Annotated in this window: 180 protein-coding genes, 5 tRNA genes, 9 pseudogenes, 2 riboswitches and 1 other annotated feature (1 of these 197 cut by a window edge); of the genes and pseudogenes, 90 read left to right on the top strand and 104 right to left on the bottom strand. The window is 63.2% G+C overall.

Features of this window, described 5'->3' with window-relative positions:
• The 8 genes and pseudogenes from PCE31106_RS06280 to proC all read left to right on the top strand — a co-directional run.
• A pseudogene (locus PCE31106_RS06280) lies at positions 1-261 on the top strand (IS3-like element ISDac1 family transposase); the annotation flags it as partial.
• 8 nt (positions 262-269) lie between these two features.
• Positions 270-431 (top strand): annotated as a pseudogene (locus PCE31106_RS06285) (IS110 family transposase); the annotation flags it as partial.
• A 145-nt stretch (positions 432-576) separates the two neighbouring features.
• The gene (locus PCE31106_RS06290) at positions 577-1,605 is read left to right on the top strand and encodes a threonine aldolase family protein (RefSeq protein WP_150562749.1); all 1,029 of its coding nucleotides are present in this window, start codon (positions 577-579) and stop codon (positions 1,603-1,605) included.
• 74 nt (positions 1,606-1,679) lie between these two features.
• Complete coding sequence (locus PCE31106_RS06295) at positions 1,680-2,465, top strand: transporter substrate-binding domain-containing protein (protein ID WP_150562750.1); 786 nt, start codon at positions 1,680-1,682, stop codon at positions 2,463-2,465.
• 8 nt (positions 2,466-2,473) lie between these two features.
• Positions 2,474-3,151 (top strand): amino acid ABC transporter permease, encoded by a 678-nt coding sequence (locus PCE31106_RS06300; protein ID WP_150562751.1) that lies wholly within the window; start codon positions 2,474-2,476, stop codon positions 3,149-3,151.
• Entirely contained in the window at positions 3,148-3,804 is a 657-nt protein-coding gene (locus tag PCE31106_RS06305; RefSeq protein ID WP_150562752.1) for an amino acid ABC transporter permease, read from the top strand. The genes PCE31106_RS06300 and PCE31106_RS06305 overlap by 4 nt, the downstream gene beginning before the upstream one ends.
• Positions 3,785-4,600 (top strand): amino acid ABC transporter ATP-binding protein, encoded by an 816-nt coding sequence (locus PCE31106_RS06310; protein ID WP_150562753.1) that lies wholly within the window; start codon positions 3,785-3,787, stop codon positions 4,598-4,600. The genes PCE31106_RS06305 and PCE31106_RS06310 overlap by 20 nt, the downstream gene beginning before the upstream one ends.
• Positions 4,601-4,602: 2 nt before the next feature.
• A complete protein-coding gene (gene proC, locus PCE31106_RS06315) occupies positions 4,603-5,424 on the top strand; it encodes a pyrroline-5-carboxylate reductase (protein ID WP_150562754.1) in 822 nt (273 codons plus the stop codon).
• Between the two features lie 5 nt (positions 5,425-5,429).
• Here proC and PCE31106_RS06320 read toward each other — a convergent pair whose 3' ends face one another.
• Positions 5,430-5,912 (bottom strand): MarR family winged helix-turn-helix transcriptional regulator, encoded by a 483-nt coding sequence (locus tag PCE31106_RS06320; RefSeq protein WP_150562755.1) that lies wholly within the window; start codon positions 5,910-5,912, stop codon positions 5,430-5,432.
• A gap of 89 nt (positions 5,913-6,001) precedes the next feature.
• On the opposite strand from PCE31106_RS06320, the gene PCE31106_RS06325 reads away from it, so the two are divergent.
• Entirely contained in the window at positions 6,002-7,204 is a 1,203-nt protein-coding gene (locus tag PCE31106_RS06325) for a M20 aminoacylase family protein (RefSeq protein WP_150562756.1), read from the top strand.
• A 322-nt stretch (positions 7,205-7,526) separates the two neighbouring features.
• Here PCE31106_RS06325 and PCE31106_RS06330 read toward each other — a convergent pair.
• Positions 7,527-7,602, bottom strand: a tRNA-Ile gene (locus tag PCE31106_RS06330).
• 28 nt (positions 7,603-7,630) lie between these two features.
• Entirely contained in the window at positions 7,631-9,934 is a 2,304-nt protein-coding gene (rpoD, locus tag PCE31106_RS06335) for an RNA polymerase sigma factor RpoD (protein WP_437343800.1), read from the bottom strand.
• Between rpoD and PCE31106_RS24610 the strand changes: the two genes are divergently transcribed.
• On the top strand, positions 9,831-10,310 hold the full coding sequence (locus PCE31106_RS24610) for a hypothetical protein (RefSeq protein ID WP_254440935.1): 480 nt from the start codon (positions 9,831-9,833) through the stop codon (positions 10,308-10,310). The genes rpoD and PCE31106_RS24610 overlap by 104 nt on opposite strands.
• Before the next feature lie 14 nt (positions 10,311-10,324).
• On the opposite strand, the gene dnaG is transcribed toward PCE31106_RS24610, so the two are convergent.
• From dnaG to PCE31106_RS06350, 3 genes are all read right to left on the bottom strand, one after another.
• On the bottom strand, positions 10,325-12,208 hold the full coding sequence (dnaG, locus tag PCE31106_RS06340; RefSeq protein WP_026131579.1) for a DNA primase: 1,884 nt from the start codon (positions 12,206-12,208) through the stop codon (positions 10,325-10,327).
• A 67-nt stretch (positions 12,209-12,275) separates the two neighbouring features.
• On the bottom strand, positions 12,276-12,722 hold the full coding sequence (locus tag PCE31106_RS06345; protein WP_150562758.1) for a GatB/YqeY domain-containing protein: 447 nt from the start codon (positions 12,720-12,722) through the stop codon (positions 12,276-12,278).
• Positions 12,723-12,983: 261 nt separating this feature from the next.
• A complete protein-coding gene (locus tag PCE31106_RS06350) occupies positions 12,984-14,234 on the bottom strand; it encodes a BaiN/RdsA family NAD(P)/FAD-dependent oxidoreductase (RefSeq protein WP_150562759.1) in 1,251 nt (416 codons plus the stop codon).
• 91 nt (positions 14,235-14,325) lie between these two features.
• Here PCE31106_RS06350 and tsaD point away from each other — a divergent pair, with 91 nt between their 5' ends.
• A complete protein-coding gene (tsaD, locus tag PCE31106_RS06355) occupies positions 14,326-15,357 on the top strand; it encodes a tRNA (adenosine(37)-N6)-threonylcarbamoyltransferase complex transferase subunit TsaD (RefSeq protein WP_150562760.1) in 1,032 nt (343 codons plus the stop codon).
• An 82-nt stretch (positions 15,358-15,439) separates the two neighbouring features.
• On the opposite strand, the gene folE2 is transcribed toward tsaD, so the two are convergent.
• From folE2 to PCE31106_RS06375, 4 genes are all read right to left on the bottom strand, one after another.
• A complete protein-coding gene (folE2, locus tag PCE31106_RS06360) occupies positions 15,440-16,249 on the bottom strand; it encodes a GTP cyclohydrolase FolE2 (RefSeq protein WP_017231857.1) in 810 nt (269 codons plus the stop codon).
• A gap of 199 nt (positions 16,250-16,448) precedes the next feature.
• The gene (gene dxs / locus PCE31106_RS06365; RefSeq protein ID WP_150562761.1) at positions 16,449-18,365 is read right to left on the bottom strand and encodes a 1-deoxy-D-xylulose-5-phosphate synthase; all 1,917 of its coding nucleotides are present in this window, start codon (positions 18,363-18,365) and stop codon (positions 16,449-16,451) included.
• A gap of 198 nt (positions 18,366-18,563) precedes the next feature.
• Positions 18,564-19,469: a polyprenyl synthetase family protein gene (locus tag PCE31106_RS06370; RefSeq protein ID WP_150562762.1), complete on the bottom strand. Its 906-nt coding sequence runs from the start codon at positions 19,467-19,469 to the stop codon at positions 18,564-18,566.
• A 135-nt stretch (positions 19,470-19,604) separates the two neighbouring features.
• On the bottom strand, positions 19,605-19,874 hold the full coding sequence (locus PCE31106_RS06375) for an exodeoxyribonuclease VII small subunit (protein WP_017231860.1): 270 nt from the start codon (positions 19,872-19,874) through the stop codon (positions 19,605-19,607).
• Positions 19,875-20,102: 228 nt separating this feature from the next.
• On the opposite strand from PCE31106_RS06375, the gene PCE31106_RS06380 reads away from it, so the two are divergent.
• The 3 genes from PCE31106_RS06380 (at position 20,103) to PCE31106_RS06390 (ending at position 23,279) form a co-directional block, all read left to right on the top strand.
• Positions 20,103-21,218, top strand: a complete 1,116-nt coding sequence (locus PCE31106_RS06380; RefSeq protein WP_017231861.1) for an aromatic ring-hydroxylating oxygenase subunit alpha — start codon at positions 20,103-20,105, stop codon at positions 21,216-21,218.
• Positions 21,219-21,488: 270 nt separating this feature from the next.
• Positions 21,489-22,343, top strand: a complete 855-nt coding sequence (locus PCE31106_RS06385; RefSeq protein ID WP_017231862.1) for a DMT family transporter — start codon at positions 21,489-21,491, stop codon at positions 22,341-22,343.
• 51 nt (positions 22,344-22,394) lie between these two features.
• Positions 22,395-23,279 carry a sulfurtransferase gene (locus tag PCE31106_RS06390; protein WP_150562763.1) on the top strand — a complete coding sequence of 295 codons (885 nt, stop codon included), beginning with the start codon at positions 22,395-22,397 and terminating at the stop codon, positions 23,277-23,279.
• Here the strand turns inward: PCE31106_RS06390 and PCE31106_RS06395 are convergent.
• The 4 genes from PCE31106_RS06395 to polA form a co-directional block, all read right to left on the bottom strand.
• Positions 23,210-24,127: a ZIP family metal transporter gene (locus PCE31106_RS06395; protein WP_437343801.1), complete on the bottom strand. Its 918-nt coding sequence runs from the start codon at positions 24,125-24,127 to the stop codon at positions 23,210-23,212. The two genes, PCE31106_RS06390 and PCE31106_RS06395, sit on opposite strands and share 70 nt — an antisense overlap.
• Before the next feature lie 139 nt (positions 24,128-24,266).
• Positions 24,267-25,142: a dienelactone hydrolase family protein gene (locus tag PCE31106_RS06400; protein WP_150562765.1), complete on the bottom strand. Its 876-nt coding sequence runs from the start codon at positions 25,140-25,142 to the stop codon at positions 24,267-24,269.
• 254 nt (positions 25,143-25,396) lie between these two features.
• Positions 25,397-26,788, bottom strand: a complete 1,392-nt coding sequence (locus tag PCE31106_RS06405) for an NAD(P)/FAD-dependent oxidoreductase (RefSeq protein ID WP_150562871.1) — start codon at positions 26,786-26,788, stop codon at positions 25,397-25,399.
• A gap of 216 nt (positions 26,789-27,004) precedes the next feature.
• Positions 27,005-29,743 (bottom strand): DNA polymerase I, encoded by a 2,739-nt coding sequence (polA, locus tag PCE31106_RS06410; protein WP_150562766.1) that lies wholly within the window; start codon positions 29,741-29,743, stop codon positions 27,005-27,007.
• Between polA and PCE31106_RS06415 the strand changes: the two genes are divergently transcribed.
• On the top strand, positions 29,744-30,478 hold the full coding sequence (locus PCE31106_RS06415; protein WP_026131582.1) for an LOG family protein: 735 nt from the start codon (positions 29,744-29,746) through the stop codon (positions 30,476-30,478).
• Positions 30,479-30,594: 116 nt separating this feature from the next.
• Here PCE31106_RS06415 and PCE31106_RS06420 read toward each other — a convergent pair whose 3' ends face one another.
• Positions 30,595-31,830, bottom strand: coding sequence for a YeeE/YedE family protein (locus tag PCE31106_RS06420; RefSeq protein ID WP_150562767.1), 1,236 nt, complete (start codon positions 31,828-31,830; stop codon positions 30,595-30,597).
• A 352-nt stretch (positions 31,831-32,182) separates the two neighbouring features.
• Here PCE31106_RS06420 and PCE31106_RS06425 point away from each other — a divergent pair, with 352 nt between their 5' ends.
• The 3 genes from PCE31106_RS06425 (at position 32,183) to PCE31106_RS06435 (ending at position 34,495) form a co-directional block, all read left to right on the top strand.
• Positions 32,183-32,554 (top strand): hypothetical protein, encoded by a 372-nt coding sequence (locus PCE31106_RS06425; RefSeq protein ID WP_150562768.1) that lies wholly within the window; start codon positions 32,183-32,185, stop codon positions 32,552-32,554.
• A 128-nt stretch (positions 32,555-32,682) separates the two neighbouring features.
• The gene (locus tag PCE31106_RS06430; protein ID WP_150562769.1) at positions 32,683-33,654 is read left to right on the top strand and encodes a homoserine kinase; all 972 of its coding nucleotides are present in this window, start codon (positions 32,683-32,685) and stop codon (positions 33,652-33,654) included.
• 31 nt (positions 33,655-33,685) lie between these two features.
• On the top strand, positions 33,686-34,495 hold the full coding sequence (locus PCE31106_RS06435) for a BPSS1780 family membrane protein (RefSeq protein WP_017231872.1): 810 nt from the start codon (positions 33,686-33,688) through the stop codon (positions 34,493-34,495).
• A gap of 88 nt (positions 34,496-34,583) precedes the next feature.
• On the opposite strand, the gene PCE31106_RS06440 is transcribed toward PCE31106_RS06435, so the two are convergent.
• Positions 34,584-36,905, bottom strand: a complete 2,322-nt coding sequence (locus PCE31106_RS06440; RefSeq protein WP_150562770.1) for a UvrD-helicase domain-containing protein — start codon at positions 36,903-36,905, stop codon at positions 34,584-34,586.
• 111 nt (positions 36,906-37,016) lie between these two features.
• Here PCE31106_RS06440 and PCE31106_RS06445 point away from each other — a divergent pair, with 111 nt between their 5' ends.
• A complete protein-coding gene (locus tag PCE31106_RS06445; protein WP_150562771.1) occupies positions 37,017-39,878 on the top strand; it encodes a valine--tRNA ligase in 2,862 nt (953 codons plus the stop codon).
• Between the two features lie 29 nt (positions 39,879-39,907).
• On the top strand, positions 39,908-40,792 hold the full coding sequence (gene galU, locus PCE31106_RS06450; RefSeq protein WP_017231875.1) for a UTP--glucose-1-phosphate uridylyltransferase GalU: 885 nt from the start codon (positions 39,908-39,910) through the stop codon (positions 40,790-40,792).
• Positions 40,793-40,908: 116 nt separating this feature from the next.
• On the opposite strand, the gene PCE31106_RS06455 is transcribed toward galU, so the two are convergent.
• Positions 40,909-41,136 (bottom strand): sulfurtransferase TusA family protein, encoded by a 228-nt coding sequence (locus PCE31106_RS06455; protein WP_017231876.1) that lies wholly within the window; start codon positions 41,134-41,136, stop codon positions 40,909-40,911.
• 99 nt (positions 41,137-41,235) lie between these two features.
• Positions 41,236-41,766, bottom strand: coding sequence for an NUDIX domain-containing protein (locus PCE31106_RS06460; protein WP_150562772.1), 531 nt, complete (start codon positions 41,764-41,766; stop codon positions 41,236-41,238).
• 226 nt (positions 41,767-41,992) lie between these two features.
• Here PCE31106_RS06460 and PCE31106_RS06465 point away from each other — a divergent pair, with 226 nt between their 5' ends.
• Positions 41,993-43,288, top strand: a complete 1,296-nt coding sequence (locus PCE31106_RS06465; RefSeq protein ID WP_437343802.1) for a chloride channel protein — start codon at positions 41,993-41,995, stop codon at positions 43,286-43,288.
• Between the two features lie 42 nt (positions 43,289-43,330).
• Here the strand turns inward: PCE31106_RS06465 and PCE31106_RS06470 are convergent, their stop codons facing one another.
• The 5 genes from PCE31106_RS06470 to alaS all read right to left on the bottom strand — a co-directional run bounded on the left by PCE31106_RS06470 (position 43,331) and on the right by alaS (position 49,955).
• The gene (locus PCE31106_RS06470; RefSeq protein ID WP_254440937.1) at positions 43,331-44,464 is read right to left on the bottom strand and encodes a threonine aldolase family protein; all 1,134 of its coding nucleotides are present in this window, start codon (positions 44,462-44,464) and stop codon (positions 43,331-43,333) included.
• 86 nt (positions 44,465-44,550) lie between these two features.
• Positions 44,551-44,751: a 4-oxalocrotonate tautomerase gene (locus tag PCE31106_RS06475; RefSeq protein WP_017231880.1), complete on the bottom strand. Its 201-nt coding sequence runs from the start codon at positions 44,749-44,751 to the stop codon at positions 44,551-44,553.
• A gap of 107 nt (positions 44,752-44,858) precedes the next feature.
• The gene (locus tag PCE31106_RS06480) at positions 44,859-45,629 is read right to left on the bottom strand and encodes a class II aldolase/adducin family protein (protein WP_150562773.1); all 771 of its coding nucleotides are present in this window, start codon (positions 45,627-45,629) and stop codon (positions 44,859-44,861) included.
• A 62-nt stretch (positions 45,630-45,691) separates the two neighbouring features.
• Positions 45,692-46,957 (bottom strand): YbfB/YjiJ family MFS transporter, encoded by a 1,266-nt coding sequence (locus PCE31106_RS06485; protein ID WP_150562774.1) that lies wholly within the window; start codon positions 46,955-46,957, stop codon positions 45,692-45,694.
• Positions 46,958-47,330: 373 nt separating this feature from the next.
• Positions 47,331-49,955 (bottom strand): alanine--tRNA ligase, encoded by a 2,625-nt coding sequence (alaS, locus tag PCE31106_RS06490; RefSeq protein WP_017231883.1) that lies wholly within the window; start codon positions 49,953-49,955, stop codon positions 47,331-47,333.
• A gap of 243 nt (positions 49,956-50,198) precedes the next feature.
• Here alaS and PCE31106_RS06495 point away from each other — a divergent pair, with 243 nt between their 5' ends.
• Together PCE31106_RS06495 and PCE31106_RS06500 are read left to right on the top strand one after the other, a co-directional pair.
• On the top strand, positions 50,199-51,422 hold the full coding sequence (locus PCE31106_RS06495; RefSeq protein ID WP_150562775.1) for a CaiB/BaiF CoA transferase family protein: 1,224 nt from the start codon (positions 50,199-50,201) through the stop codon (positions 51,420-51,422).
• 359 nt (positions 51,423-51,781) lie between these two features.
• Entirely contained in the window at positions 51,782-52,957 is a 1,176-nt protein-coding gene (locus PCE31106_RS06500) for an acyltransferase family protein (RefSeq protein ID WP_302476046.1), read from the top strand.
• A 144-nt stretch (positions 52,958-53,101) separates the two neighbouring features.
• Here the strand turns inward: PCE31106_RS06500 and PCE31106_RS06505 are convergent.
• The 3 genes and pseudogenes from PCE31106_RS06505 to PCE31106_RS23955 form a co-directional block, all read right to left on the bottom strand.
• Positions 53,102-53,449, bottom strand: a pseudogene (locus tag PCE31106_RS06505) (transposase); the annotation flags it as partial.
• 186 nt (positions 53,450-53,635) lie between these two features.
• Positions 53,636-53,927, bottom strand: a pseudogene (locus PCE31106_RS06510) (IS3 family transposase); the annotation flags it as partial.
• A gap of 71 nt (positions 53,928-53,998) precedes the next feature.
• On the bottom strand, positions 53,999-54,157 hold the full coding sequence (locus PCE31106_RS23955) for a hypothetical protein (protein WP_174974986.1): 159 nt from the start codon (positions 54,155-54,157) through the stop codon (positions 53,999-54,001).
• Positions 54,158-54,426: 269 nt separating this feature from the next.
• Here PCE31106_RS23955 and PCE31106_RS06515 point away from each other — a divergent pair.
• Positions 54,427-54,501 (top strand) — tRNA-Arg (locus tag PCE31106_RS06515).
• A 382-nt stretch (positions 54,502-54,883) separates the two neighbouring features.
• A complete protein-coding gene (locus tag PCE31106_RS06520) occupies positions 54,884-55,885 on the top strand; it encodes a hypothetical protein (RefSeq protein ID WP_150562777.1) in 1,002 nt (333 codons plus the stop codon).
• 48 nt (positions 55,886-55,933) lie between these two features.
• Here PCE31106_RS06520 and PCE31106_RS06525 read toward each other — a convergent pair whose 3' ends face one another.
• The 4 genes from PCE31106_RS06525 to PCE31106_RS06540 all read right to left on the bottom strand — a co-directional run bounded on the left by PCE31106_RS06525 (position 55,934) and on the right by PCE31106_RS06540 (position 59,532).
• Positions 55,934-56,407 carry a WbuC family cupin fold metalloprotein gene (locus tag PCE31106_RS06525; protein ID WP_150562778.1) on the bottom strand — a complete coding sequence of 158 codons (474 nt, stop codon included), beginning with the start codon at positions 56,405-56,407 and terminating at the stop codon, positions 55,934-55,936.
• Between the two features lie 161 nt (positions 56,408-56,568).
• Positions 56,569-56,781 carry a 30S ribosomal protein S21 gene (rpsU, locus tag PCE31106_RS06530; RefSeq protein ID WP_017231887.1) on the bottom strand — a complete coding sequence of 71 codons (213 nt, stop codon included), beginning with the start codon at positions 56,779-56,781 and terminating at the stop codon, positions 56,569-56,571.
• 367 nt (positions 56,782-57,148) lie between these two features.
• Complete coding sequence (locus PCE31106_RS06535) at positions 57,149-57,505, bottom strand: hypothetical protein (protein WP_150562779.1); 357 nt, start codon at positions 57,503-57,505, stop codon at positions 57,149-57,151.
• Positions 57,506-57,702: 197 nt separating this feature from the next.
• Entirely contained in the window at positions 57,703-59,532 is a 1,830-nt protein-coding gene (locus PCE31106_RS06540; RefSeq protein WP_174974988.1) for a DEAD/DEAH box helicase, read from the bottom strand.
• Positions 59,533-59,892: 360 nt separating this feature from the next.
• Here PCE31106_RS06540 and PCE31106_RS06545 point away from each other — a divergent pair.
• A pseudogene (locus PCE31106_RS06545) lies at positions 59,893-60,024 on the top strand (transposase); the annotation flags it as partial.
• Between the two features lie 250 nt (positions 60,025-60,274).
• On the opposite strand, the gene PCE31106_RS06550 reads toward PCE31106_RS06545, so the two are convergent.
• The 9 genes from PCE31106_RS06550 to PCE31106_RS06590 form a co-directional block, all read right to left on the bottom strand.
• A complete protein-coding gene (locus PCE31106_RS06550) occupies positions 60,275-61,327 on the bottom strand; it encodes an amidohydrolase family protein (protein WP_150562780.1) in 1,053 nt (350 codons plus the stop codon).
• Complete coding sequence (locus PCE31106_RS06555; RefSeq protein ID WP_174974990.1) at positions 61,261-62,160, bottom strand: VOC family protein; 900 nt, start codon at positions 62,158-62,160, stop codon at positions 61,261-61,263. Before PCE31106_RS06555 ends, PCE31106_RS06550 begins: the two co-directional genes overlap by 67 nt.
• Before the next feature lie 68 nt (positions 62,161-62,228).
• Complete coding sequence (locus tag PCE31106_RS06560; protein ID WP_150562782.1) at positions 62,229-63,137, bottom strand: fumarylacetoacetate hydrolase family protein; 909 nt, start codon at positions 63,135-63,137, stop codon at positions 62,229-62,231.
• Between the two features lie 49 nt (positions 63,138-63,186).
• The gene (locus PCE31106_RS06565) at positions 63,187-63,588 is read right to left on the bottom strand and encodes a RidA family protein (protein ID WP_150562783.1); all 402 of its coding nucleotides are present in this window, start codon (positions 63,586-63,588) and stop codon (positions 63,187-63,189) included.
• Between the two features lie 42 nt (positions 63,589-63,630).
• On the bottom strand, positions 63,631-64,704 hold the full coding sequence (locus PCE31106_RS06570) for an Ldh family oxidoreductase (RefSeq protein WP_150562784.1): 1,074 nt from the start codon (positions 64,702-64,704) through the stop codon (positions 63,631-63,633).
• Positions 64,694-65,116 carry a cupin domain-containing protein gene (locus PCE31106_RS06575; protein ID WP_217425898.1) on the bottom strand — a complete coding sequence of 141 codons (423 nt, stop codon included), beginning with the start codon at positions 65,114-65,116 and terminating at the stop codon, positions 64,694-64,696. The genes PCE31106_RS06570 and PCE31106_RS06575 overlap by 11 nt, the downstream gene beginning before the upstream one ends.
• Positions 65,117-65,162: 46 nt before the next feature.
• Positions 65,163-65,942, bottom strand: a complete 780-nt coding sequence (locus PCE31106_RS06580; RefSeq protein WP_150562785.1) for an ABC transporter permease — start codon at positions 65,940-65,942, stop codon at positions 65,163-65,165.
• On the bottom strand, positions 65,939-66,754 hold the full coding sequence (locus tag PCE31106_RS06585) for an ABC transporter ATP-binding protein (protein ID WP_254440938.1): 816 nt from the start codon (positions 66,752-66,754) through the stop codon (positions 65,939-65,941). Before PCE31106_RS06585 ends, PCE31106_RS06580 begins: the two co-directional genes overlap by 4 nt.
• Positions 66,751-67,782, bottom strand: coding sequence for an ABC transporter substrate-binding protein (locus PCE31106_RS06590; RefSeq protein WP_150562786.1), 1,032 nt, complete (start codon positions 67,780-67,782; stop codon positions 66,751-66,753). The genes PCE31106_RS06585 and PCE31106_RS06590 overlap by 4 nt, the downstream gene beginning before the upstream one ends.
• Before the next feature lie 547 nt (positions 67,783-68,329).
• Between PCE31106_RS06590 and PCE31106_RS06595 the strand changes: the two genes are divergently transcribed.
• Entirely contained in the window at positions 68,330-69,076 is a 747-nt protein-coding gene (locus PCE31106_RS06595) for a GntR family transcriptional regulator (RefSeq protein WP_174974992.1), read from the top strand.
• A 60-nt stretch (positions 69,077-69,136) separates the two neighbouring features.
• Here PCE31106_RS06595 and PCE31106_RS06600 read toward each other — a convergent pair whose 3' ends face one another.
• Positions 69,137-69,643 carry an MFS transporter gene (locus tag PCE31106_RS06600; RefSeq protein WP_150562877.1) on the bottom strand — a complete coding sequence of 169 codons (507 nt, stop codon included), beginning with the start codon at positions 69,641-69,643 and terminating at the stop codon, positions 69,137-69,139.
• Between PCE31106_RS06600 and PCE31106_RS06605 the strand changes: the two are divergent.
• Positions 69,595-69,948, top strand: a pseudogene (locus tag PCE31106_RS06605) (IS3 family transposase); the annotation flags it as partial. The gene PCE31106_RS06600 and the pseudogene PCE31106_RS06605 overlap by 49 nt on opposite strands.
• Positions 69,877-69,980, top strand: a sequence feature (AL1L pseudoknot). It overlaps the preceding pseudogene by 72 nt.
• A gap of 231 nt (positions 69,981-70,211) precedes the next feature.
• On the opposite strand, the gene PCE31106_RS06610 reads toward PCE31106_RS06605, so the two are convergent.
• Positions 70,212-70,288 (bottom strand) — tRNA-Pro (locus tag PCE31106_RS06610).
• Positions 70,289-70,465: 177 nt separating this feature from the next.
• On the opposite strand from PCE31106_RS06610, the gene PCE31106_RS06615 reads away from it, so the two are divergent.
• Together PCE31106_RS06615 and PCE31106_RS06620 are read left to right on the top strand one after the other, a co-directional pair.
• Positions 70,466-70,942, top strand: coding sequence for a SixA phosphatase family protein (locus PCE31106_RS06615; RefSeq protein ID WP_026131589.1), 477 nt, complete (start codon positions 70,466-70,468; stop codon positions 70,940-70,942).
• A gap of 187 nt (positions 70,943-71,129) precedes the next feature.
• Positions 71,130-71,957 (top strand): GNAT family N-acetyltransferase, encoded by an 828-nt coding sequence (locus tag PCE31106_RS06620; RefSeq protein WP_150553495.1) that lies wholly within the window; start codon positions 71,130-71,132, stop codon positions 71,955-71,957.
• A gap of 117 nt (positions 71,958-72,074) precedes the next feature.
• Here the strand turns inward: PCE31106_RS06620 and PCE31106_RS06625 are convergent, their stop codons facing one another.
• Positions 72,075-73,136 (bottom strand): Ppx/GppA phosphatase family protein, encoded by a 1,062-nt coding sequence (locus PCE31106_RS06625; protein WP_437343796.1) that lies wholly within the window; start codon positions 73,134-73,136, stop codon positions 72,075-72,077.
• Positions 73,102-73,620, bottom strand: a complete 519-nt coding sequence (locus tag PCE31106_RS24615; protein ID WP_437343797.1) for a Ppx/GppA phosphatase family protein — start codon at positions 73,618-73,620, stop codon at positions 73,102-73,104. The genes PCE31106_RS06625 and PCE31106_RS24615 overlap by 35 nt, the downstream gene beginning before the upstream one ends.
• Positions 73,621-73,772: 152 nt before the next feature.
• On the opposite strand from PCE31106_RS24615, the gene ppk1 reads away from it, so the two are divergent.
• Positions 73,773-75,893 (top strand): polyphosphate kinase 1, encoded by a 2,121-nt coding sequence (gene ppk1 / locus PCE31106_RS06630; RefSeq protein WP_150562788.1) that lies wholly within the window; start codon positions 73,773-73,775, stop codon positions 75,891-75,893.
• Between the two features lie 57 nt (positions 75,894-75,950).
• Here ppk1 and phoR read toward each other — a convergent pair whose 3' ends face one another.
• The 11 genes from phoR to PCE31106_RS06685 all read right to left on the bottom strand — a co-directional run bounded on the left by phoR (position 75,951) and on the right by PCE31106_RS06685 (position 88,611).
• Positions 75,951-77,294 carry a phosphate regulon sensor histidine kinase PhoR gene (gene phoR / locus PCE31106_RS06635; RefSeq protein ID WP_150562789.1) on the bottom strand — a complete coding sequence of 448 codons (1,344 nt, stop codon included), beginning with the start codon at positions 77,292-77,294 and terminating at the stop codon, positions 75,951-75,953.
• Positions 77,295-77,385: 91 nt separating this feature from the next.
• Complete coding sequence (gene phoB / locus PCE31106_RS06640) at positions 77,386-78,087, bottom strand: phosphate regulon transcriptional regulator PhoB (RefSeq protein WP_017231895.1); 702 nt, start codon at positions 78,085-78,087, stop codon at positions 77,386-77,388.
• A gap of 36 nt (positions 78,088-78,123) precedes the next feature.
• Entirely contained in the window at positions 78,124-78,831 is a 708-nt protein-coding gene (gene phoU, locus PCE31106_RS06645) for a phosphate signaling complex protein PhoU (RefSeq protein ID WP_150562790.1), read from the bottom strand.
• A 20-nt stretch (positions 78,832-78,851) separates the two neighbouring features.
• Positions 78,852-79,634 carry a phosphate ABC transporter ATP-binding protein PstB gene (pstB, locus tag PCE31106_RS06650; protein ID WP_017231897.1) on the bottom strand — a complete coding sequence of 261 codons (783 nt, stop codon included), beginning with the start codon at positions 79,632-79,634 and terminating at the stop codon, positions 78,852-78,854.
• A gap of 60 nt (positions 79,635-79,694) precedes the next feature.
• Positions 79,695-80,591 (bottom strand): phosphate ABC transporter permease PstA, encoded by an 897-nt coding sequence (gene pstA / locus PCE31106_RS06655; RefSeq protein WP_017231898.1) that lies wholly within the window; start codon positions 80,589-80,591, stop codon positions 79,695-79,697.
• Positions 80,591-81,565, bottom strand: a complete 975-nt coding sequence (pstC, locus tag PCE31106_RS06660) for a phosphate ABC transporter permease PstC (protein WP_017231899.1) — start codon at positions 81,563-81,565, stop codon at positions 80,591-80,593. The genes pstA and pstC overlap by 1 nt, the downstream gene beginning before the upstream one ends.
• Positions 81,566-81,701: 136 nt before the next feature.
• Complete coding sequence (gene pstS / locus PCE31106_RS06665) at positions 81,702-82,736, bottom strand: phosphate ABC transporter substrate-binding protein PstS (protein ID WP_017231900.1); 1,035 nt, start codon at positions 82,734-82,736, stop codon at positions 81,702-81,704.
• A gap of 493 nt (positions 82,737-83,229) precedes the next feature.
• Positions 83,230-84,573: a phosphoglucosamine mutase gene (gene glmM / locus PCE31106_RS06670; protein ID WP_150562791.1), complete on the bottom strand. Its 1,344-nt coding sequence runs from the start codon at positions 84,571-84,573 to the stop codon at positions 83,230-83,232.
• 191 nt (positions 84,574-84,764) lie between these two features.
• Positions 84,765-85,661 carry a dihydropteroate synthase gene (gene folP, locus PCE31106_RS06675; RefSeq protein ID WP_437343798.1) on the bottom strand — a complete coding sequence of 299 codons (897 nt, stop codon included), beginning with the start codon at positions 85,659-85,661 and terminating at the stop codon, positions 84,765-84,767.
• A gap of 305 nt (positions 85,662-85,966) precedes the next feature.
• Positions 85,967-87,841 carry an ATP-dependent zinc metalloprotease FtsH gene (ftsH, locus tag PCE31106_RS06680; RefSeq protein ID WP_026131592.1) on the bottom strand — a complete coding sequence of 625 codons (1,875 nt, stop codon included), beginning with the start codon at positions 87,839-87,841 and terminating at the stop codon, positions 85,967-85,969.
• A 119-nt stretch (positions 87,842-87,960) separates the two neighbouring features.
• Positions 87,961-88,611 carry an RlmE family RNA methyltransferase gene (locus tag PCE31106_RS06685; protein WP_017231904.1) on the bottom strand — a complete coding sequence of 217 codons (651 nt, stop codon included), beginning with the start codon at positions 88,609-88,611 and terminating at the stop codon, positions 87,961-87,963.
• A gap of 139 nt (positions 88,612-88,750) precedes the next feature.
• On the opposite strand from PCE31106_RS06685, the gene yhbY reads away from it, so the two are divergent.
• Positions 88,751-89,251, top strand: coding sequence for a ribosome assembly RNA-binding protein YhbY (gene yhbY, locus PCE31106_RS06690; protein WP_017231905.1), 501 nt, complete (start codon positions 88,751-88,753; stop codon positions 89,249-89,251).
• A gap of 118 nt (positions 89,252-89,369) precedes the next feature.
• Here yhbY and PCE31106_RS06695 read toward each other — a convergent pair whose 3' ends face one another.
• The 8 genes from PCE31106_RS06695 to PCE31106_RS06730 all read right to left on the bottom strand — a co-directional run bounded on the left by PCE31106_RS06695 (position 89,370) and on the right by PCE31106_RS06730 (position 99,215).
• Positions 89,370-89,885: a DUF4149 domain-containing protein gene (locus PCE31106_RS06695; protein ID WP_150562792.1), complete on the bottom strand. Its 516-nt coding sequence runs from the start codon at positions 89,883-89,885 to the stop codon at positions 89,370-89,372.
• The gene (gene greA / locus PCE31106_RS06700; RefSeq protein WP_017231907.1) at positions 89,869-90,345 is read right to left on the bottom strand and encodes a transcription elongation factor GreA; all 477 of its coding nucleotides are present in this window, start codon (positions 90,343-90,345) and stop codon (positions 89,869-89,871) included. Before greA ends, PCE31106_RS06695 begins: the two co-directional genes overlap by 17 nt.
• A gap of 246 nt (positions 90,346-90,591) precedes the next feature.
• Entirely contained in the window at positions 90,592-93,834 is a 3,243-nt protein-coding gene (carB, locus tag PCE31106_RS06705) for a carbamoyl-phosphate synthase large subunit (protein WP_150562793.1), read from the bottom strand.
• 18 nt (positions 93,835-93,852) lie between these two features.
• On the bottom strand, positions 93,853-94,521 hold the full coding sequence (gene leuE, locus PCE31106_RS06710) for a leucine efflux protein LeuE (RefSeq protein ID WP_150562794.1): 669 nt from the start codon (positions 94,519-94,521) through the stop codon (positions 93,853-93,855).
• A 39-nt stretch (positions 94,522-94,560) separates the two neighbouring features.
• Positions 94,561-95,706: a glutamine-hydrolyzing carbamoyl-phosphate synthase small subunit gene (carA, locus tag PCE31106_RS06715; RefSeq protein WP_017231910.1), complete on the bottom strand. Its 1,146-nt coding sequence runs from the start codon at positions 95,704-95,706 to the stop codon at positions 94,561-94,563.
• A 195-nt stretch (positions 95,707-95,901) separates the two neighbouring features.
• A complete protein-coding gene (locus tag PCE31106_RS06720; protein WP_017231911.1) occupies positions 95,902-96,663 on the bottom strand; it encodes a FadR/GntR family transcriptional regulator in 762 nt (253 codons plus the stop codon).
• A 144-nt stretch (positions 96,664-96,807) separates the two neighbouring features.
• On the bottom strand, positions 96,808-98,451 hold the full coding sequence (gene treF, locus PCE31106_RS06725; protein WP_150562795.1) for an alpha,alpha-trehalase TreF: 1,644 nt from the start codon (positions 98,449-98,451) through the stop codon (positions 96,808-96,810).
• On the bottom strand, positions 98,448-99,215 hold the full coding sequence (locus PCE31106_RS06730) for an SDR family NAD(P)-dependent oxidoreductase (RefSeq protein ID WP_026131594.1): 768 nt from the start codon (positions 99,213-99,215) through the stop codon (positions 98,448-98,450). Before PCE31106_RS06730 ends, treF begins: the two co-directional genes overlap by 4 nt.
• 433 nt (positions 99,216-99,648) lie before the next feature.
• On the opposite strand from PCE31106_RS06730, the gene PCE31106_RS06735 reads away from it, so the two are divergent.
• The 3 genes from PCE31106_RS06735 (at position 99,649) to PCE31106_RS06745 (ending at position 102,693) form a co-directional block, all read left to right on the top strand.
• The gene (locus PCE31106_RS06735; RefSeq protein ID WP_150562796.1) at positions 99,649-100,980 is read left to right on the top strand and encodes a C4-dicarboxylate transporter DctA; all 1,332 of its coding nucleotides are present in this window, start codon (positions 99,649-99,651) and stop codon (positions 100,978-100,980) included.
• A gap of 81 nt (positions 100,981-101,061) precedes the next feature.
• Positions 101,062-102,084, top strand: coding sequence for an allantoicase (gene alc / locus PCE31106_RS06740; RefSeq protein WP_150562797.1), 1,023 nt, complete (start codon positions 101,062-101,064; stop codon positions 102,082-102,084).
• 75 nt (positions 102,085-102,159) lie between these two features.
• The gene (locus PCE31106_RS06745; protein ID WP_150562798.1) at positions 102,160-102,693 is read left to right on the top strand and encodes an ureidoglycolate lyase; all 534 of its coding nucleotides are present in this window, start codon (positions 102,160-102,162) and stop codon (positions 102,691-102,693) included.
• Positions 102,694-102,900: 207 nt separating this feature from the next.
• On the opposite strand, the gene mctP is transcribed toward PCE31106_RS06745, so the two are convergent.
• From mctP to PCE31106_RS06790, 9 genes are all read right to left on the bottom strand, one after another.
• Positions 102,901-104,451, bottom strand: coding sequence for a monocarboxylate uptake permease MctP (gene mctP, locus PCE31106_RS06750; protein WP_150562799.1), 1,551 nt, complete (start codon positions 104,449-104,451; stop codon positions 102,901-102,903).
• Positions 104,448-104,678 carry a DUF3311 domain-containing protein gene (locus PCE31106_RS06755; protein ID WP_150562800.1) on the bottom strand — a complete coding sequence of 77 codons (231 nt, stop codon included), beginning with the start codon at positions 104,676-104,678 and terminating at the stop codon, positions 104,448-104,450. Before PCE31106_RS06755 ends, mctP begins: the two co-directional genes overlap by 4 nt.
• A 209-nt stretch (positions 104,679-104,887) precedes the next feature.
• Entirely contained in the window at positions 104,888-105,295 is a 408-nt protein-coding gene (locus tag PCE31106_RS06760) for a RidA family protein (protein ID WP_026131573.1), read from the bottom strand.
• A gap of 2 nt (positions 105,296-105,297) precedes the next feature.
• Positions 105,298-105,768 carry an acyl-CoA thioesterase gene (locus PCE31106_RS06765; protein ID WP_017231831.1) on the bottom strand — a complete coding sequence of 157 codons (471 nt, stop codon included), beginning with the start codon at positions 105,766-105,768 and terminating at the stop codon, positions 105,298-105,300.
• A gap of 87 nt (positions 105,769-105,855) precedes the next feature.
• Positions 105,856-107,499, bottom strand: a complete 1,644-nt coding sequence (locus PCE31106_RS06770) for an AMP-binding protein (protein ID WP_150562801.1) — start codon at positions 107,497-107,499, stop codon at positions 105,856-105,858.
• 59 nt (positions 107,500-107,558) lie between these two features.
• Positions 107,559-108,743 carry an acyl-CoA dehydrogenase family protein gene (locus tag PCE31106_RS06775; RefSeq protein WP_017231829.1) on the bottom strand — a complete coding sequence of 395 codons (1,185 nt, stop codon included), beginning with the start codon at positions 108,741-108,743 and terminating at the stop codon, positions 107,559-107,561.
• Positions 108,744-108,756: 13 nt separating this feature from the next.
• Positions 108,757-109,620, bottom strand: a complete 864-nt coding sequence (locus PCE31106_RS06780; protein WP_017231828.1) for an enoyl-CoA hydratase family protein — start codon at positions 109,618-109,620, stop codon at positions 108,757-108,759.
• A gap of 35 nt (positions 109,621-109,655) precedes the next feature.
• On the bottom strand, positions 109,656-110,468 hold the full coding sequence (locus PCE31106_RS06785) for an SDR family NAD(P)-dependent oxidoreductase (protein WP_017231827.1): 813 nt from the start codon (positions 110,466-110,468) through the stop codon (positions 109,656-109,658).
• Between the two features lie 9 nt (positions 110,469-110,477).
• Complete coding sequence (locus PCE31106_RS06790; protein WP_150562802.1) at positions 110,478-112,820, bottom strand: bifunctional salicylyl-CoA 5-hydroxylase/oxidoreductase; 2,343 nt, start codon at positions 112,818-112,820, stop codon at positions 110,478-110,480.
• A 450-nt stretch (positions 112,821-113,270) separates the two neighbouring features.
• On the opposite strand from PCE31106_RS06790, the gene PCE31106_RS06795 reads away from it, so the two are divergent.
• From PCE31106_RS06795 to PCE31106_RS06825, 7 genes are all read left to right on the top strand, one after another.
• Entirely contained in the window at positions 113,271-115,136 is a 1,866-nt protein-coding gene (locus tag PCE31106_RS06795; protein WP_150562803.1) for a ShlB/FhaC/HecB family hemolysin secretion/activation protein, read from the top strand.
• A 9-nt stretch (positions 115,137-115,145) separates the two neighbouring features.
• Positions 115,146-123,776: a two-partner secretion domain-containing protein gene (locus PCE31106_RS06800; RefSeq protein ID WP_150562804.1), complete on the top strand. Its 8,631-nt coding sequence runs from the start codon at positions 115,146-115,148 to the stop codon at positions 123,774-123,776.
• Positions 123,773-125,677, top strand: a complete 1,905-nt coding sequence (locus PCE31106_RS06805) for a hypothetical protein (protein ID WP_174974994.1) — start codon at positions 123,773-123,775, stop codon at positions 125,675-125,677. The genes PCE31106_RS06800 and PCE31106_RS06805 overlap by 4 nt, the downstream gene beginning before the upstream one ends.
• The gene (locus tag PCE31106_RS06810; RefSeq protein WP_150562806.1) at positions 125,674-125,910 is read left to right on the top strand and encodes a hypothetical protein; all 237 of its coding nucleotides are present in this window, start codon (positions 125,674-125,676) and stop codon (positions 125,908-125,910) included. Before PCE31106_RS06805 ends, PCE31106_RS06810 begins: the two co-directional genes overlap by 4 nt.
• 400 nt (positions 125,911-126,310) lie before the next feature.
• Complete coding sequence (locus PCE31106_RS06815; RefSeq protein WP_150562807.1) at positions 126,311-126,628, top strand: hypothetical protein; 318 nt, start codon at positions 126,311-126,313, stop codon at positions 126,626-126,628.
• Entirely contained in the window at positions 126,612-126,890 is a 279-nt protein-coding gene (locus PCE31106_RS06820) for a hypothetical protein (RefSeq protein WP_150562808.1), read from the top strand. Before PCE31106_RS06815 ends, PCE31106_RS06820 begins: the two co-directional genes overlap by 17 nt.
• A 269-nt stretch (positions 126,891-127,159) precedes the next feature.
• Positions 127,160-127,750, top strand: a complete 591-nt coding sequence (locus tag PCE31106_RS06825) for a hypothetical protein (RefSeq protein WP_150562809.1) — start codon at positions 127,160-127,162, stop codon at positions 127,748-127,750.
• A gap of 430 nt (positions 127,751-128,180) precedes the next feature.
• Here PCE31106_RS06825 and PCE31106_RS06830 read toward each other — a convergent pair whose 3' ends face one another.
• On the bottom strand, positions 128,181-129,536 hold the full coding sequence (locus tag PCE31106_RS06830) for an MFS transporter (protein ID WP_150562810.1): 1,356 nt from the start codon (positions 129,534-129,536) through the stop codon (positions 128,181-128,183).
• Positions 129,533-130,930: a M20 family metallopeptidase gene (locus PCE31106_RS06835; RefSeq protein WP_017231824.1), complete on the bottom strand. Its 1,398-nt coding sequence runs from the start codon at positions 130,928-130,930 to the stop codon at positions 129,533-129,535. The genes PCE31106_RS06830 and PCE31106_RS06835 overlap by 4 nt, the downstream gene beginning before the upstream one ends.
• Before the next feature lie 217 nt (positions 130,931-131,147).
• On the opposite strand from PCE31106_RS06835, the gene PCE31106_RS06840 reads away from it, so the two are divergent.
• Complete coding sequence (locus PCE31106_RS06840) at positions 131,148-132,065, top strand: LysR family transcriptional regulator (protein ID WP_017231823.1); 918 nt, start codon at positions 131,148-131,150, stop codon at positions 132,063-132,065.
• Positions 132,066-132,148: 83 nt separating this feature from the next.
• On the opposite strand, the gene PCE31106_RS06845 is transcribed toward PCE31106_RS06840, so the two are convergent.
• The 3 genes from PCE31106_RS06845 to gloB form a co-directional block, all read right to left on the bottom strand.
• On the bottom strand, positions 132,149-134,050 hold the full coding sequence (locus tag PCE31106_RS06845) for a propionate--CoA ligase (protein ID WP_017231822.1): 1,902 nt from the start codon (positions 134,048-134,050) through the stop codon (positions 132,149-132,151).
• A gap of 410 nt (positions 134,051-134,460) precedes the next feature.
• Positions 134,461-136,143 carry a transglycosylase SLT domain-containing protein gene (locus PCE31106_RS06850; RefSeq protein ID WP_150562811.1) on the bottom strand — a complete coding sequence of 561 codons (1,683 nt, stop codon included), beginning with the start codon at positions 136,141-136,143 and terminating at the stop codon, positions 134,461-134,463.
• A gap of 325 nt (positions 136,144-136,468) precedes the next feature.
• On the bottom strand, positions 136,469-137,251 hold the full coding sequence (gloB, locus tag PCE31106_RS06855) for a hydroxyacylglutathione hydrolase (RefSeq protein WP_254440940.1): 783 nt from the start codon (positions 137,249-137,251) through the stop codon (positions 136,469-136,471).
• Positions 137,252-137,310: 59 nt separating this feature from the next.
• Here gloB and PCE31106_RS06860 point away from each other — a divergent pair, with 59 nt between their 5' ends.
• The 4 genes from PCE31106_RS06860 to PCE31106_RS06875 all read left to right on the top strand — a co-directional run bounded on the left by PCE31106_RS06860 (position 137,311) and on the right by PCE31106_RS06875 (position 139,817).
• The gene (locus PCE31106_RS06860; RefSeq protein WP_150562813.1) at positions 137,311-138,171 is read left to right on the top strand and encodes a methyltransferase domain-containing protein; all 861 of its coding nucleotides are present in this window, start codon (positions 137,311-137,313) and stop codon (positions 138,169-138,171) included.
• Positions 138,172-138,182: 11 nt separating this feature from the next.
• A complete protein-coding gene (rnhA, locus tag PCE31106_RS06865; protein ID WP_017231812.1) occupies positions 138,183-138,632 on the top strand; it encodes a ribonuclease HI in 450 nt (149 codons plus the stop codon).
• Between the two features lie 112 nt (positions 138,633-138,744).
• Positions 138,745-139,485, top strand: coding sequence for a DNA polymerase III subunit epsilon (gene dnaQ, locus PCE31106_RS06870; RefSeq protein ID WP_150562814.1), 741 nt, complete (start codon positions 138,745-138,747; stop codon positions 139,483-139,485).
• Positions 139,486-139,742: 257 nt separating this feature from the next.
• Positions 139,743-139,817: transfer RNA gene (locus tag PCE31106_RS06875), tRNA-Val, on the top strand.
• 93 nt (positions 139,818-139,910) lie between these two features.
• Here the strand turns inward: PCE31106_RS06875 and PCE31106_RS06880 are convergent.
• The 4 genes from PCE31106_RS06880 to PCE31106_RS06895 form a co-directional block, all read right to left on the bottom strand.
• Positions 139,911-140,903: an FAD:protein FMN transferase gene (locus PCE31106_RS06880; RefSeq protein WP_150562815.1), complete on the bottom strand. Its 993-nt coding sequence runs from the start codon at positions 140,901-140,903 to the stop codon at positions 139,911-139,913.
• Positions 140,884-143,094, bottom strand: coding sequence for a PepSY domain-containing protein (locus PCE31106_RS06885; RefSeq protein ID WP_150562816.1), 2,211 nt, complete (start codon positions 143,092-143,094; stop codon positions 140,884-140,886). The genes PCE31106_RS06880 and PCE31106_RS06885 overlap by 20 nt, the downstream gene beginning before the upstream one ends.
• A gap of 25 nt (positions 143,095-143,119) precedes the next feature.
• Entirely contained in the window at positions 143,120-143,587 is a 468-nt protein-coding gene (locus PCE31106_RS06890; RefSeq protein WP_150562817.1) for a DUF2271 domain-containing protein, read from the bottom strand.
• Between the two features lie 112 nt (positions 143,588-143,699).
• Positions 143,700-144,116 carry a PepSY domain-containing protein gene (locus PCE31106_RS06895; RefSeq protein WP_150562818.1) on the bottom strand — a complete coding sequence of 139 codons (417 nt, stop codon included), beginning with the start codon at positions 144,114-144,116 and terminating at the stop codon, positions 143,700-143,702.
• A gap of 143 nt (positions 144,117-144,259) precedes the next feature.
• Between PCE31106_RS06895 and PCE31106_RS06900 the strand changes: the two genes are divergently transcribed.
• Positions 144,260-144,919 (top strand): response regulator, encoded by a 660-nt coding sequence (locus tag PCE31106_RS06900; RefSeq protein ID WP_150562819.1) that lies wholly within the window; start codon positions 144,260-144,262, stop codon positions 144,917-144,919.
• A 2-nt stretch (positions 144,920-144,921) separates the two neighbouring features.
• On the top strand, positions 144,922-146,292 hold the full coding sequence (locus PCE31106_RS06905; protein WP_150562820.1) for a sensor histidine kinase: 1,371 nt from the start codon (positions 144,922-144,924) through the stop codon (positions 146,290-146,292).
• Between the two features lie 88 nt (positions 146,293-146,380).
• On the opposite strand, the gene PCE31106_RS06910 is transcribed toward PCE31106_RS06905, so the two are convergent.
• Positions 146,381-146,929 (bottom strand): hypothetical protein, encoded by a 549-nt coding sequence (locus PCE31106_RS06910; protein WP_150562821.1) that lies wholly within the window; start codon positions 146,927-146,929, stop codon positions 146,381-146,383.
• A gap of 15 nt (positions 146,930-146,944) precedes the next feature.
• Here PCE31106_RS06910 and PCE31106_RS06915 point away from each other — a divergent pair, with 15 nt between their 5' ends.
• On the top strand, positions 146,945-147,454 hold the full coding sequence (locus PCE31106_RS06915; protein WP_150562822.1) for a hypothetical protein: 510 nt from the start codon (positions 146,945-146,947) through the stop codon (positions 147,452-147,454).
• A 252-nt stretch (positions 147,455-147,706) separates the two neighbouring features.
• A complete protein-coding gene (locus PCE31106_RS06920) occupies positions 147,707-149,947 on the top strand; it encodes an NADP-dependent isocitrate dehydrogenase (protein ID WP_150562823.1) in 2,241 nt (746 codons plus the stop codon).
• 121 nt (positions 149,948-150,068) lie between these two features.
• On the opposite strand, the gene PCE31106_RS06925 is transcribed toward PCE31106_RS06920, so the two are convergent.
• A complete protein-coding gene (locus tag PCE31106_RS06925) occupies positions 150,069-150,719 on the bottom strand; it encodes a TetR/AcrR family transcriptional regulator (protein WP_051060051.1) in 651 nt (216 codons plus the stop codon).
• A 157-nt stretch (positions 150,720-150,876) separates the two neighbouring features.
• On the opposite strand from PCE31106_RS06925, the gene PCE31106_RS06930 reads away from it, so the two are divergent.
• From PCE31106_RS06930 to PCE31106_RS06940, 3 genes are all read left to right on the top strand, one after another.
• Positions 150,877-151,716, top strand: coding sequence for a metal-dependent hydrolase (locus PCE31106_RS06930; protein WP_017231808.1), 840 nt, complete (start codon positions 150,877-150,879; stop codon positions 151,714-151,716).
• Positions 151,717-152,832: 1,116 nt separating this feature from the next.
• Positions 152,833-153,873, top strand: a complete 1,041-nt coding sequence (locus PCE31106_RS06935) for a porin (protein WP_130026513.1) — start codon at positions 152,833-152,835, stop codon at positions 153,871-153,873.
• 91 nt (positions 153,874-153,964) lie between these two features.
• Entirely contained in the window at positions 153,965-155,257 is a 1,293-nt protein-coding gene (locus PCE31106_RS06940) for an NCS2 family permease (protein ID WP_150562824.1), read from the top strand.
• Positions 155,258-155,329: 72 nt separating this feature from the next.
• On the opposite strand, the gene PCE31106_RS06945 is transcribed toward PCE31106_RS06940, so the two are convergent.
• Positions 155,330-156,055: a GNAT family N-acetyltransferase gene (locus PCE31106_RS06945; protein WP_150562825.1), complete on the bottom strand. Its 726-nt coding sequence runs from the start codon at positions 156,053-156,055 to the stop codon at positions 155,330-155,332.
• Between the two features lie 96 nt (positions 156,056-156,151).
• Here PCE31106_RS06945 and pdxR point away from each other — a divergent pair, with 96 nt between their 5' ends.
• On the top strand, positions 156,152-157,789 hold the full coding sequence (pdxR, locus tag PCE31106_RS06950; protein WP_254440941.1) for a MocR-like pyridoxine biosynthesis transcription factor PdxR: 1,638 nt from the start codon (positions 156,152-156,154) through the stop codon (positions 157,787-157,789).
• A 15-nt stretch (positions 157,790-157,804) separates the two neighbouring features.
• On the opposite strand, the gene PCE31106_RS06955 is transcribed toward pdxR, so the two are convergent.
• Both PCE31106_RS06955 and PCE31106_RS06960 read right to left on the bottom strand, forming a co-directional pair.
• The gene (locus tag PCE31106_RS06955; protein ID WP_017231803.1) at positions 157,805-159,025 is read right to left on the bottom strand and encodes an MFS transporter; all 1,221 of its coding nucleotides are present in this window, start codon (positions 159,023-159,025) and stop codon (positions 157,805-157,807) included.
• 236 nt (positions 159,026-159,261) lie between these two features.
• Positions 159,262-164,349, bottom strand: a complete 5,088-nt coding sequence (locus PCE31106_RS06960) for an NAD-glutamate dehydrogenase (RefSeq protein ID WP_254440942.1) — start codon at positions 164,347-164,349, stop codon at positions 159,262-159,264.
• 142 nt (positions 164,350-164,491) lie between these two features.
• Here PCE31106_RS06960 and dbpA point away from each other — a divergent pair, with 142 nt between their 5' ends.
• Both dbpA and PCE31106_RS06970 read left to right on the top strand, forming a co-directional pair.
• Positions 164,492-165,904, top strand: coding sequence for an ATP-dependent RNA helicase DbpA (dbpA, locus tag PCE31106_RS06965; protein WP_026131565.1), 1,413 nt, complete (start codon positions 164,492-164,494; stop codon positions 165,902-165,904).
• 75 nt (positions 165,905-165,979) lie between these two features.
• Entirely contained in the window at positions 165,980-166,591 is a 612-nt protein-coding gene (locus PCE31106_RS06970) for a hypothetical protein (RefSeq protein ID WP_017231799.1), read from the top strand.
• Positions 166,592-166,606: 15 nt separating this feature from the next.
• On the opposite strand, the gene PCE31106_RS06975 is transcribed toward PCE31106_RS06970, so the two are convergent.
• Entirely contained in the window at positions 166,607-167,566 is a 960-nt protein-coding gene (locus PCE31106_RS06975) for a LysR family transcriptional regulator (protein WP_017231798.1), read from the bottom strand.
• A gap of 220 nt (positions 167,567-167,786) precedes the next feature.
• Between PCE31106_RS06975 and PCE31106_RS06980 the strand changes: the two genes are divergently transcribed.
• From PCE31106_RS06980 to PCE31106_RS07005, 6 genes are all read left to right on the top strand, one after another.
• On the top strand, positions 167,787-169,043 hold the full coding sequence (locus PCE31106_RS06980; RefSeq protein WP_150562826.1) for a D-amino acid dehydrogenase: 1,257 nt from the start codon (positions 167,787-167,789) through the stop codon (positions 169,041-169,043).
• Positions 169,044-169,234: 191 nt separating this feature from the next.
• Entirely contained in the window at positions 169,235-170,137 is a 903-nt protein-coding gene (locus PCE31106_RS06985; protein ID WP_150562827.1) for a transporter substrate-binding domain-containing protein, read from the top strand.
• A 92-nt stretch (positions 170,138-170,229) separates the two neighbouring features.
• Positions 170,230-170,967 carry a cysteate racemase gene (cuyB, locus tag PCE31106_RS06990; protein WP_174974997.1) on the top strand — a complete coding sequence of 246 codons (738 nt, stop codon included), beginning with the start codon at positions 170,230-170,232 and terminating at the stop codon, positions 170,965-170,967.
• Positions 170,968-171,303: 336 nt separating this feature from the next.
• Positions 171,304-173,043 carry a putative bifunctional diguanylate cyclase/phosphodiesterase gene (locus PCE31106_RS06995; RefSeq protein ID WP_017231794.1) on the top strand — a complete coding sequence of 580 codons (1,740 nt, stop codon included), beginning with the start codon at positions 171,304-171,306 and terminating at the stop codon, positions 173,041-173,043.
• Positions 173,044-173,060: 17 nt separating this feature from the next.
• Complete coding sequence (locus tag PCE31106_RS07000) at positions 173,061-174,569, top strand: HDOD domain-containing protein (RefSeq protein ID WP_150562829.1); 1,509 nt, start codon at positions 173,061-173,063, stop codon at positions 174,567-174,569.
• A gap of 431 nt (positions 174,570-175,000) precedes the next feature.
• Positions 175,001-176,371, top strand: coding sequence for a nucleobase:cation symporter-2 family protein (locus PCE31106_RS07005; protein ID WP_017231792.1), 1,371 nt, complete (start codon positions 175,001-175,003; stop codon positions 176,369-176,371).
• A gap of 60 nt (positions 176,372-176,431) precedes the next feature.
• On the opposite strand, the gene PCE31106_RS07010 is transcribed toward PCE31106_RS07005, so the two are convergent.
• The 5 genes and pseudogenes from PCE31106_RS07010 to imuA form a co-directional block, all read right to left on the bottom strand.
• Positions 176,432-176,743 carry a HigA family addiction module antitoxin gene (locus PCE31106_RS07010; protein ID WP_130026523.1) on the bottom strand — a complete coding sequence of 104 codons (312 nt, stop codon included), beginning with the start codon at positions 176,741-176,743 and terminating at the stop codon, positions 176,432-176,434.
• A gap of 63 nt (positions 176,744-176,806) precedes the next feature.
• Positions 176,807-177,004, bottom strand: a pseudogene (locus PCE31106_RS07015) (type II toxin-antitoxin system RelE/ParE family toxin); the annotation flags it as partial.
• Between the two features lie 33 nt (positions 177,005-177,037).
• A complete protein-coding gene (locus PCE31106_RS07020; protein ID WP_150562831.1) occupies positions 177,038-180,346 on the bottom strand; it encodes an error-prone DNA polymerase in 3,309 nt (1,102 codons plus the stop codon).
• Positions 180,347-180,367: 21 nt separating this feature from the next.
• Positions 180,368-181,906, bottom strand: coding sequence for a Y-family DNA polymerase (locus PCE31106_RS07025; protein WP_174974999.1), 1,539 nt, complete (start codon positions 181,904-181,906; stop codon positions 180,368-180,370).
• A complete protein-coding gene (imuA, locus tag PCE31106_RS07030; RefSeq protein WP_174975002.1) occupies positions 181,836-182,834 on the bottom strand; it encodes a translesion DNA synthesis-associated protein ImuA in 999 nt (332 codons plus the stop codon). Before imuA ends, PCE31106_RS07025 begins: the two co-directional genes overlap by 71 nt.
• 19 nt (positions 182,835-182,853) lie before the next feature.
• On the opposite strand from imuA, the gene PCE31106_RS07035 reads away from it, so the two are divergent.
• On the top strand, positions 182,854-184,164 hold the full coding sequence (locus PCE31106_RS07035; RefSeq protein WP_150562834.1) for an Nramp family divalent metal transporter: 1,311 nt from the start codon (positions 182,854-182,856) through the stop codon (positions 184,162-184,164).
• 58 nt (positions 184,165-184,222) lie between these two features.
• On the opposite strand, the gene PCE31106_RS07040 is transcribed toward PCE31106_RS07035, so the two are convergent.
• A complete protein-coding gene (locus PCE31106_RS07040) occupies positions 184,223-184,699 on the bottom strand; it encodes a nuclear transport factor 2 family protein (RefSeq protein WP_017234183.1) in 477 nt (158 codons plus the stop codon).
• Positions 184,700-184,810: 111 nt separating this feature from the next.
• On the opposite strand from PCE31106_RS07040, the pseudogene PCE31106_RS24250 reads away from it, so the two are divergent.
• Both PCE31106_RS24250 and PCE31106_RS07050 read left to right on the top strand, forming a co-directional pair.
• Positions 184,811-184,903 (top strand): annotated as a pseudogene (locus PCE31106_RS24250) (GNA1162 family protein); the annotation flags it as partial.
• A gap of 203 nt (positions 184,904-185,106) precedes the next feature.
• Positions 185,107-185,571: a DUF995 domain-containing protein gene (locus tag PCE31106_RS07050; protein WP_150562835.1), complete on the top strand. Its 465-nt coding sequence runs from the start codon at positions 185,107-185,109 to the stop codon at positions 185,569-185,571.
• A 243-nt stretch (positions 185,572-185,814) separates the two neighbouring features.
• Here PCE31106_RS07050 and PCE31106_RS07055 read toward each other — a convergent pair whose 3' ends face one another.
• The 4 genes and pseudogenes from PCE31106_RS07055 to PCE31106_RS07070 all read right to left on the bottom strand — a co-directional run bounded on the left by PCE31106_RS07055 (position 185,815) and on the right by PCE31106_RS07070 (position 190,365).
• The gene (locus PCE31106_RS07055; RefSeq protein ID WP_017234185.1) at positions 185,815-185,955 is read right to left on the bottom strand and encodes a DUF3563 family protein; all 141 of its coding nucleotides are present in this window, start codon (positions 185,953-185,955) and stop codon (positions 185,815-185,817) included.
• Between the two features lie 484 nt (positions 185,956-186,439).
• Positions 186,440-186,829, bottom strand: a pseudogene (cueR, locus tag PCE31106_RS07060) (Cu(I)-responsive transcriptional regulator); the annotation flags it as partial.
• Positions 186,826-187,644 (bottom strand): endonuclease/exonuclease/phosphatase family protein, encoded by an 819-nt coding sequence (locus PCE31106_RS07065; RefSeq protein ID WP_150562837.1) that lies wholly within the window; start codon positions 187,642-187,644, stop codon positions 186,826-186,828. The pseudogene cueR and the gene PCE31106_RS07065, both read right to left, overlap by 4 nt.
• A 174-nt stretch (positions 187,645-187,818) precedes the next feature.
• Positions 187,819-190,365 (bottom strand): heavy metal translocating P-type ATPase, encoded by a 2,547-nt coding sequence (locus tag PCE31106_RS07070; protein ID WP_150562838.1) that lies wholly within the window; start codon positions 190,363-190,365, stop codon positions 187,819-187,821.
• Positions 190,366-190,636: 271 nt separating this feature from the next.
• On the opposite strand from PCE31106_RS07070, the gene PCE31106_RS07075 reads away from it, so the two are divergent.
• The 3 genes from PCE31106_RS07075 (at position 190,637) to PCE31106_RS07085 (ending at position 192,841) form a co-directional block, all read left to right on the top strand.
• A complete protein-coding gene (locus PCE31106_RS07075; RefSeq protein ID WP_150562839.1) occupies positions 190,637-190,837 on the top strand; it encodes a heavy-metal-associated domain-containing protein in 201 nt (66 codons plus the stop codon).
• Positions 190,838-191,065: 228 nt separating this feature from the next.
• A riboswitch (FMN riboswitch) is annotated at positions 191,066-191,245 on the top strand.
• Between the two features lie 97 nt (positions 191,246-191,342).
• Positions 191,343-192,086 carry a 3,4-dihydroxy-2-butanone-4-phosphate synthase gene (gene ribB / locus PCE31106_RS07080; protein ID WP_150562840.1) on the top strand — a complete coding sequence of 248 codons (744 nt, stop codon included), beginning with the start codon at positions 191,343-191,345 and terminating at the stop codon, positions 192,084-192,086.
• 188 nt (positions 192,087-192,274) lie between these two features.
• A complete protein-coding gene (locus tag PCE31106_RS07085) occupies positions 192,275-192,841 on the top strand; it encodes a PaaI family thioesterase (RefSeq protein WP_150562841.1) in 567 nt (188 codons plus the stop codon).
• A gap of 106 nt (positions 192,842-192,947) precedes the next feature.
• Here PCE31106_RS07085 and PCE31106_RS07090 read toward each other — a convergent pair whose 3' ends face one another.
• Entirely contained in the window at positions 192,948-194,729 is a 1,782-nt protein-coding gene (locus tag PCE31106_RS07090; protein WP_017234192.1) for a cation:proton antiporter, read from the bottom strand.
• A 460-nt stretch (positions 194,730-195,189) separates the two neighbouring features.
• Between PCE31106_RS07090 and PCE31106_RS07095 the strand changes: the two genes are divergently transcribed.
• The 4 genes from PCE31106_RS07095 to PCE31106_RS07110 all read left to right on the top strand — a co-directional run bounded on the left by PCE31106_RS07095 (position 195,190) and on the right by PCE31106_RS07110 (position 198,783).
• Positions 195,190-195,876 (top strand): DUF2848 domain-containing protein, encoded by a 687-nt coding sequence (locus PCE31106_RS07095; RefSeq protein WP_150562842.1) that lies wholly within the window; start codon positions 195,190-195,192, stop codon positions 195,874-195,876.
• Between the two features lie 71 nt (positions 195,877-195,947).
• Positions 195,948-196,661: a GntR family transcriptional regulator gene (locus tag PCE31106_RS07100; protein ID WP_017234194.1), complete on the top strand. Its 714-nt coding sequence runs from the start codon at positions 195,948-195,950 to the stop codon at positions 196,659-196,661.
• 2 nt (positions 196,662-196,663) lie between these two features.
• A complete protein-coding gene (locus PCE31106_RS07105; RefSeq protein ID WP_150562843.1) occupies positions 196,664-198,049 on the top strand; it encodes an amidase in 1,386 nt (461 codons plus the stop codon).
• A 221-nt stretch (positions 198,050-198,270) separates the two neighbouring features.
• On the top strand, positions 198,271-198,783 hold the full coding sequence (locus PCE31106_RS07110; protein WP_017234196.1) for a disulfide bond formation protein B: 513 nt from the start codon (positions 198,271-198,273) through the stop codon (positions 198,781-198,783).
• A 95-nt stretch (positions 198,784-198,878) separates the two neighbouring features.
• On the opposite strand, the gene PCE31106_RS07115 is transcribed toward PCE31106_RS07110, so the two are convergent.
• The gene (locus tag PCE31106_RS07115; RefSeq protein WP_150553134.1) at positions 198,879-199,844 is read right to left on the bottom strand and encodes a LysR substrate-binding domain-containing protein; all 966 of its coding nucleotides are present in this window, start codon (positions 199,842-199,844) and stop codon (positions 198,879-198,881) included.
• Positions 199,845-200,034: 190 nt separating this feature from the next.
• Between PCE31106_RS07115 and xdhA the strand changes: the two genes are divergently transcribed.
• The 7 genes from xdhA to PCE31106_RS07150 all read left to right on the top strand — a co-directional run bounded on the left by xdhA (position 200,035) and on the right by PCE31106_RS07150 (position 210,208).
• A complete protein-coding gene (gene xdhA, locus PCE31106_RS07120; RefSeq protein ID WP_150562844.1) occupies positions 200,035-201,507 on the top strand; it encodes a xanthine dehydrogenase small subunit in 1,473 nt (490 codons plus the stop codon).
• A gap of 12 nt (positions 201,508-201,519) precedes the next feature.
• Positions 201,520-203,868: a xanthine dehydrogenase molybdopterin binding subunit gene (gene xdhB, locus PCE31106_RS07125; RefSeq protein ID WP_150562845.1), complete on the top strand. Its 2,349-nt coding sequence runs from the start codon at positions 201,520-201,522 to the stop codon at positions 203,866-203,868.
• Positions 203,868-204,947, top strand: a complete 1,080-nt coding sequence (gene xdhC, locus PCE31106_RS07130) for a xanthine dehydrogenase accessory protein XdhC (protein ID WP_150562846.1) — start codon at positions 203,868-203,870, stop codon at positions 204,945-204,947. Before xdhB ends, xdhC begins: the two co-directional genes overlap by 1 nt.
• Before the next feature lie 86 nt (positions 204,948-205,033).
• A complete protein-coding gene (locus tag PCE31106_RS07135) occupies positions 205,034-206,074 on the top strand; it encodes an adenosine deaminase (RefSeq protein WP_150562847.1) in 1,041 nt (346 codons plus the stop codon).
• Positions 206,075-206,350: 276 nt separating this feature from the next.
• Complete coding sequence (locus tag PCE31106_RS07140; RefSeq protein WP_254440943.1) at positions 206,351-207,775, top strand: NCS2 family permease; 1,425 nt, start codon at positions 206,351-206,353, stop codon at positions 207,773-207,775.
• Between the two features lie 19 nt (positions 207,776-207,794).
• Positions 207,795-209,132 (top strand): guanine deaminase, encoded by a 1,338-nt coding sequence (guaD, locus tag PCE31106_RS07145; RefSeq protein WP_150562848.1) that lies wholly within the window; start codon positions 207,795-207,797, stop codon positions 209,130-209,132.
• A gap of 314 nt (positions 209,133-209,446) precedes the next feature.
• Positions 209,447-209,634, top strand: a riboswitch (yybP-ykoY riboswitch).
• Positions 209,635-209,650: 16 nt separating this feature from the next.
• Complete coding sequence (locus PCE31106_RS07150) at positions 209,651-210,208, top strand: TMEM165/GDT1 family protein (RefSeq protein ID WP_150562849.1); 558 nt, start codon at positions 209,651-209,653, stop codon at positions 210,206-210,208.
• A 182-nt stretch (positions 210,209-210,390) separates the two neighbouring features.
• On the opposite strand, the gene PCE31106_RS07155 is transcribed toward PCE31106_RS07150, so the two are convergent.
• Positions 210,391-210,999 carry a DUF4136 domain-containing protein gene (locus PCE31106_RS07155; RefSeq protein WP_174975004.1) on the bottom strand — a complete coding sequence of 203 codons (609 nt, stop codon included), beginning with the start codon at positions 210,997-210,999 and terminating at the stop codon, positions 210,391-210,393.
• Between the two features lie 200 nt (positions 211,000-211,199).
• Between PCE31106_RS07155 and pepN the strand changes: the two genes are divergently transcribed.
• The 3 genes from pepN (at position 211,200) to PCE31106_RS07170 (ending at position 216,289) form a co-directional block, all read left to right on the top strand.
• The gene (gene pepN / locus PCE31106_RS07160; protein WP_150562851.1) at positions 211,200-213,911 is read left to right on the top strand and encodes an aminopeptidase N; all 2,712 of its coding nucleotides are present in this window, start codon (positions 211,200-211,202) and stop codon (positions 213,909-213,911) included.
• A 312-nt stretch (positions 213,912-214,223) separates the two neighbouring features.
• On the top strand, positions 214,224-215,681 hold the full coding sequence (locus tag PCE31106_RS07165) for a radical SAM protein (RefSeq protein ID WP_217425899.1): 1,458 nt from the start codon (positions 214,224-214,226) through the stop codon (positions 215,679-215,681).
• Complete coding sequence (locus PCE31106_RS07170; RefSeq protein WP_150562852.1) at positions 215,678-216,289, top strand: LysE family translocator; 612 nt, start codon at positions 215,678-215,680, stop codon at positions 216,287-216,289. Before PCE31106_RS07165 ends, PCE31106_RS07170 begins: the two co-directional genes overlap by 4 nt.
• A gap of 87 nt (positions 216,290-216,376) precedes the next feature.
• Here the strand turns inward: PCE31106_RS07170 and metE are convergent, their stop codons facing one another.
• Positions 216,377-218,677 carry a 5-methyltetrahydropteroyltriglutamate--homocysteine S-methyltransferase gene (gene metE / locus PCE31106_RS07175; protein ID WP_150562853.1) on the bottom strand — a complete coding sequence of 767 codons (2,301 nt, stop codon included), beginning with the start codon at positions 218,675-218,677 and terminating at the stop codon, positions 216,377-216,379.
• A gap of 135 nt (positions 218,678-218,812) precedes the next feature.
• Between metE and PCE31106_RS07180 the strand changes: the two genes are divergently transcribed.
• On the top strand, positions 218,813-219,736 hold the full coding sequence (locus PCE31106_RS07180) for a LysR family transcriptional regulator (protein ID WP_017234208.1): 924 nt from the start codon (positions 218,813-218,815) through the stop codon (positions 219,734-219,736).
• Between the two features lie 34 nt (positions 219,737-219,770).
• On the opposite strand, the gene PCE31106_RS07185 is transcribed toward PCE31106_RS07180, so the two are convergent.
• The 3 genes from PCE31106_RS07185 to PCE31106_RS07195 form a co-directional block, all read right to left on the bottom strand.
• Positions 219,771-220,364 (bottom strand): class I SAM-dependent methyltransferase, encoded by a 594-nt coding sequence (locus tag PCE31106_RS07185; RefSeq protein ID WP_017234209.1) that lies wholly within the window; start codon positions 220,362-220,364, stop codon positions 219,771-219,773.
• A 57-nt stretch (positions 220,365-220,421) separates the two neighbouring features.
• Positions 220,422-221,840, bottom strand: coding sequence for an MFS transporter (locus PCE31106_RS07190; protein ID WP_150562854.1), 1,419 nt, complete (start codon positions 221,838-221,840; stop codon positions 220,422-220,424).
• 512 nt (positions 221,841-222,352) lie between these two features.
• Positions 222,353-223,273, bottom strand: a complete 921-nt coding sequence (locus tag PCE31106_RS07195; RefSeq protein WP_026131997.1) for a LysR substrate-binding domain-containing protein — start codon at positions 223,271-223,273, stop codon at positions 222,353-222,355.
• A gap of 134 nt (positions 223,274-223,407) precedes the next feature.
• Here PCE31106_RS07195 and PCE31106_RS07200 point away from each other — a divergent pair, with 134 nt between their 5' ends.
• The 3 genes from PCE31106_RS07200 (at position 223,408) to PCE31106_RS07210 (ending at position 226,144) form a co-directional block, all read left to right on the top strand.
• The gene (locus tag PCE31106_RS07200; RefSeq protein ID WP_026131998.1) at positions 223,408-224,691 is read left to right on the top strand and encodes an aspartate carbamoyltransferase; all 1,284 of its coding nucleotides are present in this window, start codon (positions 223,408-223,410) and stop codon (positions 224,689-224,691) included.
• Positions 224,692-224,842: 151 nt separating this feature from the next.
• Positions 224,843-225,865: a class 1 fructose-bisphosphatase gene (locus tag PCE31106_RS07205; protein ID WP_150562855.1), complete on the top strand. Its 1,023-nt coding sequence runs from the start codon at positions 224,843-224,845 to the stop codon at positions 225,863-225,865.
• A gap of 203 nt (positions 225,866-226,068) precedes the next feature.
• A tRNA-Thr gene (locus tag PCE31106_RS07210) sits at positions 226,069-226,144 on the top strand.
• Positions 226,145-226,332: 188 nt separating this feature from the next.
• On the opposite strand, the gene PCE31106_RS07215 is transcribed toward PCE31106_RS07210, so the two are convergent.
• Positions 226,333-226,998, bottom strand: coding sequence for a DUF1415 domain-containing protein (locus PCE31106_RS07215; protein WP_150562856.1), 666 nt, complete (start codon positions 226,996-226,998; stop codon positions 226,333-226,335).
• Positions 226,999-227,297: 299 nt separating this feature from the next.
• Between PCE31106_RS07215 and PCE31106_RS07220 the strand changes: the two genes are divergently transcribed.
• The 3 genes from PCE31106_RS07220 to hmpA form a co-directional block, all read left to right on the top strand.
• A complete protein-coding gene (locus PCE31106_RS07220; RefSeq protein ID WP_150562857.1) occupies positions 227,298-228,374 on the top strand; it encodes a hypothetical protein in 1,077 nt (358 codons plus the stop codon).
• Positions 228,375-228,666: 292 nt separating this feature from the next.
• On the top strand, positions 228,667-230,250 hold the full coding sequence (locus tag PCE31106_RS07225) for an ankyrin repeat domain-containing protein (RefSeq protein ID WP_150562858.1): 1,584 nt from the start codon (positions 228,667-228,669) through the stop codon (positions 230,248-230,250).
• 323 nt (positions 230,251-230,573) lie between these two features.
• Positions 230,574-230,686, top strand: the beginning of a protein-coding gene (gene hmpA, locus PCE31106_RS07230) for an NO-inducible flavohemoprotein (protein ID WP_150562859.1). The gene runs 1,090 nt beyond the window's last position; the window shows 113 of its 1,203 coding nt (coding positions 1-113); the start codon lies at positions 230,574-230,576; the stop codon falls past the right edge of the window.

Here is a 230,686-nt window from a genome sequence, read left to right on the forward strand (position 1 = left end):
GGAAAACTTCGTTGCTTTCTTGTTCATGGCTCGATTCTCTCAAGAATTCGAGCCTCCACCAAATCCGGTGTGGTTCAGTTCCGAAGCTTGAAAACGGAATGGGTGCCGAGCACTGGATACATGAGTGCTGGAGAAGCGCATCGGGACATCAGCCATTACCTGATGCAGCGGTACAACTGGATTCGACCACATCAATTCAATAACGGTGTGGCGCCGGCAGTCGCAGAAGAAAAACTTAACGCAGTGTCCGGGATTGGTTGACCACTACATTACGAGATCCCATCGCCCGGGCTGACTACAGCAGAAAGATCCAGCAAGGCAAACGCCACAACCAAGCACTGATCGCGATGGCTCGCCGGCGCTGCGACGTCCGCTTTGCCATTCTGCGCGACGGTATCTTTTATCAACCCAAAGCCGCCCCTAGCGCTTGACGAACTACTTAGCCCCTCCGCACCGTTCGTTAGGCGTGCCTGCCCTCAATCAGGAATTTCCCCTAGCAGATGAAATCCCCTTGTCTAACGAAAATAATATGTCGTAGACTACGATTTATTCTTATTGAGCGACATAAATTAGGTGATGATTAATCTCTACAGCGACACCCAGAGCACCCCCTCTGACGCCATGCGCCACGCGATGTGCGATGCCCCGGTTGGAGACGAGCAGAAGAGTACCGACCCGACAGTTTCGCGCCTGCTCGATGCCGTAGCCGAGGAACTCGGCAAAGAGGCAGCGATCTTCATGCCGTCTGGGACCATGTGCAATGCCGTAGCAATTGCAGCTCACTGTGCGCGGGGGGACGCCGTAATCACGGAAGCAAGCTCGCACATCATGCGCTACGAGGCTGGCGGAATGTCAGCCTTGACGGGGGCCATTGCGGAAGCTATCCAGGGCCATCAAGGACAGTTCTCGGCAGAGCAGGTTCGCGAGCATTTCAATCGCGGCTCGCGATACACACCAGCGACGACGCTTGTCAGCGTCGAACAGAGCTGCAACCTCGCCGGAGGTACCGTCTGGCCCGTCGAACGATTAGACGACGTAGCCAACACGGCGAAGTCGTTGGGTATGAGCAGCCACATGGATGGCGCTCGGCTCTTCAATGCTGCGATTTCATCGGGCCGTTCCGCTGCGGAGCATTGCGCGGGATTCGACTCTGTGTGGGTCGACTTTACAAAAGGCCTGGGTGCGCCGTTCGGCGCCGTGCTATGCGGCACACCAACATTCATCGACAAGGCATGGCGCTGGAAGCACCGGCTCGGCGGTGCAATGCGACAAGCCGGAGTCATGGCGGCCGCCTGTCTTTACGCCCTCGAGCACAACATCGAGCGTCTTCAAGAGGATCACGACAACGCGCAGCTCCTCAACGACCTGCTCAAGAAGATCCCGGGCATCGAAGTCCGGCATGAACGCGTCGAGACGAACATCGTCTACTTTTCTCTCACGCAGACCATGATCACCAACGATCAATTCCTTGAACGCCTCCTCGCTCGTGGCCTGAAAATCGGCTTTGTGGGGTCGGCATTTCGAGCCATTACCTATCCTGGCATTCGGCGAGCCGATGTGGAGGAGTCGGCAGCCATCATCGCTCAGACCTTAAATCAACCATAAGAGCAAACTAGGGCGATGTACGTTCTGAGGCCATCGCCCTTCAAAAGCATAAAAATCCACATTGGAGAAAAACCGTGAACCGTCGAAAAGCCCTGCTGCTCAGCGCAATCTCCGCTGCCGCCTTATACGTTGGCAATGTGTATGCCGACGCCCTCAACAACATCAAGCAATCCGGCACCGTCCGAATTGCAGTGCTGGATGACTACCCGCCTTGGGGGTTCGCAGGTCCCGGAATGAAGACGGTTGGATTCGATATCGAGTTCGCCAACCTGATTGGAAAGAAGCTCGGCGTCAATGTCACGATTGTTCCGACGACAGGCCATAACCGCATTCCTTTCCTCCAAACTGGCAAAGTCGACATGATTGTCGCGTGCCTGGGTAAGAATGCGGAACGAGAAAAAGCTATCGACTTTTCTGCGCCGTATGGAGATGAGTTCAACGGTGTCTTTGGTCCGGCCAGCATCAAAGCCAAGTCACCGTCGGACCTCGTCGGCAAAACCGTGGGGGTTGCCCGCGGCTCATCGGAAGATCTCGTGCTCACTCGCATGGCCCCCCCGGGAACCAACATCCTGCGCTTCGAGGACGGAAGCGGGAGCGTGCAAGCGTATTACAGCGGTCAGGTGGATCTGATCGCCATTGGTAGCACAGTGGTCAATAGCGTCCAACGTCACACGTCTCCGCGCAAGCTCGAGTTCAAGGTGATGCTCGCCGACGAGCCGACTTACGTCGGCGTCAACAAGAACGAGCCCCAACTGCTGGCAGCCGTCAACAAGATCATCGCTGATGCCAAACAAGATGGCTCTCTTAGCGCACTCTCCCAGAAATGGTTCGGCGTTCCGCTCTCCGACAAGCTGAAGTAACCTCACCCATGACTGCCTATCAGTTTGACTTTTCGGCGGTATTTTCTTCGTTGCCCACGCTCATTCAAGGGGCTGTGGTGACCGTGGAACTTACCGCCATCGGGGGGGGCGGTGGACTCGTTCTTGGCATCGTCTGCGCTTGGGGAAAAACGATGGGGCCCCTCTGGCTACGGAAATTGCTTGGTGGCTACGTGGAAGCCATACGCAACACACCGTTTCTCATCCAGTTGTCATTCTTCTACTTCGGTTTGCCAGCTCTCGGCATTCGTCTTGACGGCATGCAAGCTTCGCTACTTGCCATCGTCATCAATATGGGAGCCTACAACGCAGAGATTATCCGGGCAGGGATTGACGCCACTCCCAGGGGACAACTGGAAGCAGCCGCGAGTATGGCCATGAGCCGGGCGCTGATGTTCCGCCACGTCGTCCTGATTCCCGCACTAAGTCGAGTCTGGCCGGCGCTGTGCTCGCAAATCGTGCTGCTCCTGCTCGACTCGGCTGTCTGCTCACAGGTTGCAACAAAAGATCTGACGTACGCCGCAAATATCATTGCGTCTCAGAACTTCCGTTCGTTTGAGACCTATTTCGTCGTCACCATCATCTATTTCCTTCTCGCGCTGGCAATCCGTCGCCTGCTCAGGGAAACGGAACGACACCTGATTGTTGTGGGGGCATCGTCAAAGTGAGTCAGTTCAGCTTTTGGGAAATCCTCAGTGCGCTTCTTATGGCGACTCGCTACACGTTGATGCTGTCGGTCGGCGCGTTGGTTGGCGGTAGTCTGCTGGGTTTAGTGGTACTCATGCTGCGCACCTCGAAGGTTGGGGTTTTCGTGCGGATTGCAATTGGATTCACCACGATATTCCAGAGCACTCCGTTGTTAATGCAGATGTTCCTTGCGTTCTTCGGCCTAGCGCTTTTTGGCTTTGACGTCCCAGCGTGGCTAGCAGCATCCACAGCTCTTACGCTTTGGTCTGCAGCCTTTCTCTCCGACATTTGGCGAGGCTGCGTGGAAGCCATTCCTCGTGGCCAATGGGAAGCGTCCTCGAGCCTAGCCATGACCTACACCGAGCAGATGATGTATGTCGTGCTTCCTCAAGCCATCCGGATTGCGATCCCGCCGACCGTCGGCTTTAGTGTGCAGATCGTGAAGTCGACAGCAATCGCGTCGATAGTTGGATTTGCCGAGCTTTCGAAGACCGGCGCGACCATTATGAATGCCACATTCGATCCGCTAACCGTCTACGGATGCACCGGCGCGATCTATTTTTGCTTGTGCTGGCTGTTGACGCGCACCAGCGCCGTATTAGAAAGGAAATTGCATGTCGCTCATCGAAATTAAGAACCTTACCAAGCAATTCGGTGACAACGTCGTCCTGAAAGGTGTATCGCTCAGCGTGTTTGCCGGAGAGGTGCTGGCCATCATTGGCAAGAGCGGCTCAGGGAAGAGCACGTTGCTGAGATGCATGAACGGACTTGAAACACCGGACGGAGGCTCCATCACCGTCTCGGGTGCACAACTGCGCAATGACGAGCGTCACTTGAGAAGCATCCGCCTGAGCGTGGGAATGATCTTCCAACAATTCAATTTGTTCCCCCACCTCACGGTTGGAAGCAACCTGATGCTCTGCCCAATGAAAGTAAAGGGCGTTCCAAAGGATGTTGCCGAGGCAGCTGCCCGTGAAGTATTGAACCGTGTGGGCCTGACTGAAAAATTCAACGCTTATCCTGAACAACTGTCCGGCGGACAGCAGCAGCGCGTCGCAATCGCTCGCGCGCTGGCAATGGATCCGAAAGCGTTGCTCTGCGACGAAATCACGTCGGCGCTTGACCCAGAACTGGTGTCTGAGGTGCTTAGCGTGGTAAAGCGACTGGCTGCTGACGGAATGACCTTGGTAATGGTCACCCATGAGATGAGATTCGCACGCGAGGTCTGTGACCGCGTCGTCTTTATGCATCAAGGTCGGGTGCACGAGATGGGGCCACCGGATGAAGTTTTCGGGAATCCCAAAACGCCCGAGCTGCGCCAGTTCCTTGGATTATCCAATCCCAATAAGGCCGGTTTGGAAGCCGTAGATTTGTCCGGAAATTGCCAGACGCAAACGCCCTACTCTCCTAACTCCATGCGTGGCAAATAATCATGAGTAAAATCGTCTTCATCGGCGGCGGGAATATGGCACGCGCGCTGATCAGCGGCCTCAGCAGTGCTGTGAGTGACAACAGTTTTCACGTCATCGACAAATCCGACGAGATTCTGATCGCATTGCGCGAGGACTTTGGCTGCACCGTTTCGAGTGAAATGGACGAAACGGTGAAAAACGCTGACGTCATTGTAATAGCCGTCAAACCCCATATCGTCAACGAAGTCTGCGGTGTACTGCACCCATTCCTGAGCGATCAAGTCGTCATTAGCATCGCGTCGGCCGTGCCGCACGAGAAAATTTCCCAGTGGCTCCACGGGTACACCACCCTTGTCCGAGCCATGCCCAATACTCCTGCACTCGTACGGGCGGGAATGACGGGACTCTTCGCCCCTGCGGGGGTCGATGATTCGGCGCGCAATCTCGCCTCAAACGTATTTCGCTCCGTCGGCGAAGTCATCTGGTGCGGCTCAGAAAGCATGATCGACTCTGTAACTGCGATCTCGGGCAGCGGGCCGGCTTACGTCTTTTACCTAGTCGAGTCAATGATGGAGGCGGGACGGCGATTGGGTTTCGACAACAACCAGGCGCGCATGCTTGCGGAAGCGACAGCGGTAGGTGCCATGGAGCTTCTGCGCCAGTCGGGTGAATCCGCGACACTACTTAGAACACGCGTCACCTCCAAAGGAGGGACGACGGCCGCAGCCATTTCCACCCTTGAACACCTATCTGTAATGGAAGCTGTGGTGCGCGCAGCCTTCGCTGCCCGGGATTGGGCAGTGGAAATGCGCGACCAGTACGAACAGGTCCCGACGCAATAGCAAAACTATTGGGCCGGCTCGTCGACGTCAGCGTGCAGGCCCATCAAATGCTGTGCCCGCGTGAGCAGCTCACCAATGCCATTGACCAACGCGACGTCATTCCCCGCATCCATGGTAGCTAGGCAGGCAGCAAGTTTGCCAATATCCATTTGCGTTTGCTGTTCTAGCGTGAGCCTCCCCTTCTCAGTCAATGCAAGTTCAACGACGCGCTCATCTGCTTGGCTACGGCGCCGCTCAACCATTCCCTTTACGGAGAGTCGCTTGATCAATTCCGAAGCTGATGTCGGCGCGATGCCCAAATGTTGTCGAACGTCGTCCACACGCGGACTGCGCTTGCTCATCTGGATGAACTGAAGTGCTCGAACGGACTGGTGAGTCAAGTCCTCTGAGTACTGGGGCTTGAGCAGAAAGTACAGCTCCGAAATGGTCGATGCCAACTCTTGAGCGAGCGGCCGCTTATGTCGTACATCCCGATTTTTCTTGTCCATACGAATATTTTAAGCGCGAATTGACTTCATGGCGATATGCGCCTCTCACCCGACACGTCATTAGCATCATTAATGGGCTACCAACCACCATGCAGTTGATTCCTGAAATCTTGGCAAACCACTCGGAAATGTCGCAGTTGCGGCGCGATCTCCACACATTTCCGGAACTAAGCTTCGAGGAGATACGGACCTCCGACGTGGTTGCGCAATATCTTGAACGTCTTGGTATCGAGGTCCATCGAGGTCTCGCCAAAACGGGCGTAGTCGGCATCTTGAGACGGGGGACAACCGGACGAATGGTCGGACTCCGCGCAGACATGGACGCGCTACCCATTGAAGAATTGAATACATTCCCCCATCGCTCCCTCAATTTCGGGAAGATGCACGCCTGCGGGCACGACGGACATACCGCTATGCTCCTTGGCGCCGCTCGATATCTTTCCGAACATGGAGCCTTCGACGGCTGCGTCGTCTTTATTTTTCAACCCGCCGAAGAGCGTGGCGGAGGCGCCAGGGTGATGATCGACGACGGCCTATTTGCAAACTTTCCAGTCGAAGCCGTGTTCGGACTGCACAATTGGCCAGGGATACCGGCGGGCCATTTTGGTGTGACCGAAGGCCCCATCATGGCCTCAAGCAACGAGTTTCGCGTTGATGTTCGCGGTATCGGCTCGCATGCTGCGCTGCCTCAAAACGGCAGAGATCCCGTGTTTTGCACGATACAGATTGCGAATGCATTGCAGGGAATCGTCACACGATTTAAGGATCCTGCAGATACTGCTGTGCTCTCGATTACCCACATCCAGGCTGGCGATGCTCCCAACGTCGTGCCCGACCGCGCATGGCTTGGTGGTACCGTACGGGCACTCTCTCGAGACGTTCTCGACCTGATCGAAATGAAGACGCAACAGATTTCGCAAGGCATTGCGCAAGCTTTGGAATGCACTGTAGACGTCTCATTCAACCGGAACTGCCCCGCCACGATCAATACTTCGGCAGAGACACGTATTGCGATTAAAGCCATGGAAGCTGTTGCGGGCCCCAGCAACGTTACAGCCAACGTGGCACCGACGATGGGATCAGAAGATTTCGCTCACATGTTGAATGTCAAACCGGGCTGCTATGCCTTCATCGGAAATGGCAATGGTGACGCACGGGAGTTCGGACATGGACCCGGACCATGCGTTCTGCACAACGCCAGTTATGATTTCAACGACGACATACTCCCCGTTGGTTCAACCTACTGGGTACGGCTCGTCGAGCGCTTTCTTCCGATCGGCGACATCATCTAGTGTTGAACTGATTCCGGACACGGTGTTAAGTCTTTCTTCCGCAACAGCCGGCTTTTTTGAGCCTTCGGCCAATGGTCGAAGGCTGTGTTTCCGGGTAAATTCGCCCGAAATTAAATCATTGCGAGCCATGGGTTCAAGGACGTGTGCTCGAATTTCCTCACTGCACTGCAAGTGTACGGAAGAGGCAATTTTGCTTGGTGCCGCACCGCCATCGACGCGATCAGCGCGTCGAAAAACGCAGATACTCAGGAGAAAACGCCACGCAAACTATTGACTACAAAAAAAGCCCCCGACGTCACCGTCAGGGGCTTTCTTACTTCTTTGGTAGGCCGTGCTGGGTTCGAACCAGCGACCAAGGGATTATGAGTCCCCTGCTCTAACCACTGAGCTAACGGCCCTCAACTACCGGCGCTCGCTCAGCGACAATCAATTGCCTTCGAGGAACGACTTGAGCTTGTCGGAACGGCTCGGGTGACGCAGCTTGCGCAGCGCCTTGGCCTCGATCTGACGAATACGCTCACGCGTCACGTCAAATTGCTTGCCCACTTCCTCGAGCGTATGGTCCGTGCTCATCTCAATACCAAAACGCATGCGCAACACCTTGGCCTCGCGCGGCGTCAGCGAATCAAGCACGTCCTTCACGACGTCGCGCATACTACCATGCAACGCGGCGTCTGCAGGGGCTACCGTGCCCGTATCTTCGATGAAATCGCCCAGATGCGAATCGTCGTCGTCACCGATCGGCGTTTCCATGGAGATCGGCTCCTTCGCGATCTTCATGATCTTGCGGATCTTGTCCTCCGGCATCTCCATCTTCTCGGCCAGCGTCGCCGGATCCGGCTCGACACCGGTCTCCTGCAGAATCTGACGCGAAATCCGGTTCATCTTGTTGATCGTCTCGATCATGTGCACCGGAATACGGATGGTACGTGCCTGGTCCGCGATCGAACGCGTGATGGCCTGACGAATCCACCATGTCGCATACGTCGAGAACTTGTAACCACGACGGTATTCGAACTTGTCCACCGCCTTCATCAGGCCGATGTTGCCTTCCTGAATCAGATCCAGGAACTGCAGGCCACGGTTCGTGTACTTCTTCGCAATCGAAATCACCAGACGCAAGTTCGCTTCGGTCATCTCGCGCTTGGCCTTGCGTGCACGGCGCTCGCCTTCCGACATCTTGCGATTGACGTCCTTCAACTCGGTAAGCGGCAACACCACGCGCGCCTGCAAGTCGATCAGTTTCTGCTGCAATTCACGCACCGCCGGGACGTTACGCTCAACCACCGAGCTGTACGCCTTGTTGTCCGCCACGACCGTGTAGATCCAGTCGAGATTGGTTTCGTTGCCCGGGAAACGCGACACGAAATCTGCACGCGGCATGCCGCACTTGTCGACCACGATATTCAGGATCGCGCGCTCGATGTTGCGCACTTCATCGACTTGCGAACGCAACGTGTCGCACAGACGCTCAACCGTGCGCGCCGTGAAGCGGATCGTCATCAGTTCCGCCTGGATCGACTCACCCGCCTTCACGTACGACTTCGACTGGTAGCCTTCCTTCTCGAACGCACGACGCATCTTGCCAAACCAGTCGGCGATCTCGGCGAACTTGGCCAACGCGTCACGCTTGAGCTGCTCGACCTGCGCGGCCGAAGCCCCGCCGCCGCTGCTGTCGTCGTCCTCGTCAGCCGCTTCTTCTGCTTCTTCCTCTTCCGCTTCCGCATCGGCGTCGAAGTCTTCGTCTTCCGCAGCCGCTGCCGCCGCTGCCGCAACCGCCTCGGCATTCGGATCGATCAGGCCGTCGACCACCTCGTCGATGCGCATTTCTTCACGCTCGACCTTCTCGGCCATCGCCAGAATTTCGGCAATCGTCGTCGGGCACGCGGAAATCGCCTGCACCATGTGCTTCAGGCCTTCCTCGATCCGCTTGGCGATCTCGATTTCGCCCTCGCGCGTCAGCAACTCGACCGTGCCCATCTCGCGCATGTACATACGCACCGGATCGGTCGTGCGGCCAAACTCGGAGTCGACCGTCGACAGGGCCGCTTCCGCTTGCTCCTCGACTTCGTCGTCCGTTGCGGCGTTCGGCGCATTGTCGTTGAGCAACAGCGTTTCGGCATCGGGTGCCTGCTCGTACACGGCAACGCCCATGTCGTTAAACGTAGCGATCACGCCTTCCAGCGCGTCGCCCTCCACCACGTCGTCGGGCAGGTGGTCGTTGATCTCTGCAAAGGTCAGGAAACCTCGTTCCTTACCCAGCTTGATCAGTGCCCGCAGCTTGCCACGACGTTCCTCAAGTTCCTCGGCCGTACCGGGCTGGTGCGAGGAAAATGCGTCCTTGAGCAGTGCTTTCTCTTTTGCCCGGCGATCACGCGCCTTCTGCTTTTCCACTTTGGTCTGATCTTCGTTCACGGGTTGATCACTAGTATCCGCTGCGACGCTCTGCGCCACCGAGGCGGCGGTCTTCGCGGCCTTGCCGCGCGTCCTGGGGACGAGCGGCTCGCTTGCTGCCGACACGACCTCCACAGGCTCGGGTTTGCTGGAAGCCCCAGTCTTGCGTGGGGCTTGCGTCGCAGGTTTACTGCGGCCCGCCAGGGTCGATGCCTTGGCGGTAGTTGCGCTCTTGGCGCTTTTTTCAGCGGGTTGTCGGGCCTGCGGTTTCCCACCGGCCGTCGCCTTCACGGTCGTTTCCGCCTTCGTCGCCCTGACGGGCGCCTCGGACTTCACCGTCGGCCTGGCTGCCTTCGCAGCCCCCACCGTAGCGGCGGTCGCACTCTTGCGCTTGGTGACATCGGTCACCTTCGCAGCCGTCTTGCCGGTCGTCTTCGATGCGCCGGCGGCTGCCTTTACTTGCGTGGTACGTTTCGCCGAACTTGCCTGGCTGGCCGTTTTCTTCGTAGCTCGACCCACCGCATCGGCTTTCACGGCAACGCCAGCTTTTGCAGAACGAGACGCCCCCCTCCCACCGGATGCCGCCGCCGCGCTGGTCGCGCGCTTTGCCTTCGGTGCAGGGATAACCGTCTTTTTTCCGCTGGTCGTTGTCATCTTTGCCATAGCGATCTCGCTTGCCAGAAAACAGCCCACTGAAAACCTTCCATTGTAGCACGCGGGCTTACCTCAACTTCGCGTGCCCCCTGTGCCGGCCGGAGCCAGCAGCCGCTTCAATTCGTCGCGTTGCCGCGACAGCGCTTGAGCGTGGCGCAATTCATCGGACGTCAGCGACGTCCGCTTGAAAATCGTCTCCAGGGCGTCGCACAGACCGTCGTACTGCAAGCGCCGAATCGCGCTTCTCAGTTCCGCAAGCCGCAGCGCGATCTGCTCCTCCCGACGCTCGACCTGGGTCTCATCCTCCGGGTCGAACAACAACAGGTCGCGGGCGTTCTCTTCGAACGAGAGAATTTCGCGAAGAATGTCGTCGAAACTCGCCCAGTTCGGCGACACCCGCAGCCGATCCGACATGAAACGAAAGTCGGCCTGCGCCCCCATTTCGCGGCAATGCGCCAGCACTTCCGAGAAAATCTCGGCGTGATGGGGCCCTTCCTGCAAAATCTTGACTTCTTCTTCGGTTAATTCATTCCCTAGTGCCGGAAACATGAGCAAGTTCTGCAGCGCCCGATGCTCGGTTCCCACTACGCGGCGCTTCTCGCGCTTGGCCGGCGCTTTATCCCATGTGTTCTGACGGCGTGCCGCGCCGATCGACAACTCGCACAACCCGGCCACTTCTTCGACAGAACTTTCCACCCGCTCGGCCAGTGCATGCAAGATCTGCCCTCGCAACGCGTTTGCCGGCATCTGCTGCAACAACGGCTTCGCCTCAAACAGCGCACGCGCCCGCCCTTCGGGCTGATGCATCTCCTTACCTGCCGTCACTTCTCCGATCAGGAACTGCGACAGCGGCATGGCGCGCGATACCTCATCGGCAAACGCGTCAGCGCCGTGCTCACGCACATAGCTGTCCGGATCGTGCTCGCTCGGCAAGAACAGGAACTTGAAGCTCCGGTTGTCGTCCGCATGCGGCAAACATGCCTCGAGCGCTCGGCGGGCCGCCCGCCGGCCGGCCGCGTCGCCGTCAAAGCTGAACACCACCGTCTCGGTCTGGCGCAACAGCTTCTGCACGTGCATCGGCGTGCAGGCAGTGCCCAACGTGGCCACCGCCTGTGGAAAGCCGAGCTGCGCCAGCGCCACCACATCCATATACCCTTCGACCACGAGCACATAGCCCGCGTCGCGAATCCCCGTGCGCGCCTCGAACAGCCCATACAGTTCGCTGCCCTTGCTGAACAGCGGCGTCTCGGGCGAATTCAGATACTTGGGCTCGCCCTTGTCCAGCACACGTCCGCCGAACGCGATCACCTGCCCTTTCGTGTTTCGGATCGGGAACATGATCCGGTCGCGAAAACGGTCATAACGACGCTTCGTGCTGCCCGCCTCGCCCTTCTCGCTCTCGATGACGAGACCCGCGTCGAGCAACTGATCGTCGCGATAGTCCTGAAACGCCGCGTCGAGGTTCTGCCACCCATCGGGGGCGTAGCCGAGTCCAAAATGCGCGGCGATTTCGCCCGTCAATCCTCGTCGCTTCAAATATTCGATGGCGGTCGGCGCACTACGCAATTGCTTGCGGTAGTAGTCGCAGGCACGCGTCATGACGTCGACCAGGCCGAGGGTTTGCGCACGCTGCGCGGCAGGTGCCGGCGCGCCCGGCAACGGCGCCTCACGCGGCACATCCAGCCCAACATTGCGGGCCAAGTCCTCGACAGCTTCGACAAATCCGAGTCCGGCATGCTCCATCAGGAAGCTGATCGCGCTGCCGTGCGCGCCACACCCGAAGCAGTGATAGAACTGCTTCGTGGGACTTACGGTAAATGAGGGCGACTTCTCGTTATGAAAGGGGCACAGCCCCATGAAGTTCGCCCCGCCTTTCTTCAACTGCACGTAGCGGCCCACCACCTCGACGATATCGACGCGGTTGAGCAAGTCCTGCAGGAACGACTGGGGGATCACTGGATCGATACCATCGCGGCACGGCACCGTGCCGTCGCTTGCGACGGCAACTCACCGCACCACTCAATTACGCAGCCAACGCCGCCTTCACCTGCGCGGACACGGCCGTCATGTCGGCGCGGCCGGCCAACTGGCCTTTGAGCACGCCCATCACCTTGCCCATGTCCTGCGGACCCGCGGCGCCCGTTTGCGCCACGGCTGCCTTGACCGCCTGCTCGACCTCGTCAGCCGAGAGTTGCTGGGGCATATAGACCATGAGCACGTCGAGTTCGGCGACCTCCTTGTCGGCCAGATCGGTGCGACCGGCCGCCTGGAACTGGCTGATGGAATCCTTGCGTTGTTTGATCAGCTTGTCGACGACGGCCACGATCGCCGTGTCATCGAGAGTGATGCGCTCGTCGACTTCCCTTTGTTTGATTGCCGCGAGCAGCAGCCGGATGGTCCCCAGTCGTTCCGCGGCCTTGGCACGCATGGCCGTCTTCATATCTTCGGTAATGCGTTCTTTCAGACTCATGAGCAGGGGTTCCGGATTTCGAATACGTTTCAGTGTAGTGCATGCCGCCCCAAAGGAAAGGACGACTGTCGTCAGGCACTTGCCGCGTGCGGCCGCAGCCGAGGGCTCGGCGCTGACATTAGCGAGCGCAGAAAGCACAAAAACCCGCTTGAGGAAACGATCACGCGCGCGATCACAAGCGGGCTCGCAGGAGACTCGGCTCCGCCCTCGGTGCGTCGTCTCCACGAAGGGGAGAGATTATCACAGCACGGAAGTCGCCGTCTACGACAGCGCGTCGCCCCCCGCCCGCTCCGCCTTCACGCTTTCGGACATTGCCTGCGCGCACGCCACGGCCGATGCCCACGCCCACTGGAAGTTATAGCCGCCGAGCCACCCGGTCACGTCGACCACTTCCCCGACGAAATGCAGCCCCGGTTGTGCGCGCGCCTCCAGGGTGGCGGAAGACAGTGCCTTCGTATCGACCCCACCCCGCGTGACTTCGGCCTTGCGCCAGCCTTCAGACCCGCACGGCTTGAGCGTCCAACTGGAAAACGCCTGGGCGAGCGAGCGCAACGCCTTGTCCGGCAATTCCTGCACGCGCGCCTGCGGCGAAAGCCCGCTGTTCGCAACCCAGGCGTCGGCCAAACGGGCCGGCACCCATTGCGCCAACAGGTTGGCCAACTGCCGCTTCGATGTCGCTTTCGCTTCGAACAATGCCACCTCGATGTCCGACGATGGTGACAGATCCAGGGTGATTGACTGCCCCGGCGTCCAGAAGCTCGAAATTTGCAGAATGGCCGGACCGGACAACCCGCGGTGCGTAAACAAGAGATCCTCAACGAAACGACCGGCGTCCTTTCCCTTGCCCGCGCTCACCTCGACTTCCAGCGACAAACCCGATAGCCCCGCAAAGGGCGCCCAGGTCGACGCGTCGAACATGAGCGGCACCAGCGCCGGACGCGGCTCGACGATCTCCAGCCCGAATTGACGTGCGATCCGATAGCCCCAGTCCGTCGCGCCGATTTTGGGAATCGACAGGCCACCCGTGGCGATCACCAGTCGTTTGGCCGCGATATGCCCCGCATCTGTCGTCAAGTGATAAGGATGCGCACCGCCCGAGGACGTATGGGCAACGGTGTGTACAGTGCATGGCATGCGCCAATGCACGTGCCCCGCCGCACACTCCTTGCGGAGCATGTCGATGATGTCCTCGGCACTGTTGTCGCAAAACAGCTGTCCGCGATGCTTTTCGTGCCAGGCAATGCGGTGACGCCCCAGCAGATCCAGAAAATCGCGCGGCGTATAGCGCGCCAGGGCCGAGCGGCAGAATCTCGGGTTTTCTGACAGGTAGTTGGCCGGTCCGGCGTTGATATTGGTGAAATTGCAGCGCCCGCCGCCTGAAATCCGGATCTTCTCCGCCAGACGCGTCGCGTGATCGATGAGCACCACGCGCAGCCCAAGTTGCCCGGCCACCGCCGCGCACATCAGGCCGGCCGCGCCAGCCCCAACGATTGCTACATCGAACTTTTCCATGGCGCGCATTGTACCCGGCAGGGGTTAGGGGCGACTGGTATACTTCTTGGTTATCTCGTTACCTTGACGCCGCACGTCTCCCCCTTCCGCCATGCTGGTTTTAGGCATTGAAAGCTCCTGCGACGAAACCGGGCTCGCCCTTTACGACACCGAGGCCGGCCTGCTTTCGCACGCGCTGCATTCGCAGATTGCCATGCACCGCGAATACGGTGGCGTGGTGCCCGAACTGGCGTCGCGCGACCACATCCGCCGCGCGCTGCCCCTGGCAGAAGCCGTGCTTGCGCAAGCTGGCAAGCCACTCAGTGCGGTCGATGCAATCGCCTACACGCAAGGCCCTGGACTCGCCGGGGCGCTGCTGGTGGGCGCCAGCGTCGCGAACGCCCTCGCGTTTGCGCTCGGGCGTCCAGTCGTGGGCGTGCACCATCTGGAGGGCCATCTGCTCTCCCCGCTGCTCGCACCGGATGCCCCCGATTTCCCGTTCGTCGCTTTGCTGGTCTCCGGCGGCCACACGCAGTTGATGGAAGTCCGCGCCTTCGGCCAGTACGCCATGCTCGGCGAAACACTGGATGACGCTGCCGGCGAAGCCTTCGACAAGACCGCCAAGCTGCTGGGACTCGGCTACCCGGGCGGGCCGGCCATCTCGCGCCTGGCCGAATTCGGTACGCCGGGACGCTACGACTTGCCGCGTCCGATGAAGCATTCGGGCAACCTTGACTTCAGTTTCAGCGGATTGAAAACCGCCGTGCTCACGCAGGTGCGCAATCTCGGCGGCAACGTATGCGACCAGGAAAAGGCCGATCTCGCGCGAGGCTTCGTCGATGCCATCGTCGACGTGCTCGTCGCCAAGTCGATGGCCGCGCTCAAGCAGACTGGCATGAAAACGCTCGTCGTGGCAGGGGGCGTGGGTGCCAACACGCAGCTTCGCGAAGGACTCAATGAAGCCGCTCGCCGCCGTGGCTATCGCGTGCACTATCCGGACCTGGCTTTCTGCACGGATAACGGCGCCATGATCGCCTTCGCCGGCGCCATGCGGCTCAAGTACTGGCCAGATGAAGCCGACAGCGAATACGCCTACACGGTCCGCCCGCGCTGGGATCTCTCCGACATCGTGCGCGGCGTCTAGCGCCTCGCCCGGCACACGCCCAAGAAAAAACCGCTCCGAGGAGCGGTTTTTCATTGCATGCGCCGCGCGAGGCGCAGCAAGATCAGGCCACCACGCGCTTGTCGCGTTCGATCACGGCGTAAGCGCTGTGATTATGGATCGACTCGAAATTCTCCGCTTGAAGCGCGTAGGCCACGACGCGCGGCTCATTGTTAAGTCGCGTTGCCACATCGCGTACCAGATCCTCGACGAACTTCGGGTTCTCATACGCCCGCTCGGTTACGTACTTCTCATCCGGGCGCTTGAGCAGCCCCCACAACTCGCAGGACGCCTCCTCCTCAGCCATGCGCACCAGTTCCTCGACGGCGATATCGCCCGCGATTTCGGCGTCGATCGTGATGTGCGAGCGCTGATTGTGCGCGCCGTACTGCGAGATCTTCTTCGAGCACGGACAAAGGCTCGTGACCGGCACGAGCACCTTGAGCCACACGCGCGTCTGGCCGTTGCGCACGTCGCCGGTGAGCGTCACTTCGTAGTCCAGCAAGCTTTGCACGCCCGAGACCGGTGCCGTCTTGTTGATGAAATACGGAAACGTCACTTCAATTCGACCGGCGTCGGCTTCGAGTTTTTCCAGCATGCTGTCGAGCATGGCGCGAAAACCCGCCACGTCGATCGGCGCGCGATGCGCGTCGAGCAACGCCACGAAGCGCGACATATGCGTACCTTTCTGATCGGCAGGCAGATGCACGTCGAGATTGAACAAGCCCACGGTGGCCTGCGCCTCCCCATCGGCCAGACGCACTGACAGCGGATGACGCACACCGCGCACACCCACGCGCTGAATCGGGATCTGCCGGGTATCGACGGTGCTTTGAACGTCGGGCATGACGAAAGCGGGGTTCATCTGATTCATCTAATTCTTCCTTCTTTGCCGGCAAGCCGACTTGGGGGAGGCAATAGGCAAACGTATCCGACGCCTGGCTCGCCAGCCGCTGACGGTTGTCGTCGGAATCGTGCCGGAGCCCCCGGCACGGTATCGGGAAAGGGCGATTCAAAACGAAACGATCCGGCATGCAAGCCGGATCGTTCGGAGGTTCAGGACTACCGGACGCTCAGGCGACGAGCTTGGTCGTGACCTTGCCAGCGGCCTGCGACGCCTGCATCAGCGGCAGGTCGAAGCGGGCACGGATGGACTTCGCGATACCCGTCGCATCGAGCCCCACGGCGGCCAGCAGCAGCGCCGGGTCGCCATGATCGATGAAGCGATCGGGCAGGCCCAATTGTAGTACAGGCCGAATCTCCCCACCGGCAAGCAGGGATTCCGCCACGGCCGACCCCGCACCGCCCATGATGCTGCCCTCTTCCACCGTGACCAGGTAGTCGTGCGTTTTCGCCAGTCGTGCGATCAATGCCTCGTCGATCGGCTTGACGAAGCGCATGTCGGCCACGGTGGCGTCGAGTTCCTCGGCTGCGGCAAGCGCCGGGGCCACCATGCTGCCGAACGCAAGAATTGCCACACGGCGTCCCGCCTCCGCTTGTCCCTCGCGTCGCACAACACCCTTGCCGATCGGCAGTGCGCTCATCGTCGATTCGATCGCCGCACCCGTGCCGGCACCGCGCGGATAACGCACGGCCGACGGGCCGTCGATCTGCACACCGGTATAGAGCATCTGACGGCATTCGTTCTCGTCCGACGGCGCCATCACCACCATATTCGGAATGCAGCGCAAATAGGCGATGTCGTATGCGCCCGCGTGCGTTGCACCGTCTGCACCGACCAGACCCGACCGATCGAGCGCAAACACGACCGGCAGATTTTGCAACGCAACGTCGTGAATCAGTTGATCGTAACCGCGCTGCAGGAACGTCGAGTAGATCGCGACCACGGGCTTGAGGCCCTCGGTCGCCATACCGCCGGCGAACGTCACGGCGTGTTGCTCGGCAATGCCCACGTCGTAGTAACGCGTCGGGAATCGCTTCTCGAACTCCACCATGCCCGAGCCTTCGCGCATGGCCGGCGTGATCCCCACGACACGCTTGTCGGCTTCGGCCATATCGCATAGCCAGTCGCCGAACACTTGCGTGTAGGTCTTCTTGCTGCTCGTGCTCGGTTTGATCCCTTCGGCCGGGTTGAACTTGCCCGGACCGTGATACAGCACCGGATCGGCTTCGGCCAACTTGTAGCCGTACCCCTTGCGCGTGACCACGTGCAGGAATTGCGGCCCCTTCAGATTCTTGATGTTCTCGAGCGTCGGAATCAGCGAATCGAGGTCATGACCGTCGATCGGGCCGATGTAGTTGAAGCCGAACTCCTCGAACATCGTCGCCGGCACGACCATGCCCTTGGCATGCTCTTCGAACTTGCGCGCCAGCTCCAGCACCGGCGGCGCCACGCTCAGCACCTTCTCCACGCCCTTCTTCGCCGCCGCGTAGAAGCGACCCGACATCAGACGGGCAAGATAGCGATTGAGGGCACCGACCGGCGGCGAGATCGACATGTCGTTGTCGTTGAGGATGACCAGCAGCGGCACGTCTTCATGCACCCCCGCATTGTTCATCGCCTCGAACGCCATACCGGCGGTCATGGCGCCATCGCCGATCACCGCGATGCCGAAGCGATGCTCGCCCTTCGTGCGCGCTCCAAGCGCCATGCCCAGCGCCGCTGAAATCGATGTGCTCGAATGCGCCGTGCCGAACGTGTCATACGGCGATTCATCGCGCTTCGGGAAGCCCGAAATACCGCCGAGCTGACGCAGCGACGCCATGGCGTCGCGGCGACCGGTCAGGATCTTGTGCGGATAGCTCTGGTGCCCCACGTCCCAGACAATGCGATCCTCCGGCGTGTTGAACACGTAGTGAAGTGCAATCGTCAGCTCGACCGTACCGAGATTGGACGACAAGTGACCGCCCGTGCGCGACACGCTCTCGAGCACGAAGGCACGCAGCTCTTCGGCCAACGGTGCGAGTTGGCGACGCTCCCAACGCCGCAACGCGGCCGGGTCATCGATGGTATTTAGCAGTTCGTACATCGTCATTCCATATGTAGGCGTTCTGGTCGGGCAGCCCTGCCTGGCGAGCCGGTCCCGATCTCCTGCCGGTGCGTTCTGTGGGGAGATCCGCGCCGACCCTCATTGCCCCTTGCCTGTTTCTACTGCAAACGCCCCCGGATCACGCGATCCTTTGCCGCCTGGGTCGCCTCGAAATTTGCCTGTCAGGCGATTCGCCGGTCAGTTGATGCGATCGACCACGTAATCGGCCAGGGCACGCAGCCGATCCGCATTGCCAAGCGTCGCACTCGCCGCGTGAGCATCGGCCCGCAGCTTCTCCGCATAGCCGCGCGCGCCGTCGAGGCCCATCAGCGATACGTAGGTCGGCTTGTCGTTGGCCGCGTCCTTGCCGGCCGTCTTGCCAAGCGTGGCCGAATCGGCCGTGGTATCGAGAATGTCGTCCACGACCTGGAAGGCCAGGCCGACAGCCGCCGCGTAGGTGTCCAGCGCGCGCGTTTCATCGTCCGACAATGCACGGCCGCAGATGGCGCCCATGCGCAGCGACGCGCGCAACAGGGCCCCCGTCTTCAGTCGATGCATGTTTTCCAGTTGCGACTGATTCAGCTTGATGCCGACGCTCTCCAGATCGATCGCCTGCCCGCCGGCCATGCCCAGCGCCCCCGAGGCCAGCGCCAGTTCGCGCACCAGCGCGAGCGACTGTGCGGCGCTCAGGTCGCCCGTGGCTTCGCCGAGCAGCACAAACGCTTGCGTTTGCAGCGCGTCGCCCGCGAGCAGGCCGGTCGCTTCGTCGTATTGCACATGCACCGTCGGCTTGCCGCGGCGCAGATCGTCGTCGTCCATGCACGGCAGATCGTCATGCACCAGCGAATAGGCGTGGATCATTTCCACGGCGCACGCGGCACGATCCAGGGCCGTCTCGCTTGCCTGGGTCACCTCGCCAGCGGCAAAGCACAACAGCGGACGCACACGCTTGCCGCCGCCGAGCACGGCGTAGCGCATCGATTCATTCAGTCGTGCCGAGCCGCCATCGGCGGCCTTGGGCAGCACGGCGTCGAGCGATTGTTCCACACGGGCCTGCACTGCCTGCATCCAGGCCTTGATATTCTGATCCGCCATCGTCTTCATCCTGCACGTGCCCATTGGGCCGTGCGTGTTATTGAGTCGCCCCGCGCCGCGTTGGGACGTCTACGCTCATGCGTCGCGTGTCGAGTGTCGAGTGTCGCGTGTCGCAGGTCGGCTTGCCGCATCACCCGGCGCCGCTCAGAACTCGTCGCGCACCGGCTCGAGCGGCTTGAGCGTCTCTCCCTCGAGCACCTTGACCTGCTGCTCCACCTTCTCGAGCAGGCCCTGGCAGTATTTCACCAGCACGGCACCACGCCGGTAGGCGCCAAGCGACTCCTCCAGCCCCAGCTCACCGCCTTCCATGCGCCCCACGAGCTTTTCCAGCTCGGCGAGCGCAGCCTCATAGGTCTCGGGCAGGTCCTGCGGCACGTCGGGTGCCGCGTCTTGCGACTTTGCAGTCTTGGCCATAAACGCAAAATTCGGGTCGAATGTTCCATTTTACGGCAAAAGCGCATCGGCTCGCAGAGCGTAAATTGCCTCAAAACCGATCGCACTGACAATTTTCGGACATTATTTAACGCAAATCATGGACTTAGCGGCCCTCATGAGCCCAGACAAGGTATAATTCTCGGTTCCCCTAAATCGATTTTTCGATGGTTGGGTTGTTCACTGCTTTCAAGCTAGTCGGGAGTGGGAATGTCCAATCTAAGCAGCGCTTTGCAACTCAAACCGGCCTCGAGCCAACTGCCGGTCTACACGTATTTCGACGAGGCGCTCCTCGCCCGCGAACGTGAAGTCCTCTTCGAACATGGTCCCCGCTACGTAGGCCACGAGCTGATGGTGCCCGACGCCGGCGACTATTTTGCGCTGCCTGCCGAACAGGAAGGTCGCATGCTGGTGCGCAATGGCGCGGGCCAGCATGGCGGCATCGAACTGCTCTCGAACGTCTGCCGTCATCGTCAGGCGATCATGCTGGGCGGCCGTGGCAATGCACGCAACATCGTGTGCCCGCTCCACCGCTGGACTTACGACACGAAGGGCGAACTGCTCGGCGCGCCGCACTTCCCGGAGAAGCCCTGTCTGAACCTCGGCAAGTTCCCGCTGCAACGCTGGAACGGACTGCTGTTCGAAGCGCAGGGCCGCGACGTCCAGGCCGATCTTGCCCGCCTGGGCGTCAAGCATCATCTCGACTTTTCGAACTTCATGTTCGATCACGTTGAAGTGCATGAATGCAATTACAACTGGAAGACGTTCATCGAGGTCTATCTCGAGGACTATCACGTCGTGCCGTTCCATCCCGGGCTGGGCAGCTTCGTTTCCTGCGAAGACCTGAGCTGGGAATTCGGCGACTGGTATAGCGTTCAGACGGTCGGCGTGCACGAAGGTCTTGCCAAACCGGGCAGCCCGATCTATCGACAGTGGCACGACGTACTGATGCGGTACCGCGAAGGCGTGCCGCCGGACTTCGGCGCGATCTGGATGGTGTACTACCCGCATCTGATGATCGAGTGGTATCCGCACGTGCTGGTGGTGTCCTGGCTGATTCCGCGCGGACCGCAGAAAACGACGAACATCGTCGAATTCTATTACCCCGAGGAAATCGCGCTCTTCGAACGCGAATTCATCGAGGCCGAGCGGGCCGCGTATATGGAAACCGCCCGCGAAGACGACGAGATCGCCGAGCGCATGGATGCCGGCCGCCGTGCCTTGTTCGATCGCGGCGTGTCGGAAGTCGGTCCGTATCAAAGCCCGATGGAAGACGGCATGCAGCACTTCCATGAGTTCTTGCGCCGCCAGATGGGCGATTTCTGAGCGCTGGCACGCCAGCACGTCTCACGGGTTGAGATGGTTAGAGTGTCTGGCTGAGACACCACCGAGCGGCCAATGTGGCGCCCGCGAGACTGAATTAAATATTTGCCGAAATTTCGGAGAACGGCGGGCCATCGGCCCGCCGTTTTCGTTAGAATCGTCGCAACGTTCTCGACATGACCGCGCGGGCACTCCATCTGCCGCACGCGTCGCCCGCGCTCGGTTCACCGCGCCTCAGCTCGCTTCTTCGCCGTCAATCGGCCCCCATTCGCCATGCAATCGCTCTGGATGTTGGTCTCCGCCTTCATGTTCACGTTGATGGGGCTATTCATCAAGCTGGCGGCAAACGAATACAACACCGGCGAAATCATTCTCTACCGCAGCCTTATCGGTGTCATCGTTTTGCTGGTGTTGGCGCGCGCACGCGGTCATTCGATTCGAACACGCCACCTCGGCGCGCACGTCAAACGCAGTACTGCCGGCGTAATCTCACTCGGCCTGTGGTTCTATTCCCTGACGCAACTGCCGCTTTCCACGGCGATGACCCTCAATTACATGTCGCCGATCTGGATCTCCCTGATCGTGATGGCGACGGCGGCCATGCGCGGCAGCCTGCGAGCCGACTTCCGCCTGGTCGCCGCGATCTTTGCGGGATTCGTCGGTGTTGCCCTGTTGCTCCAGCCGACCATCGACAGCCAGGCGTGGACTGCCGGCGTGGCGGGCGTCGTCTCGGGCGTGTTCTCGGCCATCGCGTACATGCAGGTCAAGGATCTTGGCGCCGCGGGCGAACCCGATTGGCGCATCGTCTTCTATTTCTCGCTGGGCGGGGTACTGCTAGGCCTCGGCTGGGTCGCCATCGACGGCATGCACGCGCTGACCTGGCGCAGCGCCGGCCTCATGCTCGGAGTCGGTATCGCGGCGCTCGTCGCCCAAACGGCACTCACCCGAGCCTTCAGTTTGGGCAACACGCTGGTCACTGCGAATCTGCAATATTCCGGCGTAATCTTCGCTACACTGATCAGCATGCTTGTCTGGGACGATTGGCCCGCGCTGGCCGGCTGGATCGGCATGCTGCTCATTGTGGCGAGCGGCATGACCGCACTGCGCCGACCGTCGGCCACGGCCTGATGCCGGGCGGTTCCCGCTGCCCGTTCCCCCACGCCCGCCTGCGGAGACGCCATGATTCACACGCACTTCACCACGCTCATCAGCCCGCAAAATCTTGACGCGCTGATGCAAACCGCCGCCGACGGCGGTGCCCCGGTGATCCTCTTCGATTGCCGATTCGATCTCGCGAATCCGACGGCCGGCGAAACGGCGTATGTCGACGGCCACCTCTTCGGCGCCTTCTATACTCACCTCGAACGCGACCTGTCGGGAAGGACGACAGGCAAGAACGGTCGCCATCCGCTGCCCGAGCGCGACACTCTCGCCCGCCAACTCGCCGCGTGCGGGTTGTCGAAGGGCCAGCAAGTGGTGGCTTACGACGCGCAAGGCGGCGTCTATGCCGCCCGCCTGTGGTGGCTGCTGCGCTGGCTCGGCCACGAGTCGGTTGCCGTGCTCGACGGCGGCCTGCAGGCCTGGGAAGCGGCCGGCTTCACGCTCGACGCCGCCCCGCCCGAAGCGCCGCCACCGGGTGATTTCACCGCGGGCGAGCCGCTCGCCACCACCGCCGACGCGGCGGCCATCGAGCGCAACCTGACGTCGCACGAGCGTCTGGTCGTCGATGCACGGTCACCGGATCGGTATCGCGGCGAGAACGAAACCCTCGATCCGATCGGCGGCCACATTCCCGGTGCGGTCAATCACTTCTTCAAGGACAACCTCGGCCCGGATGGGCGCTTCAAACCCTCCGCCGCCCTGCGGGAAGCGTTCACGCAAGTCATCGGCAAGGACCGCCTGCCCGAGCGCATCATCTCGCAATGCGGTTCAGGCGTGACGGCTTGCCACAATCTACTGGCGATGGAGGTCGCGGGCCTTCATGGGGCCAGCCTCTATGCGGGCTCGTGGAGCGAGTGGTGTGCGGACAAGCGCCGTCCGGTCGCCACCGGCGCCCAGCCGTAAGCCCCGCCGGCACCTGCCAACGACATCGCCAGGGCGCTGCTGGGGGCCTCGCGGTCGCGACCGTGGGCGTGCTCGTGATCGTGGCCGTTGAGCCACACCACCAGCGCCAGTCCCACCGCGATCAGCAGAATCTGGGGCAGCGCGTCGCGCGGCGACGTGCGGCGCTGCATCTGCGGCATCAGATCCGACACGGCGATATAGATGAAGCTGCTGGCCGCCAGCGCCAGCAAATACGGGATCAGGCTCTGAAGACGGTCGAGCATGAAGTAACCGAGTACACCGCCGGCCAGCGCCGTGAGGCTCGAGGCCAGCGTCAGCACCAACGCCTTGCGACGCGGAAAGCCGGCGTTGAGCAGCACCATGAAGTCGCCGAGCTTGTGCGCCACCTCGTGGACCGTGATGGACACCGTTGCCGCAAGCCCGAGGCGCGGATCGGTGAGGAACGCCGCCGCGATCACGACACCATCGGCAAAGTTGTGAATCGCGCTGCCGACCAGAATCATCCAGCCGCCTTTGCCTGCTTCATGGGCGTCGTGCCCGTGCTCATGGTGATGCCCATCGCCCTCGTGATGATGGCTATGGCGCAACAGCGCCAGCTTCTCCAGCAGGAAAAAGCCGAGCAAACCACCCAGCAGCCAACCGGTGATGACGTGCGCATCGACGTGCGACTCAAGGCTTTCCGGCAGCAGATGCAGCAGCGCCGTGCCAAGCAGCACGCCCGCCGAAAAGCTGACCATCTTGTCGATGAGCTTCGAGAGCAGGCCAAGCGACAGCGACGCCGCGCCGGCAAGGCTCAGCACGCCGGAAGCCAGCGTGGCGATAACGATGAATAGAAAGATGGCGTCGATGGTGATTCTCCCGCAGGCAAGGCGGCGATTTAACCAGCTTTTCCCGTGACAGGCAAACCGTCGGGTCGCGAAGCACAGTGGCGTACCGCCCCACCGACGGGCTCAATGCTTCCGCCAGCCGGCCCGCAACATCGCCGGCTCACGCCACGCCGTGTTTGCGCAGCCAGTCCAATGCCAATGTCCAACCTTCCTTCGCGTCGGCTTCGACATAGCTCGACCGGTAATCGGCGAAAAATGCGTGCCCCGAATTCGGGAATACCTTCAGCTTCGAGGCTCTCGACGCCGCATCGCCGCGCGCAAGGGCCTCGCGCGCCTGTTCCACGCTTGTCACGGGAATGCCTTGGTCCTTGCCGCCGTACAGGCCGAGCAGCGGTCCGTGCAGCTTGCCCGCGATATCGATCGGCTGGCTCGGGAAATCCGGACTCCTGTCACCAACGATCCGCCCATACCAGGCCACCGCCGCCTTCACGTTGGGATTGTGCGCGTCGTAGAGCCAGGCGACGCGTCCGCCCCAGCAGAAGCCGGTAATGGCGATACGCTTCTCGTCTCCGCCATTGGCCAGCGCCCACTTGAGCGTCGCGTCGATGTCGCGCATCACCTGTTCGTCCGGTGTCTTGGCGACGATCTGCGACTGAATCTCGGCAATCGTGCCCAGCAACTGCGGATCGCCCGCGCGCGCGAACAGTTCCGGCGCGACCGCCAAATAACCGAGTTTGGCGAAACGTCGGCAGATATCGGCGATATGCTGATGCACGCCGAAGATCTCCGAAACCACGACGATGGTCGGCAGATGCGTCTTGCCCGCAGGCTTCGCGTAGTAGACCGGCATTTTGATGCCGGGCACGTCGAGCAGGGTTTCGCCCGCGTCCAGCCCTTGCGTGTCGGTCGTGATGGTTTCGGCCGCCACCGGCAGCACGGCCAGCGCAAACGCCGAACCGACGGCGGTCTTCAGAAAATCGCGCCGGTTGCTCGCCGCCACTTCGGGCACAAGACTATCCAGATCCGCTTGCGACATGTCGTACTCCAGGGAAACACGTCAGTAAAGGCATGCCGGGGAGACCCCCAACGGAAACGTCGGGATGCGCCACCGCCCCGGGGCCGGACGTTGGGATATTACTAGAGTGAAGATGCGCTTGCACTCGGACGCCGGCGCGACGGCGATCGGAACCCTCCGAAACGGGTACCCACCCGCCACAGCGCAGGCCGCCTGGCACCCGGTCAGGCCGCGAACCCGTGCGAACGGACCAGCGGCAAAACGCCAACCCAGCGTCAGTGCAGCTTCACGCGCGGCACGGTCGAACGACGCAGGCGATTGGCAACGGTATCGAGCATCATGCGCCAGACCCCATGCAGCGCCGCCACGTGCATGCGATAGAGCGACGTGTACATCACCCGCGCAAACAGCCCTTCGATGAACATGCTGCCGCCGATGAGCCCGCCCATCAGATTGCCCACCGCGCTGAACTTGCCCAACGAGACAAGCGAACCGAAATCGCGATAAGTGAACGTCGGCAGGCTTTGCCCTTTGAGCCGGGCGTCAATCGCCTTGACCAGGAAGCTCGCCTGCTGGTGCGCCGCTTGCGCGCGCGGCGGCACGAAGCCGTGCTCCGGCCATTCGCAACTCGCGCAGTCACCGAACGCGAAGATGTCCGGATCCGACTTGCTTTGCAGCGTCGGCAACACTTCGATCTGGTTCAGACGATTGACGGCAAGTCCCAGTTGTCCCAGCACCGGCGGCGCCGTAATGCCCGCCGACCAGACCGTGATGTCGGCCGGCAGCACACGACCCCCGGTCGTCGTGACTTCATTCTTGCGCACCTCGGCGACCGAATCGCCACACAGGATGTCGACGTCGAGCTTGCCCAGCAACCCGGCCACCGCTCCCGATACACGCTCCGGCAGCGCCTTCAGAATGCGCGGACTCGATTCGATGATGGTGATGCGCACGTCCTTGCGCGGATCGAGCTTCAACCCGTAGGAGCGCAACACTTCCGCCGTGTTGCGCAGCTCCGCCGACAGTTCAACGCCGGTCGCGCCGGCACCCACGATGACGAGGTTGACCTTGGGGCGGCCTTCGACCTTGGGGGCCGGTGAAACCGCCGTATCGGGCGGCACGTCATGAATGTCGTGTGCGACCGGTGCCGACAGCGCGCTCGGCACGGGCGCTTCGGCTTCATTCTGCGCGCGCACGCAGGCGGCCATCAGCCGACGACGGAAGCGCTCGGCCTGCTCGACGGTATCGAGTGCGATGGTATTTTCCTGAGCGCCGGCCACCCCGAAGAAGTTGGTCGTGCTGCCGATGGCGAGCACGAGCGTGTCATACGCCAATGTGCGCTCGGGCAGCAAATCGCCCTCGCCTTCGTCGGCTGCCGCAGGCACCGCCGCCAGCCGGATCGTCCGGTTCGCGCGATCCAGACCGATCATCTCGCCGGCCGCAAACTCGAAACGATGCCAGTTGGCCTGAGCGACATAAGAGAGCTGATGCGTTGCGGTGTCCATGACACCGGCAGCGACCTCGTGCAACAGCGGCTTCCAGATGTGCGACAAGGACCGGTCGACCAGCGTCACCTGAACGTCCTTGCCACGCCCGTACTTGTCGCCCAGTCGGGTGACAAGCTCCAGACCGCCGGCGCCGCCGCCGACCACAACGATACGATGCACACTCACAATAACTCCCCGTGCTTGGAAAACCGTCCGGCCGGTCGGCATTTGCCGCGCCGGCGATAGCGATTACCTTACCGCAGAGTGCGGAGTTCGGGTATGGCTGTCACCCTATTCCCGCTATTGAGCCATGCGATACGGGCCGACAGCGGCGTCGGCCAAGGCGGGAGGGCCGCCCGTGCGACGCACTCACTTTAGGTGTCAACCCAACGCCGTTCAGTGGGCCTGTTCCCAATTCTCGCCCACGCCGACTTCGGCCACGAGCGGCACGCGCAACTTCGCCACGCCGCACATCAGTTCCGGCAAACGCTTGCGGACCTCGGCCAGTTCATGGTCGGGCACTTCGAGCACCAGTTCATCGTGCACCTGCATGATCTGACGCGTCTGCAGGCCGCTGTCGTCCAACCAGCGCTGCACGGCGATCATCGAGAGTTTGATGAGATCGGCGGCCGTGCCCTGCATCGGGGCATTGATGGCGGCGCGCTCGGCGGCCTGGCGGCGCGGTCCGTTGCCGCCATTGATGTCCGGTAGCCACAGACGGCGTCCGAAGACCGTTTCGACATAGCCGCGCGCCTTCGCACTCTTGCGCGTCTCGTCCATGTAACGCGCCACGCCCGGGTAGCGCATGAAATAGCGGTCGATGTACTGCTTGGCGGCGTCGCGTTCGATACCGAGGTTCGCGGCCAGCCCGAACGCGCTCATGCCGTAGATCAAACCGAAGTTGATGACCTTGGCGTAGCGACGTTGTTCGTTCGACACCTCGATCGGCGTGACGGCGAAGATTTCCGCCGCCGTGGCGCGGTGAATGTCCTCGCCGTTGGCGAATGCGCGCAGCAGACTTTCGTCGCCCGAGATATGCGCCATGATGCGCAGCTCGATCTGCGAGTAGTCCGCCGACACCAGTTGGCTGCCCTGGGGTGCAATGAACGCCTCGCGAATGCGGCGCCCCTCGGCCGTGCGCACGGGAATGTTCTGCAAATTCGGATCGTTCGACGCCAGGCGCCCGGTGATCGCCACGGCCTGCGCATAGTTCGTGTGCACGCGGCCAGTCGAGGCATTGACCATCTTCGGCAACTTGTCGGTGTACGTCGACTTGAGCTTGGCAAGGCCACGGTAATCGAGCAGCACCTTCGGCAACGGATAGTCTTCGGCGAGCTTCTGCAGCACTTCCTCGTCGGTCGACGGGGCACCGCTCGCCGTCTTCTTGACGATCGGCAGTTGCAGCTGCGTGAAGAAAATGTCGCCGATCTGCTTGGGCGAATTCAGATTGAACTGCTGCCCGGCCAGTGTGTACGCTTCGGCTTCGAGCGCGACCAGCTTCTGGCCGATCTCGTCGCTCTGTGCGGCCAGACGGGCAGTGTCGACAAGCACGCCGTTGCGCTCCATGCGTTGCAGCACGCGCGCCGTGGGCATTTCGATGTCTCGGTAGACGAACTCCAGCGTGGCTTCACGCGCCACATCGGGATAGATCGCGCGGTGCAGTCGCAGCGTGATGTCGGCGTCTTCGGCGGCGTAGGCGGTCGCGCGCTCGACGGTCACTTCGTCGAAGCCGATCTGCTTGGCGCCCTTGCCGCACACCTCTTCGTATTTGATCGTCGTCACGCCGAGATGGCGCGCGGCCAGGCCGTCCATGTCATGGCCGCGGTGCGATTCGAGCACGTACGACTGAAGCATCGTGTCGTGTGCAATGCCGCGCAACACGATGCCGTAGTTCTCCAGCACGTGGGCATCGTACTTGAGGTTCTGTCCCACCTTCTTGTGGTCCGGACTTTCGAGCCAATGCTTCAGGCGCGCCAGGACTTCGTCTCGCGGCAATTGGTCGACATCGCCCGGCGCGCGATGCGCCACCGGAATGTAGGCGGCGCGTCCTGGTTCGCAGGACAACGACAGGCCAACCAGTTGCGCCTGCATCGCGTCGAGCGAGGTGGTCTCGGTATCGAATGCCGTCAACTCGGCCGACTCGATGATCTTCAGCCATGCGTCGAACTGCGCCCACGTCAGCACCGCTTCGTACTCTCGCTCGATCGTGTCGGCCACAGGTGCCGGCGCCGGCTCACCGGCCTGCGTGGCAACGGCGGCCTGCGCTTCGCGCAGCAAGGTCTTGAAGCCGTGACGCACGAAGAAATCGCGCAGCGTTTCGACATCTTCGGGCTGCGACTGCAAGCTCGCGTCGATGGAGGTGACCTGCGGTGCGAGATCGCAATCGAGCGCGACCGTCACCAGCTTGCGCCCCATCGGCAGCCAGTCGAGCGCGCGGCGCAGGTTTTCGCCCGCCGCCCCTTTCACCTCCGCGGCGTTCGCAACGAGATTGTCGAGATCTCCATATTGCGTGAGCCACTTGACGGCCGTCTTCGGCCCGCATTTGTCCACGCCCGGCACGTTATCGACCGTGTCACCGACAAGCGTGAGGTAATCGACGATGCGCTCGGGCGGCACGCCGAATTTCGCGGTGACGCCGGCGGCATCGAGCGTTTCGTTCGTCATTGTGTTGACCAGCGTCACGCGGTCGTTCACGAGTTGCGCCAGATCCTTGTCGCCGGTGGAGACGACCACGCGCATGCCGCGCTCGGCCGCTTGCCTTGCAAGGGTGCCGATGACGTCATCGGCCTCCACGCCATCGATCATCAACAGCGGCCAGCCCATGGCGCGCACCGCCTCGTGAATCGGCTCGATCTGCGCGCGCAGATCTTCCGGCATCGAAGGTCGATTCGCTTTGTATTCGGGGTACCAATCGTCGCGAAACGTCTTGCCCTTGGCATCGAAAACGCAGGCGCTATACTCTGCGTGGACGTCTTTACGCATGCGGCGCAGCATATTGACGATGCCGTGAAGCGCCCCCGTCGGCTCGCCATTGGGACCGCGCAAATCCGGCAGGGCGTGATAGGCTCGATAGAGATAACTCGAACCATCGACCAATAAGAGCGTCTTACCTTCCAGACTTTGCTGTTCCGACATATGACCAAGAGAAGAAAAGAAATACCGAGTCTGCGCATGCTGGCAGACCATGAGCGCGCCACCGCAAAAAAGGCGCGCGCGTCGTGGCAGATGTTCACGATTATGGCAGAGTTCATCGAGGCGACCGAGTACCTGTCCGAGATCCGGCCGGCCGTCAGCATCTACGGCAGCGCGCGCATCAAGCCGAAATCGCCGTTTTACAAACTGACGATGACCATCGCCCGGAAATTCTCCGACAACGGCTTTGCCGTCATCTCCGGCGGCGGGCCCGGCATCATGGAAGCCGCCAACAAGGGCGCGCACGGTGGCGCCTCGCCGACCGTCGGCCTGAACATCGAACTGCCGCACGAACAAAAGGGCAATCAGTACCAGGACATCTCACTGCGTTTCCGACACTTCTTCACGCGCAAGGTCACGTTCGTGAAGAACTCGGACGCGTTCGTCATCATGCCGGGGGGCTTTGGCACGCTCGACGAACTGTCCGAAGTCCTCACGCTCATCCAGACGCAGAAGTCGCGCCAGGTGCCCGTGATTCTCGTCGGCACGGAATTCTGGAAGGGACTGCTCGAATGGGTGCGCTCGACGATGCTGCCGATGGGCCTCATCGGCGAAAAGGATCTCGATCTGGTGCAGGTCATGGACGACCCCGACGACATCCTCAAAGCGGTGTTCGCGTTCTACGACGGCCACATCGAGCCCGAAACGGAAAGCAGCGAGAAGATGTTCTACCTGTAATCGCGACGGGCAGCCGCCCAAGCGTCATCGTCCAAAGTCAATATGGCGCCGCGAGTGATCGCTGGCGCCATATTTTTATGTGGCAGACGGAATATCTGCCGGCGGGGGGATGTCGATCAGCAGCCGGTATCGCGCGGTGTAGTTTCCACGGCCAGACCGAACAACGGGCGCAGGCGCGTGCCGAACACGTTGCCCGCAAACGCCGCCGCCAACCACAGCCAACCGTGCAGGCTGCCCGAGACGATGCCGCTGAAGTACGCGCCGATATTGCAGCCGTACGCCAGACGTGCGCCGTAACCGAGCAGCAATCCGCCGATGACCGCCGCGAGCAGCGAACGCGCTGGAATCTTCCACACGGGGGCAAACTTGCCTGCGATGGACGCGGCCGCGAGGGCGCCGAGAATGATCCCGATGTCCATGACGGTGGTGACGTCCTGTGCGATCGGCGCGTTCAGTACATTGGCCTGCTTCGCCCAGTACGGCCACGAGGCCACGTCGATGCCCAGCGCCATGAACGCCTTGGCGCCCCACAACGCGAACGCCGATGTCACGCCCCACGGACGGCCGGCCAATGCCAGCGTGGCGTAATTGAGCAGCACGAGCGCCAGCGCACCCCACACCAGCGGCCAGGGGCCACGCAGCAACGCGGGCGTGCCCGTTGCGCTGCGCGTCATTGGCACACCGACGACACGGCCGTGACGACGCTTCTCCGCCCACAGCGTCAAGCCACCGATCGCGGCGAACAACGCCAGGTTGGCGACGAGCGCAGGCCACAAGCCCCACGTCTTGACCAGCGAGACCGGCTTGATATGCGGCAGTGCTTCCCACCACGGCAGATGCGCCGTTGCCACCACCGACCCCACGACAAACGCCGCGAGCGTGACGATCATGCGCGTGCTGCCGCCCCCCACGGTATAGAGCGTGCCCGACGCGCAACCGCCGCCGAGTTGCATGCCGACACCGAACATGAAGGCGCCGAACGCCACCGACACGCCAACCGGCGAGACGAAGCCGGCTACCTTGTTACCGAAGAGCACGCCATCCGCCAGCGCGGGAAAGAACAGCACGACACCAACGGCGAGCATGACCATCTGTGCGCGCAGACCCGCACCGCGCCGGTCGGCGATGAACACGCGCCAGGCCGACGTGAAGCCGAATGCGGCGTGGTAAAGCGTCACGCCGAGCAAGGCGCCGATACCGGCCAGTGCGGCCTGCTTCGGCCCTACGGTGGCCTGCACGTAGGCGATGCCCACAAAGATCAGCACCAGCGCGATGGCGAGCGGCCGGGCGTTATAGGAGGACGGCGAAGGCGGGGCCGTTTTGACGGCGGCCGAGGCGGCGGATAACGACATGATTTGGGACTCCAGAATGCAGATGGGCGACACACGGCCGCCCATCAAGACAATGACGCAGGATGCCAGAAGATGACTTCAACGAAAACGATTGTCTTGCGATTTATTTATAACCAAAAGCAATATAAAGATGCTAAGCGTATGCAATCGAATCGCTTAACCCTGCGCCGATGACGAGAAAAAATACGCGTCCACGGCATGGCATCCCTCGACACGCAAGCCACGACGGCACATTCGACGCGATTTCACGATGCGAAGCGGGGGACGTTTGATAGAATGTAAGCATTGGAACCCGTTGCGTCGGCCAGGCTTGCCTCACGCGCCGCGAATGCGTTCCCGCCCTCGGAGAATAATGATGACAACGCGCTTTTCCCGTGTCCTGCCCCTGATGATCGGTGCGGGCCTGCTGTTCGCGGGCCATGCCTTCGCCCAGGATGGTCAGGAGACCTCCGCGCAGGCCGCCAAACGCGAGGCCGACGCCCGCGCCGCCGCCACCAGCAAATCGTCGGTCGACGTCAACCAGGAGCGCAAGCCGAGCTACTACGTCAACGACCAAGGCACCACCGTGACCGAGTTCCGCGACCGCGGCAAACCCACGGAGGTCGATGTCCATTCGCGTTTCGGCACCAATTACCAATTGACCACGCCGCCGGACAACGCGCCGCGCACGCGCGACAACACGTCGCAAAACGACCGCTTGCCGTCCGTCGGCCTGAAGTTCTGACGTCTCTGGTAATCTGAGTCACCTCCGCGCGCCGCCCAGCGGTGCGCCTGCATCCTGTCTGTTTCATACCAGCGGCCCGCTGCACGTGCGCGGGCCGTTTGTCTGAGACATCTCCACTTAACGCACGCATGGCTGTTTTCACTACCGTCTCGCCCGAGCAGCTCCAGGCATGGCTGCAACGCTACGATCTGGGGAATGTTCTCGATTTTCGGGGCATCAGCTCCGGCATCGAGAACACCAACTACTTCCTGACGACCGAGCGCGGCGAGTTCGTGCTGACGCTGTTCGAGAAGCTCACGGCCACGCAGCTGCCGTTTTACCTCCAGTTGATGGGCCATCTCGCCCATCACGGCGTGCCGGTGCCCGATCCGATGCCCGATCGCACGGGCGAGATTCTGAGCGAGTTGAACGGCAAGCCCGCCACCATTGTCACCAAGCTGGCCGGACGCTCCGAGCTGGCCCCCACGCCCGAACACTGTGCGCATGTCGGGGCGATGCTGGCACGCATGCATCTGGCCGGGCGCGACTTCACGCTGGAGCAAGCCAATCTGCGCAGCCTGCCCTGGTGGCGCGAGGCCGCCCCCGAGGTCACGCCGTTCCTGAGCGCCGCCGAACGCGCGTTACTGGATAGCGAGATGGCGCATCAGACGGCGTTCTTCGCGTCGAGTGACTATCGTGCCATGCAGGCGGGTCCGTGCCACTGCGATCTGTTCCGTGACAATGTGCTGTTCGACAAGGCCGACGACGGTTCGCCACGATTGGGCGGATTCTTCGATTTCTACTTCGCGGGCTGCGACAAATGGCTGTTCGATCTGGCCGTGACGGTCAACGACTGGTGCTGCGACCTGTCGACCGGCGTGCTGGACGAGGCGCGTGTGCATGCCATGTTGCGCGCTTACGAGACGGTGCGCCCACTGACCGACACTGAAGCGTCGCACTGGCGCGACATGTTGCGCGCCGCCGCGCTGCGCTTCTGGCTGTCGCGCCTGTATGATTTTCACCTGCCACGGGCGGCCGAAATGCTCAAGCCGCACGATCCGGGGCATTTCGAACGAATCCTGCGCCAACGCATCGAAGCCCATTCCATCCCCTGGCGGTAACTCGACATCCTATCGGAGTCATTCGAACCCTATGCAATTGCTTGAAGTCCCGCCGAAGAGTGGATATGTGTGGCTGCGCCAAGGCATCTGGCTGTTCCGCAAGAACCCGCTCGCCATTCTGACGCTGCTCTTCGCCTATCTGTTCGGGGTGATGGTGCTTTCGATCCTGCCGGTCGTGGGCGCCTTCCTGCCGCTGCTGTTCATCCCAGGCCTGTCGGTGGGTTTCATGGCGGCCTGTCGCGACATCATCAAGAACAAGCAGGTGTTGCCCCACGTATTGCTCGACGGCTTTCGCGGCCACGGCAAGGAAGTCTCGCGCCGGCTGCTCATGCTCGGCGGTTACTACATTGTGGCGATGACCGTCGTGTTCCTGTTCTCGGCGCTGTTCGACGGCGGCGACCTGGTCAACAAGATGCTCTTTGATGGCCGCATCAGCGAAGAGTCGCTCACCAACGGCTCGATGGGCCAGGCGATGCTGGCGGTGGCGGTGGCCTACATACCGGTGGCGATGATGTTCTGGTTCGCGCCGGTGCTCGTCGCCTGGCACGACATCCCGCCCATCAAGGCGCTGTTCTTCAGCTGGACGGCCTGCGTGCGCAACTTCCGTGCGTTCGTCGTCTACGGCCTGTGCACGGCGGTCGTCGCCACCGTGTTGCCGCTGATCGTGACGCTGGCGATGGCTGCGATGGGCATTCATCAATACGCGATGCTCTTGCTGATGCCTTACTCGATCCTGTTCACGGCCGTGCTGTATTGCTCGTTCTACGCGAGCTATCGCGGTTGCTTCGGCGTGCAGGAGATCGGCGCCATCGATCCGAACGTCGCCCCGCCTGAAGCGTAAGCGGAAACGTCGGCGTCAACGACAGACGCGCAAAACAAAGGGCACCCGCGGGTGCCCTTTGTCGTGGGTGACCATGATGGCCGCGCCGTTACTCGATCGGCTGGAGCTTCGCGACCGCCAGCGCCAGCCACTTCTCACCATGTCGGCCGAATTTCACGTGGGCGCGGGCTTCCGCCCCCGCGCCCTCCAGGCCGATAATCTTGCCTTCGCCGAACTTGGTGTGAAAAACGCCCTGCCCCAACTTGAAGCCCGTCTCCGACGCGCGCGAACGGTCGGCCAGCGCCTGCTCCGACCGGGTGGCCACCCACTCTTCCGGCTTCGGCGCACTCGTCTTGCCCCGCCCGAACCAATCGCGCCCCCAGGCCGGCTCGGCCTGCCCCAGCCGCGCGCCCGGCTGCGCCCGCGGTGTCAGGAACTTCAACACCGTCTCGGGGATTTCGTCGAAGAAGCGCGAGCGCACGTTGTAACGCGTCTGCCCGTGCAGCATGCGGCTTTGCGTGAACGACAGATACAGCCGTTCCTTGGCACGCGTAATGGCCACGTACATCAGGCGCCGCTCTTCTTCGAGACCGTCGAGTTCGAGCGCACTGTTCTCGTGCGGGAAGAGTCCCTCTTCGAGACCGGTGACGAACACCGCCGTAAATTCAAGCCCCTTGGCCGCGTGTACCGTCATCAACTGCACAGCGTCTTGCCCGGCTTCGGCCTGGTTGTCTCCCGCTTCGAGCGACGCGTGCGACAGGAAGCCGGCGAGCGGCGTCATCTCCACCGGCGCATCGGCGTCGACCACACCGTCGGGCGAGGCCAGCACGTCGGGCGCGCCCGGCAGCGCAGGACGCATGGCAATCAACCGCGCCGGGGCATCGAGCCCATAACCTTCCTCGGCAACGAATGCCGTGGCCGCATGCACCAATTCCTGCAAGTTCTCGATGCGATCCTGGCCTTCCTTCTCGGTCTGATAATGCGCGATCAACCCACTGGCGTCGATGACGCGCGCCACCACCTCCGGCAGCGTGAGCCGCTCGGTATCGTGGCGCATCTGCTCCACGAGCCGCACGAATGCCGTCAGATTCGTGCCCGCCTTGCCGGTCATATAGGGCACTGCGGCATACATCGAGCAGTTGTAGAGTCGCGCCGCGTCGGCCAGTTGCTCCAACGAACGCGCGCCAATTCCCCGCGTCGGGAAATTCACGACCCGCGCGAACGCCGTGTCATCGTTCGGATTCTCGATCAGGCGTAGATACGCCAGCGCATGCTTGACTTCCTGACGCTCGAAAAAGCGCAAACCGCCATACACCCGATAGGCGATGCCCGCCCCCACGAGCGCGTGCTCCATCACCCGCGACTGGGCGTTGCTGCGATAGAGAATGGCGACGTCCTGCCGCGAGAGACCCTGCGCGACGAGCGCCTTGATCTCTTCGACGAGCCAGCTCGCTTCCTGCAGGTCGGTGGCCGCCTCATAGACACGGATCGGCTCGCCGTGCCCCGCGTCGGTGCGCAAATTCTTGCCCAGACGCCGCGCATTGTTGGAAATCAACGCGTTGGCCGCGTCGAGGATATTGCCGTGCGAGCGGTAGTTCTGTTCCAGCTTGATCAGGTGGCGCACGCGGAATTCACGCTCGAAGTCGGCCATATTGCCGACGTTGGCGCCACGAAACGCATAAATACTCTGATCGTCGTCGCCCACGGCGAATACCGCGGCGTTCGATCCCGCGAGCATCTTGAGCCACGCGTACTGGAGCTTGTTCGTATCCTGGAACTCGTCGACCAGAACGTGCCGGAAGCGCGACTGGTAGTGCACGCGCAACGGCTCGTTGTGCTTGAGCAGCTCGTAACAGCGCAGCAGCAGTTCGGCGAAATCGACCACGCCTTCGCGCTGGCACTGCGCCTGATAGGCGGCGTAAAGCTCGACGAACTTCTGATTGAAGGCGTCGTTGGCCTCGACCTCGTGCGGGCGCAGGCCCTGTTCCTTGGCGTTGTTGATGAAATACTGCAGGTTTTTCGGCGGATACTTCTCGTCGTCGACATTCGACGCCTTCAGCAGACGCTTGATCGCGGAGAGCTGGTCGGCCTGGTCGAGGATTTGGAAGCTCTGCGGCAGCCCGGCGTCGCGAAAATGCGCGCGCAGCATACGGTTGCACAACCCGTGGAAGGTGCCGATCCACATGGCGCGCGTGCTGATCGGCAGCATCGCCCCCAGACGGGCCTGCATTTCCTTGGCCGCCTTGTTGGTGAAGGTGACGGCCAGAATCCCGGCCGGCCCCACGTGCCCGTGCTGGATCAGCCAGGCAATACGCGTGGTCAGCACGCGCGTCTTGCCGGAACCCGCGCCCGCCAGAATGAGGGCCGGCTCGTCCGGAAGGGTTACGGCGGCCAGTTGTTCGGGGTTCAGATTGGCGAGCAGATCGGGCATGTCGGGAAGGAAATTCGAGTGAAGCTCGATTATAAATCCTGCTGCGGCGCGGAAATGCCACCGAATCTTTTATAATTCAAGGTTTCACGCATTACACGGTCCATCCAATCCATGAGCGACAGCGACAATACGCTTGCCAAGAGCTTCGAGCCGCAGGACGTCGAAGCCCACTGGGGCCCCGAATGGGAGCGCCGCGGCTATGCCCGGCCGACTTTCGACGACGCCCGCGAAGATTTCAGCATCCAGTTGCCGCCGCCGAACGTGACCGGCACGCTGCACATGGGTCACGCGTTCAACCAGACGATCATGGATGGCCTCACCCGCTATCACCGCATGAAAGGCGCCAATACCCTCTGGGTACCGGGCACCGACCACGCGGGCATCGCCACGCAGATCGTCGTCGAGCGCCAGCTCGATGCCCAGAAAGTCTCGCGCCATGACCTCGGCCGCGAGAAATTCGTCGAGCGCGTCTGGGAATGGAAGGAAGAATCGGGCAGCACGATCACGCGTCAGGTGCGCCGCCTGGGCGCATCGATCGACTGGAGCCGTGAATACTTCACGATGGACGAGAAGATGTCGCGCGCCGTGCGCGACGTGTTCGTCACGCTCCACGAGCAAGGATTGATCTATCGCGGCAAACGTCTCGTGAACTGGGAATCGACCCTGCTCACGGCCGTGTCCGACCTGGAAGTGGTGAGCGAGGAAGAAGACGGCTCGCTGTGGCACATCCGATACCCGCTCGCCGACGGCTCGGGCTCGCTCACGGTGGCGACCACGCGTCCGGAAACGATGCTCGGCGACACCGCACTGATGGTCCATCCGGAAGACGAGCGCTACAAGCACCTGATCGGCAAGACGGCCAGGCTGCCGCTGTGCGATCGTGAAATCCCGATCATTGCCGACGATTACGTCGATCTCGAATTCGGCACGGGCGTAGTGAAAGTCACGCCGGCACACGACTTCAACGACTACGCTGTCGGTCAGCGCCACAACCTGCCGCAGATCAACATTCTCACGCTCGACGCGAAGATCAACGACAACGCCCCGGAAAAGTACCGCGGGCTCGATCGTTTCGACGCGCGCAAGCAGATCGTGGCCGATCTCGACGCCCTCGGCCTGCTCGAATCGGTCAAGCCGCACAAGCTGATGGTGCCCCGCAGCGATCGCACCGGCACGATCATCGAGCCGATGCTCACCGACCAGTGGTTCGTGGCGATGAGCAAACCGGCCCCCGAAGGCACGTTCCATCCGGGCAAGTCGATCACCGAAACCGCGCTCGACGTCGTGCGCAGCGGCGAGATCAAGTTCGTCCCGGAGAACTGGACGACCACCTACAACCAGTGGCTCGAGAACATTCAGGACTGGTGTATCTCGCGTCAACTCTGGTGGGGCCACCAGATTCCGGCCTGGTATGACGACGCCGGCAACGTGTATGTCGCTCGCACGGAAGCAGAAGCGGCCGAAAAGGCCCGCGCGGCAGGCTACACCGGCGCGCTCAAGCGCGACGAAGACGTGCTCGACACGTGGTTCTCGTCGGCGCTCGTGCCATTCTCGTCGCTCGGCTGGCCGCAAGAAACACCCGAACTCAAGCATTTCCTGCCGTCGTCGGTACTCGTGACCGGTTTCGACATCATCTTCTTCTGGGTGGCGCGCATGGTCATGATGACCACGCACTTCACCGGCAAGGTACCGTTCAAGACGGTCTACGTGCACGGTCTGGTGCGCGACGCCGAAGGTCAGAAGATGTCCAAGTCGAAGGGCAACACGCTCGATCCGATCGACATCGTCGACGGCGTGTCGCTCGACGCCCTGCTCGCCAAGCGCACGACGGGTCTCATGAACCCGAAGCAGGCAGCGAGCATCGAGAAGAAGACGCGCAAGGAGTTCCCGGACGGCATTGCGCCGTTCGGCACCGACGCGCTGCGCTTCACGTTCGCCTCGATGGCCACGCTTGGCCGGAACATCAACTTCGATCTGGCGCGCTGCGAAGGCTATCGCAACTTCTGCAACAAGCTGTGGAACGCCACGCGCTTCGTGCTGATGAACTGCGAAGGTCACGACTGCGGTCTTGCGCCGTGCGTAGGCGATTGCGGCCCGGACGGCCAGCTCGACTTCTCGCGCGCCGACCGCTGGATCGTGTCGTTGCTGCAACGCGTGGAAGCCGATGTCGCGAAGGGCTTCGCCGACTACCGCTTCGACAACATCGCCAGCGCGATCTACAAGTTCGTCTGGGACGAGTACTGCGACTGGTACGTTGAACTGGCCAAGTGGCAAATTCAGAACGGCACCCCGGCGCAACAACGCGCCACGCGTCGCACCTTGCTGCGCGTGCTCGAAACGGTGCTGCGTCTGGCGCATCCGATCATTCCGTTCATCACCGAAGCGTTGTGGCAGAAGGTGGCACCGCTGGCTGGCCGCTATCCGGCGGACAAGGCAGCAGGCGAAGCCAGTCTCATGGTGCAGCCGTATCCGGTGGCCGACGCCAGCAAGATCGACGAAGGCGATGAAGCCTGGATGCAGCAGTTGAAGACCGCCGTCGACGCCTGCCGCAACCTGCGCGGCGAAATGAACCTCTCGCCCGCGCAACGCGTGCCGCTGCTGGTCGCGGGCGATGTGGACTTCCTGACGTCGATTGCGCCGTATCTGCAAACGCTCGCCAAGCTCTCTGAAGTGCAAGTGCTGGCAGACGAAGCGACGCTCGACGCGCAAGCGGCCGGTGCGCCGCTTGCTGTTGTGGGTGCGAACAAGCTGGCGCTCAAGGTGGAAGTCGACGTCGCCGCGGAGCGCGAGCGACTCGGCAAGGAAGTGAAGCGCCTCGAAGGCGAGATCGCCAAATGCCACGGCAAGCTTTCCAACGAGAGCTTCGTGGCACGTGCGCCCGCCAATGTGGTGGAACTCGAGAAGCAACGATTGGTCGACTTTGAAGCGGTTCTCGGTAAATTGCAGGCCCAGCTCGCTCGCCTGCCCGCCTGAGACGTGCTCATATCACCAGGGAGATACCAATGAAAACCGTTGTGACGAAAGCCGTGTTCCCCGTTGCGGGCCTCGGCACCCGATTCCTCCCGGCCACCAAGGCAAGCCCGAAGGAAATGCTGCCCGTCGTGGACAAGCCGCTGATTCAATACGCGGTGGAAGAAGCGGCGGCCGCCGGTATTACGGAGATGATCTTCGTGACGGGCCGCAACAAGCGCGCGATCGAAGACCACTTCGACACGGCCTTCGAACTCGAAGCGGAACTCGAGGCCAAGAACAAGCAGGCGCTGCTCGACGTGGTGCATTCGATCAAGCCGCCGCATATCGACTGTTTCTACGTGCGCCAGCCCAAGGCGTTGGGCCTGGGTCACGCCGTGCTGTGCGCCGAAAAGCTCGTGGGCGATGAGCCGTTCGCCGTCATCCTCGCCGACGACTTGCTCGACGGCGAGCCGCCGGTGCTCAAGCAGATGGTCGACCTGTACAACCACTATCACAACTCGATCATCGGCGTGGAAGAGATCCCCATCGAGCAAAGCCGCTCGTACGGGATCGTCGCGGGCAACGAGTGGGGCGAGAAGGATATCGTCAAGCTCACGAACATCGTCGAAAAGCCGGCGCCGGAAGATGCCCCGTCGAATCTGGGCGTGGTCGGCCGTTATGTGCTGCGCCCGCGCATTTTCGATTGCATCCGCGAAATCGATCCGGGCTCTGGCGGCGAGATTCAGTTGACCGACGCCATCCAGAAGCTGATGCAGGATGAAGTCGTGCTGGCGTATCGCTACCAGGGCAAGCGCTTCGATTGCGGCAGCAAGCTCGGCTACTTGAAAGCCACCGTGGAGTTCGCGCTGCGCCATCCGGAACTCAAGGATGCCTTCCGCGAATACCTGCGCGAGACGCAACTCGATCTGGCATAAGCGCCAGGCCTTGTATCAAAGAAAAAGCCGACGGCAGTTGTCCGTCGGCTTTTTTGTGCCCGCTGCGCCGCGCATCACGCTGCGGCGGGCGGGTTCGGCGAGATGCCGCCACGCGATCAGCGGCGGCGCATCAGGAAGTGAAACGTCTTGCCCTCTTCCCGCGATTCGATGAGTTCGTTGCCGGTTTGCTTGGCAAACGCGCTGAAGTCGCGCGCCGAGCCCGGATCGGTGGCAATGATGTGCAACACTTCGCCGCTCTGCATGTCGGCGAGCGCTTTCTTGGCGCGCAGAATCGGCAGCGGGCAGTTCAGTCCGCTTGCGTCGACTTCTTTCTGAAATTCCATGCTCATGTTCCTGATGTCCCTTGGATCCGACTCGTTCTGATCGTGTACCGGGGGTTGGCCCGCAAGCTGCGATTCTACCGCAGTCCTCGCGCCCGCTTGTCAGCCGGCAATGGATAGCCGGGCCGATTCGACGTACTCGACCGGCAGATTGCGCCGCCGCAGCCACTCGGCCACCGCGTGCCCGGTGCCGGCGCGCCACGGACGCACCCGCTCAGGCTCGACAAGCCGGAACTCGGCGAGTTCGTCCGACAGACGAATGTCGCCATCGCAGACCGCGTGATACGCGATGATCAGCTCGTTCTTGCGCATGAATTCGTAGACGCCGAGCAGCGACATCGCGCCAGCATCCAGATTGGTCTCTTCCTTGATCTCGCGCCGGATGCCGTCTTCAGGCGTTTCGTCGCGCTCGAGAAAGCCCGTGATGAGCGCAAACATGCCTTCGGTCCAGGTGGCATTGCGCGCCAGCAGGATCTGGCCGCGGTACTCCACGAGTCCGGCCACGACCGGCAGCGGATTGTCCCAATGGACGAAACCGCAAGCCGCGTCGGGACAGGCGCGGCGAATGCGCCCGGCGACCTCGCGCGAGTCGAGCGGCGAGGCACAGCGGGGACAGAAAATGAGTTCGTTCATGATCGTTGTTTGGCGAATTCGAATATCTTAAATGAACTCATGACGCGCTGCACATTCGGTAGATTCCGAGACGCCTGTGGACCAAGCCCATTGGGACCACGGCGTATAATCGTGCAAACCCTTCTCCGTCGTCGCTCACGATCCCGTGTCAGATCTCTCGTCCAACGCCTCGTCAACACCGCCCTCCCCTCCTGCGTCGCCCGCATCGCTCACATTATCGAAGCGGCTGGCCAGACGTGGCATCCATCGCTCGCGTCGTCTCTGGCATAACTACGGCGTGTTCTGGCTGGGTGCGGTGCTCGTGGGTCTGGTCTCGGTGGTGTACGCCAAGCTGATCGACTTCGGCTTCGAGCTGTTCCAGCGCATGCTGTCGCATGGCATCTGGCTGCCCCTGATCGTCACGCCGCTTGGCGCCTCGCTGGCCATCTGGCTGACGCAGAAGTTCTTCCGCGGCTCAGAGGGCAGTGGGATTCCTCAAGTCATCGCAACACTTCAGGAGTCACGCCTGTCGTCGTCGCTATTGTCGATGCGCATCATGATTGGCAAGATCGCGATCTCGTTTATCGGCATTCTTTGCGGCTTCACCATCGGTCGCGAGGGGCCGACGGTGCAGATCGGTGCGTCGCTCATGTATGCGATGCGGCGTGGGTATCGGCGAAGCAGCGTGCACATCGAGCGTCAATTGACGCTGGCCGGCGCCGCCGCCGGTCTCGCGGCGGCCTTCAACACCCCGCTCGCGGGGGTCGTGTTCGCGATCGAGGAACTGAGCCGTAGCTTCGTGGCACGCAGCAGTGGCACGCTCATCACGGCCATCATCTTTTCCGGCGTCGTGGCACTCGGTCTACAGGGCAACTACCTGTACTTCGGACAGATCAAGGCGATCAGCGACTTTCACTGGACGCTGATCCCGGTACTTGTTGCCGCAAGTCTGCTGAGCGGCGTGGCCGGTGGACTGTTCGGCTGGCTGATGCTCAACGTGCCACGCTGGTTGCCCGGGCCGCTGGTCGGCATGCGCCGTGCGCATCCGGTGCGATTCGCGTTCCTGTGTGGCCTGGCGATCGCGTTGATCGGACTCGCCTCGGGGGGCACAACCTTCGGCAGCGGCTACGCTGAGGCGCGCGGCCTGCTGGAGTCGCATGTCGCACTCTCGCCGCTTTACGCGCTGCTCAAGTTTGCAGCGTTGTGCGTGTCCTATATGTCAGGAATCCCTGGCGGCATTTTCGCGCCGTCGCTCGCCATTGGGGCCGGGCTGGGCAACGTGATGGCCCATCTCACATCGGTGGTGCCGCTCCCGGCCATTGCCGCGTTGTGCATGGTCGGGTATCTGGCGGCGGTCACGCAATCACCGATCACGTCGTTCGTGATCGTCATGGAGATGATCGACGGCCACCAGATGGTGATCCCGCTCATGGCCGTGGCCCTGCTCTCGACCCAGGTGTCGAAAACGATCGCGCCGTCGTTCTATCACGCGCTGGCGCATCGTTTTCTCACCCCCACGGTGCCCACACCGCGACAAGCATAAATCGCGCGACGGACTGCCGTGCCGGGATCGATGACGTGTGCGTCACCGGTTCGCGCACAGCGCCCGAATATCCGCCGCCAGACGCTCGACCGTCTCCGGCCGGGTGTCCCACGCGCACATCAGGCGGCAACCGCCCGCGCCGATGAACGTATAGAAGCGCCAGCCCTTGGCGCGGAGCGCCTCGATCACATGCAGCGGCAGTTCCGCGAATACGGCATTGGCTTGCGTCTCGAACATGATCGACACACCCGGCACGTCGCGAATGCGCTGCGCGAGCAACTGCGCCATCGCATTCGCGTGACGCGCGTTGCGCAGCCACGTGTCGTTCTCCAGCATGCCAAGCCAGGGCGCGGAAATGAAGCGCATCTTCGAGGCCAATTGCCCGGCCTGTTTTACCCGATACGCGAAGTCTTCCGACAGCGAGCGATTGAAGAACACCACTGCCTCGCCGACCGGCAGCCCGTTCTTCGTACCGCCGAAGCAAAGCACGTCCACGCCGGCCCGCCACGTCACGTCGCCCGGATGACAGTCCAGCGTCGCGACCGCATTGGCAAAGCGCGCGCCATCCATATGCACGCGCAAGTTGCGCCGTTTGGCCAACGCCGAGATCGCCTTGACCTCGTCGACCGAGTAGACCGTGCCGACCTCCGTGGCCTGCGTCAGCGTGACGACCTTGGGCTTCGGGAAGTGAATATCGGAGCGTCGATTGATGACGGACTCGATGGCGTCCGGGGTGAGCTTGCCGTCGTTCTCGCGACCGCGGGCGGTAAGCAGCTTCGCGCCATTGGAGAAAAATTCGGGACCGCCGCACTCGTCGGTCTCGACGTGGGCCAGTTCGTGGCAGATCACGGAGTGATACGACTGCGACAACGAGGCCAGCGCCAGTGAATTTGCCGCCGTGCCGTTGAAGACGAAGAAGACGTCGCAATCCGTATCGAACAGATTGCGAATACCGTCGCAGACACGCTGCGTCCAGGTATCGTCGCCATAAGCGACTTCGTGGCCGCTGGCATTGGCCTCAATCAGATAATGCAACGCCTCGGGACAAATCCCGGCGTAGTTGTCCGACGCGAAATGTTGTGGCGTTTGCGCCGCCCCGCCATCGGCGGCCGTCAGGGACGGAGCGTTCGTGAGGGTGGAAGCGGGAATGTTCGATGCAGACGGGACTTGCGACATGACAACCTCATCAATGCGGCAGGGATCCTGCGAGCCCCCTGCCTTCGACCTACCGGTGGCGCCCCTGCGGGAGACCACCGGCACCTTCAGACTGACTCGGGACGCGGATCCGACCACAGCGCGCCGGCGGTGGCCCAGTTCTCGGGCTTGACGTCAGTAATGATGATGTCGACAGACTCCGGCGTGCAACCGATCGTCGCGACGGCCGCTTCCGTGACCGCTTTGACGAATGCGCGCTTTTGCTCGATCGAGCGCCCTTCGAACATCTCGACGTGAAACGTTGGCATTGCAGTCTCTCTCCTTGTGTCGTTATCAAGATCGGCAGCGCCGCCCACGCTCGCATTCAAAGCTTGCGGGCTTGCCGTGCGTTCCCGATGTTGCGCCCGCGCGGCGTTCAATCGCGAAACGAGACGTCTATTCTATCCAGTTTGCGCAGCAGCGCAGGCCACTCGAGCACGCCTTCGATGGCGCCACCATCTTCGAGCTGAAGCGCGGTCTTGTCCTGCACGGCCGGACTCGGCAGATGGGGCGCCGTACCGCCCGCCAGCGCCTGCAACTGGATCTCGCACGCCTTGATGAGCGTTGCCATCAGCACGAAGGCCTCGGCCACCGAGCGTCCCGTCGTAAGCGTGCCGTGATTGCGCAACAGCATGGCCGAATGCGCGCCGAGCGACGCCACGAGCCGCTCGCCCTCGGACGGCGAAAACGCCAGCCCCTCGTAATCGTGATATCCGATACGCTCGTGAAAACGCAATGCGTGCTGCGAGATCGGCAGCAGACCTTGCGGCTGGATCGACACCGCGATACCTGCCGTGTTGTGCAGATGCATGACGCACACGGCGTCCGGACGTGCCGCGTGCACCGCGCCATGCAGCGCAAACCCGGTCACGTTCACCGGATGTTCGCTCTCGCCCACGATCTCGCCGGTCATCGTGATCTTCACCAGGTTCGACGCTGTCACCTCATCGAACGTCAGACCGAATGGATTGATGAGGAAGTGCCCCGGCTCTCCCGGCACCATCGCCGAGATATGGGTGTAGATGAGATCGTCCCAGCCATACAGCGCAACGAGCCGGTAACACGCCGCGAGGTCGACACGCATCTGGCGCTCGGCGTCGCTGATGGCCGTGGCGGCCTTTCTGCCCGCCTGCAGGGTAAAAGACATAGCAAGTTCCAAGGGGATGAGAGTGTCGCCGCGGCGCCTTGGCGCCCGGGCGCCCAGGCGCATCAAGGTGCGCGCTCGAGCGAGCGTCGCCAGTCCCATACGAAGCCGATCGCCCCGAACACCAGCGCGCCACTCGCACATAGCAGTGCTGCCGTGAAGTTACCGGTCGCCGCGACCAGAGGCGCCGCGACCAGCGGTCCAACGATCTGCCCGATCCCGTAGGATGCCGTCACCAGGCCGATCAGACCATTGGCATTGTCCCCACGCAGGCGTCGGCACTCGCGCACCGCGTACACGGTAATCGCCGTGAACGGCAGTCCGACCAGCACGCTACCCACCGCGAACCCCACGACGTTCGGCAGCACAATGCCGATGCCGACGCCCAACCCTTGCGTGACATAGCATGCCGCGAGCAGTAGACGATTGTCCCAGGCCTGTGGCGCCCGTGCACCGATGATCGCACCGGGCATCACCATGAGGCCGAGCAACGGAAAGAAGAGATCCGGCCACGGCGAGCCAGGCAGCGCCTGTCGCGCAATCACCGGAAGGAAGGTGGCGGTGATGATGTAGCCGAAGCCGGCAAATCCGTAGAGCACCGTGACGGGAATCACCGTCTCGCCGCTGCCATGATTGACGGCATGCGCCGCGGGTTGCGCCTGTGCGGCGTGCGTAGCGTGCCCGGGGTTTGCCGCGCCGGCCGCCGTCGCGGGTGCGGGGCCATCCGGCTCGAAGGTGCGCCAGATCAACACGAGCAGCGCCAGCGCCAGCCCCCCGCACAGGAGCCAACCACCGCGCGCAGGCCACGCGAGCGAGCTGTTCAGGCTCGCGAGCAGCCCCGTCACCACGATGCCGGCGCCGGGGCCCGCGAAAATCACGCCCCCCAGACTCGGCATGTGTAGCTCACCGAGCTTTCGGAAGGCCCAGCCGGCCGAGAACACCATCGCCCAGGCACTCATGATCCCCGCCAGCGTACGCACGACGGCCCACACGGCGAACGAATCGAGCAGGCCCATGGCGAGCGTCAGCACGACCGTGAGCGCCAGTGCGAAACGCACGATGCGCGTCGGGGTGAAGCGCAGCCACATACACGACAGCGCGCCGACGAAGTAGCCCGCATAGTTGAGCGACGCGAGCCAACTGCCGTGTTGAATGTCGGTGAGGTGCTCATGCAGCATCAGCGGCAACATCGGCGTGAACGCGAAGCGGCCAATCCCCATGGCAATGGCGAGCGCGAGCATGCAAGACAGCGCAATGCGCCACGCCGCGCGCTCAGGGGACGGCTGGCGCGACGAGATGGCGCGGTCGGATTCGGTGAAAGTGGCGGGCATAACGGTAGCGGGGGAAAATCGCGCGACGACACGCGAGGTCTGCCGAATACTTTACATGCAAACCATCAGGACAAGCGGGGGTTCCCCTGTGGCATCAGGGGCAATGCGCGGCATTTTCCGTGCGCGTCCGCCTGAATCCTTTCGCTTGCGAAACACTGACCTCTCCCGCTTACAGATCCTTTCGAATACCGAAACTGTACTGCTGGGGCATCAGGCCACATGATAAAAAAACCCCAAGGGTCGGATCGCGATCCAACGCTTGGGGTTCTGTGCAACTTGCGTGCGGCAAGCGGCAAGCGCGATCCCGACGCGCTACCGGGGCTGGCAGGTCCCACAGCGAGCCGCGACGGACACCGCCGCGCTCGCCTCACCGTTACAGCTTGCCAGCCACCCAGCCCTGCACACCGGCGAGCGCCTGCGACAACTGCGACGGATCGGTACCACCGGCCTGCGCCATGTCGGGACGACCACCGCCCTTGCCGCCGACCTGTTGCGCGACGAAGTTGACCAGCTCACCCGCCTTGACCTTGCTGGTGGCGTCGGCCGTCACGCCGGCGATCAGGCTGACCTTGCCGCCCTCGACCGCCGCGAGCACGATTGCCGCGCTGCCCAGCTTGTCCTTGAGCTTGTCCATCGTCTCGCGCAGCGACTTGACGTCGGCGCCTTCGAGTTGCGCGGCCAGCACCTTCAGACCGCTCACATCGACGGCCTTCTCGAGCAATTCGTCGCCCTGGCTCGACGCCAGCTTAGACTTGAGTGCCGCCAGTTCCTTTTCCAGCGACTTGACCTGTTCCTGCACCTGCGCGATGCGTGGCGTCAGTTCGGCCGGCTGGGTCTTGAGCGCCGCAGCCGCTTCGTTGACCTGATCGTCGAGCTTCTGCACGAAACGCACCGAGTTGTCGCCGGTGATCGCTTCCACGCGGCGAATACCGGCGGCGACGCCCCCTTCCATCACGATCTTGAACAGGCCGATGTCGCCCGTGCGCGCCACGTGCGTACCGCCGCACAGTTCGCGCGACGTGCCGATATCGAGCACCCGCACTTCGTCGCCGTACTTCTCACCGAACAGCGCCATCGCGCCGCCCTTCACCGCGTCGTCAAACGACATCACGGCGGCCTGCGTCGGAGCATTGGCCAGCACTTCGGCGTTGACGATGTCCTCCACACGACGGATGTCGTCGGCCGTCATCGCGGCATTGTGGGCAAAGTCGAAACGGGTCTTGTCGGCGTCGACGAGCGAGCCCTTCTGTTGCACGTGGCCGCCCAGCACTTCGCGCAGCGCCTTGTGCATCAGGTGCGTTGCGGAGTGGTTGCGAACGGTGCGTGCGCGACGCACGGCATCGACCTGCGCCGTGACCGCCGCGCCCACGGTCAATTCACCCGATTCCAGCTTGCCGTAGTGACCGAAGACGTCAGCCTGAATCTTCTGCGTGTCCGACACACCGAAGCGGGCGCTGCCCGCCGTAATCAGCCCTTGATCGCCCACCTGGCCGCCCGACTCTGCGTAGAAAGGCGTGGTATCGAGCACTACGATGCCCTGCTGCCCGGCGGCGAGCTTGTTCACACTCGTGCCGTCGACGTAGAGCGCGGTCACCTTCGCGCCGTCGAGCGCGAGCTTGTCGTAGCCCTGGAAGCGCGTCTTGTCGCCGTTGTATTCGAGGGCCGTCGCCATCTTGAACTTGCCGGCGGCACGCGCCTGTTCGCGTTGACGCGCCATGGCGGCGTCGAAGCTCGCTTCGTCCACGGTGATGCTGCGCTCGCGGCAGACGTCCGCCGTCAGGTCGAGCGGGAAGCCGTACGTATCGTGCAGTTTGAAGGCGAGTTCGCCGTCGAGCGTAGTCACGCCGCGCTTGGCCAGATCGGCCAGGGCGCCGTCGAGAATCTCCATGCCGTTCTCGATGGTCTCGCCAAAGCGTTCCTCTTCCTGCTTGAGCACGTCGGTCACGCGCTGCTGCGCCTGCGCCAGTTCCGGATAGGCCGCGCCCATCTCGGCGACCAGGTCGGGCACGAGCTTGTAGAAAAACGGCGTCTTGCAGCCGAGCTTGTAACCGTGGCGGATCGCACGGCGGATGATTCGGCGCAGCACATAGCCGCGGCCTTCATTGCCCGGAATCACGCCGTCGACGATCAGGAACGAGCACGCGCGGATGTGATCGGCGATCACCTTGAGCGAGTTCGCGGCGAGATCGGTCACGCCGGTCTCACGGCCGGCCGCCTTGATCAGGTGCTGGAACAGGTCGATCTCGTAGTTGCTGTGCACGTGTTGCAGCACGGCCGCGATGCGCTCCAGCCCCATACCGGTATCCACGCACGGCTTGGGCAGCGGCGTCATGTTGCCCTGCTCGTCGCGATTGAACTGCATGAACACGAGGTTCCAGACTTCGATATAGCGGTCGCCGTCTTCTTCCGGCGATCCGGGCGGGCCGCCCCACACGTCTGCGCCGTGGTCGAAGAAAATTTCCGAGCACGGGCCGCACGGACCGGTGTCGGCCATCTGCCAGAAGTTGTCCGACGCGTAACGCGCGCCCTTGTTGTCGCCGATGCGGATGATGCGCTCGGTCGGCACGCCGACTTCCTTTGCCCAAATGTCGTAGGCTTCGTCGTCTTCCTGGTAGACGGTCACCCAGAGCTTGTCTTTCGGAAGTTTGTAGACGTCCGTCAGCAGTTCCCAAGCGTATTGAATGGCTTCGCGCTTGAAGTAATCGCCGAACGAGAAGTTGCCGAGCATTTCGAAGAACGTGTGATGGCGGGCCGTGTAGCCGACGTTTTCGAGGTCGTTGTGCTTGCCGCCCGCGCGCACGCTGCGCTGGGCCGTGGTCGCGCGCTTGTAGGGGCGCGTTTCGAGACCGAGGAAGACGTCCTTGAACTGCACCATGCCGGAGTTCGTGAACAGCAGCGTGGGGTCGTTGGACGGCACGAGGCTCGACGAGCGCACGATGGTGTGCCCCTTCGACTCGAAGAAGGTGAGGAATTTTTCCCGAATGTCTGCGACTTTCATAGCGTGCGAAGGAGCGTGGGGACCGGGCCAGTCAAGCTGGGCGGGGTATTTTGCAAACTTTTGATTATACGGGAAATCAGTTCCGCCACAGCGCCCAGCCAACAACCGCACTGCGAAACGGCGCTGGTCAGCCGCGCATTGCACACCGTAGACTTCAACGCGCTAGTTCCGCAATGCAAAACAATGTTCCGATCACAACGTCGGGACAGCAATCAGACGATGAAATCGAGGAGAGAGCGGACGATGGGTGCGCTGAGTCATATCCGGGTGTTGGACCTTTCGCGCGTGTTGGCCGGCCCATGGGCCACACAGAATCTGGCCGATCTGGGCGCGGACGTGATCAAGGTCGAGCGCCCCGGTGTCGGGGACGACACTCGCCGATGGGGGCCGCCTTATCAGCGTGACGCCGACGGACGCGAGACGGGCGAAGCCGCCTACTACCTCGCCGCAAACCGCAACAAGCGCTCGCTCACGTTGGATATCGCCTCTGGCGAAGGGCAGGCGATCGTCAAGGCATTGGCGGCGCAGAGCGACGTGATCGTGGAGAACTATAAAGTTGGACAGTTGGCGAAATACGGGCTGGATTACGCGTCGTTGCGCGCGATCAAGCCCGATCTCGTCTATTGCTCGGTGACAGGCTTCGGCCAGGATGGCCCCTACGCGTCGCGCGCGGGCTACGACTTCATCGTGCAGGGGATCGGGGGCTTCATGAGCATTACGGGCGAGCGTGACGGCCTGCCCGGCGGCGGCCCACAGAAGGCGGGCGTCGCGATTGCCGATCTGATGACCGGGATGTACGCGACGATCGCCATCATGGCGGCCCTCACGCACCGCGACCGCACGGGAGTGGGTCAATACATCGACATGGCGCTGCTGGACACGCAGGTGGCGATGCTGGCGAACATGAATACGAACTATCTCGCGAGCGGCGAGGCTCCTGTGCGTTGGGGCAACGCTCATCCGAACATCGTGCCGTATCAGACGTTCCAGACGGCGGACGGCGGCTGGATCATCGTGGCGGTGGGCAACGACGGCCAGTTCCGCAAGTTCGTGGAGGCTGGCGGCGAAGCGGCACTGGCGGACGACGCGCGTTTTGCGACGAATCCATCGCGCGTGCGGCAACGGGAAGCGCTGGTGCCGATGCTCGCCGCGATGGTGCGCAAGTTCGGCAAGGATGTCTGGATCGACAAGCTGGAAGCGGCGGGCGTGCCATGCGGGCCGATCAACACGTTGCCGGAGGTGTTCGCGAATCCGCAGGTGAAGGCGCGCGGCATGGAAGTGGCGTTGCCGCATGCGTTGGGGGGTGTTGCGCGCGTGGTCGCGAGTCCCATGAAGATGAGCGAGACGCCGCCGCTTGCGCGCACCGCGCCGCCCACGTTGGGGCAGCACAGCGACGACATCCTGCGTGAACGCCTCGGCTTCGACGACGCCAGGATCGCGCAGCTGCGCGCCGAGGGTGTGGTTTGAAACCGGAGTGCCCACCTGATCCACTGACGCGCTTCGCGGTGCGTCGTCGGCACGAGCCAAATCGCGCTCAACGTTTTGGCGGTGTCGCGAAAGGGCTTTTTGTTATACTTTAGCGCTCGCGAAATTGCCTCACGGACAATCAGTTCGGTCAATCCAGAGAATGGCTCCGACAAAACAACGATTGTCGGTTGCCGTTCTTCCCGGATTGGTCCTTCTGCCCGGCGGCACGAATTCAATTCGCCCCTATGCTTATCTGCCCAATAAAATTCGAATCATCTCGGGTGGCTTGCGTAAAAAATGAAATGCAAGCACACTTCTTGAAATGCAAATAGATCCCACAAACGGGAAACTTACGAACCGTGCCATCCCCAAAAAAGATTCTGCCACTTGAGTCATGCAGAGGCCTTGCGGCCTTGGTTGTTCTCATCCATCATTCAGCGCTGGCATTTGCACCTCAATTCAAAATCTTCGCATCAAACCACTGGTACTCCTTCTTAATCAATGGTACCGGCGCGGTTTTCTTTTTTTTCGTGCTTTCTGGATTTGTACTTTTCAAAAACGGCCAACCCGTTGGACCTGCCACCATTTTGAAACGCTATCCACGGCTGGCGCTAACCGCAGCTATCAGCACGATCATCAGTTACGTACTTTATCGCCAAGGTTTTTACCACAATATCGAAGCAGCAAAAATAAGTAACAGTTATTGGCTCAGGGATTTTTTGTTTGTCGGAAAAATCCACGAACATAAAATCCCAGCACTGGATGCCGTAACGACCGGTTTTACGACGTTTTTCACAGGCGTGTCCTACAACTACGTCCTATGGACAATGCGGCCAGAATTACTTGGAAGTCTCCTCGTTTTTCTTACCGTCCCATACGTCGCAAAATGTGCGAGCCTCACACCCAAGGTCGTAACGTTCCTTGCGATGGTCTTTTTCTGCATGATGAGCAACAATTACCTGATCCCGTTTGTTGCCGGCATGTTTTTGGCGAATGAGGCGGCGCATCTGATACCGGCGCGCCTCTCAACGGCGAAAGGAGTTCTGATGTTGTCCACCGGACTTTTTTTGCTAGGCTTTACTGAGTTTAGTGGAGCATTCGCGTTTTTGAGATTTGTGACTTGGCTGGACTTTGGCGACGAAACTCGTCATGTTATCGCTATCAACACGGCGGGTTCCTGTTTTGTCATTTATTCTGCGCTCCGAACCGACTCAATTTTCAACGCACTCAATCGAGCGATACCTGTATTTTTGGGGCGGATCAGCTTCAGTCTCTACCTACTGCACAACCTAGTCATCGCTTCAGCCGGGAGCTGGGCGTTTGTCCATCTGGCCAAATACATGGAGAATCCAATGTTGGCTTTCATTACGTCAACAGCGCTCGTTATTGCCGTTACCGTTCCCGCAGCCTTCCTGCTTACCCTGCTCGATGAGCATTGGATTCGAGCCTTGAACTACGCACATCTCAAGATTGCTCAACGCTTTGGTTCAATCGGCACAGGGCGGTCTCAAGAGTCAAGTGCAACGTTGAGCTAAGGATGGTGTTCAGAACTCGTTTCGCCGCACTGAGTCGCCAACGCAGAGCCGATGCAGTGCAAACGGTGCGGCGCCTGACCCAAATGCAGCGCGACGTTCGGCATAAAGGCGCCGATTGACCGCCTGCGCGGGGGGCTTTTGCGCTCATGCAGTGGCCTCGTGCATCAGTCGCCCGCGCATCATCCATAGATTGCTCAGTGCGAACAGCGTGTGCAATTGCAGCGTGTTCTTCATCAAGCCGCGATAGCCCACTTTCAGATGCCCGAACTGGCGCTTGATGACACGGAACGGATGTTCGTCCTTGGCGCGGATGCGAGCCTTGACCCGCTCCAATTCATCGGCAAGCTTGCCCACCAGGGTGCTCCTGTCCAAGGCCCGGCGCTTGCCCGGGCGCAACGCCACGTGCCAACGCACCTTCAGCTTCTGTGTTTCTTCGCGTCTGTCTACGCCCTGATAGCCGGCATCGCCGAACACGTCGGCCTCCTTGTAATGACCCACTGAAAACCTGCTCAGGTGTTAACCTTCGAGGACAAACACATGAGCATGAAGATGGAAGACGAGATCAAGCGGTGGACGGCCAAGTGTTAGCGCCGATGTAAAACTGACCCACCGGGGATGCGGCTATTTTCTTGGACTGATTTACGTCGTTATGTAATGACCCACTGAAAACCTGGGAACTCCACTCCGATAGTATCTGGCGACAGGGATAGCCCAATGTCCTAAGGGTGAAGGCGAAGCAGCGCCCGTGGTTGACGTAATGCTCGAGTGCCAAGTTCTTCTGTTCTTCTGAGCACTTCGGCTTTACGCGAACATACCCCGTGCGCAGATCGCCACGCTTCTCGAATTCGTTACACCACGCCTTGAGAGAATTCTTCGTCGGGTAACCCAACTGGCGAATGGTCGCCTTGCTGCGCTTCCCGAGTTTCAGGTACAACTCGACCGCCCGAACGCGTTCTTGGTATGAATACATGGACTACCTCCAAAGTAGTCCAAGATTTTGTCCGCATCCCCATTTAAAACGGGGCTAACACAGGTCAACACTCAGTCGCCTTCGGGCCGATCGGGCATCCAGAGTACGCGCTTCTCGCGATCTTTCGTGACGAGGTCGGCCACCAGCGTCGGGCAGGGCACAATGCCGAGACCACCGCCTTTTTCCGTGGCACGCTCGGTCTCGCGCGCCCAAGCTTCGACCTGTGCCATTTTGCGAAACGTTTTTGCTATACTCTGTCCCTTGCATCGGATCTGGGCGCGAGAGCGCCCCCCCCCTTCCCCCGATTTTGAGAATCGATGTCACAGCAATCTCCGTTGCTGGCGCAAAATTTTGGCGAGAGGTGGGGACAACGTGTAGCCAGATTCAGCATGGTAAGCTGCGACACTTTTGGCGGTGTCTTCGAATCCTCAAGAACCGCATGGATAAAGACGAAAGCGTTACCCGTGGGGTGCAACGCGAGATGAGCAGATTGACGCCTCTCCCCGTAGTTCAATGGATAGAACGAGTGCCTCCTAAGCGCTAGATACAGGTTCGATTCCTGTCGGGGGGACCAAAGATGCATTTGGTGCATCCCAAGAATGGCCGAAATGCCCCGCGTAGCTGGGCTCGACGGGGCATTTTTGTTGCATCCGCCCAATGCGATGACCGTGCCGGCGTTCCGCTATGGCGCCGCGCTTCGCAGCGACTCACTGCAGACCGCCCCCCCCTTCTCACACCGCACCAGAATCGGCCACTTCAAATATTTTGCCGTCCGGCAAAAGCATCTGCCCCGTTGGCAAAAGTGGCGTCGAAATGCAATGGCCCGCGTCCTCTATCATGTCCGGCGTGCCAGCTCCCTAGCATGTCGCAGATGTCGTAGGCGCTGCGTTACCGCGCCATCTGCCCGGCGCCGTGATTTCGCCTGTCCTTGCCCCCTTTTCGATGCCAAGATTCGCATGACGAAGCCTTCGCAGCGCGCCGCTCACTCCCCAACCCCTTACGCCGGGGATACCCCTGCCGCCAATGCCATCGCCCATGCCTGGGCCCAGGTCGGCGCGGCACTCAGCCCGCATCCGAATTGCCCGCTTCCCGCCTGGACCGGCGGTGGCCAAACGTTGCATCAACATCTCTTGATCGTCGGCGCGGGAGACGACGCAGAACTGCTCAGTCAGCTCCGCCATCTGGAAATCGCCGCCGCTCGCTTCGGCAAGGTCGGATTTGTCGGCCCCGCGAGTTTGCGCCGACTGGTGGAATGGTCGATCGGGGAGCGCGTGGTTGTGCTCTCACGAATGCCGCGCGATGTATCGGACTGGGATTTGCGCTGCCCGCTTGGCACGCTTGCGCGCGTGCTGGGGCCGCAGGCTGCCTCGGCACACGCCGGACGCCCCTTTCTACGCGTTCCCGCTACCCCAGCACGGCACTGGCGCGATCGGCTTGCAGCGGCCGCACAGCATGGACTCTGCGTCGGCCTCGCGGGATTGCATGTCTTCGACGCCGAAGCCCAAGCGCCCGTGGCATGTGGCACCGCCCGATTCACTGCGCTTGCACCGCTGCTCCGCGTACCGGGCGTTTCCTGGGTACCACTGGGTCGCCCCGCCGGTGACACGTCCCACGCCATTCCGCCCGAAACCGTCGACTGGATCGACTGGCGCGCCGACTGTGATGATCTCGCCGACGAGGCCTCGCTCATCGACAACCTGGATCTGGTGATTTCTTTAGACGCCACACACGCGCACTTGGCCACAGGATTGGGCGTGCCGGTCTGGCGGTTGCATGCCGCGGCGACCATGTCGTGCGGCAACGAAGCCCGACGCGAGCCGTCGGACAGCCCCGAGGGCGTCACCGATGCGCGCGCCCCTCACCCACGCTTCGTCGGGGATGACTGGCACAGCGCCATCGACGCGGCGACCCAGGCACTGCTCGCCATGGCCGCCGGGTTTCAAGGCTGGACGCGCTAACCGCCGCGCGACGCCGCCGAAAGTCCGCCGCAGCGGCACCTCCGTCCGTCAAGCGGCCCAGCGGTCGCCCACCTGTGCCGTCTTGACCCACGCCATGAACGCTGCCGCCTCGGGCGTATCTGCCGGCGCCGACCAACTCGCGTAGTCTGATTCGACGAACGGCCGATAAGGGCCGTGCTTTACCTCGAAAATCACGGCCCCCGGGTCCAGCGAAAGCACCGTGTGGAAGACGCCCTGCGCCGTCTCCGTTACGCTCGTGTCCTCGCCCAGCAGCTTGCGGTCCGTCACCACGCCTGCCTCGTCGAATGTCAGCACGACAAAGCGTCCGCGCAGCGCCGTGAGCAGTTCCCACGTGTCACGATGCAAGTGCGGGCGAATGTACGTCGCCGGCTCCATCGCAATGGCCAGGCGCTGAATCGGATCGTCCAGCGATTCATGCAGGTTCTGGTTCATGCGCGCACGCGGCGATTGCTCGGCTTGCTGGGTCAGCGCGTCGAGCGCAGCAAAAGTCAACGTTTTCATAGGGGAATCGTGGGGAGTCTGGGGGATGAAGCCTTCGCGGCATCGCGGCGACGGCCACGAGTGTAGCAAATCGATGGCCGCCGCCCGTCCATAAAAAAACCCGCCTCGCGGCGGGTTTCTCACTTCACACTTCACTGCACCCGAAGGGTGCAACGCCGTGCTTAGTACATCTTCTTCTTCAGGGTCTGGCTGCGCAGACGCTTACGCAGACGGGCCACGGCAGCCGCCTTCTTGCGCTTGCGCTCGGCCGTCGGCTTTTCGTAAGCCGCACGTGCCTTGACTTCCTTGATCAGGCCCGTGCCATCGATGGCGCGGCGGAAACGACGCAGTGCGACTTCAACGGGTTCACCGTCTTTAATCAGAATCTTGGTCATGCAATAGCTCGTATAGTGAATTGGCTCGCGAGAGCCGCAAATTTAACTTACCGGGCAAAAACACCCTTCCCCGCCCTGCAAGAGACATCCCCTGCCAGGCACGACGAACGGATTTGCCACGGACTGCACTACACCACATCCGGCGGGACCGCGAATCACCTCCTCTGCGATCTCCCGATTGGCTTTCAACGCCCGGCTCGCTTACCGCGAACCCTGCATCGCGCCTTCCAGACTGGCTGAACGGTTGATTGATGGCAAAGCGGCACGCTCATCGTTCGTCAATGAGAACCGCCTCCCTCGATGCCCAGATTTTGGACAAGGTCGGGATTATACACACAAATCGCGGAAAATGTACATACTTGGATTGTCAGCGATCGACAGCGGCGACTGCCGGCACTTTCACGGCCCTGGGCTTTGCCGGTCTGACGGACTTCACGCCCATCGCCGCCTTTGCAGGTTTGAGAGACTTGGCCGCCTTCGCCGCCGCTGCCAATTCGAGGTCGATCGTGTGCTTGAGCCCTTCGATGATGGGCGCGGCCAGATCGTCGGCAAAATGATCGAACCAACGCTTGGCCTGCAGGAGCTTCTTTCCGCCAAGACGCCGCTTGTGATCCGCATCGTCGGCAAGCACCTTGGCCGAGAGTCGCGCGCGCCCCTTGGGCAGACGTTCGAGAACGGTAACGATGATGAACCCGCGATAAGGCGTCTTTTGCTCGGCAGACATATTGCCCCCTGATGTACCCGCCTCGCGACGGGCATGGACCGGATCGAAGCCACGATCTGAGTGACGTGGATGAATCTGATCGTACCACGACGCAATCTGCGTGCGCGCAGGCAGGCGATCGATGCGGGAAGTTCGCGCGGGCGACGGCGGCGACGGACCTCGCCCCGCCGCCCATTCACTACACGCCCGCCCCTCGCTCAGGAGGCAACGTGCAATGAATCCTCCGGAAACAGTTTGCGCATGAATAAAGAATCCCCGCTACCGGTGACAAGGAGCCGATGAGTCGCGCGTGTCGCCGCAATGTAAAAGAGGCGAGCCTCTTGCTTCAGATCGGCTTCATCCAGCGACATCGCTCCGACGCCGGGCACGGCTACAAACGGATACTCCAGGCCTTTGCTGGCGTGCATGGTCAATACGGTGACCGCGTCCGCACTGGGGGAAAACCGCTTGCGATCTCGCTGCTGCCACTGGTAGGGGATTCGCGCCTTCGCCAGCGCGTCAACGCACGCCTGGCCGACACTCCATGTCCGATAGACGATCGCCATGTCCTGCCACGCCGTGCCTTGCTGATGTGCCTGTCCCATTTGCTTCGAAATGGCTTCGGCCTCATCGGCAATCGACGGAAGTTTGATCAGCATGGGTTGCGGCCCCTCTCGCCCACAGCTGATCGGACGAATCAAAGGCACCCCATCGTCGTCAGTGGCCTTCGCGTCCAGAATGTCCTCGGCCACGCTCGCGGCAAGCGCGAGTATTTGCCGCGTATTCCGATAGTTGATCTTGAGAATCGTCGTGCGTCCCTGCGCCTGCACGCCAACGCTCTTGAAGCTGAATCCCTGCCGCTCGGAACGATTGAAGATCGATTGCGCATCGTCATACAGCACGAGCAAATGACGGCATTCCGGCGAAACCATTTGTACGACCAGCTTGAACCAGGACGGCTCGAAGTCGTGGCCCTCGTCGATCAGCACGGCGGCGTACTGCGCCGCAGGAATACTGCCTCGATCAACGGCGTTGATCACGCACTGAACCAGTTCCGCAAAAAACCGTTCACCCGCCCCTTTCGGGCGCGTGACGTGATAGGCATTCAATTGATCCGAACACCAACCGTGAAAATGTCGGACGATGACCTTGGCCGACAAGCCCTTGGCCTCCATGACCGATTGGATCTTTCGGGAAAGTGGCTCGCTGAAACAAAGCACCAACACGGGCTTGTCCGATTGCGTGGCCAGGTATTCGGCGCGATAACCGAGGATCATCGTCTTTCCCGACCCTGCCACGCCGTGAATGACGCGGTGACCATCGCCCAGGCTTCGTGCCAACTGCTCCTGCTGCACATCCATGACGGCCATGATGTCGGGCAGTTCGATCTGATCCGACAGCAGGTCGAGCTGAGTCGCCTGCACGCGCACTTCCGGGAAAAGAATCCATCGAAATCGATCGATCTGCGGCAGCGTCAGTTTTTCGCGGAACTGGAACTTGAACATCTGCCACAACCGGGTCTGAAACGCTTCCGCGTCGACAGACTCCGTCATTTCGTCGGCGCAAATGACTCTCGAAGGCTCGAGCGCATGCCCCAAACCGCCATCCGTGAACTGCTTGCGCGTCATGTTCGGCAACACGACGCCGAACGTCCAGGGCAGTCGCAATTTCCCCGCGTAGGGATGCCCCGCAGGATTCACCAGTTGCGGATCCCGCTCAAGCGCATTGACGATGTCGAGCGTATATCGACGCGCCTGCTCAAGCGGACTGATGACGGTTTTGGGGCCGTTGCTCCCCAAAATTTGCCAGTCGCCGCGATCGGCACGCAGGACGGTCGAAATCTTCCAGTCCTTGACTTCGAGGATGAGCAACCCACGCTGAGGGTGAAGCACCACAAAGTCCGGATACGACTGCATCGTGGCGACGGGAACGTCATACCAGATCAGATAGTCGTTTTCGAGTTTCTGCTCCAGCCGCTCGGCGAGTCTGCGTTCGCCGGGCTGCATTCTGCCCGCGCACGAGGACAGAGAGGGAATGATCGTTGCCATGCGCCTCCAAGATTTAACGAAATTGGCCGTCAAAGTATCGATGTATCGTCTTTGAAGTTATCCAGCTTTCGTTATCGTTTGCAAGGCCAGCACGTTTCGTCAAATCGCCAGAACGCATGCACACCGACGTCACGGGGCAGCCCGAGGCCGCTGCGCGGCTAGCGCAGTCGCCCCGAGCCAATTAGCCCGTTCGTATGAATATCGGATACATCCCAACCGGAAGTCTCGCTCGGCGGCTAAGTCAATACGACATCGCGAGATGCGGTCAACGACCGCTGTCTGCCCCCCCCCCGAAAAACCGTAGCATCCAAAACTGGAGATTTCTGGCAAATTCGAAGCCCCGACGGGCAGGAGATTTGTATGAAGAAATCGAAGTTCACCGATGAGCAGATCGCTTTCGCGCTGAAGCAAGCCCAGGTGGGTACCACTGTGGCAGAAGTGTGCCGGAAGATGAGTATTTCCGAAGCCACGTTCTACAACTGGAGGCGTCGCCCCAGATGCGCAGCGCGAATCCAGATGCCTGCCGTCACGTCGTCGAGATGCCAGGTTTCGGTCGTGGGGAGCCCGATCTTCCTCATTTTGCCGCCTTTCCTGGAGTGTCGGGGACTGCAAAACCACGGGATTGCGTCCGGATCGCGCGAGCGCCCCCCTGCAACACGCGGTAGTTTCCCGGTGAAGTGCGGCTGCGAGTTTGACACATCGCGCCGCGGGCTCCAAGTCAGTCGGCCTCACGCCTTGCTCATCACTCCTTGAGGAGCGTCGATGCATTGCGCGTCAGGATGGCATGTCGACGTGACTCGTCGAGTCCGGACAAGTCGTCGTGGGGGTTGAGCAAACCCATCGGGAACGGCCAGTCGGAGCCGAACACGACATTTTCCGAACCGAAGATGGACTCACTCAGCGCTAACGCGCCGTCATCGTGCGTAATGCAGTCGACGAAGAAGCGGGAGAAAATGCCACGCGGAGAAGGAAGCGTCACATCGACGCCCGGTCGGGACGTTCGATAGCCGCGCTCGTATCTACCGGCAAGCATCGCCGTGGCTCCTCCGCCGTGGGCAAGACAAAAGCGAATCTCCGGATATCGGACCGCCACGCCCCCGAAAGCCAGATGCGACGCCGCAACGGTCGTCTCTACCGGGTTACCCATCAAATTCTCCAGGTAGAACTTGCTCAAGCGAGTGTCGCAGCACTGCCCCGGGTGAAGGAATAGAAAAGCGGATTGCGCATTCAACGCCGCCCAGAGGGGCTCGTAAGCAGCGTCGGAGAGCGCTCCCTCATAGCCCCCTGCCGCCGCGGCGTAGCGAAACGCCCCGTTGTTTTCCAGCACCAGTCGAGTGGCGAGCTCGGGATGTTCGAGCGGCAGATGCAGCAACGCAGACAGACGCGACGGGAAGCGCTCACAAACGCCCCGCAACCCATCATTGACGAACGAGCACCACATCGATGACGCAGCCTGATCCAGCGACTGTCGATACATCGGCGGCGGTATCGATACCCAAGCTTGCGCGACGCCTTGTTGATCCATCCACTCAATCAGCGCTGCGGGCGAGAACAATGCACTCAGTCCGATCGTGTGACCGTCGAGCGTGAGCCGTCGCGCCGCACCGTCCCATTGGACGTTCGCCATCGTGGACAGCCGGGCCTCATCGATCGGGGCCAGGTGCGCATGAACATCCAGCGCAATACGTGTGATTTCCATGTCGACTCCGAACTCACTGCGTCTACCCATCAACTGGGTTCGAGATTGGCGTTCATTTCCTTGCCCCAAAACTCCGGCGACCAGCGCGGCCCCCATGTATAGGGCAAATCGTTCCAGTCACGGCAAAGCCACCGGTCGGTGATCTTGTCCATGTCCGCGTAGAACTCCACCCAGCTCCCCCACGGATCGCGCACATAGTGAAACAGATTGGAGGCAATCGCGTGCCGCCCGGGACCGAAGCCGTCACCGTATCCCGCCTCGCGCATCCGCCACGCCCCGTACCCGATGTCGTCAAAGCTCGGCACCTGGAAGCTCGCGTGTTGGAAGCCCCGGTGAGAGCTATTGATCAGCCCGAAACAGTGATGATCGATGACGCCCTGGCCCGCCGCCATGAACGCGACCTTGCCAGCGGCGCGGTCTGTCGTTCGCAAGCCCAGTACGTCCGAGTAGAACCGCTCGGCACGCGCCCATTCGGGCGTAAAGATGAGCAGGTGCCCGATCCGTAATGGCGGTCTGTCTTTCTCAAGGGTTTGCCACAAATTGATGTCGACGCGATCGGCAGCACCACCGAAATTGAAGGCTGGGATCTCCACGCGCGGCAAAGCATCGGCGCTCTCCGGATTCAGATGAATCCATGTGCCCCACGGATCCTCGAACCAAAGCCCCTCACGGGGCCATCCGTCCGGGGCGCAGGGATAGACCTTGATCCCTGCCGCCTCGATGCGCTGAGTCATGCCCGCCACCGATGTCGGCGCGATGCGAAACGAGAGGTGATGCAGTCGCTTATTCCCGCCTTGCATCAACACGATTTCGTTGCTGGATCGCCCCGGTGAGTTACACAGAAGCGCCCGGCCATCGTCTGAGCGGCGCACATCCAATCCGAACGTTATGTAAAAGCGTTGGGCGACGTCCAGATCGGGTACGGTCATGCCGAAGCCGTTCAGACCGTCTACAGCAGACGTTGTCATAAGGAACCTCGAAAGGTAAATGCAGTAAATCAGACACCGATCCGGATGCCGGATTTACCGCGCAGGTCGGCGGACGTCATCCGATTCTTGAGTTCTCCGAGGCCGCTTCCACGCACGATCACCTCATCGCCCTCGTGGAGAAATACCTGTGGCTCGCGCGCGTTGCCTACACCGCTGGGCGTCCCCGTGAGCAACACGTCACCGGCACGCAACGTCATGCCAAACGACAACTCCGCAATCAGCTCGGGAATCGAGAAGGCCATGAGTCGCGTGCTCGCCGACTGAAGCACCGTGCCATTGACCACGCACTCAAGATGGACGTTCGCGGGATCGATCTCGTCTGCTGGCGTGAGCCACGGCCCCAACGGCATGGTTGCGTCGATACTCTTTCCCTTCAACCATTGCCCGCCATGACGCCGCTGGAGATCGCGCTGGGAGATGTCGTTGGCCAGACAATAGCCCCACACGTACTCCATCGCGTCCTCCACCGGAATGCTCCGCCCGGTCTTACCGATGATGACCACCATCTCGGCTTCGTAGTCCCATTTGGCGGACAGCGACGCGTCGTACGCGATGTCATCGACCGGCCCGATCACCGTATCGGGCCCCTTGGTGAAAAACGTGGGGGCGGTAGGCGCGGGAACATCCTGCCCTTCCCGCTTTCCCTTGCCCTCTTCGAAGTGGTCCCAGTAGTTCCAACCGGTACAAAGCACGTCGCGATAAAAGCGCTGAATCGGCGCGAGCAGACGCGCTTCGCCAACTGCCACCCGAGGGGCATCGGGCGACGTCGCATAACGTCGGGCCCGCGCCAGGGCATCCATTCCGCCGCCGATCAGCGCCACCATATCGCCCATCGATGCGGGCAGAATGACCCATTCCTCATCTTGCCTGACGGCGATACGCTTCTCGCCGTTGTATTGCAGTGTTGCGAAAGCCATGATGCTCCTCAGTGGGTAGTCACGATCTACCGATGCGATGTCTCAGACGTCACGCCTGCGGCAAGACGGCGATGGCGTTGATCTCGATGAGATAGTCGGGCGAGACCATCTTGGTCACCTCAACCATCGTGGAGGCGGGCAGCGGCGGATGGAAATACTCGCGTCGTACCTTGTGGATGGCATCGAAGTGCTCCATGTTGCGCACGTAGACATCGACGCGGCAAACATCCGCAAGCGTGCCACCGGCGGCCGTGACGGCACTCTTGATGTTCTCGCAGACCTGACGGGTCTGCGCTTCGATGTCGCCAACCCCCGCGATCGTGCCGTCGGGACGTCGAGCGGTCATCCCGGAAATGAACACGAGCTTTCCCTTTGCTTCAATGGTGGTCGCTTGCGAAAAGTGACCATTGGGCGTGCGCAGTGCGTCGGTGCTGATTTGCTCTTTCGCCATGATGAAAGTCCTGTCGTTAGCCTGATGAGGCAGTAAGTTGCTTCAGAGATCTGTCCATGCCGCTGGCGCTTGCACACCCGCGACGCTCGCCAGCCCGGCAAGTTGTCGTGCGACGTCGACGGCGACCGGGCATATCTGCCCGTTTGCCTGAGCGACTTGCCAATTGATTTCTCCCGGGCTGTAAAGCCGTTCCGTCCCCGCGGCTGCGGCCGACGTGCGGACCTTGACGGCCAATTCGGATGCGCGCTGTTCGAGGGGCCGTTGCAGACCGAATTGCGAGGCATCGATTGCCAGAAATGCCTGCGCGCTGTTGTACGGCGTAGCGCTGGCACCGTAGAGCGGTTGGACCTCGTCTGCCACACCGCCGTCCGATAGTCCGCCACATAGCAGATCGATCATGAAAGCCAGGCCGAAGCCCTTTGGCCCCGCCGCGGGCAGCAGCATTCCGGCAATGGCCTTTGCTGCGTCCCGTGTGGGCATGCCGTGCGCGTCGACGGCCCAGCCCTCGGGAATCTCCTGCCCCGCCGCCTGCGCAAGCCGGATCTTTCCCATCGCGCTTGCGCTCATGGCCATGTCGAGCTCTACGGGAATCTCGTCCGCATGCGGCATGGCAATCGCCAGCGGGTTGTTACCTAAAACCCGTTCCGCGCCGCCGGGGGGGGGCATCAACGGGCGGGTGTTCGCCATGGCGATGCCGACGCACCCCGCATCGGCCATTTTTCTTGCCCAGAATCCGGCTTCACCGAAATGGAACGCGTTTCGTACGGTGACCATCGCCAGCCCGTAGCGTCGGGCTCGTTCTATCGCGAGCGTGATGGCTTGTTTCGCGCTCACCTGACCGAGCACGTTTGCGGCATCGAGTACGACGACGGCCTTGGCGTCATGCGCGACCTGCGCGAATTCCGCCTTACTGACGGAGCCAGCGCGAATCCGCTCGATGTACATGGGCAGCAGCATGACCCCGTGCGACGCTTTCCCCCCCAGATCGGCGGCAATCAGCGGGTCGGCCACCGACGTCGCCACTGCCATCGAGACGCCTTCGGCGACCAGAAGGCTCGCGACCAGTTCACGTAGCGTGTCGGTCGGCACACGGATCGACGAGTTGTCAGTGAGCATCGCGTTCATCCGTGTACCAATCGGGCTTCTGCGGATAGTGCGGACCGTCGTAGATCTCGACAACGATGGTCTCCTCATGCGCGATCGTCGGGCCGTGAACATTGCCCTTCGGGTTGCAATAGAAGCTCCCGGGTAACAGCGTGACGCCGGTGGACGTGTATTCGTACTTGCCGCTCAGGCAGTACATGAACTGATTGGACGCGTGGGAATGCGGGGCAGGAATGCCTGCGCCCTTCGAAAACTTGATCAGCGCGATCGACGCGCCGGTTTCGTCATCGCGCCAAAACATTTTCTCCGCCACGCCGGCAAGCGATTTCTCCCGCCAGGGCATCGTTTCGCTGCGCAGCAGTATCTCGTCCATCGAAGGCATCGGCGCGCTGGCCGTCTTTGTCTGCGTGTCTTTACCGCTCATGAAATTGACTCCCGTAATGTGTCGACATTCACAAAAGCTCGTGCGCTCAGATCGCTCCAGCCATCTCCGCCGTATGCGGCAACCACGGACGAAGCGCGAATTCGATGGCGGCAATCGCCAGATAAAGCAGCAGCCCGAGCAAAGCCAACGAAATCAGCGCGGCAAACGCGAGTGGCGTATTCAGTTGCGAATTGGCGACCAGCAGCAGGTTGCCGAGACCTTCGGTACTGCCCACAAACTCGCCGATCACCGCACCGATCACTGCAAGCGTTACCGCGATTTTTGCGCCGGAGATCACGTGTGGAAGCGCGGCAGGCATCTGGATCTTGAGAAAGATCTGCATGCGTGTCGCTCTCAGCGACGTTGCCAGTTCGATGAGATTGACCGGCGTGGTTCGTAATCCTGTGGCGGTATCCACGACAATCGGAAAGAACGCGACCAACCACACCAGTACCAGCTTCGATTCGATGCCCGTTCCCAGCCAGACCAGCACGATGGGTGCGAGCGCCACCTTAGGCACCGACTGCATCGCAATGAGGAGCGGATAGAACATCCTGTTCAATATCGGAGAATTCGCGATTGCAAAGGCGATGGGGACGCCAACGATAAACGCCAGCGCAAAACCGTAGACGCATTCCAGGAGCGTGACCCACCCTTGCGACAACAGCGCCGCCCGGTCATCGACGAATGACTGTGCGATTTGTGTGGGCGTCGGAAGCACTGCAATGGGAACGTGGAACATCACCACGTACATCTGCCAGACGACCAGGAGCAGCACGATGCCGAATGCGGGATATCCGATCACCCGAAGGTTCAGTGTCTTCATTTCACGACTCCGAGCGCGGTGCTGGCCTGATGTTCGTAGGCGGTAAATTTCGGCGTGAACCGGAGTGCCTGCGTTCTGGGATACGGGAAGTCGATGGCGATGCGTTCCGCGATTTTTGCCGGACGCTTACTGAATACGAGGACTTCATCGGATAGATAGACGGCTTCGGAAATGCTGTGCGTGACGAACATGACGGCAGCCTGCGTGTGCTCGCGAACGGACAACAGGAGGTCGTGCATCTCCATGCGGGTGAAATCGTCCAGCGCACCGAACGGCTCATCCATCAATAGCAGCCGTGGCGCATGGATCAACGCGCGACACAACGCCACCCGTTGCTGCATGCCCCCGGAAAGCTCGTGCGGCCGCGCACTGGTGAAGGCGTCCAACCCGACCAGCGTGAGCAACTCGTGCGCTCGGGTCTTGGCGGCTTTATCGGCTTTCCCGAGTATTTCCATGGGGAAAAGCACGTTGGCCAGCACATTGCGCCAGGGCATGAGATTGGCGCTCTGAAACACAAAACCAAAGTCACGCTGTGGGCCGCTGATCGCTTTTCCACGGATCTTGACCACGCCCGTCGTGGACTTGGTCAATCCAGCCACAATCCGCAGTAGTGTCGTTTTTCCGCAGCCGCTTGGCCCAAGCAGCGAAACCAGCTGTCCAGCGTCGAACGCGCAGCTCACCGCTTCGAGCGCGACCGTCTCGCCGTTCTTGCCGCGCGGCGGATAAATCTTGCTGACGTCTTCGATAGAGGCAAAAACGGCTTCCGCTGGCGTCACGCCGCCCATACCCGTTACGTCGAGTCGGGCGTTCATGCCGCCGCCTTGGGCAGAAAGTCGGTCGTGAACAGCGACGCCGCCGAGAGGGGCGCGCCCGGGATGCCGATGTTCTGCGCGATGAAATCGACGCTACGCTGCATGCGGCCCCCATCGATCCATCCCATGCCGAATCGGCGGGTATCGGCACTCTGTGCGAGCGCACTGAGAAGCTTGATCTCACCGACGACGACTTCGCGATTAATGCCTGGCACGTAGTTCGACATAATCTCGCTGGCCGCTTGCGGATCCGCAATCGTGTCACGCCAGCCTTGCATGGCCGCCTTGACGAAGGCACGGACGGTGTCGGGGCGGGACTTGATCATGTCCTCCTTGACCAGCAAACCGTTCGCGTACAGTTCGAGACCGTGATCGGCGAGCAGCAACGTGCTCAGTTGCCCGGCGGGGAGCACCTTTTCCAACCCGACTTGCGTAAAGATGAAGTTCTCGATGGAGGGCACCTTCTTGCTGAGCAGCATGCCCACGCGCGCCGCGCCATCGACGTTGACGAACTTGACGGAGCCCGGATCCAGCCGGTGCTGCTTCATAAAGCCCTGAATGACCTTGGGCGAGAAACTTCCCGCGCCGCTTGCGATTTCCAGCCCATTGAGTTGCTCGGGCTTGGTGACATTCGCCCCTTGTGCGAGCGAGAAAATCGCGTAGGGAGCGCTCTGATAATTCATCGCGACGAACTTCGCGCTGCTCGCGCCACGCGCTTTCGCCAGCGCAACGGACACCACATCGGAAAAGGCGAACTGCGCGATGCCGGATTCGAGTGCCTGAATGGCTTGCGCAGTGCCCTGCCCCGGCACGATCTTGACGTTCAATCCGGCCTGTTTGAAGTAGCCTTTTCCCAGTGCGACGTACCACGGGGTGTGACGGCCCAGCGCGGTGAAATCGAGCGACAACGTCAGTTCGCCCTGACTCCGGTCTTGCGCCCCGGCCATCTGCCACCCGCCGGTCGCCCACCCTGCGGCGACAGCACCGAGACTTCTTACGACCTGCCGACGCTTGCTGTTCGTTGCCATTTCCGACCCCTAAGTAGAAATCCATGGATGACGCGGTCAAGCCAACTTCCCGCGAAACCCTCATCGCTGGACGTTGTGTTTGTTCATAAGGCGTAATATAATTTGTGACATACTGCGTGATATGTTACAGATTCGCAAGTGGAAAAATATTCAAACCGGAGCCTGTTGATGGATGCGCTGAAGTGGCGGCGGTGGCATCGTTTTTTCACCGAGCTGGTGATGCGTCGCTGTATGGCGGCGGCTGTCTACGGGGCGTTATCGGGTCGGGCGCGCGTTGGTGGTCGGGTAGAATGCGCTGCCCATCGCAACCCTCCGCCCCGCGCGCGGGGGTTCATGCGGGGGTTGGCTGCCTGTGCCGACCTTCTTGCCCCGATTCGACGCGCGGGCACCGGCATCCGTCTGGCGCACGTTCTATCTCGCGTTGCGCCGCTGACGATGCTCAGCGATGAGTCCCCGACACCCGCACCACACGATGTGCGTCCAGGTGGCATGAGGCCGCGTGAGGATGCAGAACATGCAAATGAAGCGTTAGGAGATGCCGTCAGAAATGCCCAAACCGAGCCTTATCGATCTCGAAACAACGAACCCAGCCCCGACGCCGTCGCCACTTCGACGGATCGCTAAGGGCGCGTCACTCGCGGAGCAGGCGTACGTCGAGATCAAGCGGCGCATTCTTTCGCTGGAGTTCGGTCCCGGTCAGTTTTTCAACGAACTGATGATTTGCGAGCTGATCGGCTTCAGCCGCTCGCCCGTGCATCACGCGATACAGCGGTTGAAGCTTGAAGGACTGATCGACATCATTCCGCGCAAGGGACTGCAGATTCGTCGCGAGTCGATGGACGAGATACTGGATTTGCTCGAAGCGAGATGGGCAGTGGAAGCCAATGTTGCGGCGTTGGCTGCGCAGCGGCGCACAGAGGCGCAGTTGAGCCGGATGAGGGAGCTAATCGAAGCGTCGCGCGAGTTGAGTCGTGCGGATGACCGCGACCGGTTCATGCAAATCGATCACGATTTCCACGCCATCATTGCCGAAGCGGCCGGGAACAGCGCGTTGACGGAAATCATGCGCTCGTTGCACGAGCGATCTGCTCGGCTTTGGAAGCTTCGCTTGCTCGCCCCGGGAGATCTCGCGCATACACAGGACGAGCACTCGGCAGTGCTCGATGCCATTGTGGCTGGCGACGCTCAGGCGGCCGCAAGCGCAATGGGGGCTCACCTGGCATCGCTTCGTCGTCGGCGCGTCGCCCCTACGTCGTTTAGCGAACCGCTCCCGTTGCACTCCATTGCGGAGTAACCCGATACACCGCGCCCAATTCCAAATACGAATCGGCGCGCGGCGCATGCCTCTCATGGATCAATCGAGTGCCTTACCTGAGGTTTCGGGGACAAGAAAGATGGCGCCGGCCGAGAGCAAGTAGAAGACGGCCGTGATCACCAACGCGCCGCCGATGCCATACCACTCTGCCAGCAGCCCGATCGCCACGGGTGCAAATGAACTGATACCTCGCCCAAAGTTGTACGTGAAGCCGACACCGACCGCACGCGCACTCGTCGGAAACGCTTCTGACAGCATCGGGCCAAAACCAGCAAACGTCCCTGAAGCAAAGAAGCCAAGGAACGGCGACAGCATCAGCAGTGAAGTGGCTTCACGCACCGAGGACAACAAGTAAATCATTGCGGTGGAGGTCAGGACGTAGACGGCGAACACCGGACGCCGGCCGAATCGATCCGCCAGAAGGCCGAATGCCGTTTGTCCGAACCATGAATCGCCCCGGATTTGGAGGAGGCTCCAACTCTTGAGAAAATTGAGCCATGAACAAGAAATCGAGCAAATTTTCCCCGGAAGTCCGGGAGCGCGCAGTGCGCCTGGTGCGCGATCAGCCTAGCTGAGTATCCTTCGCTGTGGGCGGCAGTCGAATCGATTGCGCCGATGATCGGCTGCACGCCGCAAACACTGAACGATTAGGTCAAGCGCGACGAGATCGATAACGGCGAACGTGCCGGCCTGACCACAAGCGAGCGTGAGCGGCTGAAGGCGCTGAAGCGCGAGAACAAGGAATTGCGCAAGACCAACGAGATTCTCAAACTGGCCAGCGCGTTTTTCGCCCAGGCGGAGCTCGACCGCCGTATCAAGTCCTGAAAGCCTTCATCGATCAGCATCGCGAAGGCACTGACTGATGCCGAGCGCGCTCGATACACGATGGAACAGCTTCGGGTGACGGCGGCACACTTAGACGTCAAAACGACCGAGATCTACCTGAAGTCTCGGCTGACACCAACGAGCGTCGTACGAATGAATATGCCGAAAGCTGGATGAAAACCCAGCACTGTATGAGCACTGGATATTAGACGCAGTTAGACGGGATATTAGACAAACGAAAAACGCCCCGATGGGGCGCTCCGTAACTGCTTGTACTGCAAGGGTTTTCTGGTCGGAGCGATAGGATTCGAACCTACGACCCTCTGATCCCAAATCAGATGCGCTACCAGGCTGCGCTACGCTCCGACGAAGAGCACGCATTCTAGTGGGTTCGGCGCACCGCGTCAAATCAATGTGCGCTGCGTCGGCATTTTTCCATCCACCGCTGGCACAATAGTCGTCTCGCAGCGGCTCGCCGACGGTCATGCCGTCGCCACGAAACCTCGTCATAGTGGGAGGTTCACCATGTCCGAACCTGTGTCGATGAACCTGATTCTCTGGCGTCACGCCGACGCTGAAAACCTGCCAGCCTCCCTCGCCCTCAGTGCCCAGGCCGATCTGGCCCGCGAGCTCACCGACCGTGGCCGCAAACAGGCCGAAAAGGCCGCCCAATGGCTGCGCCCGCGTCTCCCAGAAGACGCCCTTATCCTCTCCAGCCCCGCGTTGCGGGCGGTCCAGACCGCTCAGGCGCTTACCCCCAAACCACGCATCGTGCACGATCTCGCCCCCGGCGCGAACGCCATGACGCTGCTGGGGACGATCGGCTGGCCCGGCAACGTCCAGACGGTCGTGCTCGTCGGCCACCAACCCGCCCTCGGCCAACTCGCCGCCCTGCTGCTGACCGGCCAGGAAGCCTACTGGACGATCAAGAAGGCCGGCATCTGGTGGCTCTCCTCACGCCGCCGCGAAGACGAGAGCCAGGTGGTCGTGCGCGCCGTCGTCAATCCCGACCTGCTCTAAACCGAAGGCGACGGCGGCGCCTCCCTCTCCTTCCCCCCCGTGAATTGGCTGGCGCAAGGGGCCCAAAACGCGCCCTGACATCATGACACCGGACGTTTTGTCATAGAATTGTCACATACCGTTCACGGAATCGACATTGATGCTTTTTAAAGTACGTCGCAACGCGACCGTCAAACAAAGGGCCTTTATGCGCGACCTGCCGAACCCCACCATGCCGCTCTCTTCGTTGACCCCCACCTCGCGGAGGCGTCTTCCTCGCCCTGAAACGCCTGTCAAGCCGAATCTGGGTGTGGCGTGGGCACGCGACGAAAGCGAGCTTCGGGAAGCCCAACGCCTGAGATACCACGTCTTTGCCGAAGAAATGGGCGCGTCGGTCAAGGGCCCCGCAGGCCTGGATGTCGACGAGTACGACCAATACTGCGACCATTTGATCGTGCGCGATCAGGACTCGCTCAAGGTGGTCGGCACCTACCGCGTACTGCCCCCGGGTCAGGCCAAGCGCCTTGGCCGTTTGTACTCCGAAGGGGAATTCGATCTCTCGCGGCTGGACCATCTGCGCCCGAAGATGCTCGAAACCGGCCGTTCATGCGTGCATGCGGAATACCGCAACGGCGCCGTCATCATGGCGCTCTGGAGCGGTCTGGCCGAGTATATGCTGCGCAACGGCCTGGAGACGATGCTCGGTTGCGCCAGCGTGCCGATGGCCGACGGCGGCCACTACGCCGCCAGCCTCTATCGCAAGCTGCAGGACACCGCCATGGCGCCGGCCGAGTACCACGCCGTGCCGCGCATCGCGCTGCCGGTGAGCGAGCTGCAATCGACGCTGGAGGTCGAGCCGCCCGCCCTGGTCAAGGGATACCTGCGCCTAGGCGCCCGTATTTGCGGCGCCCCGGCCTGGGACCCCGACTTCAATACTGCCGACTTCCTCACGCTGTTCCGCCTGTCCGACATCAACCCGCGCTACGCACGCCATTTTCTTGGCGCGGAACTGCTGAACAAGCTCAAACAGGCCTGAACGCCTGCCGCCTCCGCCCAAGTCGTCCGTCCCGCCAACGGACACAAAAAAGCCCGGCAGATGCCGGGCTTCGTCGTTTGCCCCCCCGCCCTCAACAGGCGGGCTGGCCCTCATGCGTCAGGCGTACACGACCTTGTAGCGCATGCCGATCTTCTCCCACTCCTGCGCCTCACGCTGCAGGCTATAGTCGGTCAGCGGATTGGCGTCGATCCACGCGCGTGCCACCGACACCATGAAGCCATCGCCAAGCCGTTTGACCTCGATGGCGTCCGGCAACGCATCCGTGCGGCGGCGACAAAACAATACCGCCAGGCGCAGACAGAACAACAGTTGCCAATCGACCTGCTGCGCCTGTGAGGCCAACTTGCCCAGCTTGCCGACATGCCCCAGCAACAGCTCGGCCAATCGCGCCTGATCGGGGCGCGAAAAGCCCGGCATGTCCGCGTTGCTGCCGATATACGCCGAATGCTTGTGGTACGCGCTGTGCGAGATCGACAATCCCATCTCGTGCAGCGACGACGCCCAGTTGAGCAACGCCTCGCCTTCCCCGCGACCGTCGTCCAGTTCCCCCGCCGCGCCGTCGTCCTCGAGCACCTCGACCGCCTCGACCGGCAATTGGCGATACAGCCGAATCGCCAGGCGTCCTACACGCTCGGCCTGTGCACGGTCCACGCCATACCGACGCACGAACTGCTCGACGGTCACCGCCCGCATATCCTGATGCTGGGTACGCCCCAGCAAGTCGTACATCACGCCGAGCCGCAGCGCGGCGTCGGTCGTCTCCATATGCTCGACCTCGAGTTCATTGAAGACGGACAACATGATGGACAGGCCGCCCGGCAGCACCGGAATTCGATCTTGCTTGAGCCCCGCCAGCTTGAGGCGGTTGGCGTTCTCCGCCTTGATAAGCGCGCGCTTGAGGCGCTCGAGCCCACCGCGCGTGAGGCCGTGCAAACCGCCGTCGTTGAACCCATTGGCTTCGAGCAATTCGGCCAGCGCACGTGCCGTTCCCGACGAGCCAATCGCCTGCGACCAGGCGGCGTCACGATAAGTCGCCGCAATGATCTGGATCTCGCGGCGGGCGGCCAGTTCGGCCTGCTTCATCGCGTATTCGTCGACGTTGCCGCTGGGAAAGAACTGCCGGCTATGACTCACGCAGCCGATATACAGGCTCTCCATGATGAGCGGCTCGTAATCCTGCCCGATAATGAATTCGGTGGAGCCCCCCCCCAATATCCACGACAAGTCGGTTACCCTGGCACGTCGGCACCGAGTGTGCGGCACCCGCATAGATCAGGCGCGCCTCTTCCCGCCCGGCAATGACTTCGATGGGAAACCCGAGCGCGTGCTGTGCCTCACCAAGAAAATCGTCGGCGTTCTTGGCGACACGCAGCGTGTTCGTGGCCACCGCGCGGACCTTGTCGGGATGAAAGCCCCGCAGCCGCTCGCCAAAGCGCTTGAGGACGTCCCAGCCGCGTTGCTGCGACGGATGATCGAGGTACTTCTCGTCGTTCAGGCCCGCCGCCAGCCGAACCGGCTCGCGCAGCGCATCCACCTGATAGATCTGCGTGCCGGCGGACGTTTCCTCCACGCGGCCGATGATCAGGCGAAAACTGTTCGAGCCGAGATCGACGGCCGCTAACAAGGGCGAGGGAGTACTCATGTCGGGATGCGCCTGAGCGAAGGGTGCCGGAGTGGAGGACGTATCACACGAAAAGCATGACGCGCACTCGACAAATAAATGACGAATACGCTACAAATCGAATATGACACGTCGTTGACAAATGTGAACGTCATATAACTGTAACAATACGGATGAAGAATTCACGCCAATCCCATGTCTTTCGCACGGTCACCATGAATTATCCGCTGCTCAACCGCGAGCTGGGCATTCTGGCGTTCAATGAACGCGTACTCGCCCAGGCAGCCGACCCCGCAACGCCGCTGCTGGAACGCCTTCGCTTCGTCTGTATCGTGAGTAGCAATCTGGATGAGTTCTTCGAAATCCGCGTCGCCGGGCTGAAGGAGCAGATGCGCGAAAATCCGGGCATGCTCACACCCGACGGCATGACGTTCCAGCAAGTTTACACGCAAGTTTGCGCCCGGGCGCAAGCGCTGGTGGAAAAGCAGTACGCGATGTTCGATAGCCTGCTGCCCTGCCTCGAAGCCGAGGGCATCGCGTTTCACCCGTCCGGCCAGTGGAACGACGCCCAGGTCGAATGGGCCCGCGACTACTTCCTGCGCGAACTCGTGCCAGTCCTCACGCCGATCGGGCTCGATCCCGCACACCCGTTCCCACGCGTGCTCAACAAGAGCCTGAACTTCGCCGTCGAACTCGAAGGCAAAGACGCCTTCGGACGCGACGCCGAACTCGCCATCGTCCAGGCCCCGCGCGCCCTGCCCCGGATGGTTCCCATGCCTCCAGGGCTCGCCCCCTTGCCGAACAGCTTCGTGCTGCTCAGCTCGCTCATGCTGCGCTTCGCCAGTGAACTGTTCCCAGGACTCACGGCCAAAGGCTGTCATCAGTTCCGCGTCACGCGCAACAGCGACCTGTTCGTCGACGAGGACGAAATCACCAACCTGCGCACCGCGCTGCAAGGCGAACTCCCGGCCCGCCATCTCGGCGACGCCGTACGTCTCGAAGTCGATGCCGGCACGCCGTCGCGCCTCGTGCGACGCCTCCAGACGGAATGCGGCCTGACCGACTCGGACTGCTACCGCGTCAAGGGCCCCGTCAACCTCGTGCGCCTGATGCCGCTGCCCGAGATGGTCGACCGCCCGGACCTCAAGTTCGCGCCGTTCGTGCCGGCGCTGCCCAAGCGCATGAGCGCGTCGCCCGCGATATTCGACCTCATCGACCAGGGCGACCTGCTGCTGCATCACCCGTATGACAGCTTCCAGCCGGTGCTGGAGCTGCTGCTGCAAGCCGCTCGCGACCCTGACGTGGTGGCCATCAAGCAAACGATCTACCGTACCGGCAACGAATCCGCGCTGATGGATGCCCTGATGGAGGCGGCCCGCAACGGCAAGGAAGTCACGGTCGTGGTGGAGCTGCTTGCGCGCTTCGACGAAGAGACCAACATCAACTGGGCAGCACAGCTCGAAGCGGTCGGCGCTCACGTGGTCTACGGCGTGGTCGGTCATAAGTGTCACGCGAAGATGCTGCTCGTCGTGCGTCGTACGCGTCAGGGCAAGAAGACGTTCCTCAAACGCTACGTCCATCTCGGCACCGGCAACTATCACCCGCGCACGGCCCGTCTGTACACGGACTTCGGCCTGATGACCGCCGACGAGGCGCTGTGCGCCGACGTCCATATCGTCTTCCAGCAACTGACAGGCATCGGTCGGCAGACCCAGTTGCAGGGCCTGTGGCAATCGCCGTTCACGATGCACACGCATCTGCTCGAGGCGATCCGGCACGAGACGGAAGCGGCCGCGGCCGGCAAGAAAGCCCGCATCATCGCGAAAATGAATGCGCTGCTCGAACCGACGATCATTGCCGAACTGTACAAAGCGGCGCGCGCGGGGGTGAAAATCGATTTGATCGTGCGCGGCGTGTGCTCGCTGCGCGCCGGTGTACCGGGCCTCTCCGAGAACATTACCGTGCGCTCGATCGTCGGGCGCTTTCTCGAACACCATCGCATCTATTACTTCTACGCGAACGGCGACGAGAAAGTCATGCTTTCAAGCGCCGACTGGATGGAGCGCAACTTCTTCCGTCGCGTGGAAGTGGCCTTTCCGGTAAGAGACAAGCGCCTGAAGGCCCGCGTGATTCGCGAGGGTCTGATGGTGCACCTGCGTGACAACACCGCCGCGTGGCTGATGCGTCCGGACGGCACCTACGTGCGTCGCAAGCCGGGTAAAAGGCCGTTCAACAGCCAGATGGCATTGATGCAGGAACTCGCCCAGCACGTGCAGACCGGTACGCGCGGCTGACCTGACCGGTCATCGGTCAGCCGTGCGCGTGTACCGTGCGCGCCAAGTCGCCCAGGTTTAGCCGTCTACGGTCAAACGTGGCGCGGCGGCGTCGACCGGCGCGCGCTGCGTCACGCGCGTGGGCGGAAACTGAATGGCGAACGTGCTGCCGCGCCCCACCTCGCTCGTCACCTTCAGATCGGCCTGATGGCGCGTCAGCACGTGCTTGACGATCGCGAGGCCGAGGCCGGTACCGCCCGTATCGCGCGATCGGCTGCGGTCGATACGGTAGAAGCGTTCTGTGAGCCGAGGAATATGTTCCGCCGGAATCCCCAACCCGGAGTCGGTCACCGCGAAGCGGGCACCGCCGTCGTCCGTCGGCCCCCACTCGATGCGGATTTTGCCGCCCGGCGGCGTGTAGCGCACCGCATTGCTCACCAGATTGCTGAACGCGCTGTGCAGCTCGCCTTCGGCGCCACGCAAATCGAGTCCGTCGGCCTGCGTGACTTCGATCACATGCTGCCCCTGCGAGAGCCCTTCGGCGTCGCTGCGTAGCGAGCGCATCTGCATGCCCATATCGATGCGCTCATCCGGCGGCGGCTTGCCGCTGCCTTCGAGCTTCGCCAGCGTGAGCAGATCGTTCACGATGTTCTGCATACGCGAGGCCTGCTGGCGCATGATCTCGACATAGCGCTGGATCTCCTCGGGCGAGAGCGGCAGCTCGCCGACCGTCTCCAGAAATCCGGAGAGCACGGTCAGTGGCGTCTTGAGTTCATGCGAGACGTTGGCCACGAAGTCACGGCGCATCGAGTCGGTGCGTTCGAGATCGGTGACGTCGAGCGAAATCATGAGCTTGCGATGGTCGCCATACGGGAACACCTGCATGGACAGCACGTTGTTGCGCTTCTCGCCCATGTGGTGCATGAGCAGCGCCTCGTCGTAGCGCTCCGACGACAGGTAGTGCACAAAGGCCGGTGTGCGCAGGAGATGCGTGATTTGCTGACGCAGATCACGCTTGGCGTCGATACCGAAATGTGACTCGGCAATCGCATTGCACCACTCGATCTGGTTGTGCTCGTCGAGCATGATCACGCCGTTGGGCGATGCCTGGATCGCCTGGATGAAGCGAGCGTGCTGTTGTTCCACCTGCTTGACCTGGTTATGCCAGCGCTTGGCCAGCTTGTGCAGCCGGTAATAGATTTCCCCCCACAACCCGAGTGCACTCGGCACCTCACCATAGACTGGGGCGTCAAGCAAACGCCAGAGGCGCTGGGCGTGATAGGCGTTGAAGAGGACTTGTGTGACCAGCAGAAAGATGGCCGTGATATAGCCCACGCTCGCGCCAAAGAACCAGCCGATGGCCGTCGAGATGAAGGCTTGCAGGATCAGGAGCGTCAGCGCACGGGCCCAGATGATATTCATAGACGATGCACAGGGGTTTTGCCGCCCACGCCCCATGGGACAAGGGCGGCATTGGCACGGCAGGCCTCGCCCGAAGGCGAGGCGCGATGCCTCAAGCCGACTTCGTCAAACGGTAGCCGCTGCCGCGTACGGTCTCGATCATAGCATCGTGGCCGGCCGGCTTGAGCGCGGCGCGCAGACGCTTGATGTGCACGTCCACCGTGCGCTCTTCCACGAACACGTGATCGCCCCACACCTGATCGAGCAACTGCGAGCGGCTGTGCACGCGCTCCGGATGCGTCATGAAGAAGTGCAGCAGGCGGAATTCCGTCGGTCCCAAATCCACCTTGATGTCGCCGCTCGACTGATGGCTCGTAACGCGATGCGTCGCCGGATCGAGCTTCAGGCCGTTCACGCTCACCGCGTCTTCGGTCAACTGCGGCGCACGGCGTCGCAGCACGGCCTTGATCCGCGCCATCAGTTCCTTCGGCGAGAACGGCTTGGTGACGTAATCGTCCGCGCCGATCTCCAGGCCCATCACCTTGTCTTGCTCTTCGCTGCGGGCGGTGAGCATGATGATCGGCACGTGCTTGGTGCGCTCGTTTGCCCGAAGCTCACGTGCGAACGTCACGCCCGACTTGCCTGGCAGCATCCAGTCAAGCAGCACCAGGTCGGGCAGCACGTCACTGATCAGCGTGAGTGCCTGCTCGGCGTTGTAGGCCCGAATCGGATAGTGACCCGCGTGTTGCAGATTAACGGAGATCAGCTCGGAAATCGCCGGCTCGTCTTCCACGATCAGAATGCTGCTGGGCATCGGTTTCCTCTCAAACCTTCAATGATGTCGGGCCGTTCATTCGCCTTGCACTTGGCGCTGCAGGTCTTCGCGCGAAATGTGCCGGACGTCGGTGCCCTTGACAATGTAAATGATGAATTCCGCAATGTTCTTCGCGTGATCGCCGATGCGCTCGATCGCCTTGGCGATGAACAGGAATTCCAGGCCCGCCGAGATGGTGCGCGGATCTTCCATCATGTAGGTCACCAGTTTGCGCACGAAGCCACGGAATTCGTTGTCGATGGCCTTATCGTCGCGCACGATCTCGGCCGCGGCCACGATGTCGAGACGCGCAAACGCGTCGAGCGTGCGGCGCAACAACTGGGCGGCCATCTCGCCCGAGAGTTTGATCTCGGCGAAGTTCACGGTTTGCGCCGCGCCGTCTTCCAGGAGGTGACGGGTACGCTTGGCGATCTTCTCGGCCTCGTCGCCTGCGCGCTCGAGGTTGGTGATCGACTTCGAGATCGAGAGCAGCAGGCGAAGATCGCGCGCGGTCGGCTGACGACGAGCAATGATCTTGCTGCACTCTTCGTCGATCTCGACTTCCATGGTGTTCAGGCGCTGCTCGGTGGCGATCACTTCGTCGACCAGAGCACGGTCGAACGTGTTGAGCCCCCGCATGGCCGTCACGAGCTGCGATTCGACCAGGCCGCCCATTTCAAGAACGCGCGAGCAAAGCTGATTCAGGTCCGAGTCGAACTGGCTGGAAAGGTGTTTGTCGTTCATATCGAAATTCCTCGTGGGCATCAACCGAAACGGCCGGTGATGTAGTCTTCGGTCTCTTTACGGTCCGGCTTGATGAAGATCTTCTCCGTTTCCCCGAATTCGATCAATTCGCCCAGATACATATAGGCGGTGAAGTCCGAGCAACGTGCCGCCTGCTGCATGTTGTGCGTGACGATCACCACGGTGTAGTCGTCCTTGAGTTCGGCGATCAGCTCTTCGATACGGCCCGTGGAGATCGGGTCGAGCGCCGAGCACGGCTCGTCGAGCAGCAGCACTTCCGGGCGGATCGCAATGCCGCGCGCAATGCACAGTCGCTGTTGCTGACCGCCGGACAGGCCGTAGCCCGACTGTTGCAGCTTGTCCTTGACTTCGCCCCACAGCGCCGCCTTGGTCAGCGCCCACTCCACGCGGTCGTCCATTTCCGAGCGCGAGAGCTTTTCGAACAGGCGCACACCGAACGAGATGTTGTCGTAGATCGACATCGGGAACGGCGTCGGCTTCTGGAACACCATGCCGACCTTCGCGCGCAGCAGCGCAATGTCCTGCTTCGAGGTCAGCAGGTTTTCACCGTCCATGTTGATCTCGCCCTCGGCGCGTTGCTCCGGGTACAGGGCGTACATCTTGTTGAACGTGCGCAGCAGCGTCGATTTGCCGCAGCCCGATGGGCCGATGAAGGCCGTGACCTTGCGGTCGGGAATGCGCAGGTTGATGTTCTTGAGCGCGTGGTATTTGTCGTAGAAGAAGTTCAGGTTATTGACTTCAATCTTCGAGGGCAGTTTGATGTCTTGCGTCGGATTCGTCATGGTCGTCTTAACCGTCAGGTATGCGTGGTGTCGTCGCGTTGTGTCGTCTCGCGTTGCCGCTTACTTCTTGGCAAACAGCGTGCGCGCCAGGATGTTCAGCAGCAGCACCCCGAGGGTGATGATGAACACGCCCGCCCAGGCGAGCGACTGCCACTCCGCAAACGGGCTCATGGCAAATTTGAAGATCGTGACCGGCAGGTTGGCCATCGGCTGATTCAGGTTCATCGACCAGAACTGGTTCGACAGCGCCGTGAACAGCAGCGGCGCCGTCTCGCCCGCGATACGCGCCACGGCGAGCAGCACGCCCGTCACGATACCGGCGATCGACGCCTTCAGCGTAATCTTGACGATGATGCGCCACTTCGGCGTGCCCAGGGCAAACGCGGCCTCACGCAAGTTGTTCGGCACGAGCTTGAGCATGTTCTCGGTCGTGCGGATCACGATCGGGATCTGCAGCAGCGCGAGCGACACAATGCCGGCCCACGCCGAGAAGTGCCCCATCTGTGCCACGACCAGTGCGTACACGAACAGGCCGATCACGATCGACGGCGCCGAAAGCAGAATGTCGTTGATGAAGCGGGTGAGGCTCGCGAGCCACGACTTCTGACCGTACTCGGCCAGGTACACCCCGGCCAGAATACCCAGCGGCGTGCCGAGGAACGTGGCCACACCGACCATCACGACACTGCCCGCGATGGCATTGGCGAGCCCCCCGCCGGCCGTGTTCGGCGGCGGCGTCATTTCAGTGAACAGCGACAGCGACAGACCGCCGATGCCCAGCGAGAGCGTGGTGTAGAGAATCCACAGCAGCCAGATCAGGCCGAAGGCCATCGCCGCGAGCGACATCGCGATCGCAAAAATGTTCTTGCGGCGGCGGTAAGCTTGCAGCCGCACGCGGGTCACGGCGTCGGTCGGCTTCACGGCTGGGGTTTCCAGTTCGAGCGCTTGTTGGGTCATTATTTACCTTCGCTTTTCTCAAGGCGCAGCAGCATGAGCTTGGACAGCGCCAGCACCACAAAGGTGATGAAGAACAGAATCAGGCCGAGCTCCATCAGGGCGGCCGTATGCAGCCCCGGGCCCGCTTCGGCGAACTCGTTGGCGAGCGCCGAGGTAATGCTGTTGCCCGGCGAATAGAGCGATACGTTGTCGAGCAGGTTCGTGTTGCCGATCACGAAGGTGACGGCCATGGTCTCGCCAAGCGCGCGGCCCAGCCCCAGCATGACGCCACCGATCACCCCCGTCTTCGTGAAGGGCAGCACCACGCGCCACATCACCTCCCAGGTGGTGCAGCCAATGCCGTAGGCCGACTCCTTGAGCAGCACGGGCGTGACTTCGAACACGTCGCGCATGACCGAGGCGATGTACGGAATGATCATGATCGCGAGGATCACACCGGCGGGCAGGATACCGATGCCCAGCGGCGGTCCCTGGAACAGCGCACCGATGACCGGGACGTTGCCGAGCAGCGTCTGCAGCGGCTTCTGGAAATACTGGCTGAAGATCGGGGCGAAGATCAGCAGGCCCCACATCCCGTAGACAATGCTCGGGATGGCGGCGAGCAGCTCGATGGCCGTACCGAGCGGGCGGCGCAGCCATACGGGCGAGAGTTCAGTCAAGAACAGCGCAATGCCGAAGCTGACCGGCACCGCGATGATGAGCGCGATGAGCGACGTGACGAGTGTGCCGTAGATCGGCACGAGCGCGCCGAAGTGATCGGCGGGCGGATCCCATTCCTTCGTCCACAGGAAGGCGAAGCCAAATTTCTGAATCGACGGCAGTGCGCTGTACATCAGCGACACGATGATGCCACCGAGCAAGAGCAGCGTAATGAGCGCGGCCGCGCGGGTGAGCAGCGCGAAAAGAAAGTCGCCAACGGAAGACGGAGCGCGCTGCGCGCCTGCTGTTGCGAGGGGGCGGGTGGCTTCTGCCATGATGTCGTCTCAGCGTGAGCGCGCCGCCTGCCGTTGCCAGATCAAAGGTCGGGCTTCGGAACAGGCGGCGCGGATAATGCCGGGTTGAGGCCCCGGGCAATGCAACCGTGCATTGCCCGGGGCCAGCAAGGCTGCTTTAGATGCCGGCCTTGTGGGCCGACTCGGCAACCTTCGCCTTCCAACCTGCACGGATTTGCTTCAGCACCGCTTCCGGCAGCGGGATGTAGTCCAGTTCCTTGGCGGTCTTCTCGCCATTCTTGAACGACCAGTCGAAGAACTTCAGCACGTCGGCGCCCTGCGCTTCCTTGCCGGCGTCAGCCTTCTGGTGCACCAGCACGAAGGTGGCAGCCACGATCGGCCACGACTTGTCGCCCTTCTCGTTGGTCAGGATCTGGTAGAACGTCTTCGACCATTCGGCCTTGGCAGCTGCCGCGGCGAACGTTTCCGTGGTCGGCTCAACGGTCTTGCCGTCGGCGTTCGTCAGTGCCGTGTACGTCAGCTTGTTCTGCGTGGCGTAGGCCGACTCGACATAACCGATCGCGCCCGGCAGGCGTTGCACGAAAGCGGCGACGCCGTCGTTACCCTTGCCGCCCGTACCCGTCGGCCAGTTCACCGTCGTGCCTTCGCCAACCTTGCTCTTCCACTCAGCGTTGACCTTCGACAGATAGTTCGTGAACACGAAGCTCGTGCCCGAACCGTCGGCGCGGCGAACCACGGCGATATCCGTATCCGGCAGCTTGACCTTCGGGTTCAGCTTGGCGATGGCCGGATCGTTCCACTTCTTGATCTTGCCCAGATAGATGTCGCCCAGCACCGGGCCCGACAGGACCAGCTCGCCCGCCTTCACGCCCGGCACGTTGACCACCGGCACGATGCCACCAACCACCGTCGGGAACTGGAACAGGCCTTGCTTGGCCAGTTCTTCGTCCGTCAGCGGAGCGTCCGAACCTGCGAAATCGACAGTCTTGGCCTGGATTTGCTTGATGCCGCCCGACGAACCGATGCCCTGATAGTTGACCTTGTTCGAGGTCGCCTTCTGGTAGGCGTCAGCCCACTTCGTGTAGATCGGCGCGGCGAACGTGCTGCCTGCACCCGTAATTTCGCCCGCAATCGCGCCAGCGGCAAACAGAATGCCAGCCATGCCGGCAATCGCAGTCTTCATCAGCTTCATGGATTTCTCCGAGTTGGTGTGGATACAGCGTGTGGTTGGCTCGAAGAATAGAGTCCGAATGTGACAATCATGTGTCATCTGTGAAAGCTCACAATATCGGCGTCATAAAGTTGACTCGGGATCGTCACGTTGCCGGAGGCATCTTCCGCCTCTCGTTGGGACCAAAAAGCCTTGTCTGGCAAGGGTTTAGGGTATCTCCAAGCACATGCCATCGCGCAAAACGCCCAATTCGGGACACATGTCAGCGCCGTGACACGGGTGCAAACCGTCTAACCATCCTAGGCCACCGTGTCACAAATGGAAATATCGGGTTGATCCGATTGCCATGATGGGAAGCCTGGACCGCACGGGTGCGACAACGCGTTGACCGGCGCTTGCGCCCGCGGGATCGACTTCGATGAGGGGATTCGGCGTTGTCTGCCGTGCCGCCCCACTCGGGGGGGGGGGCACGGCCCTGCCAGGACGGATGGCAGACCGGGCGTTCAGGGAACGCTCAGGCGGCCGATTTGACGACGTCGGCCAGATGCTGGGCGAAGGACGTGGCCTGGGAGGCTTCGCGGGCTTCCACCATCACGCGCAGCACGGGCTCGGTGCCCGATGCGCGAATGAGCACGCGCCCCGTATCTCCCAACTGAGATTCGACGGCGTTGCGCTCGTCGGACAGGCGCGCATCGCTCTGCCAGTCGTAGCCGGCCGGCGTACGGACGTTGATCATTTGTTGCGGGAACAGGCGCACGCCGTCGAGCAGCTTCGCCAGCGGCGGGTTGCCCGCGCGACGGATCGCCGCCAGCACTTGCAAGGCCGAGATGATCCCGTCGCCCGTCGTGTGCTTGTCCAGACACAAAATATGGCCGGAGCCCTCCGCGCCAATCTGCCAACCGTGCTTGTGCAGTTGCTCGAGCACGTAACGGTCGCCGACCTTGGCGCGCACGAACGGCACCCCGAGGCCCTTGAGGGCGACTTCGACGGCCATATTGGTCATCAACGTGCCCACGGCACCCGGCACACCGCCATTGTCCAGCCGGTCCTTCACCAACAGATACAGCAGCTCGTCGCCGTTGTAGAGACGTCCCGCACCGTCGACGATCTGCAGGCGATCAGCATCGCCATCGAGCGCCACGCCGAGATCCGCGTGATTCGCACGCACGGCGCGCATAAGCGCATCCGGCGCCGTCGCCCCGCAGTCCTCGTTGATGTTGAAACCGTTCGGCTGGTTGCCGATCGCGATAACCTCGGCGCCCAACTCGTGGAAGACATGGGGCGCGATGTGATACGCGGCGCCGTTGGCGCAATCGACCACGATCTTCATGCCGCGCAAGTCGAAGTCGTTCGGGAACGTGCTCTTGCAGAACTCGATGTAGCGGCCTGCGGCATCGTCCAGACGACGCGCCTTGCCGAGTTGCTCGGAGCGCACGCAGGTCATCGGATTGTCGAGTTCGGCTTCGATGGCCAGTTCGGTCTGGTCCGGCAGCTTGTTACCATCCGCCGAGAAGAATTTGATGCCGTTGTCGTGGTACGGGTTGTGCGACGCGCTGATCACCACGCCAGCCGCCAGGCGCAGCGCCCGGGTGAGGTAGGCTACGGCGGGCGTGGGCATCGGGCCTGCCATCATGGTGTCGACGCCGGCCGCCGCAAAACCGGCTTCCAGCGCGGCTTCGAGCATATAGCCGGAGACGCGCGTGTCCTTGCCGATCAACACCGTCGGACGGCCCAGCGTTTGGTTGCCGGCCAGCACGCGACCCGCGGCATAACCGAGTCGCAGCACGAACTCTGGCGTGATCGGGCTTTCGCCCACCGTACCGCGAATCCCGTCGGTCCCAAAATAGCGTCGTTTCATCGTTGCATCGTTCCCAGTTGAGGCGCTGCGCCGGATGAGGGACCGCACGCGCGCGTCGTTCAATCTTTATATGTGCCGTCGTCAGACGGTGGGGGGCCACTGCCCCCGCCATTATCGCCGGCGCGCGTCCCCGCTGGGTCCCCATTGGCTTGCGGCGATGGGGCCTTCCGGCGGGTTTGCCCGCAGCAGGGTTACTCGGCGTCGCGCACGGCGTGCCAGACCTTGAGCGCATCGACCGTCTCGGCGACGTCGTGCACGCGCACCATGGCCGCGCCCTGCTGCGCGGCACACATCGCTGCGGCGACGCTGGCCACCCGGCGCTCCAATGGCGCCTGACGCCCGGTAATTTCGCCCAGCATCCGCTTTCGCGACATGCCGACGAGCAACGGCAATCCATCGCGCGACAGCACACGCAAGTGTTTGAGCAGTGCGAGATTATGGGCGAGATTCTTGCCGAAGCCGAATCCCGGGTCCAGGTACAGACGCGACGGGGCAACACCGGCCGAAAGCAGTGCGTCCACCCGACCGTCGAGGAAGGCGGCGACCTCGGTGACAACGTCGGTGTAGATCGGTGCGTCCTGCATGGTCTTCGGGTCGTGCAGCATGTGCATGACGCACAGTGCGGCTTCGCTCTCGCGCACCGCGTCGATGGCACCGGGCTGCTGGAACCCCCAGATGTCGTTGATCATGTCCGCGCCGGCGGCGAGCACCGCGCGCATCACGCCCGGCTTGTAGGTATCGACCGAGAGCGGCACGCCGCAATCGCGCAGCGCTTCGACAATCGGTACGACGCGCTCGAGTTCGGCGGCTTCCGACAGCGCTTCGGCGCCCGGACGGGTCGATTCCCCGCCGATATCGAGAATGTCGACGCCGTCGGCAATCAACTGTTCAGCATGGCGCAGGGCGGCGTCGCGCGCGACAAACTTGCCGCCATCGGAAAATGAGTCGGGCGTGACATTCAGGATGCCCATGACATGCACGCGGCGGGCATCGAGCGTGAAACGTGGGCCGAAGGCCAGCGTGGCGGGGGGGGCCGGGATGTCCGGTAACGCGCCTGCCTCGACGATATCGTCGGCGTCAGGGGACATGGGAGGAAGGGATTGCGACGGCTCGGAGGACATTCGGAAGCTCAGCTCAATAAGGCCAAATATAGCGGCCCGTTCGCCAGGACCGGACCTGCGCGCCCGAGATACCGGACGCTGCGTATGGGCGTAATGTTACCGGAATCACCCGTCACATCGACCATCGAAACACTCGGTAACACCGATATTCGTCGCGTTCCGCGCGCGGCGGCGGGCTGCGGGCAGCGCCACCGCGTCTGAACGCAAAAAGGCCGGCGCAATGCCGGCCTTCCTGGGATGGCAGCGCTTGCGCGTGCCAGGCTTTTACGCGTTTAGACGGTCGCCGGGGTGTTGCTGGGCTTGAGCGGCGGATTGCCGCCCGACGCGCCACCGTTCGTCGGACCGCTCTTCGGCGGACGCGGCGGACGACCATCCATGATGTCGCCGATTTGCTCGCCGTCGATCGTTTCCCATTCCATCAGCGCCTGGGTCATCGATTCGACCTTGTCGCGGTTGTCTTGCAGCAACGTCTTGGCCAGGGCGTACTGTTCGTCCAGAATGCGGCGAACTTCCCCGTCGACCTTCTGCTGCGTGGCTTCCGACACGGACTTGGCGGACATCCGGCCGAACACCGAGTCTTGCTCCGTGTCGACGTAGACCATCGGTCCCAGGGCGTCCGACATCCCGTAACGGGTCACCATGTCGCGGGCGAGCTTGGTGGCACGCTCGAAGTCGTTCGAAGCGCCCGTCGACATCTTGTTGATGAACACTTCCTCTGCCGCACGCCCACCGAACAGGATGGCGATCTGCGTGAGCATCGTGTCGCGATACTCCGAGTACTTGTCGTGTTCCGGCAACTGCATCGTCAAGCCCAGAGCCCAGCCGCGCGGGATGATCGTGACCTTGTGCACCGGATCGGCACCCGGCAGCAGCATTGCCACCACCGCGTGACCCGACTCGTGATAGGCCGTGGCACGTCGCTCTTCGTCGCGCATCACTGCCGACTTGCGCTCCGGACCCATGAAGATCTTGTCCTTCGCGTCTTCGAAGTCGAGCATTTCGACGATGCGCTTGTTACGGCGCGCCGCGAACAGCGCGGCTTCGTTCACGAGGTTCGCCAGATCGGCGCCCGACATGCCCGGCGTTCCGCGCGCGATGACCGATGCGTCGACGTCGTTCGAGATCGGCACCTTGCGCAGGTGCACCTTCAGGATCTGCTCACGGCCGCGGATGTCCGGCAGACCGACGTAGACCTGACGGTCGAAGCGGCCCGGGCGCAGCAGCGCCTTGTCGAGCACGTCCGACCTGTTCGTTGCGGCGATCACGATCACGCCCGAGTTGGCTTCGAAGCCATCCATCTCGACGAGCATCTGGTTCAGCGTTTGCTCGCGTTCGTCGTTACCGCCGCCCATGCCGGCGCCACGATGGCGGCCGACCGCGTCGATTTCGTCGATGAACACGATACACGGCGATTGTTTCTTCGCGTTTTCAAACATGTCGCGAACGCGGGCCGCCCCCACGCCGACGAACATTTCCACGAAGTCGGAACCCGAGATGCTGAAGAACGGCACCTTGGCCTCGCCGGCGATGGCGCGGGCAAGCAGCGTCTTACCGGTTCCCGGCGGGCCGACGAGCAGCACACCGCGCGGGATACGACCGCCGAGCTTCTGGAATTTCTGAGGGTCTTTCAGGAAGTCGACCAACTCGCCGACTTCATATTTGGCTTCGTCGCAACCGGCGACGTCGGCAAACGTCACGGGATTGGCATTCTCGTCGATGAGGCGCGCGCGGGATTTGCCGAAGGAAAAGGCACCGCCCTTACCCCCGCCCTGCATCTGCCGCATCATGTAGAACCAGAAGCCGATGATCAGCAACGTGGGTCCGAGGTAGTAGAGCACGGACATGAGCGCGTTCGGTTCGTCATCGGCTTTGCCCGAAACTTGAACGCCATACTTCATGAGGTCGCCCACCATCCAGATGTCGCCGGGCGACACGATGGTGTATTTCTGGCCGTCGCTGGGCGTCACCTGAAGGCTGCGCCCCTGCACTATCACGTTCTTGACCTTGCCATTCTTGGCATCGTCCATGAACTGGGAGTACGTCACGCCTTCCTGGACGTGCGGCTTGTCGAACTGTTTAAACACAGTAAACAAGACCAGCGCGATGACCAACCACACCGCCGCTTTGGAAAACATATTATTGTTCAAAGCGTTGCTCCTTCATGAAATCGCTTCGCGCCAGGAATTCATTCTAATCCACTCGCAGGCGCACCGCCATAGTGATTCTTTACCGCCGCCATAGCGCCAGAGCGCTGGTTTGACGGGCATCAAGCCGGATTTTTCAATCCTCGTCCCAAAATGAACGTTTCGGAAGATTTATCTCGGGACGCCTTTGGCTTGCGCGGCGCCACGGTTTTGAACTGGTGCTTGAATTTTTCGACAATCTGGCTGTAGCCACTGCCGTGAAAACATTTGACCAGCAATGCACCCTCCGGTTTCAGGTGTCGCTGAGCAAAATCCATCGCCAGATCGCACAAATGCTCGATCCGCGCTGCATCGGCCGACGCTACCCCCGACAAGTTGGGGGCCATATCGGAAACTACAAGGTCGACTTTGCGTCCGGCGAGGATTTCTTCGAGCTGCACGAGCACGCTGTCCTCGCGGAAGTCACCCTGCAGGAAGGTGACGTCGGCGATCGGCGCCATCGGCAGGATGTCCAGCGCGATGATCGTGCCGTCGATACCCCCTTCCGTGCGCTTGCCGCCCGCGAGCTTGTTGCGCGCGTACTGACTCCAGCTCCCGGGCGTCGCGCCCAGGTCGACAATGACCTGACCGGGCTTGATCAGCCGGTCCTGCTCGTCGATCTCCTTGAGTTTGTAGGCCGCGCGGGCACGATAGCCCTCGCGCTGCGCCATTTTGACGTAGGGATCGTTGATGTGATCGTGCAGCCAGGCGTGGCTGAAACGGTTTTTTGCCATAATTCTTCAAAAACGCTGCGATTTTGCAGGATAATAGGCCCTTGCGCGCCCAAAATGCGCGAGCCGGCCTCTGGTAATTGCAGGTGCGCCGGCCGCCGCGTACGGGTGCATCCTAACTCGTTTGTCTCGTCTGTCCTCTATGCCCGCCCTGACCCTGACCCCGGCGCAACGCGCCGACTTGCGCTCCACCGCCCATGCGCTGAATCCCGTTGTTCTGATTGGCGCCGACGGCTTGACGCCGGCGGTGCTCAAGGAAATCGACGGCGCCCTGAAGGCTCACGAACTGATCAAGGTACGTGTGTTCGGCGACGAACGCGATGCACGCGTGGCCATCTACGAAGCCATCTGCGATCAACTCGGCGCAGCGCCGGTACAACACATCGGCAAGCTGCTTGTTCTGTACCGCCCGACGCCGGACGAAACGGAAGCGCCGGTTCGCTCCCGGACCGGCGGTACGGGTGCGACGGTCAAGGGCCGTGCCCCGCGCACTGTCACGGTCGTCAAGACCAGCACCAACGCGGGACGCCGTCCGACCGTCAAGAAAGTGACCGTTCGCGGCAACGAACGCATGACCGCTGGCGGCATCGTCAAGAAGGCCAAAAAGCGCCAGACCAGCGTCAAGCGCCAACGCAACGACTGAGCGAACGGCACACCGCCGCCAGTTCTCGAAAAAACGCGCCCGGACAACAGGCGCGTTTTTTTATGGATGCCGCGATCGGATTGGCTGCGAAGCCAGCGTCGCCGCACCCCTGCGACACTCAGCTACGCACCGGCTGGCGCCAGATCAGTGCCATGCCGAGCAGGCTTTGCAGCAGGTAGATGCCGCTCGAAATACCGTGAAGCATGCCAAAACGCGCAGCGAACACCGACTGGCCGATCTCCACGCCCACCGCCTCCGCCTGCGCGCGCAGATCCGCCATCAACGGCTGGAGGCCGAACGAGGCGATCAGCACACAGACCATCATCGCCACCGCCAGCCACCGCAGTCCGCGATAGCTGCGTGCCGCTTGGGCGTCGCCCGCACGCGCAATCAGCGCCGTCGCCAGCCAGACCAGCAGCACGCCGCAGACGAGACTTATCCAGGCTTGCGTGTGAAACAGGCGACCGGCGACCGTTCCGGCCATGGTGCGCGATTCCAGCACTGCGAAGAGCGTGGGCGCCACGACATAGCCGATCGCCCACTGACTACCGCACCAGAGGGTCGCGATCAGGCGGAACAGCCGTTCCAGCCGCGGCGCGCCGCTGGCGGACGTTACGTCAGACGTAGCGGACATCGATGATCTCGTACTCACGCACGCCGCTCGGGGCCTGCACTTCGGCCACATCGCCAGCGTACTTGCCAATGAGGGCACGTGCGATCGGCGAACTCACCGAGATCTTGCCGTGTTCCAGATCGGCTTCGTCGTCGCCGACGATCTGGTACAGCACCGTGCCGCCGTTGTCGAGGTCTTCGAGTTCGACGGTGGCGGCAAACACCACGCGCCCCTCGGCGTCGAGCAACGACGGGTCGATGATCTGCGCGGCGGAGAGCTTAGATTCGAGATCGGCGATACGCCCCTCGATAAAGCCCTGCTTTTCCTTGGCGGCGTCGTATTCCGCATTTTCCGACAGATCGCCCTGCGCACGAGCTTCAGCAATCGCAGTGATCACGGCCGGACGTTCGACGGTCTTCAGGCGGTGCAGCTCTTCTTTGAGCAGCTCGGCGCCCCGCTTGGTCAGAGGAATGGTACTCATACGCGTTGTTCCGAAAGACAAAAAAATTGCCGCAGCAAAGCCGCATTCGCACTGGTTTGCGAACGCCGCTTGACCGCGGCTGTGACACCTATGTGGCGTTAGTGTAGCAGAGTTGTCGAGGCCGCCAACCACAGGGCCGGCCGCACGACATTGCAACAGCTATGCACCATTTGGCGCGTCCGACGGGGATCGGTTCCCTGCCGAGCGCGCCATTTCTTGCAGCGTAACCGCTCAGGCCTTGCGCAATCAGGCCGGCAGCAAGGCGTGCAGGCCCTGCAGATCGTAGACCTCGAGATTCTGCAGGTACTTCAGGCCTTCCACGGCGGCACGGGCACCCGAGATCGTCGTGTAGTACGTAACCTTGTGCGCTTGCGCCGACATGCGGATCGAGCGGGAATCGGCAATCGCCGTGCGCGTCTCGTCCACCGTGGTGAACACCAGCGCGATCTCGCCGTTCTTGATCATGTCGACAATGTGCGGACGGCCGTCCTTCACCTTGTTGACCACGCGCACCGGGATGCCGGCGGCGTCGATAGCCGCGGCGGTGCCACGCGTGGCCACGATCGGGTAACCCAGCGCGTGCAGCATGCGGGCCACTTCAACCGCGCGCGGCTTGTCGGCGTCCTTCACCGTGAGCAGCACCGTGCCCGAGGCCGGCAGGCGCGAGCCCGCAGCCAGTTGCGACTTGAACAGCGCCTCGCCGAACGTGCGGCCCACGCCCATCACTTCGCCCGTCGAGCGCATTTCCGGTCCAAGCACCGGGTCGACGCCCGGGAACTTCACGAACGGGAACACGGCTTCCTTGACGCTGAAGTACGGCGGCACGACTTCGCTCGTCACGTTTTGCGACTTGAGCGACTGACCGACCATCGCACGCGCGGCGATCTTGGCCAGTTGACGACCGGTCGCCTTCGATACGTAGGGCACCGTGCGCGAGGCACGCGGGTTCACTTCGAGCACGTAGATCGTGTCGACCCCGTTGCCCTGCTGAATAGCGAACTGCACATTCATCAAGCCGATCACGTTGAGGGCGCGGGCCATGGCGGCCGTCTGACGCTTGAGTTCGGCCACGGTCGGCGCGGAGAGCGTGTACGGGGGCAGCGAGCAAGCCGAGTCGCCCGAGTGGACGCCAGCCTGTTCGATGTGTTCCATCACGCCGCCGATGTAGACGTCCGTGCCGTCGGAGATGCAATCCACGTCGCATTCGATGGCGTCGTCGAGGAAGCGATCGAGCAGCACCGGGCTGTCGTGGCTGACCTTGACCGCTTCGCGCATGTAGCGCTCGAGGTCACGCGGCTCGTGGACGATTTCCATCGCACGCCCGCCCAGCACATACGAGGGACGCACCACCAGCGGGTAGCCGATCTCGGCGGCGAGCTTGAGCGCTTCGTCCTCGGCGCGCGCCGTGCGGTTCGGCGGCTGGCGCAGGCCCAGGTCCTGCAGCAGCTTCTGGAAGCGTTCGCGGTCTTCGGCCGCGTCGATCATGTCGGGGCTGGTGCCGACGATCGGCACACCGTTCGCTTCGAGATCGAGGGCCAGCTTGAGCGGGGTCTGACCGCCGTACTGCACGATCACGCCGACCGGCTTTTCGAGGTCGACGATTTCGAGCACGTCTTCCAGCGTCACCGGTTCGAAGTACAAACGATCCGACGTGTCGTAGTCCGTCGACACCGTTTCCGGGTTGCAGTTGACCATGATGGTCTCGTAGCCGTCTTCACGCAGTGCGAGCGCCGCGTGCACACAGCAGTAATCGAACTCGATCCCCTGGCCGATACGGTTCGGACCACCGCCCAGCACCATGACCTTCTTCTTGTTGGTCGGCTGGGCTTCGCACTCTTCCTCATAGGTCGAGTACATGTAGGCCGTGTCGGTCGAGAATTCGGCAGCGCAGGTGTCCACGCGCTTGTAGACCGGGCGCACCTTCTGTGCGATACGAGCTTTGCGCACGGCCGTCTGGTCGGTGCCGAGCAGCTTGGCGAGGCGGCGATCCGAGAAGCCGCTTTGCTTGAGGAAGCGCAGCTCGTCGGTCGACAGGCTCTCCAGCGTACGGCCGGCCAACGCCTGTTCCTTCTTGACGATGGCTTCGAGCTGGGCGAGGAACCACGGGTCGATGGCCGTCTCGGCGTACACCTCTTCCAGGCTCATGCCCAGACGGAACGCGTCGCCCACGTACCAAATGCGGTCGGGGCCCGGCTCGCCGATCTCCGCCACGATCTCGTCGCGGTCGGTCGACTTTTCGTCCAGACCGTCCACACCGACTTCCAGGCCACGCATGGCCTTCTGGAACGATTCCTGGAACGTGCGGCCCATGGCCATCACTTCGCCGACCGACTTCATCTGCGTGGTCAGTCGCGCGTCGGCTTCGCGGAACTTCTCGAAGGCGAAACGCGGCACCTTGGTCACGACATAGTCGATGGTCGGCTCGAACGAAGCCGGCGTCGCACCGCCCGTGATCTCGTTGCGCAGCTCGTCGAGCGTGTAGCCGACGGCCAGCTTGGCGGCGATCTTGGCGATCGGGAAGCCGGTCGCCTTCGACGCCAGTGCCGAAGAGCGCGACACGCGCGGGTTCATTTCGATGACGACCATGCGGCCGTCCTTCGGGTTGATCGAGAACTGGACGTTCGAGCCGCCCGTCTCCACGCCGATTTCGCGCAGCACTGCCAGCGACGCGTTACGCAGCAGTTGGTATTCCTTATCGGTCAACGTCTGGGCGGGTGCCACGGTAATCGAATCGCCGGTGTGCACGCCCATCGGGTCGAGGTTCTCGATCGAGCAGACGATGATGCAGTTGTCGGCGCGGTCGCGCACGACTTCCATCTCGTACTCCTTCCAGCCCAGCAGCGACTCTTCGATGAGCAGTTCGCGCGTGGGCGAGAGGTCGAGACCGCGCTTGCAGATCTCTTCGAACTCTTCGCGGTTGTAGGCGATGCCGCCGCCCGAGCCGCCGAGCGTGAACGACGGACGGATCACCATCGGATAGCCGCTGCCGCCGATCTCGGCCATGATCTGCGCCTGCACGGCGAGCGCATCTTCCATTGAATGGGCGATGCCCGACTTGGCCGACCCGAGACCGATCTTGGTCATCGCGTCCTTGAACTTCAGGCGGTCTTCGGCCTTGTCGATGGCTTCCGGCGACGCGCCGATCAGCTCGACCTTGTACTTATCGAGCACGCCATGCTTGTGCAGGTCGAGCGCGCAGTTCAGCGCGGTCTGGCCACCCATGGTCGGCAGGATGGCATCCGGGCGTTCCTTGGCGATGATGCGCTCGACGACTTCCCAGGTAATCGGTTCGATGTAGGTCACATCGGCCGTGTCCGGGTCGGTCATGATCGTGGCGGGGTTGCTGTTGATCAGGATGACCTTGAAGCCTTCCTCGCGCAGCGCCTTGCAGGCCTGTGCGCCGGAATAGTCGAATTCGCATGCCTGACCGATGATGATCGGACCGGCGCCGATGATGAGGATGCTCTTGATGTCTGTGCGCTTTGGCATAACGTTCTCAACAAAAATTTAACTCAGCGTCGCGGTCGCGAGCTTCACACCGAAGCCGACGAACAGCGCGCCCACGCCGCCGGTTGCCCCGGCGCTCAACCGGCGACGTTGCCGGAAGTGCTCGGCCAGGCGGTAACCGGCCAGGATCAGCGTGCTCAGATACAGGAAACTGCAGGTCTGCACGATCGCGCCCAGCACCGCAAACGACACGGCCGGGTAGGCGTAGCCCGGATCGACGAACTGGATGAAAAACGACACGCAGAACAGGATCGCCTTCGGGTTGAGCAGGCTGATGAACAGCGCCCGCTTGAACGGGTGATCCGCGTCGACCGGCTTGGGCGCGGCGACTGCCGTCCCTGCGTTGGCGCGTGCGGCCCGCGCGTTGGCGATGGCTCCGCGCAGCATGTTCACGCCCATCCAGCAAAGATAGGCGGCGCCGAGATACTTCACCACGAAGAAAAGCGCCGGCTGCGCGTGCAGCAGCGACGCCACGCCGGCGGCCGACAGGGTCATGAGGATCGTATCGCCGAGGAACACGCCGCATGCGCCTGCGTAGCCCTGGCGAACCCCGCGCTGCGCTGCCACCGACAGCACATAGAGCGAGTTCGGTCCTGGCAGCAGAATGATCACCACCACCCCGGCCAGGTAGGTCCAGAGGTTGACGATGCCGATCGAGTTTCCGAGCATGTTGAGCGTTCCCTTATCCGTATTTCGTCGTGCCAGGCCTTACGCGGGCTGCTTCGCGTCGACCATCGACTGCACGAAGCGGTCGAACAGATAGCCGATGTCGTGCGGGCCGGGCGAGGCTTCCGGGTGCCCCTGGAAGCAGAATGCCGGGCGATCCGTCAGCTCGAAGCCTTGCAGCGTGCCATCGAACAGCGACACGTGCGAGACGCGCGCGTTGGCCGGCAGGCTATTGGCATCCACGGCGAAGCCATGGTTTTGCGACGTGATGACCACACGGCCGGTCGCGAGATCCTTGACCGGGTGGTTGGCGCCGTGGTGACCGGTCTTCATCTTCAGCGTCTTCGCGCCGACGGCCAGACCCATGATCTGGTGGCCGAGGCAGATGCCGAAGGTCGGGATGCGGCGCTCGAGGAACGTCTTCGTGGCGGCGATGGCGTAATCGCAAGGTTCCGGGTCGCCGGGGCCGTTCGAGAGGAACACACCGTCCGGGTTCAGCGCGAATACGTCGTCGGCCGAGCTTTGCGCCGGCAGCACCGTGACCTTGCAACCGCGCTGGGCCAGCATGCGCAGGATGTTGCGCTTGACGCCGTAGTCCAGTGCGACCACGTGGAATTTCGGATCCTTCTGTTCACCGTAGCCTTCGCCCAGGCGCCATTCCGTTTCCGTCCACGAATACGGCTCCGTGGTCGAGACGACCTTGGCAAGGTCCATTCCGGCGAGGCCCGGGAACGATTGGGCAAGCGCGATGGCCTTGGCCGCGTCAGCGCCTTCTCCGGCGAGGATGCAGCCGTTCTGGGCGCCCTTCTCGCGCAGGATACGGGTGAGGCGGCGCGTGTCGATACCGGCGATCGCTACAACGCCCTCGTCCTTCAGATATTGCGACAGCGTTCTGTCGGCGCGGAAATTCGACTCGAGGATCGGCAGATCCTTGATGATCAGGCCTGCGGCATGGACTTTCGTGGCTTCGACGTCTTCACCGTTGACGCCCGTATTGCCGATGTGCGGATACGTCAACGTGACGATCTGACGCGCATAGCTGGGGTCGGTGAGGATTTCCTGATAGCCGGTGATCGCGGTATTGAAAACCACTTCACCGATGGTGTGACCGGCAGCGCCGATGGCGTACCCACGAAAGACCGTGCCGTCAGCGAGCGCGAGAATGGCGGGTGGGAATGACGGCAGCACGGGAAACTCCTGGAGGTTTCACCCCGGCTGCCAGCCCCATCGTCCGCTCGCGATGACACTTGCGCGGGCACCGGAATTGCGCGGAATATGCGCACAGCGGAGGCTCGGGCTACGGACGAGATGTCAGGCGGGTAGGCGCTAGGGTGAGGGTTAAATGACTAAAACCTTCAAAGTATAGCGCAAATCCCAATCATCTCAAAGCTGAACATGTGGAACACCAGTACGCTCTGCGTTCTCCCTGGGGGTAAGGCTGTTCGGGGACGGATACGCAGAGGGGATAGGGAAATGGATGCCCGCCCGCTGGGCCGCCAGCACGATATGGCGCTCCATGGCGGCCCCGGCGACGGCGCCATCGCGGCGGCGCAGGGCGTCGAGGATCTCCAGATGTTCATGATAGGTGGAGAGCACCAGTTCGCGCTGATAGAACGGCAAACGCTGGCTCTCCATCACGATTTCCGTGCTGCCGCGCAGGATATCGGCGATGGCCCCGTTTCCGGCGAGTCCCACGATGCGCAGGTGGAAGGCGAAGTCCAGTTGGGCGGCCGTATCGACGTCGCCGTCGACCAGTGCGACCTTCATCGCCTCCACGTTGTCAGTGAGCCACTCGATCTCGCCATTGCTGGCCGCGTGGGCGGCGAGGCGGGCGGAGAAGCCTTCGAGCGCATAGCGCAGCTGATACGTGTCGGCGAGCGAGATCTGGTCGGCGAAGCGCCAGGCGACGCCCAGGCGCGCCGAGGCGTCGTTCACATAAACGCCTTTACCGGGGCGGATCGCGACCATGCCAAGCGCTTCGAGCGTCGACAGGGCCTCACGCAGCGAGGCGCGGCTGATCGTCAGCTCTTCGGCGAGTTGGCGCTGTGACGGGAGCATCGCGCCAGCCGGATAGACCTGACGTTCGATGCGCTCGCGGATGATGGCGACGGCGGCGTCGGTTACGGCATGCGCCGAATGCTTCATGAGGCCTCACAGGGAATGCGGGTATACGTATCTCGCATTGTACGACGCCAAATATCTCCCCAGGCGCTCAGCCGGCAACGCGTGAGCAAACCCATGCGGCGTGGGGACTTACCGTTCGCCTGGCGCACGGGCGCAGGGCAGGCGCTATCGACGCGTGCCCCCGCGCGCGCGGCCTTGCGCCATCGCCTGGTGGGCGGGGTGTTCGGGATGATCGCCGAGGAGGCGACGCACGACCCCATTGGTCCAGCCGAAGCCATCCTGAAGCGGGTACTCCCCGCCTCCCCCACCGCTTGCCGACATTGCATCGCTCGCATGCAGCGAATACTTCTCGACGAGCTTGCTTTCACGAGCATAGAGCGCGCTGACCGTCGAGAGCCAGCGCCGGGCGATATCGTTTGCGAGCCTGTGCTCGCCGTACTGACGAAGCCCGTGAATGGCGATCCATTGCAGCGGCGCCCAGCCATTCGGCGGATCCCATTGCTGCAGGCTGGACGCCTGCGTCGTGCGCAGCCCTCCGGGGGCCAGGAGACGATCCTCGATCGTTTGCGCCGAGCGGCGTGCTTGCTCACGCGAGGCCAATCCAACAAAGAGTGGCGTGGCGAGCGCGGCCGACAACCGCGGGTGCGGCGCACCGCGTTGCCAGTCGTAATCGAGGAATGCGCCCTCGTCATCGCACCAGAGATAGCGCGTCATCGCCTCGCGCCGGGCTTGCGCACGCGCGGCAAAGGCTCGGGCGTTTTCCGCGTCGCCATTGGCCTCGCTCAGCCCGGAAATCTGCACTTCAGAGGCGAACAGGAAGCTATTCAGGTCCACGGGCACGAAGGCGGTCGTGCGGATCGAACCGAGGTTGGTCGCGTCGTCCAGCCAGCGCGAGCTGAAGTCCCAGCCCGAGGCTGCGCCGGCGCGCAGATCGCGATACACCTGCGCAGCGGGACGATCCGGCGCATGCAGCGCCGTATTCACATCCTCCAGATAACCTTCCTCGCGCGGCGTATCGCGTTCGTCCCAGTAGCGATTGAGGTGTGAGCCGTCGGGCAGGCACACGACATGGCGATAGGCATCGCCGGGGGCGAGCGACGCCTCCCCGTCCATCCAGAAGTCGTACTCGCGACGCAAGTGGGGCAGATACCGGATCGCGCGCGCCACGCCGTGCGACTCGAACAGCGCCACCATCAGTCCATACATCGGCGGCTGCGAGCGGCTCAGGTAGTAAGTGCGATTGCCGTTCGGGATGTGGCCGTAAGTGTCGATGAGAAAAGAAAAATTATCGGCCATGCTCACCAGCAAGTCGTGGCGGGCGCTGCAAGCCAGGCCGAGCATCGTGAAATACGAGTCCCAGTAATAAAGCTCGTGGAAGCGTCCGCCCGGCACCACATAGGGCCGGGGGAGTGGCAACAGCGAGCTGTAGGCCGGGTGCGTTTCGGGCAAGCGCGTAAGGACATCCCAGAGTCCGTCGATATGGTCGACGAGCCCCTGCCCTGGGTCGGAGACATAGTGACTGGCGGGTGGGCGTTCGAGGGTGAAATACGACGCCACGAAGCGCGCAAGGTCGAAGCCGGGTTTCGCGACGTCGTCGCGATAGCGGCGCAGGATCTCGTCCGGAGCCAGCGTGGGCACGCAGTCCACGAACGTCTTGCTGTCGGGAAAAATGCGCTGCGTCTGCACGTCGACGAACAACTGCTGATAGCGATCGGCGGGGGTGAGCACGTCAGACGGTGCCGAATGTGCGACGTCCGGCGTCATGCCGCCGGCGGCCAGCGAGCGTCGTACGGTGTCCGTCATCGTCATTGCTCCGCGTAACGCCAGAGCAGGCCGCCGTCGACGAACAGCGTAGTGCCCGTGACATAACTGGCGTCCGGCGAGGCGAGGAACAGCACGGCGTTGGCGACTTCGCTCGGATCGGCGAGACGCCCGAGGGGGATGTTGGCGATCAGCGCGTCGCGCTCCGCCTTGTTGGCGAGGAGCTGATGATTGATCGCGGTGCCGACCGCACCGGGCGCGACGTTGTTGACCGCAATACCGAGTGGGGCGAGCTCGATGGCGAGGTTGCGCATCATCATCTTCAGGCCGCCCTTGCTGGCGCAGTAGCTGGTGAAATGCGGAAACGGCAACTCCTCGTGAACCGAGCTGACGTTGACGATGCGCCCGCCACGCTTCGTGTCACGCAGGTGCTGCACAAACGCCTGCGTGAGAAAGAAAGCCCCCTTCAGGTTCACATTCATCACCAGGTCGTAGTCCGCTTCCGTCACATCCAGAAAGGGCGCTCGCCGCTCCACGCCCGCGTTATTGACCAGCACATCGACCCGTCCCATCGCCTCGACGGCTTGCGCAATCACTGCGCGGTCGTCCGCGGCGACACCGACATCTCCCGCGATTACGCAGCCGTCGCTACCGGCCGTGCGCACCGCGTCGAGCGTCTGTTCGGCCATCGCGTTGTGCTGCCGATCTTCCACCACGATGCGTGCGCCCTCCTGTGCGAGACGGATCGCGATGGCGCGTCCGATGCCCTGAGCACTGCCGGTAACCAATACCACCGTGTCCTTCATTCGCATGGCGCCCCCCTGTTTCTGTACAAATTGCGGGATCTGCGCACACTGCCTTGCGGCTTTCACCGGGCGTCGAGGCAGCGCGCCCTACGCAAGTGCGACCGCCCGTTCCAAAGCGAAGTTCACACAAATTGCAGCGGATTCGCCCAACAAAACCGGCGAATACGAGCGAATCGCCGCCCTTGGCCCAAGCTGCGTGGGGCATCGCCCTGCCCTAGGGAATCCCCTCAGAAAACACGTCTTGACCCCACCATATTGGCTTTCTAATATTCTCCATAACACCACTGGTCAGACCGGTATGACTTGTCTGGATACATGGATGGGTGTTGATTCGAATTGTGGTTGCGGTAGAGAACATTAGCCCCCAGAGAGCGCAGTCCGTCAGGCGTAGAGATTGCGAAATCCGAGAGAGTGATTTTGCAGGCAGAGGAGACAAACCATGCCCAAGCTGTTTCGTTCGTTGTTTGGCCGAGTCGTCATTGCGCTGATCGTTGGCGTGGCGCTTGGCATTTGGTTTCCGCACTTCGGAGAGTCATTGAGCCCGTTGGGCGATGGCTTTCTGAAGCTCATCAAGATGGTCATTGGACCGATCGTCTTCTGCGTGGTGGTCAGTGGCATGGCGAGTGCGGGTGACTTGCGCAAAGTCGGCCGTGTTGGCGTCAAGGCCGTTTTGTACTTCGAAGTCATCACCACCTTCGCGCTAGTCATTGGTGCAGTGCTGGCTTGGGCGACGCATCCGGGCGTGGGCATGAACATCGACGTTCGCAGCCTCAATCCGAGTGCGATGGCGGCGTACACCGAGAATGCCAAGGGATTGCAGGACACGGCTGGCTTCTTGTTGAAGATCATCCCCGACACCGTCACCGACGCCTTTGCCAAAGGCGACATCCTGCAGATTCTCGTCTTCTCCGTCATGTTCGGCTGTGCCTTGGCCGCCCTTGGTGAGCGTGGGCGTCCTGTTGCGCGCTTCATCGAAGACCTGAGCCACGTCTTCTTCCGAGTGATGGCGTTCATCATCCGACTCGCGCCGCTGGGTGTCTTGGGTGCCGTGGCGTTCACCACCGGCAAATACGGCGCATCGTCGCTCAAGCAGCTTGGCATGCTCGTGCTCGTGTTCTACGTGAGCTGCTTCGTCTTCGTCACCGTGGTGCTGGGTACCGTATTGCGTCTGGCGGGCTTCAACATCTTCAAGTTCATCAAATACTTCCGTGAAGAGTTGTCCATCGTGTTGGGCACCGCGTCGTCCGATGCCGTATTGCCGGCCATCATGCGCAAGCTCGAGTGGATGGGCATCAAAAAATCCACCGTGGGTCTGGTGATACCTACGGGTTACTCCTTCAACCTCGATGGCTTTTCCATCTACCTCACGCTGGCCGTCATCTTCATTGCCCAGGCGACCAACACCCCGCTGTCCATCCATGACCTGATCCTCGTCATCCTCGTCTCGCTGCTGACCTCCAAGGGTGCCCATGGCATTCCGGGATCGGCCATCGTGATCCTGGCGGCGACGCTCACGGCCATTCCCGCCATCCCGGTCATTGGCCTCGTACTGATCCTTCCAGTCGACTGGTTCGTGGGCATTGCGCGGGCCGTCACCAATCTGCTGGGCAACTGCGTCGCGACCCTCGTCGTGGCTGCGTGGGAAAAAGACGTCGACTTTGCGCGAGCCCACAAAGTGCTCGATGGCGTGCTGCCCTACGAGCCCATTGCGGTGACCGTGGACGACATAGCCGAAGCTGGCACGCCGGCCAACGTGGCACTGACACGCTGAACGACCGTCACAACTTAAACGAACCAACGAAACCAATGCCGACGCGAGGCGTCGGCAGCTACTCCTGGAGTCAAACGCAACATGGCCCTCGCCCCGCAAGACCCGAACGCACCGGAATTTGTGCGCCGTTACGTCAACTTGGCTGATCCGCGCCTGGGTGCGCAGGCGTTGGAGGCCAGCGACGAGTTTTTCGCGGCCAAGGAGCGCATGCTCAACCCTGAGCCGGCCGTGTTCATCCCGGGCAAATACGACGACAACGGCAAGTGGATGGATGGTTGGGAGACACGTCGCAAGCGTGTGAACGGCTACGACTGGTGTGTGGTCAAGCTGGCGCGACCGGGCGTGTTGTTTGGCGTTGACCTCGACACCAGCCACTTCACCGGCAACTTTCCGCCGGCCGCGTCGCTCGAGGGTTGCCACAGCCCGGACGGCGCCCCGGGCGAGAAGGCCGAGTGGTTCGAATTGCTGGCGTCGACCAGCTTGCAGGGCAATGCGCACCACTACCATGCGATCACGCAGTCGCGCGCGGTGACCCATGTGCGAGTGAACCTGTACCCCGATGGTGGTTTGGCGCGTTTGCGCGTGTATGGCTTGCCGCAGAGCGATTGGGCGCGACGCTCGCGTGACGAGTTGATCGACCTCATCGCGATGGAGAACGGTGGTTACGTCGTGGCGGCGAACAACCAGCATTTCGGGATGGCGTCGAACCTGTTGATGCCGGGCCGAGGGGTGAACATGGGCGATGGGTGGGAGACGCGTCGTCGTCGGGAGCCGGGCAACGACTGGGCGATCATTGCCTTGGCGCAGCCGGGCGAGATTGCGAAGATCGAAGTGGACACGGCGCACTTCAAGGGCAACTTTCCGGACCGTTGTTCCATTCAGGCGGCGTATGTGACGGGCGGCACCGAGCAGTCCTTGATTACGCAGTCGATGTTCTGGCCCGAGCTGTTGCCTGAGCAGAAATTGGCGATGGACAAGCAATTCGGCTTTGAGGAGCAGGTACAGAAGCTGGGGGCGATCACGCACATTCGCTTCAACATCATTCCGGACGGTGGCGTATCGCGTTTGCGGTTGTGGGGCCGGTTGAGCGAAAAGAAAGCGTAAGCGTGAATGCATCCCTCTCGCGGCGGGCGACGTTTGCGAGAGGGGAAATGAAAAAGGGAAAAAAAGGAGAGTGACATGGCGGGAGCGGCGTTGAAGATCGAGCGATTGACGCGAGAGGCGTTTGCGCCGTTTGGCGATGTGATCGAGTTGTCGGGGGCGAGGCATTTCGGGATCAATGGCGGGACGACGGAGCGGTTTCACGATTTGGCGACGGTAGATTTGGGGCCGGAGGGCGGGCGCACGTTGGTCAATGTGTTTCGTGGCCAGCCGAGGCAGTTGCCGTATGAGGTGAAGATGTTGGAGCGGCATCCGTTGGGGAGTCAGGCGTTCATACCGTTGAAGACGACGCCGTACCTGGTGGTGGTAGCGCCGGCGGGCGAATTGGATGTGAGTCAGATGAGGGCGTTTGTTTCGGAGGGGTGGCAGGGGGTGAACTATGCGCGTGGCGTGTGGCATCACCCGTTGTTGGCGTTGGATGAGGTGAGCGACTTCGTGGTGGTGGATCGGGGTGGAGAGGGACACAACTGTGACGAGCAGGATTTGCCGGGCACGTATGTGTTGACGCGAGCGGCGTTGGAGGCGGTGCGCTCAGCGAGAAAGGCCGCATAAGCTAAGCGGTAGCGAAAGACAAGTGCGGGACAGCGAAGACGCCGGGGAGAGCCCGGCGTTTTGCATATGGGGGACTGGGGGCGTGGAGGGGGATGGACCGGGGCCCCTTTCTGCAGCGAGTTGGGTTTATGTTTGAGAGGCGGAAAGGGGCCCCGGTCCGTCTAGGGGAGTGGTGTTGAGTCCCAGATCCGCCAGCAAAACACCTCATCAAGAGTGGACTGCGTCCGAATAATCCTCTGGCTGGGTGGCATCAGAGCGTGGTTGCATGCCGAGCACCTTGACGAGCGCCGTCACCAGCACAGCAACAACCAGATTGATGAAGAGCGAATAGAGTGCGGCATAGCCGGGCATCGTAAGCGAGCCGATGTGCAGCGCGAAGACTGACGACTTGAAGCCTGTGGAAGCGGCCATCCAGGTACCGACGGCGATACCGGCGAGCCAGCCGATCATCAGGCCGCGGTGATCCAGCCAACGCGTATAAAGTCCGAGCACGATAGCGGGTAGCGTCTGAATGATCCAGATACCGCCAAGCAGTTGAAGCTGAATCGCGTATTGGAGCGGCAAGAACAGCACGAAGAACAGCGCGCCGAGCTTCACCACCAGCGAGACACGTTTTGCGATCAGCGTCTCCTGCGCAGCGGACACCGATTTATTCAGGAATTCCTTATGCACATTACGTGTATAGAGATTCGCGGCGGCGATCGACATAATGGCGGCGGGGACCAAAGCACCGATGGCGATAGCGGCGAATGCCACGCCGACAAACCACGAAGGGAAGGCATAGAGGAAAAGCGCCGGCACCGCAAAATTCGTCCCGTATTGCGCGAAATAAGGCGCGAACTGAGGCATCGACTTCACCCCCGAGGCCAACGCCATGTACCCCAGCAAAGCGATCAACCCGAGCAGCAGCGTATAGGCGGGCAACAGCGCCATATTGCGTCGAATCGTATTACCGCTCTTTGCGCTGAGCAGTGCCGTAATCGAGTGCGGGTACAGGAACAGTGCAAACGCCGAGCCCAATGCCAACGTTGCATAAGCACTGTAGCCTGCGAGCGAACCGCCTGATGGCGGTTTCAGCAGCAGATTCCCTGCGGGGACTGCCGCGAACACATGCGACATTCCGCCCAGGCGAATCGGAATCACGATCAACGCCGCGATAATCGTCAGATAAATCAGCGTGTCCTTCACAATCGCGATCAACGCCGGTGCACGCAAGCCACTTGTGTACGTGTAAGCAGCGAGAATCACGAACGCGATAATCAGCGGCAAATCGCCCAGCCATCCGGTCGCGTGAAAACCCAGCGCACCGATCACCACCTCGATCCCCACCAGTTGCAGGGCAATGTACGGCATCGTTGCCACGATCCCCGTGACCGCGATGGCCAGCCCCAGCCAACCGCTGCCGTAGCGAGCGCTCACGAAATCCGCCGCCGTCACATAGCCGTGCTTCCGCGACACCTGCCAAAGCTTCGGAAAGACCACAAACGCAAACGGAAACACCAGAATCGTGTACGGCAACGCGAAGAACCCCAGCGCCCCAGCGCCGAACACCAACGCCGGCACGGCGATAAACGTATAAGCCGTATACAAATCGCCGCCGAGCAAAAACCAACTGACAATCGTGCCGAAGCGTCGCCCTGCCAGCCCCCACTCGTCGAGCTGCGCGAGATCCCCGCGTCGCCAGTGCGCCGCCACGAACCCCACGATCGTGACAAACACAAACAGCGCGACAAAAACCACCGTGGCCGTCCAGTTCATGATCGACCTCCCGTCGCAGCGTCAGCCGGCGCCGTGCGCCGATGCACCCACGCCGTAAGCAGCGCGGTCACGAACACCCACGCAAACTGATACCAATAGAAAAACGGGAAACCGAAGAGAGACGGCTCGAGCCGGTTGTAGAACGGCACCCACAGAACGCCAGCGAAAGGCAGCAACAACAGCCACAGCCAACCCCTGCCGCGCGATAGCGACGCGTTTTCATTCATGATTGCGTACCTCCCGGCGGGATCGCCACCGATCGCTCACGCAACGTGTGCCTATAACGACTATATGTCCTGAAAAGCAAAACGGCTTACGGACAAACCCCAACCCAGCCGGATTCGCCATAAGCCGCATTTCGAGAGGAAAAACCGGCGTCGTCAGACCATGCCCGCCATCCTGCTTCCCCCCTTCACCGACCCAACATCTCCAACGGCTACGCCGCCGGCACCACCGCCGTCACCTCGATCTCCACCTTCGCTTCGTCCTCCACCAGATCGGCCACTTCCACCGCCGTCATCGCCGGGAAATGACGACCGATCACCGCACGATAATGCTCCCCAATCGCGCGATAACACTCCACATACTCGCGCTTATTCTTCACATACCACGTCATGCGAACGATATGTTCCGGCTTCGCGTTGCCCTCCGCCAGAATCGCCACAATATTCTCAAGCGTCTGACGCACCTGCAGCGCGAAATCGTCCGTCTCGAAACGTTGCTGCCCATTCCAGCCGATCTGACCGCCGACAAACACAATGCGGCTGCCCGCCGTCATCTCGAAAGCCATGCCATTCGCATAGCCGCGCGGCTTCGCCCATTCGGGGGGTTGCAGAACTTGCAGCATCAGGACACTCCTTCAATAACAGAATCAGGTGCGGCAAAGCGCACAATCGCCGCGCGCTGGGCGTCGGGCACCGCGATCGGGGCGGGCCTGCCGCCCTCGCCCTTCGCGACCCAGACCAACACCAGCGTGGCTTGCAAACGCGTCTCGTCGTTCGCTCCGGAAAACCGGATGCGCAACGTCATCGACGAACGACCCAGACGCGAGACCTCCAGCGAACGCTGGAGCGTCTCGCCCAAAAAACTCGGCGCACTGAAGCGACACTCAATGTTCGCCGTCGGCACACCCATCGCATTACGCAAATGCATCTCGCCGAACGACAGACCCAGCCCTTCGGCGCACCAGTCCTCGACCAGATCGTTCATCATCTCGAAATAGCGCGGATAGAACACAATCCCGGCCGGATCGCAATGCTTGAACCGCACCAACAACGGCTTCACAAACGCGTGCGCCGCCACCTCAGCTTCCGACATATCCTCTCCCCCCGCATGCCTCGTCGTCACACCGCGTCAACGTGAGTGGGCGCCAACTGGAGCGCCCCGCCCTCGCCTCAATGCACCTCAATGCGCCATCTGCCGCAGCTTGAAGCGCTGCAGCTTGCCCGTCTCCGTGCGCGGCAGTGCATCGACAAATTCAATCGCCCGCGGATACTTGTACGGCGCGATGTTAGCCTTCACATACTCCTGAAGCGCCTTCACCATCGCGTCGTCGCGCGGCTCGCCCGCCTTGAGCACCACATACGCCTTCACAATCTGACCGCGCGCCTCGTCGCTCGCGCCCACCACCCCGCACTCCGCCACCGCCGGATGCTGCAGCAAAGTCGACTCCACTTCCGGGCCCGCGATGTTGTACCCCGCCGACACAATCATGTCGTCCGAGCGCGCCTGATAGTAATAATTACCGGCCTCGTCGCAACGGAACGTGTCGCCCGGCAGATTCCAGCCGTTCTTCACATAATTCGTCTGACGCGAGTCCGCGAGATATCGACATCCCGTCGGCCCCTTCACCGCCAGCTTGCCTACCTTGCCCGGCGGCAGCGGCTGCATGTTCTCGTCCACGATCATCGCGATATAGCCGGGCACCGGCTTGCCGATCGCGCCCGGCACCACGTCGCCGTTCGCCGCCGAGATGAAAATATGAATCATCTCCGTGCCGCCAATGCCGTCGATCATCTCGATACCCGACGCCTGCTTCCAGAGTTGACGCGTCGCATCCGGCAACGCCTCCCCCGCCGACACCGTCTTCTTCAGACTCGACAGATCGTACTTGCCCACCAGCACGGCCATCTGACGATAGAACGTCGGCGCCGTGAAACAGATCGTCGCGCGGTACTGCTCGATCGCCTGCAGCAGACTGTCCGGCGTGAGCTTCTCCAACAACACCGTCGCCGCGCCGACGCGCAACGGGAACGTCAACAGGCCGCCCGTACCGAAAGTGAACGCTAACGGGGGTGTGCCGCAGAAAATGTCGTCCGGCCCCGGCTTGAGCACATGACGCGGAAACAGATCGCACATTGCCAACACATCGCGATGGAAATGCATCGTGCCCTTCGGCTGCCCCGTCGTGCCGCTCGTGAAAGCGATCAGGCAGACATCGTCCACCGCCGTATCGCAAGCTTCGAAGCTTGCCGGCTGGCGGGCCATGCGGGCCTCCAGTGAGTCCTCACCCACGTCGTGGAAATACACCACCTGCGTCAACGCGGGACAGAAATACTCATGGTCCGCCCGGCGGTTGAACTCCAGTTCATCCTTCAGACGTCCGTCGCACAGCGCCGCGCCGACCTCCGCCTTGTCGACGATCTGCTTGAGTTCCTTCGCGCGCAGCAACGGCATCGTCGGCACGCCCACCAGCCCCGCCTTGATCACCGCCAGCCACGCGGCCGCCATGAACAGGTTATTGGGTCCGCGCAACAGCACGCGATTGCCCGGCACCAGCGCCATGTCGTTGCGCAGCACGTGCGCGATGCGGTCGACTCTCTCACGCAAACCGAAATACGTCGTGACCGTCGGCTGACCGTTCTCCACCGAATAAATCGCAGGCGCCTCGCCGCGACCTTGCGCGATCGCGCGATCCAGTAATTCGGCGGCGCAATTGATACGCGCCGGGTACGCCACGTCCGGATTGTCCAGCAGAAACTCGGGCCACTGATCCGCGGGCGGCAGATTGTCGCGCGCGAAAGTGTCGAGATGTCCAGATCGTTCCATGTGCTTCTCCTTGCCCCCGGTAATCAAGCTTGGCGCCTGCGCGCCGCCACAGACCGCGCTCAGCCGTCCTTGAGCAGTTCGCGCGCGATGATCAGTTTTTGTACTTCCGTTGCCCCTTCGTAGATCCGCAGCGAGCGAATCTCACGGTACAGACGCTCCACGATCGCGCCCGACACCACGCCCGCGCCGCCGAACATCTGCAACGCGCGGTCGATCACCTGCTGCGCCGACTCCGTCGCGAACATCTTCGCCATCGCCGCCTCGCGTGTCGTGCGCTGCCCCTGCACGTCACGCTGCCAGGCCGCGCGATACGTCAGCAACGCCGCGGCGTCCACCGACGTCGCCATCTCGCCCAAAGCCGCCTGCGTGATCTGGAAATCGGCGAGCGTCTGCCCGAACATCTCGCGCGACTTCGCGCGCGCCAGCCCTTCGTCGAGCGCGCGACGGGCAAAGCCCAGCGCCGCCGCCGCCACCGACGCGCGGAAAATATCCAGCGTCATCATCGCCACCTTGAAGCCCTGCCCCGCCTCGCCCAAACGCTGCGAAGCCGGCACACGACAGTTCTCGAACTTCAGACGCGCCAGCGGATGCGGTGCGCTCACATCGATTCGCTCGGCAATCGTCAGCCCCGGCGTGTCGGCATCCACCACGAACGCGCTGATACCGCGGGCGCCGGGCGCCTCGCCCGTACGCACGAAAACACAATAGAAGTCCGCGATGCCGCCATTCGAAATCCACGTCTTCTCGCCGTTCAGCACGTAGTCGTCGCCATCGCGCGTGGCCGAACACGCCATCGCGGCCACATCCGACCCGGCGTTCGGCTCCGAGAGCGCAAACGCCGCAATCGCCTCGCCCGAGGCCACGCGCGGCAGATAGCGCTGCTTGAGCGCCTCGCTGCCCGCCAGCGTGATCGCGCCGCTACCCAATCCCTGCATCGCAAAGGCGAAGTCAGCCAGTCCGTCGTGACGCGCGAGCGTCTCGCGCAGCACGCACAACGCCCGCGAATCCAGTTGTTCCAACGCGCCGCCATGACGCGCGCTCACGCAATACTTCAGCCAGCCTGCGCGACCCAGTTGGCGCACCAGCGACACGCATGTCGCATCGGTATCCGCGTGGTGATCGACCTTCAGTTCGCGCGTGCACCAGGCGTCGAGTTCCGCGCCCAACCGGCGATGCGCCTCGTCGAAAAACGGCCATGCCAGAAAGTCGCCATTGCGCGCGTTTTGGGGAGTGATATCGCTCATCGTCTCGCTCGCGTCAGTCGCCCTTGAACACCGGTTTCTGCTTGGCGACGAAAGCGTCGTAAGCGCGGCGGAAATCCTTCGTCTGCATACAGATGGCCTGCGCTTCGGCTTCGGCCTCGATGGCCTCGTCCACGCCCATGTTCCACTCCTGATGCAGCAGCTTCTTGGTCACGCCGTGCGCGAACGTCGGGCCGCAGGCGATCTGGTCGGCCAGCGTCTGCGCGGCCGAGAGCACGGTGCCGCTGTCATGCAGGGCATTGAAAAAGCCCCATTGCAGGCCTTCCTCGGCCGTCATCACGCGACCGGTGTACAGCAACTCCGACGCGCGGCCCTGTCCGATCATGCGCGGCAGCAGCGTGCACGCGCCCATGTCGGCGCCGGCCAGCCCCACGCGCACGAACAGGAACGCCGTCTTCGCCTGCGGCGTGCCCAGACGCATGTCGGAGGCGAGCGCCATCATCGCCCCGGCCCCGGCACAAATCCCGTCGATGGCGCTGACGATCGGCTGCGGACAGGCGCGCATCGCCTTGACCAGATCGCCCGTCATGCGCGTAAAGTCGAGCAGCTCAGGCATGCTCATCTGCGTGAGCGGGCCGATGATTTCGTGAACGTCGCCGCCCGAGCAATAATTGCCGCCCGCGCCGGTCACAACGACCGTCTTGATGTCCGTGGCATAGACCAGACCTCGAAACAGATCACGCAACTCCGCATACGAGTCGAACGTCAACGGATTCTTCTTGTCGGGACGGTTCAGCGTGATCGTGCCCACGCTCGCGCGCCCTTGCGCGTCGTTCGACACCGACCACAGAAAGTGCTTGGCTTCATAGTTCGCGAACGTGCGCTTGTGATGCGCCATCGTCAGTTTCACGTCACTCATTGGCCGATCTCCTCAAATAGTGTGTGCATGGCCGCTTAGCCGACGGTCACTTCACCGCCTGCCACCGCGATCGATTGTCCTGTCACGGCACCGGCGCCCGGCTGGCAGAGCCACAGCACGGCGTCCGCCACCTCTTGCGGTTGCACGAGACGGCCCTGCGGATTGCGGCGGGCCAGCTCGGCGCGCGCATCGTCTTCACCGCGACCGGTCTTCGCGACGATATTGGCCACCGCGTCGCGCACGATATCCGTTTCCGTATACCCCGGGCAAACGGCATTCACCGTCACCCCTTTCTTCGCCACTTCGAGCGCCAGTGCGCGCGTGAGCCCGACCACGCCGTGCTTGGCCGCGCAATACGCCGTGACATACGGATAACCGATCAGCCCGGCGGTACTCGCCACGTTCACGATGCGGCCCCACCCGGCCGACAGCATCGAGGGCAGCGCGGCGGAAATACAGTGGAACGTCCCCGTCAGGTTGACGTCGATCATTTGTTGCCAGAGCGCACTGTCCGTCTTGCCGAATGGCGCGCTGAGTGCTTGCCCCGCGTTGTTCACCAGCACCTGCACCGGGCCGAAGCGGCCGGCCGCGCGTGCAAAGGCCGCGGCGACGGCGGCGGCGTCCGAAATATCCGCGCTGACCCAAGCCACCTCGCCATGCGCGGCCAAGGCGTGTGCACCGCTCGCGAGCGTGGCCTGGTTGCGCCCGAGCAGCGTCACTCGTGCGCCCTGCGCAAGCAGCGACCGCGCCACGGCTTCGCCAATGCCGCGCGCGCCGCCCGTCACCAACGCGTGCACGCCCGCCAGCGATGCTGGCGACGCGCCGGCCGAGATTGTCGTTGACGTCATGAACTGTCCTTATTTACCGATCTGTTGAGCGTAGGCAGCCGCACGCTCCAGATTGGTCTCGTACTGCCGCTTGCCCGCATAGTACTGCGACGGCCATGGCAGATCCTTGTAGCCGATCTTCGCGGCTTCGTGCAGCGTCCAGAACGGATCGGCGAGGTGCGGTCGCGCCAGCGCACACAGATCGGCACGGCCCGACGCGATGATGCTGTTCACGTGATCCGCCTCGAAAATCGCGCCCACCGCCATCGTCGGAATGCCGGCCTCGTTGCGCACACGGTCGGCAAACGGCGTCTGGAACATGCGGCCGTAGACCGGCTTCTCGTCCTTGCTGACCTGGCCCGACGAGCAGTCGATCAGATCCGCACCGGCATCCTTGAAAGCGCGCGCGATTGTCACGGCGTCGTCCGGCGTGATGCCGCCTTCGACCCAGTCGTGCGCCGAAATCCGCACCGACATCGGCTTGGCCGCCGGCCACACGTCGCGCACCGCATGGAAGACTTCCAACGGATAACGCAGTCGGTTCTCCAGCGAGCCGCCGTACTCGTCCTGACGCTGGTTCGTGAGCGGAGAAATGAAGCTCGAGAGCAGATAGCCGTGAGCGCAGTGCAATTCGAGCCAGTCGAACCCCGCCTCGGCAGCGCGGCGGGCGGCGTGCACGAAGTCGTCCTTGACGCGGTCCATGTCGGCGCGGGTCATCTCGCGCGGCGTCTGCGACACGCCCTCGATGTAAGGTAGCGGCGAGGCCGAGATCAGCGGCCAGTTGCCGTCGTCGAGCGGCTGGTCGATACCATCCCAGGCCAGGCGCGTCGAACCTTTGCGACCAGCGTGGCCGATCTGCATGGCGATCTTGGCGTCGCTGCCTGCGTGCACGAAGTCGACGATGCGCTTCCACGCGTCGCGTTGCGTATCGTTCCACAGGCCGGGGCATCCCGGCGTGATGCGTGCGTCGGGCGACACGCAGGTCATCTCCGCGACGATCATGCCCGCACCGCCCAGCGCGCGGCTGCCCAGGTGTACGAGGTGGAAGTCGCCCGGCACACCGTCGACCGACGAATACATGGCCATCGGCGACATCACAATACGGTTCTTGAGCGTGAGTTCGCGTGCCCGGTACGGGGTGAACATCGGCGGAATCGCCTGCTGGCCGTCGGCGCGCGTCACGCCGGAGCGCGTGGCGAGCCAGTCTTCGAAGCCTTCGACATAGGCGGGGTCGCGCACGCGCAGGTTCTCGTGAGAGATCCGTTGCGAGCGCGTGAGCAGCGAGTAGGCGAATTGCTCCGGCGCGAAGCGAGCGTAGCGCTCGACGGTTTCGAACCACTCCGTCGAATTGCGGGCGGCGTTCTGAATCTTGAGCACTTCGACGCCGCGCGTGGCTTCGTAGTCGGCCAGCACGCGCGGCAGGGCATCGATGCCCTGGGTGCGCAGACCGTCCGCAAGCGCGATGGCGTCTTCCAGCGCGAGCTTGGTGCCCGAGCCGATCGAGAAGTGCGCGGTGTGGGCGGCGTCGCCCATGAGGACGATGGGCACGCGCTTGCCGTCGACATCGCGCCAGTGCACCCAGTGTTCGCAGATCACGCGCGGGAAGCGGATCCAGATGGCCGAGCCGCGCAGGTGCTTGGCGTTGCTCATGAGTTCATGGCCGCCGAGGTACTTCGCGAAGAGGTTTTCGCAGAACTTCACGCCCTCTTCCTGGCTCATCTGATCGATGCCGTGAGCCTGCCAGACTTCCTCGGGCGTCTCGACGATGAACGTCGACGTGTCGGCATCGAACTGATAGGCGTGCGCCTGAAACCAGCCATGTTCGGTCTTCTCGAAGGCGAACGTGAAAGCGTCGAAGCGTTGATGCGTACCGAGCCAGACGAAACGATTCTGACGCGTGTCGATGTCCGGGCGGTAGGTGTCGGCGTAACGCGTGCGGATGCGGCTGTTCAGTCCGTCGGAGGCGATCACCAGATCGGCCTGATAGCGGCGGGCGATCGCTTCGTCGTCGTCGACATCGGTCTCGAAGACCAGTTCGACGCCGAGCGCTTCGCAGCGCGCCTGAAGGATGTTGAGCAGCTTCTTGCGGCCAATGCCGATGAAGCCGTGACCGCCCGAGGTGATCGTGCGGCCTTCGAAGTGGATGTCGATGTCATCCCACCGGTTGAAGGCGGCGTTGATCTGCGCGGCGCTCTCGGGATCGGCTTCCTGAAGGTTGTCCATGGTGGCATCGGAGAACACGACCCCCCAGCCGAACGTATCGTAGGGCCGATTTCGCTCGACCACCACCACACGATGCGACGGGTCGCGCAGCTTCATCAACAACCCGAAATACAGGCCCGCGGGACCGCCACCGATACAGACGATATTCATCTCCAGCCTCCGGATTCACAGATCGCGTCGCGTTTGCCGATCTTTGTTAAATCGTAAATAGTTTATACCTAAAATACTAGCGAAAAAAATTACGGCCGGCAAGGTGGTCAGACCCTGATGTTCAACGGGTCGGGAAAGCCCTTAGAAGGTGAATCGTCTGAGGCGGTCATCGGACGATTCCGAAACTTCGTCCATGGGTCCAAAACCGAAATATTTGGCAATGCTCGTCTGCCAGAATTCTCGCCGTCGTGTCACTCACGGTTCCTTCCAACCTCTGGCCTGACGCCAGGGTGTAAGCCCCCCCGGCTGCTGCATGTTCACCGTGCTCACTGTTGCGCCCTTTTTGCGCATTCGCGTCTGCGTGCGCGTCGATCTCCGCCATGGCGGATTCCGGCGTGCGCGTGATGTCGCGATGCCCCGTTTCGACTACAAAAAAGGGCAACATCATCCGTGGTACATCGTGACCGTCCGGTCTTCATCGCATTGCTGCATCGCCGCCTTGGCGCCGTAGTCCCTTACCTTCCTTACGCTCCTCGCGTCCCCCACGTCCGTTGCACACCGGCCGTCCTGCGCGCGAGCCTGCTGGCGTGTGGGCTCGCGCTTCAGTGCCCGACCGGCATCGCGCAAGGCCGCCCGTCCGCGTTGCACGACGCCGTGCGGCAAGGCGTACAGGACGAACAACTGGAGCGCCAACGCCGGGAGGCCGACGAGCGCGAACGACGCGCCGACGCGCCCGACGTTCGCCTGCCTGCCCTCCCCGACGGCGCACTGGCCGCGCAAGACAACCTGCGGCTTCCCGCCGAATCGCCCTGCGTTGTGCTGCGCAGCGTCACGCTCACGGGCCTCGGCGGCGCCCCGCTGCCAGCGCCCTTCGCGTCTGTCGAAGCAGCGATCGCCCCGTTCGTCGGACAGTGCGCCGGCACGAACGGGGTGGCCCGGGTGGCCGCAGAGGCCACCGAAGCGATCCTGGCCGAGGGCTGGGTCACCACACGCGTGATCGTTCCCGAGCAGGATATGGCCGATGGGCATCTGACGCTTCAGGTCATCCCCGGCACCGTCTCGGCGGTGCGCTTCTCGGATCCGGCCACACGCGGCACCTGGCGGTCGGCAGTCCCCTTGCGCGACGGTGACTTGCTCTCGCTGAGCGCGCTCGAGCAGGGACTCGAACAACTCAAGCGCCTGCCGAGCCAGGATGCCGATATTCGCATCGAGCCCGGTGACGCGCCCGGTTCGAGCGACGTGCTGATCGACATACAACGGACGCGGCCGTGGCGCCTGCTGGCCTCCGTCGACAACGGCGGTACGCGCGACACCGGGCGCCTGCAGGGGCAACTGGCGATCGGTCTCGATAATCCGCTCGGCCTGAACGACCTGCTGGACGTCTCCGTCCAGCACGACCTGTCGACGGGCGACGACCGGTTCGGCACCCGAGGCGCGAGCGCCAGCTACTCGGTGCCTTGGGGCTACCACACCGTCTCGATCTTCGGCAGCACGCGCGCGTACTTCCAACGCATTGCGGGTGCAAACGAATCGTTCGTGTCGAGCGGACGCAACCAAACGCTCGAGCTACGGCTGGAGCGTGTCGTTCAGCGCGACAGCGGCGGCAAGACAGCGCTTGACGCGCGGCTCGGCCGCCGATTCGGCCGGAGCTTCATCGAAGACTTCGAGATTTCCCAGCAGTATCGAAACAACACCTATCTGCAGATCGGTGCAACGCGCCGGCAATATCTCGGCACGGCGCAAGCGGACCTTGCCTTGAACTACCGGCAGGGCATGCCGTGGTTCGGCGCGCAGGACGACCTGCGCGACCCCGCCACCGGCCAGCCGACGAAGCAGACGTATCGGTACCGCATGGTCACCCTGGACGTGCAGTGGTCCGTGCCGCTCCCCTTGGGGCGTTTGCCCATCCGGTATGTCGGCACGCTCCACGGACAGACCACCGCCGACGCCTTATGGGCCGTCGACCAGATAGCGATCGGCGGCCGCTACAGCGTCCGCGGCTTCACTGGCGACCAGACCCTGAGCGCCGAGCGCGGCTTCTTCCTTCGTAACGAGTTGCACGTGCCGATCGCGGCGACTGCACACGCCGTGTATGCGGGCTTGGACTACGGCCGCGTGTTCGGCCCGAGCGCCCGCTACCTCCCCGGCACCCGGCTGGCCGGTGCGGTCATCGGCCTGCGCGGACAAATCGGCGCGTACGGCAGCCCGTGGGGCAACGCCAGCTACGACGTGTTCCTCGCCAAACCCCTCCTCCATCCCGCCAGGTTTCCCGTCAATGCCGCCGTTGCCGGCGTATCGATCGCCCTTCGCTACTGAGTCCCGACCATGAACACACGTTGCTTTCACCTGATCTTCAGTCATGTCCAACGCCAGTGGGTCGCGGTCGGGGAGAACGTCCGCTGCGGACGAACACCGGGATGCGGGCGCAGCTCGCGTCGTCGCCAACCGGGTACCGCGCACGGAGTGGCGCCGCGAGCGCGCGTTCTGCGCCCGCTTGGGGCAGCGCTCCTGCCGGCGCTGCTCGCCCTCGGCTTCCCGATCACTGCGGCGTCGCAAATCGTCGCGGCTCCCGGCGCTCATGCGCCTGATGTCGGTACGACACCGAACGGCTTGCCGCTCGTCAACATCACGGCGCCCAGCGCGGCGGGGGTGTCGCAAAACCAGTACCACCAGTTCGACGTTCCCACGCAGGGAGCGATTCTCAACAACTCGCGCACCATCGTGCAAACGCAAATCGGCGGACTCGTGCCGGGTAATCCCAACCTCGCGGGCGCGCCGGCACGCATCATCGTCAACCAGGTGACCGGAACGCTGCCCTCGCGCCTCGCCGGCTATCTGGAAGTGGCTGGGCAGCGGGCCGAAGTCATCGTCAGCAACCCCAACGGGCTGAGCTGCGACGGCTGCGGTTTCATCAACACCGCTCGCGGGGTGCTCACGACCGGCCTGCCGGTGTTTGGCGGCAGCGGCTCGCTCGAGGCGTTTCGCGTTACCGGTGGACGCCTGCAAATTACCGGTCGGGGCCTGAACGCCAGCAACCTGACGCACGCCGCCCTCCTTGCCCGCGCCGTCGAGGTGAACGCCGCCGTTCACGCGCAACAACTGGATGTCATCGCGGGCCTGAACGACATCGACGCGGCCACGTTCGGCATCCGCCGCAGCGCCACGGCCACGAGCGGCGCGCCGCCTTTCGCGCTCGACATCTCCCGTCTGGGCGGGATGTATGCCGGGAAAATCCGGCTCATCGGCACGGAAGCGGGCGTGGGCGTGAACGTGGACGGGCACATCACCGCCAACCAGGGTTCGCTCGTGTTGAACAGCGCCGGGCAACTTCGCATCGGCGGACGACTGCACGCACGCGAGGACCTGCGTGCGGCCGCCGCCGGTGACTTGTCGATTCGAGGCGAGACGGTGGCCGACGGCGCGCTGGCGCTGCGAAGCGCGCGCGACCTCGTCAGTTCGGGCACCCTGCGCGGAGCGCGTGACGTGACGCTCGATGCCGGCGGCACCTGGCGCCATACCGGCGCCGTGTCCGCAGGACGGCATCTGGTCGCCGATGCAGCGGCCGTCGCGTCCTCCGGCGCGATGGCCGCCGGCGCCAACGCCGACGGCACGCGCGGGGAGACAGGCAACCTGTCGCTCTCCACCGCGGGCCGGATGCAAGCCAGTGGCACCCATTCGGCCACCGGCGATATCGCCTACCTCGGCGATGCGCTCGATTTTACCGGCGCGACATCGACCACCTTGCGCGGACTGCGGATGCAAGCGCGCAGCGGCGCCGTCACGATGACGCGCGCAACGACGCAAGTGGGGGGCGCGACGCAGATTACGGCAAAGCACGACGTAATCCACGACGGAGCAACGCTCAGGACGTCCGGTCTCGACGTCGAGGCCTCCGGACTGAGCAATCGCGGTGGACGCATCTCGCAATGGGGCGTATCCCCGTTCCGACTCTCGCTGTCTGGCCTGCTGAGCAATCGCGAGGGGCAGATACATGCCAACGGCAGCCACTTCTCGCTGACATCCGGGCACATCGACAACACATCGGGCAAGATCGAGCACGCCGGCACCGGAGACTTCCGCTTGGCCGGCGGGCGTGTCGACAACACGTGGGGGACGTTCGCCACCAACGGCGCACTGTCCGTCGACGCGGGCACCTGGCGTAACGATTACGGCACCGTCTCCGCGAAGCGTTCCCTGACGGCCGGCATCCGTGGCCTGATGACGAACACCGGAGGGCTGATGCAATCCGGGGGCGCTTTTTCGCTGCGGGCGGACACCATCGAGAACCGCGGTGGACGACTGCTCGCACTGGGCGGCGCCGACCTTCGTCTGCAGGCCGAGACGCGCATAGACAACGCACGACTGGGCGATACCCAAGGGGAAATTGCCGGACGTGGCGACGTCACGCTCTCGGCGGCGTCGCTGTCCAACAGCGGGACATGGACGGCGCAAGGGTCGCTCGTGGCCAATGCGGCAGGCCCCTTGCTGAACGCGGGCGGACGCATCGTCGCGCAGCATCACGTCACCCTTGCCGTGCGCGGGCTGTTCGACAACGCCAACGGCATCTTGAGCGCGGGCGAGACGTTGATCCTGCGGGCCGACACGATCCGCAACATGCGCGGGTTGATGCAGTCGAGCGCGCTTGCCGTTCACGCCAAGCAACTGGATAACGGCGCCGGGTCGATCCGACAGACTGGCACCGACACCGATCACTCGGCGTTATTCAGCATCAGCGGACGTCTGCAAAATCGCGGGGGCGAGATCCATTTCGCCGCCCGTGACGCCGCCATCGACGCCGCCGAATTCGACAACACGGGCGGCACCGTGGCGCATGCCGGGCGCGGCGCGCTGTCCATCAAGGGGCAATCGCTCGTCAATCGCGAGGGACGTGTTGGCACGAACGGCGACTTGCTGCTGCGCATGAAGTGGATGACAAATGCGCTCGGTCGCGTGACGGCACTGCAACACTTGCGCGCGAACGTCGACGTGGGTCTGAACAACGCTTCGGGACAACTGGCGGGGAAGTCCGTGACGTTGGACGTGGGTGAGACCCTCGATAACCGCGCGGGTTCTGTCGAAGCCAGCGATGCGCTGATGGTGAAGGCTCGGGATGTCGACAACGCGGCGGGGGCGCTGCTCAACAGTGGCCAAACGCCAACGACCGTCGCCGTTCAGGACACGCTGACCAACACAGAAGGCGGCCGAATCGCGGCCAATGCGGACGTCACCGTCACGGCGGGCAACTTCGACAACACCGGGGGTCGGCTGCATGCGGGCAAGTCCCTCGCGCTGACGGTTGCCTCGGACCTGCTCAATACGGCGGGTTACCTCACCGCAGGCGAGCGCCTCGACATTGCCACCGGTGGCGGCATCGTCAACGGCGCCGGTCACGTAAGCGCGCGCGACGCCCTGCGCATCGCGGCCACCGGCAATATCGACAACGGATTGGGGGCGTTCGACGTCAGCGCGCCTGATGGCTACCTACGCTTGACCGGGCGACAACTGGACAACGCCGGTGGCCGCATCGCCAATGCCGGCACCGGTGCCGTCGACCTCATCCTGCGCGGACGGCTACGCAATCGCGCCGCCCCCGGGAACGCGGCGAAGTCCGTCGGCAGCATTGCCGGCAACGGCGCCGTCAACGTGTCGGCGAACGGCATCGACAACCTCGATGACGCATGGATCGCCGCCGGCGGCGCGCTCAAGCTCACCTCGACGCGGGACATCGACAATCGCTTTGGGCGACTGCAAGCGCGTGGTCCGTTGACCGCGACAGCGAAGCAGCACATCACGAACGTGGACGGCGAGATGTATGCCGGTCAGGCGCTTTACGTCGCGGCGGGCGGCAAGCTCGACAACACGCGCGGCAGCATGGAAACCGCCGGCGATCCGTCGACCGTCGGCCATGAAACCGTCACCCTGTCGTCCGGCACGCTCGACAACACCGACGGCCGGATCGTCAACGGCACGCGCGGCGACCTGAGCATCACGGCGAACGCGATCACGAATGCGCTGTCCCGCCCTTCGGGGTCGAATCGTCCGGTCGGACTGATGGGCGGTAACGGTCGTGTATCCATCACGACGTTTGCGCTGATGAATGGCCCGAGCGCGCTGATCAGCGCCGGCGCGGATCTGTCGCTGGCGGTACGCGACTCCCTCGGCAATGCCGGGACGCTATTCTCGGGCACCGACCTCGGCGTGAAGTGGCGGGATGCGCAACGAACACAAGCGTTCGAGAACACCGGGACGGTCCAGGCGCGTCGCGATGCGTCCCTCGCCGTGGCCGAACTGGACCACCGTGCGGGCGAAATCGCCGTCAATCAGAATCTGATCCTGCGCACTGAACGCCTGCTCGGCACCGCGCGATTACGGGCGGGCAACGATCTGCACGTCTCGTTGCCGGGCGACTTTACCTACGGCACCGACCACGCCTGGCAAGCGAATGGCAGTCTCAAGCTCGACGTCGGCGGCTTGTTGCGCGTTCACGGGGCGCTTGGGGCCATCAAGCAACTCACGGTGAACGCCGCCCGCGTCGTCAACACGGCGCAAGGCCGCCTGCGAGGCGGGTCGGTTCTCGTGAACGTGATGGACGACATCATCAACGACACGCGCATCGATGGCGACGAGGTCAGGCTGATCGGCGCCCGCTTTACGAACACCGGCGCCGTCATCGGCGGACGTGTCCGATTCGATGGTGCGACCTTCGTCAACACCGGCGAGCGCGCCGTGCTGGCGGCAACGCAGCAACTGGACCTCTTCGTCTCCGGCAATCTCCTCAACGAAAACGGCGCGACGCTCTACAGCCTGGGCACCCTGCGTGCCGCCGCGGGCGAGACGCGCGATGCGCAGGGCTATCTGACGCAGCAAATGGGGAGCTTCATCAACCGCTCCGCCGTACTCGAAGCCGGTGGCGACGTCGACATTGCGACGCGCGAGTTCGTGAACGACCGCAGCTACATCAACATTGTGCGAGGCGTCGACGAGGGTGAGACACAAACGGTGCGCGACGTCTGGATCGCTGGCTACGTGGCGCTGCCGAACGAATCGGGCAGCCGGGCACGCTGCGCTGCCAGCACGGCATCCGCCTGCGAAGAATTGCCGACCGAGCATACGAGCCACAGCCTGAGCGTGAACGGCGAACCGGCGATGATCGAGGAGACTTATCGGGAAACGGGCTCAGACGGCAGAGAGGTGCAGAGAACCCGACTGATCCCGAATCCGCGCAACCAAGCCTTTACGCAGTGGCGTTGGGGGCGTGAAGCGCGCGCGGCCCTTTCGGCAGAGAAGCTCCACGTGGTGAACAGCCCCATCAGCGTCACGATCGCCAAGCGCGGGGTGACGGCGCTCGACACCGACAAGAAGACGTTCTCGCTCGAGCACCCCATCATCGAGTTGTACAAGCGGAATTTCTTCTCGAAAGATTACGACAGCCGCAACATCACCCAACGCGCCGTTCAGCATTTCGAGTCGATCACGGACGACGGCCAGGGAAATTGGGTCATCCAGTTCTGGCCCGACTACGAACCCGATGCGCACCTCCGGCCAACGTTCGTCGATCAGTCCCGCCACACCATTACCGGGGATTCCGACGAGGGCGTGCGGATCTTCCGCCGTGGACACGGCATCGAGGACGGCCGCGACACCAACGAATACCGGCGCCGCATCACCGTTCGCAGCGCGACCGACGTCCTGGGCGACGTTGCCGCGCCGGGCGTCATCACGTCGCAAGGCACGATCCGACTGAACGTGGACAACGGCACCGCGTTGAATCATGCGTCGACGATCAGCGCCAGCGGCGACCTGCAGGTTCGCGGCAACGACGCTCGCATCACGAGCCGCAGCGTGGGACTCGAGCGCGTGGAGCGCATCGCGCAATCGTCCGACCTCTATTGGCACGAAAAGAGCGGCAACAGCGATAGCTGGTTCACGACGGTCGATCTCGACGTGACGGAACGGCGCGCCATTGTCGATGGGCTGCCCAGCCTGATCACGTCGAACCAGACGACAAGCCTTCGCGGTCGCGACGTCACCATCGAGACCGGCACCGTCGACGGCACGATCATCGGCAGCCGGCAAACGGACAGCGCGGTGGGCACGTCGGCGCGCGTTGCCGTCGACGCCGACGCGACGACGGTTGCGACCGGGGCGCCGGCCGGCGTCGATCCATTGACCGCGACGCCGGCGACGTCCGAGATCTCGGGCGCGATTCAGACACTGGATAGCGTCTCCGGCGGCATCCCCGATCTCAAGCTTCCGCGCAGCGCGCTGTTCAAGGTCGTGACCGCCCCCGACCAACCGTATCTCGTCGAGACCGATTCGCGATTCACCGATTACGGCGCGTTCGTCTCCAGCAACTACCTGCTCGAGTTGCTCGGCGTCGACCCGGCCGGTATCGAGCGGCGTATCGGGGACGGCTTCTACGAGGCGAAACTGGTGCGCGAGCAGGTGCTCACCCTGACGGGACGCGCGTCGCTGGGTATCCAGGACGGTGGCGCCACGGCGACGGCCGACGGCGAGTTCCGCGCGCTGCTGGCCCAAGGCGCCCGCGCGGGTCGCGATCTCGAACTGCGCGTTGGCATTCGACTCACGCCTGAGCAAATGCGCGCCCTCACCGACGACATCGTCTGGCTGGTTCGCCAAACGGTGACCTTGCCGGACGGCAGCACGACGACCGTGCTGGTGCCCACGGTGTACCTGGCGCATGGCAAACGTGTCGTCATGCAACCGGGCGGCGCATTGGTCACGGGCCGGGACGTCATCGTCGAGGCAACGAACGACCTCATCAACAGCGGCCAGATCGTGGGCGACGCCAGCACTCGGGTGCAGGGGCGCGATGTCGAGAATCGCGGCGTGATCGGTGGCACGCGTGGCATGGGCAGTGTTGGCCAGGTGGAAGTCGTTGCCGAACGCGATGTGCGCAACATCGGCGGCGAAATCGCGGGCAAGCAGGTCAATGTCACCGCCGGCCGAGACGTTGTCGTCACCAGTCAGACCCATACGAGCGAGTGGGTGAACGGATCGCAGTCCGGTTCGGCAACTACGGTCGAATCGCAAGGCCGCATCGATGCACTGGATTCACTGGTGATCACGGCGGGGCGAGATCTCTGGGTCGACGGCGCGGAAATCGACGCCGGTGGCGACGCCGACCTGGCCGCCGGACGCGACATCGCGCTGGGCGCGGTGGCGTTGAACCGCGAATTCGGCGGCGGATCGAGTGATAACCACAATTACACGCAGGTCACGGATCAACTGACAGCCGCCGTCAACACGGGCGGCAACCTGACCGTCGTGGCGGGACGTGACGCGTCCACCGCAGGCACCCGCATCGACGCGGGCAAGACAGTCGTTGTTGCGGCGGCCCGCGACGTGGAGATTGGCGCTGCCGTCGGTAGCATCACGGACTCGGGTCGTGTGGACACCGACACCTACGCGGCGTCGGTGGACTCGTATGCGGAAACGGTGCGCGGCAGTCAGGTTCAGGCCGGCGGCGGGATCACCGTCGCCGCCGGGCAAGCTGCGGCAGTCGAGCGGATGCTCAATGAGCGAGGCGTCACCGCGTATGTGACGTCGGGGGACGCGACGACCGGTGAAGTGAAGATACTCGGCTCCTATCTGAGCGGTGGTTCCGGCGATGACACGCCATCCGGAACGGCATCGACGTCGGCCAAGGCGGGCAAGTCCGACGTCACCGTCGTCGCGACGGGCGATGTGACCATCGGCGGCGTTTCGGCCCGTTACGACGACACCCGTTGGTCGCGAACCACCCAGCAGGGCCTCCTCTCCTCCACGACTGAAGAACATTTGCGCGAATCGCATGGCACGCGCACGACGGGCAGCACGTTGTCGGGCGATGGCGTCACGGTCGCGTCGGGGCGGGACGTCACGATTACCGGGTCGCAGGTGGTGGCCGATGACGACATGACGATCGGCGCGAAGCGGAACGTGACGATCACGTCCGCGGAAGACCGCAGCAACTCACTGAGCGTTACGGAGAAGCAGACCAGTGGCGTCTTTGGCAGTGGTATGGGCTTCACCATCGGCAGCCGCTCGGAGAAGGAAAAACAACGGCGCGAGCAGGTCGCGCAAACCGGGAGTGTGATCGGCTCGGTGACCGGGGATGTGACTGTTCAGGCAGGCAACGACTACCGGCAGGAAGGCAGCACGGTCGTTGCCCGCGACGGTGACGTGACAATTGCGGGCAAGCGCGTCGCCATTATCGAGAGTGAAGACAGCGAGCAGAGCGTGCATGAACGGGAAGTCGAGCAGGCAGGATTGACCGTTGCCGTCTCCAGCCCGCTGCTGGATGCCGCGGAGACCGTCGGTCAGATGGGCAAGGCGGTCGGCAAGGTCAAGGACGCGCGCATGAAGGCGCTCGGTGTCGCCGCGGGCGGACTCGCGGTGAAGAATGCTGCCGACACCGTCAAGAACCTCAAGGATGCGGCCAACGTCACTATTTCAGTCACCGTTGGCGGATCTAAGCACGAAAGCCGCGAGACCAATGACAGCACAACGGCCAATGGCTCTAGCGTGCGTGCCGGTGGCAACGCCACTGTTGCGGCCGCCGGCGATGGCGATCAGTCGTCGTTGCTCATTCGCGGCAGCGAGATCGACGCCGGACATGACGTCAAACTCACGTCCGACGGCACGCTCGACATCCTCGCGGCCGAGGACACGTCGGAGCATCACCGCAGATCGACCGGCGTGTCGGGCGGCATCGGGCTGGGCATTTCCATGGGCGCCAACGGCATGTCGATGGGGGTGACGGCCAACGCCAGCGCCTCGCGCGGCAAGGCAGACGGCAAGGACGTTACCCAACGCAACAGCCATATCACGGCGGGCGGCGTGGCCGAGATCGTCTCTGGCGGCGACACGAACATTCGAGGCGGCACGGTAGTCGGCGAGCGGGGCATTGCCAAGTCGGCGAGCGGGTCATTGCCAATGTTGGCGGCGACTTGAACATCGAGAGCTTGCAGGACACGAGCGTCTACGCATCCAAGGATCAATCGATCAGCCGAAACGCCACGGTGGGTTTTGGAGGCGCGTCCGGGAGCATCAACGTCAGCCATCAGCAGGTCAACAGCGATTTCGCCAGCGTCACCGAGCAGTCCGGGATCAAGGCCGGGGATGGCGGCTTCGACGTCACCGTGAAGGGCAACACTGATCTGACGGGCGCCGTTATCGCCTCGACCGACAAGGCCGCTGACGAGAATAGGAACCGTCTGAAAACCGGTTCGTTGACGACCCGTGATGTGGAAAACCACGCAGAGTACGACGCCTTCGGCATCAGCCTGGGCGGCGGCGTCAGCGCGGGCTTCGGAGACAACGCCAAGGTCGGCACGGATCAGAAGGGGGACGCGCAGAGCGGCGCGAACGCGACACCGGGCAGCGAACTGCCGAAGACGGGGCCGGCGAGCATTAAGCCGCCGGCAGTGGTGGCCGCTGGCGATAGCGCGTCGAGCACGACGCGCAGCGGTATTAGCGCGGGCGTGATCGAGATCACCGATGAGGCCAGCCAACGCGAGCGGACCGGTCAGACGGCAGAAGAGACAGTTGCAGGTGTCAATCGCAACGTTTCCTCGGACAGAGACGGCAGCGGCGCCCTTGCGAATAAATTCGACAAGGAGCAGATCGAAACCAGCTTCGAGATCATGCGGACGCTGCAGCGCGAGGTGGGGACGTTTGTAGAGAATCGGGCTAAGGAATACGAGGCGCTACAAGCGGCACGCAAGAGCGAGACCGACCCGACAAAGCTAGCGGAGTTGGACCGACAGCTTGTCGACGCAGCGAAGTGGGCGCCGGGCGGACGATATCGCCAGATCGTCACCGTGATCATAGCGGCAGCCGGTGGAAACGTTACCGCTGGCACAGGCGAATTCCTGCAGCGCGCCGCAGTGAGCTATCTGCAGACGCTCGCGGTGGAGAAGGTCAAGGAGATCGCCGACGACCTCAAGAGCGAAACGGCCCGCACTGCGTTGCACGGGATTGTTGGCTGCGCCGGCGCGGCTGCGGTCGGCAGCAACTGTGGCGCTGGGGCAATGGGCGGGGCGGCGAGTGTGGTTCTCGGCAATTTGCTTAACGCCGTCGCGGATACCAGCAATGACGGGCTCTCGCAGCCAGAGAAGGAAGCTCGCATGAACCTGATTGAATCGCTCGTCGCCGGGATCACGGCCGGAACGGGTGGGAATGCCACCGCAGCGAGCATCGCGTCACGGCTAGAGCTGGAGAACAATCAGTTCGAGCTTCCGCAGGGGATCGTAAGGGCCGGAGCTGCCTCGACGTCCTTGGGCGAATTCATGGCGAAGAACGGCGCATCCGCTGAAGAAATTCAGCAAGCTCAGACAGACTTGCTCCGCGGACTGGGGACGGATGCGGCCCAGCCGGCAACGGAGTTGTTGAAAAGCTGGGCGATTCTTATAGCCACCGGAGGGGCAGTAGGTACCGGACCCTCAATCGGTCTGGTCAGCGTTACGACAGGAGGAATCGTCAGCGGCGGGGTGAATGTTGCTGTTCAGGCAGCAACAAATGAGGGCGGAGAGATCAATTATGTCGACGCACTCTCAGCCATCGTCACCGGAGCATTGAGCCAAGGGAAAACTCTACCTGCGACGGCCACCATAGCAATCAGCGGAGCCGCGACCGGCGCCTATCTCCAAGGGGAGGACACCACCAGCGCAATTCTCGGCGCTGGTGCGGGCGCGCTAGTCGGAGGCACGGTTGGGAACGCGGCGTCCCGAGAGGCTGGAGCACTAATACCGAACAAGAGCATTTCGGATATTTTCGGCGCAGCAATCGGCGCATTTTTAGGCGAAACAACCGTCAATGCAACAAAAAATAAATTAAAGGAAAAAAATCAATGAATGCGAAATTTGAAATAAAGAGAATCATTTTACTAATAGCACTTTCCTTCGCCCTATTCTTCTTCTCTGCGATTGGATCAAGATTCGCAGTTGCGCTTGTTGCATTATTAAAATACAACGAATTACCATTTAATTGTGATGATCTCATTTTTGGATTGAAAGCAGCCATTGCAGGAGGTCCATCACTCGGCGTCGGCGCATGGATTCTGATAAAAATTCGCGCTAAAAAATAGATCACTCATCCCCATTTTCGAGACGAATGCGTACCACGTCAACACCGGCAACCGAATCAACGCCAAGCTCGGTATAAACGCGCAGGGAAACGCGCAGACGGGCGTCGGCGCCACGCCTCGCAATGGACTGACGAAGAACGATCCGGCGACCATTGCACCGCAAATTGTGAGCGCATCCGCTGAAGAAATTCAGCAAGCTCAGACAGACTTGCTCCGCGGACTGGGGACGGATGCGGCTCAGCCGGCAACGGAGTTGTTGAAAAGCTGGGCGATTCTCATGGCGGCAGCACCGTCCATTGCTGGTGGCACCACTGCGAGCTTGGCCGGGACAGGGGCGGGTGCGGCCGTTGGTGGAACAACTAACGCCATAGTCCAGCTAACGCTCAATGGAGAGCAAGAAATGAGCACCGTCGACGTCCTTGTTGCAATTGCGACCGGAGCGGCAACCCAAGGGCGGGGCATTGTCGCGACCACCGTCACGGCTGCGAGTGGTGCCGCCCTCGGCGCGACCATCAACGGAACAAATCCAATCGAAGCTGCAACCTCTGCTAGTGCGGGAAGCGTTGTTGGCACTGGAGTCGCAAATATTATCTCAAAAAATATTGCCCCATTAATAAATAACATCATCAAATCAGAAATCACTGGGTCAATTGGCGCCGCATTTACTTCAGAAGTCGTAACAAATCGAATCGACAAGAACCGTGCAACAAAAAATTAAACCACAACCAGCAACAATTAAGATGCTTTTCATTTTAAGTCTTCTTTACACCATCTTATTTACCTGCATGGCCGCCGCCATCAGCCTATTAATTGCAACAACCCTCATTAGCGAAATTGGCCATCTAAATATAGGTACGGAGGATCTTTTGTTCTCATTAAAATCCGGAATCTCCGCCGGCCCACCAACAGGAGCCGGAATTTGGATTTCGGCAAAAATAAATGAAACGACAAGAAACAAGAATGACTCGGAATTGCAATAAATCAGCTAAATTTTTTAATTATTTTTATTATCACCATTCACCAAACCAACTTAGCATTCAGTTTCAAGCTCAACGCAGTGAATGATGTTTGGTGTTGTGATGAATAAAAACAACAGATATATGAGCACAGAGAAACGCGATGCAATCACCCGACAGAAGATACAGTGGCTGGCGTCAACCGCGACGCATCCTCGGACAGGGATAGCAGCGGCGCGCTTGCCAACAACTTCGACACGAAAAGCCCCTTACTCTATGGATATTAAAGAAGCATGATGAGTCAAAAGAACCTGGTTGCTGCGACAGCAGCTTTGATATTGTCGGCATGCACCACTACGCATTTACCGGCGATCAGCCAACAGTACGACCCATCCAATTCTGCGCGCATCCGTTTATTCGGACAAAATGGAAAACCATCTTTCATGCGGGTCGAAATTTCCCAAGGAAAAACGGTTGAAGTGAATATTGGTGGCGGTGCAGGAGATGCATTTAGTTCTTTTCTGGGAACGACGAAGAATGAAAGCATCGGCATTGGCGAAACCGAGAACACGAAGAACATAAAACAGAGTGGCGGCCTGCTTTCCAAGGTTTTTTATCGCGAATTTGTCGTCCCTGCGGGGCGTGAAGTGCAGGTCAGAAATGCTATTATCGGGCTAACCAATTTTCATCGCAGTCCAGAAGGAACCGTCACAATGGTACAGCGGCAACCGAGTTGCTCAAGCCAGATTATTAGCTTCGTACCTGAACCAGGAAAAGACTACGAAGTCGGCTCTTACAAAAATGGGCGCCAATGCTCGGTCATGGTTTTCGAAATCCCCAATCAGCAAGGATCCGTATTAAAAAGTCCCATTGACATCGACTAGGACACTCCGGACCATAAATGTTTGCGCTCCCCAAACGAATGACCGATGAGTGGCGCCATCTTCATTCGCGCAGACAACGAATAACAGCAGGAAGGCAGCGCGGTCGTTGCGCGCAACCGCGATGTGACCATTTGCCGGCAAACGCGTTTCGATTGCGGAGAGCGAGGAATCCGAACAGCGCGCGCGACGCCCCCGCCCCAAGCTGAATAGCATGTCACATTCCAAAACGACGCTGCTGGGTAGATGCCTCAAATGAACACCGCGCACCGCCCGATTCACCGCACACCGAAATTCCGGACGCATCGCACAACGCACATATTCCGGCAGGGGAACCGCCGACAAACAAAAAAGGCGCCACGCCAGCCCCGCATGCAACCCTCACACGCGACGCCGCCGGGCGCCTCTTCATTCCACAGCCAATCGTCTCGCCTCAGCGCACGCCCATCCGCGTTTTGGCGATCACTAGCGTCGTCAGACTCACCACCGCCCCCACCATCAAATACAGCCCCGGCGCCAGCTTGTTGCCCGTCGACGCAATCAGCCACGCTACCGCCAGCGGGGTAAAGCCGCCAAAGATCGTCGTACCGAGGTTGTAACCCACCGCCATGCCCGTCGCCCGTGTTCGTGTCGGGAACAACGACGAAATCAGCGCCGGAATCGGTGCGAAGTACACCGCCTTCAACGTGCCCACCCAAAGCATCACGACCATCATCGTCAGCAGCGACGCATGCGCATTCATGTACGCAAACGCCGGATACACCGTACAGAAGAACAGTGCCCCCGCCGCCAGCATGATGCGAATACGCCCCACCTTGTCCGACCAATGCCCCACGAACGGCGTCAGCGTCATGATGACGAAGCCCGTCACCAGCGTCGCGATGTAGCCCTGCGCCGGCGGCAAACCCAACTGTTTCGTCGCGTAAGTCGGCATGTACAGGATCATATAGTTGGCCGTCGTTGTCAGCACCAGCGCCCCAATCGACACCAGCAGACGCGACTTCTGCGTTGCCAACACCTCTCGTACCGGCGATTGGCCCGCGTCGTCGCCAGCCACCTGCGCCTGACGCTTGCGCGCCACGTCATGCTCGAATGCCGGCGTCTCGTCCACGTACTTCCGGATGTAAAGCCCGATCGGCCCGACCAGCATCCCGAACAGGAACGGAATCCGCCATCCCCACGATTCCAGTTGCGGCTGGGTCAGCGCCCCGGTCAGCACCGCCCCGAACGCCGACGCCAGCAACGTGCTCGCCCCCTGGCTCGCAAACTGCCAGCTCGACATGAAGCCCGGCCGGTTCGGTACATGCTCAACGAGAAATGCCGTCGAGCTACCAAACTCGCCGCCCGCCGAAAATCCCTGCAACAAGCGCGACAAGAAAATGCCGATCGGCGCCCAAACCCCAATCGCCGCATACGTCGGCATGAACGCGATCAGCCCGGTGCCCAAGGTCATCATCGCAATCGACAACATCAACGACGCACGACGCCCACAGCGGTCCGCATACGCGCCCAGCACAAACGCCCCCAGCGGACGTGCAAGATATGACAACGCGAACGTCCCCAGCGCCATGAGCAGCGACACCGTCGCATCGTGCGCGGGAAAAAACAACTTGGAGATCGTCACGGCAAAGTAGCCATAGACGATCAGGTCATACCACTCGAGCGCATTGCCGATCGACGTCGCGACAATCAACTTGTACACGGGCACGTCGGCGCGCACCCCCTCGTTGCCGACACGCGGCGCGCCGTTCGTTTGATCCGCCCCAGCGGCGGTCACTGAGCTGTTCATCGCGGCTTCCCCTCTTTCAGATCGACTTCCCCCAGATCCCAGAACAGACCCGCCATGATCTGCAACGCCTCGCGCGCCACCGACCCCAGCAGATGCTCGTCCGGCGCGTGCTGCGAACAGGCCGGGTACGAGTGCGGCACCCACAGCGTCGGCAGCCCCAAAACGTCCGCGAACACATCGTTCGGCAACGTGCCCCCCAGATTCGGCAGCAGTACCGGCGGCTTGCCCGTCGTCTCGCGCATCGACGTCAACGCCCACAGCACCCACGGATCTTCCGGATCGAGACGCGTCGCCATCACGCCGCGCTCGACCTCCACCTCGACCATCGGGAAACCGTGCGCGTCGAGATGCGCGCGCACGATCTCGCCCAGCCGCTCCCAGTCAGTGCCGACGACGAAGCGAATCTGCATGTGCGCATAGGCGTACGGCGGAATCGCGTTGACCGGCTTTTCCGGATTGCCGGTCTTGAACGCCAGCACTTCGATGTTGTTCCAACCAATCACGCGCTCCGTCGGCGTCAATCCCGGCTCGCCATAATCAACGTCGACCTCGGGATCGTTCGGTCCGCCGCCCACTTCCAGCCCAGCAAGCGCTCGACGCACCGACGCCGGCACCTCAGGCGGACGCAACCCGTCGACAAGAATCTTGCCGTTGCCATCGACAATCGATGCAATCGCGTTCGCCAGCACCACCCCGGGATTGCGCAACAGTCCGCCCCAGTTGCCCGAGTGATGCCCGCCGTCGCGCAAATTCAGACTGAGCTTGAAGTTGACCAAGCCGCGCGAGCCGAGAAACACCGTCGGACGTTGCGCCGCCAGTCGCGGCCCGTCAGAGGCGATCAGCACATCGGCCCGCAGTTCGTCACGCAGTTGCTCGCAAATCGCGTGCAGCCCCGGCGAGCCCATCTCCTCGCCCATCTCCACGATCATCTTCACGTTGTAGCCGAGCTTGCCGCCACGCAACGCCAGCACCTCCGCCAGCGCCGACAGGTTGATCGTGTGCTGCCCCTTGTTGTCGGCGGTGCCGCGTCCGTACCAACGATCCCCTTCCACCACGATCTCCCAGGGCTTCAGGCCGTCGCGCCATTGCGCGTCGTAGCCTCGCACCACGTCGCCGTGACCGTAGGTGAGGACCGTGGGCGCATCGTCGCTCTCGTGACGTTGCGCAATCAGGAACGGGCCGCCGCCCGGCACCGGGTTGGGCACGATGCGCGATGTAAAGCCGAGCGCCGCGAGCGCAGGCGTCATCTCATCCGCAAGGTACGAGTGAAGGACATCGCCGCTATCCGCCTCCTGACTCTCGGTCTTGTAGGCGACGCGGCGGTTGAGCGTATCGAGGAACGCGCCCGAATCGTATTGGGCGGTGGCTTGGGAAATTGCTGCGCTACGTGTCACTGCTTGTCTCCAGATGGCTTTTGAGGGCACGGCTGCCTGGCTCGCACACACGGCCACGCGTGTCGGTAGCACGCTGCAACGCAACCGTTCAGGCCATTCTAGGAGCGGGTATTTTTGACAACAATGATAATATTTCGAAGGTTTCGTTGCCATTTCGGCAAAGCTGAAATCGCAGCCAATCCTCTCGCAACAGACGGCGCCATCCGCCCATCCGCCCATGCAAACACACGCACTTCGCTACTTTCTCGAAGTCGCTCGTACCGGCTCGCTCAGTCGCGCCTCCGAGCGCCTGCACGTGGCGGTCTCCGCCTTGAGCCGACAGATCGCGAAGCTCGAGGAAGATCTCGGCACACCGTTGTTCGAGCGTCGTCCGCGCGGCATGGTGTTGAGTGAGGCGGGCGAGTTGCTTGCCGATCATGCGCGTCGCATGCTGCTCGATGCGGAACGCGTCACGTCGGAAATCCGGGGGCTGTCGGAAGTGGGGCGCGCGACGATTCGCGTCGCCAGTGCGGAGGGTGTCGCGCGGGATTTCCTGCCACAGGTCTTCGCACGCTTTCGCGAAACCTACCCTGGCGCGCACTTTCTGCTCGATGTTGTCTCGCCGTTCGTCGCCACGGAGCGCGTACGCGACGGCGAAGCGGATATCGCCGTGTGTTTCAGCGTCGCCCCGGAAAAAGGGGTGCAGGTCGTTCACACGCAACCGGCGCCGATCTATGCCTTGATGGCCAAGCAGCACCCGCTCGCCAAACGACGCGACATCGCGCTTGCCGACTTGCTGCCCTACCCGATGGCGCTATCGAATGCCGGCGTGACCATCCGCCAGATGTTCGACCTGTGCTGCATTCTCGAAGGCCTGCTGTTCGAACCGGTGTTCGTGAGCAACTATCACGCCTCGCTGCACAGCTTCGTGCGCTCCGGCAATGCCGTGACGCTCACCGGTCTGCTCACGGTGCGCAGCCGGCTCGATCCGGAAGGGCTCGTCGCCATCCCCATCCGAAATCCGGCGCTGCACCAACGCTCACTGCAAGTGCAGACAATGGCCGGACGCACCCTGCCCGCCCCTGTCGAAGCCTTTCTCGGCCTGCTGATCGACGCCATCCGCGCGCCCGAAATTCTCGACAAGCCATTCAGGTGACGAGGTCGAATTGGGAGACGGGATATCGACGGGCGATGACCTGTCATGAGCACGCGCCTGCGCCGTGCTCATGACGCTGCGAACTACGCGCCCTTCACCGCGTCGCGTACCTGATCGAGCGCGGCCGGATCTTCCAGCGTGATCAGGTCGCCGGTTTCGCGACCTTCGCAGATGGCCTGGATGGCGCGACGCAGCAGCTTGCCCGAGCGCGTCTTGGGCAGCATCGCGACGAAGAACACGCGTGCCGGACGCGCCACTGCCCCCAGTTGCTTGTCCACCGTCTTCATGACGTCGCCCTCCAACGCCAGACGCGCCTCGGGCGTGGCCGCCAACGCGGGCTGACGCAGCACTGCGAACGCGATGGCCACCTGCCCCTTCAAGGCATCCTGTGCACCGATGACCGCGACTTCCGCCACGGCCGGGTGACTCGAAATGCTCTCTTCGATCTCGCGCGAGCCAAGCCGGTGCCCCGCCACATTGATCACGTCGTCGGTGCGACCGAGGATGAAGTAATAGCCGTCTTCATCGCGCACGCCCCAGTCGAAGCTCGAATACAGCGTGCGGCCTGGCACCGTCTGCCAATAGGTCTTGACGAAGCGCGCGTCGTCACCCCAGACGGTGCTCATGCAGCCCGGCGGCAGTGGCCCTTCGATGGCCAGCACGCCCTTCTCGTTCGGCCCGCAGTCCTCGCCGGTCACCTCGTTGACGAGCTTCACGTCGTAGCCATACACCGGTTTGCCCGGTGACCCGAGCTTGCCCGGCAAGGCCTCCACGCCGCGCACCATGCCCAGAATCGGCCAGCCGGTCTCCGTCTGCCAGTAGTTGTCGACGACCGGTTTGCCCACGCCGTCGGTGAGCCACCGCGCCGTGGGTTCGTCGAGCGGCTCGCCCGCGAGGAAGATCAGCCGTAGCGACGACAGGTCGTATTGGGTCAGATACGCCGGGTCTTGCTTCTTGAGCACGCGAATCGCCGTGGGCGCGGTGAAAAGCTGCGTGACCTTGTATTTCTCGACGATGCGCCACCAGATTCCGCCATCGGGTCGGATCGGCGTGCCTTCGTACATCACGGTCGCAATGCCGGCGAGCAACGGCGCGTACACGATATAGCTGTGCCCGACCACCCAGCCAATGTCCGACGCGCAGAACATCGTGTCGCCCGGCTTCGCGCAGAAGATGTGCTGCATCGACGCCGCCAGCGCCACCGCATACCCGCCGGTATCGCGTTGTACGCCCTTCGGCTTGCCCGTCGTACCGGAGGTGTAGAGCACATAGGACGGCTCACTCGATTCGAGCCATTCGCAAGCCACGGCGGCATCGAGAAACTGCTCGCGCAATGGCGCGTAGTCGATGTCGCGGCCGGGCACACGTGTCATCGGCGAGAGGCCCCGGTCGATCAGCAGCACATTCGACGGCTTGTGCTGTGCGAGCGCGATGCCTTCATCGAGCAGCGGCTTGTAGGGCACAACCTTGCCGTTGCGCGAGCCGGCGTCGGCTGAGACGATGACAGTCGGTTGTGCGTCGTCGATGCGTGCTGCAAGATTGACTGAGGCGAAGCCACCGAACACCACCGAGTGAATTGCACCGAGCCGCGTGCAGGCAAGCATCGCGAACAGCGCTTCGGGCACCATCGGCATGTAGATCAGCACCCGCTTGCCGCGCGCAACGCCCAGCGATTGCAGCGACGCCGCCATGCGATTCACTTCTGCCGCCAGTTCGTCGTACGTGTAGACACGCTCCTGCTCGGTCTCCGTCGACACCCAGATCAGCGCATTTTGCGAGCCACGCGACGGCAAATGGCGGTCGACGGCGTTGTGGCACAGATTCGTTCGGCCACCAACGAACCATCGTGCAAACGGTGGCTTGTCGTAATCGAGCACCTGGGTGAAGGGTGTCTCCCAGTCGATCAGACGGGCCTGCTCCTCCCAGAAGGCCGCGCGCGAATCGGGCGCAATGGAACGGGCGTGAAACGACGCATACGAAGTCATGGTGTCTCCTTGCATATAAGAATTGGCTCGCGCGCCCGGTGCCCGACCGGGAGTGCCGGTGGGGAACGGAGGTGGCGCGGCGCCGGATCGGGCCGGCAGGGTCGAGCGGCATGTCGCCGTCGACCGGCAATGCGTTTCGGTGCAATGAAATCGTCGGACACGGATGCCGTGCCTCGCGCTCAGTGTGCCCGTTGACGCTTACGGAAGGCTTACCGGACGGGCCGTCCAGCGGCCGAAAACGCTAGGGGATTACACGAGGTCGAGCAGGAACGGTGACGGCGAGACGGCGCGGCGAGACATTCACGACCGAAAAAGACAAACGCCCGTGACGGGGTATCGTCACGGGCGTTAGATCATGAGCCGGTGCTTCTACGATCTGACGATCGGTCCAGCGCGGTCGATGCCGTCGCTCAGCGCTGTGCCGTGCGGGTGACCTTCGAAGACGTCTTGGCCGCCGGCTTAGCGGCCGTCTTGGCCACCGTCTTGGCTGGCGCCTTCGCCGCGACCTTGGTCCGTGCCGTCTTGCCGCCGGACGCAGCCGCCTTGGTCGTCTTGGCCGGACTGGCGGCCGGCCGACGCTCCACCACGCGGATCATCTTGCCGTGCTTGCCGCGCACCAGACGCGTATGCGGCGCTTCGCCGTCGCCCGTGGCCGCCGGGGCCTCGGACGCAGCCGCCACGCGCAAGGCGTCCTTGACCGGTACGTGAAGCACCAGCAGTTGGCCCGACGTGAGCGTATCGCGACGCAGACGATTCCAGCTCTTGATCTGTGCGACGCTCACGCCACTGCGCTGGGCCACGCGGGCGAGCGTGTCGTGCTTGCGAGCGCGCACCATCACCTTGCGCGTATCGGGAATATCCGGCTCCAGCGCAAGCACGGCATTGCGTGCTACCGACGCGCTGATGTCCTGGTCAATGTCGTCCGAGCGCGGCACCAGCAACGTCGAGCCCGCCTTGAGGCGCATGCGCGGCGCAATGTTATTGACCGAACGGATGACCGCGGCGTCGACACCCAGCTTGCGCGCGACGTCTTCCGGACGCTCACGCGATGCGGACGTGTAGGTCGTCCAGCTCGATAGCGGCTTGTCATAACCCTTCAGACGACGCTGAAACACTTCGGCGCTATCGAACGGCAGGAGAATCTTCGGCTGTGCCGCACCAAGAATCACAGGCTTGCGGAACGACGGATTGAGCGCGCGGAATTCGTCGAGCGGCAGGTCGGCCAGCTTCGCGGCCAATGCCACGTCGATGTCGCGCTTGGTGGTCACGCTGACGAAGTACGGGTGATTCGGAATCTCGGGCAGCTTCACGCTGTAGATTTCCGGGTGCGCAATGATGTTCTTGATCGCCTGCAGCTTCGGCACGTAGTAACGCGTCTCGGTCGGCATGCGCAGGCTCAGGTAATCGGTCGGCAACCCTTGCGCCTGATTACGCTCGATCGCGCGCTGCACGTTGCCTTCGCCCCAGTTATAGGCCGCGAGCGCCAGTTGCCAGTCACCGAACATCGCATAGAGCTTCGAGAGGTAGTCGAGCGCCGCGGTCGTCGAGGCGAGCACGTCGCGGCGCTCGTCCTGGAACATGTTCTGCTTGAGGTTGTACGTCTTGCCCGTGCTGGGAATGAACTGCCACATGCCGGCCGCCTTCGCCGTCGAGAGCGCCTGCGGGTTATACGCGCTTTCCACGAACGGCAGCAGCGCGAGTTCCGTCGGCATATGACGGCGCTCGAGTTCTTCAACGATGTGGAACAGGTATTTGCTCGAGCGCTCAATCATGCGCTCGACGTATTCGGGACGCTGCGCGTACCACTGCGTGCGGTCCTGCGCGAGGTCGGTGTCCAGATCGGGGATCGCGAAACCGTGACGAATGCGCGACCAAAGGTCGGCGTCATCGCTGCCGTAGGCCAGGTCGTTGATCGAGTCGCTGTCCAGGTCGATGGTCTGATCGCTTGAGACGCGTTGCTTGCCTTTGGCTGTCGTGGCGAGAGGCGATTGGCCTTGCGCAGTCGGCGTGGAACTCAATGCACCGTTGGTCGGTGCTGTGCCGGCACACGCCGCCAGAAGCAGCGTCAGTAGCAAGCTAACGATAAGTCGCATTGATCGGGCTCGAATTGGGTTGCATCTTCATGAAATTGGCAAGAATGGTAAGGAAACCCTTCAGATGCGTCAACCATTCTGCCTAATTTTTTTGCAAAATTTACGCAAAAAGACCCCAAATTTGAGGGTTATCCCCGATCTTGGACGGTCGCGATGTGGCTGAAACGAGACGCCCGGACGGCGGGCCCGGTGGGATCGATAAGAGACCGAAACATCGCAGGGCGGGGATGCGACAAGGCTGAGCAGGTGCGAGCGAACATGTCAACGCCCGCTTTGTGACAATGTCATGCCATGCCACGCTGTTGACAGCGTGGCAGAGTCACGATCAACGGAAGCTGTCTTTCCAGCTACGCACGGTGGCAAATACCGCCTCGCGAGAGAGCGACGCGCGCCCTGCATGGCGTTGCGCAGCCGCGATGACGGCCGGTGCGTCGCTGCGCAGGAAGGGGTTGGTCACGCGCTCCTGGGCGAGCGTCGTGGGCAATGTGGGACGGCCGGCCGCGCGAAGCGCCGTTGCCTCCCGATGCCACGCATTGAGCGCCGCGTTATCCGGATCGACCGCCAGCGCGAAGCGAATGTTCGACAGCGTGTATTCGTGCGCGCAGTGCACGAGCGTGGCGGGCGGCAGCGCGGCGAGCGCATCCAGCGAAGCGAGCATCTGTGCAGGCGTGCCCTCGAACAGGCGTCCGCAGCCGCACGAGAACAGTGTGTCGCCGCAGAAGAGATGCGGCGCGCCTGCGGCCCCGGCGCCGAGGAAATATGCGATATGCCCTTGGGTGTGGCCGGGCACGTCGATCACTTCCAGCGTCATGGCCGGGGCGGCGATGTGAACCGTCTCGCCGCCGCCATGCGGATGATCGACGCAGGCGATGGCTTCGCCGGCCGGGCCGTGCACGGGAACGTTGAAATGCTCGAGCAGCGCATCGACACCGCCGATGTGATCGGCATGTTTGTGCGTGATGAGAATGGCGCGCAGCGTGAGATTACGCGATTTGAGATAGGCGAGCACCGGCGCGGCGTCGCCCGGGTCGACCACCACGGCATCTTTGCCGTTATCGACGACCCAGAGATAATTGTCCTGGAACGCGGGGACGGGAAAGACGGTCATTGTTCCGGCCGACGCCTCACTTACCGCATCTGCGTGCGCATCCATATATACTCGCCACCATGTCAGAACGTCCGATTATAGACTGGCCCCTCTGGCTCGTCTCACCACCAGGCCGCTACGCGCTCGCATGGGAACAGGCCCTTTTCGACCAATGGGTCGGGGATCTGTTCGGCTATCACGCGCTGCAACTCGGCCGCCCCGAACTGGATACCCTGCGCGAGAACCGCATGCCTTATCGCGGTCTCGTCCTGACGGCTGCGCGCGGCCCCGACGCCTCGCCGCTCGTGACCAAGGCCGCCAGCGATACAACCAGTGGCACGCCGTCGTGCCACGTGGGCGCGGCCGACATGATCCCACGTGACATCCTCGTGAGCCGCTTCGACGAGTTGCCTATCGCTACGGCGAGCACCGATCTCGTGGTCCTGCCGCACGTGCTCGAGTTTGCCGAGAATCCGCACGACATCCTGCGCGAGGTCGAACGCATACTTGTGCCCGAGGGACAGGTCATCATTACCGGCTTCAACAATCTGAGCCTGTGGGGCGCGCGCGAAGAGCTGGGGCGACTCGCCGGCACGCCGTTCCTGCCGCCTGGCGCCGATCTCATCGCCTTCACGCGTCTGAAGGACTGGCTCAAGCTGCTCTCCTTCGATATCGATCGCGGCCGCTTCGGCTGCTACCGCCCGCCCCTGCGCGGCGAGCACTGGCTGCAGCGCTTCGAGTTCATGGAACCGGCCGGCGACCGTTGGTGGCCAATTTTCGGGGCACTCTATGCGGTGCGCGCGGTCAAGCGCGTGCGAGGCATGCGCTTGGTCGGCAAAGTGCGCAAGCGTATACTCGGCCTCCAGCCGGCGGCGGCCCCCGTGGCAACACCCAACACCACGCATCGCCAGATGGCGGAAGCGGCCGACGCGCCCGATTGATCGTTTGAGAGATGACCTTGCCGCAAGTTGAGATTTACACCGACGGTGCCTGCAAAGGCAATCCTGGCCCCGGCGGCTGGGGCGCCCTGCTCGTCGCGGGCAAACACCGCAAGGAAATGTTCGGCGGCGAAGCCAACACGACCAACAACCGCATGGAGCTTCTGGCCGTCATTCGCGCGCTCGAAGCCCTGAACAAGCCCTGCAGCGTGGTGCTGCACACCGACTCGCAGTATGTGCAGAAAGGCATCAGCGAGTGGATTCACGGCTGGAAGGCCCGTGGCTGGAAAACCGCCGCCAAGGCGCCGGTGAAGAACGCCGACCTGTGGCAGACACTCGACGCCGTCTCGCAGAAACACGAAATCGACTGGCGTTGGGTGAAAGGTCATGCCGGCCACGACGGCAACGAAGCCGCCGACCAGTTGGCCAACCGAGGCGTGGAGAGCCTGCGTCGCGGCCAGTGAGCCGGTGGCCATCGCCGCGGCTTGAGCAGTATCCGCGCATTGCGTGAGGGGTCATGACCCGCGGCGCGTCAATTCCGAAAGCACACGAAGCACACTAGATTCAACGAACAGCATGCGACAACTGATCCTCGATACCGAAACCACCGGCCTGAATGCGAAGACGGGGGACCGTCTGCTGGAAATCGGTTGCGTCGAACTGGTCAATCGCCGCCTGACCGGCAACAACCTGCACTTCTATATCAACCCCGAGCGCGACAGCGATCCGGGCGCATTGGCGGTGCACGGACTCACCACCGAATTCCTTTCCGACAAACCCAAATTCGCCGAGATTGCGGAAGAGTTGCGCGAGTACTGCCGCGACGCCGAAATCATTATTCACAACGCGGCGTTCGACCTGGGCTTCCTGGATATGGAATTCGCCCGCCTCGGCTGGCCGCCGTTCATGCAGCATTGCTCGAGCCTGATCGACACGCTGCTGCGTGCCCGGGAGATGTTCCCCGGTCGACGCAATTCGCTGGACGCCCTCTGTGAGCGTCTCGGCGTGAACAACGCGCACCGCACGCTGCACGGCGCCTTGCTCGACGCGGAATTGCTCGCCGACGTGTACCTCGCCATGACGCGCGGCCAGGAGAGTCTCGTCATCGAGATCGGCGATGGCGACGGGGGCGATGTGGGCACCCAGCGCGAAAAGATTTCGTTGCGCCAGTTCGATCTTCCCGTAATCGCGGCAGCGGATGACGAGGTCGCTCAGCATGCCGGTGTGCTGAACGACATCGACAAGGGGATGAAGGGGACGTGCGTATGGCGTACCGAACCGGCGCCCCCGGAAGGCGACACGGCACAAACGGCGTGAGTTCGCAACGAACCACACGGAAAATTCGCACGAAGGCCTTCCCAAGCACGAAAAACATCCCTATAATTGCGGTCTTTGCTGCTTGCGAGTCATCGCAAGAAACGGCGTGAAGTGATCGAGAGATATCGTCACGGCGGCAGCAAAAAAGAACAAAAGAAAAGTTGCAGACTTCTACGAAAGCAGTTAAAGTTCTGCTCCTGATTGCGAAACAAAATCTTCAGCAATCAGCACTAAATCATTGATTTAGTTAATGATTTGGGTGGTTAGCTCAGCGGTAGAGCACTGCCTTCACACGGCAGGGGTCACAGGTTCAATCCCTGTACCACCCACCAGATTTGCGCGAATCGCGCCGAAAAAGGTCCTCAGGCAAATGCCGAGGGCCTTTTTCTTTTGTCGCCGCCCTCCGTCAGCAGAGGCATTTGCCGTCAATCTGTCTGCTGCACGCTGGCAAAGCAGCCAGTCCCGATCACGCGAAGAGCATCGCCGTCGCGTACGACGAAGAGTGCGTCGAGGCGCCGGCGCTGAGCATAATCTCGTCCCGCCTTCACGCCTAACACCAGCAAGGCTGTCGCGTAAGCGTCCGCGTCCGCGCACGTCGGTGCAATGACCGTCACCGACGCAACAGAACTGCACAGTGGCCCGCCGGTTCTGGGATCCATTGTGTGCGAGACCCGCGCACCGTTGATGTCGGCCCAGCGGCGGTAGTCGCCGGACGTCGCGATGGCGGCGTTACTCAGTTCGATCACGCCCATTGATGTGTGCCGCTCGTAATCCGGGGCCTCAAGCGCAATCGCCCACGGCGACCCATCCGGCTTGCTTCCGCGCGCGCGCATTTCACCGTCGATACCGACGAGCCATGAGCCGATCTCGTGCTCGCTCAACACGCGTGCCAGTTCGTCAACGCCAAATCCCTTTGCAATGCCACACAGATCCAGCGCAACGGGTCCACGCTTGCGCACCCGGCACAGCGACACGTCCACGTCGATCAGATCGCTCACCGAGGGACATGGGCTCGCTTGCGACGTGTCCACCGCGCCTGGACGATGTGCACGCTGCTCGCTCGATGGCCCGAAGCCCCACCTACCGACAAGGTCGCCGACGCCGATGTTGAAGGCATTGTGCGTATCACTGCCAATCTCCAGCGCACGTGCAAGCAAAGCCGCGAGACTTCTGGACACCGGGACCCAGCAGTCCGGCTTGGCACGATTCAGCCGCGACAGGTCGGAGCCTTCCTTCCAATTCGACATCTGCTCGTCAACCGCGCCAACCGCCGCCGCGAGCCGCGCCGCCAGTTCCTTTTCGTCCGTCTTCGGCGACACATGGAAGGCTGCGGTGTAGCGGGTTCCCATCGTCGCGCCGCTCACGCGCCAAAGCTTAAGTTGCGTGTCCGGCAACGCCTCAATAGACATCTTCGACATAGCGTCCCTGCCCTCTCAGTTGTTCGACGGACAAACCGGTATCCGTCAGAATACGTTCCCACGCCTGCGCGACGCCCTCCGCCATCCCGCGGCCGCCGCACACCATGATTTGCGCGCCGTGCGCAACCAGGGTGCGCAGGCTCTGTGCATCGGCGACAAGGCGCTCCTGCACATAACTCCGGCTCCCGGAACGTGAGAAGGCAGTCGTGAGCGCCTGCAGTCGCCTGTCGGCTACCAGATGCTCGAGTTCGTCGCGGTACAAGAAGCCATCGTCTGCATCGCGCGCACCGAAGTAAAGGTGCATCGGACGGCGGGACGCGTTGTGCCGGATGAAACCAATCAGTGGACCGATCCCAGTACCGGCCCCGATCAGGATCACGGGAGCGCTTCCGGCACCCGGCCGAAAGCACGCGTGCGACCGCATGAATGCCTCAACCGCTTCGCCGGGCTGCAGGCCTGTGAGATACCCGGAGCACACGCCGTTCGGGTGACGCCGCACGCAGATCTCGATCAGGCCATCCGCCGTTGCGCTCGCAAGCGAGTAGTACCGGGGCGAGGTGGCGCCCGGCGGCACGACGCCGAGCAGATCCCCGGTCTCGAAACGAGGCAGCCGCGGCCGTCGCAGGGTGGCCCAGACGCCCGCCCCCTCGGCGGGCATGAAGCGCAGCACCGAAGTCATGTCGTCTGTACCGGCACCATAGTCGTCTCGTGAGACGAGCTTGAGCGATATCGTGGGAGGCAGCAATGGCGTGTAGTGAATATCGAGCGGCACGCCGAGCCTTTCGGCGAGCCCCGTACACCACTGCCGGAATTCGGGTTCAGACTGCCGGTCAACCGTGCCCGGATCGGTCAGTGCGTCCAACCCCTTGGCGCTCAGCGCGTCATGAACCGTTCGCGCATACCCGCAAAAATGAGGAAACTGACGGTCGCCGAAGCCCAAGACCCCGAACGCCACCCCGCCAGGGATCGTCAGACGCTCCAGCTTCGGCAGGAATCGTGTAGCGCTCTCCGGTGCATCGCCGTCACCATACGTGGCAGTCAGGACCAGCAGACATTTCAGGCTGCGATAGCCGACAGCAAAATCGTTCATTGGCGCAATATGCACACGAAAGCCAGCCTGGGTCAGCGCGGCGTGCAGTGCCGAAGCAAAGCCCCACGTGCTATTGCCGTCGGTGCCCACTAGCAACACAGTATCCGCGTCGCGTGCCGGCACGTTGCAAGCGAGCTTCGGCATGCCCCGCCGACGACGCAGCCACAACAGCAGGCCGGTTGCGGCCAGCAACGGCACCGACGCCGACGATGCGCCGAGGATCAACCCGAGCCACCATAGCCCTTCGCCCGTGTGCAGCATGCGGACGACTCCTTGCAAACGTTGCCAGGCATCGGCCGGCTGAAAGGCAAGCCATCTGCCTGACGATGGATCGACATAACCGACGCCATCTGTCGTATTCACTTCGACGACGCTGCTCGGGTCGGCCGCGTTGGCAAATGTCAACTGACGCAGCCTGGAGACATCGATGGCCAGTGCGGGCAACTGCCGCAGCGGCATCGGGGACGTCGTGGTTGCCGAAACGACGAGGCTGGGCTCCTGCGCGCCGCCTTCCGGGATTACGCCGAACGTCGTCAACGACATGACTACCCCGGTCATCGCCGACAGTGTGAGCCCGGCAAGCACGGCCCGTGCAGTTTCGTTATGCAGTCGCTGCAACCCGTCCCCCCGAATCGGAGCCAGAATATGCTTCCACCCGCCCATCCGGCGTGCGAGCAACACAAGCCCAGACAACACCGCGAACAGCATGAAGGCAGCAGTCGCGCCTGTTGCTATCCGGCCAGCGTCACCGAGAAAGAGCTTGCGATGGAGGTTCTTCACCCAACGCTCGACAGGCGATGGGCGATAATCGCCGACGGCCTTGCCGGTAGCGGGATCAATGATCGATGCATGTTGTTCGCCGCCGGCGTGGTAGTACGCGAGGATCTCCCCTGACGGTCGGCGCACGAGTGTTTCGACGTCGGGCACCGAAGTGCTCACGCGGTAAGCGAGCGTTGCAACGCTCAGCGAAGTGAGGTCTGAGCGAACGGCACTTGCGTGCTCAATTGCGGGATTCACCGACAACACCGCGCCTGTCATGGCGACGACTGTCATCAGCAATGCAGCGATGAGACCGGGGATTGAATGGAGCTTGCGTAACATCGGGCACCTCCTCGCCTGCCCCTGGCTACAGTGAATAGCGGAACGACTTCACATAGCCGCGCCCCTTGGTCGTCTTGTTTGCGCCCGAGGTGGTCAACGGCACGACGACCTCGGACGGGTACTCCTTCATGTCCTCGACCGCCGTGTCGATGTGAACCTCGTACCCGGCGTCGAGCAGCGTGTCGGACAGATCCAGAGTCGCACGCAGTGTCTTGCCTGCGCCGACGCTTGCGCCCGTAATGCCATCTACCTTTGCGGTGCCGCCCGTGGCGCGATACCAGTCGCTCAGGTGCCGGTAGTACTTGGCCTTGCGCCCCGCCACCCACAGCGTGCCCTGATACCGTCCCGCGCGATCGGTGACATACATGGCGACGTAAGCGCCATCTCCCCCATAGTTCGACAGTTGCGTTTCGAACGAAACCTGGCGCGCGGATGCAAGTGAAGGGGCTACGAGCGCGCCGGTGAGCACAGCGATCGGGAATGCGTGTTTCATCTGGATTCTCCTGATTTGGGCAAAAGGGGGGCATCGCACCCATCGCATTGGCCTGCCGCTGCTTCAGCAGGGTCAATGCCGATGAGGTACGCGGTGCGTCGGCAATAAGGGGTCAGCGGATCTGGACCTGGGGCTTCGTGCCGGGCTTCAGCAAACCTCCGGGGGGTGCGTCAGCCGGCGGCTTGCCGGCATTCGCGTCCGGCAGGCGTCCGCGTGCGCCGCTGTGGTCGTCGTCTTCACGCTTCATGCGGACGACGTCAAGGGTGACGGGATCAAGTTTTGCCTTGAAACGCCGGCCATCGGCATCACGCCCCTTGACCTCGTAGCAACCGTCGTCGATCCTGAGCCTGTCGATCTGCCACCCCTTTTGCTGCGCCATCGTCTGGACGGCGTCACGCGGCTTCCAGGCGTTGACCGGCGCCTCGCAATCGTCGCTGTCGCGCGCCTGTGCGGGATGGTGAATGCCGACAGCGCCGACAAGCGCAAACATAGTGAGTACCAGGCTTCTGGCAATTCGCAGCTGTTTCATGACTTACATCTCCCATTCGCATCCTTGGACGCCACAATGCACCCGAAACCTGAAGCCAAGCTTGCGAACACAGGAAATTTTCGTCATGTTCGCGACAGGTTCGCGTGGCAAAGTCACGCGAGACACCCATCCGGGAGATCTTAATGAGAGTTCTGCTCATCGAGGATGAGCCTTGGCTCGGGGAGGCCGTTCGCGACCAGATCGAGAAAGACGGACATCCGACCGACTTCGTCACCACCCTCGCCGAGGCACGCCGGCACATTGCGGTCGCCAACTACGACCTGGTTCTGCTCGATCTGCTGCTTCCCGACGGTAGGGGACTCGACTTCCTGCGACAGCTCCGCACGAGTGGATCGACCGTGCCCGTCATCATCCTGACAGCGCTCGATCAGGTGTCGAACCGTATCGCCGGCCTGAACGCCGGCGCCGATGACTATCTCGTCAAGCCGTTCGACTTGTCCGAGCTTTCCGCACGAGTGAGCGCGGTGTCGCGCCGGTATTCAGGCAATCCGAATCCCCTGGTCAGGCTCGGCGAACTGCGTATCGATACGGCGGGGCGCAGCGTGATGCGCGATGCCGCACGCATCGACCTGACGGCCAGTGAGTGGGCGCTTCTCGAAGCCCTGATTCAGCATCCGGGGATGATCGTATCAAGGAGCCGGCTGGAGGATCGCCTTTATTCCTTCAACGAGGAAATTGGCAGCAACGCCATCGAGGTACATATGAGCCGGCTGCGCAAGAAGCTTGGTGCCGATGTCATCGAGACCTTGCGCGGGCTCGGCTATCGGCTGAAGCTGGACTGACCATGCTGCACAGCCTGCAAAGTCGACTCGCGGCAGCACTGGTGGCAGGGCTCGCCGTACTGTCGCTCGCGGCTGCGGCCGCTTCATTTCACGTGCTGCGCCACGAAGTCGATCAGATGTCGGACAGTGCGTTGCAGGAAACGGCGCAGCGCCTGTTGCCGCTCGCCATCATGGATATCGTCGGGCGCGACGCGAATGGCGATGACGATGGCAGCCGCCGTATCGCAGCCGTTCGCCCGCACGACGAATTGCTGACCTACGCGGTTCGCGATGACCGTGGCAAGCTCCTGCTACGATCGCACGACGCCGATATCGCCATCTTCCCGCCTGACCTGAAAGCGGGCTTCACGTCCACGGCGTCGCACCGGATTTACGCCGAACCGGGCTTGCAGGGCACGATCTCCCTGATGATCGCCGAGCCGCTCGCCACGCGCCGCCATGCAGTGATTGAAGCCGCACTCGCGGTCGCCAGGGTCCTCATCCTGTTTCTGCCGGTCGGCCTGTGTGGCATCTGGCTGATTGTCCGCACCGGGCTACGGCCAATCCGGCGCTTCTGCGACAGCATCGCCGCACGCGGCCAGAACGACCTGACACCGCTCGAAAAGCAGGAACTGCCGACGGAGGTCGCTCCGGTCGCCGACGCGGTCAATGACCTGATGGCCCGCCTGGACCGCGCGCTGGCAGCGGAGCGCAGCTTCACTGCCAACAGCGCGCACGAGTTGCGCACGCCAATTGCCGCAGCCCTCGCGCAGACGCAGCGCCTCATGGCCGAAATGCCTTCCGCCGACGCGCGCGAACGCGTGCGAAATGTCGAGAGGTCCCTGCATACCTTGTCGCGGGTCAGCGAAAGGCTCATGCAACTCGCGAAGGCCGAGAATGGACGCGTGCTCGGGGACGCGCCGCAGGATCTGCGCCCGGTACTGGAGCTTGTCGTGGAGGATTTTCGGCGCGTTGCGTCTGAGAAGCCGATCCAGCTCGACGTGCCCGACCAGCCCGTGTCGTCGTGGATCGACGCGGACGCATTCGCTATCGTCGTGCGCAATCTGGTTGAGAATGCGCTCAAACATGGTGCGTCCGGGAAACCGGTGGCGATCGCGCTGTCGGTCACCGGTACGCTCAGTGTCCGGAATCGAGGGCCAGTGCTGCCGGACGATGAACTTGAGCGTCTGACGAAACCGTTCGAGCGCGGCGCGACGACCGCCACAGGCAGCGGGCTTGGTCTGGCGATCGTCGAAGCGATTGTCCGCGGCGCGGGTTCGGTTCTTACGCTGCGCTCACCGGCTCCGGGCTGGCAGGATGGCCTGCAGGTGAGCATCGATGGTTTGCCGCTTGCGTCCGCGAGGCCGATTCGCGAGAAGACCGGACCAGCGTAATCAGTTGGGATGGTGTGACGCGAGACAGCCCGGATTCAACCGAACGATACCGGGATCGATGCGAACGAATGGCCAACCTGCACCGGAATCAGCGCTTGAACCCTGCGGCGCCCATCACTCGTGTCTCCGGCCCCGTTAGCGAATAGACGATCCCCGCGTTGTTCGCCACCGCGCCCGTGAGCACGCCCTGCGTCGAAAACGTGCAGGCGCTGCCCGCGCACGCGCCGCCACTCACGTTCTGTGTCATGGTGCTGAACGTCCCCCGCGCGCCATCCGGACCGATTCTCGTGGTTCCCGACCCCGTCACGTAGGTCTGCCCGGGCATCGCAATACTCAAATTGGGCGTGACGCTGTACTGCGCATTCTGAAACGCAACGCTGAGCGACCCGGATAGCGTGCCAATCGCGCCCGTCGTCATGTCGATGGCCTTCGTTGCACCAGCGAGCGCATAGGTCATCGTGCCGGACACCGGCAGATTGGCGTCCAGCGTCGGGCGCACCACGATGTAAGGCATGCCTGAGCGCCAAGTCGTCAGATCGAACGCCACGTTGTGATCGAACGCACGCCGCGACGTCCATTTCCCCCACTCCAGCTGAGCGAGCGCCGCATAGGCCGCGTCGGGCGATCTCGTGCGCATCAATGCGCGCGCCTGTTGTTGCGCCTGATCTTTTACTTCGGACGAACCTGGCGGGCCGGGTTGAAGGGAGAAACGCACGTCGACAACAGCGCCTTCGGAAGCGCACACGCCACCAGCCAGGACAGCGGAAAACGCCGCCGCAACGAACGCGCGCCGGCAAAACGATGGAACGAACATGCCAAGAATCCCCGATACGACGAGACCCCGATCGCACCGGTAGCCTCTTGCTGGTCTATTTATTGGTTTTGCTTCGCACTGCCAAATGCCACGGTCGAGCATCTACCTGTTGTCATTGCGGCAATGGTAGCGAACGCGCGGCGCCAAATCGGGGGCCAAGACCGAGTCCGCAACGAAAATGTCCCGGAGCCAACGCGTGGGCGCCATTTGAGTGCAACGATGCTGGCATGGCAAGCGGAAAATCAGGGCGCGCGCTCACCACATTCGCTCAGGGTTCGCCTGCCGAATCCGACTTCGTCGCACCTTTTTCATACATTTTATCTATCAAAAAATAAAATCAATCAATAATTATCGTCTCACCGCCCCCCTCAACACACTGCCTTACCCAAGCGGCGCCACACGTTGCGGGGTTTTGCACGAAGTTATGGGGCCTACAGTGCCAGTCTTATATAAGACCCAAGCATTCACATTACGAAAAGGCATTTCAGTTTTGCCCCCGACCCGTGTCACAATCGGAAAAATTCGTCATGGCTAGCTGACTGTTACCCCAGTCGGCAGCGCTCCCCCACCGTTCCCTGCTTCTTGAATCCGAGACCAGCGATGAGTACGCAGCAACCCAGCATCATCTACACCCTGACCGACGAAGCACCGCTTCTGGCCACCAGCGCTTTCCTCCCGATCATTCGTACGTTCACGGCACCGGCGGGCGTGTCGGTCGAGACGAGCGACATCTCGGTCGCGGCTCGTATCCTCGGAGAATTCCCCGAGTTCCTGACGGAAGCGCAGCGCGTGCCGGATAACCTCGCCGAGCTGGGCCGTCTGACGCAAGACCCTGATACGAACATCATCAAGCTGCCGAACATCAGTGCGTCGGTGTTCCAGCTCCAGAGTGCGATCAAGGAGCTGCAGTCGAAGGGCTACAAGGTGCCGGACTTTCCGGAAGACCCGAAGTCCGACGAAGAGAAAGCCATCCAGAAGCGTTACTCGAAGTGCCTCGGATCGGCCGTCAACCCGGTGCTGCGCGAAGGCAACTCGGATCGTCGCGCCCCGCTCGCCGTCAAGAACTACGCCAAGAAGCACCCCCACAGCATGGGCGAGTGGAGCATGGCTTCGCGCACGCACGTGGCGCACATGAAGCATGGCGACTTCTACCACGGCGAAAAGTCGATGACGCTCGACCGCGCCCGTGACGTCAAGATGGAACTCGTCACCAAGAGCGGCAAGACGATCGTGCTCAAGCCGAAGGTCGCGCTGCTCGACGGCGAAATCATCGACAGCATGTTCATGAGCAAGAAGGCGCTGTGCGACTTCTATGAAGAGCAGATGGAAGACGCGCGCAAGACCGGCGTGATGCTCTCGCTGCACGTGAAGGCCACCATGATGAAGGTCTCGCACCCGATCGTGTTCGGCCACGCCGTGAAGATCTTCTACAAGGAAGCTTTCGAGAAGCACGGCAAGCTGTTCGACGAACTGGGCGTGAACGTCAACAATGGCCTCGTGAATCTGTACGAGAAGATCGAATCGCTGCCGAGCACGCAGCGCGAAGAGATCATCCGCGACCTGCATGCTTGCCACGAGCATCGCCCGGAACTGGCGATGGTCGACTCCGCCAAGGGTATTTCGAATCTGCACGCGCCGAACGACGTGATCGTCGACGCCTCGATGCCGGCCATGATCCGCATCGGCGGCAAGATGTGGGGTGCCGACGGCCGTCCGAAGGACACGAAGGCCGTGATCCCGGAGAGCACGTTCGCGCGCATCTATCAAGAAATCATCAACTTCTGCAAGACCAACGGCAACTTCGACCCGACCACCATGGGTACGGTGCCGAACGTCGGCCTGATGGCTCAGAAAGCGGAAGAGTACGGCTCGCACGACAAGACCTTCGAAATCGCCGAAGACGGCGTGGCGAACATCGTCGACATCGCCACGGGCGAAGTGCTGCTCTCGCAGAACGTGGAAGCCGGCGACATCTGGCGTATGTGCCAGGTCAAGGACGCGCCGATCCGTGACTGGGTGAAGCTCGCCGTGAACCGCGTGCGCAATTCGGGCATGCCGGCCGTGTTCTGGCTCGACCCGTACCGCCCGCACGAAGCCGAGCTGATCAAGAAGGTTGAAACGTACCTGAAGGATTACGACACCAACGGTCTCGACATCCAGATCATGTCGCAAGTGCGCGCCATGCGCTACACGCTCGAGCGCGTGATTCGCGGTCTGGACACCATCTCGGTGACCGGCAACATTCTGCGCGACTACCTGACCGACCTGTTCCCGATCATGGAACTGGGCACCAGCGCCAAGATGCTGTCGATCGTGCCGCTCATGGCCGGTGGCGGCATGTACGAAACGGGTGCCGGCGGCTCGGCACCGAAGCACGTCAAGCAACTGGTGGAAGAGAACCACCTGCGTTGGGATTCGTTGGGTGAATTCCTGGCACTGGCAGTCTCGCTGGAAGACCTGGGCATCAAGACGGGCAACCAGCGCGCCAAAATCCTCGCCAAGACGCTCGATGCTGCCACCGGCAAGCTGCTCGACAACAGCAAGGGTCCGTCGCCGAAGACCGGCCAGTTGGACAACCGCGGCAGCCAGTTCTATCTGGCGATGTACTGGGCGCAGGAATTGGCCGAGCAGAAGGACGACGCCGATCTGGCCAAGCACTTCGTATCGCTCGCCAAGCAACTGACCGAGAACGAGAAGGCCATCGTGGGCGAATTCGCCGACGTGCAGGGTAAGCCGGCGGATATCGGCGGCTACTACAAGCCGGACTTCGAGAAGCTCGAGCAGGTCATGCGTCCGAGCAAGACGTTCAACGCTGCGTTGGAAAGCGTCGCGAAGGCGTAATGAAGAAGTAACATCCGGGCCGAACGACGGGCGATCATCAAGGATCGCCCGGTAGTCCCCACAAAAAAGCTGGCAGATGCCAGCTTTTTTGTTGCCTTCTTCAACACGGGCACCCGTAGCCTTAGCCGTCCGCGCGCAACAGCCCCCAGCACAACCGGTAAAGCTCGTCCTCGAACTCGGGAGTGCCAAGCAAGGGGGAATCTTCCAGCGCGGCCGAGCGCAGCGTGCCCATGACGGCCCGCGTGAGCACGAAGACGGTGGCGGCGGTGGGTGGCCGCATTTCGGGCGCGTCGCGCCGCGACATGGCGACAGCGATATGTTCGGCCGCCTCGCGCATGGCTTGCATGATGTTCTCGTGGTGATCGAGTTGCCACGCCATCTTGATGAGCGAGCGTTTCACACGCCCGCCTGCGCCGAAGGCTTCGATGAGCACCCGCAGCCGCTCGCGAATCACGCGTTCCGGGTCGGCCCCCTCGTCCGCCGCTCGGGCGATGCGCTCGTTGAGTTCGTCCATCACCCGACGCCGTTCGCGCGCGATCATCGCGAGCAGAATCGCCTCCTTGGTCGGGAAGTACTGGTACAGGGTACCGATGGAGAAGCCTGCCTTGCGGGCGATGCGATTGGTTGTGAGCGCCGCCTCGCCTTCTTCGTCGAGAACCTGAGCGGTAGCTTCAAAAATGGTCTCGACGGTGTGTTGCGCCCGTGCCTGCATCGGCCGCTTTCGCATGGCGGACGGGGCGTTCTGGGTCGCGGGCGGCTTGGGTGTGGCCATGTTGAAAAACCTGAGCGGGAAGCGAGTTGCGGCAAAGCGCCTGAAAAATGAATAATGCTCACATTCGCCGCAAAACTCAAGAGACCGCAACGGAACGCGCTTGCCGCGCCGCGTCGGCGCTGCGAATCCCTCAACATCGCCGCAGAGGCAAGACACCATGAGCCACGACATTTCTGCCCTGACCGTACGCAAACTGACTGTCGATCTGGCCGATGGCTTCGCGCGTCATTGGCACAGCGGCGATGCCTATCGCACCATGTATTACAACGCGCTGTCGATGAGCTTCCCGGTGGGCGAGCAATCGTTCATCGACTCGGTGCGCGACACGATGGATCGCCTGCCCGCCGATGCGAGCTACGACACGCTTCGGGCAGACATCGCCCAGTTCATCGGACAGGAAGCGACGCATCGGCACCTGCATGGTCAGTACAACGCACAATTGGCGAAGCAGGGACTGGTCAATCACTGGGAGAACTGGGCGACGACACGCATTCAGTGGGCGCGCCGCCGCAAGCTCTCGCCAATGTACATGCTGGCCGTGACGGCCGCCTACGAGCACTGCACGGCGGTATTCGGCGACGGGGCCCTTCGTTACGACCGTTGGCTCGCGAAGGCCGAACCGAAGATGCGCCTGATGTGGCGCTGGCACGCGGCCGAGGAAACGGAGCACAAGGCTGTAGCGTTCGATCTCTATCGCGCACTCGGCGGCAGCGAACGGCAACGCGTTCTCACGTATCTCTACGTGCTGTTCATGTTCGCAGTAGAGAGCCACGCGCAGACGATCAATAACCTCTGGCATGACGGCACCCTCTTCAAGCCCCGCACGTGGTGGGGTTTCATCACGATGTTCTTCGGGCGCGATGGGGTCGTCTGGCGTAGCACCGGACCAATGCTCAAGTACCTCGCGCCTTCGTTTCATCCGAACCGGCACGGCGATCCTTCGCTCGCCGAAAAGTGGCTGACGGCGCATCAGGCCAATTGGCGGGCGGTTCGCTGATTTTTGCTCGACGCTTTGTTCGTGCTGCTTGGCGCTTGACCCTCGCCTCCCTCTGCGGTCGGCCGCCGGGCCGGTGCCCGTTTTCGTCGCTCCACGAAATTCGCTTTGGAAAACGGGCACCGGCCCGACAGCTCGAAACGCACCCACACATCGTCGCCCCCTCCCCCACGCCCCCACCTCACCGCATTCCCCCACCTCGTCGTCACGATGACACCGTCTTCTCATGCGCCCAGGCTCTCGCCGACCGTCCCCACGTGCTACGCATCTGCTGGTGACGATCGTCGAGAGCCTCGCCATCCCCCAAGCACTTCCCTATGCCCGGTTTCGTGACTTCTTCGCGAAATGTTTCACGCGCCATCTGGACGCATCCGGAGCACTTCGCCACGCCCGCATCGTGATGTCTTCGTCGTGAGTTTTTTCTCGCCCTGAGTAGGCTCACTCTGAAACACTTGGCCACGCCAGGTACCGTGATGTCGTCGCCGCGCGCTGTTTCTCTCCCTGATTAGGCCCGCGCCGAAACACTTGATCGCACCGGGTATTGCGATGTTGTCGCGAATTGATGCATGGGCTGGTTGGACGCATGGTGTTGCAGCTTTGTCGGTAGCCACGGCCGTTGTGGACTGGGCGAGGCGAGGGACTGATGGGATGTCGAGGGTCTCGCCGACCGTCACCAGCAGATGCGCAGCACGTGGGGACGGTCGGCGAGAGCCTGCGCGCATGAAGCGGCGGTGTCGTCGTGACGGTGGGGGGGGTGATGGTGGCGGGGTGGGTAGATGGGGAGGTTGCGACGATGGATTGGCGTGTTTCGAGTCGTCGGGCCGGCACCCGTTTTCCAAAGCGAATTTCGTGGAGCGACGAAAACGGGTACCGGCCCGGCGGCCGACCGCAGAGGGAGGCGAGGGTCAAGCGTCACCCCAACAACGGAATACCGAGTATCAACGCCGAGTGATATGCCACAAGCGGCATCTTGATAATAATAATCACACCTCAAAGCAGCACCGATACCCGCGCAACGTGAAGTCAGTGTGTCAATGACTCAGGCGTGCCCCCTTGCACCCTTCGGTGAGAAGCGAAGTTCGAGGCACGCATAAATCAAAACGAGACGGAGACACAGTCATGAGCAAGGCAGCAGGTTGGCTGCGGGGCGCGCTCGCCCTCGCGGTTTGCGGAGCCGCGGGCGTCGCCCACGCGCAATCGAACGTATCGCTTTACGGTCAGGTCGACGCCTGGGCCGGTGCGGTCAAAACGCCCGGCGGCGAACGCGCCTGGACGCAGGCCGGCGGCGGAATGTCCACGTCGTACTGGGGGATGAAGGGCACGGAAGATCTCGGCGACGGTCTCAAGGCGATCTTTGCGCTGGAGGACTTCTTCCTGCCGCAAACCGGACATTACGGACGCTTCACCGGCGACAGCTTCTTCTCCCGGAATGCCTACGTCGGCCTACAGTCGAATACGCTCGGTACGGTCACGATGGGCCGACTTACCACGTCGTATTTCGTCTCGACGATTCTGTTCAACCCCTTCGTTGACTCGTATACGTTCAGCCCGATGGTCTATCACACGTTCCTCGGCCTCGCGGGCCAAGGCATCGTCGGTGATTCGGGATGGAACAACGCCGTGATGTACGCCACGCCGGATTACAAGGGGCTCGGGGCCAGCGTGTCTTATGCCTTCGGCAACAAAGCCGGCGAGACCGGGCAGAACAAGTGGAGCGCCGCCGCGATGTATTTTCACGGCCCGCTCGCCGCCACGCTCGCGTATCAGCAAGTGAAGTTCGATTCGACGCCCGACGATCAGGCCGGCATCACCGGCTTTCGCAATCAGCAAGCGCTCCAGGCTGGCCTGACTTACGATTTTCACGTCGTCAAACTCTACGGGCAATATCAGTACATCAAGAACACGATCACCGGGGGCAATCTGACGTCCAACGGCGCTCAGTTCGGGGTGTCGGTGCCGCTCGGCGCAGGCAGCGCGATCGCGTCGTACGCCTATACGAAAAATTCTGGCCAGAACGACGTCAGTCGAAATACCTGGGCCGTCGGTTATGACTACAACGTCTCGAAGCGCACCGATCTTTATGTGGCCTACCTGAACGACAAGGTATCCGGGCTGGAGGCCGGGAATACTTTTGGGCTGGGCATGCGAACCAAGTTCTGAGAAACTCCGCTGCACGGACTCGCGCACAGTACAATGCGCGCGCCCCCGCTGCACACGGACAACGGCATAACAAAGGCACAAGGAGAGCACGTTGCTGACAAAATTCTTCAAACTCCAGGAGCATGGCTCCAACGTACGCACCGAAATGGTGGCGGGTCTCACGACCTTCCTGACCATGTCGTACATCATCTTCGTCAACCCCAATATTCTCGGCACAACGGGCATGGACAAGAGCGCCGTGTTCGTGGCGACCTGTCTCGCAGCCGCGATCGGCTCGGTGGTGATGGCCTTCATCGCCAACTACCCGATCGGTATGGCGCCGGGCATGGGGCTGAACGCCTTCTTCGCCTTCACGGTCGTGGGCGCGATGGGCTACACGTGGCAGCAAGCCCTGGGGGCAGTGTTCATCTCAGGCTGTTTGTTCATCATTCTGACGGTGACGGGCATACGTTCCTGGCTGATTGCCGGGGTACCCAAATCGTTGCGATGCGCCATCGCCGCCGGTATCGGTCTGTTCCTCGCCATCATCGCGCTCGGTAACGCCGGCGTGGTCGTCGCCAATCCGGCAACGAAGATCGGCCTGGGCGATCTCCACGCCCCGCAAGCCCTGCTCGCGATTTTCGGCTTCTTCCTGATTGCCGTGCTCGACGCCCTGCGCGTTCGCGGCGCGATCCTGATCGGTATTCTGGCCGTGACGGTGCTCTCGATGGTGTTGGGACTGAATCAGTTCCAGGGCGTTTTCGCCATGCCGCCGAGCCTCGCCCCGACGTTCCTCAAACTCGACATCCCGGGCGCATTGCATGCAGGCTTCGTTCACGTCATTCTGGCGTTCGTGCTGGTGGAAGTGTTTGACGCAACGGGCACGCTGATGGGCGTGGCAAAGCGAGCCGGCCTGCTCGAAGGTACGCACTACAAGGGCCTCGGCCGCGCGCTCTTCGCCGATTCGATTGCGATTTTCTTCGGTTCGCTGTTGGGCACGAGCAGCACGACGGCCTACGTGGAAAGCGCCTCGGGTGTGCAGGCGGGCGGACGCACCGGCCTCACCGCGCTCACGATTGCCGCGCTCTTCATCCTCGCCCTGTTCATCGCGCCGCTGGCCGGTTCGGTGCCCGCCTACGCGGCCGCACCGGCATTGCTCTACGTGGCCGGGTTGATGCTGCGCGAGCTGCTCGACGTGGAGTGGGACGACATCACGGAAGCCACCCCGGCCGCCCTGACCGCCCTCGCCATGCCGTTCACGTATTCGATCGCCACCGGTCTGGCATTCGGCTTCATCTCGTACGCCGTGCTCAAGCTCTTCACGGGCCGCGCGAAGGATGTCCACCCGGCCGCCTGGGTGATCGCCGTGCTCTTCGTACTGAAGTACGTGTTCTTCCCGAGCTGATCGAGACGATGTCCCGATAGCGTGACGGCCCGCCGGAGCATCCCCGGCGGGCCGTTTGTTTCTACCCGCCGCTCACGCCCTCGCCGCCGAAATCAATTCGGCTAGCCCCGTGCGCTGGCGGCCCTGTGCGTCGAAGTTCTCCAGCGAAAGCCATTGTTCGAACCCCCGACTGATGGCCGGCCATTCGCCATCCGTGATCGAGAACCACGCCGTGTCGCGACTACGACCCCGGTAGACGATCGCCTGACGGAATATGCCCTCGAACGTGAACCCGTAACGTGCCGCCGCCCGCCGCGACGGGGCATTGAGCGCGTCGCATTTCCACTCATATCGGCGATACCCCAACTCGTCGAACGCCCGACGCATCAGCAAGTATTGCGCCTCCGTGCCAGCACGCGTGCGCTTGAGCAACGGCGAGTACGCCACGTGCCCGACTTCAATCACGCCGTTCACCGCGTCGATGCGCATGAGCGCCAACGTCCCCACCGCCCGCTCCGTCTCCCGATCGATGATCGCGTAATGCAACGGGTCGCTGGACGCCGCCATCCTGGTCGCGTACGCGTGGTAGCTGTCGAAATCCGGAAACGGCCCCCCACTCATGTATGTCCAGTCGCGACCGTCTGCGGCGCTGGCATACGCCTCGTACAGGTCCTTCGCGTGACGCTCCACGTCGATCGGCTCGATCCGGCAGTAACGCCCATCGATCGGCGCACGCGGCGGCTGCGCTCTCGACTTCCAGTCCGGCAGCGCTGCACCGATCGGCTGGTCGTATTCGTTGAAATTCGGGGCGTCAGTCATCTCGCTCATCTCCGGAAGTTGGCGCAACACGCAAGTCATGACGTCTAAAGTATCGCCTCAGTGGTACGATGAAAAGCACCACTCTTTGAGAATCTCATGGTGCCACACGCTCACTCCACCGCTCGACAAGCCAGACCGGCGCCCCGTCCCGGCACTCCCGATCCTGCTCCGGAGAACGTCGCCGCACTGTTCGACAGCCCCCTGACGACCGGCCCCGGGCGCGCTGGCACCTCGCTTCAGAAACAACTCCTCTCCCGCCTCAAACACGCCATTCTCGAAGGTCGTTTGCCCGCCGGCGCCCGTCTGCCCGCCTCGCGCACGCTCGCCGAAGATCTCGCCATTTCACGCAACACGGTCTCGATCGTCTACGACCAACTGGCCGCCGAAGGCTTTATCGTGCCCCACCGGCTCGGTACCCGCGTCGCCCAACTCACTCTCGATCCCCACTTCGCCGCCAAAGCCGCACGTACCGCCAGCGCCAGGACGCCGAAAGCCAATGACCCGGTGGCGACGCCCCCCAGCGCCCCCGACGGTCCCCCAACACCACTCGCCTCGCGCCGCATCCAACGCTTGCCCGCGACGCGCCACGCCGCCCGCGCCGACGAGTCGCCCCTGCCGTTTACGCCCGGGGTTCCCGCACTCACCCACTTTCCCACCAGTACCTGGCGACGCACGCTCGAACGCGTCATGCGTGAAGCCCAACCCCGCCACTATCACTACGGCGATCCCCTCGGCGAACCCGCGCTGCGAGACGCCATTGCCGCACACTTGCGGATCTCGCGCGGCGTGCGTTGCGATGCGTCGCAAGTCGTGATCACGGAAGGCGCCCACGAGGCGCTGATTCTCTGCGTCCGGCTGCTCACGGATCCCGGCGATACGGTGTGGATGGAAGACCCAGGCTATCGCGGCGCGAAGGCCGCTTTCCATTCGGCCGATGTTCGTCTTCACGCGCTGCGCGTCGACGATGAGGGGGTCGTGATTCCGGAAGGACAGTGGGAACGCTCGCCGCCACGACTGGTGTATGTCACGCCGTCGCATCAGTATCCGCTCGGCAGTGTGCTGTCGGCCTCGCGCCGCCTCGATCTGATCGCGCAGGCACGGCGTCACGGCGCCTGGATTCTGGAAGATGATTACGACAGCGAGTTTCGCCATCAAGGCGAACCGATCGCCGCGATGCAGGGGATGGTGGCCAACGCCCCCGTTGTCTATGTGGGGACGTTCAGCAAGACGATGTTTCCCGCGCTGCGCCTGGGCTTTCTGATTCTGCCGACCACGCTCGCCGCGCAAGCCCGCGACGCCCTCGACGAACTCTTGCGCGGCGGGCATCGCTTCGAACAACTGGCACTGGCGGAATTCATCCGCAGCGGCCAGTTTGCACGGCATCTGGGTCGCATGCGACGGCTGTATCGGGAACGTCAGACGGCTTTGCGCAACGCGCTGGCCACCCACTTCGACCCGGCGTATGCGGTGATTGGCGAGCGCTGCGGCCTGCACCTGACGGTGCGGCTCGATCCCTCATTCCCGGACAAGGCGATCGTGACCGCCGCGCAGCGCGAAGGCATCGGCCCCCGCGCCCTGTCGAGCTTTGCACTCGATCCACACCCCACGGATAACGGTCTGGTGATCGGCTATGGCGATACGGACGCGGCACGCATCCCCGGCCTGATCCAGCGGCTCGCCGCGATTGTCGCGGCGCAGCAGCGGGCGACGTTGGAGACGGTGGCGACCGACTGACCCCGCCGCCAGCGATTACGCCGTCTGTACGGCTTTCTTGTCGGCGTCGCGCGCCTGCTCGGCTCGCGCCATCCATAGCGTGAGCAAGACGGCCGCCACCGCAGCCACTGATGCACACAGGTAGACCTCGGCATAGCCGTAAGCCCCGACGATCAGACCCGCCACCGGTCCGGTCACGCCAAGCGCAACATCGAGGAAGACGGAGTACGCCCCCAGTGCCGCACCCCGGTTCTGTGCCGGAACCAGATTGACGGCCGCCACGCCCAACGACGGGAACACGAGCGAGAACCCCGCGCCGGAGAGCGCCGCGCCGAGCAACGCCGTGAATCCCGTAGGCGCGATCCCGAGCACGATCAGGCCGAAGGCCTCGAGCGTGAATGACATCATGGCCACACGGTAGCCGCCGAAGCGCCCGATGCTGCTGCCAAAGAGCAGTCGTACGCCCATGAAGCACACGCCGAACGCGGTCAACGCCAGTGCAGCGTTGTCCCAGTGATGGCTTGCATAGTAAAGCGTGATGAACGTGGAGATGGCACCAAAACCGATGGAGCCCAGCGCAAGCCCCATGCCGAACGGCAACACGCGACCGAGCACGGCGCGGAATGCGAGACGTTCTCCATGGATGACCGGCGTCGCACGCTTCATGCGCGCGAGCAGCAGGCCAGCGACGCCCGCCAGCGCAATCGCCGCGCCAAGTACTTGGATGCCATACGCATTGTCGAGTGCAACGCCAAGCGGTGCGCCCAGCGCAAGCGCGCCGTAGGTTGCCACGCCGTTCCATGAGATGACGCGTGCAGTGTGCGACGGACCCACCTGGCCGATGCCCCACATGATCGCGCCCGTCGACACCCAGCTCTCACCAAAGCCAAGCACAAGACGTCCAAGAATCAGCGTGAGGAGCGCCAACCACGGCACGCCGGAAAACACACCGCCCAAGGCCACGAGCAACCCGGAGGCACCGCAAGCCACCAGTCCGCACAACACGGTGCGTTTCGGGCCCCAGGCGTCGGCAGTCCGCCCGGCGTAAGGACGCGAGAGCAGCGTCGCAAGGTACTGAACGCTGATGGCCAGGCCGGCAATGACCGAGCTGTATGCGAGATCGACATGCACGAACGACGGCAACACCGCGAGCGGCAATCCGATCGTCAGATAGCAGAGGAACGTGAAGAACACGGTGGAGACGATCTGCAGCGTCGTGGCGAACGGTGGGTTCGCAGGGCGGGTGTCGTTGGGCATTGCGCAGGAGTTCAGGAATCGACGAAACCCCAGGACGCGCCACCCCGCGCGACGGGCAAGCATCCGCGCAGGTCAACTCAATCCTAGGGTTTTCCCGGATCATACGCGGTTTCGTGACTTTTGTGTAAACGCTTAAAAATGCCCCCGCGACGGCTTTCGACGACAGCCCGTCGTGTATTCGCCAGCCGCGGCGCGGACGCCCCCCACGGCGCTCGGGGGCGACCGTCCTGCTCGGCTCAGCGGTCGACTTCCGCCAACGCTTTCAGGCTCACCGACAACATGGCCAGGTCGGCGTTACCGGCCGCGACCTGGTCGGCCAGCACACGGTGGTAGCGCGCGAGCGCGTCTGCGTGCAACGTCTCCCAGTGGGCGACGCGCTTGCCCGCCGGGCTTGGGTCGGCTGGCTCGCCGGCATGCACCGGATCAAGCACCGCCTCGCCGCCCGCCAGCACGCTCGCCGTCAGGCGTCGCCGTAATACCGACAATTCTTCCAGCAAGGTGGCCCGCGCGAGGCGCTGCCAGTGCGTCTGCATCGGCAGGCCGAGCACCCCCGCCTGGAGCCAAGCGTAGCCAAGCGGTGCGTCGAGGGCGAAATACACCTGCGCGGCCAGCGACGGTTCGCACCCGCTGCTGCTCGCCACTTCGGCGATGTCGAGCAACGCCACCCGCGCGCCGACGCCCGCGGCCGTTTGTGCAAGCAACGGCGGCACGCCCGCATCGATCATGGTCTGGCATCTGGCCCGCGCGTCATCGGCGGCCGCGCCGCTGACCAGGGTGTCCAGTGTCGGCAGGATGGGCGTGAGCACAGCGCGCAGACGCTCGAGCGTCTGCGGCACGTCGGCCACACGCCGCCGCAAGAACCATAGGGTGGCGTGTTCGTGCCACTGCGCAATCGCGGCAAAGAGCGAGGCCTGCGTTTCGTGCGAGACGCGCGCGTCAAGCGCATCGATCTCGCCCCACAACGTGTCGAGGTCGTAGGCCCCCCGTGCCGCCAGACTGGCCCGCACGACGTCGGCCGGCTCAGCGCCCGTTTCCTCGCTGAGTCGATGCACGAACGTGACCCCCGCCCGGTTGACGAGCGCATTGGCCTGCATCGTCGCGAGAATTTCCCGCTTGAGTGGATGACGCAACATCGCCGCGCCGCATCGGCTCGCGAGCGGCTTGGGAAAGTACGACGGCAATTCGTCGGCAACAAAATCGGCGTCGGGCAGATCGCTTGCCAGCAGCAGGTCGTAGAGCCACATCTTGCTGTAGGCCATGAGGACCGCGCGTTCGGGGGAGGTCAGCCCCGCGCCGGACGCACGCCGCGCGTCAAGTGTTTCGTCGTCGGGCAGGAACTCGATGGTGCGCGAGAGCCGCTGTGCGCGCTCCAGGTACCGCATGAAGCGCGTCTCGTCGTCGAGCGACGCCACCGCTCGCAACCGGCCCAGTGAGAGCGCCTGCGTCTGCAAATAGTTGTCGCGCAACACAAGAATGCCGACTTCCTCGGTCATCTCCGCGAGCAACGTGTTGCGCTGCTTCAGTGTCATCTCGCCGTCCGTCACCACCAGGCCCAGGAGAATCTTGATGTTGACCTCGTGATCGGAACAATCGACACCGGCCGAATTGTCGATGGCATCGGTATTGATGCGACCGCCATGCTGCGCGTACTCGATGCGCCCGAGCTGCGTCAGCCCAAGGTTGCCGCCCTCGGCCACGACCTTGCAACGCAGTTCCGCGCCATTCACGCGCAAGCCGTCGTTGGCACGATCGCCCACCTGCGCATGCGTCTCGGTGCTCGCTTTGACGTACGTGCCAATGCCGCCGTTGTACAGCAGATCGACCGGCGCTTTCAACAACGCCCGCAACAGGTCGTTCGGCGCCATCTCCGTGGCCTCGGTGCCGATCAGTTCCCTCACCGGCGCAGAGAGCACAATCGCTTTGGCCGTACGCGGGAACACGCCGCCGCCCGCCGAAATCAACCGCGTATCGTAGTCGGCCCAGCTGGAACGCGGCAGTTGGAACAGGCGCTCGCGCTCGGCAAACGACGTTGCAGCATCGGGCGTGGGGTCGAGGAAGATGTGCCGATGGTCGAACGCGGCCACGAGCCGGATGTGTTTCGAGAGCAACATGCCGTTGCCGAAGACATCGCCCGACATATCGCCGATACCCACCACGGTGAAGTCCTGCGTCTGGGTGTCGACGCCCATCTCGCTGAAATGCCGCTTGACGGACTCCCACGCGCCGCGCGCCGTGATGGCCATCTTCTTGTGATCGTAGCCGACCGAGCCGCCCGACGCAAAGGCATCGCCGAGCCAGAATCCGTACTCCGCCGAAATGGCGTTGGCGTAATCGGAAAAAGTCGCCGTCCCTTTGTCGGCCGCGACGACGAGATACGGGTCGTCGCCGTCGATACGCACGGTCTGCGACGGGGGCACCAATTGGCCGTCGACGTAGTTGTCGGTCAGATCCAGCAGCCCGCGCAGGAATGTCTGGTAGCACGCCACCCCCTCGGCCAGATAGGCATCCCGGTCGCCTGGCGATGGCGGTTGCTTCACCACGAACCCGCCCTTCGAGCCGACCGGCACGATGACGGTGTTTTTCACCATCTGCGCCTTGACGAGACCCAGCACCTCGGTGCGGAAGTCTTCGCGGCGATCCGACCAGCGCAAGCCACCCCGCGCCACACGCCCTCCTCGCAAATGCACGCCCTCCACGCGCGGCGAATACACCCATATCTCGAACATCGGCTTCGGCTCGGGCAGACCCGGCACCTTCGACGGATCGAACTTGAACGACAGATAGCGCTTCTGCGTCACGCCGTCCTTGCCCGTCTGGAAGTAATTGGTGCGCAAGGTCGCTTCGAGCACGCCAAGGAACTGACGCAGGATGCGATCCTCGTCGAGGTTGGGAACGTCTTCGAGCGCCGCGTGAATTTGCGCCCGTAGCCGCTCCGCCTGCGATGCGCGAGCCTGCGCCGCCAGCCCCGGATCGAAGCGGGCCAGGAACAACCGCACGAGCATGCCCGAAATCGACGGATTTCCGGTCAGCGCATTCTCGATATACGCATTGCTGAAGGTCGACCCCACCTGGCGGATGTACTTCGCGTAGGCGCGCAAAATGCGGACTTCGCGCCACGTCAGTCCGGCGCGCAAGACCAGCCGGTTGAGGTCGTCGTTCTCAACGTCGCCCGCCCAGATGCGCGCGAACGCCTCCTCGAAGCGCAGGCGGACATTCTCCAGGTCGACATCCGCGCCATCGAGGCTGGTCATGCCGAAGTCGTGCATCCAGACAACGCCGGTGTCGGCCGGTTCGATCCGATAGGGGCGCTCGTCGTTGACGCGCACACCGAGGTGTTCGAGCATCGGCAGGCTGCGCGAGAGCGCGATGGGCTCGCCCGCCTGATAGATCTTGAAGCGCAGCGTGCCGGGCGCGGCCTCCAGCGGCCGATAGAGCTGCATGGCCAGCGGCGTGGCGTCGGAAGCCTCGACCGACACCGCGTGTCCGACGCTCAGCAGCGGCTCGATCAACTCGACGTCGCGCACCGCCATGCGCGCGGCGTAATCTTCTCGATACGCCGCGGGGAACGCCTGCGCGTACCGCCGCAGTGCGCGCGTGCCACGCTCTTCGCCAAACTGCTCGCGCAGCGCGTCGGACAGATCGTCCTGCCACCGGCGGGTCGCCTCGACGATGCGCGCTTCCAGATCGTTGACATCGACATCCGGCACATTGCCCGGCTCGGTCCGCACGGTGATGTGAATGCGCGCGAGCATCGACTCGGAGAGCTGCGGCGTGAATTCAACACTGGTCCCGTGATACGCCGCCTGCAACAAGTTCTGCACGCGCACGCGCAGATCGGTGTTGAATTTCTCGCGCGGCACGAAGACGAGGCACGATACAAAGCGATCGAAGCGGTCGCGCCGCACGAACAGGCGCGTGCGCTGACGCTCCTGCAGTCGCAGAATGCCCAGCGCGATATTGGCCAGGGGATCGACGTCGATCTGAAAAAGTTCGTCGCGCGGATATTGTTCGAGGATCGTCGCAAGCGTCTTGGCCAGATGCCCGTTGGGCAGGAAGCCCGTGCGCCCGATCACTTCGGCGACCTTGCGTCGTACGAGCGGAATTTCGTCGGCGGGCACCATGTAGACGTTCGACGTGTAAAGCCCGAGGAAGCGCCGCTCACCGCACACGCGCCCCTGCGCATCGAAGCATTTGACGCCTACGTAATCGAGATAGCCGGGACGATGGACGCTCGCCCGCGAATTGGCCTTGGTCAAAAAGATCGGCGTACTCGTCTGGGCCACGCCAATGGCCCCGGGCGACAGGCGCGTCTCGTCGGGGGTGCTGGCATCGCGGCGGGCCTCGCGCAATACGCCAAGCCCCGTGCCCGCCACGCCTTGCAGGTAGTGCTCGCCGTCGCGCACGACCAGCGCGTAATCGCGATAACCGAGGAACGTGAAATGCCGGGCAAGCATCCAGTCGAGAAACGCCTGCGCTTCGTCAATCTCCACACGCTCCGGCGGGCTCACGCTCGTTTGTTCGGCCCGCTGCCGAAGGGACTCGATGGCCGCATGCGCGGCCGCCTGCATCGCGCGCCAGTCTTCGACCGCCGCGCGTACGTCGCCAAGCACGCGCTGCAATCCGTCAGCCAGTGCCTGAATGCGGTCCGGCTCGGAAAATCGGTCGACTTCGATGTGGATATACGACTCGAAGCGGCCGCCGTCGGCGCTCGCATCGCCCGCCCGTTGCGCCGTCGCGCCCGACGCCAGCAGCGCCCCGACGTCGCCGCCGTTCACGCCGTTCACCCCTTTGGTGCCGCTATTGCCGCTATTGCCGCTATTGCCGCTATCGCCGCCATCACCGTTATCGCCCGTCACTCGCTCGCCCGCGGACACCGGCTGCCCAAGGCCACCGCCTGGCGACACGGCGAGGCGCTTGCCCGCGCCGTCGCGCTTGATGCGATAGACCGGGTGAAACGCGGAGTGCAGTGCGAGCCCCTGCCGGTTGATCTCCATCGTCACCGAATCGACGAGAAACGGCATGTCGTCGTTGACGATCTCGACGACCGTATGGCTGCAATGCCAGCCATGCTGATCGAGCGTGGGGTTGTAGATGCGGATGCGTGGCTCGCCGCTGACGAACTTCTGGCCGAGTTGCCAATGCGCCATCGCCGCGCCATACAGGTCGTCGACACTGCGCGAGACAACGTCCTCGGCATCGGCCAGACCGTAGTAATGCCGCACGAAGGGCTCGAACAGCGCGACCACGTCGGGCGCACGCTCACGGGCCATCGCGACGACTTCCGCCATATGCTGGCGGACTTTCTCTTCCGGATTCACAGGCATGGGCAACCTCTGCGGGAATGGACGAGACATCGACAAGCAAAGCCATGCTACGCCCGGCGGCCCCGGACTGGCAACGGCGCGATCCCTAACCTCGCGTCGGCGCCCACCCCGGTCGGCCCCGGTCGGCCCGGTATAATTGCGCATGAACTCAAAAGCCACCGATTCGCGCACTGACAGCGCCCCCTTCTCGAGCCTGCCGCTCTCGCCTGCCATGCAGGAGAACCTCGCACGGCTGGGTTACGTCTCGATGACGCCCATTCAGCAGGCGTCGCTCCCCGATATGCTCGCCGGGCACGACCTCATCGCCCAGGCCAAGACCGGCAGCGGCAAGACCGCCGCATTCTCGCTCGGCCTACTCCAGCGCGTCGATGCCCGCGATTTCGCGGTGCAGGCCGCCGTGCTCTGCCCCACGCGAGAACTCGCCGAGCAGGTGGCGCAGGAAGTGCGACGCATCGCGCGCGCCGAAGACAACATCAAGATCCTGACGCTGTGCGGCGGCGCACCGCTGCGTCCGCAGGCGGAAAGCCTCGCCCACGGCGCGCACGTGGTCGTCGGCACGCCGGGCCGCATCATGGATCACCTGGAGCGCGGCACGCTCTCGCTCGCCGGGATCAAGACGTTGGTGCTCGACGAAGCCGATCGCATGCTCGACATGGGCTTTTTCGACGACATCGCCACGGTCGCGCGTCAAACGCCCGCCTCGCGCCAGACGCTGCTCTTCTCCGCCACGTACCCGGAGGGCATCGCGAAGCTCGCACAACGCCTGCTGCGCACGCCGCGCGAAATTCGTCTGACAGAGAAGCACGACGCCAGCAAGATTCGCCAACGCTTCTACGAAGTGCGCGAAGAGGAACGTCTGCACGCCGTGGGCCAGTTGCTCGATCATTTCCGGCCGGTCAGCACCATCGCGTTCTGTAATACGCGAGCGCAATGCCGCGATCTGACCGACGTGCTGCGCGCCGAAGGTTTTCACGCCCTGACGCTGCACGGCGAGCTGGAGCAGCGCGAGCGCGACCTCGTGCTGATCCAGTTCGCGAACCGCAGTTGCTCGGTGCTGGTCGCCACCGACGTGGCCGCTCGCGGGCTGGACATCACGCAACTCGAAGCCGTGATCAACGTCGATGTGACACCCGACCCCGAGGTGTATGTGCACCGCATCGGCCGCACGGGCCGCGCCGACGAAGCGGGCTGGGCCTTCAGCCTGGCAAGCATGAACGAGATGGGCCGCGTGGGTAACCTCGAAGCGGCGCTGGGCCACGAAGTGCCGTGGCACAAGCTCGAGGAACTCACGCCGTCGGGCGGCGGGCACCTGCTGCCGCCAATGGTCACGCTCCAGATGCTGGGCGGCAAGAAAGACAAAATCCGCCCGGGCGACGTGCTCGGCGCCCTCACCGGCGAAGCCGGCTTTGCCGCCAGCCAGATCGGAAAAATCAACGTTCTGGATAACTTCACGTATATTGCGGTGGAGCGCGACATCGCCCCGGTGGCGTTGCGCAAGTTGTCCGACGGCCGCGTCAAGGGCCGCAAGGTCAAGGTAAGATTCCTGCAGGATTAAGGGCGGGTCAGACGCCGGCGTCCGACGCCGTTTTCGGATCGTCCCCTGCGCGCCGCGCGCGGCAAGGAGGCTGCAATGAGGTCACTGCGTACCCTGTGGTTCTCTCCCGTCGCGCGCCGTGCGCGATGCTCGGCGCTCGCCGCGCTTGCCGCAGGCTGGCTGACGGCCTGCAGCACCCAGGGCGTGCCGCCCAACCCTGTCCTCACCGAAGACACGCTCGACGAGTACGCGATCGTCATCGTTGGCCTCGACACGCCACTGCAAAGCACCTGGGGGCCGTGGAATTACTCCGACTTCTCACAGACAGTGAATGGCATCGTCGGCGGCAAGGTCACGCGCACACTCAACAGCAATCCGCCGACGCGTGGCTTCGTGGCGATGCGCGTCTCGCCGCTCATGCGCAACGAGCGCTTCGGTCCGATGGAATTCACGCCGGCCGACAAGAGTTATCGCTTTCGCTATTGCAAGGGCCGCAAGGTGCCAACGGTGCAGGTCCAGCGGGGCGATGTGATCTACGCGGGCACCCTGATGCTCGATAGCCACGACGGCAAGCTCTGGCTGCGCACCGAGTTCGACATGGCGGGCGCGCGGCGCTTCGTGCAGGCGAACTATCCGTCGCTGGCCGGCAAGCTCCAGCCGCAACCGTTTACCTATTTCGAAGTGAAGAGCGAGCCCGGCTGCCGGTGAGTCCTGCCGGCACGCTTACGGCTCGTCGATGTCCGTTCCCGGCGCCAGAACGATCTCGCGCCCTTCGCACAACGCCTCGGCTCGCGTGCTGAGTTCGCTGGCCACGTCCGCCAGATGCCGCCGCAGGGTGTCGGCAAGCACCGACTCGGGTTCATGCGACGGCCGCAACATCTCCACCGGAAATTCGATGGCCGGAGCCACGCGATACAGGCGCTGCGCCTGCTCATGGGCACTGGCCGCCGTGAATTGATCGAGCAGCGCGTAGCCCAGACCGTGCTCGACGAGCGCCGCCGCGAGCGAATAGGTCTGCACCATCACTTCGGCGTCCTGCAGCAACTCGGTCTGCTCCAGACGCTCGTTGATCAGGGCACCGAGCGGCGTGTCATCGTGCAGCTTGATGAGATCGCGCCCGGCGAGCGCATCGGCACTGGCCGGCCCCCGTCGCGAGAGCTTCGGCCACGCCGCGGGCACCGCCAGCACAATATGCCCCTGCGCCACCGGACGGCTCACGATGCCGGCCGCCATCGGCGGGGCCGACACGATGCCCACGTCGACCGACGACGTGAGGATCGCCGTGATCATCTCGGTCGTGTGGTGCGTAATGAGTTCGAAGACCACGTCTGGATGCGCGCGCCGCATGCGCTCGATAGCCGCAGGCAACAGGCTCTGCGCAAGACTCGGTGTCGCGGCAATGCGCAGATGACCCACGCCATGCTGGCGTAGATTGCGCGACGTGGTACGCAGGCGTTCCAGATCACTGAAGATGCGTTCGACATCGGGATAGAGGCGACGCGCTTCGGCCGTCGGCACGAGTCGGCCCTTGACGCGGTCGAACAGCTTGAAGCCGAGTTGCTGTTCGGCATGTTGCAATACGCGCGAGACGACGGGTTGCGACACGTTGAGCAATTGCGCGGCGCCGCTGGCCGAGCCCGTCAGTACCACTGCGCGAAACGTCTCGATATGCCGCAATTTCATGCCTGACGTCGTCCCCGTGTCGCGGAAAGCGGATCGGCGGTGGTGCCGACCCTATAGCCAAAAGACATATGCTGCCTCAAATCCGCATAGGTTACCGAATTTTCTCGCCCTACACTGCGTAGCAAAGGTAGGGGGAAAACACGGCCGCGAGGCCTCGCTCTCCACGCCGAATATTTTCCCGCCTTGCATTCCCTGACGTTTTTGGTTGTCATTCATCGCTATGCATATTGGAGTCATCGGGGCAGGCATCGTGGGCCTCGCCAGCGCGTATGAACTGCTGCGCGCAGGCCATGCGGTCACGGTCATCGACGCCGGACGCGGTCCGGGTCTGGCGACAAGTTTCGCCAACGGTGGCCAACTGAGCTACGGGTACGTGTCGCCACTGGCCGCCCCCGGCGTACTTTCGCAGTTGCCCTCGCTGCTGTTCTCTCGCACCGGGCCGCTGAGAATCAAGCCGTCGTTCGATCCGGACTTCTGGCGCTGGTCGATCGCATTCGTCAAGCATTGCAATGCGCAGGCGAACGCCAGCTCCACACTGCGTTTGCTCTCGCTCGGCCTGCACAGCCGCGCGGTAATGCAGGAATTTCTGGCGCGGGAATCGGTGTCGTTCGATTACCGTCTGAGCGGCAAGCTCGTGGTGTACCGCGATGCGGACAAGCTCGCCGCCGCCGAACGCTCGATCGAACTGGCCAACGGACTCGGCTACACACAGCGTCGGGTCGACGCCGCGACATGCGCCATGCTGGAGCCCGCCCTGGCGACGATCGCCGGTGAGCTGGCCGGCGGCATTCACACGCCGGGCGAAGGCACCGGGGACTGCCAGTCGTTATGCATGGAACTGGCGCGGATCGTCGGTGCGCACGCCGACGGCACGTTGCTGTATGAACGCGAAGTGACCGGCTTCGATGTGCGTGGCGGCACGGTGCGGTCGATTCGCACACGCATGGGCGACGTGGCCGTCGATGCCTGTGTCGTCGCCAACGGCCTGGCGGCGATGCCGTTGCTGCACAAGGTCGGTGAGTCGGTGTCGCTTTACCCGCTCAAGGGCTACAGCCTGACGTATCGCCACGCCCCGGTCGACGCGCGCCCGCAGGTATCGGTGACGGACGCCGACAACAAGGTCGTCTACGCCAGCCTCGGCGAGCATCTGCGAGTGGCGGGCATGGCCGACCTCGTGGGGTACGACTATCGCATCGCGGCCCGGCGCATCCAGGCGCTGCGCACGCTCTCGGCGGCGTTGTTTCCCGCATTGGCCGGCGAGCGGCCCCCGCTGGAATGGACCGGTATGCGACCGGCCACGCCGCACGGCCGCCCGATCCTCCAGCGCGCGGATACGTTGGACAATTTGTGGCTGAACGTTGGCCATGGCGGATTGGGCTTCACGTTGTCGATGGGCGCGGCGCGCGTGATTGCCGATGCCATCGGCGGCAAGCGTCCCGCGGTCGATCTGGCAGGGTTTGCCCGGCTGGCCGCGTGAATCGCGTTGATCGAACATAGCCGGCCTCCCGGGTCGATCGCCGTCATGACACGGGGCGTTACGGGATATTGCGGGGCGTCGTTTCCGTGGGGAACAGCGGAAAGACGTGTCGGGTTGTACCAGTGTTTTTGGCAGTTGACATACCAACGGCGCGGACCACCGTGCCATTCACTTCCGATAGGACAGAGACCATGAAGAAGCTGTTTGCTCCCCTGCTGCTCGTCAGCGCCGCCGCCGCCCTGTTCGCGCACACCGCGAGCGCGCAGGAACTGACCGGCACGCTCAAGAAGATCAAGGACACCGGCGTGATCGCGCTTGGGGTGCGGGAGTCGTCGATTCCATTCTCGTACACGGACAACGCCGGCAAGACGATCGGCTACTCGCAGGAAATTGCGCTCAAGATCGTCGACGCCGTCAAGAAAGACCTGAACCTGCCGAACCTGAAGGTCACGGAGACGCCGATCACGTCGCAGAACCGTATCGCGCTGGTGCAGAACGGCACGATCGACCTGGAATGCGGCTCGACCACGCACACGTTCGAGCGCGAGAAGCAAGTGGGCTTCTCGCACAACATCTTCCTGTACTCGATCAAGATGATCGCCAAGTCGGGCTCGGGCATCACCGATCTGAACAGCCTGAAGGGCAAGACGATCGCGACGACCGCCGGCACGACCGCCGATCGGATTCTCTCGGGCAAGAAGGGTGAGATCGGCTTCAACCTGATTCAGACGAAGGATCACTCGGACGGTTTCCTGACCGTCAAGCAAGGCCGCTCGGTGGCCTTCGTGATGGACGAGCCGCTGCTCTACGGCCAGCGCGCCGCCCTGTCGGCCGACGAAGCCAAGGGCTACGAAGTCGTCGGTCCGAACCTCCAGTTCGAAAACTATGCATGCATGCTGCGCCACGATGATCCGGCGTTCACGAAGGTCGTCGACTCGGTCATCGCCAAGATGGAGAAGTCCGGCGAGATGGAGAAGCTGTACAACAAGTGGTTCATGGAACCGGTGCCGCCGAAGAACCAGAATATGCACTATCCGATGACGGCGGAAATGCGTGCCATGTTCAAGGATCCGATCACCAAGGCTTACGACTGATCCTGTCGGACGCCGTGCGGGGCGGGGCCACGGCCCCTGCCCTCGCGCGCGATCCCGATGTTTGCCGTTCCCGTTGAATGATGGTCATCACCATGAACTCGCACGCCACGCTCGGCATCCTCGGCGGCATGGGCCCCGCCGCCGGCATCGACCTCTGCCGCAAGATCGTCGATCAACATCCGGCCCACCGCGATCAGGATCACATCCCGTTCATTCTCTACTCGGTTCCCCAGATCCCCGACCGCACCGAGGCGCTATTGCGCGACGGTGCTTCACCGCTGGACGGTATGCTCGACGGCGTTCACGCGCTGGAGCAGTCCGGCGTTGGCTGCATTGCCATTGCCTGCAACACGGCCCATGCCTGGCTTGACGCACTGCGTCATCGCACCCGGCTGCCGGTGCTCGATGTGGTCGAAGCCGTCGCGGGCGAACTGGCCCAATGCGTCGCGCCGGGCGCGCTCATCGGCCTGATGGCCACCGAAGGCACCCACCACGCCAACGTCTACCGGCCACGGCTCGAAGCGCTGGGCTATCGTTTCGTTCAGCTTGCCGAACCGCTTGCGCACCAGGCGCTCGTGAACGAAGGCATCCGGCTGACCAAGGCCGGGGAGAATCGTCGCGGCGGCGAGGCCCTGGCCATGGCGATGGAGACCCTGCTGGCAGCCGGCGCGCAACGCGTCATTCTCGGCTGTACGGAAATCCCGGTGGCGCTGGCCACCTGTGAAACACCGCTGGGCCGCTTCGGCCTGGACGCCTCGGCCGCCCTCGCGCGTGCCTGCATCGCCTGGTCGCTCGCGCACGAGACGCCCACGGGAAAATCGCGCCAGTGAATGTCCCGATGTGCGGAAGTGCCATCTGACGGGCAATTCCGAGGAAATACCGGCTACAGGCCAGCCGCCGCGCAGGAATAATCCCCGATCGCCTTGTCAGAAAAAAACCTACACGAGAAAACGTGTGGAAAGTGGCATGAATCGGGGATTCCCGCTACCAAATTCGCTGGCGTCTTTGGCTATAATGGCCCACAATCCATCGGACACCTGCCGGACCAAGGTTCGGCCATGAGCGCGTTTGCCTGAACGGGGAAGCACATGGGTCGCAGCGCGCTCGACGTGATGCATGCACAGACAACAACAATGAGTTCAGATCGACTCCCCGCCGGCGTCCCTTTGGTCGAACCTTCGACCCTGGCATCGGCAATCGCCGAGGCTCACGCCGCGGTGCCGGCCCCGGCATTGTCCCGGGCGCTGGTCGAGCTGACCGGCGGCCTTTCGGCGCACGTTGCTGCCGACGGCCGTTTCCTTTTCATTGCCGAAGCCTCCCTGCGCCTGCTGGAATATTCGCGCGAGTACACCGATCACGCCACGCTCTTCGAGCTGACCGGTATCGAAGATGTGCCGACGCTGCAGGATGCCTTCTCCGCCGCCCAGATGCTCGGTCCCCAGCAGTGCACCGTGCGCCTGCTGCGCGGTCTGACGGACCGGGTCTGGATGCGTCTGCGCATTGCCCAGTACACGCCCCGTATCGCCGGAACGAGCGCAACGTTCGTCGTGCACGGCGAGGACATCACCGCGTTCAAGGAAAACGAAGCGCGCCTGTCCGATCTGGCGGTGCGTGATGCGGTGACCGGGCTGGGGAATCGTCAGTACATTCATCAATGCATTACCGAAGCCATCCAGCACGCGCGTGAAGGCGGGCCGAACTTTGCCGTCGCCCTGCTCGACCTGGACGGCTTCAAGAAAGTCAACGACTCGCTCGGCCACGACGTGGGCGATCAGCTCCTGTGCGACGCCGGCCAACGCCTGATCGCGCAGATCCGCGAGACGGACATGGCCGCGCGCATGGGCGGCGACGAGTTCGTGCTCGTGCTGCCCGGCTGCGACGACGAACAGGCGCTTGGCGGCATCATGAAGCGCCTGCTCTCGGCGGTGCAGCAACCGTTCCAGATTGGCGACAAGTTGCTGCACCTCACCACGAGCATCGGCGTGTCGTTTTATCCCCGCCATGGCGACTCGGCCGGCCTGCTGATCAAGCACGCCGACGCCGCCATGTACTGCGCGAAGGATCGCGGCCGTAACGGCCTGTTCGTCTATACGGACGATCTGGGCGACTTGCACCGCAAGGCGTTCTCGCTCGAATCGGCAATGTTCGAGGCGATTCACAATGGCGAATTCAGCCTGCACTATCAACCGATCTGCGATCCGATCTCGCTGAACGTGAAGGGTGTCGAGGCGCTCATGCGCTGGCATCCCGCGCTCGGCCCGGTGTCACCGAACGAATTCATTCCGCTGGCCGAGGCCAATGGCCTGATCAACCTGCTGGGCGGCTGGGCGTTACGCGCCGCCTGCATGCAGCTCGCGCGCTGGGATCGCACCCGGCTCGACGGGCTGTACATGTCGGTCAACGTCTCGGCACAGCAATTTCACCATCCGTCGTTCCCGAGCCTGGTCTGGCAAGCGATTGCCGATTCGGGCGTGGAAGGGCACCGGTTGGTGCTCGAAATTACCGAGAGCGTCCTGATGCGCGACCCGGAACAGGCCAATCTGGTGCTGCGCGAGTTGCAAACGCTGGGCGTGCGCTTCTCCGTCGACGATTTCGGCGCGGGCTACTCGAGCCTGGGATACCTCAAGCGTTTCCCGCTCTCCGCGCTCAAGATCGACCGCAGCTTCGTGAAAGACATGCCCACGTCATCGAATGACCGTACGATTGTGACGGCAGTCCTGGGACTGGCGCGTGAGCTGGGGCTGTCGGCGGTCGCCGAAGGGGTCGAGACAGAAGAACAACGGCAGATGCTGATCGAGCGCGGCTGCCATTCCATCCAGGGCTGGCTGGTGTCGAAGGCCCTGCCTGCGGGAGAACTGGAGGCGGCCTTTGCGAGCGGGCGTCTCAATGTGGATGCCGGCCACTGACCGGATAACCCGCTACCATGAGCCTGACCAAAGAAAAAACGCTCGAATTGTTGTGGCAGCGCCTGGCTGAGCGCGGCGAATTTCCGTCGCTGCAGCGCTCCGTCAGCGGCATCGTGAGCGCCATGCAAAGCGAGAACACGAGCACGGCCGACCTGGCGGCGTCGGTGCTCTCCGACTTCGCCCTCACCCAGAAAGTGATCCGCCTGGCCAACTCCGCCATGTATGCGCCGTTCGGCTGCAACGTGACGACGGTCTCGCGCGCCATCATGATTCTCGGTGTCGACACGATCGGCCACCTCGCCCTGAGCCTGAAACTGCTCGAGGGTTTCGGTGAAGTCGCCGCACAGCGCGACGACATGGCCCGCGAACTTGCGCGCGCCACGCTCGCCGGGGCATTCGCCCGTGACATCACCGCCAAGAATGGCATTCGCGACGGCGAGGAAGCCGTAGTCTGCACCTTGCTGCACCATGTCGCACGACTGCTCGTGACCTATTGCTTCCCGGCCGAATGGGGGGAAATCCAGACCCTCGCCGCAGCGCAAGGCATCAGCGACAGCGACGCCTGCGAACAGGTGCTCGCCATCTCGTTCCCGGAGTTGGCCGAAGCGGCGGCCCGCAAGTGGGGCTTGCCGGAGTCGATCGCGACGAGCATGCGTCCGATCGATCTGGAGGGCGACGCCCCGCTCTCGCATAGCGATTGGCTGTGTGCGGTGGCGAACATGTCCAACGAGATGGTGACGGAACTCACGCGCGGGGCCGACCCGGAGCGTCTGGCCGAATTGGCGGAGCGCTATGCCGACCGTCTCGCGCTGGACGTGCGAGACGTGGTGTCCGTGGGCGAAGAAATGGTGCGCGACACGAGCCACCAGGAATTCATTGCGATCAGCACGAAGGCGTCGAGCACGCGCCAGCCGCCGGCGGGCAAGCCGCTGGACTCGGCGCGACGTCTGGCAGACGGTCTCTCGGAAGTGCGGGCCGCCACGGGCGAGACCGACGCGGTCGGTCTGCTCAACCTGACGCTCGAAGCGATCATGCAGTCGCTGGGTTTCGCCAACTGCGCGGCCTTCGTGCGCGTGCCGGCGGGCAAATCGTTCGAGCTGCGCTTCGGCATCGGCCGCGACGTGCAGCCCGCGCTGGGCCTGTCGTTCCCCGAAGCCTTCGAACCGGACGTCTTCCATCTGGCACTGACCAACGGCCGCGCGATTCTGATCGACAACGCTCGCGAGCCGCGTATCGTGCCGCGTATTCCGATGTGGCACCGTGAGCATTTCTCGAACGTGAAGTCGTTCTTCCTGCTGCCAGTTCGCCAACGTAACCAGACCGTGGCGCTGCTTTACGGCGACTGGGGCGGCACGCTGTGCGCGGGAGGCATCGGCGCGAAGGAGCTGGAATTCCTGCAGCACATGGGCAACGAGATCTCCAGCAAGCTCGATAGCGTGGCACAGCAAAGCGGTGGCGCGGGCATTATCGCCAATGCCGGCGATATGCTCGCCCGCAAGGCCTCCGGCACAACCGGCACACGCTGAGCCGCGCCGCCTTACGGCGTTGTGGCGGGGCGATATCCCGGTATCGCACTGTCGCGGAGATTCATACGTCAGTTGCAATCTTTAGTATTGCGGATTCGATATGATCCTCGGCGCGCCGCCAACGGCCGCCGCACAGTGCGGTACGATTCGCACGCGTCCGCACGCTTCTCGCCCCCTCTCGCCTATCACGCCCCTGCAACGTCTGGGCCATACGTCGTAAGGCTTTCCGGGAAGTCGCCCGCTGCGGCGCCAACCGGCGTACCCTGTCACGATGCCTCAATTTTTCTCCATGACGCCCCGCCGGGGGGCGAGCACGACGCACCCCACACCATCCGCTCTGCATTTTTGACGGCACTCGCTGCGCCTCGGTAAAAAATTTACGCTCGGTTCCACCATGTAAATCGATTCGTACCGTCGGACCAGGAGAAGACATGACGCAATCTGCTGCTGCACCGGTGCATCCGGTCGACGAGCGCCTGCCGCTCCCCAAGTTGTTCACGCTGGGACTGCAACACGTGCTGGTGATGTATGCGGGGGCGGTGGCGGTACCGTTGATCGTCGGCGGTGCGCTCCACATGTCGGTCGATCAGGTCGCGTTTCTGATCAACGCCGACCTGTTCGCATGCGGGATCGCTACCTTGATCCAGACACTCGGCCTGTGGATCTTCGGCCTGCGTCTGCCGATCATGATGGGGGTGACGTTTACCGCCGTCACGCCGATGATCGCCATCGGCACGAATCCCGATCTCGGGTTGCTCGATATCTATGGCGCGACCATTGCCTCGGGCCTGATCGGCATTCTGATGGCACCGCTCATCGGCAAGCTGCTGCGGCTGTTCCCACCGGTGGTGACCGGGACCGTCATCACGGTAATCGGGATCTCCCTCATGGGCGTGGGCATCAACTGGGCGGCGGGCGGCTTCGGCAATCCCGATTACGGCAATCCGCTCTATCTGGGCGTGTCGTTCGCCGTGCTCCTGTGCATTCTGTTCATCACCAAGTACGTGCGCGGCTTCTTTGCCAACATTGCGGTGCTGCTGGGCATTCTGTTCGGCACGATCGTGGCGATGGCGCTGGGCAAAGTGTCGTTTGCGGGCGTATCCGACGCGCCGTGGTTCGGCTTCGTCATGCCGTTCCATTTCGGCGTGCCACGCTTCGATCCGGTTGCCATTGCGACGATGACGCTGGTCATGCTCGTGACGTTCATCGAATCGACCGGCATGTTCCTGGCGGTGGGCGACATTGTCGGCCGTCCGGTCGACAGGAAGACGCTGGTGCGCGGCTTGCGCGTCGATGGGCTGGGCACGATGATCGGTGGCATCTTCAACACGTTCCCCTACACCTCGTTTTCGCAGAACGTGGGGTTGGTTGGCGTGACCGGGGTGAAGAGCCGCTGGGTGTGTGCCATGGGGGGCCTGATCCTGATCGCGCTGGGCTTGTTTCCGAAGGTGGCACACGTGGTGGCGTCGGTGCCGCAGTTCGTGCTGGGGGGCGCGGGCATCGTGATGTTCGGCATGGTGACGGCCACGGGGGTGAAGATTCTCTCGACGGTGGACCTGTCGAAGAATCGTTACAACCTGTACATCATCGCGATCAGTATTGGCGTGGGGATGATTCCAGTGGCGTCGGACAAGTTCTTCATGAAACTGCCGCATGCACTCGCCCCGTTCTTCCACAGCGGCATTCTGCTCGCGTCGATCAGCGCGGTGCTGCTCAACGCGCACTTCAACGGCCTGCGCAGCGAAGCCGAAGCGAGCGCCCTCGCGCAAGCGGCCGGCAAGCAGGCCGACGCCGCGCATTGAGCAATGGCATGACATCCGTCGACGCGCGACGGCAACGGCTGACGTGTCTTTGGGGGAGCATCACGCCGCAGCGAGAAGATCCCGGGCACGTCGCTTGATGTCGCGCAGCACATCGGCCATGTTGGCGCGTGCGATCTCGGCATCGTACTGATTTTGCAGATTGAGCCAGCTCTGTGCATCCACGCCGAAGAACGCCCCCAGGCGCAGCGCCGTATCGACGGTAATCGCACGCTTGCCCAGGACAATTTCGTTGATGCGGCGGGGCGGCACGTCAATGGCCCTCGCCAGCGCATATTGAGAAAGCCCCATCGGGCCCAGCCAGTCCTGCGCGAGAATCTCGCCCGGCGTCGCCAGGGGTACTTGTCGGGTCATCTTCGGCCTCCGTCGACCTTTAGCAGAATCCGCAGAATTATCGGAACGCGCCCGCCCATCCGATCAGTGGTAATCCACGATCTTGACGTCCGAGGCGTTGCCCGCGTCGAAGCGAAAACACAAGCGCCACTGATCGTTGATACGAATGCTGTACTGCCCCAGGCGATTTCCTCTCAGCGCCTCGAGCCGGTTACCCGGCGGTGCGCGCAAGAAAGCGAGTGTCGCGGCGGCATGCAATTGCTGAAGCTTGCGCATGGCGGGGGGCCGGAGACACCCCATCCTATCGAAGTCCCCTTAGTGAAAGTTCCGACTCGAGATCGTGAGTTCGCCGAGCATCGACGAGAGATCGACCAGACGATGCGCCACCAGATGGGTCACGCGCTCCTCGCGTTGCCATACCCCTTCCACCCCCAATAAGGACGACGCCAGCAACGCCGTGCGCTGCGATTCGACCAGATCGGGCCAGACAATCACGTTGATGACGCCCGTTTCGTCTTCCAGCGAGACGAAGACCGTGCCATTGGCCGTGCCCGGGCGCTGCCGTCCCGTCACAATGCCCGCCGTGCGCACCCGGCGCCCGTGCACGCCCTCGGTCTGCAAATCCCTCGCCGTTCGCACCCGCATCCGGGTGAGCGTCTCGCGCAACAGCAGCAGCGGGTGACGCCGCAGCGTCAGCCCCGTGCTCGCGTAATCGGCCACGATGTCCTGCCCCTCGGCCATCGGCGGCAGCGCCACCTGCTCGTCGGCACTGCCCGGCACCGCGTCGCGCAGCACCGTCGCCCCCAGCAGCGGCGTGGGTGGCTGCCATGCGGCGACCGCCCAGCGCGCCTGCCGCCGACCGCCGAGCAACGCCGACAGCGCGTCGGCAGCCGCCAGGGCGTCGAGGTCCCGACGTGACAACGCAGCCCGCGCGGTCAGATCGTCGATGTCGGTAAACGGCCGCTGCCGACGCGCACGCTCGATCGCGCGCGCCCCGTCGTCGGACAAGCCCTTGACCAGCGACAGCCCCAGCCGCACCGCCGGCCGGCGGGCATTGCCGTACCGCCCGATGCGCGCCTCGGGACGCGACTCGACATCGCTCACGCAAACGTCGACCGCGCGCACCTCGACATGATGCCGTCGCGCATCCTGCACCAGCTGCGACGCCGAATAGAATCCCATCGGCAAACTGTTGAGCAACCCGCACAGGAACATCTCCGGCGCATGACACTTGAGCCACGCACTCGCATAGGCGAGCAGCGCGAAACTTGCCGCATGACTCTCCGGGAAACCGTACTCGCCAAAGCCCTCGATCTGGCGGCAGATGGCCTCGGCAAACTCGCGCGGATAGCCGTTTTTCAGCATCCCGTCGATGATGCGGGTCTGGAATTTCTCGAGCCCGCCCTTGCGTTTCCAGGCCGCCATCGAACGACGCAACTGATCGGCATCGCCGGCCGAGAAATCGGCGGCGATCATCGCGATCTGCATCACCTGCTCCTGAAAGATCGGCACGCCCAGCGTGCGCTCGAGCGCCGCCTTGATCTCCTCGCGCGGATAGACCACGTCCTCCTTGCCCTGCTTGCGACGCAGATACGGATGCACCATCCCGCCCTGAATCGGCCCCGGCCGCACGATCGCCACCTCGATCACCAGATCGTAGAACTTGTCCGGCTTCAAGCGCGGCAACATGCTCATCTGCGCACGCGACTCGATCTGGAAGACACCCACGGTATCGGCACGACGAATCATGCCGTACGTCGCCGGATCATCGCGCGGAATGTCCGCCAGCGAGATCGGCTCACCGCGCCATTCCCCCAGCAGATCGAGCGTGCGGCGCAACGCGCTCAGCATGCCGAGCGCCAGCACATCGACCTTGAGCAGCTTGAGCGTCTCGATATCGTCCTTGTCCCACTGAATGACGTAACGCTTGTCCATCGCCGCCGGCGCAATCGGCACCAGGCGCGAGAGCTTGTCGCGCGAAATCACGAAACCGCCCACGTGCTGCGACAAATGCCGGGGAAAGCCGATCAGCCGGGCGACCAGATCGGCCCATAGCCGCGTGGTCGGGGCGTCGGGCGACAACCCTTGTGCCGCCATGCGCGCGAGCAGATTCTCGCGACCGTCCCACCACTGCTGACTCTGCGCGACCTGCTCGACAATCGACAGATCGATGCCCAGCGCCCGCCCCGTGTCGCGCACCGCACTGCGCATGCGATACGAAATCACCGTCGCGGCCAGCGCCGCCCGGTCGGTGCCGTACTTGTCGTAGATGTACTGGATCACCTCTTCGCGCCGCTGATGCTCGAAGTCCACATCGATATCGGGCGGCTCGTTGCGCTCCTTCGACAGAAAACGCCCGAACAGCACCTGCACCTCGTCAGGATTGACCGCCGTGATTCCCAGGCAATAGCACACCGCCGAGTTGGCCGCCGACCCGCGCCCCTGGCACAGGATGTTCTGGCTGCGGGCGAAACGCACGATGTCGTAGACCGTCAGGAAATATGGCTCGTACGCCAGCTCCCGGATCAGCGTCAGTTCGCTTTCGATGAGACGACGCACCTTCTGCGGTACCCCGTTCGGATAGCGCCGCGCCGCGCCGGCCTCGACTTCCTGATGCAAATACGTCACCGGCGTATGCCCGGCGGGCACCAGTTCCTCGGGATACTCGTAACGCAGGCTGCGCAGATCGAAATGGCAACGCGAGGCGATGGCAATCGTTTGCGCCAGGGCGTCCGGCGGATAGAGCCACGCGAGCCGCAACCGCGTGCGTAGATGCTGCTCCGCATTGGCGGCGAGCGCCAATCCGCAGGCCTGCACCGGCTTGCCCAGTCCAATGGCGGTGAGCGTGTCCTGCAACGGCTTGCGCGAGCGCACATGCATGAGGACATGGCCGGTGGCGACGAGCGGCACGTCGCACTCGGCGGAGATCGCCCGCAGCCGGGCCAGATGCGCGTCGTCGTCGGCTCGGTGATGGCGTTCGAGCGCGAGCCACACGCGTCCTTCGCCGAACGTCTGTGCCGCCCAGCGGGTTTGGGCCAGCGTGCGCTCGGGACTCGCGCCGGTCTCCGGCACCAGGATCATCAGGCACCCCGGCAGACCCCGCAGATGCGCCTGCCCGGTTGCCGGCGCGCTGAAGTCTCGCGCGTGCAACCGATAACCGCGCTTCGGGCCGCGCATGCGACCGAGTGTAATCATCTCGGAAAGATTGCCGTAGCCTTCGCGGTGCTGCGCAAGCGCGACCAGATGCACACTGCCCAGCGCGGCTGCGCTGTCCTCGGGCGTCAGACGAAACTCGCTGCCCACGATCAACGACACCGACGGATGCTGCACCGCCTCGGCCAGTGCGCGAACGACACCGGCCAGCGAGCACTCGTCGGTCATCGCCAGCGCGGTGTAGCCCAGGTGCGCGGCCCGCGCGATCAGTTCCTCCGGATGCGACGCGCCACGCTGGAACGAGAAATTCGACAGGCAATGCAGTTCGGCATAGGCAGGCAGGCTGCCGTCGTCGGCAGCACGCGGATCGGGGGGCGCCGCCGGATCGGCGCCGGCCGCGTCGGCACGCTCATCATTGGCGGCCAGCCCTTCGGTCGGGCCTTGCCACGGCAGGAAATCGTCGACATTCATCGCACAGCGGACCCGCCGGACTCAGCCGAACAGGCCATGCAAGTACCACGCGGCATCCGCCCCATTCACGGGCCGCTCGCGAAACACCCACAGCAACGCCCCCGTGATATCGGCCGCAATGAAGTAGTCGCGCGTGACGGTGCCTGGCTCCCACCAGCCGGCTTCGATACGCTCAGGACCGCTCATCAGTTGTAGCGGCCCCTGCCGCCACGGACGCTCCTGACGCACGCCGAGGCGTTGCGGCACATCGAGCAGCCATGCCGGGCGCGGCGGCAACAGGGACTCGCCATCGGGCCGATGACGGACCGCGCCGGACATCGTGCCGTGGGAGGCATGGGAAGGATTGCCGGACGCCCCATACGGCACGCTGACGAACGCCGCCTCGGGCCGGTGATCGCCACGCACCTGCAAACGCCGCACGTGCTCGTCGCCCAACCGCGCCGCCACACGCTCCATCAGTTGCACAAAATCCTGCCGGGCGCGGCCCGGCTCCGGCAGGAGCGAGCCGCTTTGCGGCACATGGGGCGCCGTCTGCGTGACATCGAGCCGCAACGTCAGCACCGGGGCCACCAGTGGCGAGCGGGCCAGCCGCTCCTTGCACAACGACAGCAAGTGCGCGGGCGCCGCACTCGCTTCGGCAAGACGGATGTCGAAACGCGTCGGTGCCAGCGTTTGCCGCCCAAGCGGCTCATGCTCGAGCACCAGCGCGAGCGCGCGCGTGGCCAGTTGCCCGGCGGCCAGCCATCCCGTGAGTTGGGCGAGCAGACGGCGCAGACCGAAGAGCAGCACGTCCACGTCATGCGTGAGCGACGGCAGCGGCAGCACCGCCTCGAAATGGGGCGGGGCGCGATACCAGGCGGGGGCTTCCGGCGTCTCGCCATAGGCCCGGGAAAGCGCAGCGGGCAGTTCTGCACCGCAGCGGCGCCTCACACCCGCCGCAGGCAGCGCGCGCAGTTCGCCCAACGTCGCACAGCCGATTTGCGCAAGCCAGTCGAGCCACGGCTGCGCCTCGGGCAACAAGGCGACCGAGCGGGAATCGAGGGATTGCGGCAGCGTCATCGGCGTCGGTGGTGTCGGTGGCAACCGCAGCGACCCACAAGGAGTACCGGCACGCGCGAGCAACGCCGCCGCGCTGGCCGTGGCGGCAAGGCCCAACGACGCCCGGTGCCCGAGCGCCTCGGCACTCTCAAACACCTGCGCCGCCAGCGATGCCAGACCGCCAAACAGACGCAGGCTCGGTGCCACGTCGATCAGCACGCATTGTGGCGAGGCGATCGCAACGTCGGGGCCGAAGCGCAGCAAGGCCAGCGCCAGCGCCTCGAGCGCGACCGTCTCGGCCGCTTCGTCGCGATCGTGGAATCGTGCCTGCGGCAATAGCGCCAGCACGCCGCCACGGCGCATGCCGGGTTGCACGCCGGCTGCCTGCGCCGCCTCACTCGCCTGCCAGACACGCGACTGCGCCAGCACGACCGTTGTGTCGGTCAGCGTGTCAGCCGGTGTGAGCGGAGAGGCGATCTCGAGCGCCAGATAGGGCAGATGCAGGGCGATCCAGCAAGCCATGCGAGACTCCGGAAACAGAAACCAAAGGCACCGTGGACGGTGTGGACGAAGGTACCGGACCAGGCCCGACAGGCCCCGGCCGCGCATCGTCGGCCGCGCCCGTCACCGGTTGCGAGACATGCGCATACGGCGCGGGCAACGTCAGCCAGAGCGGTTCGAGACGCGGCGGTCCCCGCCGCTTGTGAAACTGCACGCCGAGACGACTCCCCGGCCCAACGGCAAGCCCCAGCCGCAACGGTGCCGCCGAGGCGGTCGCGACGGCGGCGGGCCCTCGCACCACCCAGGTCAGCGTCTCGCCGCCACCGGCCGCGACCTGAAGCCGCCGGATCTGCTCGGGCGTCGCGGCCGGAAGCCAGGTGAGCACCGCCCCGCAGCACGCGCTTTTGAGGGCCTGCTCGGCACACCAGAGCATGTCGCGATCCTCCGCCTTCAGGCCGCGTGTGCCGCGCGCCCGGGGCGCCTGACGTGCCGGACTCACCGGACGCATCACGACACTGAGCCAGCGTAGATCGATGCCCCATCCCGCCAGTGCCGGGGCATATGGCAGCATCGGCGGCGCAATCACCATCACCGGCTGGCCCGCCTGCGTGAGATCGCGTAGCGCCGGGGCCAGCAACCGCCATTCACCGATGCCCGGACGCTCGCTCAGCAACTCCGTCACCGCACCATGCGGCCACCCGGCGCCGGGCAGCTCGGCGTCCAGCGCGGCAAAACCCGTGGTGTGGCCAGCACGGTGGCAATGCGCCAGTTCACTGGCGCGCCACAGCCCGGCAGGCAAAGAGGAAAGTGGCAGGGTCATCGCGCACCCAAAATACTGTATGAATGTACAGTATAGCAGTTCATCTGCCACCGCCGTGATATCCGTGACCTTGCTGCCGCCATGATCGCGCTTGCGGGCAGGCGCCGGCCCGGCTACCGTTGGCGTCATCGACCGATCTCCTTTTCTCATGCCGCTGCCGACCACCGCCACTGCGCCCTTCTGTCCTTCCGAAGTCAAAGGCAGCATCGTCATTGACGCGCGCGAACCCCGCTGGATCAAACTCAAGCGTTTTGCCGGCCCGGGCCTGCTCGTCGCCATCGGCTATATGGACCCCGGCAACTGGGCGACGGACATCCAGGCCGGATCGCAATTCGGCTATTCGCTGCTCTGGGTGGTGGCGCTCTCCAGCCTTGCCGCCATCTTTCTCCAGATGCTCGCTGCCCGGCTGGGACTGGTCGCCGGGCGCGACCTCGCGCAGGCGAGCTACGAGCGCTACGGGCGGGCGGGACGACTCGTCCAGTGGATCACCGCCGAGATCTCGATCGTCGCCTGCGATATCGCCGAAGTCCTGGGCTGTGCGCTCGCCTTCAAGCTATTGCTGGGGGTGCCGATCGCCTGGGGCATCGTCCTCACCGCGCTCGACACGATGATCGTGCTCGGCCTGCAGGGCAAAGGCTTCCGTCAGATCGAAGCCATCGTCTTCGGCTTGATCGGCACGATGGCGCTGTGCTTCGTCGCGCAAGTGACCATGATGCCGCCCGATTGGCATGCGGTGGTCGCCGGTCTTGTGCCGGGTGCGCCCAGCCACGACCGGCACGATGCCCTCGTGCTGGCGCTCGGCATCGTCGGTGCCACGATCATGCCGCACAATCTGTACCTGCATTCGTCGGTCGTGCAGACGCGGCGGGTGGTCGGCGGCAAACGCGGCGACGTGCGCGACACCCTCGCGCTGGTGCGCATCGACACATGGGTCTCGCTCGCGCTCGCCATGTGCGTGAATGCGGCCATTCTGATACTGGCGGGTTCGGTATTTCACGCCAGCGGCCAGACCAACGTCACCGATATCGAGCAGGCATATCGGCTCATCACGCCGCTTGCGGGCGGCGCCGCGGCCTTTCTGTTCGGCATCGCCCTGCTTGCGTCGGGACAAAGTTCCACGCTCACCGGGACGATCGCCGGGCAAGTCATCATGGACGGATTTCTGCACGCCCGGATCCCCTGCTATCAGCGTCGTCTGATCACGCGCGGGCTGGCGCTCGTGCCCGCGCTGATCGGCGTGCTGTGGCTCGGCGACGGCGCCGTGGGCAAGCTGCTGGTGTGGAGTCAGGTGCTGCTCAGTCTGCAACTGCCGTTCGCCATGTGGCCGCTCATCCGCTCGGTGAGCGACCCGCGCGTGATGAACGGCAACACGCTCGGGCGTCCCGCACAGGCGCTCGCGTGGGGCCTCTTCGCGGTCATCACCGCCACCAACCTGCTGCTCATCGTCGGGCTGGACTGAGGTCGCGCAAACGGCGACGCGACGCGCGTTAGCGTCATCGTCGCCATGGCCGCCGGCTTTACAGCCCGAGTTCGGTCAATCCCGGATGATCGTCGGGACGGCGTCCCTGCGGCCAATGGAACAGGCGCTCGCCTTCGGTGATGCGCGAGTCGTTGATGCTGGCATGGCGCTCAGCCATGAGCCCTTGCGCGTCGAACGCCCAGTTTTCGTTGCCATACGAACGGAACCAACTGCCCGAATCGTCTCGCCATTCGTAAGCGAACCGCACCGCGATGCGATTCTCGGTAAACGCCCACAGTTCCTTGATTAGCCGGTAGTCGAGTTCGCGTTGCCATTTACGCGTCAGGAATTCGACGATCTGCTCACGGCCACGCGGAAATTCGGCCCGATTGCGCCAGCGGCTGTCGACCGTATAGGCCAACGCAACCCGCGCAGGATCGCGCGAGTTCCAGCCGTCCTCGGCCATACGAATCTTCTGAATTGCAGTCTCACGCGTGAATGGCGGAAACGGCGGGCGGGCTTCACTGTCGGCCATGACAACACTCCTATCGAAAGTACGAGGGGAAAGCCGTGCGAGTGTATCGCCAAGCTGCGCTTGGCGCTTGGCGCAGCGGCGCGCATACCTCTGTCGACGCACCAACACGACGACGAGTCGTTCCGCCAGAACGGCCTGACCGTAGCCGGCGACATCCACCAGGTCAGTCCGGCCAAGCTGCGCGAGATCTTCGGGGACGAGGCGATGGGTTGCCCACCGCGCGCCCCGGGCGGCGCGCATCTGTGCAGACGCCCGCTTGTCGCCTATAGTAATAGCGCATCATCTGGACCGATAGCGACACCGCGTCTCAATGCGGGACGATAACGTCTGACGGCACGCACGACCGATCGCGACGCGTGTTCCGTCGGCCTGCACGCAACATTGGCAGGCTTCGTTCGGGAGTCATCATGGTCCGCCGCTTCACTTCCCCCGCCACGGCATTCCTTGCCACCGGCCTGCTTGCACTGTCGTCGTTCGCCCATGCGGACCCGATGCATCTCTCCGATATCCAGAGTGCCAACGGTCAGCAACTCAGTGTCGACGAATTGCGTACGCTCATGCCCGGCGCGCACATCACCCACCTCGCCAACAACGGCAGTACGCGCAAATGGATCAACGACACCAATGGGTCGCTCAATGCCACGAGCGACAACAAGGGCAGCATCGGGTCGGGTAGCCGCGCGAACCAGGTCGCTCACGCCACCGGCACGTGGTCGGTCAACGGCAACGGATCGTATTGCGTGAACCTCGAATGGCGCGCGATGACCGAGAACTGGTGCCGCTTCATGTTCAAGGTCGGTGACAAATACTACGGTGTGACCTCGCTCGCCAACGGCGCGGCGCTCGCCACCGAGTTCAGAATCGAGAAATAGACACGTTCCGCCGGGGTACGGCGAAAGCGAAGGATGAAAGGGCCCGACATTAACGACAAAGCCCGCCAAAGTGGCGGGCTTGCACTCGCCAACCCCGAAACCGCAGGGATTGGCATCCGGACTCATGGTTGGGCGCCGTCGCACGCCATCGCATGGATGACGGGGATCGCCCGCTGTGACGATCGACTTGCCTGATTGCGCCAGCGACGACCGTTCGTCCGGAGGGACTTGCTACAAACTTGATTAGTAACCGGCGGTTTCGAGCGCGCGGATACGTTGTTCCAGCTCAATGATGTCCTTCGACTCAGCCAGGAACGCTTCGCGACGACGACGCTCAGCCGTTTCAAACCAAGTGTTCACGACTTCAAACAGGGCGGCAACCATGATGTTTCTCCAATTCATTTAGTGTGCTGCATTGCAGCAGTGCTTCGCATTGTATAGGGTTTTCCCGTTAAGGGTTAGCCCCTATTTGCGAAAAACATCAAAAATCTGCTATAGGCTCACTTCGAATCCAGTCAATTCGTGAAAATTATATTTAAAATCAAATACATATTTGGCTGTCGACGTAACGCAACACCCGCTGCGGCATGCTGTCGCAGTGGGCGAATCAAAATTCAGGAAACAAAAAAAGCGCCGTCATTGCGGCGCGTCATAGGGGATATCGGGCGTCAGCCGGTCATGTCGGCTTCATGTGTTAGGACTGGGGGACGTGACGGATCTGCCCCTCGCTGTCACTGACCGAGCCGCCTGCCGACGCCGGGGCATCGGTGCCGGTCGCGGCGTCTGAGGCTGTGGCCGACTGCGCCGGACCGCACGACGCTATCGCGCTCGCGAAACGCGCCCCCTTGCCGCCCAGGTCACCGGGAAGTTCAGCGGCAGCGATCCCCTCGAGTATCGGGCAGTCTGGACGATCATCACCGTGACAGTGCATGGCGAGATGAGAGAGCGTGTCGCGCATGGCCACCAATTCACCGATGCGCTGGTTGAGTTCATCGACATGGGTTTGCGCCAACGCCTTCACCTGCGCGCTGGATCGGTCTCGATCCTGCCATAGTGCCAGCAGTTGACGGATCTGATCGATCCCAAAACCCAGCCGCCTCGCCTGGCGAATGAAGCGAAGCAGATGGAGATCCGGCTCGCCGTATCGCCGGTAACCCGCCTCGGAGCGGGGACTCGGGGGCATCAGGCCGATACTTTCGTAGTACCGGATCATCTTGGCCGTGACGCCGCTGGCCTGCGCCGCTTGTCCGATGTTCATGGCTGCCTCACTGGGGGGGACGAGGGTTGAACGACGGGGGTGGAGGAACCGTTCATCGTCCTGTTGGCGTCCGACGGCACAAGTCGAGCGCTGATCGGTGAATGATCGGAAATCCGTGACCAGGGACGCCCGTGTAAAACCTGCGCCCCTTCGATATGAAAGCCTCGTGCGTAAATGCGGTCAAGTCGCAAAAGCGGCAATCCGCTCGGAAAACTGCGCGCCGGACGCCCCCCGCGGTTCTGAAACACCTCGGTCAGCGCCAAGCGTTCCGCCAGCAACCGGTCCGCCTGATTGCTCCAGTCATTGAAGTCACCCGCGATAATCAACGGCGCATCGGCGGGAATGGCGTCGGCCACACGCTCCGTCAACATTTCGAACTGGCGACGGCGACCGTGTCCGGCCAACGACAAATGCACACACAGGCAATGCAGCGGCTGCTTCAGACCCGGCACGGCAATCTCGCAGTGAAGCATGCCGCGCTTCTCAAAACTATAGGTTGTGATGTCGTGGTTGTCCGACCTGACGATCGGATAACGGCTCAGAATCGCATTGCCATGATGCCCCTGTTCATAGACGACATTGCGCCCATACGCGTGATCGCGCCACATGGCGCCGGCCAGAAACTCGTGTTGCGGCTGCACCGGCCAATTCCTGTGACGCACCGCATGCCCCTGATGCAGACCCTGCACTTCCTGCAGGAAGACCAGATCCGGCGCAAGCCCTTCCAAGCCGGCACGCAGTTCGTGAACACGCAGACGGTTGAATGCGGAAAAGCCCTTGTGGATGTTGTAACTCGCGATATGGAGGCTATTCATGTTCGGCAGGATTCATTCCGCGCCGGAAGGCAGACGATACCAATCAAATGATGCCGCTTTCGACGAATTTCAAGTCAATTAAAAATTCAGGCAACGCATCGGGCGGTCGCCGACCGCGCGTCCCCCTAACGAATTCATTATGCGCCGTTCGCCTTGTGCCCGGGCAAACCGCCCTCAAACACTGGCGCTGCGGGCCTCGCCAATCTTGGCGGCAGCACCGGCACTGACGTCTTGCGTCGCCGATGAACGCCAGCGCCGCAGCAGCAACGCGTTGCTCACCACACTCACGCTGCTGAGCGCCATCGCCGCCCCCGCAATCACCGGGCTCAACAGCCCGAACGCCGCCAGCGGAATCCCGACCACGTTGTACGCGAACGCCCAAAAGAGGTTCTGGCGAATCTTCGACCAGGTGCGACGCGACACATCGATGGCATCGGCCACCCGCAGCGGATCGCCGCGCATGAGTGTGATGCCCGCCGTCTGCATGGCCACGTCGGTACCCGAGCCCATCGCGATGCCGACGTCGGCCGCGGCCAACGCCGGGGCGTCGTTAATGCCGTCGCCCACCATCGCTACGACCACGCCGTCACGCTTGAGTTGCGCGATCACCGCCGCCTTGTGCTCCGGCAGCACGTTGGCATGCACCTCGTCGAGTCCCAACGCGTCGGCGACCGCCTTGGCGCTCCCCGCGTTGTCGCCGGTCACCATCACGCAACGCACGCCCAGCGCATGCAAGCGGTCGACGGCCGGCCGCGCCGTGGCCTTGAGCGTGTCACCGAACGCCAACAGGCCAAGCAAGCGCGCCGGTGCCTCGACATTTGCGCCATCCCCTGCAGTCTCGACCAGCCACGAGACGGTACGTCCCTCGGCCGCCAGACGCGCTGCCTCGTGAGCCAGCGCCCCTTCCGAGACACCCAACTCCTCAAGCAACCGCGCGTTCCCCAGCTGCAGCGTATGACCGTTGCGCGAGGCGCCCGCGTTCTCGACGCCCCCAACACCCCCACCCTCCCCAACTTCCTCGATACGTGCCCGCATCCCTCTCCCCGGCAGCGCAGCGATGTCGAATGCCGTCGGCACCGCCGAGGTCACCCCGGCTTCCGCTGCGGCGGTCGTGACCGCCTTCGCCAGCGGATGCGAACTGCCCGACTGCACCGCCGCGGCCCATCGCAGCAAGGTATCGGCACGCACCCCCGTCACCGGCAGGTGTGCCACGAGGCGCGGCTTGCCCTCGGTCAACGTGCCCGTCTTGTCGAACGCCACGACGCGGATGCGGTGCGCCAGTTCGAGCGCTTCGGCATCCTTGATGAGAATGCCCTGCCGTGCCGCCGCCCCAGTGCCCACCATGATCGCGGCAGGCGTTGCCAGGCCCAGCGCACACGGGCACGCGATGACCAGCACTGCCACCGCATTGAGCAGCGCTGTCTCCAGGCCGATGCCGAGCCCCCAACCAACGACCAGCGTCACGACGGCGACCAGCACCACCACCGGCACGAACACCGCGGCCACCCGATCGACGGCGCGCTGGATCGGCGCCTTGCCCGCCTGCGCATCTTCGACCATGCGAATGATGCGCGCCAGCGCCGTATCGGCGCCGACCGCCGTCGTCTCCACCCGCAGCGTACCGGCACCGTTGATCGAGCCGCCAACGACCTTGTCGCCGGCCGCTTTTTCAATCGGCAACGGTTCGCCGGTCAACAACGACTCGTCGAGCTGGCTCGCCCCCTCGCGAATGACGCCGTCGATGGGCACCCGTTCACCGGCGCGCACCACCACCCAGTCGCCGACCTTCACCTGGCCCAGCGGCACCGTCACCTCGCTCGCCGCGCCCTGCGGATCGCGCAACACGCGCGCGGTCTCGGGACGCAAGGCCGCCAGCGCACGAATCGCTTCCACGGTGCGACGCTTTGCCCGCGCTTCCAGCCACTTGCCGAGCAGCACCAGCGTGATGACCACGGCCGCCGCTTCGAAATACAGGTGCGTCATGCCGTGCGCCGGGGCACGCCACCATTCGTAAAGACTCAGCCCATAGGCGGCCGACGTGCCCAATGCCACCAGCAAATCCATATTGCCGCTACCGGCGCGCACCGCTTTGTACCCCGCCCGATAGAAGCGCGCCCCGAGCCAGAACTGCACCGGTGTGGCGAGCAACCATTGCACCCACGGCGGCAGCATCAGATGAATGCCGAAGGGTTCGAGCAGCATTGGCAACAACAACGGCAGGGACAAGACCGCCGCCACGGCAACCGGCCACCACGCCGGACCTTCGTGGGATGCGGCCGCCTGCGCGGGGTCCGTGACTGGCGACGCCTCGTATCCCGCCTGCTCCACAGCAGCGGTGAGCGCCGCCACGTCGACGACGCCACGCACCCCGCGCACGGCGGCACGCTCCGTCGCCAGGTTCACGTTTGCCTCGACCACACCGGGCACCTGACGAAGGGCCTTCTCCACACGCCCCACGCACGATGCGCAGGTCATGCCGCCAATCGCCAACTCGAACGATTGCTCCGCCACCTGGTATCCCGCGTCGTTGACGGCCGTCTCGACCGCGCCAAGCAGAGCCGCGGGCGTCACGCCGGGCGCAGCTTCCACGGCCGCCGTCTCGGTCGCGAGATTGACGTTGGCGCTGGCCACGCCCGGCGCGCGCCGCAATGCCTTCTCAACCCGCGTCACACATGAGGCGCAGGTCATGCCTTCGATACCGACCGACCAGTTCCGAATCATTTCAGGGTCTCCAGGAGGACTGTCATCATGCGTCGAAGCATAGACCTTTCCATGAAGGGAAGGTCAAGCCGCCAGCGTCAATCTGCCGCACACCATCCCATGACAGTCTCGTCATTTATTACGATAGCGCGCCCGGAACCGCTCGGGTTTGGGCTGCGTCTGGGCGATCCAACGAATGCACTGAAAATAGCGCTTGAGCTTCCTGTCGTAGGAAGGTCTATCATCGATTTGTTTGATCACCGTCACCGAAACCGCTTTCAAGGAGTGCAACATGCAAGTGCAAGTCGAAGGAATGAGCTGCGGTCATTGCGTCAAAGCCGTCACGCGTGCGATCACCGAGCGCGATCCGGCCGCCAAGGTCAATGTGGATCTGGACTCGGGTCGCGTCGACGTCGAAAGCCGCCTCTCGCCCACCGAGGTCAGCGCCCTCATCACCGACGCCGGGTACACCGTCAAGGGCACCCACGCCTGAGCATCGCCTGGCACGTCCGACGTCGCGCAACGCTCACATCGGCGGTCGGCGCGACATCCGCGCCGGCCTTCCTCCCGAGCCGACGTTGAGCCAATCGCCCGCCATCATTCCCACTAGCGCCGCGCAGTCTTCCCTGCAGCGCAGCAACACCCTGTGCTACGCTCTCTCTCGCCGACTACGCAACAACGCCACGCGATCAGTGACTGCGAGGCGCGCTGCTTGCGGCATACACGTCTTCAGGGCGGGGTGAAAGTCCCCACCGGCGGTATGTGACGCCGCGCAGTGCAAGCTGCGTGGGTCATGAGCCCGCGAGCGCCTGCCACCGTCGCTTTCGTGACACTGGCAGGGTCAGCAGATCTGGTGCAAAGCCAGAGCCGACGGTCATAGTCCGGATGAGAGAAGATGCGTCGATACCCGCGCGCCATGGGGCACTGTCCCATGGAGGCGTCCGTTCGCATGCCCCGAAAACGTTTTTCGCCCGATTGATTTACGCGAGGAGCGTTTCATGCCCGTTACCCAAAGCACCACCCAAGCCGTATCGCAAGCCGTTACATCGACCGCTCACAGGGCCGATGCGACCCGCACAACCGACGATCTGCATGCCTACCCGGCGTTCGCCAACCTGGCACCGGTCGACGTCCGCCTGCCAGCCGCACTCGACGCCATGCGCGAAGGCCGGCCGGTCATTCTGATGGACGACCTGGACCGCGAGAACGAGGCCGATCTGATCGTCGCCGCCGAGAAAATCACGCAGGCCACCATGGCCATGCTGATCCGCGAATGCAGTGGCATCGTGTGCCTGTGTCTGCCTGACGAGACATTGCGCCGTCTCGATCTGCCGCCGATGGTCGAGCAGAATCAGAGCCGCCATGGCACGGCCTTCACCGTGACAATCGAGGCGCGCCAGGGCGTGAGCACCGGCGTGAGCGCGGCCGACCGCGTGACCACGATTCGCGCCGCCATCGCCGACGATGCCCAGCCCGCCGACCTGTCCCGCCCGGGCCATGTGTTCCCGCTGCGTGCACAGCCGGGCGGCGTGCTGACGCGTCGCGGTCACACGGAGGGCTCGGTTGATCTGGCGGTGCTTGCGGGCCTGAAACCTGCCGCCGTGCTGTGCGAGTTAATGAATCCAGACGGCACGATGACGCGCGGCGCCGACATCGAGCGCTTCGCCGAGCAACATGGCCTGCCGATCCTGACCATCGACGAATTGGCCCAGTATCGTCGCAGGCACGCCCAAGCGGCCTGAGCTGGCGGCGCGGCCAGCGCCCTCCTTCCGAGGTAACGACGACAACCCGAATCACGGCGACGGCGTGAGCCGCCGTTGCCGTGCTCCGGTCTCGACGCTTCCCTCTAACGCCGAAACCCCCGGGGCGCACCGTGACTTTTATAATCTCGCGCCATCGCTTGCCTGATAAAAGTTACGAGGAAAACGCCATGAATACCCGACCGGATGCCGCCGCCGTACTGGCGCAATGGGAAGCCGACGAAGCCGCCGTGCGCGAACGGCTCACACGTCACGGTCCGCTACGCTACGGCGTGGCAACGCCGTCCGACGTGATCGGCCTGTCGGGCATGGAAATATTTGAAGCGATGTTCGACGGCAGGCTGCCGCTGCCGCCGATCAGTGAGACGCTGGGCTTCATCGCCATCGAAGCCGCGAACGGCCGCGCGGTCTTTCAGGGCCGCCCGGCGTTGCCCTATTACAACCCGCTCGGTGCCATACACGGCGGCTGGTTCGCCACGCTGCTCGACTCCGCGGTCGCCTGCGCGGTGCACTCCACGCTTCCCGCCGGACGCAGCTACACCACGCTCGAACTCAAGACCAATATGGTGCGCGCCCTCACGCGTGACGTGCCTTGCGTGCGTGCGGAAGGCGAAGTCATCCAGGTCGGGCGTCAGGTCGGCATCGCCGAGGGCCGCATCGTCGGTCCGGATGGCACCCTGTACGCGCACGCCACGACGACGTGCCTGATCTTCGACTTGCCGCCGCGCAAGACATAAGGGCAGCGACGCGCCATGAAAAAGCCCGCCGGGGAAGCAAATCCCCCGGCGGGCTTTTGAGTCGCTGCGCGCCGTCGTCAGGACGTCGCCACGGCTCGCGCGTCGCTCAATGCGGGGAGCCGCCGCCCTGCTCGCTATCGGGCTGGTGTTCCAGCGTCTCCTTGAGTGCAATCTGCAGCTTGGCGTGCATGCGCACGAACCAGCTCCGCATGATGATCGCCAGCACCACCGTTCCCGCCACGATCAGCACGACCATCTCCGTGGACGGCAGGATACTCGCCGACAAGGCCGCCACCAGCAGGATCACCCCGACCATGGCGGCAATCGGCAGGATTTCGGCCACCACGCGGCGCACCTGGTATGTGTAGCGACCGGTCAGGCTCGGCGGCACCGACAACTCCACAAGCAGGAGCGAGAGCGATTTGAGCTTGCGGTACACCGCGATCAGGAACGGCAGCGACAGCACGAGCGCCACGCCCCAGACCACCGCGCTTTGCAGGCTCGGGTCGCGCACCCACGGCGACATCAGCGCCGCCAAACGCCGATAGAAGAAGGCGCCGCCGAGGAAAATCGTCACCACGAGCGCAAGATTGATCGCCACGCTCATCACGATGCGACGCACGATGCCGACGAGCGCCGCGCTATCGCCCGTCAGATGAATGCTCTGCAACCACTGCGTGTACTGACGCAGCACGTATGACAGACGTCCGGGCATCATGCGGCCGAGCCATCCCGTGAACGGATCGGCACTCTTGATCAGGTACGGCGTGAGCAGCGTCGTGATGACCGAGACGGCGACCGCAATCGGGTAGAGGAAGTCGCTCGTCACCTTGAGCGACAACCCGAGCGACGCAATGATGAAAGAGAACTCGCCAATTTGCGACAGCCCCATGCCCACGCGCATCGACGTCCGGCCGTCCTGCCCCGAAAGGTACGCCCCCAGTCCGCACGAGACGATCTTGCCGATCACGACGGCGAGGGTGATGACGAGAATCGGCCAGATGTACGTCGCCAGCACGTGCGGATCGAGCAGCAGTCCGATGGTGACGAAGAACACGGCGCTGAACATGTCGCGCAGCGGTGCAACCAACCGTTCGATGGTATGCAGCTCTCGCGCCTCGGCCATGATCGCACCGATCAGGAACGCGCCGAGCGCCACGCTGTAACCCATCTGGATCACCAGCAGGCAGAAGCCGAAGCACAGGCCGAGCACGACGACCAGCAGCATCTCATCGCTCTTGAATTTCGCCACGTACGCGAGAATGCGCGGCACGAGCAGAATGCCCACGACAAGCGACACCACCATGAACAGCAGCAGCTTGCCCAGCGTAAAGGTGGCCTCGCCGGCATCCACCGAGCCGCTAATGGCAATGCCCGAGAGCAGCGCGATCATGCCAATGGCGAGCACGTCTTCCACGATCAGCACACCGAAGATGAGCTGGGCGAATCGCTCTCGCTTCATGCCGAGTTCGTCGAGCGCCTTGACGATGATGGTGGTCGACGAGACGGCGAGCATCGCGCCAAGGAAAATCGAGTCCATCGCCTTCCAACCGAAGAAGCGGCCGATCTCGTAACCAAGCCAGAGCATCAGCACAATCTCGGTGATCGCCGCCACGAATGCCGTCACGCCCACCCGCGCAAGCTTGCGCAAGCTGAACTCCAGCCCCAGCGAAAACATCAGGAACACGACACCGAGCTCGGCCAGAATGCCGATCGTCTTCTCGTCATGTATCAGCGCAAACGGCGGTGTATACGGGCCGATGATCACGCCCGCCACGATATAGCCGAGCACGACCGGCTGTCGGAACCGGTTGAAGATGACCGTCACGATGCCGGCCAGCAGCATGATGACGGCCAGGTCCTGAATGAAGTCGATGGCGTGATGCATCCGATACGTTCTCCCCGCGGCGAGTTGCGCCGATTTTGCTGTTTTTGATGTCACGCCCGCCGCGCGCCGCTTCCCTGACGGGCCGCCGCGACGATGCAAAACGTGATGCTTGATGAAGGTGGGAAGCCGGCGGTGTGCCGCCGACTTGATTGACGTTGCGCTCGTTCGCCCGGTCGTCACTCGGGCATTGGCCGCCGGTCCGCTGTCCCGCCAATCCCCCTGAGGGGCGTCGGCCTCCGCGACCGTTTCGGCAAAAATCAGACGGATATCCAACCCAATACCGATGCCGATTCAATATACGCGATCGGCGAACACGCGCGCAACCCAGGATTGACGGGGCTTTTCATAAAAAATTCCCCATATTCGTCGCACACGACGAAATTTTTCCGCTTGCTTTTTGTCTTCCGACCTTGTGAAATATCACACAAATATCAATCGAATTTTACAGGAGTGGTCACGTATGCGTTCCCATCTGTCCTTCAGGGTGTCCGGCGACGGCCCCCATCCGTGCGTCGACGTGTCCGTCGACACGTTGATCATCGCCGGCTGGGCCGGACGCGATCGCGACGCCGTCGAGCACCACATTGCCGAGTTGGCCGCATTGGGCGTGCGCCGCCCGTCGAGCACGCCGTGCTTCTACCGACTGGCGCCCGCGTTGCTCGCGCAAGACGACACCATCGACGTCGTCGGCCAGACGAGCAGCGGCGAAGCCGAATGCGTGCTCGTGCGCCACGGTGGCGATTTGCTCGTGAGCGTGGGCTCGGATCACACCGACCGCGAAGTCGAAGCCTATGGCGTGACCGTCTCGAAGCAAGTCTGCGCGAAGCCGGTGGCACGCGACGCGTGGCGCTTTGCCGATGTCGCCGCGCACTGGGATCAGCTGATGCTGCGCTCCTGGGTGACGTGCGACGGCGAACGGCGCCTCTATCAGGAAGGCACCGTGGCCAGCCTGCTCTCGCCGCAGGAATTGATGGACAAACTCGGGCCGGATGGCCTGCCGGCGGGCGCCGCCATGTTCTGTGGCACACTCGCTGCCATTGGCGGCGTGGCTGGCGGCGAGCAGTTCGAGATCGAACTGCACGATCCGGTCCTCGGCCGCACGATCCGACATCGCTACGCCACGCAGGCGCTGGCGATTGCCGACTAAAGCCGACTGACGCCGACCGGCGCCCATCGAAGCGCCGACCCGACGCTGGCCGATAGAACCGACCCGCCCCGATGCCCAACGACACCCCCGACGACACGCTTCTCGCGGCCAATCCCGATGCGTCCGCTACCGCCACACCGCAGGCCGCCGCAGATGGCCGCAGCCTGACCGAGCGCGCGTACGACGCGATCAAGCACGACATCATCACGCTGCGTCTACGCCCGGGCGAGACGCTCAACGAAGCGCAGTTGATGCAGTCGACGGGACTCGGACGCACCCCGGTGCATCAGGCGATGCACCGCCTTGCCCTCGAAGGGTGGGTGGTGATCCTGCCGCGCAAGGGGGCGATGGTCGCGCCGGTCTCGCTCAACGATGCGCTCGAGATCATCGACGTGCGCATGATCAACGAGACGTATTGCGCGGGGCTGGCCGCGCGCGCCGCCACGCCGGACGACCTCGCCGCCATCGAAGCCGTGCTGGCACGGTCTCAGGCGGCCATCGCCGCACGCGACGTGGCGGCGATGATGCGCATCGACCGCGACTTCCATCTGGCCATCTCGCGCGCCTCGCGCAACCAGACGCTCGCCGAGCTTCTGCGCGGTCTGCACGAGCGCTCGCTGCGATTCTGGTTCCTCGCCCTGTCGACGCCCAGCCATATGGAAGACGTCTACGAGGAACACCTCGAACTATTTGAAGCGCTCGCCGCGCACGATGCCGAACGCGCCCGCCGGGCCATCGCCCGGCATATCGAAGAATTCCGTACCCATATCCTGAAAGCGATCTGACCATGAGCACCGACGCCATCGATCTGCAACGCCCCCTTTCCGACCTCGCCGCCGCGCTCGACGCCGGACGCACCACCAGCCGCGCATTGACCGAGCAGGCGCTCGCGCGCATCAATGATCCGGCGGGTCAGGGCAACGTCGTCTTCACGCAAGTCGATGCACAAGCCGCGCGCAGCGCCGCCGACGGCCTCGACGCCCTGCGCCGGGCCGGTGCACGTCTGTCGCCGCTGATGGGCGTTCCCGTGTCGGTGAAGGATTTGTTCGACGTCGCCGGACAAGTCACGCGCGCAGGGTCCAAAGTCCTGTCGAACGCCGCCCCGGCCAAGCACGACGCCCTCGCCGTGGCGCGCCTGCGTCAGGCCGGCGCCGTCATCATCGGCCGCACCAACATGACCGAATTCGCCTTTTCCGGACTCGGCCTGAACCCGCATTACGGCACGCCGCGCTCGCCGTGGCAGCGTCAGGCCGGGCACATTGCCGGGGGATCGTCGTCGGGCGCGGCCGCGTCGGTGGCCGATGGCATGGCGGCGGTCGGACTCGGCACCGATACCGGCGGCTCGATCCGTATTCCGTCGGCCTTCTGCGGCCTGACAGGCTTCAAGCCGACGGCGGCGCGCACGCCGCGCGACGGCGCCCTGCCGCTGTCGACATCGCTCGACTCGGTCGGCCCCATCGGCCGCTCGGTCGATTGCTGCGCCTGGGTCGATGCGATTCTCTCGGGCCATGCCGTCGACGAGTCCCTGCCGCCGCCGCGCGACGTTCGCGGCATGCGCCTGGGCGTCTTGACGAACTTCGTGCTGGACGGGGCGGAACCCGCCGCCATCGCGATCTACGAGCGCGCCCTCGCCACGCTCGCCAGGGCGGGGGCGACGCTGGTGGAATTCCAGTTCACGCCGTTCGAACAATTGCCCGCCATCAATCGATTCGGCTTTTCGCCCATCGAAGCCTTCGCGTGGCATCGCAAGCTGCTGGCCGAGCGTGCGCAGGACTACGATCCGCGGGTGCTGGTGCGCATCCGCAAGGGTGAGCCGGCCAGCGCCGCCGACTACATTGACCTGCTGAACGCCCGCGCCGCGCTCATCGCCGCGGCGACCCCTGTCTGGCAGGGATTCGATGCGGTGTTGTGCCCGACCGTGCCGCTCACGCCACCGGCCATCGCGCCGCTCGAGGCGAACGACGACACGTTTACGGCCACCAACGCGCTGGTGCTGCGAAACCCGACAGCCATCAATATGATCGACGGCTGCGCGTTCTCGCTGCCGTGCCAGGCCGAGGGCGAAGCGCCCATCGGCCTGATGGTCAGCGCCGCGGCGGGCGACGACGCCCGCCTGTTCCCGGTCGGACGCGCCATCGAGCACGCCCTGCGCTCGGCAGGCCTGGGCGGTTGATGTTGGCAGCGCGGGCGGCGGCACCGCTCGCGCTGCGCCGCAACACCGGGCCATGACCGTCGACGCAGCGTCCGCAACCGTCTCATTCTCGGGCAAATAGTTCCGCAACTTTTCGACTCACGCACGCCTCGGGCTGGGGTTACAATGCCAGCCCAAGTGCCTGCCGCCCGGCGTCATGTGGGGTTGAGCGGGATTCGTGATGGCCTACCGCCCGAAGTGAAATGAACGCTCAAATCGACCCGGCCCTGCGCCGCGAACGCCTGCGGTACCTCCTGCTCACCGTCGTCTGCCTCGCCCTGCTGGGCGGCGCGCTGTACTTCCAGTACGTGCGTCACGAGGATCCGTGTCCGCTGTGCATTCTGGCGCGTTACGCGCTCGTGCTGATCGCGATCTTCGGGCTGGCCGGCGCGGTCTCGCGTGGCTGGGCGGGTATTCAGTTCGCGCGTGTGCTCGCCGCTTTGTCGGCGATCGGCGGCATGGCGGCGTCGGGGTATCTGATCTACGTGCAGGCCAATCCGCTGGTGAGCTGCGGGTACGACGTGGTCGAGGCATTCGTCGATGCGTTGCCGACGTCGCGCCTGCTGCCGCAAGTCTTCCAGGTTCAGGGGATGTGTCAGACGATGTACCCGCCCATCCTCGGTCTCACCCTGCCGATGTGGTCGCTCGCCGCGTTTGTCGTGATCTTCCTCTCGCTGGCGTTGCATCGTCCGCGCCGCGCGATTTCGCTGCGCTGAGCGTCACGCGTCTCCCGGGCCGCCTGCCTCCGGGCAGCGGCCTCGTCTCGCCTCACCTTTAGACGTCCGGTCGTTCAACCGTCCGTTCCCCGCCGTCAAGGTCGCGCCAGCACGGGCGCCGGCGTCCCGCCGCCGTTCGCGGCATCAAGCTCCGTTGCCACCTCCGCCACGCGCCGGCGCAGCCACGTCACCTCCGGTGCGGCATGCGTGCGCTCGTGCCATAGCTGATAGAAGCGCATCGGCGGAAAGGCAAAGGGCGACGGCAACACGCGAATCGGCAGATAGCGGGCATAGTGCTGCGCAAACTGCCGCCCGGTCGTGAACACCAGATCGGTGCGCATCAGCACGTACGGCACGAGTCCGAAGTAAGGCATCGTCATCTGGATATTGCGACGCAGGCCCTGCTCGGCCAGACATCCGTCGATAAAACTCTGGCGCTCAGCCACGTAAGGCGTCGGTGCCAGATGCGGTAATTCCAGATAATGCTTAAGCGAAATGCCCTTGTTCGCGAGCGGATGCTGCGCGCCCAACATGCAAACCACTTCGTCGTCGAACAGCCGGGACATGTGCAGTTGCGGCGGCGGCTCCAGCCAGTTGCCGATCACCACGTCGAGCGAACCGTTCTCCAACGCGCCCGCGTAGTCGAAGGCGGTGTTGATCGGCTGCACGTGCAGCCGCGCCGAGGGGGCGTCACGGCGCAGCACTTCGGCGATGTTGGGCAGGAAGACGGCGTCCAGGTAATCGGGGGCACCGAGGCGAAACGCCCGCGTGGTGGTCTGAGGCGCGAATTCCGTAGCGGGATGGGTGATGCGCTCGATGGCGGCGAGCGCGTCGGTGGCGTAGCCCAGCAACTCCCGGCCACGCTCGGTCGCTACCATGCCGCTCTTGCCGCGCACGAGGATGGCGTCACCCGTGATCTCGCGCAGGCGGCGCAGCGAGTTGCTGATGGCCGGCTGCGACTGGCCGAGCTTGAGCGCAGCGCGTGAGACACTCTGCTCGGTGAGCAGTGTGTGCAGTACCCGCAGCAGGTACGCGTCGATCTGTTCGCGGGGTCTTTGCATGGGGCGGGCGCGCTCTGCGAGGCTTGGGGTCGAGCCATAGTTTATGACAATGCCACGTCATCGGGGCGACCGAATAGCCATCATCATGGCCGCGAAATATTTACCCCCGCCGCCGGTGCTATCTTCGGCTCATTCCCACGCCGGCCATGTCCCGGCGCGCCCGCAATCCCACTGCACTACACTGAGAACCATGGAGACACAAGCCATCCGCTTCTATTACCGCGGCAAGGTGCACGAGGTCACTGGCGAAGCCACGACCCGTACCGTGCTTCAGTACACGCGCGAAGACCTGCACTGCACCGGCACCAAGGAAGGGTGTGCCGAGGGCGACTGCGGCGCCTGCACCGTCGTGATCGGCGAACTGGCCGACGACGGCAACGTGGCGCTGCGCGCGGTGAACGCCTGCATCCAGTTTCTGCCCACGCTCGACGGCCGCGCGCTCTTCACGGTCGAGGATCTGCGCGCGCCCGACGGCGCGCTGCATCCGGTGCAGCAGGCGCTCGTGGACTGCCACGCCTCGCAATGCGGCTTCTGCACGCCGGGCTTCGTGATGTCGCTGTGGGCCATGTACGTGAACCGCCCCGAGCAGGCCGGCTGCCCGACCCGCCGCGAGATCGACGACGTGCTCTCCGGCAATCTGTGCCGCTGCACCGGGTATCGTCCGATCGTCGACGCCGCCCAGCAGATGTTCGACCTGCCGCGCCAGGAATTCGACCGCGCGGCGCTGGCGAAGCAGCTCCAGGCGTTGCAACGCGACGACACGCTGTCGTATTCGCACGACGGCCAGGTCTTCCACGCCCCGCGCACGCTGGCCGAGCTGGGCCGCCTGCGCGCCGCCTACCCGGACGCGCGCCTTCTGGCTGGCAGCACCGATGTCGGTCTGTGGGTCACCAAGCAATTTCGCGAGTTGAAGCATCTGATCTATATCGGACAGGTGGCGGAACTACGCGAGATTTCGGAGGGTCCGAACGGCCTCTACATCGGTGCGGGGGCGCTGCTCAACGATGCGTTCGATGCGCTCGTCACCCACTATCCGGATCTGGCCGAGCTGCGTCAGCGCTTCGCCTCGTTCCCGATCCGCAACGCCGGAACGCTGGGCGGCAACGTCGCGAACGGCTCGCCCATCGGCGATTCGATGCCCGCGTTGATCGTGCTCGGCACGCGCATCGTGCTGCATCGCGACGGGGCCGTGCGCGAGATGCCGCTCGAAGACTTTTACGTCGCTTATCAGAAGAACGCGCTCGAGGCGGGCGAATTCGTGCAGGGCATCCGCGTACCGATGCCCCCGGCGGTGCAACGCTTTCGCACCTACAAGCTGGCCAAGCGTTTCGATCAGGACATCTCGGCGGTATGCGCGGCCTTCGCGGTCGAACTCGACGGCGAGATCGTGTGCTCGGCACGCGTGGCCTTCGGCGGCATGGCGGCCACGCCCAAGCGCGGCAGCGCCATCGAAGCGGCCCTGATCGGCCAGCCCTGGACCGACGCCACCGTGCGCGCGGCAATGTCGGCCTTGCCCGCCGACTACCAGCCGCTCTCGGACATGCGCGCGACCAGCGCCTACCGGCTCGCCGGCGCGCAGAATCTGCTGTATCGTTTTTTCCTGGAGACGCGCCTCGATGCGCCGCTTGCGGCACACGAAGTCAACGCGTTCGCCAACGTCTAACCGGAGTTGCCCATGAACACGCAAGTCGAAGGCTTCATGACGCAGACCGGTGCCGCGGCAGGCGCCAGCGCACAGGTGGGCCGCTCGCGGCCCCACGAGTCGGCCGAACTCCACGTGGCCGGCGAAGCCACCTACACCGACGACATCCCCGAACTGCAAGGCACGCTGCACTGTGCGCTCGGGGCGTCGCCCAAGGCGCATGCACGCGTGCTCTCGCTCGATCTCGACGCCGTGCGTCGGGCGCCGGGCGTGGTCGCGGTCTACACTGCCGCCGACATCCCCGGTGTGAACGATTGCGGTCCGGTCATTCACGACGACCCGATTCTCGCGGACGGCCTCGTCCAGTACATCGGACAGCCGATGTTCGCCGTGGTGGCCGAATCGCATGACGCGGCCCGCCGCGCGGCGCGTCTGGCCAAGGGCGAATACGAAGACCTGCCCGCCATTCTCACGCCACAGGCCGCCAAGGCCGCGGGGGCCAGCGTGCTGCCGCCCTATCAACTGCGCCGTGGCGACGCCGACGCCGCGCTGCAAGCCGCGCCGCACCGTCTGAGCGGCACATTCGAGTGCAACGGGCAGGAGCAGTTCTATCTCGAAGGGCAAATTTCGTACGCGATCCCGAAGGAAAACGACGGCATTCACGTCTACTGCTCGACGCAGCACCCGACCGAGATGCAGGCGCTCGTCTCGCACGCGCTGGGCTGGCACAGCCATCAGGTGCAGGTCGAATGCCGTCGCATGGGGGGCGGCTTCGGCGGCAAGGAATCGCAATCGGGGCTGTTTGCCTGTGTCGCCGCGTTGTGCGCCACGCGTCTGAAGCGCCCTGTGAAGCTGCGCCTGGATCGCGACGACGATTTCATGATGACCGGCAAGCGCCACGGCTTTTACTTTGAATACGACGTCGGCTTCGACGACGACGGCCGTATCACGGGCGCGAAGGTCGACATGACGCTGCGAGCCGGTTTCTCGGCCGACCTGTCGGGACCGGTGGCCACGCGCGCCATCTGCCACTTCGACAACGCCTATTTCGTGCCCGACGCCGACCTGCGCGCGTTGTGCGGCAAGACGAACACGCAATCAAACACGGCGTTTCGCGGTTTCGGCGGCCCTCAGGGCGCGCTCATCATGGAAGTCGTACAGGACGCCATCGCACGGCGCCTGGGCAAAGACGCGCTCGACGTGCGCCGCGTGAACTTCTACGGCAAGACCGAGCGCAACGTCACGCCGTACGGGCAGGTCGTCAAGGACAATGTCATTCACGAACTCGTCGCGCAACTGGAGCAGACGAGCGAGTATCGCGCACGTCGCGACGCCGTGCGCGCGTTCAATCGCACGAGTCCCGTGTTGCGCAAGGGCCTCGCGCTCACCCCACTCAAGTTCGGCATTTCGTTCAACGTGCAGGCCTTCAATCAGGCGGGCGCGCTGGTGCACATCTATCGTGACGGTTCGATGCTGGTCAATCACGGCGGCACCGAGATGGGCCAGGGCCTGAACACGAAGGTTGCGCAGGTCGTGGCGCACGAACTGGGCGTCGACCTCTCGCATGTGCGCGTGACGGCGACCGACACCAGCAAGGTGGCGAACACGTCGGCCACCGCAGCTTCGACGGGCGCCGACCTGAACGGCAAGGCCGCGCAGAACGCCGCATGGCAGATCCGCCAACGTCTGGCCGCGTTTGCCGCGCAGAAGTACGGCGGTGCGCCCGACGACGTGCAGTTCGCCAACGATGTGGTGAGTGCAAACGGCCACGACATCCCCTTCCCCGATCTGGTGGAAGCGGCTTATTGGGCCCGCGTGCAATTGTGGTCCGACGGCTTCTATGCCACGCCGGGCCTGTCGTGGGATGCCGCGACCATGAACGGCAACCCATTCTTCTACTTCGCCTACGGCGCGGCCGTCTCCGAAGTGGTGCTCGACACCCTCACGGGCGAATGGCGGCTGCTGCGCGCCGACGTGCTTCACGACGCCGGCAAGTCGATCAACCCCGCGCTCGACATCGGGCAGGTGGAAGGGGCGTTCATTCAAGGCATGGGCTGGCTGACGACCGAAGAACTGTGGTGGAATCAGGAGGGCAAGCTCATGACGCACGCGCCGTCCACGTACAAGATCCCCGGCATCAGCGATTGCCCAACGGATTTCCGCGTGGCGCTGTTCGAGAACACGAACGTGTCGGACTCCATCCACCGCTCCAAGGCCGTGGGCGAGCCGCCGCTGCTGCTGCCGTTCTCGGTGTTCAACGCGCTGCGCGACGCCGTGGCGAGCGTGAACGACTATCGGGACGAGCCGGTGCTCAATGCGCCGGCAACGTCCGAGGCGCTGCTCACGGCGATCACCGAGCTGCGCACGCGGAGCGCCGCCTGATGCATCGCTGGGTCGAGGCCGCTCACAAGCTGCTGGTCCGCGGCGAGGCCGCGGTACTGGTGACGATCGCGCGCGTGGAAGGCTCCGCGCCGCGCGAAGCGGGCACGCACCTGCTTGTGACCCGCGAGCACGTGTGGGAGACCATCGGCGGCGGCCATCTCGAATGGCGGGCGATGGACGTCGCGCGCCAGTTGCTGCGCCAGTACGGACAGCAAGGCGCGCGGCACGTCGAGCGTTTCGCGCTCGGCCCGAGCCTCGGACAGTGCTGCGGCGGCGCCGTCACCCTCGCCTTCGAGGTGCTCACGCTGACCGATCTGGCCTGGGTAAGTGCCCTGCACAAGCGGCTCGCAGCCGGCGAGGCCAGCTTGCGCAGCGTGGCGTTCGGCGCACCCGGGGCCGATGCGGCGGCCAGCCAGCAGCAAGGCGGCGCCGTCTTGCTCACGGCACTCGACCCGAACGAACCGCTCGCGCATCCGCACACGTTGACCCGCGACGCCGACGACGCCGCCTGCTCGTTCTGGCAAGCCAGCGATGGCTGGCTCTGGCTGAGCGAGCGGCTGGCGCCCAGCGATTTCCACATCGTGCTGTTCGGTGCCGGTCACGTCGGACAGGCCATCGTGCAGGTGCTGGCCACCCTGCCGTGCCGCGTCACCTGGGCCGACGAGCGGACCGAGACCTTCCCGGAAACGGTGCCGCCGAACACCGTCGTCGAGTCGACCGACACCCCCGAAGCCGTCGTTGACGAAGCGCCACCGGGCGCGTATTTCCTGGTCATGACACACAACCATGCGCTGGATCAGCGCCTGTGCGAGGCCATTTTCAAGCGCGACGACTTCGCCTACTTCGGTTTGATCGGCTCGATGACCAAACGTCGTCAGTTCGAGCATCGCCTGCGCGATCGCGGGGTGCCGCCGGAGCGTTTCGCGCAGATGATCTGCCCGATCGGCGTGGCGGGCATCACGGGCAAGGCGCCGGCGACGATCGCGATCGCGGTCGCCGCGCAACTGCTGCGCGTGCGCGAGCAACAGATGCAACACAGCGGACCGGCCGCGTCGCAGGACACCGGCGTCCACGTTTGAAGGCCCCCCAGCGCCCGGGACACCGGGTGACCGACTTTCGCGGGCGACGGTAAAATCCCGCCCATCCCCCTCATCAAGACCTAGTCATGCCACTCACGCCCGAACTCGCCAAGACCCTTTGCGCCATGCCCAAGGCGGAGCTGCACGTGCATATCGAGGGCACGCTGGAGCCCGAACTGATCTTCCGGCTCGCCGGGCGCAACCACGTCACGCTGCCCTACCCGAGTGTAGAGGCCCTGCGCGACGCCTACGCCTTCACCGATCTGCAGTCGTTCCTGGACATCTACTACGCGGGCGCGAGCGTCTTGCTCACCGAAGACGATTTCTACGACATGACCCGCGCCTACCTTGCGCGCGCGGCCGCCGACAATATCCGCCATGCGGAAATTTTTTTCGATCCGCAGACGCACACCGCGCGCGGCGTGTCGATGGCGACGGTGATCCACGGCATCGAGCGCGCGCTGGCCGAAGCCGAGGCGCAGCACGGCATCACAAGCCGCCTGATCCTCTGCTTCCTGCGTCATCTGCCCGAAGCGGACGCCCTGCAAACGCTGGAAACGGCGCTGCCGTATTTCAACAGCCACGGGCACCGGCTCGTCGGCGTAGGCCTCGATTCGTCCGAGCAAGGCCACCCGCCCGCCAAATTCGCGCGCGTGTTCGCGCGGTGCCGCGAGTTGGGGCTGCACCTCGTGGCGCATGCCGGGGAAGAAGGGCCGCCCGCGTACATTCACGAGGCGCTGGACGTGCTGCACGTCGAGCGTGTGGACCACGGTGTTCGCGCCATTGAAGACGAGGCGCTGCTCGAGCGTCTGGCTCGGGAAAAGATCGCGCTGACAGTGTGCCCGCTGTCGAACATCCGCCTCAAGGTGTTCGACCATATGGGTCAGCACACGCTGCACGCGTTGCTCAAGCGCGGACTGGCCGTCACGATCAACTCGGATGACCCGGCTTACTTCGGCGGCTACCTGAATGAGAACTTCCTCGCCACGTTCGACGCGCTGGACATGACGCTCGACGACGCTTACACGTTGGCAAGGAATAGTTTCGAAGCCTCGTTCATCGACGACGGCGAAAAACGACGCCTGATGGACGAATTAGCGCGTTTTCGCGCCGCCCAGGCGGGGTAAGCGTTAGCCGAGCCTTGTCGATCGGCCACCCCGAACCGCATCGAACCCCACAACGCCCGAAGGCCCTTCGGGCGTTTTTTATGCCGGCGCAACGCACACCGCGCCCCGATGCATCGCCACATCATCTCGCGATGATGTGGAACATGCCGCAAGGGGAATATTTTTGCCGGGGCCCGATGCTATTTTTCGAGCGTGCCCAGATAGGCGTCACGCGGTGCCCCCACACCCGCGGCGTCATGCGAGCACGACACCTTAGAACATCGGAGACAACACCCCATGGACTCATCGCTCAGCCCTCCTGCGGGCAGTGCCGCGCCCGAAGCGGCCCACGACAGCACGCGCGTGGCGGGCGCGCAACCTGTCTCGCCCCTCGACCGATATTTCGGCATCACCGCACTCGGATCGACGTTCCGTACGGAAGTGATCGCGGGTATCACGACGTTCCTTGCCGCGATGTACATCATCGTCGTCAACCCGGCCATTCTGTCGAAGACCGGCATGGCGTTCCCGGCGGCCCTGACCGCTACGGTGCTCATCAGCTTCTTCGGCAGTTGCGCGATGGGGCTCTACGCGCGCAATCCGGTGCTGGTCGCGCCGGGCATGGGGCTGAACGCGCTGTTCGCGTTCACGATGGTGCACGGCGTCGGCATGCCGTGGCAGACCGCACTCGGCTGCGTGTTCTGGTCGGGCATCCTCTTCGCGCTGCTCGCCGCGCTCAATGTGCGACGCTTCGTGGTCGAGGCGATTCCGGCGAACCTGCGCTATGCGATCTCGTGCGGCATCGGCCTGTTCATCACCGTGATCGGCCTCGTCAACGCCCGGCTCGTGGTGGGTGACCCGGTCACCGTCGTGCGGCTGGCCCACTTGTCGCCGCCGACCGTCACGTTCCTGATCGGGCTGGCGCTCACGACCGTGCTCGTCGCGCGCCGCGTGAACGGTGCGCTGATGATCGGCATCATCGCGACCACGCTCATGGCCATTCCGGTCGGACGTCTGTGGGGCGACGGCAGCGCGTATTTCCCCAAGGAAATCGCCACGGCCACGTTAGTGAACTTCCACGGTTTCTTCGCCGCGCCCGATTTCTCGGGTATCGGCCAGCTCGATCTGCTGGGTGCGCTCAAGGTCGCGTACCTGCCGTTCATCTTCGTGATGCTCTTCACCGCGTTCTTTGATACGCTCTCGACCTTCATGAGCATTGCCGAGGCCGGCAACATGAAGGATCGCGATGGCAATCCGCGCAATATGCGTCAGGCCATGATCGTCGATTCGTTCTCGGTGCTGATCTCCGGCCCGCTCGGCACGAGCCCGGCCAACGCCTACATCGAATCGGCCGCCGGCATTGCCCAGGGCGGACGCACCGGGCTGACCGCCGTCGTATGCGCCCTGCTGTTTCTGCCGTTCCTGTTCGTTTCCCCGATGCTCTCGCTGGTGCCCGCCATCGCGACGGCGCCGGCGCTGATCCTGGTCGGGGTGTTTATGATGGAGTCCGTGGCGCGCATCGAATGGCACCGCATGGACGAAGCGATTCCGAGCTTCATCGCAGTCGTGATGATTCCGATTTCGTACTCGATCACCGACGGTATTGCCTATAGCTTCCTCGCGTTCGTCGTACTCAAGCTGTTCACGGGACGCGTGAAGGAGATCAAGCCGGCGATGTGGATCGTCGCCGCGCTGGCAGTGCTGCTGCTCACGCAAATGTAACGACGCAAGGACCCTGTACATGTCCACGACACACCAAGCCCTGCGCGCTGTGCGCGCGCAACTGGTCTACTTCACGCACGATCCGTCGCGCGCCTACCTCGACGGCTCGCCCGGCACCGTGCACCAAACCGACGGCCTCGTCGCCTTCGAGAATGGGCGCATCACCGCCGTGGGCGACTACGCGAAGGTGGCCCCCACGCTGCCCGACGGCACGCCGATCGAAGATCTGCGCGACAAGGTCGTCACGCCCGGCTTCATCGACACGCACATCCACTATCCGCAGACGGACATGATCGCGTCGCCCGCGCCGGGACTGCTGCCGTGGCTCGAGAAGTACACGTTCCCGACCGAGCGCCGTTTCGAGAATCCGGCGTATGCGGCCGACGTCGCCCAGTTCTTCCTCGACGAACTGCTGCGCGTCGGCACCACGAGCGCGCTCGTGTACTGCACGGTTCACCCCGGCTCGGTCGACGCGTTCTTCAAGGCCAGCGACGCGCGCAATCTGCGCATGATCGCCGGCAAGGTGATGATGGATCGCAACTGCCCCGAATTCCTGCGCGACACGGCCGAGAGCGGCGCGCGCGACAGCGAGGCGCTGATTCAGCGCTGGCACAACCAGGGACGCCAGCTCTACGCGCTCACGCCGCGCTTCGCGCCGACATCGACCGAAGCCCAGTTGGGCGTTTGCGGCGAACTCGCCACGCAGTATCCAGACGTATTCATCCAGAGCCACGTGGCCGAAAACACCGACGAGGTCGAATGGGTGCGCTCGCTGTTTCCCGGGCATCGCAGCTACCTCGACGTGTACGACCACTACAAGCTGCTGCGCAAGCGCGCCGTGTACGGCCATTGCATCTGGCTCGACGAGCATGATCGTCGCCGCATGTTCGAAACGGGCACCGTCGCCGCGCATTGCCCGACGTCGAACCAGTTCCTCGGCAGTGGACTTTTCGACTTCGCGGCGGCGGAAGCGAGCCGCATGCCAGTGACGCTCGCGACCGACGTGGGCGGCGGCTCGACCTTCTCGATGCTGCAGACGATGAACGAGGCCCACAAGGTGGCGCGGTTGTCGGGCTATCACCTCTCGGCCGAACGCATGTTCTACCTGGCCACGGAAGGCGCTGCGCACGCGCTGGATCTGCACGGCACCATCGGCACGCTGGCCGTGGGCGCAGAGGCCGACTTCGTGGTGCTCGACCCGAAGGCCACCCCGCTGCTCGCCCGTCGCACGGCACTGGCCGAATCGCTCGAAGAGCTGCTGTTCGCATTCGCCATGCTTGGCGACGATCGTGCCATCGCCACGACCTACGCCGCCGGCCAGCCGGTGCATCGCCGCACTGACGCACTGACGCACTGACGCGCCTGGCGGGCGTTCGGGTCGTTCGAGACATTCGGGACGTTTGGGACGCGGCGAGACGTTGCAAGACGCGGTGAGACATCACGGAGCGTCACGACTTACGCGAGAGAACGCGCGCCGTCGCCTTGGCACGACACGCATTCCCTCGCGGTCACCGGTCGCGCGCAAGGGGCATGCGGCCGGGGATCTCCTTGGGCAGCCGATCGGCTGCCCTTTTTTCCTTGCCCGGCATACGCCCGTCAAGTGCTTATCAAGTGCCCATCCAGCGGCCAACCCACCCCGTCATGCCCCCGTCACGTGACAAATGCTATAATCCGGTCCGATTCATTGGGGAGTAGCCGCCCTGTCAGAGACGCTTGTCTTCGGCAGGGGCGTACGTCAACAGACTTGGCCGATTCCGGCTATGGCGTGCGCAGCCCTCGGGCCTGGCGAGACCGATGACGATGCTTCCGCCATCCGGGCCGGGACGCATGGTCATTGGCTCGCGTATTCACGGCCCGGCGGAGATAAAAAATACGATGTCCCCCTTCCTGGTCTCGACCGGTGTGGTCGCGCTCGCTGAAATCGGCGATAAAACCCAACTGCTGTCCCTCGTGCTCGCCGCGCGCTTCAAGAAGCCCGTGCCGATCATTCTTGGCATTTTCGTCGCTACCCTCGTCAATCATGGCTTTGCCGGTGCCGTCGGCGAATGGCTGTCCACGGCCATCAGTCCCGCCATCATGAAGTGGGCCGTCGTCGCGTCGTTCCTCGGCATGGCGATCTGGATTCTCATCCCCGACAAGCTCGATGACGAAGAGACCACCACGCGCCGCAAATTCGGCGTGTTCGTGACGACCGTCTTCACGTTCTTCATCGCCGAGATGGGCGACAAGACGCAGATCGCCACGGTAATGCTCGCCGCGCGCTACCAGGACTTCTTCGGCGTGGTGGCCGGCACCACGCTCGGCATGATGCTGGCCAACGTGCCGGCCGTGCTCGTCGGCCACAAATTCGCCGGTCGTCTGCCGACCAAGACCGTACACGCCGTGGCCGCCGTGATCTTCGCAGTGCTCGGCATCATCACGTTGATGCAGTAAACCGCAAACGCCAAGGCGAGTCGCGCGTCTCGAAGACACGTCGCCTCGCCTTGGCGTAAGTCTGTCGCATGCCGTTCGTCGGCGTGACCTCTGGATGACCGCCCAACGTCTGCCGGGTCTCTCCCCTGGCAACCTACCCCCCTTCCCGCCCTCGGCCGGCCTGACGCCCGCCTGACGCCCGCCTAGCGCCCGACCTTCTGCTCGACATTGATCGTGCGCCCGCTCGGCAACGGCAACTGCCTGAGCGCGGCGTCGATCAGGTACGGCATGGCCGAGGCCAGCGACGTGCCTGCGTCACTGGTATTGGCCTGAACTCGGTAGACCTCCTTGCCGCTCGCACGGTCCGTGAAGCGCAACTGCAAACCCGCCAGCCCATACGAATAATCCCGCTGAACGTACGCGGGCGGCGCGCCGAACGGGTAGCCGTAACCGCCCCACGGACGTCCCCAAGGCCCCCACGGGCCGGGCGCAAACATCGGATCGTAGACGGGCTCGGCCACGCGCATTATCTGTTGGGTGATGCCGTAGCTCATCCCGACCAGATAGTGCGCGCTCGACGGGCTTCGCTCGCTGAAGCCGTCTCCGGCCAGACGCGTTCGCAGCCACTGCTCGTAAGTCGCGTGCTCCTGATTGTTCTGCTGTTCGGGCGTGCGCACGAGCGCGTAAGTTCGCGGGCCGTCGAAGCCCGGTGCATCGCCGAACGCGGTCACCTGGCTCGTGACCGTGCTGGCGCACCCCGCCAGCAAAACACTGACGACGGCCAACGTCGCCAAGGCCCATCGTTTCCCCATGATCGCCTGCTCCAGTAAGCGGCCGGGCGCACCGCCGTGCACCCGTCGCGCCGATTTAATCATAGGACGGCGCAGCGCGCACATCCGAAACCTTTGACGGCGGCGCCGAAGCAAAATTCAGCAAATCGCTCGCCTGAACGCCAAGGCGCCGCCACTCCGTTACAATTTGCAAATCCTTGGCCGTCCGCAAAACACCGTCCATGCTCAGAACCGACCTCGCAGGTGTCATCCAACGCTCCGACTATACGCCCCCGGCGTATCTGATCGACACCGTCCAACTCGACTTCGACCTCGCCCCCGACGTCACCACCGTCACCAGCCGCATGCGGGTCCACCGCAACCCGGCGGGTCCGGGCGGCGCGCTCGAACTGGTGGGGCAAGGCCTGCAACTGGTGAGCCTCGAACTCGACGGCAAGCCCTGGCCCGGCTACCGCACCGGCGAGGAAACGCTCACGGTCGACGCGCCCCCCGAGGCCTTCGACCTCATGCTCGTCACGCGCTGTCGCCCCCAGGAGAACACGTCGCTCATGGGGCTGTATGTCTCGGGCGGCAACTTCTTCACGCAATGCGAAGCCGAGGGCTTTCGCAAGATCACGTACTTCCTCGACCGCCCGGATGTGATGGCAACGTACACCGTGACGCTGCGCGCCGATCGCGAAGCGTATCCGGTGCTGCTGGCCAACGGCAACCTCATCGACCAGGGCGACCTGCCCGATGGCCGTCATTTCGCCGTCTGGGACGACCCGTTCAAGAAGCCCAGCTACCTGTTCGCGCTGGTCGCCGGTCAACTGGTGTGCCGTGAGGAGCACCTCGTCGCCGGCGACGGCCGCGAGAAGCTGCTCCAGGTCTGGGTACAGCCGCAGGATCTGGAGAAGACCGAACATGCGATGGATTCGCTGGTCAACTCGATCCGGTGGGACGAGCAGCGCTTCGGCCGCGTGCTTGATCTCGACCGCTTCATGATCGTGGCCGTGAGCGACTTCAACATGGGCGCGATGGAGAACAAGGGCCTGAACATCTTCAATACGAAGTATGTGCTGGCCGATGCCGCCACCGCCACCGACGACGACTTCGGCAACATCGAAGCCGTGGTGGGCCACGAGTACTTCCACAACTGGACCGGCAATCGCGTGACCTGCCGCGACTGGTTCCAGTTGAGCCTGAAGGAAGGCCTGACCGTGTTCCGCGATCAGGAATTTTCGGCCGACATGATGGGCTCCGAGTCGGGCCGCGCCGTCAAGCGTATCGACGACGTGCGCGTGCTGCGTCAGGCCCAGTTCCCGGAAGACGCCGGTCCGATGGCGCACCCGGTGCGTCCCGAGAGCTACGTCGAAATCAACAACTTCTACACGGTCACCGTCTATGAAAAGGGCGCCGAAGTCGTGCGCATGTATCAGACGCTGCTCGGGCGCGAGGGCTTCCGCCGGGGCATGGACCTGTACTTCGAGCGTCACGACGGGCAGGCGGTCACGTGCGACGAGTTCCGCGCCGCGATGGCCGATGCCAATCAGCGCGATCTCACGCAGTTTGGCCGCTGGTACAGCCAGGCCGGCACCCCGCGCGTGAGCGTCGAAGCCGCCTATGACGAGGCCGCCCGCACCTATACCCTCACGCTGACGCAGCGCTGCCCGAAGGTCGGTGTGGAGCTGCAGGACAGCCAGCTCGTCAAGCAGCCGTTCCATATCCCGTTCGCCGTCGGCCTGCTCGATCGCGACGGTCGCGACATGGCACTGCGTCTGGCCGGTGAGCCCGGCGATGCGCCGGCCGCCACCACGCAGGTGCTCGACTTCACGCAGGAGCGCCAGAGCTTCACGTTCGTCGACGTGTCGCACAACCCGATGCCGTCGCTGCTGCGCGGCTTCTCGGCGCCGGTGATCGTCGAGCACGAGTACACCATCGACGAACTCGCGTTCCTGATGGCGCACGACAGCGATCCGTTCAACCGCTGGGAGGCGGGACAGCGGCTGGCCACGCGTCAGTTGCTGGCGCTCGTCGAATCGATTCAGATGGGGCAGTTGCCGAGCGTCGACAGCTATGTGCTCGAAGCCTTCCGCCAGGTGCTGCGCGACGAGACACTCGACCCGGCGTTCCGCGCGCAAGCGCTCACGCTGCCGGCCGAGTCGTATCTCGGCGAGCAGATGACGGAGATCGACCCGGCGGCCATTCACGCGGCACGTCAGTATCTGCGTCAGCGTCTGGCCGCATCGCTGCATACCGAGTGGCTCGCCGCGTATCACAACCATCGCGTGCCGGGCGCCTACCGCCCGGACGCCGCCTCGGCGGGCGAGCGCGCGCTGAAGAACCTCGCGCTGTCGTACCTGATGGAACTCTCGGATGCGGGTATCGCGCAGACCGCGCGTACCCAATACGACTCGGCCGACAACATGACCGACCGTTTCGCCGCGCTCACCGCGCTCGTGCAACGCGGCGGCGCCGCGCGCGAGAGCGACGCGGCACATGGGTCGCACCATGCCGCCGAGGTGCTGGCAGACTTCTATCAGCGCTTCGAGCACGAGCCGCTCGCCATCGACAAGTGGTTCGCGCTGCAAGCCATGCAACGCGGCGACGGCGGCCATTGCGTGATCGACGGGGTGCGCGCCCTCATGGGGCATCCGGCTTTTACGCTGAAGAACCCCAACCGCGCGCGTTCGCTGATTTTCAGCTTCTGCAGCGGCAATCCCGCGCAGTTCCATGCGGCCGACGGTTCCGGTTATCGATTCTGGGCCGAACAGGTCCTCGCGCTCGACGCGCTGAACCCGCAGGTGGCCGCCCGGCTGGCTCGCGTGCTCGACCGCTGGCGCAAATACACACCGTCGCTGCGCGAGCGCATGCACGCGGCGCTCTCCAATGTCTCGGCCCACGAAGGACTCTCCAGGGACGTGCGCGAAATCGTGGATAAGGCACTGGCTTGAGTTTCCGGCCTGCACGGGCCGGCCTGCGTTCACCTGGCCGCCGGCATCTCATGATGCTGGCGGCTGTTTTTTCTCGTCCCCATCGTCAGCGCCATTTGCACTGATACCCGATCGTTTTACCCCCCGTCACTGTTGGTATTTGCCTGCTCCACCTCATCCGACGATCAAAAATCGACAATCTACGGTCGGATTCGATAGCAATCTCCACGGACTCCCCTAGGGTCTATCTGCTGCGCACTTCAGCGGCTGCCCACGCCACAATCGGTGCACTGCGAAGCGCCCACTGATCACAACGGAACGGAGGAGACAACTGTGCCAGATACCCTACTACATTCAAGATTTTCCAACGTCGCAACGAATACCATCGACTACTGGATGAAGCCGGATTCCCCCAGACTTGATCCGGACGACGTTCTTGGCACCCTACGAGCCGCCCACTGGCTGCCCCGCTCTACCCTCCAGTTGTACCTGCATGTCCCATACTGTGCACAAAAATGCAGTTTTTGCGCGTTCTCAGGCGGGAATTCTCTGAATTTCAAGACTGCAGAGCGCTATGCAGACCTGCTTGTGTGGCAGATGCACGCCTATCTCGACATGTGCGGAGCACGCGAAAAGAACATCGCATCGATCAATATCGGCGGCGGAAGCCCGGATTTGCTACGTGGTGCTATCAAGCGAGTCCTCAAAGCCGCTCGAGACCTGCCAGGATGTTCGGACAGGACAGAAATTTCAGTAGAATTCACGCTCTCTACCGCCGACGACACCTTCCTGGACTCGCTGATCGAATTCGGGGTGACCAAGGCGAGCTTCGGCGTGCAAGCGATTGATCCGGACATTCGTCGCTATCTTCAAATGCCAGGCGCACTGAGAAACATGGATCAGATCTGCCGAAAACTGACTGGCGACATCCCAGTCATCAACGTCGACTTGATTACGGGACTGCCCGGCCAGACGGTCACGACGGTCGCCCGCGACCTCCATCATTTCATCGAGTACCCATTCGTGAATTCAATTAGCACCTACCTGCTCACGCCAGGCGCCGCGCCGAAGCTCGTAGCCGATACCGAAAGCCATGCAATTCCGCCCTTCCCTAGACAGTCCGAGCAAGCGTTGATGCGCTTGCATTCGTACACTTCCCTGCTACGCGACGGCTGGGTCCGCAAGGGCACGAATACGTATATGGCCCCCTCCCGTATCCCGGCTGACGTCTTGGAGCTCGTTGCAGGCAACGAGTGCATCGGTGCGCGCCGATACGAGGACTTTTTGCTAGGTTGCGGAGCGCAAGCCGTTTCCTCCGCTCCCGGCGTACGAATCGAGAACACCGTCGACATCGATGCCTGGATGACGGCCGCAGAGCAGGGCGAACATTCGCTCTGCCTCGAGAAGTGCTCACTCGAGCATCAGCGGGACATGGCGCTATGGGTTTTTCCGTTGATGGCAGACGGTCTGGATAAGGGCGAGTTTGACGCCATGCTCGCTTCCGGCGCCATCGATCAACATCAGACCCAAACGTTCGATGCTTTCATCGAGGAGGGATTGATCATAGAAGACAGCACACGCTATCGCCTTTCCGTGATTGGCGAAGTCTTCATGGGCCACTTGGTGCGGTTGCTGAAAAAGCCAGAGGATCAAGCGGTAATCGCAGGCTACCTGGCCGAAGGTTATCAACTGGGCAAAATGCTGAACGACAAGCGGATTCCGAGGAACAATACCGCAAACGACCGTCAACGCTTCAAGGCGATGGTCACGCTTGAGGAACGCAAGCCATGAGCACCACAGCCTTCATCCTGTACTGCATGACCATCTTCACGGCGTCCATCATCCCCGGCCCGTCGATGCTGCTGGCCTTGACTCAAGGCAGCCGGTTCGGATGGGCCGCCGGGGCGATGTCGGCGCTGGGCAACGTGATTGCCTCCCTCGTACAGGGAATCGTGGCGCTACTCATCGTCGTCGAGATCGGCCAGTTGTCGAGCACGGTGCTCTGGGCACTAAAGATCGCGGGGGCAGCCTACATCGTCTATATGGGAATCACATTGCTCAGCCTACAAGGGTTCGGCGAGCCTCCAGGCGAGGATACCGCGCCCCCTGCAGGCAACCTTACGGCACACCTGTGGAACGGTTTCGCCTTCGCCATCTTCAACCCGAAGGCACTTACGTTCTTCGCCGCCCTGTTCCCGCAGTTCGTGAGCAGCGAGCCCATTTCGACACCGGCGCTGGCCACCATCTTCCTGCCCATCGCCATCATCGCGTTTGGGTGTTTCATGCTCTACGTGACGGCCGGCAAACTGCTCATGCGCCTGCTGGGTGCCACACAGCACATCGGTAAGATATTGGGCGGCAGTATCATTCTTGCCGGGGCTGGACTGCTCCTGACCTGACTGCCGGGCGAACCGGCGCCGCCATGCGCAACGCCGTCAACAGGCTGGCCTGTCGACGGCGCCGTCCTTCCCGCCTACGCAGCGCTCTCAAGCGGCTGCGGCTGGCGTCTGCGCCAGACGTCCCCGCACCGCGCGCGCCGCCGCCGCCATATTGACGAGCGCACCGTCGACCTGCGCCCAGTCGCGCGTCTTCAACCCGCAATCCGGGTTGACCCACAGACGCTCGGCCGGAATGCGCGCGAGCGCGGCCTCGATCAGATGCTCCATCTCCGCCTGCGACGGCACGCGCGGCGAGTGAATGTCGTATACGCCCGGGCCAATCTCGTTCGGATACTCGAAGGCTTCGAAGGCATCCAACAGTTCCATGTCGGAGCGCGTGGTCTCGATGGAGATCACGTCGGCATCGAGCGCCGCAATCGAAGGCAGAATGTCGTGGAACTCCGAATAGCACATATGCGTATGGATCTGCGTGTCGTCGGCCACGCCCGATGAACACACGCGGAACGCGCGCACCGCCCACGCCAGATACGACGGCCAATCGCCCTCGCGCAGCGGCAGCCCCTCGCGCAACGCGGGTTCGTCGATCTGAATCACGCGCACGCCGGCCTTTTCCAGCGCCGCCACTTCCTCGCGCAGCGCCAGCGCGATCTGCAACGCCGTGAGTTCGCGCGGCTGATCGTCGCGCACGAACGACCATTGCAGCATCGTCACCGGGCCGGTCAGCATGCCCTTGACCGGCTTGTCCGTCAGTTGCTGCGCATAAGCGCTCCATGTGACGGTCATCGGCTCGGGCAGATACACGTCGCCATAGATCACGGGCGGCTTCACGCAACGCGAGCCGTAGCTCTGCACCCAGCCATGCTCGGTGATCATGAAGCCCCAGAGCAGATCGCCGAAGTACTCGACCATATCGTTGCGCTCGGCCTCGCCGTGCACCAGCACGTCGAGCCCATAGGCTTCCTGCTTTTCGATAGCCAGACGTATCTGTGCACGCATCGTCTCCAGATAGTCCAGATGCGACATGGCGCGGCGCTTGAAGTCGGCGCGTGCCGTGCGAATGGCCGCCGTCTGGGGGAACGATCCGATGGTCGTCGTCGGCAGTACGGGCAGCTTGAGCCAAGCGCGCTGCGCGTTGGCACGCGCTGGGTAGTCGGACGTGCGGCGCGCGTGCGCGTCGGTGAGCGCCGCCAGACGCTTTTGCACCATGCTGTTGTGAATGCGCGGCGACGTTCGGCGCGCGGCCTGCGCGGCGGCATCGGCGACGAAGGCGGCGCTTACGTCGGCGCTCGCGAACGCCGCAGCGTCCAGCGAGCGGCGCAGCAGCGCCACTTCAGCAAGCTTCTGCACGGCAAAGGCAAGCCAAGTGCGCACTTCCTTGTCCAGACGCCCTTCGCTCGCCAGGTCGACCGGGCAGTGCATCAGCGAGCCGCTCGACGCGACCCACAGCCGGTCCCCGAGCGCATCCGCCAACGGCACGAGCAACGCCCTCGCCTTCGCCAGATCGCAGCGCCAGACATTACGGCTATCGACCACACCCACAGACAGCACCTTCTCCTGCGGCCACTGCGCGACGAATGTGTCGAGTTGCTTCGGAGCACGCACGCCGTCGAGATGCACCCCGGCCACAGGCAACGCCGCCAGCAGCGCCGCGTGTTCGCTGACATCGCCAAAGTACGTGGCGAGCAGCAATGATGGGGCGATGGGCGCGAGACGGTGATACACAGACGTGAAGGCGTCGCGCCACGGCTCGGGCAGGTCGAGCGCCAGAATCGGCTCGTCGATCTGCACCCACGTCACGCCTTGCGTCTTCAGGCGCGCCAGCACCCGCTCATACTGCGTGAGCAGATCGGGCAGCAATGAGAGACGGTCGGCCAGGCCGTTCTTCTCTTTGCCCAGGTACAGCAGCGAAAGCGGGCCGAGCAACACGGGCTTGACGCTTCCGCCCTCGGCCAGCGCTTCCGCCACGTCGTCGAACAGCCACTCGGTGCCCTCGCCGAAACGCGTCTGCGGCGAGTATTCCGGCACGAGATAGTGGTAATTCGTATCGAACCACTTGGTCATTTCCATCGCGCTTTGGCCGTCATCGCCCCGCGCAGCGACGAAGTAGTCGTCGAGGCTGAGCGCTGCGGGCGCCCAGCCAAAGCGCGCCGGCAGCCCGCCGACGAGCGCCAGCGTCGAGAGCACGTGGTCGTACCAATGGAAGTCGCCGACGGTGATCCAGTCGAGCCCCGCCTCGCGCTGCGCGCGCCGGTTGGCCGCGCGAATCTGCCGTCCGGTCTCCTGCAACGCCGTGGCGCTCATCTCGCCGCGCCAGAACGCCTCGACGGCGAATTTGAGTTCACGGTGTGCGCCGATGCGCGGCAATCCGAGTACGTGGGCCTGAGCCATGGGGGTGTCCTTCCGGGAAGCGTGCGATGTTGCGAAGTCGTCGTCTGCGGGCAATGCCCGCCCAGGCTGGCAGTATCCCGGCCATCCGTGTATTATTCAAACGAAAGTTTTTGCCATTTATTATTAATTTTATTCATGCAACGAACTCCCATCGAACTTCGCCATCTGCAGACGTTGCTCGCGCTGCGCGATACGGGCAGCGTTTCGCGTGCGGCGTTGTGGCTGCACCTTACGCAGTCGGCGCTCTCGCATCAGATCAAGGCATTGGAGGATTTCTATGGCTTGCCGCTGTTCGTGCGCAAGTCGTCGCCGCTGGTGTTCACCCCCGCGGGCAAGCGGCTGCTGGCGTTGGCGGAAGAAGTCGTACCGGCCGTCGACGAAGCGGGCCGCGACCTCACGCGGCTTGCGCAGGGCACCCAGGGCACGCTGCGCATCGCGGTCGAGTGCCACACGTGTTTCGATTGGCTGATGCCCGCGATGGATGCCTTCCGGCAACGCTGGCCGGAAGTCGAACTCGATATCGTGTCGGGCTTTCATGCCGACCCCATCGGGCTGTTGCATCAGGACCGCGCCGATCTGGCGATCATTTCCGAACGTGAAGAAGGCGAGGCGGTCGATTTCCACCCGCTGTTCCGCTTCCAGATGATGGCGCTCATGGCGAACGACCATCCGCTCGCCGGCAAACCGTATCTCGACGCCGCGGACTTCCGTGACGAAACGCTCATCACCTATCCCGTGCCCGACGACATGCTCGATATCGTGCGTCAGGTGCTGCGTCCCGCAGGGATCGAACCGACGCGCCGTACCACCGAGTTGACGGTGGCGATTCTGCAACTGGTCGCCAGCCGGCGCGGGCTGGCTGCCCTGCCGCTGTGGGCCGTGTCGGGCTATCTCGAGCGCCGCTATGTGAGCGCGCGCCCGATCACGCCGCAAGGGCTCACCGCGGAACTCTGGGCGGCAACGTTGCCAGCGATCACCGCGCGTCCCTATATCGGCGAATTCGTCTCGCTCATGCGCGAGACGAGCCTACTCACGCTACCGGAAATCGAATTGCTCTGACACCGCGTCGCGCGGCCGATAGCCATCCGCGGTGTCAGGCCGGGCGACGTACGACCAGACGGCACACTCGCTTACCGGAACTCGCGCTGGTGACGTCTTCCTCGTGCAAGACAACGCCGCCGTGAAGGGCAGCGCGCACCACGTCGGGCGAGAAGGCGCTATAGAGCCGTCCGTCTGCGTGGCGAAGATCGTCACCTTCGGTGACACGCCATGAAACGTAAAGCACGCCCCCCGGACGCACGAGCGCCCAGAGCCGGGCGGCCGCCTGCGGCACATCATTCGCGGGCAGATGCATCAGCACCGTCTCACACACCACGTTATCGAACTGCGCCGTCACGCCCTCCAGTCCCGGGAGGTGCCCGAGGTGAAACGTCACCGACGGAAACGATTGACGCGCCAGTTCGACGAGCGCGGGCGAACTGTCGTAGCCGACCACGTCGAACCCTTGCTGCGCGAGCCAGGCGGCATCGCGTCCGTTGCCGCAGCCCACATCGATCGTGCGTCCACCGGGGACGAAATGGCGCACCAGCAGTGCGTACATGTCGTCCGGCGGCGGCTGGTTGCACCAGTCCTCGTTGTAACGAACGGCGTTGGCCTCGTAGGCCGCTTCTGTTTGCAGATCCGTCATGATCGGCGACTCCGGAAGCCAGCGGGGAATGACCGCGTCAGCGCGCGGCACTATGCCTTACTGCGAGATTTTCTCCAGCGCGATGTCACGCGTGCGCGGGCCCATCAGGCCAATGGCGAGCATGACGATCAGCATCGCGCAGGAGATGAACACGAACACCCCGGTCACCCCGAAATGGCGCAGCGCGGCGGCGATCAGGAACGCCGTGAAGATCGCAGAGAAGCGGCTCCACGAATAGACGAAGCCGACGGCGCGCGCCCGGATCCCCGTGGGGAACAGTTCAGTCTGATACGCGTGATAGCTGTAAGACATGATGTTGTTCGCGAGCGTCAGGCCGATCCCCATTGCCACGAGCAGAAACGACGACGTCACCTGCGAGAACGCGATCCCACATACGATACCGATGCCGGCCGTCCACACGATGGCGTGCTTGCGCTCGACCTTGTCGGCCATCCACAGCCCGATCAGCGGACCCACGGGGGCAGCCAGCGCGATCACGCTGGCGTATGCCAGACTCGTCGTCACGGTAATTCCCTGCTTGATGAGCAGCGTCGGCACCCAGTTGGCGAAGCCGTAGAAGCCGACCGTCTGGAAGATGTTGAACAGAATCATCATGATCGCGCGCTTGCGATACGGCGGCACCCACATGTCGCGAAATGCGCCCTTCGGCACGACCCGTTCCGGTTCGCCCGGCGGCGGCAGCGGTTTGCCATACTCGCGGGCGACCTTCGCTTCGAGTTCTAACAAGACGCGGTCCGCCTCGTCGAGGCGCCCCTTCTGCGCCAGCCAGCGCGGGCTCTCCGGCAGCGCGCGGCGAATCCACCAGACGAACACCGCACCATGGGCGCCGATGAGCACCACCCAGCGCCAGCCCTCCAGGCCGAGGAACTCGCGCGGCACGAGCCAGTAGGCGAGCAGCGCGACGACCGGCACGGCGGTGAAGCCGACCGCCTGTTCGCACGCGAACGCCCGACCGCGAATCTGCTTGGGTACGAGTTCGGCAATATAGGTGCCGATCGTCACCAGCTCCACGCCGATGCCAAGCCCCACCACGAAGCGCCAGAAGTTAAGACCCGTGGCGGTGTCCTGAAACGCCATGATGACGTTGGCCACTGTGTACCAGAGCAGCGAGCCCGTGAACACGGCGCGACGGCCGTACCGATCCGCGAGAAAGCCGCAGGCGATGGTGCCGATGAACAGACCGGTGAACAGCGCCGCGATGAAGCTCGCCACGCCCGTCATCCCGAACAATCCCGATGTCGTAGGCGTCAGGATGCCGCTTTTCACCAGCCCCGGCGCAACGTAGCCCGTGTACAGCAGGTCGTAGAGTTCGAAGAAGAAGCCCAGGCTGAGCAACACCACCAGTTTCCAGACGGTGCGCGTCGGGGGCAAACGGTCGAGGCGGGCGGAGATCTCGCCGGCGGTCAGGCGGGTTGCCGCAGCGGGGGCTTGAGCGGCGCGAGGCATGGAAGGCATTGAAGCGTCGGGGGATAGCATGGAAATCGTCTCCGGGCCCGCTCGGTCATGGCCGAACAGATCATTGTCCGACGCGTCCCGGCCGACCGGCTGGCAGGCAATCGCCTGACGAGCCGTGACCGGCGCATCGGATACACCATGAATCGACAGGCAAGGGGGCGAAATTGTGCCACGAATGACACCGCGCCTGTCAGCTTTGTCACGTACTACGAAAAATGGCGATATTCATCAAGTCCGCGCACCGCGCACGATGACCGGAACGTCGGACAGGAACCGAATGCAGCCACCGAAACGAACGTCGCAGCCGGACCGTGCTCCCGAAGACAGCATAGCGGCGCGGTTTGCGCCCTGCCGTGCCGTCTTGGCAAGGCCGGCGTGACCGTTTGCGAAGTGAGGCGCGCGCGGCGGATCGCCGGTTCGGTGCGTCGGCGTGAGCCGTTGCGGGGGCGCCTCGGGCCGCCGGCGTGCCGCCGACGAGCCGATGAAAGGCCTTCGCGCGTCGCGAGTTCCCGTTACAGCCCGGATCCCGCCTGCCCTTGTGCGAGGAAATTCACCACGGCGGATGCCGTCGCACTCAACTGCTCGCGCGAGGGGAACACGAGCCAGAGCTGGCGATGCGCCCACTCGTCGGTCAGCGGGCGCACAACCACATCGAGCTTGCCCACGTAGAGTTGACCGACCTGCTCGGGTGCGATGGCAATGCCCAGGCCCGCATGCGCCATGCGGCACAACGCGTCGAGACTGGACACGCGAATCTTGATCCGCAACGGCGCCCCTGCTGCGCTCGCCTGCTGGCGCAGCAACTGCGTGAGTGCACTGTTGCCTTGAAGGCCCACCAGCGTCTCGCCGGCACAGGCCGAGAACGGGATTTCGCCCGCACGCGCGGCCAGCGGATGTCCAGCGGGCAGAATCACGGCGAGGCGGTCGCGGCGGTACGGCACCATCGTGAACGCCTCGATGCCTTCGACGGCGTTGCAGATTCCGACGTCCACGGCCCGCTCGGCCACGCGCTGGAGCACTTCGTTGCTGTGCTGTTCGTCGAGCTCGACGTCCACGGCGGAAAACACTCGGCCGAACGCGGCCAGATCTTCCGGCAGGAACTGCACGATGGCCGACAGGTTCGCCGCGATGCGCACACTGCCGCGCGCACCTTCGTGGAACTGCGACAACTCCGCCCCCAGCGATTCGATGGTGCCAAGAATGTGTTCGGCATAGCGGCGCACCGTCTCGCCCACCGGCGTGACGGTAATACCGCGCTGATGACGCTGGATGAGCGGGAGGCCGACGATCGCCTCGATGTCGGCAATGCGCCGGCTGATCGCCGACGGCGCAATGAATTCGCGCTCGGCGGCGCGCGCCATGCTCCGCTCCTGGCACACGGCCACGAAAAGGCGCAACGATGTAAGGTCTAGCTTGCGGAGAAGGTTTTCCATACCCGTACGGCATACGCCGGAAATGCCGGAAACGCCCGGCTGGCGCGGCCCCGCGCGGGGCACGTCTTTTGCTGGACAAACAACGAATCGACGCCTATTATACGCATCGCGTACACCTCCCTGCCGACCCGACCATGAGTGCACAGCAGACTTTCCTGCGCGACGCGATGCGCCGCCTGAACATGACCCGCGACAGCTTCGCCGAGCGCATCGGCGTTCGCCGGCGCGCCCTCGACACCTGGCTGCTGCCGGAGGACTCGAGCGAATATCGCACGATGCCGAGCATCGTGGAGAAATTCGTCGGTGAAATCCTCGGTCGCGAAGCCCCGTCCTCAGAATCTACGCAAAGCGCACACAAACCGCTGCGTGAACGCATGGGCCTCGACGGCAAGCCGCATCTGATCTCGGTCGACCAGTTCTCGCGCGATTCGCTCGAAGCCCTGTTCCACGTTGCCGATATCATGCAACCGATTGCGCGCCGGCAAAAGATTTCGCGCGTGCTCGAAGGCGCGGTGCTCGGCAATCTGTTCTTTGAAGCCAGCACGCGTACCCGCGTAAGCTTTGGCGCAGCCTTTTGTCGCCTGGGCGGCTCGGTGTGCGACACGACCGGCTTCACGTTCTCGTCGATGGCCAAGGGCGAGTCGATTTACGACACGAGTCGCGTGATGAGCGGATATGTCGACGCGCTCGTCGTACGTCACCCGGAAAAGGGTTCGGTCGCCGAGTTTGCGCGCGCCACGAACATTCCCGTGATCAACGGCGGCGACGGCCCGGGCGAACACCCGAGCCAGGCGATTCTCGACCTGTACACGATCGGCCGGGAATTTTCGCGTCTGGGCAAGCTGGTCGACGGCGCGCATGTCGCGATGGTCGGCGACCTGCGCTACGGCCGCACGGTGCACTCGCTCATCAAGCTGCTCGCCCTGTACCGCGGCCTGAAGTTTACGTTGATCTCGCCGCCGTCGCTGGAAATGCCGACGTACATCCTCGATCAGATCTCGCAAAATGGTCACGTGATCGTGCAGAGCCACTCGCTCGCCGATCTGAACGGTGCGGATGTGGTGTACGCCACGCGCATCCAGAAGGAACGCTTCGCCGATGAGGCCATCGAGGGCTACACGCCGGACTTCCAGATCAACGAAGCGCTGATCAATCAGTACTGCGACGCCCGCACGATCATCATGCACCCGCTGCCGCGTGACAGCCGGCCCGGCGCCAACGATCTGTCGACGGACCTGAATCACGACCCGCGCCTGGCGATCTTCCGTCAGACCGACAACGGCATTCCGGTGCGCATGGCGATCTTCGCGATCCTGCTCGGCGTGGACAAGCAGGTGCAGCACAGCATGCGCGACGCCGCGTGGCGCGCGCCTTCGCACATCGGCCCGGACGACGCCCTGTTCGACGGCCTCGACTGATCGGTCGTCGCTCGGAAAACACCGAAACCTACCTCAGACACACCTGAAATTGCACTGCCCCCAAGGATTTTTCGCGGGGGCAGTGTGTCTTTACGAGTAAAATTGCGTCCATCTCGAATCGGTACGCTTTTTTGCTTTTCCGGAGGCCCACATGCGGCGCAAGACCCTTACCCAATATCTCATCGAACAGCAGCGGGAATTCGACAACATTCCTGCGGAGCTGCGCCTGCTGATCGAAGTGGTCGCGCGCGCGTGCAAGTCGATCAGCCATGCCGTATCCAAGGGCGCGCTTGGCGGCGTGCTGGGCAGCGCCGGCAGCGAAAACGTCCAGGGTGAAGTGCAGAAGAAGCTCGACGTGATCTCCAACGAAATCATGCTCGAAGCGAACGAATGGGGCGGTCATCTGGCGGCGATGGCATCGGAAGAGATGGAAGACGTCTTCCATATTCCGAACCGTTATCCGCAGGGCGAGTATCTGTTGATGTTCGATCCGCTCGACGGCTCGTCGAATATCGACGTGAACGTGTCGATCGGCACGATTTTCTCGGTGCTGCGTTGTCCGGACGGCGTGACGGATCCGACCGAGAAGGACTTCCTGCAACCGGGCACGCAACAGGTCGCGGCCGGTTACGCGGTGTATGGCCCGCAAACGGTACTGGTGCTGACAACGGGTCACGGCGTGAACTGCTTCACGCTCGATCGCGAGATGGGGTCGTGGGTGCTCACGCAGGAAGCCATGCGCATTCCGGAAGACACCAAGGAGTTCGCGATCAACATGTCGAACGAGCGTCATTGGCATGCGCCGGTGCAGCGTTATATCAACGAGCTGCTGCAAGGCAAGGAAGGCGTGCGCGGCAAGGACTTCAACATGCGCTGGATCGCCTCGATGGTGGCGGACGTGCATCGCATTCTCACGCGCGGCGGTGTGTTCATATACCCGGCCGACAAGCGCGATCCGGACAAGCCCGGCAAGCTGCGCATCATGTATGAAGCGAACCCGATGAGCTTCCTGGTCGAACAGGCGGGTGGCGCGGCGACGAACGGCGTGCAGCGCATTCTGGAAATTCAACCGCAAAAGTTGCATGAGCGCGTGGCGGTGTTCCTCGGCTCGAAGCATGAAGTCGAGCGCGTGACGGGCTATCACCTGGAAGCGGGTGCGAAACAGGGCGAATGAAGCGGAATCAAGGCGGATGGATCGTCGTTGCGAAGGCCGCATGACGCGAGCCCGTGATTGGGAAAAATGCGTCGCGACGACGAAAGCGCCGAATGTCCGAGATTTCAAAGATTTACGCGTGACTCACGCAAAGACAGTAAAAAATCTTTGGAAAAGATAGTGACAAACGGGCAAAGTCTGCTATTATCTCACTTCTTCGCAGCGCCGGAGTAGCTCAGTCGGTAGAGCAGCTCATTCGTAATGAGAAGGTCGGGGGTTCGATTCCTCTCTCCGGCACCAGCGACTTAAATCGTTGGGTACGACGAAGTCCTCAAAACCCGCATAAGCATTAGCTTTGCGGGTTTTTTGTTTTCTCGCAATTGGGACGCCATACCCCCTATTCTCGACCCATCCGGGGGTATTTTGGGGGGTATAACGAGGCCTCCCACCCCACCACGACCGGGGATGCGCGAGCTCCCCCCCGCGGTTCAGCGCTTCGCTTGGCTGCCGTCGGCCGCGCCATCGACCGCATTATCATTCGCCCCATCTTCATCTTCCGCCGCCTGCGCCATCCACGCGTGATAGCCCGCCACGCCCATCTGCCGCATGAGCGCTTCGTTGCGCTCGAAGATCATCTCGGCCTCGGGAAACGCATCGACCGCGCGATCGATGCTCGACTCGCGCAGCAAATGCCATATCGGATACGGCGCGCGGTTCGTGTAGTTTTCCACGTCGTCCGGCGCGGTACCTTCGAATTGATAGTCCGGATGAAAACTCGCGATCTGTAGTTCGCCCTCGAGATGCAACGACTTGAGCATGCGCTGCGCGAAGAACAGCGCGTCGTTGTACTCGTGAAAATCGAGCAGCGCACCCGGCATGATCAGCAGCGTCGTGTCCACGGCTTGTGGATCGGCTTGCGCCAACCACTGCAACTCGCGTTCGAGATCGAGCAACGTCCCTTCCATGTCGCGCGCGGCGCTCACGACGTAGCGAATCTGCTCCTTCACGTGCACCGCCTTCGCAAACGGGCAAAGGTTCAGCCCGATCACCGCACGCGTGAGCCAATGACGCGTCGCCGCGATCACAGCCTCATGGTCTTGCGCTTGCGCCAAGGAGGGCGCGGTGTCAGGGGCGGGAAAGAGCTTCTGCGTCATACGGGCACTTGGCGATTCATCATGAATTCCGCATTGTAATTCCCACCGCGACCAACACACGTGTCCGCCAGCATGCTCAGCATCGATAATCCAGAGGCACGAATGCCAAAACGGCCCGACGGCATCTGCGCCACCATGCGGTTTTTCCCTCCGCCACGTGTCCAACGACTATGCCCGGTCCGTCGTCCATCCCGTCTCCCGCCGCCAGCACGGCCGACATTCTCTCCCCTGCCCCGCCCTTCTCCGGAAATGGGGCCGTGCGGCGAATCCACCATCGCGACACCGCTTCATTGGCGACCATGACACTCAGTCAACTGCTCGCGGCAAGGCGGTCGCGCGACTATCGCACGCAGGATATCTGGCGTGCGCTCGTCGATCCCCAAGCCTATGCGGGTCGCGAACTACGACTCGCTTGCGAGAGCGCCTCCCCCAACGGACCATTGTTCCTCCAAATGGCAACCCTGCTCACCACGCCCGAGGAGGAGCGCACGCTGGATCGTTTGATTGACGTGGGCATCTTCCTGGTGCCGGCACGCGCGCGGCAACTTCGCGCCGACGACGCCGCCTTGTTGCGAAGCGACGAAGGCCTGAAACTCTGGCTGCAATACGCCGCCTCTCCCACCTGCTATCTGAGCGTGTTCGACGGCTCCGACGTCTTCGGCGAAGCCACCACCAAGAGCCGCGCGCGCATCGACAAGATCTTGCGCGTGCTGGTGGCGGTCGGGCGCGACAAGACCGACGCCACGCCCGCGAACCCGACCGCCACGGCCCCTCGCAATCCCCTCGCTCATTTGTGCAGCCAGACCGCCCCACAATGGCTGCGCCGCCTGCTCCAACTCGGTGCGTGCCCCGAGCAGATGAACGACCAAGGCATGCCGCTGACGGTGGTCGCCATGCGCGCGCAAGCGCTTCGCCTGTACACCGCCGATCACGATCCCCTTGATCCGCACGACTCGCTGCACCAACTCGCACAACTGCTCAGGCGCCAAGGCGCGGATCTCGCACAATCGAATCGCGATGGTATGCCCGGGCCGGCCCTGCTCACGCTCCACGGGCTCTGCGGCGCCGCCGAAGCCCTGCTCGCCGCCGGCGCCGATCCGAACGCCCCCGACCGGAACGGCAACACGCTGATGCACCATCTCGCGTACATCGTTCGCCTGCAGGACGATGCGGTAAAGATCGACTGCGCCTGCCTCGCGCGACACGCCCTCGTCGTCGCGTCCGGCTACGGTGGCGACATGACCCGCGCCAACCATGCAGGACAAACGCCGCGCTCGTGGATCCCCGAACCGTTGTCCGCCGCCCCGCAGATCGGCGATCAACACCTCGACACCGTCAGGACCACCGCGCGCCGACGGATTCGCGCACTGATCTAGTTCGCGCACCGGCCCGAGTTCCGCCGTCCTCCGGCGCGCACGCCCTCGCGTGGCGGCCATCGCCATGCGACATGACGTCGCACGTCGCGCGACGGCGGCTTGCCGCATCGCGCTTGCCTCGACGTGCGCATCCCCATATTGCTTTGCACTCCTACTCTCCATGCCTCAGTCACCACTGGCCACACCGTCCGCTTGTAGCGGCGCCGCTTGCCCGAGTCCCGCAGCACAGCCCAAGCCCTCAGACATCGGCCCCAACGGTTCAGTCGCCACCGCGCCCTCGGCCCTGCCCGACATGACGCTCGATCGCCTGCTGATCGCCAAACAAGACGGCCAATGCTCGCCGCAGCAGGCATGGGAAATACTGATGAACCTGAACACGACGCCAGGCCGGGAGCTACGCGACAGTTGCCTGATTTCCGGCGCGTCCCGCCCCGAGGAATTGGCCTTTTCGATGGCCACGCTGTTCTGCACTGCAGCGCAGGACCGCACCCTGGCCAAACTCGACGACGCTGGCATCTTCATCGACCGGACGCGACGTGACCGGTTACGCCCCGAGGACGCCGCCTTGCTGTTGAGCGACGAAGGACTGCAACTCTGGCTGCGCTTTGCCGCGTCGCCATCGGGCTACCTCAGCGTGTTTGTCGATTCGATCCTGAACGCCCCCGCCCCCGCCCCCGACGCATCAACGGGGACGCTCGCCGCGGCGCTCCGGGTGCTCGTCGCCTGCGGCCGCGACACGACCAACGACGTCGCAGCGTCCGAAGTCGCGGGCGATGTCCATCTCCCGCTCTCGCATGTGTGCAGCCAGGTCGCGCCCGAATGGTTGCCGTCACTGCTGAACTACGGCGCCGACGTCAATCAACGCACCGCCAACGGTGTGCCGCTCGTGGCCACCGCCCTGGCGGCCCAGGCCCAACGTCTCTATGCGGAGGGCCACGATTTGCTCGTCCCGCATGTGTCGTATCAGCAACTTGGCGCGATGTTCCAGTCACATGGCGCCGATCTGTCGCTGCGCTCCCGCACCGGATCCCCCCCTGTCATGCTGCTCGCGCTGAACGGCTATTGCGCCGCGGCAGAGGCCCTGCTTTCGCTCGGCGCGGGCGGTAGTCCTCCCGACCGCAACGGCAATACGCTCATGCACTATCTCGCGGCCGTGACGCACCTCCGGCAACACGCCGTCTCCGCCTTTTTCCTGCTCAACCTCGCCTTGCGATTCGGCCACGATCCCGCCGAACCCAACCGGGAAGGCACGACGCCGTGCGCACTGCTTCGCGACGGCCTTGCGCAGTACCTGCGGCTCAATCAAACGATGATTGCGCAAGCGCGCGAGCGGGCAAGGCGTGGCGTGTCGGCCTCCACGGCGCCCATTGCCTCGGGCGCCAACCGTCATGTACCGCCCTTCGTCATCGCCGTGGCCGCCGAGGCGCATCGACTCATCGCGCAGGGGCACGACCCCTTGCTGCCGCACGAATCGATCTTCCAGTTGGGGATGTCGCTCCAGCGCGACGGCGTCGACATCGGGCAACGACATACCGACGGCACGCCCCCGGTCCTGTGGCTGGCCCGACAGGGATACTGCGGCGCCGCCGAAGTGCTGCTCGCACTCCACCCGAACGCCAACGCCTGCGGGCCGGACGGCAATACGCTCATGCACGCCCTGGCGGGCGCGACCCGCACGCGTGAGAGCGCCATCCTGGCCGACTACATGCTGAGCACAGCGTTGCGGTATGGTGGCGATCCCACCCGGCCCAATCGATGCGGAAATACGGCACTCTCGTTCCTGAGCACCGAGCGCACCCGGTTCGTGCGGGCCAGCTTCGCGTTCGTCTCCGAGACGCGCAACAGCGCGCGACAGAAGGTCGCCCAACGGCAATAGCGCGCGCCCCAACATGCAGCGGATCGCGCGCTTCGGGCGGATCGGGCGGATCGGGCGCTTCCACCGTGTCGATCGCGCGACAGCCCGTCGCGACGATGCGACATTACGCCGCATCCCTATAACATGCATTTAATTTGCATCTTATAATGCGCTCGCCGGGTCCCTAAAGAGATGGTCGTGTTGTGAGCCCTGGGACACCGGCGACCGAATGCCGCACCGAGAATCTTCCGCACAATGAGATCCGGCGGTGCTGATGGAATACCCACAAGTGCGACAAAAAAGATGCATATGAATTGCATCTTACAAACTCAGGAGTTTTTGCCATGCTTTCCGCAGCTTCCCGCCCCTACATCGATGCGAGTGTTCCGGTTTTGCGCGAGCACGGTCTTGCGATCACGCGCCACTTCTACGCAAGCATGTTCGAAGCCCATCCTGA

Origin of the sequence: Pandoraea cepalis (assembly GCF_902459665.1) — a bacterium.
Classification (GTDB): domain Bacteria; phylum Pseudomonadota; class Gammaproteobacteria; order Burkholderiales; family Burkholderiaceae; genus Pandoraea; species Pandoraea cepalis.

What these genes read in the sequence shown, in the direction of transcription:
- PCE31106_RS06290 (WP_150562749.1), top strand. Translation starts at nt 577, where the DNA reads ATGATTAATCTCTACAGCGACACCCAGAGCACCCCCTCTGACGCCATG.
- PCE31106_RS06300 (WP_150562751.1), top strand. Translation starts at nt 2,474, where the DNA reads ATGACTGCCTATCAGTTTGACTTTTCGGCGGTATTTTCTTCGTTGCCC.
- PCE31106_RS06310 (WP_150562753.1), top strand. Translation starts at nt 3,785, where the DNA reads ATGTCGCTCATCGAAATTAAGAACCTTACCAAGCAATTCGGTGACAAC.
- proC (WP_150562754.1), top strand. Translation starts at nt 4,603, where the DNA reads ATGAGTAAAATCGTCTTCATCGGCGGCGGGAATATGGCACGCGCGCTG.
- PCE31106_RS06320 (WP_150562755.1), bottom strand. Translation starts at nt 5,912, where the DNA reads ATGGACAAGAAAAATCGGGATGTACGACATAAGCGGCCGCTCGCTCAA.
- PCE31106_RS06325 (WP_150562756.1), top strand. Translation starts at nt 6,002, where the DNA reads ATGCAGTTGATTCCTGAAATCTTGGCAAACCACTCGGAAATGTCGCAG.
- PCE31106_RS06345 (WP_150562758.1), bottom strand. Translation starts at nt 12,722, where the DNA reads ATGAGTCTGAAAGAACGCATTACCGAAGATATGAAGACGGCCATGCGT.
- PCE31106_RS06350 (WP_150562759.1), bottom strand. Translation starts at nt 14,234, where the DNA reads ATGGAAAAGTTCGATGTAGCAATCGTTGGGGCTGGCGCGGCCGGCCTG.
- tsaD (WP_150562760.1), top strand. Translation starts at nt 14,326, where the DNA reads ATGCTGGTTTTAGGCATTGAAAGCTCCTGCGACGAAACCGGGCTCGCC.
- folE2 (WP_017231857.1), bottom strand. Translation starts at nt 16,249, where the DNA reads ATGAATCAGATGAACCCCGCTTTCGTCATGCCCGACGTTCAAAGCACC.
- dxs (WP_150562761.1), bottom strand. Translation starts at nt 18,365, where the DNA reads ATGTACGAACTGCTAAATACCATCGATGACCCGGCCGCGTTGCGGCGT.
- PCE31106_RS06370 (WP_150562762.1), bottom strand. Translation starts at nt 19,469, where the DNA reads ATGAAGACGATGGCGGATCAGAATATCAAGGCCTGGATGCAGGCAGTG.
- PCE31106_RS06375 (WP_017231860.1), bottom strand. Translation starts at nt 19,874, where the DNA reads ATGGCCAAGACTGCAAAGTCGCAAGACGCGGCACCCGACGTGCCGCAG.
- PCE31106_RS06380 (WP_017231861.1), top strand. Translation starts at nt 20,103, where the DNA reads ATGTCCAATCTAAGCAGCGCTTTGCAACTCAAACCGGCCTCGAGCCAA.
- PCE31106_RS06385 (WP_017231862.1), top strand. Translation starts at nt 21,489, where the DNA reads ATGCAATCGCTCTGGATGTTGGTCTCCGCCTTCATGTTCACGTTGATG.
- PCE31106_RS06390 (WP_150562763.1), top strand. Translation starts at nt 22,395, where the DNA reads ATGATTCACACGCACTTCACCACGCTCATCAGCCCGCAAAATCTTGAC.
- PCE31106_RS06400 (WP_150562765.1), bottom strand. Translation starts at nt 25,142, where the DNA reads ATGTCGCAAGCGGATCTGGATAGTCTTGTGCCCGAAGTGGCGGCGAGC.
- polA (WP_150562766.1), bottom strand. Translation starts at nt 29,743, where the DNA reads ATGTCGGAACAGCAAAGTCTGGAAGGTAAGACGCTCTTATTGGTCGAT.
- PCE31106_RS06415 (WP_026131582.1), top strand. Translation starts at nt 29,744, where the DNA reads ATGACCAAGAGAAGAAAAGAAATACCGAGTCTGCGCATGCTGGCAGAC.
- PCE31106_RS06420 (WP_150562767.1), bottom strand. Translation starts at nt 31,830, where the DNA reads ATGTCGTTATCCGCCGCCTCGGCCGCCGTCAAAACGGCCCCGCCTTCG.
- PCE31106_RS06425 (WP_150562768.1), top strand. Translation starts at nt 32,183, where the DNA reads ATGATGACAACGCGCTTTTCCCGTGTCCTGCCCCTGATGATCGGTGCG.
- PCE31106_RS06430 (WP_150562769.1), top strand. Translation starts at nt 32,683, where the DNA reads ATGGCTGTTTTCACTACCGTCTCGCCCGAGCAGCTCCAGGCATGGCTG.
- PCE31106_RS06435 (WP_017231872.1), top strand. Translation starts at nt 33,686, where the DNA reads ATGCAATTGCTTGAAGTCCCGCCGAAGAGTGGATATGTGTGGCTGCGC.
- PCE31106_RS06440 (WP_150562770.1), bottom strand. Translation starts at nt 36,905, where the DNA reads ATGCCCGATCTGCTCGCCAATCTGAACCCCGAACAACTGGCCGCCGTA.
- PCE31106_RS06445 (WP_150562771.1), top strand. Translation starts at nt 37,017, where the DNA reads ATGAGCGACAGCGACAATACGCTTGCCAAGAGCTTCGAGCCGCAGGAC.
- galU (WP_017231875.1), top strand. Translation starts at nt 39,908, where the DNA reads ATGAAAACCGTTGTGACGAAAGCCGTGTTCCCCGTTGCGGGCCTCGGC.
- PCE31106_RS06455 (WP_017231876.1), bottom strand. Translation starts at nt 41,136, where the DNA reads ATGGAATTTCAGAAAGAAGTCGACGCAAGCGGACTGAACTGCCCGCTG.
- PCE31106_RS06460 (WP_150562772.1), bottom strand. Translation starts at nt 41,766, where the DNA reads ATGAACGAACTCATTTTCTGTCCCCGCTGTGCCTCGCCGCTCGACTCG.
- PCE31106_RS06470 (WP_254440937.1), bottom strand. Translation starts at nt 44,464, where the DNA reads ATGTCGCAAGTCCCGTCTGCATCGAACATTCCCGCTTCCACCCTCACG.
- PCE31106_RS06475 (WP_017231880.1), bottom strand. Translation starts at nt 44,751, where the DNA reads ATGCCAACGTTTCACGTCGAGATGTTCGAAGGGCGCTCGATCGAGCAA.
- PCE31106_RS06480 (WP_150562773.1), bottom strand. Translation starts at nt 45,629, where the DNA reads ATGTCTTTTACCCTGCAGGCGGGCAGAAAGGCCGCCACGGCCATCAGC.
- PCE31106_RS06485 (WP_150562774.1), bottom strand. Translation starts at nt 46,957, where the DNA reads ATGCCCGCCACTTTCACCGAATCCGACCGCGCCATCTCGTCGCGCCAG.
- alaS (WP_017231883.1), bottom strand. Translation starts at nt 49,955, where the DNA reads ATGAAAGTCGCAGACATTCGGGAAAAATTCCTCACCTTCTTCGAGTCG.
- PCE31106_RS06495 (WP_150562775.1), top strand. Translation starts at nt 50,199, where the DNA reads ATGGGTGCGCTGAGTCATATCCGGGTGTTGGACCTTTCGCGCGTGTTG.
- PCE31106_RS23955 (WP_174974986.1), bottom strand. Translation starts at nt 54,157, where the DNA reads ATGGCACAGGTCGAAGCTTGGGCGCGCGAGACCGAGCGTGCCACGGAA.
- PCE31106_RS06520 (WP_150562777.1), top strand. Translation starts at nt 54,884, where the DNA reads ATGACGAAGCCTTCGCAGCGCGCCGCTCACTCCCCAACCCCTTACGCC.
- PCE31106_RS06525 (WP_150562778.1), bottom strand. Translation starts at nt 56,407, where the DNA reads ATGAAAACGTTGACTTTTGCTGCGCTCGACGCGCTGACCCAGCAAGCC.
- rpsU (WP_017231887.1), bottom strand. Translation starts at nt 56,781, where the DNA reads ATGACCAAGATTCTGATTAAAGACGGTGAACCCGTTGAAGTCGCACTG.
- PCE31106_RS06535 (WP_150562779.1), bottom strand. Translation starts at nt 57,505, where the DNA reads ATGTCTGCCGAGCAAAAGACGCCTTATCGCGGGTTCATCATCGTTACC.
- PCE31106_RS06540 (WP_174974988.1), bottom strand. Translation starts at nt 59,532, where the DNA reads ATGGCAACGATCATTCCCTCTCTGTCCTCGTGCGCGGGCAGAATGCAG.
- PCE31106_RS06550 (WP_150562780.1), bottom strand. Translation starts at nt 61,327, where the DNA reads ATGGGGGCCGCGCTGGTCGCCGGAGTTTTGGGGCAAGGAAATGAACGC.
- PCE31106_RS06555 (WP_174974990.1), bottom strand. Translation starts at nt 62,160, where the DNA reads ATGACCGTACCCGATCTGGACGTCGCCCAACGCTTTTACATAACGTTC.
- PCE31106_RS06560 (WP_150562782.1), bottom strand. Translation starts at nt 63,137, where the DNA reads ATGGCTTTCGCAACACTGCAATACAACGGCGAGAAGCGTATCGCCGTC.
- PCE31106_RS06565 (WP_150562783.1), bottom strand. Translation starts at nt 63,588, where the DNA reads ATGGCGAAAGAGCAAATCAGCACCGACGCACTGCGCACGCCCAATGGT.
- PCE31106_RS06570 (WP_150562784.1), bottom strand. Translation starts at nt 64,704, where the DNA reads ATGCTCACTGACAACTCGTCGATCCGTGTGCCGACCGACACGCTACGT.
- PCE31106_RS06575 (WP_217425898.1), bottom strand. Translation starts at nt 65,116, where the DNA reads ATGAGCGGTAAAGACACGCAGACAAAGACGGCCAGCGCGCCGATGCCT.
- PCE31106_RS06580 (WP_150562785.1), bottom strand. Translation starts at nt 65,942, where the DNA reads ATGAAGACACTGAACCTTCGGGTGATCGGATATCCCGCATTCGGCATC.
- PCE31106_RS06585 (WP_254440938.1), bottom strand. Translation starts at nt 66,754, where the DNA reads ATGAACGCCCGACTCGACGTAACGGGTATGGGCGGCGTGACGCCAGCG.
- PCE31106_RS06590 (WP_150562786.1), bottom strand. Translation starts at nt 67,782, where the DNA reads ATGGCAACGAACAGCAAGCGTCGGCAGGTCGTAAGAAGTCTCGGTGCT.
- PCE31106_RS06595 (WP_174974992.1), top strand. Translation starts at nt 68,330, where the DNA reads ATGCCCAAACCGAGCCTTATCGATCTCGAAACAACGAACCCAGCCCCG.
- PCE31106_RS06615 (WP_026131589.1), top strand. Translation starts at nt 70,466, where the DNA reads ATGAACCTGATTCTCTGGCGTCACGCCGACGCTGAAAACCTGCCAGCC.
- PCE31106_RS06620 (WP_150553495.1), top strand. Translation starts at nt 71,130, where the DNA reads ATGCGCGACCTGCCGAACCCCACCATGCCGCTCTCTTCGTTGACCCCC.
- PCE31106_RS06625 (WP_437343796.1), bottom strand. Translation starts at nt 73,136, where the DNA reads ATGGAGAGCCTGTATATCGGCTGCGTGAGTCATAGCCGGCAGTTCTTT.
- PCE31106_RS24615 (WP_437343797.1), bottom strand. Translation starts at nt 73,620, where the DNA reads ATGAGTACTCCCTCGCCCTTGTTAGCGGCCGTCGATCTCGGCTCGAAC.
- ppk1 (WP_150562788.1), top strand. Translation starts at nt 73,773, where the DNA reads ATGAAGAATTCACGCCAATCCCATGTCTTTCGCACGGTCACCATGAAT.
- phoR (WP_150562789.1), bottom strand. Translation starts at nt 77,294, where the DNA reads ATGAATATCATCTGGGCCCGTGCGCTGACGCTCCTGATCCTGCAAGCC.
- phoB (WP_017231895.1), bottom strand. Translation starts at nt 78,087, where the DNA reads ATGCCCAGCAGCATTCTGATCGTGGAAGACGAGCCGGCGATTTCCGAG.
- phoU (WP_150562790.1), bottom strand. Translation starts at nt 78,831, where the DNA reads ATGAACGACAAACACCTTTCCAGCCAGTTCGACTCGGACCTGAATCAG.
- pstB (WP_017231897.1), bottom strand. Translation starts at nt 79,634, where the DNA reads ATGACGAATCCGACGCAAGACATCAAACTGCCCTCGAAGATTGAAGTC.
- pstA (WP_017231898.1), bottom strand. Translation starts at nt 80,591, where the DNA reads ATGACCCAACAAGCGCTCGAACTGGAAACCCCAGCCGTGAAGCCGACC.
- pstC (WP_017231899.1), bottom strand. Translation starts at nt 81,565, where the DNA reads ATGGCAGAAGCCACCCGCCCCCTCGCAACAGCAGGCGCGCAGCGCGCT.
- pstS (WP_017231900.1), bottom strand. Translation starts at nt 82,736, where the DNA reads ATGAAGCTGATGAAGACTGCGATTGCCGGCATGGCTGGCATTCTGTTT.
- glmM (WP_150562791.1), bottom strand. Translation starts at nt 84,573, where the DNA reads ATGAAACGACGCTATTTTGGGACCGACGGGATTCGCGGTACGGTGGGC.
- folP (WP_437343798.1), bottom strand. Translation starts at nt 85,661, where the DNA reads ATGTCCCCTGACGCCGACGATATCGTCGAGGCAGGCGCGTTACCGGAC.
- PCE31106_RS06685 (WP_017231904.1), bottom strand. Translation starts at nt 88,611, where the DNA reads ATGGCAAAAAACCGTTTCAGCCACGCCTGGCTGCACGATCACATCAAC.
- yhbY (WP_017231905.1), top strand. Translation starts at nt 88,751, where the DNA reads ATGCCCGCCCTGACCCTGACCCCGGCGCAACGCGCCGACTTGCGCTCC.
- PCE31106_RS06695 (WP_150562792.1), bottom strand. Translation starts at nt 89,885, where the DNA reads ATGTCCGCTACGTCTGACGTAACGTCCGCCAGCGGCGCGCCGCGGCTG.
- greA (WP_017231907.1), bottom strand. Translation starts at nt 90,345, where the DNA reads ATGAGTACCATTCCTCTGACCAAGCGGGGCGCCGAGCTGCTCAAAGAA.
- carB (WP_150562793.1), bottom strand. Translation starts at nt 93,834, where the DNA reads ATGCCAAAGCGCACAGACATCAAGAGCATCCTCATCATCGGCGCCGGT.
- leuE (WP_150562794.1), bottom strand. Translation starts at nt 94,521, where the DNA reads ATGCTCGGAAACTCGATCGGCATCGTCAACCTCTGGACCTACCTGGCC.
- PCE31106_RS06720 (WP_017231911.1), bottom strand. Translation starts at nt 96,663, where the DNA reads ATGAAGCATTCGGCGCATGCCGTAACCGACGCCGCCGTCGCCATCATC.
- treF (WP_150562795.1), bottom strand. Translation starts at nt 98,451, where the DNA reads ATGACGATGACGGACACCGTACGACGCTCGCTGGCCGCCGGCGGCATG.
- PCE31106_RS06730 (WP_026131594.1), bottom strand. Translation starts at nt 99,215, where the DNA reads ATGCGAATGAAGGACACGGTGGTATTGGTTACCGGCAGTGCTCAGGGC.
- PCE31106_RS06735 (WP_150562796.1), top strand. Translation starts at nt 99,649, where the DNA reads ATGCCCAAGCTGTTTCGTTCGTTGTTTGGCCGAGTCGTCATTGCGCTG.
- alc (WP_150562797.1), top strand. Translation starts at nt 101,062, where the DNA reads ATGGCCCTCGCCCCGCAAGACCCGAACGCACCGGAATTTGTGCGCCGT.
- PCE31106_RS06745 (WP_150562798.1), top strand. Translation starts at nt 102,160, where the DNA reads ATGGCGGGAGCGGCGTTGAAGATCGAGCGATTGACGCGAGAGGCGTTT.
- mctP (WP_150562799.1), bottom strand. Translation starts at nt 104,451, where the DNA reads ATGAACTGGACGGCCACGGTGGTTTTTGTCGCGCTGTTTGTGTTTGTC.
- PCE31106_RS06755 (WP_150562800.1), bottom strand. Translation starts at nt 104,678, where the DNA reads ATGAATGAAAACGCGTCGCTATCGCGCGGCAGGGGTTGGCTGTGGCTG.
- PCE31106_RS06765 (WP_017231831.1), bottom strand. Translation starts at nt 105,768, where the DNA reads ATGTCGGAAGCTGAGGTGGCGGCGCACGCGTTTGTGAAGCCGTTGTTG.
- PCE31106_RS06770 (WP_150562801.1), bottom strand. Translation starts at nt 107,499, where the DNA reads ATGGAACGATCTGGACATCTCGACACTTTCGCGCGCGACAATCTGCCG.
- PCE31106_RS06775 (WP_017231829.1), bottom strand. Translation starts at nt 108,743, where the DNA reads ATGAGCGATATCACTCCCCAAAACGCGCGCAATGGCGACTTTCTGGCA.
- PCE31106_RS06780 (WP_017231828.1), bottom strand. Translation starts at nt 109,620, where the DNA reads ATGAGTGACGTGAAACTGACGATGGCGCATCACAAGCGCACGTTCGCG.
- PCE31106_RS06785 (WP_017231827.1), bottom strand. Translation starts at nt 110,468, where the DNA reads ATGACGTCAACGACAATCTCGGCCGGCGCGTCGCCAGCATCGCTGGCG.
- PCE31106_RS06790 (WP_150562802.1), bottom strand. Translation starts at nt 112,820, where the DNA reads ATGAATATCGTCTGTATCGGTGGCGGTCCCGCGGGCCTGTATTTCGGG.
- PCE31106_RS06800 (WP_150562804.1), top strand. Translation starts at nt 115,146, where the DNA reads ATGAACACACGTTGCTTTCACCTGATCTTCAGTCATGTCCAACGCCAG.
- PCE31106_RS06810 (WP_150562806.1), top strand. Translation starts at nt 125,674, where the DNA reads ATGAATGCGAAATTTGAAATAAAGAGAATCATTTTACTAATAGCACTT.
- PCE31106_RS06815 (WP_150562807.1), top strand. Translation starts at nt 126,311, where the DNA reads ATGAGCACCGTCGACGTCCTTGTTGCAATTGCGACCGGAGCGGCAACC.
- PCE31106_RS06825 (WP_150562809.1), top strand. Translation starts at nt 127,160, where the DNA reads ATGATGAGTCAAAAGAACCTGGTTGCTGCGACAGCAGCTTTGATATTG.
- PCE31106_RS06830 (WP_150562810.1), bottom strand. Translation starts at nt 129,536, where the DNA reads ATGAACAGCTCAGTGACCGCCGCTGGGGCGGATCAAACGAACGGCGCG.
- PCE31106_RS06840 (WP_017231823.1), top strand. Translation starts at nt 131,148, where the DNA reads ATGCAAACACACGCACTTCGCTACTTTCTCGAAGTCGCTCGTACCGGC.
- PCE31106_RS06845 (WP_017231822.1), bottom strand. Translation starts at nt 134,050, where the DNA reads ATGACTTCGTATGCGTCGTTTCACGCCCGTTCCATTGCGCCCGATTCG.
- PCE31106_RS06850 (WP_150562811.1), bottom strand. Translation starts at nt 136,143, where the DNA reads ATGCGACTTATCGTTAGCTTGCTACTGACGCTGCTTCTGGCGGCGTGT.
- gloB (WP_254440940.1), bottom strand. Translation starts at nt 137,251, where the DNA reads ATGACCGTCTTTCCCGTCCCCGCGTTCCAGGACAATTATCTCTGGGTC.
- PCE31106_RS06860 (WP_150562813.1), top strand. Translation starts at nt 137,311, where the DNA reads ATGTCAGAACGTCCGATTATAGACTGGCCCCTCTGGCTCGTCTCACCA.
- rnhA (WP_017231812.1), top strand. Translation starts at nt 138,183, where the DNA reads ATGACCTTGCCGCAAGTTGAGATTTACACCGACGGTGCCTGCAAAGGC.
- dnaQ (WP_150562814.1), top strand. Translation starts at nt 138,745, where the DNA reads ATGCGACAACTGATCCTCGATACCGAAACCACCGGCCTGAATGCGAAG.
- PCE31106_RS06880 (WP_150562815.1), bottom strand. Translation starts at nt 140,903, where the DNA reads ATGTCGAAGATGTCTATTGAGGCGTTGCCGGACACGCAACTTAAGCTT.
- PCE31106_RS06885 (WP_150562816.1), bottom strand. Translation starts at nt 143,094, where the DNA reads ATGTTACGCAAGCTCCATTCAATCCCCGGTCTCATCGCTGCATTGCTG.
- PCE31106_RS06890 (WP_150562817.1), bottom strand. Translation starts at nt 143,587, where the DNA reads ATGAAACACGCATTCCCGATCGCTGTGCTCACCGGCGCGCTCGTAGCC.
- PCE31106_RS06895 (WP_150562818.1), bottom strand. Translation starts at nt 144,116, where the DNA reads ATGAAACAGCTGCGAATTGCCAGAAGCCTGGTACTCACTATGTTTGCG.
- PCE31106_RS06900 (WP_150562819.1), top strand. Translation starts at nt 144,260, where the DNA reads ATGAGAGTTCTGCTCATCGAGGATGAGCCTTGGCTCGGGGAGGCCGTT.
- PCE31106_RS06905 (WP_150562820.1), top strand. Translation starts at nt 144,922, where the DNA reads ATGCTGCACAGCCTGCAAAGTCGACTCGCGGCAGCACTGGTGGCAGGG.
- PCE31106_RS06910 (WP_150562821.1), bottom strand. Translation starts at nt 146,929, where the DNA reads ATGCGCACGAGATCGCCCGACGCGGCCTATGCGGCGCTCGCTCAGCTG.
- PCE31106_RS06920 (WP_150562823.1), top strand. Translation starts at nt 147,707, where the DNA reads ATGAGTACGCAGCAACCCAGCATCATCTACACCCTGACCGACGAAGCA.
- PCE31106_RS06925 (WP_051060051.1), bottom strand. Translation starts at nt 150,719, where the DNA reads ATGGCCACACCCAAGCCGCCCGCGACCCAGAACGCCCCGTCCGCCATG.
- PCE31106_RS06930 (WP_017231808.1), top strand. Translation starts at nt 150,877, where the DNA reads ATGAGCCACGACATTTCTGCCCTGACCGTACGCAAACTGACTGTCGAT.
- PCE31106_RS06935 (WP_130026513.1), top strand. Translation starts at nt 152,833, where the DNA reads ATGAGCAAGGCAGCAGGTTGGCTGCGGGGCGCGCTCGCCCTCGCGGTT.
- PCE31106_RS06945 (WP_150562825.1), bottom strand. Translation starts at nt 156,055, where the DNA reads ATGACTGACGCCCCGAATTTCAACGAATACGACCAGCCGATCGGTGCA.
- pdxR (WP_254440941.1), top strand. Translation starts at nt 156,152, where the DNA reads ATGGTGCCACACGCTCACTCCACCGCTCGACAAGCCAGACCGGCGCCC.
- PCE31106_RS06955 (WP_017231803.1), bottom strand. Translation starts at nt 159,025, where the DNA reads ATGCCCAACGACACCCGCCCTGCGAACCCACCGTTCGCCACGACGCTG.
- PCE31106_RS06960 (WP_254440942.1), bottom strand. Translation starts at nt 164,349, where the DNA reads ATGCCTGTGAATCCGGAAGAGAAAGTCCGCCAGCATATGGCGGAAGTC.
- dbpA (WP_026131565.1), top strand. Translation starts at nt 164,492, where the DNA reads ATGAACTCAAAAGCCACCGATTCGCGCACTGACAGCGCCCCCTTCTCG.
- PCE31106_RS06970 (WP_017231799.1), top strand. Translation starts at nt 165,980, where the DNA reads ATGAGGTCACTGCGTACCCTGTGGTTCTCTCCCGTCGCGCGCCGTGCG.
- PCE31106_RS06975 (WP_017231798.1), bottom strand. Translation starts at nt 167,566, where the DNA reads ATGAAATTGCGGCATATCGAGACGTTTCGCGCAGTGGTACTGACGGGC.
- PCE31106_RS06980 (WP_150562826.1), top strand. Translation starts at nt 167,787, where the DNA reads ATGCATATTGGAGTCATCGGGGCAGGCATCGTGGGCCTCGCCAGCGCG.
- PCE31106_RS06985 (WP_150562827.1), top strand. Translation starts at nt 169,235, where the DNA reads ATGAAGAAGCTGTTTGCTCCCCTGCTGCTCGTCAGCGCCGCCGCCGCC.
- cuyB (WP_174974997.1), top strand. Translation starts at nt 170,230, where the DNA reads ATGAACTCGCACGCCACGCTCGGCATCCTCGGCGGCATGGGCCCCGCC.
- PCE31106_RS07000 (WP_150562829.1), top strand. Translation starts at nt 173,061, where the DNA reads ATGAGCCTGACCAAAGAAAAAACGCTCGAATTGTTGTGGCAGCGCCTG.
- PCE31106_RS07005 (WP_017231792.1), top strand. Translation starts at nt 175,001, where the DNA reads ATGACGCAATCTGCTGCTGCACCGGTGCATCCGGTCGACGAGCGCCTG.
- PCE31106_RS07010 (WP_130026523.1), bottom strand. Translation starts at nt 176,743, where the DNA reads ATGACCCGACAAGTACCCCTGGCGACGCCGGGCGAGATTCTCGCGCAG.
- PCE31106_RS07020 (WP_150562831.1), bottom strand. Translation starts at nt 180,346, where the DNA reads ATGAATGTCGACGATTTCCTGCCGTGGCAAGGCCCGACCGAAGGGCTG.
- PCE31106_RS07025 (WP_174974999.1), bottom strand. Translation starts at nt 181,906, where the DNA reads ATGGCTTGCTGGATCGCCCTGCATCTGCCCTATCTGGCGCTCGAGATC.
- imuA (WP_174975002.1), bottom strand. Translation starts at nt 182,834, where the DNA reads ATGACGCCAACGGTAGCCGGGCCGGCGCCTGCCCGCAAGCGCGATCAT.
- PCE31106_RS07035 (WP_150562834.1), top strand. Translation starts at nt 182,854, where the DNA reads ATGCCGCTGCCGACCACCGCCACTGCGCCCTTCTGTCCTTCCGAAGTC.
- PCE31106_RS07040 (WP_017234183.1), bottom strand. Translation starts at nt 184,699, where the DNA reads ATGGCCGACAGTGAAGCCCGCCCGCCGTTTCCGCCATTCACGCGTGAG.
- PCE31106_RS07050 (WP_150562835.1), top strand. Translation starts at nt 185,107, where the DNA reads ATGGTCCGCCGCTTCACTTCCCCCGCCACGGCATTCCTTGCCACCGGC.
- PCE31106_RS07055 (WP_017234185.1), bottom strand. Translation starts at nt 185,955, where the DNA reads ATGGTTGCCGCCCTGTTTGAAGTCGTGAACACTTGGTTTGAAACGGCT.
- PCE31106_RS07065 (WP_150562837.1), bottom strand. Translation starts at nt 187,644, where the DNA reads ATGAATAGCCTCCATATCGCGAGTTACAACATCCACAAGGGCTTTTCC.
- PCE31106_RS07070 (WP_150562838.1), bottom strand. Translation starts at nt 190,365, where the DNA reads ATGATTCGGAACTGGTCGGTCGGTATCGAAGGCATGACCTGCGCCTCA.
- PCE31106_RS07075 (WP_150562839.1), top strand. Translation starts at nt 190,637, where the DNA reads ATGCAAGTGCAAGTCGAAGGAATGAGCTGCGGTCATTGCGTCAAAGCC.
- ribB (WP_150562840.1), top strand. Translation starts at nt 191,343, where the DNA reads ATGCCCGTTACCCAAAGCACCACCCAAGCCGTATCGCAAGCCGTTACA.
- PCE31106_RS07085 (WP_150562841.1), top strand. Translation starts at nt 192,275, where the DNA reads ATGAATACCCGACCGGATGCCGCCGCCGTACTGGCGCAATGGGAAGCC.
- PCE31106_RS07090 (WP_017234192.1), bottom strand. Translation starts at nt 194,729, where the DNA reads ATGCATCACGCCATCGACTTCATTCAGGACCTGGCCGTCATCATGCTG.
- PCE31106_RS07095 (WP_150562842.1), top strand. Translation starts at nt 195,190, where the DNA reads ATGCGTTCCCATCTGTCCTTCAGGGTGTCCGGCGACGGCCCCCATCCG.
- PCE31106_RS07100 (WP_017234194.1), top strand. Translation starts at nt 195,948, where the DNA reads ATGCCCAACGACACCCCCGACGACACGCTTCTCGCGGCCAATCCCGAT.
- PCE31106_RS07105 (WP_150562843.1), top strand. Translation starts at nt 196,664, where the DNA reads ATGAGCACCGACGCCATCGATCTGCAACGCCCCCTTTCCGACCTCGCC.
- PCE31106_RS07110 (WP_017234196.1), top strand. Translation starts at nt 198,271, where the DNA reads ATGAACGCTCAAATCGACCCGGCCCTGCGCCGCGAACGCCTGCGGTAC.
- PCE31106_RS07115 (WP_150553134.1), bottom strand. Translation starts at nt 199,844, where the DNA reads ATGCAAAGACCCCGCGAACAGATCGACGCGTACCTGCTGCGGGTACTG.
- xdhA (WP_150562844.1), top strand. Translation starts at nt 200,035, where the DNA reads ATGGAGACACAAGCCATCCGCTTCTATTACCGCGGCAAGGTGCACGAG.
- xdhB (WP_150562845.1), top strand. Translation starts at nt 201,520, where the DNA reads ATGAACACGCAAGTCGAAGGCTTCATGACGCAGACCGGTGCCGCGGCA.
- xdhC (WP_150562846.1), top strand. Translation starts at nt 203,868, where the DNA reads ATGCATCGCTGGGTCGAGGCCGCTCACAAGCTGCTGGTCCGCGGCGAG.
- PCE31106_RS07135 (WP_150562847.1), top strand. Translation starts at nt 205,034, where the DNA reads ATGCCACTCACGCCCGAACTCGCCAAGACCCTTTGCGCCATGCCCAAG.
- PCE31106_RS07140 (WP_254440943.1), top strand. Translation starts at nt 206,351, where the DNA reads ATGGACTCATCGCTCAGCCCTCCTGCGGGCAGTGCCGCGCCCGAAGCG.
- guaD (WP_150562848.1), top strand. Translation starts at nt 207,795, where the DNA reads ATGTCCACGACACACCAAGCCCTGCGCGCTGTGCGCGCGCAACTGGTC.
- PCE31106_RS07150 (WP_150562849.1), top strand. Translation starts at nt 209,651, where the DNA reads ATGTCCCCCTTCCTGGTCTCGACCGGTGTGGTCGCGCTCGCTGAAATC.
- PCE31106_RS07155 (WP_174975004.1), bottom strand. Translation starts at nt 210,999, where the DNA reads ATGGGGAAACGATGGGCCTTGGCGACGTTGGCCGTCGTCAGTGTTTTG.
- pepN (WP_150562851.1), top strand. Translation starts at nt 211,200, where the DNA reads ATGCTCAGAACCGACCTCGCAGGTGTCATCCAACGCTCCGACTATACG.
- PCE31106_RS07170 (WP_150562852.1), top strand. Translation starts at nt 215,678, where the DNA reads ATGAGCACCACAGCCTTCATCCTGTACTGCATGACCATCTTCACGGCG.
- metE (WP_150562853.1), bottom strand. Translation starts at nt 218,677, where the DNA reads ATGGCTCAGGCCCACGTACTCGGATTGCCGCGCATCGGCGCACACCGT.
- PCE31106_RS07180 (WP_017234208.1), top strand. Translation starts at nt 218,813, where the DNA reads ATGCAACGAACTCCCATCGAACTTCGCCATCTGCAGACGTTGCTCGCG.
- PCE31106_RS07185 (WP_017234209.1), bottom strand. Translation starts at nt 220,364, where the DNA reads ATGACGGATCTGCAAACAGAAGCGGCCTACGAGGCCAACGCCGTTCGT.
- PCE31106_RS07190 (WP_150562854.1), bottom strand. Translation starts at nt 221,840, where the DNA reads ATGCCTTCCATGCCTCGCGCCGCTCAAGCCCCCGCTGCGGCAACCCGC.
- PCE31106_RS07195 (WP_026131997.1), bottom strand. Translation starts at nt 223,273, where the DNA reads ATGGAAAACCTTCTCCGCAAGCTAGACCTTACATCGTTGCGCCTTTTC.
- PCE31106_RS07200 (WP_026131998.1), top strand. Translation starts at nt 223,408, where the DNA reads ATGAGTGCACAGCAGACTTTCCTGCGCGACGCGATGCGCCGCCTGAAC.
- PCE31106_RS07205 (WP_150562855.1), top strand. Translation starts at nt 224,843, where the DNA reads ATGCGGCGCAAGACCCTTACCCAATATCTCATCGAACAGCAGCGGGAA.
- PCE31106_RS07215 (WP_150562856.1), bottom strand. Translation starts at nt 226,998, where the DNA reads ATGACGCAGAAGCTCTTTCCCGCCCCTGACACCGCGCCCTCCTTGGCG.
- PCE31106_RS07220 (WP_150562857.1), top strand. Translation starts at nt 227,298, where the DNA reads ATGACACTCAGTCAACTGCTCGCGGCAAGGCGGTCGCGCGACTATCGC.
- PCE31106_RS07225 (WP_150562858.1), top strand. Translation starts at nt 228,667, where the DNA reads ATGACGCTCGATCGCCTGCTGATCGCCAAACAAGACGGCCAATGCTCG.